The 230,686-nt window shown below is 45.4% G+C and carries 208 protein-coding genes, 1 other RNA gene and 2 pseudogenes (2 of these 211 running past the window's edge); 112 read left to right on the forward strand and 99 right to left on the reverse strand.

What is annotated here, in order from left to right; translation table 11 throughout:
- A protein-coding gene (locus ACLWBD_RS15185) for a tetratricopeptide repeat protein (RefSeq protein ID WP_413568819.1) crosses the window boundary here: on the reverse strand, positions 1-2,473 show its 5' portion. 314 nt of this gene lie to the left of the window's left edge; the window shows 2,473 of its 2,787 coding nt (coding positions 1-2,473); it begins with the start codon at positions 2,471-2,473; its stop codon lies off the left edge, out of view.
- Between the two features lie 256 nt (positions 2,474-2,729).
- Between ACLWBD_RS15185 and ACLWBD_RS15190 the strand changes: the two genes are divergently transcribed.
- The 5 genes from ACLWBD_RS15190 (at position 2,730) to ACLWBD_RS15210 (ending at position 5,991) form a co-directional block, all read left to right on the forward strand.
- Complete coding sequence (locus ACLWBD_RS15190) at positions 2,730-3,167, forward strand: hypothetical protein (RefSeq protein WP_413568820.1); 438 nt, start codon at positions 2,730-2,732, stop codon at positions 3,165-3,167.
- Positions 3,167-3,952 (forward strand): MlaE family ABC transporter permease, encoded by a 786-nt coding sequence (locus ACLWBD_RS15195; RefSeq protein ID WP_063242221.1) that lies wholly within the window; start codon positions 3,167-3,169, stop codon positions 3,950-3,952. Before ACLWBD_RS15190 ends, ACLWBD_RS15195 begins: the two co-directional genes overlap by 1 nt.
- The gene (locus ACLWBD_RS15200; RefSeq protein ID WP_413568822.1) at positions 3,949-4,698 is read left to right on the forward strand and encodes an ABC transporter ATP-binding protein; all 750 of its coding nucleotides are present in this window, start codon (positions 3,949-3,951) and stop codon (positions 4,696-4,698) included. Before ACLWBD_RS15195 ends, ACLWBD_RS15200 begins: the two co-directional genes overlap by 4 nt.
- Positions 4,698-5,513, forward strand: a complete 816-nt coding sequence (locus ACLWBD_RS15205) for an MlaD family protein (RefSeq protein WP_373998291.1) — start codon at positions 4,698-4,700, stop codon at positions 5,511-5,513. The genes ACLWBD_RS15200 and ACLWBD_RS15205 overlap by 1 nt, the downstream gene beginning before the upstream one ends.
- Positions 5,514-5,598: 85 nt before the next feature.
- Positions 5,599-5,991: a hypothetical protein gene (locus ACLWBD_RS15210; RefSeq protein WP_063242224.1), complete on the forward strand. Its 393-nt coding sequence runs from the start codon at positions 5,599-5,601 to the stop codon at positions 5,989-5,991.
- Between the two features lie 42 nt (positions 5,992-6,033).
- Here ACLWBD_RS15210 and ACLWBD_RS15215 read toward each other — a convergent pair whose 3' ends face one another.
- From ACLWBD_RS15215 to ACLWBD_RS15225, 3 genes are read right to left on the reverse strand one after another with little or no spacing between them, the layout of a single operon-like run.
- Positions 6,034-6,723 (reverse strand): hypothetical protein, encoded by a 690-nt coding sequence (locus ACLWBD_RS15215; protein WP_373998293.1) that lies wholly within the window; start codon positions 6,721-6,723, stop codon positions 6,034-6,036.
- A 3-nt stretch (positions 6,724-6,726) separates the two neighbouring features.
- Complete coding sequence (locus ACLWBD_RS15220; protein WP_413568823.1) at positions 6,727-12,780, reverse strand: FG-GAP-like repeat-containing protein; 6,054 nt, start codon at positions 12,778-12,780, stop codon at positions 6,727-6,729.
- Positions 12,781-12,802: 22 nt separating this feature from the next.
- Positions 12,803-15,187: a hypothetical protein gene (locus tag ACLWBD_RS15225; protein ID WP_413568825.1), complete on the reverse strand. Its 2,385-nt coding sequence runs from the start codon at positions 15,185-15,187 to the stop codon at positions 12,803-12,805.
- Between the two features lie 225 nt (positions 15,188-15,412).
- On the opposite strand from ACLWBD_RS15225, the gene ACLWBD_RS15230 reads away from it, so the two are divergent.
- The 3 genes from ACLWBD_RS15230 to ACLWBD_RS15240 are packed head-to-tail and all read left to right on the forward strand — an operon-like array spanning position 15,413 to position 20,042.
- Positions 15,413-16,240, forward strand: coding sequence for a S1 family peptidase (locus ACLWBD_RS15230; protein WP_413568826.1), 828 nt, complete (start codon positions 15,413-15,415; stop codon positions 16,238-16,240).
- A gap of 5 nt (positions 16,241-16,245) precedes the next feature.
- Entirely contained in the window at positions 16,246-17,463 is a 1,218-nt protein-coding gene (locus ACLWBD_RS15235) for a hypothetical protein (protein ID WP_413568827.1), read from the forward strand.
- A gap of 11 nt (positions 17,464-17,474) precedes the next feature.
- Positions 17,475-20,042, forward strand: coding sequence for a hypothetical protein (locus ACLWBD_RS15240; RefSeq protein WP_413568829.1), 2,568 nt, complete (start codon positions 17,475-17,477; stop codon positions 20,040-20,042).
- Between the two features lies 1 nt (position 20,043).
- On the opposite strand, the gene ACLWBD_RS15245 is transcribed toward ACLWBD_RS15240, so the two are convergent.
- Positions 20,044-20,439 (reverse strand): DUF721 domain-containing protein, encoded by a 396-nt coding sequence (locus ACLWBD_RS15245; RefSeq protein WP_063205206.1) that lies wholly within the window; start codon positions 20,437-20,439, stop codon positions 20,044-20,046.
- Positions 20,440-20,462: 23 nt separating this feature from the next.
- Between ACLWBD_RS15245 and trmFO the strand changes: the two genes are divergently transcribed.
- Positions 20,463-21,785, forward strand: a complete 1,323-nt coding sequence (trmFO, locus tag ACLWBD_RS15250; RefSeq protein WP_063205207.1) for a methylenetetrahydrofolate--tRNA-(uracil(54)-C(5))-methyltransferase (FADH(2)-oxidizing) TrmFO — start codon at positions 20,463-20,465, stop codon at positions 21,783-21,785.
- A 12-nt stretch (positions 21,786-21,797) separates the two neighbouring features.
- On the opposite strand, the gene ACLWBD_RS15255 is transcribed toward trmFO, so the two are convergent.
- Positions 21,798-22,412 (reverse strand): thymidine kinase, encoded by a 615-nt coding sequence (locus tag ACLWBD_RS15255; protein ID WP_081112127.1) that lies wholly within the window; start codon positions 22,410-22,412, stop codon positions 21,798-21,800.
- A 567-nt stretch (positions 22,413-22,979) separates the two neighbouring features.
- On the opposite strand from ACLWBD_RS15255, the gene mltF reads away from it, so the two are divergent.
- Positions 22,980-24,359 carry a membrane-bound lytic murein transglycosylase MltF gene (gene mltF, locus ACLWBD_RS15260; RefSeq protein ID WP_413568830.1) on the forward strand — a complete coding sequence of 460 codons (1,380 nt, stop codon included), beginning with the start codon at positions 22,980-22,982 and terminating at the stop codon, positions 24,357-24,359.
- 54 nt (positions 24,360-24,413) lie between these two features.
- Here mltF and glmS read toward each other — a convergent pair whose 3' ends face one another.
- A complete protein-coding gene (gene glmS, locus ACLWBD_RS15265; RefSeq protein WP_413568832.1) occupies positions 24,414-26,300 on the reverse strand; it encodes a glutamine--fructose-6-phosphate transaminase (isomerizing) in 1,887 nt (628 codons plus the stop codon).
- An 8-nt stretch (positions 26,301-26,308) separates the two neighbouring features.
- Positions 26,309-27,715, reverse strand: coding sequence for a bifunctional UDP-N-acetylglucosamine diphosphorylase/glucosamine-1-phosphate N-acetyltransferase GlmU (glmU, locus tag ACLWBD_RS15270; RefSeq protein ID WP_413568833.1), 1,407 nt, complete (start codon positions 27,713-27,715; stop codon positions 26,309-26,311).
- 57 nt (positions 27,716-27,772) lie between these two features.
- On the opposite strand from glmU, the gene ACLWBD_RS15275 reads away from it, so the two are divergent.
- The 7 genes from ACLWBD_RS15275 to ACLWBD_RS15305 all read left to right on the forward strand — a co-directional run bounded on the left by ACLWBD_RS15275 (position 27,773) and on the right by ACLWBD_RS15305 (position 36,679).
- On the forward strand, positions 27,773-28,471 hold the full coding sequence (locus ACLWBD_RS15275; RefSeq protein ID WP_413568834.1) for a M14 family murein peptide amidase A: 699 nt from the start codon (positions 27,773-27,775) through the stop codon (positions 28,469-28,471).
- Positions 28,468-29,151, forward strand: coding sequence for an HAD hydrolase-like protein (locus ACLWBD_RS15280; RefSeq protein ID WP_413568836.1), 684 nt, complete (start codon positions 28,468-28,470; stop codon positions 29,149-29,151). Before ACLWBD_RS15275 ends, ACLWBD_RS15280 begins: the two co-directional genes overlap by 4 nt.
- Positions 29,139-30,980, forward strand: coding sequence for a histidine kinase dimerization/phospho-acceptor domain-containing protein (locus ACLWBD_RS15285; RefSeq protein ID WP_413568837.1), 1,842 nt, complete (start codon positions 29,139-29,141; stop codon positions 30,978-30,980). The genes ACLWBD_RS15280 and ACLWBD_RS15285 overlap by 13 nt, the downstream gene beginning before the upstream one ends.
- A 9-nt stretch (positions 30,981-30,989) precedes the next feature.
- The gene (locus ACLWBD_RS15290) at positions 30,990-33,191 is read left to right on the forward strand and encodes an ATP-binding protein (RefSeq protein WP_413568838.1); all 2,202 of its coding nucleotides are present in this window, start codon (positions 30,990-30,992) and stop codon (positions 33,189-33,191) included.
- A 9-nt stretch (positions 33,192-33,200) separates the two neighbouring features.
- Positions 33,201-33,602: a response regulator gene (locus tag ACLWBD_RS15295; protein ID WP_413568840.1), complete on the forward strand. Its 402-nt coding sequence runs from the start codon at positions 33,201-33,203 to the stop codon at positions 33,600-33,602.
- Between the two features lie 88 nt (positions 33,603-33,690).
- Positions 33,691-35,034 (forward strand): DUF1214 domain-containing protein, encoded by a 1,344-nt coding sequence (locus ACLWBD_RS15300; protein WP_413568842.1) that lies wholly within the window; start codon positions 33,691-33,693, stop codon positions 35,032-35,034.
- Between the two features lie 241 nt (positions 35,035-35,275).
- Complete coding sequence (locus tag ACLWBD_RS15305; RefSeq protein WP_413568843.1) at positions 35,276-36,679, forward strand: sigma-54-dependent transcriptional regulator; 1,404 nt, start codon at positions 35,276-35,278, stop codon at positions 36,677-36,679.
- 77 nt (positions 36,680-36,756) lie between these two features.
- Here ACLWBD_RS15305 and ACLWBD_RS15310 read toward each other — a convergent pair whose 3' ends face one another.
- Positions 36,757-37,173, reverse strand: a complete 417-nt coding sequence (locus ACLWBD_RS15310) for a BON domain-containing protein (protein WP_063242236.1) — start codon at positions 37,171-37,173, stop codon at positions 36,757-36,759.
- Between the two features lie 234 nt (positions 37,174-37,407).
- On the opposite strand from ACLWBD_RS15310, the gene ACLWBD_RS15315 reads away from it, so the two are divergent.
- A complete protein-coding gene (locus ACLWBD_RS15315; RefSeq protein WP_413568845.1) occupies positions 37,408-37,902 on the forward strand; it encodes a hypothetical protein in 495 nt (164 codons plus the stop codon).
- Between the two features lie 4 nt (positions 37,903-37,906).
- Here the strand turns inward: ACLWBD_RS15315 and speB are convergent, their stop codons facing one another.
- Positions 37,907-38,842 (reverse strand): agmatinase, encoded by a 936-nt coding sequence (gene speB, locus ACLWBD_RS15320; protein ID WP_413568847.1) that lies wholly within the window; start codon positions 38,840-38,842, stop codon positions 37,907-37,909.
- Between the two features lie 38 nt (positions 38,843-38,880).
- Between speB and ACLWBD_RS15325 the strand changes: the two genes are divergently transcribed.
- Genes ACLWBD_RS15325 through ACLWBD_RS15335 form a run of 3 tightly spaced genes read left to right on the forward strand, consistent with a single transcriptional unit; the run spans position 38,881 to position 41,458 of the window.
- Positions 38,881-39,864 (forward strand): A/G-specific adenine glycosylase, encoded by a 984-nt coding sequence (locus ACLWBD_RS15325; protein ID WP_413568848.1) that lies wholly within the window; start codon positions 38,881-38,883, stop codon positions 39,862-39,864.
- Positions 39,861-40,886: a TolB family protein gene (locus ACLWBD_RS15330; RefSeq protein ID WP_063205221.1), complete on the forward strand. Its 1,026-nt coding sequence runs from the start codon at positions 39,861-39,863 to the stop codon at positions 40,884-40,886. Before ACLWBD_RS15325 ends, ACLWBD_RS15330 begins: the two co-directional genes overlap by 4 nt.
- Positions 40,883-41,458: a hypothetical protein gene (locus tag ACLWBD_RS15335; RefSeq protein ID WP_413568850.1), complete on the forward strand. Its 576-nt coding sequence runs from the start codon at positions 40,883-40,885 to the stop codon at positions 41,456-41,458. Before ACLWBD_RS15330 ends, ACLWBD_RS15335 begins: the two co-directional genes overlap by 4 nt.
- On the opposite strand, the gene ACLWBD_RS15340 is transcribed toward ACLWBD_RS15335, so the two are convergent.
- On the reverse strand, positions 41,448-42,233 hold the full coding sequence (locus ACLWBD_RS15340) for a hypothetical protein (protein WP_413568852.1): 786 nt from the start codon (positions 42,231-42,233) through the stop codon (positions 41,448-41,450). The two genes, ACLWBD_RS15335 and ACLWBD_RS15340, sit on opposite strands and share 11 nt — an antisense overlap.
- Before the next feature lie 133 nt (positions 42,234-42,366).
- On the reverse strand, positions 42,367-43,086 hold the full coding sequence (locus ACLWBD_RS15345; RefSeq protein ID WP_413568854.1) for a hypothetical protein: 720 nt from the start codon (positions 43,084-43,086) through the stop codon (positions 42,367-42,369).
- A 218-nt stretch (positions 43,087-43,304) separates the two neighbouring features.
- On the opposite strand from ACLWBD_RS15345, the pseudogene aceB reads away from it, so the two are divergent.
- Positions 43,305-44,828 (forward strand): annotated as a pseudogene (gene aceB, locus ACLWBD_RS15350) (malate synthase A); the annotation flags it as partial.
- Positions 44,829-44,867: 39 nt separating this feature from the next.
- Positions 44,868-46,214 carry an isocitrate lyase gene (gene aceA / locus ACLWBD_RS15355; RefSeq protein WP_413570742.1) on the forward strand — a complete coding sequence of 449 codons (1,347 nt, stop codon included), beginning with the start codon at positions 44,868-44,870 and terminating at the stop codon, positions 46,212-46,214.
- 44 nt (positions 46,215-46,258) lie between these two features.
- Here aceA and ACLWBD_RS15360 read toward each other — a convergent pair whose 3' ends face one another.
- Both ACLWBD_RS15360 and hemB read right to left on the reverse strand, forming a co-directional pair.
- On the reverse strand, positions 46,259-47,452 hold the full coding sequence (locus ACLWBD_RS15360) for an exo-beta-N-acetylmuramidase NamZ domain-containing protein (protein WP_413568855.1): 1,194 nt from the start codon (positions 47,450-47,452) through the stop codon (positions 46,259-46,261).
- A gap of 69 nt (positions 47,453-47,521) precedes the next feature.
- A complete protein-coding gene (gene hemB, locus ACLWBD_RS15365) occupies positions 47,522-48,508 on the reverse strand; it encodes a porphobilinogen synthase (protein WP_063205226.1) in 987 nt (328 codons plus the stop codon).
- A gap of 107 nt (positions 48,509-48,615) precedes the next feature.
- Here hemB and ACLWBD_RS15370 point away from each other — a divergent pair, with 107 nt between their 5' ends.
- Genes ACLWBD_RS15370 through hemH form a run of 9 tightly spaced genes read left to right on the forward strand, consistent with a single transcriptional unit; the run spans position 48,616 to position 58,431 of the window.
- A complete protein-coding gene (locus tag ACLWBD_RS15370) occupies positions 48,616-49,515 on the forward strand; it encodes a hypothetical protein (protein ID WP_063205227.1) in 900 nt (299 codons plus the stop codon).
- On the forward strand, positions 49,506-51,014 hold the full coding sequence (hemC, locus tag ACLWBD_RS15375) for a hydroxymethylbilane synthase (protein WP_063205228.1): 1,509 nt from the start codon (positions 49,506-49,508) through the stop codon (positions 51,012-51,014). The genes ACLWBD_RS15370 and hemC overlap by 10 nt, the downstream gene beginning before the upstream one ends.
- The gene (locus ACLWBD_RS15380) at positions 51,002-52,282 is read left to right on the forward strand and encodes a glutamate-1-semialdehyde 2,1-aminomutase (RefSeq protein ID WP_413568857.1); all 1,281 of its coding nucleotides are present in this window, start codon (positions 51,002-51,004) and stop codon (positions 52,280-52,282) included. Before hemC ends, ACLWBD_RS15380 begins: the two co-directional genes overlap by 13 nt.
- A gap of 9 nt (positions 52,283-52,291) precedes the next feature.
- Complete coding sequence (locus tag ACLWBD_RS15385) at positions 52,292-53,167, forward strand: sensor histidine kinase (RefSeq protein ID WP_413568859.1); 876 nt, start codon at positions 52,292-52,294, stop codon at positions 53,165-53,167.
- Positions 53,164-53,838 (forward strand): response regulator transcription factor, encoded by a 675-nt coding sequence (locus tag ACLWBD_RS15390; protein ID WP_413568861.1) that lies wholly within the window; start codon positions 53,164-53,166, stop codon positions 53,836-53,838. The genes ACLWBD_RS15385 and ACLWBD_RS15390 overlap by 4 nt, the downstream gene beginning before the upstream one ends.
- Entirely contained in the window at positions 53,835-54,860 is a 1,026-nt protein-coding gene (locus ACLWBD_RS15395) for a uroporphyrinogen decarboxylase family protein (RefSeq protein ID WP_413568863.1), read from the forward strand. The genes ACLWBD_RS15390 and ACLWBD_RS15395 overlap by 4 nt, the downstream gene beginning before the upstream one ends.
- The gene (hemN, locus tag ACLWBD_RS15400; protein ID WP_063205233.1) at positions 54,853-56,202 is read left to right on the forward strand and encodes an oxygen-independent coproporphyrinogen III oxidase; all 1,350 of its coding nucleotides are present in this window, start codon (positions 54,853-54,855) and stop codon (positions 56,200-56,202) included. The genes ACLWBD_RS15395 and hemN overlap by 8 nt, the downstream gene beginning before the upstream one ends.
- The gene (locus ACLWBD_RS15405) at positions 56,199-57,425 is read left to right on the forward strand and encodes a protoporphyrinogen/coproporphyrinogen oxidase (RefSeq protein ID WP_413568866.1); all 1,227 of its coding nucleotides are present in this window, start codon (positions 56,199-56,201) and stop codon (positions 57,423-57,425) included. Before hemN ends, ACLWBD_RS15405 begins: the two co-directional genes overlap by 4 nt.
- Positions 57,418-58,431 carry a ferrochelatase gene (gene hemH / locus ACLWBD_RS15410; RefSeq protein WP_413568868.1) on the forward strand — a complete coding sequence of 338 codons (1,014 nt, stop codon included), beginning with the start codon at positions 57,418-57,420 and terminating at the stop codon, positions 58,429-58,431. The genes ACLWBD_RS15405 and hemH overlap by 8 nt, the downstream gene beginning before the upstream one ends.
- Here the strand turns inward: hemH and ACLWBD_RS15415 are convergent.
- Positions 58,414-59,094, reverse strand: a complete 681-nt coding sequence (locus ACLWBD_RS15415) for an LrgB family protein (RefSeq protein ID WP_413568869.1) — start codon at positions 59,092-59,094, stop codon at positions 58,414-58,416. The two genes, hemH and ACLWBD_RS15415, sit on opposite strands and share 18 nt — an antisense overlap.
- On the reverse strand, positions 59,087-59,449 hold the full coding sequence (locus tag ACLWBD_RS15420) for a CidA/LrgA family protein (protein WP_063205237.1): 363 nt from the start codon (positions 59,447-59,449) through the stop codon (positions 59,087-59,089). Before ACLWBD_RS15420 ends, ACLWBD_RS15415 begins: the two co-directional genes overlap by 8 nt.
- Positions 59,450-59,725: 276 nt before the next feature.
- On the opposite strand from ACLWBD_RS15420, the gene ACLWBD_RS15425 reads away from it, so the two are divergent.
- Together ACLWBD_RS15425 and ACLWBD_RS15430 are read left to right on the forward strand one after the other, a co-directional pair.
- Positions 59,726-61,093, forward strand: coding sequence for a D-alanyl-D-alanine carboxypeptidase (locus tag ACLWBD_RS15425; RefSeq protein WP_413568871.1), 1,368 nt, complete (start codon positions 59,726-59,728; stop codon positions 61,091-61,093).
- A gap of 11 nt (positions 61,094-61,104) precedes the next feature.
- Positions 61,105-61,758 carry an ankyrin repeat domain-containing protein gene (locus tag ACLWBD_RS15430; protein WP_063205239.1) on the forward strand — a complete coding sequence of 218 codons (654 nt, stop codon included), beginning with the start codon at positions 61,105-61,107 and terminating at the stop codon, positions 61,756-61,758.
- Positions 61,759-61,790: 32 nt separating this feature from the next.
- On the opposite strand, the gene ACLWBD_RS15435 is transcribed toward ACLWBD_RS15430, so the two are convergent.
- Positions 61,791-62,342 (reverse strand): superoxide dismutase family protein, encoded by a 552-nt coding sequence (locus ACLWBD_RS15435; protein ID WP_413570743.1) that lies wholly within the window; start codon positions 62,340-62,342, stop codon positions 61,791-61,793.
- A 189-nt stretch (positions 62,343-62,531) separates the two neighbouring features.
- On the opposite strand from ACLWBD_RS15435, the gene ACLWBD_RS15440 reads away from it, so the two are divergent.
- The gene (locus ACLWBD_RS15440; RefSeq protein WP_413568873.1) at positions 62,532-62,975 is read left to right on the forward strand and encodes a BON domain-containing protein; all 444 of its coding nucleotides are present in this window, start codon (positions 62,532-62,534) and stop codon (positions 62,973-62,975) included.
- A 205-nt stretch (positions 62,976-63,180) separates the two neighbouring features.
- The gene (locus tag ACLWBD_RS15445; protein ID WP_413568874.1) at positions 63,181-63,951 is read left to right on the forward strand and encodes a hypothetical protein; all 771 of its coding nucleotides are present in this window, start codon (positions 63,181-63,183) and stop codon (positions 63,949-63,951) included.
- Positions 63,952-65,061: 1,110 nt separating this feature from the next.
- On the opposite strand, the gene ACLWBD_RS15450 is transcribed toward ACLWBD_RS15445, so the two are convergent.
- From ACLWBD_RS15450 to ACLWBD_RS15480, 7 genes and pseudogenes are all read right to left on the reverse strand, one after another.
- Positions 65,062-65,907: an RHS repeat-associated core domain-containing protein gene (locus tag ACLWBD_RS15450; RefSeq protein WP_413568876.1), complete on the reverse strand. Its 846-nt coding sequence runs from the start codon at positions 65,905-65,907 to the stop codon at positions 65,062-65,064.
- A 380-nt stretch (positions 65,908-66,287) separates the two neighbouring features.
- Positions 66,288-66,773 carry a hypothetical protein gene (locus ACLWBD_RS15455; protein ID WP_413568877.1) on the reverse strand — a complete coding sequence of 162 codons (486 nt, stop codon included), beginning with the start codon at positions 66,771-66,773 and terminating at the stop codon, positions 66,288-66,290.
- A gap of 476 nt (positions 66,774-67,249) precedes the next feature.
- Positions 67,250-67,807 (reverse strand): annotated as a pseudogene (locus tag ACLWBD_RS15460) (RHS repeat-associated core domain-containing protein); the annotation flags it as partial.
- 429 nt (positions 67,808-68,236) lie between these two features.
- Positions 68,237-68,986 (reverse strand): hypothetical protein, encoded by a 750-nt coding sequence (locus ACLWBD_RS15465; protein ID WP_413568878.1) that lies wholly within the window; start codon positions 68,984-68,986, stop codon positions 68,237-68,239.
- A 447-nt stretch (positions 68,987-69,433) separates the two neighbouring features.
- Positions 69,434-73,108, reverse strand: coding sequence for an RHS repeat domain-containing protein (locus tag ACLWBD_RS15470; RefSeq protein WP_413568880.1), 3,675 nt, complete (start codon positions 73,106-73,108; stop codon positions 69,434-69,436).
- Between the two features lie 158 nt (positions 73,109-73,266).
- A complete protein-coding gene (locus ACLWBD_RS15475; protein WP_413568882.1) occupies positions 73,267-74,883 on the reverse strand; it encodes a DEAD/DEAH box helicase in 1,617 nt (538 codons plus the stop codon).
- Between the two features lie 64 nt (positions 74,884-74,947).
- Entirely contained in the window at positions 74,948-75,763 is an 816-nt protein-coding gene (locus ACLWBD_RS15480) for an alpha/beta fold hydrolase (protein WP_413568884.1), read from the reverse strand.
- Between the two features lie 138 nt (positions 75,764-75,901).
- Between ACLWBD_RS15480 and ACLWBD_RS15485 the strand changes: the two genes are divergently transcribed.
- Positions 75,902-77,101: a poly(A) polymerase gene (locus ACLWBD_RS15485; protein WP_413568886.1), complete on the forward strand. Its 1,200-nt coding sequence runs from the start codon at positions 75,902-75,904 to the stop codon at positions 77,099-77,101.
- A 137-nt stretch (positions 77,102-77,238) separates the two neighbouring features.
- The gene (locus ACLWBD_RS15490) at positions 77,239-77,997 is read left to right on the forward strand and encodes a cyclic nucleotide-binding domain-containing protein (protein ID WP_413568887.1); all 759 of its coding nucleotides are present in this window, start codon (positions 77,239-77,241) and stop codon (positions 77,995-77,997) included.
- Here ACLWBD_RS15490 and ACLWBD_RS15495 read toward each other — a convergent pair whose 3' ends face one another.
- The gene (locus ACLWBD_RS15495) at positions 77,998-78,738 is read right to left on the reverse strand and encodes a hypothetical protein (RefSeq protein ID WP_413568889.1); all 741 of its coding nucleotides are present in this window, start codon (positions 78,736-78,738) and stop codon (positions 77,998-78,000) included.
- Positions 78,739-78,948: 210 nt separating this feature from the next.
- On the opposite strand from ACLWBD_RS15495, the gene ACLWBD_RS15500 reads away from it, so the two are divergent.
- Positions 78,949-80,010 (forward strand): hypothetical protein, encoded by a 1,062-nt coding sequence (locus ACLWBD_RS15500; RefSeq protein WP_063205254.1) that lies wholly within the window; start codon positions 78,949-78,951, stop codon positions 80,008-80,010.
- A gap of 28 nt (positions 80,011-80,038) precedes the next feature.
- Here the strand turns inward: ACLWBD_RS15500 and ACLWBD_RS15505 are convergent, their stop codons facing one another.
- The 5 genes from ACLWBD_RS15505 to ACLWBD_RS15525 form a co-directional block, all read right to left on the reverse strand.
- Entirely contained in the window at positions 80,039-82,150 is a 2,112-nt protein-coding gene (locus tag ACLWBD_RS15505) for a prolyl oligopeptidase family serine peptidase (RefSeq protein WP_413568891.1), read from the reverse strand.
- Positions 82,151-82,212: 62 nt separating this feature from the next.
- The gene (locus ACLWBD_RS15510; RefSeq protein WP_063205256.1) at positions 82,213-83,010 is read right to left on the reverse strand and encodes a S1 family peptidase; all 798 of its coding nucleotides are present in this window, start codon (positions 83,008-83,010) and stop codon (positions 82,213-82,215) included.
- 187 nt (positions 83,011-83,197) lie between these two features.
- Entirely contained in the window at positions 83,198-84,256 is a 1,059-nt protein-coding gene (locus tag ACLWBD_RS15515; RefSeq protein WP_063205257.1) for a protein-glutamate methylesterase/protein-glutamine glutaminase, read from the reverse strand.
- 18 nt (positions 84,257-84,274) lie between these two features.
- Entirely contained in the window at positions 84,275-85,144 is an 870-nt protein-coding gene (locus ACLWBD_RS15520) for a CheR family methyltransferase (protein ID WP_063205258.1), read from the reverse strand.
- The gene (locus ACLWBD_RS15525) at positions 85,141-87,156 is read right to left on the reverse strand and encodes a chemotaxis protein CheA (RefSeq protein ID WP_413568893.1); all 2,016 of its coding nucleotides are present in this window, start codon (positions 87,154-87,156) and stop codon (positions 85,141-85,143) included. Before ACLWBD_RS15525 ends, ACLWBD_RS15520 begins: the two co-directional genes overlap by 4 nt.
- A gap of 275 nt (positions 87,157-87,431) precedes the next feature.
- Here ACLWBD_RS15525 and ACLWBD_RS15530 point away from each other — a divergent pair, with 275 nt between their 5' ends.
- Positions 87,432-87,920, forward strand: coding sequence for a chemotaxis protein CheW (locus ACLWBD_RS15530; protein WP_063205260.1), 489 nt, complete (start codon positions 87,432-87,434; stop codon positions 87,918-87,920).
- A 111-nt stretch (positions 87,921-88,031) separates the two neighbouring features.
- On the opposite strand, the gene ACLWBD_RS15535 is transcribed toward ACLWBD_RS15530, so the two are convergent.
- Positions 88,032-90,071: a transketolase C-terminal domain-containing protein gene (locus tag ACLWBD_RS15535; RefSeq protein ID WP_413568895.1), complete on the reverse strand. Its 2,040-nt coding sequence runs from the start codon at positions 90,069-90,071 to the stop codon at positions 88,032-88,034.
- A gap of 66 nt (positions 90,072-90,137) precedes the next feature.
- On the opposite strand from ACLWBD_RS15535, the gene add reads away from it, so the two are divergent.
- The 4 genes from add to ACLWBD_RS15555 all read left to right on the forward strand — a co-directional run bounded on the left by add (position 90,138) and on the right by ACLWBD_RS15555 (position 96,458).
- Entirely contained in the window at positions 90,138-91,157 is a 1,020-nt protein-coding gene (gene add, locus ACLWBD_RS15540; protein WP_081112129.1) for an adenosine deaminase, read from the forward strand.
- Positions 91,154-91,744, forward strand: a complete 591-nt coding sequence (locus ACLWBD_RS15545; protein ID WP_063205262.1) for a DUF6624 domain-containing protein — start codon at positions 91,154-91,156, stop codon at positions 91,742-91,744. Before add ends, ACLWBD_RS15545 begins: the two co-directional genes overlap by 4 nt.
- Before the next feature lie 68 nt (positions 91,745-91,812).
- The gene (gene hmgA, locus ACLWBD_RS15550) at positions 91,813-93,093 is read left to right on the forward strand and encodes a homogentisate 1,2-dioxygenase (RefSeq protein WP_413568896.1); all 1,281 of its coding nucleotides are present in this window, start codon (positions 91,813-91,815) and stop codon (positions 93,091-93,093) included.
- A 155-nt stretch (positions 93,094-93,248) separates the two neighbouring features.
- Complete coding sequence (locus ACLWBD_RS15555; RefSeq protein WP_413568897.1) at positions 93,249-96,458, forward strand: hypothetical protein; 3,210 nt, start codon at positions 93,249-93,251, stop codon at positions 96,456-96,458.
- A gap of 4 nt (positions 96,459-96,462) precedes the next feature.
- Here ACLWBD_RS15555 and ACLWBD_RS15560 read toward each other — a convergent pair whose 3' ends face one another.
- The gene (locus tag ACLWBD_RS15560; protein ID WP_413568899.1) at positions 96,463-98,088 is read right to left on the reverse strand and encodes a response regulator; all 1,626 of its coding nucleotides are present in this window, start codon (positions 98,086-98,088) and stop codon (positions 96,463-96,465) included.
- A 386-nt stretch (positions 98,089-98,474) separates the two neighbouring features.
- Here ACLWBD_RS15560 and ACLWBD_RS15565 point away from each other — a divergent pair, with 386 nt between their 5' ends.
- From ACLWBD_RS15565 to ACLWBD_RS15580, 4 genes are all read left to right on the forward strand, one after another.
- Positions 98,475-99,359, forward strand: coding sequence for a YihY/virulence factor BrkB family protein (locus tag ACLWBD_RS15565; RefSeq protein WP_413568900.1), 885 nt, complete (start codon positions 98,475-98,477; stop codon positions 99,357-99,359).
- A gap of 35 nt (positions 99,360-99,394) precedes the next feature.
- Positions 99,395-100,342, forward strand: coding sequence for a prolyl aminopeptidase (gene pip / locus ACLWBD_RS15570; RefSeq protein WP_413568902.1), 948 nt, complete (start codon positions 99,395-99,397; stop codon positions 100,340-100,342).
- A 134-nt stretch (positions 100,343-100,476) separates the two neighbouring features.
- Positions 100,477-101,304, forward strand: a complete 828-nt coding sequence (locus ACLWBD_RS15575; protein ID WP_253696463.1) for a S1 family peptidase — start codon at positions 100,477-100,479, stop codon at positions 101,302-101,304.
- Between the two features lie 101 nt (positions 101,305-101,405).
- Positions 101,406-102,254: a S1 family peptidase gene (locus ACLWBD_RS15580; protein WP_063205268.1), complete on the forward strand. Its 849-nt coding sequence runs from the start codon at positions 101,406-101,408 to the stop codon at positions 102,252-102,254.
- On the opposite strand, the gene ACLWBD_RS15585 is transcribed toward ACLWBD_RS15580, so the two are convergent.
- From ACLWBD_RS15585 to ACLWBD_RS15595, 3 genes are read right to left on the reverse strand one after another with little or no spacing between them, the layout of a single operon-like run.
- Entirely contained in the window at positions 102,234-103,001 is a 768-nt protein-coding gene (locus ACLWBD_RS15585; protein ID WP_253696466.1) for an alpha/beta fold hydrolase, read from the reverse strand. The two genes, ACLWBD_RS15580 and ACLWBD_RS15585, sit on opposite strands and share 21 nt — an antisense overlap.
- Positions 102,989-104,557 (reverse strand): 2-succinyl-5-enolpyruvyl-6-hydroxy-3-cyclohexene-1-carboxylic-acid synthase, encoded by a 1,569-nt coding sequence (gene menD / locus ACLWBD_RS15590; protein WP_063205269.1) that lies wholly within the window; start codon positions 104,555-104,557, stop codon positions 102,989-102,991. Before menD ends, ACLWBD_RS15585 begins: the two co-directional genes overlap by 13 nt.
- Positions 104,554-105,579, reverse strand: coding sequence for a chorismate-binding protein (locus tag ACLWBD_RS15595; RefSeq protein ID WP_413568905.1), 1,026 nt, complete (start codon positions 105,577-105,579; stop codon positions 104,554-104,556). The genes menD and ACLWBD_RS15595 overlap by 4 nt, the downstream gene beginning before the upstream one ends.
- 78 nt (positions 105,580-105,657) lie before the next feature.
- Here ACLWBD_RS15595 and aroF point away from each other — a divergent pair, with 78 nt between their 5' ends.
- Positions 105,658-106,491, forward strand: a complete 834-nt coding sequence (aroF, locus tag ACLWBD_RS15600; RefSeq protein WP_063205270.1) for a 3-deoxy-7-phosphoheptulonate synthase — start codon at positions 105,658-105,660, stop codon at positions 106,489-106,491.
- A complete protein-coding gene (gene ubiE / locus ACLWBD_RS15605; RefSeq protein WP_413568906.1) occupies positions 106,481-107,191 on the forward strand; it encodes a bifunctional demethylmenaquinone methyltransferase/2-methoxy-6-polyprenyl-1,4-benzoquinol methylase UbiE in 711 nt (236 codons plus the stop codon). Before aroF ends, ubiE begins: the two co-directional genes overlap by 11 nt.
- Before the next feature lie 442 nt (positions 107,192-107,633).
- Here ubiE and ACLWBD_RS15610 read toward each other — a convergent pair whose 3' ends face one another.
- The 10 genes from ACLWBD_RS15610 to ung form a co-directional block, all read right to left on the reverse strand.
- Entirely contained in the window at positions 107,634-107,876 is a 243-nt protein-coding gene (locus ACLWBD_RS15610; protein ID WP_063205272.1) for a hypothetical protein, read from the reverse strand.
- A gap of 126 nt (positions 107,877-108,002) precedes the next feature.
- On the reverse strand, positions 108,003-108,902 hold the full coding sequence (locus ACLWBD_RS15615; protein WP_413568907.1) for a 1,4-dihydroxy-2-naphthoyl-CoA synthase: 900 nt from the start codon (positions 108,900-108,902) through the stop codon (positions 108,003-108,005).
- A gap of 11 nt (positions 108,903-108,913) precedes the next feature.
- Complete coding sequence (gene aroC / locus ACLWBD_RS15620) at positions 108,914-109,939, reverse strand: chorismate synthase (RefSeq protein ID WP_413568909.1); 1,026 nt, start codon at positions 109,937-109,939, stop codon at positions 108,914-108,916.
- Positions 109,936-111,735, reverse strand: a complete 1,800-nt coding sequence (locus tag ACLWBD_RS15625; protein ID WP_413568910.1) for a shikimate kinase — start codon at positions 111,733-111,735, stop codon at positions 109,936-109,938. Before ACLWBD_RS15625 ends, aroC begins: the two co-directional genes overlap by 4 nt.
- A complete protein-coding gene (locus tag ACLWBD_RS15630) occupies positions 111,732-112,907 on the reverse strand; it encodes a 3-phosphoshikimate 1-carboxyvinyltransferase (protein ID WP_413568912.1) in 1,176 nt (391 codons plus the stop codon). Before ACLWBD_RS15630 ends, ACLWBD_RS15625 begins: the two co-directional genes overlap by 4 nt.
- Positions 112,900-113,952: a hypothetical protein gene (locus tag ACLWBD_RS15635; protein WP_413568914.1), complete on the reverse strand. Its 1,053-nt coding sequence runs from the start codon at positions 113,950-113,952 to the stop codon at positions 112,900-112,902. The genes ACLWBD_RS15630 and ACLWBD_RS15635 overlap by 8 nt, the downstream gene beginning before the upstream one ends.
- The gene (locus tag ACLWBD_RS15640; protein ID WP_063205278.1) at positions 113,952-114,365 is read right to left on the reverse strand and encodes a hypothetical protein; all 414 of its coding nucleotides are present in this window, start codon (positions 114,363-114,365) and stop codon (positions 113,952-113,954) included. The genes ACLWBD_RS15635 and ACLWBD_RS15640 overlap by 1 nt, the downstream gene beginning before the upstream one ends.
- Positions 114,366-114,406: 41 nt before the next feature.
- A complete protein-coding gene (locus tag ACLWBD_RS15645; RefSeq protein WP_063205279.1) occupies positions 114,407-114,721 on the reverse strand; it encodes a hypothetical protein in 315 nt (104 codons plus the stop codon).
- Between the two features lie 83 nt (positions 114,722-114,804).
- The gene (locus tag ACLWBD_RS15650) at positions 114,805-115,701 is read right to left on the reverse strand and encodes a DUF72 domain-containing protein (RefSeq protein WP_413568915.1); all 897 of its coding nucleotides are present in this window, start codon (positions 115,699-115,701) and stop codon (positions 114,805-114,807) included.
- Positions 115,702-115,715: 14 nt separating this feature from the next.
- Positions 115,716-116,402 (reverse strand): uracil-DNA glycosylase, encoded by a 687-nt coding sequence (gene ung, locus ACLWBD_RS15655; protein WP_413568917.1) that lies wholly within the window; start codon positions 116,400-116,402, stop codon positions 115,716-115,718.
- 147 nt (positions 116,403-116,549) lie between these two features.
- Between ung and ACLWBD_RS15660 the strand changes: the two genes are divergently transcribed.
- A complete protein-coding gene (locus ACLWBD_RS15660; RefSeq protein ID WP_063205282.1) occupies positions 116,550-116,951 on the forward strand; it encodes a hypothetical protein in 402 nt (133 codons plus the stop codon).
- Positions 116,952-116,980: 29 nt separating this feature from the next.
- Entirely contained in the window at positions 116,981-117,940 is a 960-nt protein-coding gene (locus tag ACLWBD_RS15665; protein WP_413568919.1) for an aldo/keto reductase family protein, read from the forward strand.
- Positions 117,941-118,131: 191 nt separating this feature from the next.
- Here the strand turns inward: ACLWBD_RS15665 and ACLWBD_RS15670 are convergent, their stop codons facing one another.
- The gene (locus tag ACLWBD_RS15670) at positions 118,132-119,019 is read right to left on the reverse strand and encodes a M14 family zinc carboxypeptidase (protein ID WP_253720753.1); all 888 of its coding nucleotides are present in this window, start codon (positions 119,017-119,019) and stop codon (positions 118,132-118,134) included.
- A gap of 164 nt (positions 119,020-119,183) precedes the next feature.
- On the opposite strand from ACLWBD_RS15670, the gene ACLWBD_RS15675 reads away from it, so the two are divergent.
- Positions 119,184-119,405 carry a hypothetical protein gene (locus ACLWBD_RS15675; protein WP_063205284.1) on the forward strand — a complete coding sequence of 74 codons (222 nt, stop codon included), beginning with the start codon at positions 119,184-119,186 and terminating at the stop codon, positions 119,403-119,405.
- Positions 119,406-119,507: 102 nt separating this feature from the next.
- Positions 119,508-119,852: a hypothetical protein gene (locus ACLWBD_RS15680; protein WP_063205285.1), complete on the forward strand. Its 345-nt coding sequence runs from the start codon at positions 119,508-119,510 to the stop codon at positions 119,850-119,852.
- A 2-nt stretch (positions 119,853-119,854) separates the two neighbouring features.
- Here the strand turns inward: ACLWBD_RS15680 and ACLWBD_RS15685 are convergent, their stop codons facing one another.
- From ACLWBD_RS15685 to ACLWBD_RS15695, 3 genes are all read right to left on the reverse strand, one after another.
- Positions 119,855-121,180 carry a polysaccharide deacetylase family protein gene (locus tag ACLWBD_RS15685; protein WP_413568920.1) on the reverse strand — a complete coding sequence of 442 codons (1,326 nt, stop codon included), beginning with the start codon at positions 121,178-121,180 and terminating at the stop codon, positions 119,855-119,857.
- 205 nt (positions 121,181-121,385) lie between these two features.
- Positions 121,386-122,207 carry a hypothetical protein gene (locus tag ACLWBD_RS15690; RefSeq protein WP_413568921.1) on the reverse strand — a complete coding sequence of 274 codons (822 nt, stop codon included), beginning with the start codon at positions 122,205-122,207 and terminating at the stop codon, positions 121,386-121,388.
- Positions 122,191-122,313 carry a hypothetical protein gene (locus ACLWBD_RS15695; RefSeq protein WP_413568922.1) on the reverse strand — a complete coding sequence of 41 codons (123 nt, stop codon included), beginning with the start codon at positions 122,311-122,313 and terminating at the stop codon, positions 122,191-122,193. The genes ACLWBD_RS15690 and ACLWBD_RS15695 overlap by 17 nt, the downstream gene beginning before the upstream one ends.
- 84 nt (positions 122,314-122,397) lie before the next feature.
- On the opposite strand from ACLWBD_RS15695, the gene lexA reads away from it, so the two are divergent.
- Together lexA and ACLWBD_RS15705 are read left to right on the forward strand one after the other, a co-directional pair.
- Positions 122,398-123,123, forward strand: a complete 726-nt coding sequence (lexA, locus tag ACLWBD_RS15700) for a transcriptional repressor LexA (RefSeq protein ID WP_063205288.1) — start codon at positions 122,398-122,400, stop codon at positions 123,121-123,123.
- 85 nt (positions 123,124-123,208) lie between these two features.
- On the forward strand, positions 123,209-123,712 hold the full coding sequence (locus ACLWBD_RS15705; RefSeq protein WP_413568924.1) for a GAF domain-containing protein: 504 nt from the start codon (positions 123,209-123,211) through the stop codon (positions 123,710-123,712).
- 33 nt (positions 123,713-123,745) lie between these two features.
- Here ACLWBD_RS15705 and ACLWBD_RS15710 read toward each other — a convergent pair whose 3' ends face one another.
- From ACLWBD_RS15710 to ACLWBD_RS15730, 5 genes are all read right to left on the reverse strand, one after another.
- Positions 123,746-124,501, reverse strand: coding sequence for a ferritin-like domain-containing protein (locus tag ACLWBD_RS15710; protein ID WP_413568925.1), 756 nt, complete (start codon positions 124,499-124,501; stop codon positions 123,746-123,748).
- A 9-nt stretch (positions 124,502-124,510) separates the two neighbouring features.
- Positions 124,511-125,695 (reverse strand): hypothetical protein, encoded by a 1,185-nt coding sequence (locus ACLWBD_RS15715; RefSeq protein WP_063205291.1) that lies wholly within the window; start codon positions 125,693-125,695, stop codon positions 124,511-124,513.
- A 222-nt stretch (positions 125,696-125,917) separates the two neighbouring features.
- Positions 125,918-126,289 carry a TraR/DksA family transcriptional regulator gene (locus ACLWBD_RS15720; protein ID WP_063205292.1) on the reverse strand — a complete coding sequence of 124 codons (372 nt, stop codon included), beginning with the start codon at positions 126,287-126,289 and terminating at the stop codon, positions 125,918-125,920.
- Between the two features lie 432 nt (positions 126,290-126,721).
- Positions 126,722-127,066: a hypothetical protein gene (locus ACLWBD_RS15725; RefSeq protein WP_063205293.1), complete on the reverse strand. Its 345-nt coding sequence runs from the start codon at positions 127,064-127,066 to the stop codon at positions 126,722-126,724.
- A gap of 93 nt (positions 127,067-127,159) precedes the next feature.
- Complete coding sequence (locus ACLWBD_RS15730; protein ID WP_063205294.1) at positions 127,160-127,768, reverse strand: TetR/AcrR family transcriptional regulator; 609 nt, start codon at positions 127,766-127,768, stop codon at positions 127,160-127,162.
- Between the two features lie 137 nt (positions 127,769-127,905).
- On the opposite strand from ACLWBD_RS15730, the gene ACLWBD_RS15735 reads away from it, so the two are divergent.
- Entirely contained in the window at positions 127,906-129,189 is a 1,284-nt protein-coding gene (locus ACLWBD_RS15735) for a penicillin-binding transpeptidase domain-containing protein (protein WP_413568927.1), read from the forward strand.
- Positions 129,190-129,243: 54 nt separating this feature from the next.
- On the opposite strand, the gene ACLWBD_RS15740 is transcribed toward ACLWBD_RS15735, so the two are convergent.
- A complete protein-coding gene (locus tag ACLWBD_RS15740) occupies positions 129,244-129,819 on the reverse strand; it encodes an FxsA family protein (protein WP_413568928.1) in 576 nt (191 codons plus the stop codon).
- Positions 129,820-129,873: 54 nt separating this feature from the next.
- On the reverse strand, positions 129,874-130,644 hold the full coding sequence (locus tag ACLWBD_RS15745) for an exodeoxyribonuclease III (RefSeq protein ID WP_253696472.1): 771 nt from the start codon (positions 130,642-130,644) through the stop codon (positions 129,874-129,876).
- A 67-nt stretch (positions 130,645-130,711) separates the two neighbouring features.
- Here ACLWBD_RS15745 and ACLWBD_RS15750 point away from each other — a divergent pair, with 67 nt between their 5' ends.
- Together ACLWBD_RS15750 and ACLWBD_RS15755 are read left to right on the forward strand one after the other, a co-directional pair.
- The gene (locus ACLWBD_RS15750) at positions 130,712-131,239 is read left to right on the forward strand and encodes a peroxiredoxin (protein WP_081110862.1); all 528 of its coding nucleotides are present in this window, start codon (positions 130,712-130,714) and stop codon (positions 131,237-131,239) included.
- A 1-nt stretch (position 131,240) separates the two neighbouring features.
- On the forward strand, positions 131,241-132,407 hold the full coding sequence (locus tag ACLWBD_RS15755; RefSeq protein WP_413568930.1) for a hypothetical protein: 1,167 nt from the start codon (positions 131,241-131,243) through the stop codon (positions 132,405-132,407).
- On the opposite strand, the gene ACLWBD_RS15760 is transcribed toward ACLWBD_RS15755, so the two are convergent.
- Complete coding sequence (locus tag ACLWBD_RS15760) at positions 132,396-133,016, reverse strand: hypothetical protein (protein ID WP_063205299.1); 621 nt, start codon at positions 133,014-133,016, stop codon at positions 132,396-132,398. The genes ACLWBD_RS15755 and ACLWBD_RS15760 overlap by 12 nt on opposite strands.
- Positions 133,017-133,141: 125 nt before the next feature.
- Here ACLWBD_RS15760 and ACLWBD_RS15765 point away from each other — a divergent pair, with 125 nt between their 5' ends.
- Entirely contained in the window at positions 133,142-134,998 is a 1,857-nt protein-coding gene (locus ACLWBD_RS15765) for a hypothetical protein (protein ID WP_413568931.1), read from the forward strand.
- Here the strand turns inward: ACLWBD_RS15765 and ACLWBD_RS15770 are convergent.
- Complete coding sequence (locus ACLWBD_RS15770; RefSeq protein ID WP_172795502.1) at positions 134,991-135,236, reverse strand: DUF2917 domain-containing protein; 246 nt, start codon at positions 135,234-135,236, stop codon at positions 134,991-134,993. The two genes, ACLWBD_RS15765 and ACLWBD_RS15770, sit on opposite strands and share 8 nt — an antisense overlap.
- 86 nt (positions 135,237-135,322) lie before the next feature.
- On the opposite strand from ACLWBD_RS15770, the gene ACLWBD_RS15775 reads away from it, so the two are divergent.
- On the forward strand, positions 135,323-135,766 hold the full coding sequence (locus ACLWBD_RS15775) for an Lrp/AsnC family transcriptional regulator (protein WP_063205302.1): 444 nt from the start codon (positions 135,323-135,325) through the stop codon (positions 135,764-135,766).
- 471 nt (positions 135,767-136,237) lie between these two features.
- Here the strand turns inward: ACLWBD_RS15775 and ACLWBD_RS15780 are convergent, their stop codons facing one another.
- From ACLWBD_RS15780 to ACLWBD_RS15790, 3 genes are all read right to left on the reverse strand, one after another.
- Positions 136,238-136,984, reverse strand: a complete 747-nt coding sequence (locus ACLWBD_RS15780) for a murein L,D-transpeptidase catalytic domain family protein (protein ID WP_413568932.1) — start codon at positions 136,982-136,984, stop codon at positions 136,238-136,240.
- A gap of 237 nt (positions 136,985-137,221) precedes the next feature.
- Positions 137,222-137,863: an alpha/beta hydrolase gene (locus ACLWBD_RS15785; RefSeq protein ID WP_063205304.1), complete on the reverse strand. Its 642-nt coding sequence runs from the start codon at positions 137,861-137,863 to the stop codon at positions 137,222-137,224.
- Positions 137,860-139,410 carry a S41 family peptidase gene (locus ACLWBD_RS15790; RefSeq protein WP_413568934.1) on the reverse strand — a complete coding sequence of 517 codons (1,551 nt, stop codon included), beginning with the start codon at positions 139,408-139,410 and terminating at the stop codon, positions 137,860-137,862. Before ACLWBD_RS15790 ends, ACLWBD_RS15785 begins: the two co-directional genes overlap by 4 nt.
- A 178-nt stretch (positions 139,411-139,588) precedes the next feature.
- On the opposite strand from ACLWBD_RS15790, the gene rfaD reads away from it, so the two are divergent.
- From rfaD to ACLWBD_RS15805, 3 genes are read left to right on the forward strand one after another with little or no spacing between them, the layout of a single operon-like run.
- A complete protein-coding gene (rfaD, locus tag ACLWBD_RS15795; RefSeq protein WP_063205305.1) occupies positions 139,589-140,557 on the forward strand; it encodes an ADP-glyceromanno-heptose 6-epimerase in 969 nt (322 codons plus the stop codon).
- Positions 140,558-140,566: 9 nt separating this feature from the next.
- Positions 140,567-142,309, forward strand: a complete 1,743-nt coding sequence (locus ACLWBD_RS15800; protein ID WP_413568935.1) for an aromatic amino acid hydroxylase — start codon at positions 140,567-140,569, stop codon at positions 142,307-142,309.
- A complete protein-coding gene (locus tag ACLWBD_RS15805) occupies positions 142,309-143,106 on the forward strand; it encodes an RNA methyltransferase (RefSeq protein ID WP_253696479.1) in 798 nt (265 codons plus the stop codon). Before ACLWBD_RS15800 ends, ACLWBD_RS15805 begins: the two co-directional genes overlap by 1 nt.
- On the opposite strand, the gene ACLWBD_RS15810 is transcribed toward ACLWBD_RS15805, so the two are convergent.
- From ACLWBD_RS15810 to hppD, 4 genes are read right to left on the reverse strand one after another with little or no spacing between them, the layout of a single operon-like run.
- Positions 143,103-143,510, reverse strand: coding sequence for a hypothetical protein (locus ACLWBD_RS15810; RefSeq protein WP_063205307.1), 408 nt, complete (start codon positions 143,508-143,510; stop codon positions 143,103-143,105). The genes ACLWBD_RS15805 and ACLWBD_RS15810 overlap by 4 nt on opposite strands.
- 42 nt (positions 143,511-143,552) lie before the next feature.
- On the reverse strand, positions 143,553-143,927 hold the full coding sequence (locus ACLWBD_RS15815; RefSeq protein ID WP_413568937.1) for a PspC domain-containing protein: 375 nt from the start codon (positions 143,925-143,927) through the stop codon (positions 143,553-143,555).
- Positions 143,924-145,111 (reverse strand): bifunctional diaminohydroxyphosphoribosylaminopyrimidine deaminase/5-amino-6-(5-phosphoribosylamino)uracil reductase RibD, encoded by a 1,188-nt coding sequence (gene ribD / locus ACLWBD_RS15820; RefSeq protein WP_413568938.1) that lies wholly within the window; start codon positions 145,109-145,111, stop codon positions 143,924-143,926. Before ribD ends, ACLWBD_RS15815 begins: the two co-directional genes overlap by 4 nt.
- A gap of 9 nt (positions 145,112-145,120) precedes the next feature.
- The gene (hppD, locus tag ACLWBD_RS15825) at positions 145,121-146,176 is read right to left on the reverse strand and encodes a 4-hydroxyphenylpyruvate dioxygenase (RefSeq protein ID WP_063205309.1); all 1,056 of its coding nucleotides are present in this window, start codon (positions 146,174-146,176) and stop codon (positions 145,121-145,123) included.
- A 189-nt stretch (positions 146,177-146,365) separates the two neighbouring features.
- On the opposite strand from hppD, the gene ACLWBD_RS15830 reads away from it, so the two are divergent.
- On the forward strand, positions 146,366-147,502 hold the full coding sequence (locus tag ACLWBD_RS15830; RefSeq protein WP_413568940.1) for a hypothetical protein: 1,137 nt from the start codon (positions 146,366-146,368) through the stop codon (positions 147,500-147,502).
- Here the strand turns inward: ACLWBD_RS15830 and ACLWBD_RS15835 are convergent.
- The 3 genes from ACLWBD_RS15835 to ACLWBD_RS15845 form a co-directional block, all read right to left on the reverse strand.
- Positions 147,499-148,194: a hypothetical protein gene (locus tag ACLWBD_RS15835; protein ID WP_063205311.1), complete on the reverse strand. Its 696-nt coding sequence runs from the start codon at positions 148,192-148,194 to the stop codon at positions 147,499-147,501. The genes ACLWBD_RS15830 and ACLWBD_RS15835 overlap by 4 nt on opposite strands.
- A gap of 72 nt (positions 148,195-148,266) precedes the next feature.
- The gene (locus ACLWBD_RS15840) at positions 148,267-149,508 is read right to left on the reverse strand and encodes a DEAD/DEAH box helicase (RefSeq protein ID WP_413568941.1); all 1,242 of its coding nucleotides are present in this window, start codon (positions 149,506-149,508) and stop codon (positions 148,267-148,269) included.
- Between the two features lie 44 nt (positions 149,509-149,552).
- Positions 149,553-150,068, reverse strand: coding sequence for a hypothetical protein (locus tag ACLWBD_RS15845; protein ID WP_063205313.1), 516 nt, complete (start codon positions 150,066-150,068; stop codon positions 149,553-149,555).
- Between the two features lie 163 nt (positions 150,069-150,231).
- Between ACLWBD_RS15845 and ACLWBD_RS15850 the strand changes: the two genes are divergently transcribed.
- The 8 genes from ACLWBD_RS15850 (at position 150,232) to ACLWBD_RS15885 (ending at position 157,606) form a co-directional block, all read left to right on the forward strand.
- Positions 150,232-152,220 (forward strand): M13 family metallopeptidase, encoded by a 1,989-nt coding sequence (locus ACLWBD_RS15850; RefSeq protein ID WP_063205314.1) that lies wholly within the window; start codon positions 150,232-150,234, stop codon positions 152,218-152,220.
- Between the two features lie 119 nt (positions 152,221-152,339).
- Complete coding sequence (locus tag ACLWBD_RS15855; protein ID WP_063205315.1) at positions 152,340-153,272, forward strand: hypothetical protein; 933 nt, start codon at positions 152,340-152,342, stop codon at positions 153,270-153,272.
- A 75-nt stretch (positions 153,273-153,347) separates the two neighbouring features.
- Positions 153,348-153,713 carry a rhodanese-like domain-containing protein gene (locus ACLWBD_RS15860; protein ID WP_253696481.1) on the forward strand — a complete coding sequence of 122 codons (366 nt, stop codon included), beginning with the start codon at positions 153,348-153,350 and terminating at the stop codon, positions 153,711-153,713.
- A 7-nt stretch (positions 153,714-153,720) separates the two neighbouring features.
- Complete coding sequence (locus ACLWBD_RS15865; RefSeq protein WP_413568944.1) at positions 153,721-155,094, forward strand: HAD-IG family 5'-nucleotidase; 1,374 nt, start codon at positions 153,721-153,723, stop codon at positions 155,092-155,094.
- A gap of 249 nt (positions 155,095-155,343) precedes the next feature.
- Entirely contained in the window at positions 155,344-155,661 is a 318-nt protein-coding gene (locus ACLWBD_RS15870; protein ID WP_063205318.1) for a PadR family transcriptional regulator, read from the forward strand.
- Positions 155,658-156,230 carry a DUF1700 domain-containing protein gene (locus ACLWBD_RS15875; protein WP_063205319.1) on the forward strand — a complete coding sequence of 191 codons (573 nt, stop codon included), beginning with the start codon at positions 155,658-155,660 and terminating at the stop codon, positions 156,228-156,230. The genes ACLWBD_RS15870 and ACLWBD_RS15875 overlap by 4 nt, the downstream gene beginning before the upstream one ends.
- Positions 156,231-156,239: 9 nt before the next feature.
- Positions 156,240-157,091 (forward strand): DUF4097 family beta strand repeat-containing protein, encoded by an 852-nt coding sequence (locus tag ACLWBD_RS15880; RefSeq protein WP_063205320.1) that lies wholly within the window; start codon positions 156,240-156,242, stop codon positions 157,089-157,091.
- Positions 157,092-157,105: 14 nt separating this feature from the next.
- The gene (locus tag ACLWBD_RS15885) at positions 157,106-157,606 is read left to right on the forward strand and encodes an OmpH family outer membrane protein (RefSeq protein ID WP_063205321.1); all 501 of its coding nucleotides are present in this window, start codon (positions 157,106-157,108) and stop codon (positions 157,604-157,606) included.
- Between the two features lie 100 nt (positions 157,607-157,706).
- Here the strand turns inward: ACLWBD_RS15885 and ACLWBD_RS15890 are convergent, their stop codons facing one another.
- The 3 genes from ACLWBD_RS15890 to ACLWBD_RS15900 are packed head-to-tail and all read right to left on the reverse strand — an operon-like array spanning position 157,707 to position 159,763.
- The gene (locus tag ACLWBD_RS15890) at positions 157,707-158,417 is read right to left on the reverse strand and encodes an SDR family NAD(P)-dependent oxidoreductase (protein WP_063205322.1); all 711 of its coding nucleotides are present in this window, start codon (positions 158,415-158,417) and stop codon (positions 157,707-157,709) included.
- 11 nt (positions 158,418-158,428) lie between these two features.
- A complete protein-coding gene (locus tag ACLWBD_RS15895; protein WP_413568946.1) occupies positions 158,429-159,019 on the reverse strand; it encodes a hypothetical protein in 591 nt (196 codons plus the stop codon).
- A 9-nt stretch (positions 159,020-159,028) separates the two neighbouring features.
- The gene (locus tag ACLWBD_RS15900) at positions 159,029-159,763 is read right to left on the reverse strand and encodes a hypothetical protein (RefSeq protein ID WP_063205324.1); all 735 of its coding nucleotides are present in this window, start codon (positions 159,761-159,763) and stop codon (positions 159,029-159,031) included.
- Positions 159,764-159,918: 155 nt separating this feature from the next.
- Between ACLWBD_RS15900 and ACLWBD_RS15905 the strand changes: the two genes are divergently transcribed.
- The 6 genes from ACLWBD_RS15905 to panD are packed head-to-tail and all read left to right on the forward strand — an operon-like array spanning position 159,919 to position 164,602.
- Entirely contained in the window at positions 159,919-160,641 is a 723-nt protein-coding gene (locus ACLWBD_RS15905; RefSeq protein ID WP_413568947.1) for a DUF2520 domain-containing protein, read from the forward strand.
- A gap of 7 nt (positions 160,642-160,648) precedes the next feature.
- Positions 160,649-161,440, forward strand: a complete 792-nt coding sequence (gene panB / locus ACLWBD_RS15910; protein WP_063205326.1) for a 3-methyl-2-oxobutanoate hydroxymethyltransferase — start codon at positions 160,649-160,651, stop codon at positions 161,438-161,440.
- A complete protein-coding gene (panC, locus tag ACLWBD_RS15915; protein ID WP_063205327.1) occupies positions 161,437-162,192 on the forward strand; it encodes a pantoate--beta-alanine ligase in 756 nt (251 codons plus the stop codon). Before panB ends, panC begins: the two co-directional genes overlap by 4 nt.
- Entirely contained in the window at positions 162,179-163,444 is a 1,266-nt protein-coding gene (gene coaBC / locus ACLWBD_RS15920) for a bifunctional phosphopantothenoylcysteine decarboxylase/phosphopantothenate--cysteine ligase CoaBC (protein ID WP_413568949.1), read from the forward strand. Before panC ends, coaBC begins: the two co-directional genes overlap by 14 nt.
- Positions 163,441-164,211, forward strand: a complete 771-nt coding sequence (locus ACLWBD_RS15925; protein WP_063205329.1) for a type III pantothenate kinase — start codon at positions 163,441-163,443, stop codon at positions 164,209-164,211. Before coaBC ends, ACLWBD_RS15925 begins: the two co-directional genes overlap by 4 nt.
- A 16-nt stretch (positions 164,212-164,227) precedes the next feature.
- Positions 164,228-164,602, forward strand: coding sequence for an aspartate 1-decarboxylase (panD, locus tag ACLWBD_RS15930; protein WP_063205330.1), 375 nt, complete (start codon positions 164,228-164,230; stop codon positions 164,600-164,602).
- A 40-nt stretch (positions 164,603-164,642) separates the two neighbouring features.
- Here the strand turns inward: panD and ACLWBD_RS15935 are convergent, their stop codons facing one another.
- Positions 164,643-165,623 (reverse strand): hypothetical protein, encoded by a 981-nt coding sequence (locus tag ACLWBD_RS15935; RefSeq protein ID WP_155722495.1) that lies wholly within the window; start codon positions 165,621-165,623, stop codon positions 164,643-164,645.
- Positions 165,624-165,707: 84 nt separating this feature from the next.
- Between ACLWBD_RS15935 and ACLWBD_RS15940 the strand changes: the two genes are divergently transcribed.
- Positions 165,708-167,540 carry an ATP-binding cassette domain-containing protein gene (locus ACLWBD_RS15940; RefSeq protein WP_413568951.1) on the forward strand — a complete coding sequence of 611 codons (1,833 nt, stop codon included), beginning with the start codon at positions 165,708-165,710 and terminating at the stop codon, positions 167,538-167,540.
- A complete protein-coding gene (locus tag ACLWBD_RS15945; protein WP_063205333.1) occupies positions 167,541-168,344 on the forward strand; it encodes a DUF2799 domain-containing protein in 804 nt (267 codons plus the stop codon).
- Here ACLWBD_RS15945 and ACLWBD_RS15950 read toward each other — a convergent pair whose 3' ends face one another.
- A complete protein-coding gene (locus ACLWBD_RS15950; protein ID WP_413568953.1) occupies positions 168,345-169,775 on the reverse strand; it encodes a hypothetical protein in 1,431 nt (476 codons plus the stop codon).
- A 132-nt stretch (positions 169,776-169,907) separates the two neighbouring features.
- Positions 169,908-171,443 (reverse strand): ribosomal protection-like ABC-F family protein, encoded by a 1,536-nt coding sequence (gene abc-f / locus ACLWBD_RS15955; protein ID WP_413568954.1) that lies wholly within the window; start codon positions 171,441-171,443, stop codon positions 169,908-169,910.
- 238 nt (positions 171,444-171,681) lie between these two features.
- Between abc-f and ACLWBD_RS15960 the strand changes: the two genes are divergently transcribed.
- Complete coding sequence (locus ACLWBD_RS15960) at positions 171,682-172,089, forward strand: hypothetical protein (protein WP_063205336.1); 408 nt, start codon at positions 171,682-171,684, stop codon at positions 172,087-172,089.
- Position 172,090: 1 nt separating this feature from the next.
- Here ACLWBD_RS15960 and ACLWBD_RS15965 read toward each other — a convergent pair whose 3' ends face one another.
- Positions 172,091-173,521, reverse strand: a complete 1,431-nt coding sequence (locus ACLWBD_RS15965; RefSeq protein WP_413568956.1) for a hypothetical protein — start codon at positions 173,519-173,521, stop codon at positions 172,091-172,093.
- A gap of 10 nt (positions 173,522-173,531) precedes the next feature.
- Positions 173,532-176,120, reverse strand: coding sequence for a PAS domain S-box protein (locus ACLWBD_RS15970; RefSeq protein WP_413568958.1), 2,589 nt, complete (start codon positions 176,118-176,120; stop codon positions 173,532-173,534).
- Positions 176,121-176,282: 162 nt separating this feature from the next.
- Between ACLWBD_RS15970 and ACLWBD_RS15975 the strand changes: the two genes are divergently transcribed.
- Positions 176,283-177,434 carry a hypothetical protein gene (locus tag ACLWBD_RS15975; RefSeq protein WP_253696492.1) on the forward strand — a complete coding sequence of 384 codons (1,152 nt, stop codon included), beginning with the start codon at positions 176,283-176,285 and terminating at the stop codon, positions 177,432-177,434.
- Here ACLWBD_RS15975 and ACLWBD_RS15980 read toward each other — a convergent pair.
- Genes ACLWBD_RS15980 through ACLWBD_RS16005 form a run of 6 tightly spaced genes read right to left on the reverse strand, consistent with a single transcriptional unit; the run spans position 177,431 to position 183,270 of the window.
- The gene (locus ACLWBD_RS15980) at positions 177,431-178,372 is read right to left on the reverse strand and encodes a hydroxymethylglutaryl-CoA lyase (protein ID WP_413568960.1); all 942 of its coding nucleotides are present in this window, start codon (positions 178,370-178,372) and stop codon (positions 177,431-177,433) included. The two genes, ACLWBD_RS15975 and ACLWBD_RS15980, sit on opposite strands and share 4 nt — an antisense overlap.
- A gap of 5 nt (positions 178,373-178,377) precedes the next feature.
- On the reverse strand, positions 178,378-178,758 hold the full coding sequence (locus ACLWBD_RS15985; protein ID WP_063205340.1) for an acetyl-CoA carboxylase biotin carboxyl carrier protein subunit: 381 nt from the start codon (positions 178,756-178,758) through the stop codon (positions 178,378-178,380).
- Positions 178,758-180,236 carry an acetyl/propionyl/methylcrotonyl-CoA carboxylase subunit alpha gene (locus tag ACLWBD_RS15990; protein WP_063205341.1) on the reverse strand — a complete coding sequence of 493 codons (1,479 nt, stop codon included), beginning with the start codon at positions 180,234-180,236 and terminating at the stop codon, positions 178,758-178,760. Before ACLWBD_RS15990 ends, ACLWBD_RS15985 begins: the two co-directional genes overlap by 1 nt.
- On the reverse strand, positions 180,236-181,015 hold the full coding sequence (locus ACLWBD_RS15995) for an enoyl-CoA hydratase-related protein (RefSeq protein ID WP_063205342.1): 780 nt from the start codon (positions 181,013-181,015) through the stop codon (positions 180,236-180,238). Before ACLWBD_RS15995 ends, ACLWBD_RS15990 begins: the two co-directional genes overlap by 1 nt.
- Before the next feature lie 2 nt (positions 181,016-181,017).
- Entirely contained in the window at positions 181,018-182,625 is a 1,608-nt protein-coding gene (locus tag ACLWBD_RS16000) for a carboxyl transferase domain-containing protein (RefSeq protein ID WP_413568962.1), read from the reverse strand.
- Between the two features lie 12 nt (positions 182,626-182,637).
- Positions 182,638-183,270, reverse strand: a complete 633-nt coding sequence (locus ACLWBD_RS16005; RefSeq protein ID WP_063205344.1) for a DUF4442 domain-containing protein — start codon at positions 183,268-183,270, stop codon at positions 182,638-182,640.
- A gap of 101 nt (positions 183,271-183,371) precedes the next feature.
- Between ACLWBD_RS16005 and ACLWBD_RS16010 the strand changes: the two genes are divergently transcribed.
- The 11 genes from ACLWBD_RS16010 to ACLWBD_RS16060 all read left to right on the forward strand — a co-directional run bounded on the left by ACLWBD_RS16010 (position 183,372) and on the right by ACLWBD_RS16060 (position 191,744).
- Positions 183,372-183,857, forward strand: a complete 486-nt coding sequence (locus ACLWBD_RS16010; RefSeq protein ID WP_063205345.1) for a hypothetical protein — start codon at positions 183,372-183,374, stop codon at positions 183,855-183,857.
- Positions 183,858-183,859: 2 nt separating this feature from the next.
- The gene (locus ACLWBD_RS16015; RefSeq protein ID WP_413568964.1) at positions 183,860-184,894 is read left to right on the forward strand and encodes a class I SAM-dependent methyltransferase; all 1,035 of its coding nucleotides are present in this window, start codon (positions 183,860-183,862) and stop codon (positions 184,892-184,894) included.
- Between the two features lie 93 nt (positions 184,895-184,987).
- Complete coding sequence (locus tag ACLWBD_RS16020; protein ID WP_413568965.1) at positions 184,988-185,512, forward strand: GNAT family N-acetyltransferase; 525 nt, start codon at positions 184,988-184,990, stop codon at positions 185,510-185,512.
- Positions 185,513-185,544: 32 nt separating this feature from the next.
- Positions 185,545-186,333, forward strand: coding sequence for an endonuclease/exonuclease/phosphatase family protein (locus ACLWBD_RS16025; RefSeq protein ID WP_063205347.1), 789 nt, complete (start codon positions 185,545-185,547; stop codon positions 186,331-186,333).
- A gap of 138 nt (positions 186,334-186,471) precedes the next feature.
- The gene (locus tag ACLWBD_RS16030; RefSeq protein ID WP_413568967.1) at positions 186,472-187,002 is read left to right on the forward strand and encodes a hypothetical protein; all 531 of its coding nucleotides are present in this window, start codon (positions 186,472-186,474) and stop codon (positions 187,000-187,002) included.
- 17 nt (positions 187,003-187,019) lie between these two features.
- Complete coding sequence (locus tag ACLWBD_RS16035) at positions 187,020-187,850, forward strand: ABC transporter ATP-binding protein (protein ID WP_063205349.1); 831 nt, start codon at positions 187,020-187,022, stop codon at positions 187,848-187,850.
- Positions 187,807-188,619, forward strand: a complete 813-nt coding sequence (locus ACLWBD_RS16040; protein ID WP_413568969.1) for an ABC transporter permease — start codon at positions 187,807-187,809, stop codon at positions 188,617-188,619. The genes ACLWBD_RS16035 and ACLWBD_RS16040 overlap by 44 nt, the downstream gene beginning before the upstream one ends.
- On the forward strand, positions 188,619-189,413 hold the full coding sequence (locus tag ACLWBD_RS16045) for an ABC transporter permease (RefSeq protein WP_063205351.1): 795 nt from the start codon (positions 188,619-188,621) through the stop codon (positions 189,411-189,413). The genes ACLWBD_RS16040 and ACLWBD_RS16045 overlap by 1 nt, the downstream gene beginning before the upstream one ends.
- A gap of 12 nt (positions 189,414-189,425) precedes the next feature.
- Complete coding sequence (locus tag ACLWBD_RS16050; protein WP_413568972.1) at positions 189,426-190,046, forward strand: glutathione S-transferase family protein; 621 nt, start codon at positions 189,426-189,428, stop codon at positions 190,044-190,046.
- Between the two features lie 50 nt (positions 190,047-190,096).
- The gene (locus ACLWBD_RS16055; RefSeq protein WP_063205353.1) at positions 190,097-191,353 is read left to right on the forward strand and encodes a C1 family peptidase; all 1,257 of its coding nucleotides are present in this window, start codon (positions 190,097-190,099) and stop codon (positions 191,351-191,353) included.
- Complete coding sequence (locus ACLWBD_RS16060; protein ID WP_413568973.1) at positions 191,343-191,744, forward strand: hypothetical protein; 402 nt, start codon at positions 191,343-191,345, stop codon at positions 191,742-191,744. Before ACLWBD_RS16055 ends, ACLWBD_RS16060 begins: the two co-directional genes overlap by 11 nt.
- On the opposite strand, the gene ACLWBD_RS16065 is transcribed toward ACLWBD_RS16060, so the two are convergent.
- The 6 genes from ACLWBD_RS16065 to rnpB form a co-directional block, all read right to left on the reverse strand.
- Positions 191,741-193,567, reverse strand: coding sequence for a M3 family oligoendopeptidase (locus ACLWBD_RS16065; RefSeq protein WP_413568974.1), 1,827 nt, complete (start codon positions 193,565-193,567; stop codon positions 191,741-191,743). The genes ACLWBD_RS16060 and ACLWBD_RS16065 overlap by 4 nt on opposite strands.
- 83 nt (positions 193,568-193,650) lie before the next feature.
- The gene (locus ACLWBD_RS16070) at positions 193,651-195,702 is read right to left on the reverse strand and encodes a phospholipase D-like domain-containing protein (RefSeq protein ID WP_413568976.1); all 2,052 of its coding nucleotides are present in this window, start codon (positions 195,700-195,702) and stop codon (positions 193,651-193,653) included.
- Complete coding sequence (locus tag ACLWBD_RS16075; protein WP_413568977.1) at positions 195,699-196,898, reverse strand: hypothetical protein; 1,200 nt, start codon at positions 196,896-196,898, stop codon at positions 195,699-195,701. Before ACLWBD_RS16075 ends, ACLWBD_RS16070 begins: the two co-directional genes overlap by 4 nt.
- A 9-nt stretch (positions 196,899-196,907) precedes the next feature.
- Entirely contained in the window at positions 196,908-198,503 is a 1,596-nt protein-coding gene (locus ACLWBD_RS16080; protein WP_081112135.1) for a YiiX/YebB-like N1pC/P60 family cysteine hydrolase, read from the reverse strand.
- A gap of 122 nt (positions 198,504-198,625) precedes the next feature.
- On the reverse strand, positions 198,626-199,936 hold the full coding sequence (locus ACLWBD_RS16085; protein ID WP_413568979.1) for an alpha/beta fold hydrolase: 1,311 nt from the start codon (positions 199,934-199,936) through the stop codon (positions 198,626-198,628).
- Positions 199,937-200,030: 94 nt separating this feature from the next.
- Positions 200,031-200,416: RNase P RNA component class A (rnpB, locus tag ACLWBD_RS16090), an RNA gene on the reverse strand.
- A gap of 98 nt (positions 200,417-200,514) precedes the next feature.
- On the opposite strand from rnpB, the gene ACLWBD_RS16095 reads away from it, so the two are divergent.
- Positions 200,515-200,976 (forward strand): fibronectin type III domain-containing protein, encoded by a 462-nt coding sequence (locus tag ACLWBD_RS16095; protein WP_063205360.1) that lies wholly within the window; start codon positions 200,515-200,517, stop codon positions 200,974-200,976.
- 61 nt (positions 200,977-201,037) lie between these two features.
- On the opposite strand, the gene ACLWBD_RS16100 is transcribed toward ACLWBD_RS16095, so the two are convergent.
- Entirely contained in the window at positions 201,038-201,439 is a 402-nt protein-coding gene (locus ACLWBD_RS16100; RefSeq protein WP_063205361.1) for a four-helix bundle copper-binding protein, read from the reverse strand.
- A gap of 218 nt (positions 201,440-201,657) precedes the next feature.
- On the opposite strand from ACLWBD_RS16100, the gene ACLWBD_RS16105 reads away from it, so the two are divergent.
- A complete protein-coding gene (locus ACLWBD_RS16105; RefSeq protein ID WP_413568982.1) occupies positions 201,658-203,241 on the forward strand; it encodes an ATP-binding protein in 1,584 nt (527 codons plus the stop codon).
- Here the strand turns inward: ACLWBD_RS16105 and ACLWBD_RS16110 are convergent.
- Positions 203,216-204,040 carry a Bd3614 family nucleic acid deaminase gene (locus ACLWBD_RS16110; protein ID WP_413568984.1) on the reverse strand — a complete coding sequence of 275 codons (825 nt, stop codon included), beginning with the start codon at positions 204,038-204,040 and terminating at the stop codon, positions 203,216-203,218. The genes ACLWBD_RS16105 and ACLWBD_RS16110 overlap by 26 nt on opposite strands.
- Before the next feature lie 59 nt (positions 204,041-204,099).
- Here ACLWBD_RS16110 and ACLWBD_RS16115 point away from each other — a divergent pair, with 59 nt between their 5' ends.
- The 3 genes from ACLWBD_RS16115 (at position 204,100) to ACLWBD_RS16125 (ending at position 207,171) form a co-directional block, all read left to right on the forward strand.
- Positions 204,100-205,020: a class I SAM-dependent methyltransferase gene (locus ACLWBD_RS16115; RefSeq protein WP_413568986.1), complete on the forward strand. Its 921-nt coding sequence runs from the start codon at positions 204,100-204,102 to the stop codon at positions 205,018-205,020.
- A gap of 183 nt (positions 205,021-205,203) precedes the next feature.
- A complete protein-coding gene (gene speE / locus ACLWBD_RS16120; RefSeq protein WP_413568987.1) occupies positions 205,204-206,493 on the forward strand; it encodes a polyamine aminopropyltransferase in 1,290 nt (429 codons plus the stop codon).
- A 57-nt stretch (positions 206,494-206,550) separates the two neighbouring features.
- A complete protein-coding gene (locus tag ACLWBD_RS16125; RefSeq protein ID WP_063205366.1) occupies positions 206,551-207,171 on the forward strand; it encodes a superoxide dismutase in 621 nt (206 codons plus the stop codon).
- Positions 207,172-207,306: 135 nt separating this feature from the next.
- Here the strand turns inward: ACLWBD_RS16125 and ACLWBD_RS16130 are convergent, their stop codons facing one another.
- From ACLWBD_RS16130 to ACLWBD_RS16140, 3 genes are all read right to left on the reverse strand, one after another.
- The gene (locus ACLWBD_RS16130; protein WP_413568988.1) at positions 207,307-207,888 is read right to left on the reverse strand and encodes a flavodoxin family protein; all 582 of its coding nucleotides are present in this window, start codon (positions 207,886-207,888) and stop codon (positions 207,307-207,309) included.
- Between the two features lie 364 nt (positions 207,889-208,252).
- Positions 208,253-208,801, reverse strand: a complete 549-nt coding sequence (locus ACLWBD_RS16135) for a BON domain-containing protein (RefSeq protein ID WP_063205369.1) — start codon at positions 208,799-208,801, stop codon at positions 208,253-208,255.
- Between the two features lie 33 nt (positions 208,802-208,834).
- Positions 208,835-209,215, reverse strand: a complete 381-nt coding sequence (locus tag ACLWBD_RS16140) for an HPF/RaiA family ribosome-associated protein (protein ID WP_063205370.1) — start codon at positions 209,213-209,215, stop codon at positions 208,835-208,837.
- A 203-nt stretch (positions 209,216-209,418) separates the two neighbouring features.
- Between ACLWBD_RS16140 and ACLWBD_RS16145 the strand changes: the two genes are divergently transcribed.
- Positions 209,419-210,339, forward strand: coding sequence for a LysR family transcriptional regulator (locus ACLWBD_RS16145; RefSeq protein WP_063205371.1), 921 nt, complete (start codon positions 209,419-209,421; stop codon positions 210,337-210,339).
- Positions 210,340-210,392: 53 nt separating this feature from the next.
- Here ACLWBD_RS16145 and ACLWBD_RS16150 read toward each other — a convergent pair whose 3' ends face one another.
- Positions 210,393-211,622 (reverse strand): M20/M25/M40 family metallo-hydrolase, encoded by a 1,230-nt coding sequence (locus tag ACLWBD_RS16150; RefSeq protein ID WP_413568990.1) that lies wholly within the window; start codon positions 211,620-211,622, stop codon positions 210,393-210,395.
- Between the two features lie 109 nt (positions 211,623-211,731).
- Here ACLWBD_RS16150 and ACLWBD_RS16155 point away from each other — a divergent pair, with 109 nt between their 5' ends.
- The gene (locus ACLWBD_RS16155; RefSeq protein WP_063205373.1) at positions 211,732-213,294 is read left to right on the forward strand and encodes a B12-binding domain-containing radical SAM protein; all 1,563 of its coding nucleotides are present in this window, start codon (positions 211,732-211,734) and stop codon (positions 213,292-213,294) included.
- Here the strand turns inward: ACLWBD_RS16155 and ACLWBD_RS16160 are convergent.
- Both ACLWBD_RS16160 and ubiG read right to left on the reverse strand, forming a co-directional pair.
- On the reverse strand, positions 213,221-213,754 hold the full coding sequence (locus ACLWBD_RS16160; RefSeq protein ID WP_413568992.1) for an anthrone oxygenase family protein: 534 nt from the start codon (positions 213,752-213,754) through the stop codon (positions 213,221-213,223). The two genes, ACLWBD_RS16155 and ACLWBD_RS16160, sit on opposite strands and share 74 nt — an antisense overlap.
- A gap of 61 nt (positions 213,755-213,815) precedes the next feature.
- Positions 213,816-214,586: a bifunctional 2-polyprenyl-6-hydroxyphenol methylase/3-demethylubiquinol 3-O-methyltransferase UbiG gene (gene ubiG, locus ACLWBD_RS16165; RefSeq protein ID WP_253696494.1), complete on the reverse strand. Its 771-nt coding sequence runs from the start codon at positions 214,584-214,586 to the stop codon at positions 213,816-213,818.
- Between the two features lie 121 nt (positions 214,587-214,707).
- On the opposite strand from ubiG, the gene ACLWBD_RS16170 reads away from it, so the two are divergent.
- Entirely contained in the window at positions 214,708-215,082 is a 375-nt protein-coding gene (locus tag ACLWBD_RS16170; protein ID WP_063205374.1) for a hypothetical protein, read from the forward strand.
- A 53-nt stretch (positions 215,083-215,135) separates the two neighbouring features.
- Positions 215,136-216,905: a glycosyltransferase family 39 protein gene (locus ACLWBD_RS16175; protein ID WP_413568995.1), complete on the forward strand. Its 1,770-nt coding sequence runs from the start codon at positions 215,136-215,138 to the stop codon at positions 216,903-216,905.
- Here ACLWBD_RS16175 and ACLWBD_RS16180 read toward each other — a convergent pair.
- Positions 216,884-218,281, reverse strand: a complete 1,398-nt coding sequence (locus ACLWBD_RS16180; protein ID WP_063205376.1) for an NAD(P)H-binding protein — start codon at positions 218,279-218,281, stop codon at positions 216,884-216,886. The two genes, ACLWBD_RS16175 and ACLWBD_RS16180, sit on opposite strands and share 22 nt — an antisense overlap.
- Positions 218,282-218,444: 163 nt before the next feature.
- On the opposite strand from ACLWBD_RS16180, the gene ACLWBD_RS16185 reads away from it, so the two are divergent.
- The 3 genes from ACLWBD_RS16185 to ACLWBD_RS16195 all read left to right on the forward strand — a co-directional run bounded on the left by ACLWBD_RS16185 (position 218,445) and on the right by ACLWBD_RS16195 (position 220,084).
- Positions 218,445-218,930 (forward strand): Hsp20/alpha crystallin family protein, encoded by a 486-nt coding sequence (locus ACLWBD_RS16185; protein ID WP_063205377.1) that lies wholly within the window; start codon positions 218,445-218,447, stop codon positions 218,928-218,930.
- 79 nt (positions 218,931-219,009) lie between these two features.
- A complete protein-coding gene (locus tag ACLWBD_RS16190; protein WP_063205378.1) occupies positions 219,010-219,549 on the forward strand; it encodes a DUF924 family protein in 540 nt (179 codons plus the stop codon).
- A 55-nt stretch (positions 219,550-219,604) separates the two neighbouring features.
- A complete protein-coding gene (locus ACLWBD_RS16195; RefSeq protein ID WP_413568997.1) occupies positions 219,605-220,084 on the forward strand; it encodes a hypothetical protein in 480 nt (159 codons plus the stop codon).
- Here ACLWBD_RS16195 and ACLWBD_RS16200 read toward each other — a convergent pair.
- Positions 220,071-220,739, reverse strand: coding sequence for a hypothetical protein (locus tag ACLWBD_RS16200; protein ID WP_413568998.1), 669 nt, complete (start codon positions 220,737-220,739; stop codon positions 220,071-220,073). The genes ACLWBD_RS16195 and ACLWBD_RS16200 overlap by 14 nt on opposite strands.
- On the opposite strand from ACLWBD_RS16200, the gene ACLWBD_RS16205 reads away from it, so the two are divergent.
- Both ACLWBD_RS16205 and ACLWBD_RS16210 read left to right on the forward strand, forming a co-directional pair.
- A complete protein-coding gene (locus tag ACLWBD_RS16205) occupies positions 220,738-221,256 on the forward strand; it encodes an asparaginase domain-containing protein (protein ID WP_063205381.1) in 519 nt (172 codons plus the stop codon). The two genes, ACLWBD_RS16200 and ACLWBD_RS16205, sit on opposite strands and share 2 nt — an antisense overlap.
- A gap of 79 nt (positions 221,257-221,335) precedes the next feature.
- Positions 221,336-223,078, forward strand: coding sequence for a hypothetical protein (locus tag ACLWBD_RS16210; protein WP_413568999.1), 1,743 nt, complete (start codon positions 221,336-221,338; stop codon positions 223,076-223,078).
- Between the two features lie 31 nt (positions 223,079-223,109).
- Here the strand turns inward: ACLWBD_RS16210 and ACLWBD_RS16215 are convergent, their stop codons facing one another.
- Positions 223,110-224,387 carry a carbohydrate porin gene (locus tag ACLWBD_RS16215; RefSeq protein WP_253696497.1) on the reverse strand — a complete coding sequence of 426 codons (1,278 nt, stop codon included), beginning with the start codon at positions 224,385-224,387 and terminating at the stop codon, positions 223,110-223,112.
- 94 nt (positions 224,388-224,481) lie between these two features.
- On the opposite strand from ACLWBD_RS16215, the gene ACLWBD_RS16220 reads away from it, so the two are divergent.
- The 4 genes in view from ACLWBD_RS16220 to ACLWBD_RS16235 are tightly spaced (at most 2 nt apart) and all read left to right on the forward strand, a layout consistent with a single transcriptional unit that may run on beyond the window.
- Positions 224,482-227,133: an alpha-1,6-glucosidase domain-containing protein gene (locus tag ACLWBD_RS16220; RefSeq protein ID WP_081112138.1), complete on the forward strand. Its 2,652-nt coding sequence runs from the start codon at positions 224,482-224,484 to the stop codon at positions 227,131-227,133.
- Positions 227,133-229,340, forward strand: coding sequence for an extracellular solute-binding protein (locus ACLWBD_RS16225; RefSeq protein ID WP_413569000.1), 2,208 nt, complete (start codon positions 227,133-227,135; stop codon positions 229,338-229,340). Before ACLWBD_RS16220 ends, ACLWBD_RS16225 begins: the two co-directional genes overlap by 1 nt.
- A complete protein-coding gene (locus ACLWBD_RS16230) occupies positions 229,337-230,155 on the forward strand; it encodes a sugar ABC transporter permease (RefSeq protein WP_063205384.1) in 819 nt (272 codons plus the stop codon). Before ACLWBD_RS16225 ends, ACLWBD_RS16230 begins: the two co-directional genes overlap by 4 nt.
- Positions 230,156-230,157: 2 nt before the next feature.
- A protein-coding gene (locus tag ACLWBD_RS16235; protein WP_063205385.1) for an ABC transporter ATP-binding protein crosses the window boundary here: on the forward strand, positions 230,158-230,686 show its 5' portion. 512 nt of this gene lie beyond the right edge of the window; the window shows 529 of its 1,041 coding nt (coding positions 1-529); its start codon is at positions 230,158-230,160; its stop codon lies off the right edge, out of view.

The following is a 230,686-nucleotide window of genomic DNA, read 5'->3' on the forward strand; positions in this document are numbered from 1 at the left end:
CTTTTGCATGCACGACAGTCGAAACCCTGCCAGAATCTTTTTGCAATTGATCCACCACTTCCAAAGCTTGCAATGCTTCGGTAGGGCGGTTTTGTTTCTGCTGAAGTTCTGCCAATTTCAAATAAGGTTCAGCCACTAGTTCCGGTTGGCCTTTCCATGTGCGAAGAAGTTCGCCTAAGTAGCGAATCGCTGATTCATTGTCACCGCGCTTTTCAAGAAGACGAACGGCAATGTTCACTCTTTCAATTTGCGCTGCTTCGGAAAGTTTCTCCGGAGTTTTGATGTTTTTTAGGTACTCATAGCCAAGATTCGATTTTCCTTCTTGAGTGAACACGGCCGCCAAACGAAGGTTCAATTCGTCTTCTGTTGGAATTTCTTCTTTTACCTGAACTTCTTTAGCTTCCGGAGTTCCACGAATGGCATACACACGGTTTAAAACATCTTTATAATATTTTTCCGCTTCAACCGGAGCTCCGCCCATTTCAAATGCCCGACCCACATTGTAACGAGTGTCTAGACGCTTCGAGTTCTTTAGCCAAGTGTCGGCATATTGACTGTGAGTTTTCAAAGCCTCGATGAAGTTCCCACGGTTCACTTCGGATTCAAGCTTCGCGTTGATATTCGAAATAATTCTGTTCGTGATCAAAGGAACATCCACAGAAGTCGGATGCTCTTTGTAATACTTAGAAAGAAGATCAATAGACTTTTGGAATTCGTTACGTTGCGTGTAACCATCCGCCACCATCACAGTTGCGAACTGTTCCATATTAGGCAAATCCACCTTTTTCGCCAGTGACATGATCTCACCAACGGCATTGTTCACTTCTTTCGGTTTCATACCTTTCATGCGACCGCTCAGTAAACGCAAACGAGAAATCACGGCACTTGGGCTTTCACCATAGCGGAAATAAGTTTCTAGATAAGCACCCATCACGCGGGATTTATCGGCACCAAAGATATCCAACAATTCTCCCATACGAGTCATCGCGTAAGGGGCATTGGCATTACTTGGGAATTTTTTAATAAATTCAAGGTAAGTATCCAAGCTTTGATTGTACTTATTCATCCAGAACAAAGATTCAGCCTGGTTGTAGTAGGCATTCGGATAAGAGTTTTGACCTTCTGGGTATTTCTTAAGCGCACGTTGATATTCTTCAACAGCTTTAGAGTAATTTTTACCGCGCACCCACACATCACCACGACGGAAAGCGGCTTCCACTTTCAGATCCCGATTCGTAGAGTTTTTCTCTATATCATCAAACTGAGCGACGGCTTCATTGTAGCGATTGAGCTTCATATAAGCCAATGCAGTGCCCAAGCGAGCTAAGTCTTTCGACAATGCATTTTTATCCGGGAAGTTTTTATTACCAATATGCTCATTGAAAAGACGAAGCGCTCCAAGGAAGTCGCCTCTTTCCAAAGCCAAATAGCCAATTTTCAAAGACGTTCTTTCGGCCAACGGAGAACGCGGATATTTTTCAATCGCTTCTTTATAACGTTGAACAGCTTCGTCGTAATTTTGACTGTTGCCAGAGTCCTGCCATAAAGCCAGGTGTACATCGGCCGTCATATAATCAATGATTTCGTTGTACTCAGATTTTGGATATTTATCTTTAAACCAATTCTGAGTTTTCAAATAAACCGCATATCTTTGCTTTTCAAAAAGAGTTAAAAGCAAACGCGCTTGTTTGTTTTCATCGGAAGATTTTGCAGAGATTTCGTAAATCGTGGGAGTGACTTTCATCTTCTCCCAGTAACTCACCGGAGTTTCCAACATCGGGAACGGAATGTAGTAATTGTCTTTAGCACGGATCAAAGCTTCTTCTTTGATCTCGTAGTCTTTGATAGAAAAGCGCTCATAATTAGGATCGCCGCCATCAAAGATTCCTGACTTCACGGGATCTGAGCTCATCGCCACTGCGGTACCTTGATTTGCGATATTCAAGACATCTGCCGTAGCGGGTTTTCTTTTCTTATCAGTTTTAGCTTTTGCCACCGATTTTGCAGGCTTAGCACTCTCTTCTGCGGGTGCTGTTTCGGATTTTTTGGCAACGGCTTTGATTTCTTTTTTAGGCTTGCTGTTTGGATTTACATAGAAATCCATAATCAGTCTAGAGGGTTGGTCTGTCAGGTAATCAAAAGTGTCGATGTCATCGCCAGACAATGTGAAAGAGATCACGTGTTTACCATCTGGACCTTTACGATCAACAGCAACACCCGTTACAAAATCACTTTTAAATGAAGAAAGAGCTTTGATGGTCGCATCATCCATCGCTGGCACTGTCATTTCGATAATAGTTTGGTTCTTTACTTCCAAACGTTTCACGTCGTAATCCCAGTTTTGCTGACCTGAGAGTTCAAAATGAACGGTATCGCCCTGATAATTAATCAAGCCACTGACTGTTTGAGCCTGTGCTGACGCTAGACTTAAGATGAGGCATCCTGCCGCAACGAAAAATCGCAAAGTGTTCACTCCTTGAACCCACCTTTTCCCTTCCTTGTGCTGTTGCACATACGGTGCCAGCATTTCTTTGGTCTATTGGCAAATATGTTCCAGATGGGCAAAAAGTTTCATAGATTTTCTGTCAGGCCTGACAAATGGATGACAGTGGACTTAGGTCCTGTTTGCCAAGGTCAGGACTGAATATTTACCTTAAGTATTCCGATAGATAGGTGCTATGAGAAACCACGTCTTTGTCTGCATCATGTTTTTGCTTCTTGGAAGTTGTGTGTCGGTTCAATTACCCGGCGGGAAAGTCACGTCTGCAAAGGATGTCAGCTTTTCGGCTCCTTCCTCTCCCTTTAATGAAATTAAGTCTGACAGCTCAGACAAAGCCTGGATCAGCGGCAAAACCGGGAATACGATTTCTTATCTTTCCGAGTGTGGTGGCAAGAATGAACCTACGTTGCAACAACTGGAAAGCGATTCTTTGAGCGCTCTGAACTCTTTAAAAGTTCTAAAATCCGAAGACACGTCTTTCAACGGTCGCGCGGCTCGACAAACTTTAGCACAAGGATTTGTCGACGGCGTTTCCGTACAGCTTTCTCTTTTGGTGTTTAAAAAGAATGGTTGCAACTACACGCTGACTTACGGAGGCGTGGAAAAGAATTTTCAAAACGAACTCAACACTTTTGAAAACTTCAAACAGAACTTCAAGGCTCCTTAATGAATTCAATTAACACTCCTCTGACAGCCTTTATGCTTGAGATCCTCCGCTTCGTCGGTGGTGTCGGCCTATTGTCTGCAGATGTGTTTAAGCAAATCTTCAAAGGCCGATTTTATTGGAAGCTCTTGATTGAGCAAATCTATCAAATTGGTATTCGTTCCATGCCTTTGATTCTGGTGACGGCTGTCAGTATCGGCATGGTGATGTCCCTGCAATTTGGTTTGGGCCTAGAGAAATTCGGTGGAAAGCTTTACGTTCCCAAACTTTTAGCAGTCACCATCTTGCGCGAAATCGGTCCCGTTTTTACAAGTCTTATGCTCGCCGCTCGTGTTGGTGCGGGTATTGCCAGTGAAATCGGAAGTATGGTCGTCACTCAGCAAATCGATGCGATTCGCGCGTTAGGAACATCTCCGATTAAGAAAATCGTAATTCCGCGAGTGCTTGCGTGTTTGATCGTACTTCCTATCTTGGTGTCGATTGCCAACATCGTGGGGAATGCCGGTGGTCTTTTGGTCGGCGCCACAGAACTGAATCTTGATCCTAATTTCTATCTCCTTAAGGTGATTACGACTTCTAGCATGCAGGATTATCTTTCCGGTTTCGGGAAGACTTTCTTTTTTGCTTTATTTATTGCAATTCCCTCTTGCTACTTCGGGCTGAACGTCAAAGAAGGTACCAAAGAAGTAGGTATCGCGACAACGAAAGCTGTCGTCGTATCTTCAATTTTGATTTTGGTCGGCGACTTCTTTCTTTCAAAACTTTTCTGGATTGTGGAGAAACTATGAGCGAATCCAAAAAAGGCTTTATAGAAGTCGTTAACTTTCACAAGTCGTTCGGTGCTAAAAAGATTCACAGCGGTGTGAGCTTTTACGTGCGTAAAGGTGAGTGTCTAGGACTTATTGGTGGTTCAGGTACAGGAAAGAGCGTGCTACTGCGCAGTTTGGTAGGCCTTGAAAAGCCCGATCAAGGACAAATCCTGATTGATGGCGTCGACATCGCCCGCATGAGAGAGCGCGAACTCAATGAGATTCGCAAAAAAGTGGCATATGCGTTTCAAGGCGGAGCTCTTTTTGACTCGATGTCAGTATATGAAAATCTCGCCTACCCGCTGCGTGAACATTTTAATTTAAATGAAAAAGAGATCGCGGAAAAAATTCGCGAGCAGCTTGCGGAGTTTGGCCTAGCGGGGTCTGAATACTTGTTGCCCGGCAATATTTCAGGCGGGATGCAGAAGCGCGTGGGTTTAGCTCGCGCCATGATGATGCATCCTGAAGTCGTTTTGTACGACGAACCTACGGCAGGCCTAGATCCTTACAATACAAAACGCATTCAAGAGTCTATTCTGGCTTTGAAAGCCAAAGGTGTGACTTCAATTCTCGTCACTCACGATATGCCAACGGTGTATGCCGTTTGTGACAAGGTCGCACTTTTACAGCATGGTAAAATCGGCGAACAATATACGATCGAAAAATTGAAAGAGGCTCCAGACAGCGGAGCCATGAGCCAGTTCATTAACGGAGAAAGTGCCTAATGGAATCACAAACAAGCACCCAATTGAAAGTCGGAATCTTTCTTTCTATCGGGATCATCTTTATTTTGGGATCCATCTTTCTGCTTGGTGCCGATCGCGCTCTTTTCACAAGCTACATCCGCGTGCATGCGCACTTTGATCAAGTCCAAGGTCTTTCCGAAGGCAGCGTGGTTTCTTTATCCGGTGTTCCTGTGGGTAACGTCGAGAAAATTACTTTCTTGTCAGAGAAGAACGCCCTTAATGTGCAGATGCGCATTAATGAAGAATACATCGGTCGCGTTCGTCAAGGTTCTCAAGTGGAAGTGCGCACCCAAGGCGCCTTGGGGGATAAGTTCGTCTTTATTATTCCTGGCGATCCTTCAAGTCCGGTCGTTAAAGAGGGGGATGTTTTAGACATCGCCAAACCCACTGATTTGATTGGCATTATTTCCGAACGCGGTAACGAAACAAATCGAATCTTTGATACGATCAATGAGCTCTATAAGCTGACGGCCAGCCTGAATGCTGACAATCGTTTGGTGCGTATTATGGGAAACCTAGAAACGGCCAGCTCTAACATGAGCCAGATGAGCAAAGAAGCTCATCGCGTCCTCACCAATATGAATGAAGGCGGCACCGGTGATAAGCTGACTCGCTCCGTGGAAAAGCTGGACTCTATCTTGACGAAAATTGATAAAGGCCAAGGCACATTAGGAGCTCTGATCAACGATCCTAGCGTGCACAACCAACTCAAAGCGATGCTTGGCGGGTCGACTCAACAGAGTCGCGTGAAATCTTTGCTTCGCACTTCCATCGAAAAAGAGGCGAAGGACTAAGCTCCAGTGTTAAGAATCTAAGCTTTCAATGTGTGAAAAATTTTAAATCGTCGTTAGCATGAGGGTGAAAACAAGGAGGGCCATCATGCCACGAGGTTCAAAAGAAAAATACACGAGCAAACAAAAACGCCAAGCAGAACACATTGAAGAAAGCGCAAAAAAGCGCGGCTACTCAGCAAAGCGGGCCGCCCAAATCGGTTGGGCCACGGTGAATAAAGAAACTGGCGGCGCCGGTAAAAAAGTTTCTAACACCGAGCCATCTAAACTGGGCGGTAAAAGAGGCGGAAAAGCCGCTGCAAAATCAAAATCATCTTCTTCCTCTAAATCCGCATCTTCAAAATCAGCGTCTTCAAGATCCTCCTCAAAATCTTCTTCGTCAAAATCGACTCAATCCCACGCATCTCGCGTGCGTGCAGCGAAGAAGGGCTGGCAAACAAGACGCCACGGCGGTGGTGCCACTCACCACGCTTCTCACTAAATTCGACCCCGCACGAAAGCCCTTGCAGAAATGCAAGGGCTTTCAGTTAGAATCATACAAGCTGGTTCCGACGGCGTCCTGTACCAAAAGATCGTATTGAGTATGAAAAATGCTTTTCGCGGATATGGAATTTTGAGAAAAATACAACGGAGTCCACAACCACACTGTGGACTCAGAATGAAGATGTTTAACGTCAATCTCCTCATTTTTGATGTTGGAAAGCATGAGAATATCTACTGTTGCTGGTGACCAGAATGGGAGAAGGCCAAATGTAAGAAAATGAACACTAAAATAAGCAGTGCCTAGTAAAGCGAATGGCGAATGGCGCGGATATTTTTGTATCACTAAAAAAACCAAATTTCTTGTATGATCCTCATCCTGAGCTTTCTCGATCATTAACTTAATTCTTTTTGTAAGTTCAGCAGTGTTTTGAACTTCAAATTTATCCTCAAAACTTTTGAGTTCGACTTTAGTGCACGCCTTAGAGTTTTCAATAACACTAAGTATATTTGCCTTCTCTTGATGGTATCTGTCTGTGAAACTGTCAATATCGTTTACCACTATAGATGGGCGTTCGTTTGTAGACGTTTCTACTAATCTCGACACCCAAACTCTACAAGTGTATGTTCCTACCGTTTCCTTAAAGTATGATTTGTGGCGATTAGAAATTACTCCCGGAGCTGCACACCCCAGCATTACTACCGCCAGTAAACTAAACAATATCTTTTTCATCAATCACTTCGATAATGCACCAGCTTCAGTTGCATTTCGCTCCCAGAAGTTATTAGGGGAAACAGCCCCAGTTATGCCTAGCCCAATGTAGCTAGCCCAAACACCGTCTGTATTCGCCTTCACTGCACCATTGACCGCGGAAAGACCTATGAACTGCAGAGTATGTCCGAATTCGTGAGCACCAAATGTCGTACTACCGGTTTTAGTAGCCAAAGTAACTCCGTTATAATTAGTAGCGGGCCCCATAGTCATTGCACCCTGCATCCATTCTGGACCGAAGCCCTTGTTCGAAACTATATAACCATTTAATCCATTTCCACCAGCAGCCGAGATCCCACCTCCTAAAGCTCCTGCTGCTATTGCGCTCCCTCCAAGAAATATTAGGCCTACACGAAAATTAGCATGAAAACTATTACTAAAATTCTCCCAAAAGTCGCCACCTTTGAAAGCTGCTAAAGCTGCTGCCGAGACCGCCGCCCCTCCCGCAACGCTTGCCACCGCTAGCGCCGCCCCTAAGAAGGTGCCACCACTAACGACTATGAGAGCGACGACGGCAGCGGCATAGACTGCGTCCGCAATCCAAGGATTACTGTTTATAAACTCAGATGCATCCCCATAAGCGCTCTTAATGTTTTCGGCGGTATGATCGATAAAATCACTAGCGCCTTCCAAAACGTCATCAACAATAGGTATATGTCCGATGCCCAGGGCACTTCCGAGCGAAAAGAAGCCACTTGGGTCAGTCATATTCAGCGGATTATTGTTAACGTATGAAAAGCGATTATAAGCCTGAAGACTTCGTGGGTCAGATACATAGGGATCGGGAGAAAAAAATCGACCGATCTGTGGATCGAAAATTCGCCCATTCATGTGAATAAGACCCAGTCCTCCTTCATCCAAATGCTCCTGCAAGGTAAATCCTTGATGAGTTACAATGCTCCTTAATAAATTGTCCGGATCATCTGACCCGCTCACATATCTTCTTTTACCAAAAATATCGTATGATAGACGTTCGGTAACGGAAGCCGATTGGTTCGTAACAAGACTTAAACTACCTAAATGATCTTTATGGAAATAACTCAAACTGCTATTATTAAGGCTAGAAGTCGAATACACGCCAATAATATTTCCCTGACCCGCATATATATAGTTTCTATAAGATGTGACTGAACCATTCGTCTCTTTTTCGAAATGCATCCCTTCACCTGGAGCAGGATCTATCATATATTTGATGCAATTCGTAACGTTGTTGCCCCAAATATCCCTACAAGAAGATGAAACCTCTTTGAATCTCTCCAAATTGGCATCATAAAAAAAGTCGACCGTATTTTGAGAGTTTGCAATTCTTGATGGCTTGTTGAAAGAAGTCCACGTAATCGTTCGACCATTACCACTGGTCATGTTTCCATTCGCATCATAACTAAATGTCCTAGGATTCGAGCCCGCGATCGCTGTTACTCCGTGAATAGGATTGCCTGAAGTTCCGTTGCCATACGAAAAAACTCCGACATCTGATTTAGAAGTAATATTGCCGAGCTCATCATAGGAAAATACTTTAGGATTGCTACCCGACACGGAAAGTACTCGGTTAAGAGAATCATACTCAAAATTCTCCGTTAGATAGTCTCCGGTACTATGATTGATAAGCTCAGAACGTTCAATGAGATTACCGACAGAGTCGTATTCCAACTGTGAATCTTGTATCTCCACGCCATCTGTCGTTTTAGAATTAATACGAGATAGAAAACCGGTTAGTGGATCATATGTTTTAATCGTGCTAACACTATTGCCGAAAATCTCATTAACGAATTTACCATCTGCATTTACATCGTTTAACTTCCAAATTAAAGAATTGTCGGCATCATTTTTTATCTCAGATAGATATCCATTTATTCCATATGAATATCTAATAGCAAATCCCATAGGATAAATAACTTTGCTAATTCTTCCAAAATTGTCGTAACTAGTTGTAAAAACGTATTGAGAATCCATTGATGTTTGAACACTTGAAATACGACCAAAGCTATCATAACTATAAGTTTTACTATGTCCGCTATCTCTACTGGCAGTCGCAAGCTTTCCGATACCATTTGTTGAGGTATCGTATACCCAATTACTTAATCCTTCTGCAGTCGATTGACTCAACACTCTACCGATGTTGTCGTAAACATAGGAGATTAAATTTCCTTTTGCGTCAGTTGAAGAGAGCAATTCTCCTAAGGCATTTACTTCATACAGCCACGTGCCAGAATCTGAATCTGTTTTCGAAATTTTATGGCCCAAACTATTATACGTAAAAGAAGTTACCTGTCCCTTCGAGTTGACGATACTGATTAAGTTACCAAAGGGATCATACTTATAGCTGATAGCCTTTCCCGTGTGGTCAACTACAGATTCGAGCAGATTTATTGCACTTTTAATCTCAACTCTGATATTTCCTTTTTCATTAGTAGTGGTAGTAGATCTTCCTTCATAACGATAGCTAACCACAGAGCCATCGGGATTTGCCTGTGTTAAAACTCTTTTCAAAGGGTCATAAGTGAATTTCGTATAGTATTTAGGAATACCTTCGGATTTCTTTGAAATCGCTTGTAGGTTGCCGACCTTGTCGAAGACTTTATATTGATATATCCATTTACCATTGAATCCGCCAGTTTGAGTTGCTACCTGCCTGTTCAAAGCATCGAAATACACTAATTGAGTGGTCCCACCTTCTTTACTAGATTCACTAAAGAATCGTTGGTGTGTTCCACACTCTAGTGACGTACAAACATTCAAGCTGTAATGAATTTTAGTGCCGTCCGAACGCTTCTCGCTTACCAATCTTCCGAGCAAATCATACTCAAAAAATGTCTTTAAGTTATTTGGATCAGTTATTTTTGTTAACTGCCCATATTTAGGGTCATATTCGAAATATGTACTATGACCATAAGAATTTTGCTTAGAAATTTGGTAGTATCCTTGACTATCATAGCTAATTATCTCACTTCTCTTCGGAAGATTAGATCCGTAGATTTCTTTGAGAATAACATTACCAAAATCATCGTAGGCAAAATCATTCTTTAGAAATGAATTGATGTTATTCGGCTCTAATGTCTCATTTATCAACCGGTGTTTGGAATCGTATGCGTAAGTAGAGACTCGAGTAATCGATGCTCCCTCTGCGTTAGTATTTTTCTGTACGGTCTGTTCAATCCTCCCAAGATACCACAACGACTGATTTCCATTAGGATCACCAGTGAAATTTTTGATCAAATGACGTTTCTCCACTAGATTTCCATCAGCATTCTTGGTGACCTCTAAGACTTTATTTCCATAGACATCGTACCGACTTGTTACGTGGCTGTTGGATAATAAAGCTCCGGTACGATAGTCATATGAAATATCCTGTTGGCTAAGCAGGGAAACGGAAAATGTTGCGAAGACACCGGAACCGCCCGTAAGCTGAGAATCGTATTTATAAATACTTTGGACAGCTTTAGTAAATTTATTTTTATCGTCATTAAACACGTAACGAGATAGCTGTGCGAGTTGTCCTGTGTATGGGTAGTTCTGATAGTAAATAGATTCGACAAAGTTTTTTGCTGCTTCATCGATTTGTTCAATTTTAGAAAATCCAAGCAATCCCCTGCCAGAAACATCTAACTTTGAACCGTAATATTTATACTTTTTTATTCTTTTTCCACCAATCCCGTCATCCAAGAGTTCTTTTGCGACGACCCACATTGGAGTTTGGATATCTCGAAGAGGATAGATCGAATTTGTGCCTTTAATATATATAGAGTCATTAGTTAGAGGTTGATAATCGATATCTGTTTTCTCACCTATCCCGTTCGTAAACCTCGTTATGACGTCCGGAATATCACTTGGATTAAGGTACAAATTTAAATAGTTACTAGTAACTTCAGCACCGACAATTGACGTCGTAGAGTCGCCAGAAAAGTTGCCGAAAACAATCTTTGATTGAGATATTGAGGGCCCAAGGGCACAGTTAAAATCACCATCACCTTTTGAATAGCAAACTTCCGTTTGACTTCCATTTTTTGTAATAACATCTGCTTTGCTGTCCCCATTCAGGTCGGCAACCATAAATGCGAGATCTTTCCATGATCCAACATTAATAAAGAGATTTGACGACGCTGTTTCCGCTGGTTGGATATTCCTTCCAATCGAAGGATAGATCGATATTTTTCCTTCACTTGTGAACTGCGCTAGATCGCCGACGCCGTCGCCATTGAAATCACCAGAAAAGAACGAACCATAGCAAATTTGTGCACAGTCAGATGTATTTGTACTTCGCACAGTTTTTAACTGGCAAGTAAATCCAGTATTCCCGTTTGAGTAGCAGACCTGTATTGCATTTGATAACGTTGGTAACTCCGTACTTTCTGGGGTTCCAGAATAACTAGGATTTACTGGTGCGTAAGCAATATCTAGGCGCCCGTCTCCATCGAAATCTGCTGCCACCATATTAATCGGTATAAAGTCGTTAGGCATTGGCGTATCAACACAAAAATCCTCGACGGATCTTCCTTTAGACATACAGAGAAGAGGACTTCCGCTATCTAACGAGAATGCAAAAATATCAGCCCTGCCATCACCGTTAAAATCACCCGCAAGATACTGTTTGTGAATTACAGGCATTCCATTTTGTTGGAGGTTTATGTTGACACCACTTATTGGGACCAGAGCCCTCATATACCTTTTGTCGCACGTGAATTTTCCGTCACCCTCTGAGTAGCAAGTAATTTTGAATGACCCCCTTTCGTTTATTTGCGCGAAGTCAGTAAGTCCATCTCCATCAAAGTCACCGGTAATGAAACTTCCGTTACCCGAAAGTTTGATGGGCAACCTGAAGTTGGTACAACTGAAGTCTCGGTTACTATAGCTACCCGTGCAAAGAGGAACGGATCCAGCACCATTATACACTTGAATGAAGTCAGAAACTCCGTCTCCGTTAAAATCTCCTGATAGCCATTCTGTGCCGCCGTTGGCATAAATTCCTGAACCTGAATTTCCAGCTTCCACGCCGTCAATGTAGTTTGCGTTTACACTCAGGCCAGGACCAATTATATTCACGGGCAGATCGACGCCATCGGAGTAGGTTTCATCAATACCGCCCCATTCAAAGGTCGTTGGCATTAATGATTTAGTTCCATCGGCACTCGTTACAGATAAGCTTCTAAGTAAAGATCTTCCGGTTTGTGAACTTTGACTATAAGAAAAGTGGTAGTTTAATACTTCGTTAGTATTAACATATGTTTTGATACTCTTCACCCGCAGAAATGGAAATAACTTAACATTGGCTCTATATACAGGGGAGACATCTGGTCGCATTTCATAAAAGAACTTTATCGAATTTTGCGGAGAGATTCCTTTATTGATATTACCGGTGTAGTTGATCTCTAACGGATAATACTGTCCGTTCACCTGATCATTCTGATATACAATTTTGTAGAAGTTTCCATTGATGTCGGTTACTGAATCCAAAGCCCACGTAACTACAGTGGGATTATTCTGGGCTTTTATTTTGGAGTCAGCCGTATTGCCATAGGTTAGTTTCAAGCCATTTTTCGTGTAGACCACGAAATAGCTATTAGTACTTGATCCGAAGGAATAAATCCTCTGGAAATTGTCGATCTCTGTCTTATATTCAGCGGCGGTATTTATGACTCCATTGATGTGCACCAGAAGAACACCGTCCAAACAAAAGCTGTCAAAAACCGAAAGTTCTACTGCACTTACATAACCATTGCGACTAGTGGAGCATCTCGTGATCGCGGAAAGAGTAGAAAAACTCCAACCCATACCAAAAAGGCCATTCTGACCTGAGCTTGAATAACTTAGTATTGGTTTAGGAGTAAGCCCCTTAACTGCTGGGGGAACTTCAAGGGGAATATTATACGTTGCCGAGCCTACCGGATTAGTCCCATAAGATCCTTTCAAAAAGATAGAATCGAATGCACTGACGTCATCACTAACGAGGAATACAAGAGATAAAATTGTCGCTACAAGACTTTTTTTAAACACGAAAGCCTCTTTTTTATTTTTATTCATGACAGATTTTGTTTTAAATCAATTACTGATAGTACTCTGTGATTTCAATGGCACCTTTAGCTCCATTCCCTCCGGCGTATCCGCCAAAGCCCTGCCCGCCACCTATGCCACCATCTCCCACAGCGTATGAGTAAGTTCCAGCTGGATTATTAATCTGCGCATACAGACACCCACCTGCACTGCCTCCTGATCCGCTGTTTGAATTTGCGCCACTACTACTACCTGCGCCGCCGCCGCCAGCCCCGGTATTCTCAGCAGCATTTTTTCCGGCGGAGTTCATGCCACCACTTGCATTACCCGATAGGCAAGATGCGCCACCAATACCTCCCGCACCATAAGCAAGTGCGGTTAGACCGCTGCCTCCGCTACCGCCCGTCGATGACAACAGTGCTACTGCGCCCGCACCTACTGAAACTATACCACCCGCAGGTCCTGATCCTCCCCAGTTACCCGCAAGACCACCTAATGCAGTAAGGGATGATCCAAATGTAGTGCTTCCTCCTGATGTAGGCACTACGTTCGGAGGAAGTCCGCCCGAGCCCGATCCGCCACCGCCGCCGCCAATAAGGCGGACACGTAGGTATAAGACGCCAGCTGGAAGTGTGTAAGTTCCAGAACCGGAAAGGAATACTTGAATAGTTGGTGCACGAAATGCAGGTTTACTAATATCCAGCCATTGACTTCCGTTCGAAATAATTGTCACTGACGAATTTTTTGAAACTAAAACCATACTAGGATTACCATCAATATTTTCACCCGAAGTTGCGTTTACTATTGCCGAGTTTGAACTCGAATCAGTTTTTTTGAATGTAAACGTTTTCCCCGCTTTTTCTGCAGCGGAAGGCAAGCTAACGATTATGTTGCCTGAAGAAGCATCAATAGAAACTACATCATCGGTATCCACAGATATGCTGGTCGCGGATGCTGCCGCCCTAACAGTCTTCAATCCATTGCTTGGGATATATCCCAAAGCAGATGAAATTTGGTTTGAAGTTACGTTATAAGGCTGACATGATAACGTGTCTGAGATTGCTAAATATGAAAGGTGCTGCCCATTAGGACACGGGCCTGATGCCATTAACCAACCGCCAACGACTATTGATTTGATATCGGCGATATTTAGATTGGATCCTTGTAGCACTCTACCTTTTGAATCAACTGTGATTTTAGAATAAGTACCTGCAACCACCCCTGTTGACTTTAATAACGGATTTGGAAAAGTACCTTCCAAGTCTCCACCGGCTATACCTCCTCCAGAGTTCAAATCCGCAATATCAACAGCTACGACTTGTGTCACTCGGCCTTTGGCATCAATGGTTAATTTAGGTATTTGAGTAGCAGACCCATAGATACCAGGCTGAACTCCTGAGTCGGAGAGACCGATCTCTCCCGAAGTAGTAATCGTGCCACCGGATAAACCAGGCCCTGCAGCAATACTTGTAACAGTTCCCGTTCCTGTCCACCCACTCGAAAGGATTTTACAATTCGCCCCCGTCCTATCACAAATGGAATCAGCACGGATTGTTCCGACTACCTCAAGACGATCTTGAGGTGTCGTAGTACCTAAGCCAACATTCCCAACTGAATCAACGTTAATCCTTCTGTTTCCTTCACCATCAGCAATTATGATATTATTTGAAATATTTGGCCCGAGGGATTGAACTCGTGCACCAATAATGGTGTTGTTTGTACCATTGATAATCCCTAAACCGGAATTATGTCCAATGACGGTATTATACCCAGTAGAGTCTGTAGTCCTTTTCAAATCAAATAAAGCGTTGGTTCCTATGGCGATATTTCCATTAGAAATCGTATTACTGGCTAGAGAGTAAGTTCCAATTCCTATGTTATTGGAGCCTACAGTAAATTTTAACGCAAAATCGCCAACGCCAACATTGTAATCACCCTCATCATTCGACTGAAGCGATCCATTTCCTATCGCTGTGTTCCCATTTCCCAGAGTATTCTCGGTTAGCGCTGCCGCACCAATCGCGACATTTTGGGTTCCATCCGTATTCGCTGAAAGTGCACCGCTGCCGAATGCCGAGTTATAACTCGAAACATTCGTTTTTAATGCATAAAGACCTACGGCCGTGTTTGATATACCGGTAGTATTGAGCGACAAAGCCTGGTTTCCCACTGCTGTGTTCCCCTGCCCCGTATTCACTTGCAATGCTCCGCTGCCAACCGCCGTGCACATTGATGCTAGGCCGCCATATCCTGTCCCTATACCAATGCCATTTACCTTAATGTCTCCGTTAACATCCAGCAGAGCTGAAGGAGTAGCTATTCCTATACCAACCAAACCGGAGTTATAATATACATCAGCACCACTTGATACCCATGCGCCTGCTTTAGCTTGAGAATTAAATAGTAGCATCACGGTGAATATTGCTCGATATTTCATGAAGACCTCGCCTTAAACATTAATATGTATATGAACATGAAGTAGTTTGTTTAAATTCGAAATGTATTCAATTGAATTTCTTGAACAGAAGTGTTTTTTAGCTCAAGGTCGGGAACAAAAAAACTTAACCCTGGTGCATTTTAGGTCGCCTATCAAAGTTTTAGACACCTAATAAACAACCTATTTTCGCTCTGCCAAGCCAGTTTTTTGCATGCCTTGGTCGACATGAGAAAATGGCTCGTTCTTCCCTTTTTGTTAAGTGCCTGTCAAAGCGATGTTCAGACCTCTCCGGCTGAGATGACACAGGTGGATTCACCGGCTATTGTCGGTGGCACTGAAGTGGCTCGTGAAGACGCCATGACTCGCAAAGCGCTTCACCTGCGCTCGCTTTATAACAAACAAGTTAAAGACGATGGCAATAAGATCACGACGTCTTACAAGGTGCAGGAATGTACAGCGGCCGCTATTTCTCCAAGAATCATTCTGACAGCCGCTCACTGTATCGTGGAAAATGCCAATGTGGTTCGTATCGAACTTCCCGTTGAAGACAAGAAAGCCCTTTTCAATGTGATCAAAATCGTGCCTCACCCAGATTACCCGAAAGAAGATACGGCGGATCTAGCGATGATGCTTCTTGAAGTCTCTCTTCCAGAAGGCGTAACAATCATGACGTTGCCTGAGGCTAAGAAGAATTTGGAACTTAAGAATGTGACTGCCGCGGGCTTCGGAAGAACTAATGGAAAAAAATCTCTTCCTGGAAATGCAGGCATCTTAAGAACCGCGACTCTTGAAATTGCATCTTACGATCCGAGCCTCCCTACTTTCGAAGTGGATCAAACCAAAGGCAAAGGTGTCTGCCAAGGAGATTCCGGTGGTCCTGCGATGTTGACTGCAGGTGAAGACACAATGGTTGTCGGTGTTGTTTCAAAATCATTGATTCCGCAAACAGAAGATCCAGATCCCGATTGGTGTAACTACCGCGGTCAGTACATCAATGTTCAGTATCACATGGACTGGATTCAAAAAACTTTAAACGCGTTATCTTTAGAGTAAAGACGATGAAACAAGTCAAAGCCCTTTTAATCTTATTTGGACTTTGCGGCGCTCTCAGCGCCCAGGCTTTGACGTCCACAAACGTTCTTCCTGAAGGTATTAACAGTCCATCATTTCGCTTTGGGAAGATTGATGGCATTGATGAAAAGTATATTGAAGACGGCACTTTGATGAAACTGGGCGACTACAAATCTGTGGTCTTCGATGCTCCGACTTTGGCGAAATTCAATTCCGATGCAAAACGCCTGATTGATGCGTTGAACAGCTTTGGCGCTCATAATCTGGGAAGCGATTTTAATCTAGGAGTTCTGCGCGTTCATACGAAACCCACAGTGCAGTACTTTGCTCCCGTTTTTGCCCGTGGTTTAACTAAGAAATGGACATTGGGTTTAGGTTTACCAGTCGTGACTTACAAAAACTCTGTGTCAATATCTCAGCAGTTTTCTAACATTGAATATTATCGCGCCCAGTTCTCCGGTCTAAGTGCCGAACTCGACAGCGCCTTAAATACGAACTTGGCTGTCGCCACTCAACAAACTTTGAAACAAAAAGGCTATCGACCGTTAGCCAATCAGGATGAAACTTTCTTAGGCGACGTTCAACTAGCTAGCGTTTATAAGTTTTATGAGGACAATAGGCAAGCCATCGTCTATCAAGCGCAGCTCAGCTTACCAACGGGCCCTGCCTATGACCCTGACAATCTAGCGGCATTAAATATTTTCGGCCGAACGAACATTAATAATACCGTCGCTTATTCCCGCAAGATGGGGAAAAGTTTTACCCTTGTTCCCTATCTTTCATATATCTATAACGTTCCCGATAAAATCACCGCGCGTGTACCTTTGGACGAAGATGACACTCTTCCTGATCAGGCGTCAAAAGAAGAGGTCGATCGTTCGTTAGGAGACACGACATCACTAGGCAGCAATTTATTCTATGAACTCAATGACAGTTGGACTTTCGGTGGCGGCTATGAATATTCCACGAAGTTCGAAGACAGTTTTTCTGGCGCAAAAAATTCTCGTTATGATCTTCTAGCTTTGAATACTGAAATGCGAGCACAAAGAGTGAAGGCGGAAGTCTCTTACAGCTCTGTGAAATCTTATTTTAAGAAGACGGCCGTACTTCCCATGATCGTGTCCTTGGAAGTTTCTGATGTCATCGCGGGAGTCAACGTAGAACGCCAATTGGTGCAAGAACTGAACTTGATGATGTTTTTTTAAAGGGATTTTAAATGAAGACGAGCATTAAAATTCTAATTTCATCTGTCCTTGCCTTGAGTGCTTGCGCGCCCAAACCGGAAGAGCGTCGCTTTGAAACACCTCGCAATGCTTTCGGCCCCAAGTCCCAAGACGCCGATCTAAATGCACGTCTTCGCTCGTTTAACAGAGAAACTCCCCCTCTCGTGTGGCAGGGAACGGTTTCCACCGCCGACCTTTTCGAACAAGCCGAAAACTTGATCGCTCTTGGAAATTTGCGGGATGACGAAGTTCTAAAAAACAAAGGCTTGCAATGGATTCAAAGTTTTTATGCGCAGCCCGGCGCCACAACGATGGTGCCCCTGGCGCAAACCCCTTTTGCATCTTTAGCCGCCGCACAAACTCAGGAAGAAGTAAGAAAAACTTTAAGTGAAGTGTCCGTCGACCTTGAAAGATCACGACTGACCCTTTCCGGAAATATCCTTCAATTAGGAAGATCTTATCCCTGGCCGCAACAGCCAGAGACTCTATCAAGTCTTTTACTTCACGTCGAAAAATTCACCGAAGCTCTTCTTGGTTCGATTGATACTTTAGATATGCCGGAGATGATCAAAGAGGGCGTAAAAACGGAACTCCAACTTCAAACGAAACCTTTGTTCGCCGACGTCCAACGTTTGATGCAAGACTTGCAAAACGCAAAAACTCTGACACAGACACTGAATCTGGTTGAAAAAGTAATTAAGGATTTTGATGTTGCCGTTCCTGCAGATCTTCAAAAAAGTCTTCAACAAGGTCGCCTTATCTCGACAGGCTTAGATGCCATTCAAGACGAGCCTCAAGCAGGGCTCACAGTCCTTGTTGATATCTGGCGTATTCTAACTCCGGAAGAAAAAGCCAGCTATTTTAAACCGGTGAACGAAGACCTCTATGATTTTCTGACGAATCAAGATGATAAGGAACTTGATTGTCTTCGTAAAGATGGCTGTTCCGGCGGCTTGTTTAAAGGTATTGCCAAGAAAGTCTTTATCCTTCCAAAAATTAAAAAGTACGGCTTGCAGCAACTTCGCCAAGAGATGAACGAAAAAACGAAAGGCTATGTTTATTCTGAAATCGAAAAGTTCGCGCAAAACTTTGTAAAAGAACTTCCGGCAATCTTCGTAGAAAAAATCGATGCCGGTCTTGTTGAAAAAAGGAAAGAGCTGGCGAATGTTCAGTCCAATTATGGCGACTACATCAAAAATCTTTTTGCAAAATGGTCAGAAAAAGTTTTGCCAGAGACAAAGGGCCACGTTCCCGGTTTTGAAGCCTCGCAAGTTAAAATCCAAATTTCCAATAAAACGGCATTCTCGGTGCAACCTCAAGGTTCGATGAACGAGATTCAGGCCGATAATATCGGTCCCTCGTTAGCGGCAAACAGTCTTCTTCTTGAGTACTCACAACCAGAGACAGCTCTCAGTTTTCAAACAGCTTTATCGCAGGTAAATAAGCTCGTGAGCATCGGTGGTTATCGCGATGTGAACGGAAACCTGATCCCGGCATTGCTTTCTCCCGTCGAAGCAGTCAAAGCACCTTTGGATATCATGAATCTTAACGAATCTGAGCATTCTTACCGCATCCCCGACAAGATCCGACTGCAAGACGGATTTCATGCGAACGAAGAAATGGCTTACGAGAAAAACTTTTCAGCAGAAGCCTTCGCCTCACAGATTCACGGCTTAAGCCGCATGATGCGCGTGATGGCTGATTGGAAGGAAACGAACTTTGATAAGACACTTGGGAATATTAAAGCGCAGGAATTAACATCAGAAATTCAAGCAGAGGCTTTAAATAGATCTTTATTCCCCAAAGATATGCTCTTCACATTGAATCTTGGCGATGTGGCCGTACTGCTTCAAGATATCACGAAGAAATCCACGCCGGTTTTTCTACTCACGCTAGATAAGAAGCTCCTGTGGGCGGATCAATATACGACGACAACTGAAACTGCCGTCATGGGCGGCATTGTCGACATCAAGGCCGGAAGAAAATCAAACGCCGTGAAGACACGGGACATGGCGAAGTTTATTTTAGCCATCGCTGAATTCTTAGAGGCCACTGAAGGTGTTGAGAATACAAAATCTTCGATCCTTTTAGAAAAAGATGCCGAGGGATTGAGTGCTCTAGAAACCTTAGTGGAAGGTCGACGCGATCTTAAACTTCTCACCGTCGCTTTAGCTAACTTTCTTTCAAATCAGCTGATGAATGAGAAGTCTTTGCTTCCGTCTTACTATTATCTTAATAAACTGCAACCTTCGAATAATCCTGAAGTGAACGCTGAAGAACAAGCGTTAAGCCTGCGCGCTCTTCTTAAGGCTGCTGAGGTGACGGAGCTTGAAACTTACAAGTGGTCGGCTTTGGAAATCTATTACGGCATGAACAAGCATCTTTATAACGACAAAGAAGGCTTCTATGTTCACGGCGATGGAACGAAACTGGATTTCCCGCAGAAGGTGAACGTAATCCTAGCGCTAGAAACAGTTCGTCCACACCTGAACAAAGAAAGCCGTCAGCAATTGGATAAAATCCAACTGCCGTGGATTCGCTCTTTACAGTCTTTGAAGTGATTTAGTCGTTGTCGTCTTCGGGAGCGATCTTTTGAATCATCTCTCGGAAACCCTGTTGATCCGCCGAAGGAACTTCGCGGCGGTCCAGAGTGAACTTGATATATTTTACAAAATTCTTCTCAAATTTTTGGTTGATGGTGTCACGAATGTGATTCCCCATAAAACTCATCTGCTGCATCCAGGTTGAGTTTCGCACCCAAACATACAAAACACCGCGCTGAAAACCGACAGGCTCGGCATTTTTCGCAATGGTGGGCCCCACGACTTCTTCCCATTTCGCCCACAATTTCCAACGCATAAATTGCTCTGACAATGGCGACTTGCCATTTTCAAAAAGACTCTGTAGTACTTCCGAGCCGATAGAAAATTTACGCTTGGGTTTGTTTGTGTAATCCATCTCAGAAAAGGTCTACCACAAAGATGACAAATTTCACTCAAAATCAAAAAATTACAGTGGTTGGTGCAGGGCTCGCAGGCTCGGAATGCGCATTACAATTGGCTGACATGGGATATCAAGTCGTTCTTTACGAAATGCGCGATAAAACCATGACGCCTGCTCATAAAACTCACAAGTTCGCAGAGCTTGTTTGTTCGAATTCTTTTGGCAGTTTGGGAGAGCACTCCGCACCAGGACAATTGAAGTGGGAAGCAAAAAAAATGAATTCCCACATCTTGGATGCGGCCTTCAAAGCACAAGTTCCAGCAGGCCAAGCTTTAGGAATGGACCGCGAAGTCTTTTCTGAAATCGTCACCGAGAAAATTAAAAATCATCCGCGCATCGAAGTTCGCAATGACGTGGTGACGTCACTGAGTTCTTTGCCTCGTCCGACCGTGATCGCCACCGGCCCGTTGACTCATGACGAACTCGCCGAAGACATGCGCAAACATTTTGGTGATGAATTTCTTTACTTCTTCGACGCCATTGCGCCAATCATTGATGCCGATACCATCAACACGGAAATCGCGTGGAAAGCCGACCGTTACGATAAAGGCACGGGCGACTACTACAACTGTCCGATGAACAAAGAAGAATACAATCGGTTCATCGAAGAAATCAAAAACGCACGTAAGATCGAACCAAAACATTTCGAGACGACGAACTTTTTTGAAGGCTGCATGCCGATTGAAGTGATGGTGGACCGTGGTCCTCAGACTCTGCGTTTCGGTCCCATGAAACCGATCGGCTTGGATGATCCACGCACAGGTCGTTATCCTTGGGCCGTCGTCCAATTAAGACAAGACAACAAAGAAGGCACGGCCTACAACATGGTCGGCTTTCAAACTCGCATGGCGTACGGAGAACAAGTGCGCGTCTTCCGCATGATTCCAGGGTTAGAAAATGCAGAGTTCCTAAAGCTAGGAAGCATTCACCGCAACCTCTTCATCAATTCTCCGAAAAGATTGAATCAAGATTTGTCCTCCAAGAATGATCCTTGGTTGTTCTTTGCGGGCCAAATCACAGGTGTCGAAGGATACTTCGAATCGACGTGTACGGGACTGATGGTCGCGCATTTCTTGAATCAAAAACTTCAAGACCGCCCTTTCACACCACCACCAAGAGCCAGCGCCTTTGGTTCTTTGTTAGAAGCAATCACGGATCCTACAAGAGCAGAGCACTTCCAACCTACGAACATCAACTTCGCCCTTCTTCCACCATTGGCAGAAAAAGAGCGCGACAAAGAACTTCGCAAGAAAAAGCAAATCACTTTAGCTCGCGAAGCTTTGCAAAACTGGAATCCCTAAGGGCCAAAGCCTTTAGGAGATTTCCATTTCACGTTTTAATTTCCAATCTAATGTCGGCTGATCCACTTCAGGCTTGAAGTGGTCACGGCAACGAGCTTCATAAGAATCATGAGCCCCAACAAGAACCTGATTGTCTCCACCTGAAGTTCTTTGCGTACGGCTAGCTTGAGCACCACAAACCACGCACACCGCATGTTGCTTCGTCACACTTTCAGCAATCGCCATCAAAGTCGGCATCGGCTCAAAAGGCTTCCCCTGCCAATCCGTATCCAAACCCGCGATAATCACACGAAGCCCACGATCAGCAAGATCCTGAGCCACCTGCACCAGATTCGCAGAAAAGAACTGCCCCTCATCAATACCGACAACTTTAGTTCCCGGCTTCAAATGACTCCAAATCTCTTCCGCATCATGAATCGGCAAAGAATCCATCGTCGTCATATTATGAGAAGTCACTGCCATCTCATTATAACGTTTATCAATAATAGGCTTAAAAACCTGAATCTGAAGCCGAGCAAACTCCGCCCGACGCAATCGGCGAATCAACTCTTCAGTCTTCCCACTGAACATCGACCCAACAACGATTTCAATCCACCCTCTACTTTGAACATAAGAAAACTCAGACACTTGACCCCTCACTGTCTTCAGCCAAAGACGATCCAAGAATCCCCACCCCGAGTCACCAACTAACGCAAACCGTCCCCACCAAAAAATCCCAAGAAAGCATGTCTATATATAGAGAAGACCCAGAACCCAAACTGCTGCTCATTAAAGCTGCAACATTTTTGAAAACCTCTTCATTCAATCCCCCGGGCGCAAACATGTCTCGGAAGAACTCAAGAACCCGGTTTCGATTCTGTGGATTGGCGAAGCCTTTGGGCTGGCGGATGATGAAGGGACCTCCGGCCCCGCAGGATGCGGTACCCTGGCCGGCAGAGGGCCGGACGCCCGTGTCCCGTAGTCATTCGACAGCCCAAAGGCTTCGACGATCCGCAGAATCGAAGGGCCCGCGTTACAATCGCGAGCTTCTCCCAATTTCGTAACACGGGACCGCAACCCCACACTGAGACTGAAGTTTTTTCTAATTCACCACGGAGTTCTTCCAAAAACCGTCAGTTTTTCACAATTTTAAGGGTCTGAACCACCCTTATGGCTTGCGACTGCGGCGCGTCGTCGGATACTCAGGGCGAACACATGGGAATGTTTTTAAGATTTCGACAGAAATTAACCAAGGTCGCTCTAGTCAGCGCTTTGGGTTTTACGACGATCGCAATGAATGGCTGTGACGCCATTTATTGGGACGAGCAAGAAACTTTGTCCCGTGTTCAAGCTAAAGGCGAAGTTGTTGTCCTCACCACGCAAAGTCCTCTTATATATAGTAAGCCGAAAAAAGGGGTGGCGTTCGGAATCGACCACGATCTGTTAGAAAACTTCGCTCACCGCTACAACCTCAAGATCCGTTACGTGGTTCTTCCTGATGAAGACTCGGTGATAAGGGCTTTGATGAAGGGTGAGGGCGATATTGCCGCCGCTCGTTTGAGGACTCCTCGCAATAATACAGGCTTTTTGAAAAGCCCGGCCTATGAAGAGACTTTCTTAAGTCTTTACTGCCACAAAAAATCCCAAGTTCAAAATATCCAGGATCTTAACGGCAAACGCATCCAGCTTCTTAATAAAGACAACTACTTCGGTCTTTCACAACGCCTGCTTCAACTTTCTCCGTCCGTCCAACTTGAAATTTTAGAAAATACGAAAACTCAGGATTTATTCACCGGTCTTCCGCAACGTAAAACGGATTGCGTGATCGCTGAAAACTTCAGTGGAGATTTCTATACGCGCTATCACACCTCCGTAGAAAAAGTGACGGCCCTGACGGAGTCTTATTCATTAAGCTGGCTTTTAACTCCAGATAATTATGATCTCGTGCAGTTAATGAATGCTTGGTATCAGCAAGCCTCTCGCGATGATGAAATCATGCGTACCTTGGATCGTTACAAAACTTATCTCGCCCAACTGGATAAACGAGACATTGCGCAATTCTTTAAAAAGATTCGTTCGACACTTCCTCTTTACCGCCAGGCTTTCAAAGATGCCGGTGAAGAGCACGGTCTTCCGTGGCAGTTGATTGCTTCGGTGGCGTATCAGGAATCACATTGGAATCCAGATGCTCGCAGCTTTACGGGCGTGCGCGGTCTTATGCAATTAACGACAGAGACGGCAGATCACGTGGGTATCGAAGATCGTACAGATCCCATGCAAAGTATTTGGGGCGGATCGAAGTATCTTCGTTACTTATGGAATCGCACTCCGAAAGACTTAAATCCGAAAGACCGTCTGGCTTTGACTTTGGCGGCCTACAACGTCGGTGTCGCTCACTTGAAAGATGCGCAAAAGCTCGCTGAAAAAATGGGTCGCAATCCTAATTCTTGGAGACACCTACGCGAGGTTCTTCCGCTTCTAGCAAATCCGGATTACGCGGCTGAATTAGAATACGGTCCTGCGCGCGGTTATGAAACAGTGGACTTCGTCGAGCGTGTGAAGTCGTTTTATAACTTAATGAATTCTGGCGTTTAATTTTTTTGAAATTTTAGAAATAAAAAAAGCCCTCTTTTCAGAGGGCTTTTTAGTTTATTCAACTGTCACGGACTTTGCGAGGTTGCGTGGTTGATCCACATCGTAACCAAGGTTGCAAGCCAAATGGTAAGACATCAGCTGCAATGGAATAACAGTCAAAATAGACTCGACAGTCCAGTGAGCTTTTGGAATTGCCAAATAGTATTCACTGATCGCACGAAGCTTTTCGTTTTCGCCAGTTCCAATAGAAATCACTTTACCACCACGGGCACGGGCTTCTTCCAGATTGCTGATAGTTTTTTCGTAAAGGTGATCTGTCGGGGCCACCATCACAATCGCCATGCGCTCGTCGATCAATGCCAATGGACCGTGCTTCATTTCACCTGCGGCATAACCTTCAGCGTGCATGTAAGCAAGCTCCTTCAATTTCAAAGCGCCTTCCATTGCGATTGGGAAGCTGGTACCACGACCCATGTATAAGAAGCCACGGAACAACTTCAAGCCTGAAGCAGCTTCTTCGAAGTATTTGTCATAAGCTAAAACGCCTTCCATTTGACTTGGAACAGCTAGCAAAGACTTCACAAGTTCTTTTTCTGTCGCTTCATTCATCGCACCGCGAGCGCGAGCCAATGAAATGGCAAAACAGTTAAGAACAGCCATCGTGCTGGTGAAAGCTTTTGTCGAAGCCACACCGATCTCTGGACCCGAGTTCATATACAAGTGCCCGTGAGCTTCACGATCAATTGTTGAATTGCGCACGTTACAGATACTCAAAGTTGTCGCACCCAATTCCTTAGCCATGCGGATCGCTGCCAAAGTATCCGCCGTCTCTCCACTTTGAGAAATCGTCATCACCAAGCTGCGAGGAGGAATCACCGGATTGCGATAACGGAATTCACTTGCGATATCACATTCAACGGGAACTTTCGCAAGCTGTTCGATCAAGTATTTACCCACCATGCCGGCATAGTTACTTGTTCCGCAGGCGATGATGAACACGCGGTCGATGTTTTTAAAGACTTCTTGAGTTTTCGCCCAGTCCGCTTTCGAATCAAGCTCCTCCAGTTTCTGAACAGGCTGTCCGCCGAAGCCGACATTTTTTAAAGCCACAGAGAAATTCTCTGGATTCACATGCGGCTCAATCGCTGCTGCGACCGCACGAGGCTGCTCATAGATTTCTTTAAGCATGTAGTGAGCATAACCTTGCTTCTCAACCATCTCTGGATTCCAGTTCAGCTCAACCACTTTCTTTTGAATCGGAAAGCCGTTGGCAGAGAAGAATTGAACATCCGCCCCTTTGATCGACACGATTTCACGGTCATCCAAGTAAACGAATTTTTTCGTGTACTGAATCAAAGCTTGGACGTCACTAGCCACGAACATTTCTTTTTCGCCGATACCCACAACAAGCGGTGGGCCGTCTTTGAAAGCCACTAGACGATCTGGATCTTGTTCCCACATCACAAGGATAGAGAACGCGCCGCGGATTTTTTGCAAAACGCCTTCAACGGCTTTGAAAAGATCTTTCGTCACTTCCACTTCGTTCGCGATCAAATGCGCGACAAGTTCAGAGTCTGTATCTGAAGTGATCTCCGCCCCTTGAGCCAAAAGCTCTTCGCGAATTTCAAGATAGTTTTCGATAATGCCATTGTGAACAAGATTGATGCCGCGAACTTGGTGAGGATGGGCATTTCTTTCAGAAGGTTTACCGTGAGTCGCCCAACGAGTGTGACCGATGCCGATACGGCCATCGAACTTCTCTGACGTCAGTTTTTCTTCCAAGTTTTTAAGTTTACCTTGGGCACGCACGCGTTTTGTTTTGCCACCATCAAGAATAGCCACACCCGCACTGTCGTATCCACGGTATTCTAATTTTTTAAGACCGCTGATAATCACATCTTTGGGATTTTGAGGGCCTAAATAGCCAACGATACCACACATAACTTCACCTATTTGCTTTCAGTCTCGGCCACTTCTTGTTCAGTGGCTTTAACAGCGTAGTTTTCTTTAACGAATTGTTTGCCACGAGCGACAGCCAAGGCTTTCGCTGGGACATTTTTAGTAATCGTCGATCCGGAACCGATGATGGCGTCATCACCGACTTCGATAGGAGCCACGAACTGAGTGTCACTGCCTACGAAGACACGGTTTCCAATCTTCGTTTTATATTTCTTTCTGTCAGCTGCGTAATTACAAGTTATAGTTCCGCAACCTACATTCACTTCTTCACCGATCTCGGCATCGCCAAGATACGTCAAGTGACCGGCTTTTGATTTTTTACCGAACTTCACTTTTTTCATCTCCACGAAGTTTCCAACATGAGCTTCTTCGAAGATTTCTGTCTCTGGGCGAAGGCGCGCGTAAGGACCAACAGAAACTTTATTGTGAAGTTTCGTTTGTTCTAAATAACTGCCGCCGCGCACCTGCACGCTATCGCCGATTTCTGAATCAGATATAAAACTATTCGATTCGATCACGGTGAAAGAGCCGACTTTGGAGCGACCACGAATAAAGACATTCGGGTAAAGCACTGTGCCAGCGCCGATCTCCACACTTTCCTCCACGTAGACGGTGCGAGGGTCGATCATCAACACGCCTTCTTCCATCAAACGCATAGCTTTGCGTTTGAATAAAAGACGAGTGGCCTTAGCCAGCTCGACTTGGTTGTTCACGCCAACAGCGACTTTGGGAGTCGACTGGATGGCTTGCACACGCAGCTTATCTGAGATGCACAAAGAAATAAGATCCGTGATGTAGAATTCTTTTTTTGAATTGTTGTTTGAAATCTTCGGAAGGTATTCCGCAAGGACAGAGCCTTTCACCACGTAGATACCTGTATTGATTTCTTTGATTTTCAAAGTTTCAACCGAAGCATCTTTCGCTTCAACGATCGCTGCAAGTTCACCACGATGACGCACGATACGACCAAACTCGCCCGGCGTTTTAATAACCGCTGTCACCACGGCCAAATCACATTTTTCATCACGGAAGTGACGAACGAAGTCTTTGATATCCGAAGCTTCAATCAACGGATGATCGCCGTTCATGATAACAACGTCACCTTCGATGGTTTCTGGTTTGGCACAACGAACGGCGTGCGCCGTCCCCAATTGTTCTTCTTGGACGTAACAAGCAACACCCATCGGTTCGACGACCTGGCGGACGAGATTTTGTCCGTGACCCACGATCACGCGAACTTCGGCGGCACCGGCACCTTTGGAAGCTTGAATGACTTTTTCAATCATCGGGCGGCCCGCCACGGGATGAAGAACTTTTGGAAGTGGCGATTTCATACGTGTGCCCTTACCGGCAGCAAGAGCGATCACAGTTAACTTCTCAGATGAATTGACTGACATTTAGAAACATCCTTTTAAAAGCTTTTCTTCTCTGAAAAAAACAGGCTTAATTGTCTCATGCAAGGAAAAATTTTTCATCAAACTTCTTGGGCTCAAACCTCTCTTGGAACTTCTATCGAATTGTATAAAAAATCACACAGTTTGAGTGGCTTTTCCGAACGGCCCATTTTGTTTATTGGAGGAGTTCATGGCGACGAACCCGAAGGCGTTCGCCTGGCGCAGGAACTTATCCAATGGCTTCAGCAGGTAGAGGCCACTCAATCTGAGTCTATCCGCCCGTGGCTGCTGATTCCCTGTATCAACCCCGACGGTTATGCGAAAAACCAAAGGGTGAACGCCGGTGGAGTAGACCTGAACCGCAATTTTCCTTCGCGAGACTGGTCCTCGGAAGCCAAGGCACCCCGATATTATCCTGGCCCTTCGCCTGGAAGTGAGAAGGAAGTGCAGGCCTTGGTAAAACTCATTGAGGACGAAAAGCCACAGCTCATAGTACACTTTCACTCGTGGGAGCCTTGCGTTGTCTACACGGGCCAGCCTGGAAAAAAAGCCGCTGAGATATTGGCGACTGACACAGGTTACGAGGCGCGTGAAGACATTGGTTATCCGACACCGGGAAGCCTAGGACAATACGGTTGGATGGAACACCAGATCCCGGTGATCTGTATTGAAGAACAAGAACACATTGATCTGAATTTAGTGTGGCCTCACTTTAAAAAGGGACTGGAACTTCTACTGACAGGAAAATCAATTTCATGAGTAAGTATAAATCCATCGCCTTCGACTTAGACGACACCTTGCTGGACACCTCAGGTATTCTGGTTCCAGCAGCGGCCCGCCGTTCTTGCGAAGCCATGCTAGCTGCGGGATTGCGATGTGATTTAGAAACTTGTTTGCAAATGCGCCATGAGTTGGCCTCGCAATATTCACATACAGAAATCTTTACGAAGATTGTCGATAGATTCGGGACGAACCAAAAAGGGAAAGCCATTCACGACGCGCTTGAGCGTTTCTATAACCCCGAGATCCCTGAAAAACTTCCGATGATGCCAGGATCTTTGGATAACATCCAAAAACTGCGCAAATCTCATAATCTGTTTTTAGTAACGATGGGGTCTCCCGAGGCCCAAGCGCAGAAAATCCGCTCTTTAGGAATCGCGCCGCTGTTTAAAAAAATCTATATTTTAAATGGCTTTATCGGAGAGAAAAAAGAATCGGCCTTCCTCGACATTGTGCAAAGTGAAGGTCATAAACCGCAAGAACTCTTAAGTATTGGGAATCGTCTTTCCAGTGAAATTCGCGATGGAAAACGCATGGGTGCTGACACCTGTTACTTCGCTTATGGCGAGCACGTCGGCGAAATTCCGCAATATCCTGAAGATCATCCTGATTTTACTATCACCCAACACCAGGACCTCATCCCGACATGCGGACTTTAAAAGCCAGTTTTCTTTTAATTGGTCCTTGGGACGCACGCTTACAAGAATTGGGAGCGCATATTGCTACCGACTTGCAGCAGGCCTGGCATTGGATTCAGGACTCCACCTACGATGTTGTCGCCGTATCGATCACTTTGGTTTTAGGAAAAAAATTTCCTGAGTTTTATCAGGCGATCAAAGAAAGTTCACCGGCGACGCAATTTATTGCTGTCGTGCCAGAAGATTTTTCCGCACACCAGCTTTCTTTTTTGCATGAAGAGTTTTCTTTCTTCCGAGTGATGTCGAGCTATCAAGATGCCGATTTAGAAACCCACTTGTTTTCGGCGTTAGAAGAAGCCAATCAGCGCAAACAGGATGAAAACTTAGCGCTCTTAATTCGCGAACAAACGGCACAGTTAAAACGCTTGCAAATTGAACTCGAAGAGCGCGTGCAAAAAAGAACGAAGTTTCTGACGGAAGCACGCCGCAAATTGTTTTTAACAAACTCTCGTATCGAGGGATTTAAGCGCGCCCTTATGGCCGTGCATCAGGCAAGCTCTGTGGGGGAAATTGAACAACTTCTTAATGAATCTATGGCCGCGACGGTTCATACGTCTTGGATTCGTTTGTTCTATCATCCTCAAGACGAATTGTTTTCAAGACAGGTGCAGGCCCAGCTGAACTTCACGCAACTGCAGGTTCCCCTTTTCCGTCATCACGAAAAAGTCGGATCCATCTTTTTCTTGCGGGGTCCGGATCATCCTTTCACGAAGGAAGAAAGTGACTTCCTCACTCGCGTTGCCGAAGCCGTGGCCTTGGCCTTGGACCGTATTCAGAAACTGAAAGAATCAGAGTCTTTGAAAGAACAATGGGAAGCCACTTTCAATTCCATGTCGGATCCCGTTGTTCTTATTGACACGAATTATGACATCATTCAATCCAACAAGGCTTTGGATGACAGGCTTCGCGAGCAGGGCCGCGAACACACTTCGCGCAAGTGTTATCAAGTTTTATACAATCGCGAGGAACCTTGTCCGGGCTGTCAGCGCGGAACGAACTTCCGCGTGCAAAGTCAGAGCTCTTCTCCGCGCACCTTCGAAGTTTTCAGCCAAAGCCTTCCGTTGGATTCTGAAAAGCCACCGGTATTCGTAAATCTTTATCATGACGTGACTCAACAACTGAAAATGGAAAAGCAGATCTTAGAGTCGGCAAAAATGGCAGAGCTAGGAACTATCGGATCAAGTATCGCTCACGAACTGAATAATCCCTTAGGGGGCATACTATCCTTCACTCAGCTCATTAAGATGGACATGAGTCCAGACAATCCTCTTTACCCCGACATTGTGGAAATGGAAGCGGGCGTACAACGCTGTAAAGAAATCGTGCAAAACCTTTTAGGTTTCACGCGAAATCCCAATGCCGATCAGATTGGGGATATCAGCCTGAAGGAAGCCTGCTTGCGCGCTCTTAAGATCGTAGAGCTGCAAACAAAATCCCAAGGCATTGAAGTGAAGCTGCATTTCCCTGGCGAGGATATTTTGGTACGTGGCCACCTTAATCTTCTGGCTCAAGCTTTGAAAAATGTCCTGCAAAGTGCGATTGATCACGTCACAGACCGTTCACGCAATGAAAAGGGCTTTCGTCCAATTCTAGATATCGAAATTTCCTCTGGCACAGAACTGACATATATTTTAGTCAAGGATAACGGTACGCCAGAAAAAAACCCCAGCCTTCCTATCGGCTTAGGTCTTTCAGTGGCCTCGCAGATTTTACGAGACTTTGAAGGCACACTGGAGTTTTCACTGAGCCAATACCAAGAGAATATAGCGCGCATAGCTTTTTCACTTTAAAGGGTTGTTGTGGAAATCAAAATCACCAATCGTTTGATTCAGGGTATCTTTGCCCTTGGTACAGTCGTCACTCTTTCTATTCTGATACTCAATTTTCTTTCTTTGCGCGACTATCGCCGCTCTATTCGTGAACAAGAAAAAAGCGAAGCCCTGGTCGTTGTCATGGAAGAACTTGTGAAGACAATGGTTGACCTCGAGACCGGCCAACGGGGTTACATCCTTACATCTAACAGTGATTTTCTTGAACCTTATGATAAAGCCCGCATCCACATTCCGCGCCACCTCAAAACTTTAGACCAAGGCGCTCCGCCAGAAATTAAAAATATGGTGGAGTATAAAGCCCTTCGCGGGCTCGTAAATAAAAAAATCGATCTGTCTCGCGAGATGATTGCGCTAGTGAATGCCGGGCAAGTAAAAAAGGCACAAGACAAAGTGCGTTCCGGTGCCGGTAAAGAAGTGATGGATCAACTTCGCGCTTATGTTGATGCCGTCAAAGGTGTCGAACGTGCCAAGGCCGAAGAACATCGCAAAGTCTCTGAATCCAAAGGCCGTATCAATCGCGACTGGACGATTCTAGGTAGCGGACTTTGCTTTGCGATTATCGTTCTGGCCTATCTTCTGACCGACATGGAGAATCGCCGACGCACTAAGGTTGAAGAAGAATTAGAGCTGGCGAAGGATGCCGCTGTTGAGGCTTCGAAACACAAGTCTGAATTTTTAGCTAACATGAGTCACGAAATTCGCACTCCCATGAACGGTATTTTAGGAATGTCGGAAGTGATGATTGCGGAAATGCCCGAGAGCGGTCAACGTGCCAAACTTGAAAAGATCCGCGACGCTGGAATGGCTCTTTTGACCCTAATCAACGGCATTTTGGATCTTTCAAAAATTGAATCCGGGAAACTGGAGCTTGAAGAAAACTATTTCGAGCTACCGAAACTTGTGCAAGAAGTTTACAACACCTTAGAATATTCCGCGAAGTCAAAGGGCTTGAACTTCGAGATTTCTATTTCTGACAGCACACCTCGCGCGTTTTCCGGAGACGCACTTCGCATCCGCCAAATTCTTATTAATCTTTTGGGAAATGCCATCAAGTTCAGCTCTTCAGGTAAAGTCACGTTACAGATCAACTCCTACCGCGCGCAAAGTTCAAAAACCATGCTTCAGGTGCAAGTTTCCGATAACGGCCCAGGTATGACGGAAGAGACCGTCAAGAAACTCTTCACTCCGTTTGAACAAGGTGACAAGAGCACGACAAGAAAATACGGTGGAACGGGCTTGGGCCTTTCTATCACGAAAAAACTTGTAGATCTGATGAACGGAACGATCGAAGTAGAAAGCAAACCCGGAGAAGGAACTTCATTCTGGGTGAACATTCCTTTAGAGGCAGTGAATTCCCTGCCGGCAACAAATAGCTCTACGTCGCCGTCGAATCCGGCGTTTCAGTCATCTTTGGCTCCGTTGAAAGTGCTGGTGGCTGAAGACAACGCCACAAACCAGGAAGTGATCAAGGTTATGTTGAAACGCCTGGGTCACACTTTCACGATAGTAGAAAACGGCCGCGAAGCCATTGCCGCTTATGAAAATGAAAAACCTGACGTGATCCTGATGGATTGCCACATGCCGGAAATGGATGGCTATGAAGCGGCAAAACATATTACTGACGGTCAAGGCGCGCTTTGGTGTCGAGGTATCCCTGTTATCGCAGTCACCGCCAATGCTGTTCGAGGTGACAAAGAGGACTGCATGCGCGCAGGAATGTGTGACTATCTGTCGAAGCCTCTGACGATGGCAGAGCTGGATGATAAACTCGCGATGTGGTCGCCAAAGCTTGATGCCGTCGACACCCAAATTGTTGATCCCCGCGCGATGGAGCGACTTCGCCAGATCAGTGAAACACAAGCACCCCTTTTGATGTCACAGATTCGCGAGGAGTGGTTTAAAGAAGCTCCAGAGTCTTTACAGAAAATGAAGACGGTGATCGAACAATCTGAATGGTCCGAGGCGAGCAAAATCGCTCATCATTTAAAGTCGACGTGTGCGAATGCGGGCTTACGTCGAATGACTCAGTTCTGTTCCAAAATTGAAGAAGACATTGCTCAAAATAAATTTGATGAAGTGATGTATTTGTTTTTACAGCTGCGTTCTGAATATAAACTTGCGTGTTTGCATTTAGGAAGAGAAAATAGAAATCAAGGTATGACTTCTTAGAGGTGGCTCGTGGATAAAAAGGTATTCAGTAAAGTACGTGTGTTGATTAGTGATGATAATACCACCGATCGAATGATTCTGGCCGCCGCCCTCAGCGAACTGGGTTTTCAATATATTATTCAGGCCGAAGACGGCGCCGTGGCGCTAGCTAAAATCGAACGCGCTCACGATATGGGCGCCGGTATTGATCTTCTTTTTTTGGATTGGCAAATGCCAAAACGCAATGGCCTGAGTCTTTTGACAGATTTGCGCCGATCTCAACGTCATAAAAATATCAAGATCGTTATGACCACAAATGTTGCCGATGAAAAGTCGGTCAAGGAAGCCTTAAATCAAGGCTTAGATTCTTATATTATTAAGCCTCTTTCACTAGACACATTGAAGTCCAAGCTTCTTACGATGAAGCTTTAAGGCACTTCCCTGACTGTTGCCACCGCCTGTGAAATTCCATTCCTTAGAGGCTCCGACGTTTTCTAAAATATGAAAACAAGGAGTTGTTATGAAGCTCAAAAAGTACCTGGTAGCGTTCTGTCTACTGCTGCTCTCGCCTCTAAGTTCACCTGCACAAAACAATCAAAACACTATCAGTGATAAAGATATTGTCGATGCCTATCATTATTTTCTGGGCCGTCTGTTGGTGCTTCGCCAAGAGCATATCGATTTTAAAGACGGTGGATTTAAATGGAATGAAATCTATCATCGCGAGCCTGGCGGTGTGGCCTGGGCCAATCCCAACTTAGACGTCGTTTACAGCGAGGCGTGGTTGGCTTTAGATTCCAAAACTTGCGTTCTAGTGGATATTCCAAAGATCGAAAAAAGGTATTACACGTTCCAGGTATTAAACAGCTGGGGCGAAACACTTTCCAACATCAACGAAAGGGCCTTCCCTCGGCATCCTTATGGAAAGTTTGCTTATTGCCAGGAAAATGCGGCGGTGAAAATCCCTACGGGCACCGAGCGCATCAACGTTGTCGGAAATAAATTTCGTGTGCTGGCAAGAGTGGAAATTGGTAAAAACCAAAAAGAAGCCGTAAGACTCCAAAAGCAAATCAAAATTCGGCCAACTGCAACGGCGCAGGTTGAAACGCCGGTACAAATCCCCCTTTTTTCAAACAAAGAACTTCCCGGGTCCGTCGCCTTTGAAAAAGCAGAAGCGATTCTAAAGAGCGAACCAGATACTAACGACGGCATGGTGCCTTTGCAGGAAAAGACCCTGCTTATTAGCCGCAATTTGGGGGATGAAGCCTTCCGTGCAAGAACGGACGAAGTTATTCGCAAAGAAGCCATTCCCTCTTTTTTGCGCGCTCTTTTGACTGAAGGAACACACAAAAATGGTTGGGGCGCGACACCACCTGCGGGAAAATACGGAAGTAATTATCTTTGGCGGTCTCTCGTTAACTATGGGGGGATTTGGGCCAATACTTCGGACGAGGTTGTTTATTATCGTACAAATACCGACGGAACGAACACTCCTTTGAATGGCAGCGAAACCTACACTATGACCTTTCCTGCGGATCAACTGCCAGAGACTTTGGCGAAGTTCTTTTGGTCCGTCATTGTCGTCGACGGACAAAAGTTCATGGTCGTTCCCAACTCTTTGAACAGATACCTAATAAACAATCAATCCAAGTTGCAGAAAAATAAAGACGGCTCTTTGACAATTGTCTTTGCGAACAAGCAACCCAAGAATTATCCGCAAGCCAATTGGCTTCCGACACCTGACAAATCCAACTATCATCTGACATTTCGTTTTTACGGTCCGGAACTTCCTGTCGTTAAAGGACAGTATTTCCCACCGCCCTTACAGAAAGTCACAACATCACTTTCCAAAAACGAACTTTGAATTTCGGTTAATCCAAAAGGCAGATTTCTTAAATCTGCCTTCTTTTTAATCATGACGAGGAATATCTCGAATTTTTATCAGGTCTAGTTCCAAAAAAGGCGGCATTTTTTTCCATTCCCCGTCCAGTTTTATGGTCCTGAAAGCCTTACCTGGCGCGGATTTTTTGACAGTCCCGTCAAAAATACCCTAAGCTTTAGAAAGTACTGAATCAGTACAAGAACCCACCATGGAAGGAAGGTTCATGCGAAGCCAAAGAGTCCTAATATTAGATGACGAGTCCTCCTTAAGAACCGCACTTTTTAGAGTGCTTGATCGCAAAGGCCTGAACGTCATCACTGCCAACAAAATCGAAGAAGCCAAAGTTTTATGTCAGGGTGACACTCCTGTCGATTTAGCTATCGTTGATTTGAATCTTCCCGATGGCGATGGCATTGAATTCATGACCCATCTTAAATCTCTGAGCCCCGCGACCGAAGTTATCATTCTGACAGGTCACGCCACGATTGAGTCTGCTATTCGTGCAACACAGAAAGGCGCCTTCCACTTTGTAACTAAGCCTTTCAATCTTGAAGAACTTATGAGCTTGATTGAAAAAGCTCTGACTCACAAAAAACTTCAGCAGGAAAATCAGCAACTTCGTTCGGAACTTAATAAAAAATATAAGTTCGATCAAATCGTGGGTAACTCGGATCAAATTCAAAATGTATTGCGTTTGATCGAAAGAGTGGCCGATTCTGATTCAACAGTTCTGGTCACAGGCGAATCCGGTACGGGAAAAGAACTTATCGCCCGTGCTATTCACTACAACTCTCCTCGCGCGCAAGGCCCGTTTATTCCAATCAACTGTGGCGCGATTCCTGCGGAGCTTTTGGAAAGTGAACTTTTCGGACATATTAAGGGCGCTTTCACAGGCGCTATTGCCAACCGTGTAGGTCGCTTTGAAATGGCTGACGGCGGAACGATCTTCTTAGACGAAATCGGAGACCTTGAACCTTCTTTGCAGGTGAAACTTCTTCGCGCGCTGCAAGAGCGCAGTTTTGAACCGGTAGGCTCAACTAAAACTGTGACAGTGAATGTGCGCGTGATCGCGGCAACGAATATCAATCTTGAAGAGGCTGTCGACAATGGCCGCTTCCGTGAAGATCTTTTCTATCGTCTGAATGTCATTCCTTTGCCTGTTCCCGCTTTGCGTGAACGCAAAACCGACATTCCATTGTTACTGAATCACTTCATGGAAATTTTTAATAAAAGCAAAGGCCGTGGCCTTTCAGGAATCACACCTGACGCTTTGGATTGTCTTGTGAACTATGCTTGGCCTGGAAACATCCGTGAACTTGAAAATCTTGTAGAGCGCATGACGATTCTAAAAGGCCAAGGGCAGGTCGATATTTCAGATCTTCCGATCAAGTATAAGTCCGGCAAAACCGCTTCTTCGGAAGTCGGCGGTTTGGAAATCCCAGATGCGGGAATGGATTTCAACTCGGCCGTCGATGCTTACGAAAATGCTTTGATTCTAAAAGCTTTGGAAAAGACGGGCTGGAACCGGAACCAGGCGGCCGCTCTTTTAAGACTGAATCGAACGACTTTGGTGGAGAAGATCAAAAAGAAAGGTCTTATTCCTCCCAACGAAATCACACCGACATAATTTGTTTAAGAAGAAAGCCCGCCAAAAGCGGGCTTTCTTGTTTGGGCTGAACTGCGTCCCTCACTACGATTGAAACTTCATTCTTTAATTAAAACTTTATTATTCACAGAGTTAATTCCTTCGACAGCCATCACTTTTTGACGAATAGATTCTTTTTCTTCAGGTGAAGCCGCCTGACCCTGCAAAGTGGCTCGTCCATTTTGAACACGAATGTTCACGTTGCGAGCTTCGGATGATAAAGAGGTGTCGCGTTGCAAGCTACGACGAGCCATTGCTTGAATTTCAGAATCTGATTTGGCAGGTGCATTCATCGCGGTATCGCCAGCGGGCATGGATGTCGCAGTGCTTGTTGCTTCACTATCAACTCCTGTTGGCGCCGATTCATACATTGAATCACGGTCGTAAGAATGTTTCGCCTTATCATCGGAAGTGTCCGCGAACGAAGTGCCACCTAAAACAGTCAGAGCTAACAATGTCACAAGTTGCGTTTTCATTAGATCCTCCTCGTTGTTCTTATTTTAACAACTCCATTGTAAACCCGTGTCGCGCAATACACAAAAAATCAACAAAACTTGTGGTCTGCCACTTGGCGAAAGAGTGAATCATTTCAGCGTGGAAAAGAAAAAGGATCTGGCCCCGATTCGGACAGCGCTAATTCTCACGTTCTATTGTGATTGTTTTCAAAAGACCTGAGCCTTTGCAGGACGGGTTGGTACGAGGAGATCTTTATGAAAAAACTCATCTTTATTCTGTTCTTTTTTAACGCGGGAAATTCTTTTGCATCAGTTCCGTTAGAACTTCCGCTCTCACTGCAAAACTTAAAAATGGAATGCGCCCGAACCGAGGAAGACTTTCCTGATTTCGCCTGTTTGAAATTCGAGTTCTTCCAAAGCGGTCCTGAACGGCTTCATCTGGATCTTCAAGAATTGATCGAAACTAATGAATACAACCTGCAAAGAACAAGTTCATCGGAAATGCTAGCTACTTTAATGACTTCCATGGATGCGCAAATTTATCGCTATCAAAAAATCGAACACCGAGAAACTTTGCGCCGCTTAAAAACAAAAAATCACTGGGAGCTTTTGAAGGTCAAAAAAGATTTAGAAAGTTTTATGTGGGATCCTCATACTTACTGGTATCCCAGTGTGAATGCGATAAGTTTTATTGCGGTGGATCCCCGCCGGCACGTGATCGCCGTGATTTCTCACGGCGAAAGAAACTAGTTCATTATTTCTTCTTCGGGAAAAGATGCAGCATCTCAAACAGGGCATCCATTCCTGCCAAAGCCGTAATATCACTGTGATCAAACGGAGGAGAAATCTCCACAACATCCCCGCCCACAAGATTCGGAATCTTCAAAGCGCGGAAAATGCGTTGTACTTCATAAGTCGTCAGACCACCTGGGACTGGAGTTCCAGTTCCTGGGGCGCAGCTAGGATCCAGATTGTCGATGTCATAGCTGATATAAGTTGGCGTATCGTCAAATACCGGAAGTGTGCGCAGGAATTCGTTCAAAGGTTGATTGCGAACATCGTCCACCGTGATCACGCGGATGCCGTTCGCGCGCACAAAATTCAAATCATCTCCGCCGGCCAAGGGTCCGCGAATTCCGATTTGCACCATTTTCTTAGGATCTACCAGTCCTTCTTCAACAGCATGGCGAGCAAAAGCCCCATGATGGTATTCACAACCCCAAGCGGCAGGATATGTATCCAAATGAGCATCGAAGTGAACGAAAGCCAAAGGCTTTCCATATTTTTTTCGCAGGGCCCGTAAGACCGGAAGCGTGGTGGAGTGATCACCACCGACTGCTAAAAAGCGCTTACCGTGATTTAAAATTTCAGTCACAAATTTTTCGATGCGCTCGTAGGTCTGACCTTGGTCAATAGGCACTGTCGGGCAATCGCCGATATCCGCGACTTTTAAATTTTCAAAAAAGTTTTCCGCACGGGTCATATGGAAACCACGTCCTAAGGCAGAAACTTCGCGCAATTTTGTTGGCGCAAAGCGTGCTCCTGGCCGATAAGAAACGCCACCGTCGTAAGGTATGCCAAAGATTCCGACTTCGTAGTCGGCGTCTAATGAAACGTAGGGCAACCGGAAGAAGGTCTTGATCGCAGAAAAACGGGGAAACTCACGTCCGCTTAACGGTTTGTATTCCATATTGACTCCTCAAATACCGTACGACTACATTACCGCGGATGAGCTCAAATTACGACTATAAACTCGACCACAAGCAACTTACGCAATGGTACAAAAAGAATCTACGCGCCCTTCCCTGGAGAGAGAACAAAGACCCTTATCGTATTTGGCTTTCAGAAGTTATGTTGCAACAAACAACCGTTGTTGCGGTCATTCCTTATTTCGAAAAATTTCTAAAAAAATTTCCCACGGTACAGGACTTGGCGAACGCTCCTGAAAATGAAGTCTTAGAGGCTTGGGCCGGTTTAGGTTATTACTCTCGCGCCCGCAATCTTCACAAAGCCGCTAAGGCTTTGGCCGAAAAAGGTTTTCCCAAAACAGCCGCAGAGCTTTTAGAGCTTCCAGGTTTTGGCCCCTATACTTCCCGCGCCGTGGCCAGCATCGCCTTTGGAGAGAAAGTCGGTGTCCTGGATGGAAACGTCATCCGCGTGCTTTCACGCCGCTATGGATTGAAGCTAGAATGGTGGAATAATAAAGGCCGCGAGACTTTGCAAAAAATCTCAGATGAGCTGTCTTTATTGGGAAATGCCGATGTCGTAAACCAAGGTCTTATGGAACTGGGTGCGACCGTCTGTACTCCGCAAAAAGTAACCTGCATGTTATGTCCGTGGGTGAATACCTGTGTGTCGCGTGAAAAAAATCTGGTTGAGAAATTACCTCTAAAAAAACCACGCAAAGAAAGTGAAGTCTGGGTCTGGAAGCCCTTCGTCGCGATCAAAGACCGGAAGGTCGCCTTGGTGAAAAACGACTATGCGCCGTTCTTGAAAGGACAGATGATTTTCCCTGGAGAAATCGCCATGGAAAAAAACAAGCCCAAGGACTATGATGTCAAACACAACATCACACATCATGATATCTTTATTCAGATTCATTCGAAAAAATCCGTTAGTGGTAAGAACATCGAATGGGTGGAACTTAAAGAACTGAAGAAGGTCAACCCTTCCTCCCTGTTACAGAAAGTGCTGCATAAGGTAGATATATGAAGTGGATCCAGTGGAAAGTTGCAGGTGTATTTTTTCTTCTTTCAGCCTGCACACACTTGAGCGTTACAAAAGACGTTTTAACTTCTGACTTTTTACTGACCAAAAATACAAAACAAATCACGTTCCTGGGCGATAATGATCATCCTCGTTTTTCAGAGGATGGAAAGCGACTTATATACAGCAGCCGTTCCCGTGCGTCTCACAAAGGCTGGCAAGTGTATGAGATGGACCTTGAAAACAACAAGGAACGTCGCGTGACCTTTTCTGATGGCGACGCCTTCGATGCCATCTACATTTCGAAGTCAGAAATTCTATACGCTTCGACAACAGATGAAATTAAAGAAAGTCCTCTGCAAAATAAAAATTTCGACAAAGAGTTTCCACCCTCAGATCTTTACATGAGTGATCTGTATGGCACGAATATTCTGCGCGTGACGCAACAGCCGGGCTTTGATGCTCAGCCTTTTTTCGTGTCTCACCCGACAAAACCTTCGATCTATTTTACGTCCCGACGTGGAGAGCTTTCGGGAATTTACCGCTTGGATTTAAAAAAAGTCCCGGTCAGTTTGATTTCCGCTGAAAAAGACAAAGAGAAACGCTTCCCTGCTATCACTCCCGACCGCACTCAAGTGGCTTGGGCTGAAAAGAATCTAAAAACAGGCGAAGAAAGCTTGGTTCTTTACAATCTAAAAACAAAGATTCCGTTTATGCTGAAGTCCAATGAGGGAATTTATCGTGATCTTTTCTTCTCTCCGCGCAATCCTCAGCGTCTTTTTTATAGCATTTTACGTAAGGGTGAAAAGCGTTACCAAATCGAGGTCTATGACATCGAAAAGCACTGCACGCAGGTTGTTTTTAAGGGCAATGACTCTTTGTCATCTCCGTCTATTTCGAATGATGAGCCTGAACGCGTCGCCTTCTCGCGCTTATTCCAGGATAAGAAACAAATTTACATTGTGAATCTGCCAGTTGATTTAGGGCCTTGCCTTGAACCAGCCACGCAAGCTACTCTTAAGGAGTGAAATCCTTAGTCGCCTTTCTGACATTTTGGTCCTCTATAGCGTCGGCAGCTCCGCATCCCGCGACGAGCTCTTCTGCTTTCACCGCGCCGGAAAAAGGGCTTTATTTTCTGCACAAAGGTTTCACCTTAAAGACCGAGGGCACGAACTGGGTTCCAGTAGCAAGCAGCGAAGAAAGCCTTCTAGACACGGTTCGCTTCGCTCCTCGCGACAATCAAACGGAAGGCAGTCTTAGCATTCGTACGGATAAAGTCGCAAAGAACGCCTCTTTAGAGCTTTATACCCGCAAGTGGATGCGCGATTACCCGAACTATGGTTTTGAGGTTATTTCCGCCAAGAATTTCACTTTGAATGGCAGTCCCGCTTTAGTTGTGGATATGCTTTCAAGATCAAAGAACAAACAGATCCGCCAAGTGGTTTTAAAAAATGAAGACCGTGTGGCTATTATGACCTGCCTCGATGACAAGACTCGTTTCACCAAAGCTCTGCAAAGCTGCAATCAGATCATGAAGACCTTCGCTTGGACGACCTCCGAGGCGTCTGCCAGCAAAGAACCGGCTCCCGTTAAAAAATAAAGCTGAACTGCACACGAAAACCCCATTCAGAAGCTTCTTCGGGCCCTGACACCAAATATTTAAATCCTGCCCCTAACTCCGCCGCATCCGTTTGCGAATACGAAAAGATATGCGAATAACTAAGAATGGCGGGATGAGTCCACTCTTCCTGTTCGCCATTATAGACGGACTCAAACATTAAATTCACCGCTCGCCCGTCGCCAAATCGATAGTTATAAAACGGTTGGATCGAAGCCAGGCTGATATCGCTGCGATCTTCTTCACCCGCAAAAGACCAAAGGTAGTGAGCCAAGATTCCAAATGTGTACTGAAACTCTTCATAGGCGACGGAAACAGCGGGTCCAGCCGCCCACTTTCCTGCGCCTAGAAAAGTATCTGTGGCCGTGGGTGCTTCAAACGCAGCTCCGGCAGCCCAACTCCACTGTGAATTCGGTTTTGCTGGAGTGAGCAGAAATGTTTGCACAAGATCGCCTAAACCAAACTCATAGTCGGAAGAAGGGAAAGCCTTCTCATGATAAAGCACCGGCAAGAAACTGCGAGAAACCAAGTTCCAGTCGGTTCCCATGTCTAAAGAAAGATGAGGTCGAAAAGCCATTTCTAAAACGCTGCCGTTTTCAAGAGGGCCGACGCGATAGTTATTTGTGATTTGAATAGGAAAGCGATCCAAGCGGGAGTGAGGACTGGCGAAGTCTTTGGCAAGTTCATCCACGTTTTTTGCAAAAACGGTGTCAGTAAAAATCAAAGCACCTACAAGAATCAAAACTGTCTTCAGCATAAATCCCCCTGATTAAGTCTCCTCAGGGAATTTAAGACGAGCAATGCATTCTTTCCTGGCTAGTTAACTGACAAAAAAAAGAGCCAAGATAACTTGGCTCTTGAGATAACAATCGATATGGCTATATGGAAAACTAGTTACAACGTTTACCCCATGTGTTGGCTGTTTTATCACCCACACCGATGTGTAAAGACGCACTTCCATAGTGACCGATCGCGCGCAATCTTTTTTGGGCGCGCATTTTACAAAGCTCACGGAACGCGCGGTCGGCTTCGCTGTTGCTCGCAAAGCGTACGTCGATAGAAGTTCCGTAAGGATGACGACCTTTCGCACCACCCACGTTTTTGTTGTAGGGCTCCGGTCTCCACCAATTATAGATATGGCTGATTTTAATTCCTCTAGCAGAAAGATCCTGAAGGATTTTTACGCCTGCAATTGGATATTGCCATGTCTTTTCATCAGGGTGAATCAACTGATGTTCTTGGCTTGATCCGTATGTACAGCGAAATGTCGAAGCAGAATTCTTGTTCGGTCTAACAAGCTGGTTGCACCAAGAAGAGTTGTTTGTCTCTTTAGCGCAACGTTGAAGAAATTCTTCTTCTTTTGTATTTCCTAAATTTACTTGGGCTTTCTGGCTGGAAGAAGCTTTCACACAACCTAAAGACTCAATCTCTGGATCAATGGCTTCTTCACTGTCATTATGAATGTGGTCTGCGATATCCTCTGAAGCGCCGTCTTCAATAGCGGCCGTGGTTTCTTCATTCAGAGCATCGCCTGAGCTCGCTGGTTGACATCCAATTTGGCCTAGACCTAATGCAAACATCAACGTTAGCGTCGTCATTTTAAACTTCATCCATTCTCCTTGCTCGGGTTAATTCTTCGTAATGAGTTGCTAGGCTACACGCCTTACGAAGTTTTAATCCACCCTTTGAAAGGCAGTTCTAGAGCTAAGTTCAGGGGAATGTGAGTGAGTTCCTCATTCGCAAAAATACAAATATGAATGGATTCTTATTCACTTGTTTAGATCTTCACGAAGCCTCAGGATTTTTAGATCAGGAGAGGAGTCTTCCAATGAACGTTAATGAGCTTCAAGCTGAATTGATCACCCCGGATGCCGCCAATTTTCTAATTTCTCTTCACGAAAAATTCGATGGTCTTCGTCGTCACATGTTGATGAAACGAAAAACCTTGGTGAATGAATTCTGTGAAGGAGCGCGCCCCCAGTTCCTAGAGAAAACACGCAGTATTCGTGAATCTGACTGGAAAGTCGCGGAGGCCCCTCAGGATCTTCAAGATCGTCGTGTTGAAATTACGGGTCCTGCAGAACCCAAAATGATCATCAATGCGCTGAACTCAGGCGCTCAAGTTTTCATGGCGGACTTTGAAGACTCCCTAAGTCCGACGTGGTTCAATCTTTTAAACGGACAGGATGCGCTTCAAAAAGCCGTTCGTCGCACGCTCACTCATCGCAACGAAAACGGCAAAGAGTACAAGCTCAATAAAAATATCGCCACTCTGGTGGTGCGGCCTCGCGGTCTGCATTTAGACGAACAGCACTTTATGATTCGCGGAGAACCGATTTCGGGAGCGCTCTTTGATTTCGGCCTTTTCATGTTCCACAACGCCAAAGAATTGATGAAACGAGGGACCGGGCCCTACTTCTATTTGGCTAAATTAGAAAATCATGAAGAAGCGACTTGGTGGTCCGATGTCTTTAAATTTGCTGAAGAGAAGTTAGACATTCCCGCTGGGACTATTCGCGCGACGGTTTTAATTGAAACCATCACCGCGGCTTTTGAAATGGATGAAATTCTTTTTGCTTTAAAGGACTATGCTTCGGGCCTCAATGCCGGTCGTTGGGATTATATTTTCAGTTTGATTAAAAAGTTTCATGCTTGTCCTGAGTTCGTTCTTTCAGAACGTGCGCGAGTCACAATGACAACTCCGTTCATGGAGTCGTACTGCAAGCTCTTGGTTCAAACTTGTCACAAACGCGGAGCCCACGCGATGGGCGGCATGGCGGCCTTTATTCCAAATCGCCAAGATCCTGATCTGACGAAGAATGCAATTCACAAGGTCGCCGAGGATAAATCCCGCGAAGTGCGTTTGGGATTTGATGGGACCTGGGTGGCTCATCCCGATTTAGTTCCAGTGGCGTTTGCAGAGTTCACCCGAGTGTTAGGTGACCGCCCCCACCAGAAACATGTGGCGCCTCGCGGGCCGGTTTTTGCCGAAGATCTTTTAAAAGTGCCTAAGGACGTTCATGTCTCTGAAGAAGGCGTGCGCACGAATATCTCTATCACTCTCCGCTATTTGGATAAGTGGCTCTCTGGTATCGGTGCGGCCGCTTTAGACAACTTGATGGAAGACGCCGCGACCGCAGAGATCTCGCGCAGCCAGCTTTGGCAGTGGCTGCATCACCATGTTGTTTTAACGGATGGCTCGCCTTTAACTTACGGACGATACAAGCTGCTTTTGCAGGAAGAAATTTTTAATTTGGAATCTCAGGACGTACCGCATTTGAAAAAGGCAGTTTCGCTTTTAAATTATATGGTTCTTACTGAGGACTTCCCAAATTTCCTAACCACGATGGCTTATGAACAATTAACTAAAGCGGAATCAAAGGAGATTGAGATGGTGAACGGCATGGAAGCTCATAAAAAATCAGTGGATGCTCAATGGGCCACAGACGAACGATGGAAAGGTGTGAAACGCAACTACGGCTCGGCCGAAGTGGCGAAACTGCGCACGACGATTCCAGTTCAATACACCCTTGCGGAAATGGGCGCAAAAAAACTTTGGGGCCTTTTAAAGAACTCCCCTTACGTGAATACATTTGGGGCGATGACCGGAGGACAAGCTGCACAAATGGTGAAAGCCGGACTGCAAGCAATTTATGTGAGCGGTTGGCAGGTGGCCGCTGACGCGAATCTTTCTGGTCAGACTTATCCAGATCAAAGCCTTTATCCTTCTAACAGCGTTCCCAATTTAGTCCGACGTATTAACAACTCTTTCACGCGTGCTGACCAAATCGCGAATCAAACAGGCAAAGACATGCGCGGTGAAGATTGGTATGCTCCGATCGTTGCTGACGCCGAAGCGGGCTTTGGGGGTCCCCTTCACGCTTTTGAATTGATGAAGTCCATGATCGAAGCCGGAGCCGCCGGAGTGCACTTTGAAGATCAATTAGCCGCAGAAAAGAAATGCGGTCACATGGCAGGTAAAGTTCTTATTCCAACCAGCAATTTCATTCGCACACTCCAGGCCGCCCGCTTAGCAACAGACGTTTTGGGTGTTCCCACAGTGATCATCGCCCGAACCGATGCCTTAAGTGCGACACTGATGACGTCGGATATTGATCCTGCCGATCATGCTTTCTTAACTGGTGAAAGAACTCCAGAAGGTTACCACGTGATTCGCGGGGGACTTGAGTACGCCATCGCGCGCGCGATCGCTTATGCTCCTTGGGCTGACGTACTTTGGTTTGAGACCTCAAAACCCGATATGAAAGAAGCCGAAACATTTGCCAAAGAAGTTCACAAAAAGTATCCAGAAAAAATTCTGGCTTACAATTGCTCGCCTTCATTTAATTGGAAGTTGCATTTAAGTGATGGAGAAATCGCTGAGTTCCAAGATCACTTAGGTAAACTGGGCTATAAATTCCAATTTATCACTCTGGCCGGTTGGCATTTAGTAAACTACCACACTTTCGATTTGGCTCATCGCTACTCGACAGATGGCATGACGGCTTACGTGGAGCTGCAAGAGCAAGAATTCGAAGCTGCGGAAAAAGGTTACACGGCAGTGAAACATCAAGCCGAAGTGGGAACGGGATATTTCGATGAAGTTCTTCAAGTGATAACCGAAGGTCAAGGATCTACAGGGGCTTTGAAGGGATCTACCGAAGAGCAATTCCATAAAGGTTCATCAAATCAGCCACCGCCTCCACCCGAGACAGTGACCCAACCCCTTCAGCACTAATTACTAAAAAAAAGAGATCTGGGTTTCCAGATCTCTTTTTCTTTTTAGTACAACAGATATTTTTTTCTTTCCTTAGCCCAGGATTTTTCATCCACCGCCAAGGCCTTATCCAGATCTTTCGGAGTGCCCTTGCTATCTTCAATCCACTCTCTTAAAGCGGGCCCACCATTGATCACGTCAAACGCCAAACGGTCTTTCACATATTCATAGGCGAAGTCGCGATAAATTGGATACTGAGGATGCATTTCGCGAATCACTTTCAGCATCAGCGCCGTCAAACGGAAGGGCTTAAACTGATCGTGCTTATAGGCTTTGCTGTCGGTGTGAAACTGAAATCCGTGACAAAGTTTTCCCACGTGCTTGTGGAATGTGGGCTCGAAGAAACACTCGCGAAGCACAACACCTTTAAACCACTGCGGAGCTTTCTTTTTCATGCGCTTTAAAACTTCGCTGAAATCAATATCAGAGGCGCCGATGATTTCTAAAGCTCGTGTTGTCCCACGCGCCTCGGACAAAGTGGTTCCTTCGATCAAAACTGTTCCAGAGTATGCACGTGCCATATTCAAAGAAGCCGCGTTCGGAGAAGGATTCACCCATGGGCGAGAAAGATCCCAACCATAACCAGGCTTTTTATCAGGCGCATAGCCTTTCATTTTCACGACTTTCAAGTCCAAGTTCATTTTGTAAAAGTCTTTGAAGTAGAGCGCAAGTTCTCCGACTGTCAGTCCATGGCGCATGGGAATGGGAGCCGCACCCACAAAGGATTCCCAGCCCGGAAGCATTTTAAAACCTTCGATCGGTCGGCCTGCTGGATTTGGGCGATCTAAAACGATCACACCTTTACCGAGCTTCGCGCACTCTTCCATCACGTACAGCAAGGTCGTGATGAAAGTGTAAATACGACAACCTAAATCTTGAAGATCAAAAAGAACCACATCAAAGCTGTCCATCATCTTTGCTGTGGGACGACGAACTTCGCCGTAAAGGCTGAACACAGGGATTTTATGAACCGGGTCGATGAAGTCCGGGCTTTCGATCATGTTGTCTTGCTTATCACCGCGCACACCGTGCTGAGGTCCAAAAGCGCAAGACAGTTTTATTTTTTTAGAAAGTAAATCCAGACTGTGCTGAAGATTTTCATCGACACTGGCAGGATGGCAAACCAGACCAACACGTTTGCCTTTCAAAGATTTTAAAAGCGGAGCACTGGATAAAAGAACCTCAACACCTAACTTCATAACAACGTCCTTGTTAAAGGAAAATTGTAATAACGGAAGCAGGTGCTGTCAAAAAGGTTCAGGGCAAGACTAGTTGACGTTCTTACGCAACCACTCCGCCATTGGCAAAGCGAAATAGGTAAAGATCACGTCAGCTCCGGCACGGCGGATGGAATAAAGTGTCTCAACCATCGCACGTGTTTCATCCAGAAAGCCGGCTTTAGCGCCCGCTTTAATAATGCCGTATTCACCACTCACATTATAAGCCGCTACCGGCAAGTGGGTGTGTGATTTCACGAGGCTGATGATATCCAAATAGCTTAACGCCGGTTTCACCATCACCATGTCCGCACCTTCAAGTTCGTCGAGTTCGATCTCGCGCAAGGCTTCACGCGCATTGCGGAAATCCATCTGATAAGTTTTTTTATCGCCAAACTTGGGAGCTGAATCCAAGGCTTCACGAAATGGTCCGTAAAAACTAGAAGCATATTTTGCCGAATAAGAAAGAATGCCTACGTCTGTAAAACCTTCGTCATCCAAGGCCTCGCGGATAGCGCCCACACGACCATCCATCATATCCGAAGGCGACACGATGTCGGCGCCGTTTTGGGCGTGAACGATCGACATTTTCGCCAAGATCTCGACAGTTTCATCATTCAAAATCTTGCCATTTTTAACAACACCATCGTGGCCGTCAGAAGAATAAGGGTCCAGGGCCACATCCGAGATCAACGTCACGTCGGGGAACTTATCGCGAATCATTCTCAAAGTGGTCGGCAAAAGCCCGTTTTGGTTTAAAGATTCTTTTCCGTAAGAGTCCTTGAGTGTCTCGGAAATAGCCGGAAAAAGATCGAAGGACTTAACACCCAATTCGACCGCTTTTTGCACTTCTTGCAACAGCATATCCGGACTCATGCGGTAAATTCCCGGCATAGATTGAATAGCTTGTTTTTCACCCTTACCGTCGACAACAAAAAGAGGCAATACGAGCTGAGAGGGTCTCAAATCGGTCTCTGCCACCATTTGGCGCAGAGCTTCAGTTTTACGGTTTCTACGTGGTCTTTGAGTGAGCTTCATATAATCTCCATCCCCTGCCTATTTCCCAGGCATTACAGCAATTTTCATTCTTCGGATGACAATTGGATGACACTTAATTGAAAGTTTAGTGATAAACCTTTCTGTACATGGAAGATATACTTCTCGTTCACAGAAAATCCAATAGAAACTTCTCGGAGTCTCTCCAAGATGCAGCGATCTGGAAAACCTGCCTTCGCAAAATTCTTTTTTGCACTGAAGGTGAGTTGGCAGGTTACGCGGATGTTCTGGAAAAAGAAGATCACATCCTTCGCGGCGAACAAGCCCTGAGCTTGTTGTTAGAAATCCTTTGCGGTCTGCACTCACCGATTGTTGGTGAGACAGAAGTCTTCGGACAATTTAAAAACTTTGTTGAGTCACGTAAACAATTGGGTGACACGCTTTTTGGAGATCACCAAAAATGGTTGAACTTCATCATGGCCGAAGTGAAGAAGACGCGCGCAGAGCATCTTGTCGGTATTGGCTCGCAAAGCTACGGAAGCCTTTTGCGCAGATACACAAAAGATCTAGAGACCGTTACAATGTGCGGCTCGGGTCAATTGGCACAAGAGATTCTTCCTTGGCTGGCTCACAAGAAAGCGCTTCAAGCGATCTGCCGTGATCCTGCAAAATTGCAAAATTTTTCAGAGAAATACAACAATCTGACTATCACGACTTACAATGAATCATACATTCATGGCGAGGCGATGGTGATTGCGGCTCCTTTGAGCGACGCACGTATCTTGGAACTCATGAGCAAACAGGACACACGTCCGACAGCTGTTTTTGATTTGCGCGGAGAAGAAAACGAATTGGATTCTTTGATCGCAGAAAAGTTCCCCCACGTGGTTTTCATGGGGCTTCATCAATTCTTTGCAGAGATTGAAGAAACGAAAAAGGATACTCACAACAAGATTCAGGCTTTGAAAGCACATCTTCTTGAAAAAGCCGTAGCCTTTATGCAAAGAACGGAGCTTCGCCCACTTGGTTGGGACGATCTATGCGCATAAAAATTTCCGCTCGCAAGAGCGATTTGGCTCGCCTTCAGGCTTACACCGTTGGCGAAGCACTTCAAAAAAAACATCCTGCTTTGGAAGTCGAATACCGTTTCAAAGAATCCCTGGGTGATATCAATCTGACAGATCCTTTATGGAAAATTCCTGAAAAAGGTGTCTTCACTGAAGATTTCTACGGCGAGCTTTTGCGCGACGAAACCGATATGGTTGTGCACTCTTGGAAAGACCTTCCTACAGAGGGCAAAGTCGACACTCTGATTGCCGCGACTTTGCCGCGCGCGGATCAAAGAGATCTTTTACTTTTAAAAACTTCGCACTTTGAGAAAATCAAAGCGAACAGAGCTTTGAAAGTTTTCAGCTCTTCTCCTCGTCGTGAATACAACCTCACCGACTTTTTTAAATCTCATCTTCCGTTTAATTTGCAGTCCGTGAAGTTTGAAAGCGTGCGTGGAAATATCCCTACTCGCGTTCGTAAACTTTTAGAAAGCTCTGAAACCGATGGCCTGATCGTGGCCAAAGCGGCTTTAGACCGTCTGTTAACAGCCCCTCAGGCCGAGTTTAAAGAAGTTCAAGAATTGTTGCGCGGTTATATGCAACAACTGACTTGGGCTGTACTGCCATTAAGTATAAATCCGAATGCGGCTGCTCAAGGGGCTTTGGCGGTAGAAATCCTGACAACTCGCCGTGACCTCAATGATCTTTTGAAATCCATCCATGATGAAGACACATACCGCTGCGCTCAAAAAGAGCGTGAGATTCTTTCGAGTTTCGGTGGTGGCTGCCACCAAAAAATCGGCGTCGCCGTGATGACCCGCCCTTATGGCGATATCACTTTGCTTAAAGGCCTGACAGATCAGGGGCAAGTCTTGGATGCCCGCGAGCTTCAGCTGAAAGATAAAGCGCCTCAGTTTAATGAAAACCAAATGTGGTCAAGTGACGTCAAAGCCGACCGCAACAATCTGCACTTTTCTGGATTGCCAGTGAACACGAACGCGGTTTTCGTGGCTCGTAGTGAAGCTTGGCCTTCCGAACTTCAATCCCCCGGATTTGTTTGGACTGCAGGGCTTAAAACATGGAAAAACTTGGCCCAAAAAGGTATATGGGTTCACGGCTCTTCAGAAAGCCTGGGGGAGCAAGAAAACGCACGCATTGATATTCTTGCGGGAACATCTTTGCAGTGGGCGAAACTTTCGCACGACGAAGGCTTTGCTGCGAACTCCGCTGAACTTCCTTTGGTAGCGACTTATACGTTGAAACCAACAGGCAGTTTGGAAGGCTTAACTGATAAAGAAAGCTTTTTCTGGAGTAGCGGCAGCCAGTTCTTGCAAGCTGCGCAAGAGGCGCCAGAAATTTTAAACAAAAACCACGCCTGTGGCCCGGGCAACACTTACAAAGTGATCCGCGCTTACATGGAAAATAAAAACGCTTTTGATCCTTCCCGCTTAAGAATTTTCTTGGATCAAGACGACTGGAGAAAACAATGCACAAAGTAACCTCTGAAGAATTATTCCAACGCGCTTTGAATGTCGCTCCGGGTGGAGTTCACTCCCCTGTTCGTTCTTTTAAAGGCTTGGATCGCGCTCCGGTTTTCTTCAAAAAAGCGGAGGGCGCTTACCTGACGTCTGTTGAAGATAAAAAGTATATCGACTTCTGCCAAAGCTTTGGTCCATTGATCTTGGGTCACTTAGATCCCGAAGTAAAAGAAGAAGTTCACCGCATGGTCGACACGGCTTGGACTTTCGGAGCCACAGAGATTTACTCTTTGGAACTTGCGGAGTGGATCACGAGCACACTGCCTTTCATGGAAAAATTACGTTTCGTTTCTTCAGGAACAGAAGCGGTGATGAGTGCTTTGCGCGTGGCTCGCGCGGCGACAGGTCGTAATAAGATTTTAAAATTCGAAGGATGCTATCACGGTCACGTCGACAATCTTTTGGTAAAAGCCGGAAGCGGACTTGCGGGTGCAGCGGCTTCTTCGAGTGCCGGCATTCCCGCGGAAGTCGCCGCACAAACTGTCGTGACTCCGTTAGATGACGAACAAAAACTTCAAGAGGTCTTCCACAATTTCGGTAAAGACATCGCGGCAGTTATCATTGAACCACTTCCTGCCAACTATGGTCTTTTAGTTCAAAGACAAGAATTCTTAAAGAAAGTCGCTGAACTTTGCGAAAAGAACGGAAGCCTTTTGATTTTTGATGAAGTCATTTCTGGTTTCCGCGTCGGACTTCAAGGCATGGTTGAAAAAACCGGCATCCGCCCTGACCTTGTGACTTACGGTAAAATTATCGGTGGTGGTTTCCCTGTAGGTTGTTACGGTGGAAAAAAAGAATTGATGAACATGGTCGCTCCAAGCGGAGACGTTTATCAAGCTGGCACGTTGAGTGCGAATCCAATTGGCATGCGCGCCGGCCTTACGACTCTTAAAAAAATGCAGCGCTTGGATGGTTGGAATGTTCTTGAAAAAAGAACTCAAAAATTCACCGACACTATCCGCGCGGGTTTTGCGAAAAAAGGACTTCCTTTAGAAGTCAGTCATTCGGCTTCTTTGTTCTGGATTCACGGTCCTTCTAAAACTCCTATTCGCACGATTGAACAAATTCCGGGGAATCAAGGAGCGACTTTCAAAGGTCTCTTCCTGAAGTCTTTGGAAAAAGGCGTTTACCTGGCTCCAAATGCTTACGAAGTCGGATTTGTTTCTATGGCTCATACAGATGAGATTTTAGAACAAGCTGCTCAAGCTATTATCGACGCCGCTGAATAGGACGTAGCGATGTTACAGAAGCTCCTTAAACCTCAAGTGAAAACAGCCTTGGCCATTGTGTGGTTTGTGTTCACGTTTTCACTTGTGGCTTGGTGGTGGGTCTTCTTTTTACTTCGCTTAAATCCCAACACGACAACCTTAGAACAAATGAAGATGTCTCACCGTATGTTCGTGTGGGAAGGTTCGATCTTGCTTGCCGCCATTCTTTTTGGTGGCGTCTCTTTGGTGGTATTTACATATCGCGATCAAAAACGTCATCAACGTCTGCGTTTTTTCTTTTCGACATTCAGTCACGATATTAAAACTTCAATTGCGCGTCTGCGCTTACAAGCCGAAGTGCTTGAAGAAGAAACGACAAATGCCAGCAGTCCTATCTTGAAGCGTTTGATCTCAGATATCCAACGCTTGGATTTGCAGTTAGAAAATTCTTTGTTATTAGCCAATCTCGAAGATGGTGAACTCTTGCATGAGGATGTTTCCTTAAGATCCATCTTTTCTAGTCTGCGCAACGAATTTCCTGAGCTTTCCATTGAGCTAGAGCGCGAGGCGACAATTCGTGGCGACCACCGTGCTTTATTAAGTGTTTTCAAAAATCTTTTGCAAAACTCTGTCTTGCACGGAAAAGCCACCACAGTACGGATCAAAATCAAAACTCTGTCTGACAACCGCATCGAGCTGCAAATGCAAGATGATGGACTGGGCTTTAAAGGGCCGGTGCATAAGTTGGGTTCGGAAATTTTGAAATCTCAGGATGCAAGAAGCAATGGCCTGGGGCTTTTGATTACCAGCCGTCTTTTAAATCGCATGAACGGTCATATCCGTTATGACTCTCGTGAAAATGAAGGCTTTAAATCCTTCATCGAACTGGAAGGACAGCTAAAATGAGAAAGATCCTTTTAGTCGAAGATGATACTTCCTTGGGTGAAACGCTGACGGAACGTCTTAAAAAGGAATATGACGTCAATTGGGCGAAGTCTTTATCAGAAGGCTGGATGACGTTTAACCACAGCAAAGATTTTGATCTGGTTATTTTGGATGTCGGCTTGCCTGATGGAACTGGGTTCGAGCTGGCCGCAAAAATACGTCAGATTTCAAACGTCTTATTTCTATTCCTGACTGCGCAAGCCGATGCCGAATCCCGCTTAAAAGGATTTGAACTGGGAGCGCAGGAGTACATTCCTAAGCCCTTCCATCTTAAAGAGCTTTTGATTCGCGTGAAACATGTTCTGGATGCTCATGCTCCGGCTCGTGAAGTGGAATTGGAAACTTGCACTGTGAACTTCACGAACATGACGGTGCAAAAAAAATCAGGCCAGATCGAATATCCACCTGTGACGGACCTCAAAATCCTACAGTTATTAATTGAAAAAGCCCCCCGCGTTCTTAGCCGCGATGAAATCATGAACGAAATCTGGGGTGTGGATAAAAATCCAAGTCATCGCACTATCGATAATATTATTGTCCGCCTTCGCCAGCTTTTGGGCGATGACGGTGAAAAACACATCCGTTCTGTACGGGGTGTGGGTTACCAATGGTCCGTGGAGGAAAATGTATGAATTCACTTTTTAAAAACTCTCTTCAAAGAACTCCGCAGGCTGTTCCTCCTATCTGGTTCATGCGTCAAGCTGGCCGTTATCACCAGCACTACCAAGGCTTGCGTGCAAAACATTCTTTCATGGAGCTTTGTAAGCAGCCGGAACTAGCGGCGCAGGTCGCACTAGGCCCTGTCGCTGAATTTGATTTCGACGTTTCCATTCTTTTTAGTGATATCTTATTCCCGTTAGAAGCATTAGGAATGGGACTTGATTACACGGATCATGGACCCCAATTGGGTTTCAAATTAAATCCGCAGACCATGGCAAAGCTTGGGCCTAGGGACGAAGCTATCGAATTTATGAAATTCCAAAAGGCCGCGGTGAAAGCGACTCGCGAAGTTCTGCCCTCAAATAAAAGTTTGATCGGCTTTGTTGGTGGTCCTTGGACTTTGTTTGTCTATGCCGTGGAAGGTTCGCACGCGGGGTCTTTGATTCAGTCGAAAACACTGATCAATATGTTCCCGCAGTTCCTGGAAAAAATGTATCCACTTCTTAAAGAAAACATCCGCCTGCAATTTGAAGGTGGCGCTGAGATCGTGATGATCTTTGATACGGCAGCCGGCGAAGTGTCCCCTCTGTTCTTCCAAGAATGGATTCAACCCGTGTTGACTCGTCTGTCTCAAGATTATCCTGGCAAGATCGGCTATTATTCTAAAGGCACTCAACCGGTGTTCTTTAATAAAGCTTTCACGGATTTACCTTGGGCGGGCCAGGGTTTTGACCATCGCTGCTATTTGCCGGATTCTTTCAAAATTCAAAACAAAGGGTTCGTTCAAGGAAACTTTGATCAAAGTCTTCTTTTCATGGACGACGCTGATTTTAAAAAAGCCTTATCTCACTTCTTAGCTCCAATGAAAGCCATGAGCCCTGTAGAACGTGCGGGATGGGTTTGCGGCTTAGGCCATGGAGTTCTTCCAAAGACTCCAGAAAAGAATGTGAAACTCTTCGTGGACACTGTCCGTAAGGAGCTCTCTCATGATTAAAGATCTTCTAGCCAAGTATGATGTTCCCGCTCCTCGCTACACGTCTTACCCGACGGTTCCATACTGGGAAACAAATCCGACGAAGGATCAATGGATTCAGCATTTGCGTGCCACGTTAAATGAGCGTGATGGTGCATGGTCCTTGTATCTGCACGTTCCTTATTGCGAATCACTTTGTACTTTCTGTGGTTGCAATAACATCATCACCAAAGACCATAAGCGTGAGCAGCCTTACGTGGATATGGTTGTAAAAGAGTGGGAACTTTACACACAACAAGTTCCCGAGCTTTTAGAAAAACCTTTGAAGCATATTCATATTGGTGGTGGGACGCCGACGTTCCTATCGGCAGAATCATTGTTAAAACTTCTTCGACCGATCATGAATCGCGTGAACGTCGATAAAAATGATTTCGAAGGATCTATCGAAGTCGATCCTCGCCGTACAAATGTGGATCAACTTAAAGCCTTGCGCGACCTGGGTTTTAACCGCGTCAGTATGGGCGTTCAAGATTTCCACCCGGAAGTGCAACGTCTAGTGAACCGTATTCAACCTTTAGAGATCACGCAAAAATTGACACAAGCGGCGCGTGACCTTGGTTATACGTCCGTGAACTTTGACTTGATCTATGGTTTGGCAAAACAAACGCCTGAAACTATTCGCGAGACAGCGCATGCCACAGTGAAACTTCGTCCTGACCGCATTGCACTTTATAGTTTCGCATTAGTTCCTTGGATTAAACCCGCACAAAGACTTTTCAAAGATGAAGACCTTCCGAAGTCCGCTGAAAAACGCGAGCTTTACGAAATCGCTCGCGACATTCTTTTAGCGAATGATTATGTAGAAGTCGGTATGGATCACTTTGCTTTAAAGACAGACAATTTGTCTTTAGCAATGAATGAAAAACGCCTGCACCGCAATTTCATGGGTTACACGGATCAGCGCACTGATGTTCTTTTGGGTTTAGGTGTTTCTTCAATTTCTGAAACTCCTTACAGCTTCCATCAAAATGAAAAAGTTTTGCCATTGTATGAAGCGGCGTTAAACGAAGGTCGTATTCCGACATTGCGCGGACACGTTTTGACTGAAGAAGACCGTATTCGTCGTCAGCAAATTTTGAAGCTGATGACAGAGTTCGAAGTCGAATTCACGGATGCAGATCAAGAAGCAAAGTCGAAAGAGTTCTTAAGCGAAATGCTGAAAGATCATTTGGTTGAGATCAAAGATCACAAGCTGCTTGTTAAAGAAGAGGGCCGCCCTTTCTTGCGCAATGCCTGTGTTTTCTTCGACGAACGTTTAAAATCAAAACAACCACAGACTAAGATATTCTCTCAATCTATATGAAAAAAATCAGCGTGATTGGCGCAGGGTTTGCGGGCTTAAGCCTCTCCCTGCGACTGGCTCAAAAAGGCTTTGAAGTTGATATCTACGAACAAGGTCCCCGCGTCGGAGGCCTTATCGGAACAGATAAAAATCAGTTCGGCCTTGCCGAACAGGCGGCGAATTCAATGATTCGTACAGCCCACGCCGAAGCCCTTTTCAAAGATATTGGGCTCACGCCACTGAGCGCTCTTGAATCCTCAAAAAAACGATTTATCTTCCGAGAAAAACCGCGTCCTTGGCCGCTTTATTTCTCGGAAACAGTGAAATTCATCGGTAAGCTTTTGTTTAATCTTGCCCGGGGAAAGAAGAATTTTTCCCCGCGCGAAAACGAAACTTTGCAGAGCTGGGGTTACCGTATTATCGGCGCACCGGCGACGCAGTTTATTCTCAGCCCGGGCATGCAAGGTATTTATGGGAATGCCACAGATGAACTGAGTGCAAGCCTGATTCTTGGACCCTTGATTAACCGTAAAAAGAAGGACAAGTCGCAGCCTCAGTACAAGGGTATTATGACGGGACCTGAGGGCATGCAGGATGTGATCGATCATCTTGAAGCAAAGCTGAAAGAGCTCGGGGTTCGCATTCATTTGAATTCTAATGTTAAAGCAAAAGAGTTAAGCGGACCCGTTGTTGTTGCTACTTCCGCTCAGTCTGCAAGCGAAATTTTAAAGTCCTCACATGCGGATGTCGCAGCAAAGCTTTCTCGTATTCAAATGTCTTCTTTAATGAGTGTAACGGTTTACTTTGCCAAAGCCCAAAATACATACCCTGGATTTGGCTGCTTGATTCCCCGGTACTATGGCCTTAAAGCCTTGGGGATCTTGATGAACTCTTACATCTTTGCAGGACGAGACAAAACTTATTCCGAGACATGGATCTTTGGTGGTGCCCATGACAACTCTATTTTAGACATGTCTGATGCCGAAGTTTTGAAAACCATTGCGACAGAAAGATTCCGTGTCTTAGGAAATAAAGAAACCTTGCTAGATTATCGTATCTTCCGCTGGCGCAATGCTCTTCCGTTCTATAATGTCGAACTTGAAAAGACTTTAAAGGATCTAAATTCTCAAGAGCTTCCTGAGGGTCTGTTCTTGCATGGGAATTACTTAGGCGGAATCGGCTTAAGCAAAATCTTAGAGCGCGGTGATAAACTTGCAGAAGAAATCGCAGGTCGTTATGTCTAAAAAAGGCGTTTTGCTTTTAAATATTGGAAGTCCCCGCACTTATCAAGTTGACGATGTGAAGGCCTACCTTAAGACCTTCCTAATGGATAAAGATATTATTAACATCCCCTTCTTCGTGCGCTGGCCTTTGGTTCACGGGATCATCGTTCCTCGTCGCGCTCCTTTTTCGGCCGAAAATTATAAGAAGATCTGGATGGAAAACGAGGGCTCTCCGCTAACCGTATATACAAATCGTTTTGCCAAGGCTTTGCAGGAGTCCTTGGGCACTGGTTACAGCGTAAAAGTGGGAATGCGCTATTCTGACCCGCTTATAGGCAAAGCTTTGGAAGAGTTTTCGAGCGAAGGCATTTCTTCTCTTTTGATAGTGCCTCTGTATCCCCAATACGCCGAGGCGACGACAGGTTCTTCTGTCAAAGAAGTAAATCGCTGGTTGAAAAAGCTGAATCTAGACATACCTACCAGCGTTCTTCCTCCGTTTTATGCGGATGATTCTTTCATCAAGCCTTCCGTAAGATTAGTGAAAGAATCCACATCGGGAAAAAACTTTGATCACTACTTGTTTTCTTTCCATGGTTTGCCTGAAAGCCAAGTGCGCAAAGTTCACGGTTGTCTTCGTACGGAAGACTGCTGTTTTGATCAAGATGCTTGCGCAAAGAATTGTTACCGCGCCCAATGTTATGCCACGGCCACTAAGATGGCCGAAAGCTTGAATCTTCCAGACAGTCATTGGAGCGTTTCTTTTCAATCAAGACTAGGAAGAGCGGAGTGGATTAAACCTGCAACGGATCATACCTTAGAAGTGCTTGCGCAAAAGGGTAAAAAATCCGTCGCTGTGGTCTGCCCTTCCTTTGTTGCTGATTGCATCGAAACTTTAGAAGAGATTGGCATCGGTGGCCAAGAGATCTTTGAGCACAATGGCGGCACCGACTATCAGTTAGTTCCCTGTGTGAACGACGATCGCGAATGGATCGAAGGCTTTGCCGGTCTTTTAAGGAATCAAAAATAACAAAAGCGGAATCAAGATGGCGGTCATAAGTCCATTGAGCGCCATCGCTAATCCCGCAAAAGCACCAGCCATTTCATTCACCTGAAACGCTCTGAAAGTTCCCAAGCCATGGGCCGATAGACCCATGGAAAATCCTTTCACCAAAGGATCGTGAATTTTCATAAGCTTCATCACAGTGCCGGCCGCAATCGCTCCAACAATTCCCGTGATCATCACAAACACGGTCGATAAAGCCGGAGCTCCCCCGATTTTTTCCGCAATTCCCATTGCTATTGGAGTCGTGACGGATTTAGGAGACAGCGACAATAAAATATCGTGAGGCAACCCCAATGCCGCCCCTATCAAAACCGCACTAAAGATTCCCACAAAAGATCCAACCGCTAAAGCTAAGATTAAAGGTTTCAAAACTCGTTTCAGTCGGGCCATCTGATTGAACAATGGCAAAGCAAAGCCCACGGTCGCGGGGCCCAACATAAAATGAATGGGTCGAACTCCTGCAAAGTAGTCTTTGTAGGGAATATTAAAAACCATAAGCACGCAAACAATGGCAAACATCGTGATGACGGGCGGGCTTAAGAAAGGATGCTCTTTCCCACACAAGCTAAGGCGTCGCGCGATAAGATAAAATCCCAAGGTCATGATTAAAGAGAGGAGCTCAATCATGCTTTGGCTCCTGCTCGGGATGCATCTTGAGAAGCAGATTAAAAAACCATGCAGTCACACCCAAAGTAATCAGTGTACTGACAATAAGAGTGATGGCCATGGCCCAGCCATAACGACCAAATAAATCAAAGTAATCGATGATTCCTACACCCGCAGGCACAAAGAATAGCGCCAGGTGAGCATTCATAAAACGGCTGAGTGCTTCCACTTTTTCTTTCAAGGGCGGCCATAACACTAAAGCAATAAAGAAGTACACCATCCCTAAAACGGGCCCCGGAATAAAAAGGTTTAAGAGAGCGACCGTACCCTCTCCTAAGAATTGAAATGTCAGCAGAATCAACAGCGCTAATATCATGGTTAAAGACTCTAGCGATCCCTCAAGCGTCAGGCAACGAGCTTCCCAAGGATTTCGTGTCCTTTCACATAGCGGGGCCATTTCACTTTATAGAGGCCTAAAACCGCCCTATACCAATAAGCCGGCTTTGGCGAAGACCCAACCAGGTACCTTTTTCCAAACCGGTCTCAAAATGCGTCAATGTCAAAAATTGAGACACTTCAGATCCAATACAGGCAGTTCACAAAGCGCACAGATCTTGTATCTGGGTTACACGTTGTTAAAGGAGTACGTTAGATGGCTCAGGCTTCTCTACTAAAAAATATTGCTGCTAGCATTATCGTTTCTACCGCCGTTGCAAGTACCGCATCTGCGTTCTCTTATAAAATGAATGCCATGTGCTTCATGAAAGATTCGACAAATAAAGCCGAAGCTTTCAACCCCACCGCACAAGAAATTAAAGACAGTGGCAGCAGCTTCGTGCGATCGACTCCCACCAACGTGACAGAAACCGATATCAAAACGAAGTTTCGTGTCGCTTCTCTTTCAAAAATCCTAGTCACGCATTGGGCGACAGCGACTTTAGGCCCTGAGTACCGCTTTAAAACTCGTCTTTATATTACTCCGACAAATCCAGATAAAACTTGTTATGTTCACCTAGCTGGTGACGGCGATATCTTCATGGGTAAAGAGATGCTGTCGACGGTGTTTAAGCAGTTGAAACCTATTCTTACGGGTCGTGGCTGTACTTCTATCAGTCAGCTTTCTTATGACGAAAAATTCGTCGTTCCCATGGGGCCTGGCAGCGCTTATATCGTTCAACATCGCGACGATGGCACGTACCGTGGTGCGGATCCGGATTTGTTCTATGGTCCATTGACGACGCAAAAAGCACTGACTCATTTCGTAAGAAACTACAGTCAGATTCGTGTTAAAACTATCAAGCCTTCGATCTCTTCTGAGTTTAAAAAGTATGCGGAAGAAGTGAAAGTCACAGGCTATTCATTCCAATCACGTCCTCTTTATATGATGATGCGTGAATTCAATGCTTACTCTTCCAACGTTCCACCGAATATTTTGTTTGAGCGTTTGGGCGGTGTAAACGGTTATAAAGCCTTCATCAAAAATCGTTTGGGTATGGATGAAAGCACGGTTGTGATGATGAATGGTTCTGGTTACCCGGTTATGATTAACGATCAAAAAATTTATAACGAAGTAACATGTGAATCTATCGTACGCATCATCCAAGACTTGGATCACATGCTTAAAGCATATAAAGGCTCTAAAGCATTCCAACTGGCGGATGTGATGGCAGTGGGTGGAGACGGTGAACACTACTCGACATTTAAATCTTTGTACGGTTCAGACACTTTCGACAACACGCTGACGGGTAAAACAGGTTCTGCGGATAAAGCTATCACTTTCGGTGGAGCGCTTTCGACGACTGATGGAAACTTGTACTTTGCGGTACTAACAGAGCCAGATATCTATGACCAAAGAAACCTAAACAAGCCACGTACCTACATCCGTGACCTTGTCTCTATCCTGGCAGAGCGTGTACGATTGAAGAAGTTTGATTACACTCAAGTGGGCTTGATGAATCCAATCGATTCAGCATCCACGCTGGTAGCGGAATCAAACAATCTTTCCTTGAAGATGAAATAAGGTAACTTGTTATGAACCTTTTTAGATTGATCTTAATTGCATGTGTGGTTTTCGCGGGCTCGATGAGCCCTGCTGCTGGCAGCAAAAAACTTGTCGACGACAAAGCTTTTGAACTGGCTTACGCAGGAAAGACCAAAGAGCTTCAAAAGTCTTTGGATGCGGGAGTTAACATCAATAAGCCCAATGAAAAAGGCGAAACTCTTCTAATGACGGCAGCGGCTAGCGGCCAAGTCGAGGTTGTAAAATTCCTTCTTTCTAAAAAAGCCGACGTCACGATCAAAGATAAAGATCAAAAGACGGCTTTGTACTATGCTCTTACCAACGAACAGCCTGAAGTTTCAAAAGCCTTGATTGAGGCCAACGCGCCTTTGAATGATTTGAATGAACTTGGCGACAACGCCCTGACTCTCGCTTCATCATTGAACGATCATGCCACAATGAAAGTGCTTTTAGCTAAAGATGCCACTTTAGTGAATAAAGGAAACTCCGAAGGCAAAACGCCTTTGATGGAAGCAGCCCGCCACGGAAACGCTGAAACGATTAAGATTTTGTTAGACGCCGGCGCTGATAAAAAAGCCAAGAATTCATCTGGAAAAACAGCTTTAGATATCGCAACAAAAGCGCAAAACCAAAAAGCCGTCACTCTTCTTTCCGCAAAAAAATAGGCGCTCGTCCCTGAGCGCCCGTGCAATCTAAACTAATTTGCGCGGTCGGGGGTTTTTACGACGCCGCAAGCGATTCGTTTTCCCGAGGCTCCGGCCGGTTGGCTTTTATAGTCGTCACCTCTTTCATGCACGACGACGGAAGTTCCTTCTGCTCTCAGCAGTGAGTTCGGTCCCGATAATAGAGAGATGTGTTTATTGATCTCTTCTAAATGGCCACGCCCGCTTTTCACTTCGACGTTTTTAAAGTCGCCGGCATGTGGCCCTCCTTTGACTTCACCGTGTTTTTTCTTATCGGGATTAAAATGATCGCCGGCAGATTTAAATTCCGGTGGTAAACAACTGCCTTTTTCATGAACGTGAAACGCATAGGTGCCATCTGGCATACCGGTTAGATTCACCACCGTCTTTACACCTTCGGCTTCTTGGGTGAAGTTCACATCGCCCACTTGTTTTCCTTGAGCGTCTTTTAAAATCACCGATACGGGAGGCATTGGTTTGTTATGTGCAGGTTTTCCAGCAGGACCTTTGGATTCCTGTGCTTTTACTCCGCCTGTTAGTCCAAGTATGAAAAGAAAAAAGATCATGCTTCTCACAAACGACCTCCTTGATTCGATTCAAATATTGGAACACGGACAATGGTGTGAGAAAAGGTCGCGCGCTAATTAACAAATTCGCCAGTGAAAGCATGATTCTTAAAAATTTGAAGGACGTGACTTTGAGGCTTTGCTTTGAATTGATAAACTTTAAAAGTGAACGCTGGAAAGGAGAAGCTTATGAGTCGCCTAGGGCAAAAATCCCGTCGCCGTCAGCCCGATCAATTGGCTGAAGATGAAGCCAAAGATTCTCCTCGTGTTGAAGAACAAGAAAGTCAGCCTGGTGATTTCAATCCGAAATCCACGTTCAGCGCGATCTATGATAGTTCACAAACTCCCCGTCGTTCTTACACGGGCCGAGGTCCTAAAAACTACAAACGCAGTGACGAACGCATTCGCGAAGAAGTCTGCGAGATGCTGACACGTGATCAATACGTCGATGCTTACAACATTGATGTCGATGTCGTGGATGGCGAAGTCATCCTTCGCGGCACGGTTCCTGATCGGCACATGAAGTATCTTGCCGAAGATTCCGTCGAAAAAGTATTCGGAGTGAAGGACATTTCAAACCGCTTGCACGTCGATCGCCACGAAGATCTGATCCGCCGTCATGGCCGGCATTAAGGTTTAATTCGACCTATTCGTTTTTTTGATTTCTCCTTTCTTGGAAAGACTTGAGAAATTCGTTCAGTTCCAAAAAAATTAGGTTCAATTTTCTATAGAAGTCCAACTAACCTCATAGGCTCCGCCTACTCCTTGGTCCGGTCAAAACTTATTTCGTATCTAAATCATAGAGATGCAATTAGATTATTGTTTATATGAGGTAACTATGGATGCACAATTGATTCAGGCAATCATTGTTCCGCTGAGCGTTTTCACAGTTTTTTACCTGTTAGGCAAATCTAAAAGATTTGCTTTAACTAATGAACAGAAAGAAACAACTCTTTCGCCCGAACAAGAAAAGCTCTACTCAAAATATATGTTAACATTTACGGCGGTCTATATTTTGGCTATCGCATGTGTCACGGTCGTTATGCAGTTTCTATTTAACCATTTTGCTAACCTATACAATCATTTCTTCTACTCGACTGCAGACGCAACGCTAAAGATGCCGACAACTGTATTCCTTCTTCCAGCACTGTTTTTAGGATTCATTGCCCCAACGCCTTTGTTGAAGCACTATTCAGTTAGATTTCTTGGCAACGAAACTTATCAACTGTTTAATAACTACGCCAGCAAGAAAACTATGTTTAACACAAGTGCCGTCGAACCCTATTATAAATGGATGATTCTTATATGTTTTTCTTTTTATGCATTATCACTAAATGCCACTTCATCAATTCAAAACCGACAAATACATATTAAGGGCTTTCTTCCTACTACTTCTAAAAAATATTCTGTCGACGACATCAAGAAAGTGACTCAGGCAACCTCATTGAAGGCGCCAAACGGTAATATTGTTACACGAATGAACTATAGAATTGAGTTTAAAGACGGATACCAATGGGATCTCGACGATGACCAAGAGACAAGAGCGTTTCTGCAATTGGTGATTGATAGAACAAACATATCAGTTACAAAAACAGATTTGATGCAGTAGATAACGATTGATAGCGTTGCTTATTACCCAATCTGCACCGATAGCTAATTCAGCAAATGCAAATCCCGTTCTCACATGGTCTTTTACTGCTTTTGGAACCAGCCTAATTCCTTCCGGCACACGCGAATTAAAAACCAAATCCCAAATATGCAAACAGCCACAACTGAAAACCAAGAAAAGAAATCTTTCTCCCCTGTTTGAAAGTAATGATTTATAGATACGTAGGTAATCAACATTATCATTGCTATGCCCGAAACAATTCCAACCGGATATATTACTTTACTCACTGTATTATTGGAGTTGTTCACTTAGTTGCACTCTTTCTCTATTTGCTTTAACTGGCTGTTCCCATTTTTAATCGATAATAATCCGTTGAAATACGCTACCATAAAATTTTTTATCGTGAGTTTCAGAGCAAATATAAAAAGAATTTGTGACAAACATTGACATGTCAATGCTCACTTTAGATGTGATGAATGCCATTTGATAGAACAACATCTTCCTACGCGCCAGTACGTTGCCGAATCGTGCTTCGCAATCATCACGATGTCCATTCACTCCATCTCGTAATTATCGAAAAAATGGAGATCGCACACCAGAAACACAAACAAACTAATCCAAAGCTGAGGTAAGAAATAGCAAAACGTCGTTTCGCAGCGGATACATTTGGAAGCGGTGGAGTGCGTATTAAACGAACGATATGCCTGAACAAGGCCAGACCATCACCCCGGAAATATCACTCCTATCGCCGCAACTATTAATTCAGAATACACGATCATCCTTCAACTATTGACCTATTCCAAGCTCAAGTCCAATCCCAACTGATGTTCCCGAAACTGCGCCCGCACCTATCTATCTTAATAGTTCTTAAAGGATTAAGTCTTATTCCTACTTTTAAAAGCTTTAATACTCAAAGACAATGGATAGGCTAATTCAGCAACAATCACTAATATTAAGAACTCTAGAGCCCAAGGCCCACAATAGTCCGGCATTTCCCCGAACACAGTGAAACACCCTTCGCGTTTGTACTGGGCTATCTGAGCCAGCGTCATTACAACTAGTACGACCGCTAAAAAAATCTCAGAGCCTTTTACTGATTTAGTTTCTTCACTAGTCACAAATCACCTTTTTAGCCCCACTGCCTATAGATCTTCCCGAGAATCCAGCTGCCCAGTCTGAATAGTTTTTGGGAGGATTTCCAGTTCTCTCACCCGTCAATCCCGATGCTAATCCGCTCAGAAAACTGACTCCAAGTCTCGTACATTGAGCCGGATTGCTCAAGCAAATGTTAATCGCAATAACCGAAACGGCTGGAGTCATGGCAGCAGCGCCCGCAGCGGCAGCGGTTCCAACAGCAGCATTTAAAATTACCGAATCTTGTGCCCCGACTTGTTCAGGAGTTATTTGAATTTCGCTAAGGAATTGATCTCTAAGAGTTCCTCCGCAATTTCCATCCAGACACATCATGCTTTGTCCCGGGGGACGTAAACCACTTGGGTCTACGAAATTTACCGGGTCCTGGAAAGTGTAGCCATAAAAGTTAGTATCCCCGCCATTAAACCCAATCGGGTCTTTCGAAGTCCAACGACCAACTATTGGATCATAATCTCGAGCGCCGAAACGCAATAAACTAGTGTCGCTATCGCTAAGCCCTCCCGCAAAACCAAACGGAAGGTAGGAGCTGCGTTTACCATCAAGGGACACGCCAAACTCATCATAACTTAAGGTCTCAACAATTTTTCCCGTTGAAGACTCTACGATTGCTTTGGGTGTTCCTACTTGATTGGAAATAACTCTATATTCTTTTCCACCAGTGACGACGTAATCGGGAATATTTATTTTTGATCCATAAACGAAACGGCGGATGATATTGCCAGCGCCGTCTGTTTCTGCGGTGATTTGATATTGAGTTTGATAGATGAATCCTTGAACTGGTTTGCCGTTTCTTCTTCTCAAGTACTTTCCAAACTCAGACAAAGGATAAGTTCAGCCTACCTTCTTCCACCAAACCACCCTAAGCCAATTCGGCATGCTCCAATGCCAATGAAAATACATACGCCCACAAACGCAGTCATCCCGAAAATTGTTTTTTTCGAAACGACCTGTCCTTGCTCCAGGGCTTTCCACACGACCCAGACAAAGCAAAGCGCTATGATTGGGGTACAGATAAAAAGAGCAATTGGTCCACCAACTCTACATATTTGAACATACAAATCGTTATTAGACATTCACCCAACTCCTTACTACTATGGGCAGCTTTTCTTACCAATACCTTTCGCGACCTCAGCGGCGGTGACTCCTAGAGGTGGAGAGTTGGTGAACGGGATTTTAAAAATTTATATTTTAACCTTCTCGACATCATAAATACGTTCCTTCAGAAGATTCTCGAGCAACACTACACATTTATAGGATTGAGTTGTATCTAATTTCTCAAGCCGCTCAATGATATCAGAATCAACATTGATCGGTTTCAATGCTTTCGTCACATGGAAAGAGAAACCATCCTGGAAAAAAATTCTAAACCCCGTCCCAAAAATGTCCTCTTCCAACTTTACCACTTCAGAGTACTTGTAAGTTCTTTTTACCTTTTTTGTTGAAACCTCAATGTCGAGGTCTCTTAGAACGATTGATGCAGGCGAGCAGAAAACAATCACCGCATAAAGTAATGCAAGCACCATGCAGATAGCACAAAACGCAATTAATCCCCATCTTATTTCGCCTGAAAGGATTGTAAACAAAACAAATCCAAAAAATACTAAGTTGAGAAAGACAACTATTAGTGTGTTCTTTAAATGAGGTTTGGTACTAAGTTGAATAAACATTTTTTATTATAATTGATAATAATCCATTGAAATAGTCTTTAGAACTAATCATTCAGGTTTTTGCAGCCGCTATCTTAAATATTTTAAGCTTACTTTTATTCTTTCGTAGTTCCATTGTAAATATATGATCGTCCAACAAAAACCAGTGAACTGGCGCATACAATTGTGAGCAGTTGAGTCTCTATTTCACCGCCCAACGAGGGTTTAGAAAGTTTCACAAAGTATGTGTCGCTTACGAATTAGCTGTTTTTGGTAATTAATAAATAAATCAAAAAAATACACAAAAAAGGCATACCTAACGAAGAGACACCAAAGTAGGACATTAAGAACAAACGCATGCCCTTCGAAACTTTGTTTCCTTCATTTCTATACGCTACCATAAAATTTTTTATCGTGGGTTTAAGACCAAATATAAAAAGAACAATGAAAGCAACGCATGCTATGTTTTCAAATTTCGTCATACTCAGACTTTCTCATCATTGGCACATGAGAGCACCATTTTCTACTCCAAACCCTACTCCGCCACCTACTAAGGCCGAGCTAAACATAGCGCTTCGAGCTGCGGCAGATACCCCAATTGAGTTTCCAATTACACTTGTATTAAAAAACGCGAAGTTCCCGGCACCTAATCCAACAGCACCACCTATAGCTCCTGCGGCACCCGCCAAAAAGAATGCACCTGTATTAAATTGCCCACCCGTAGCAAGCTGTGTAACTCCGTTTCCAGCCATGCCCATAAAGGCACCTGATGAGATGACGCCCAAAGCTGTTCCTCCGGTCAAAGCACTCAATCCCACTGTAGCTGCACCTGTAACGGCACCTATCCCGGCTGCTGTTAAAATTTGGTTTATGTTTCCGTCCGGAAGATATGCAGAAGCGCCACTGGTGATTGCGCCTACCACGAGACCAATACACCAAGGGCAGTTCCCGCTAGGGTCTACTAAATTAATCGGATCATTCAACACATATCCATACAAATTTGTATCGCCACTGCCAAAGCCGATCGGATCTTTGCCCAGCCATCTCCCGATCTCCGGATCATAATGACTATCTCAAGCGCGCGAACTGCTGAGCAATTTTTTCGCTATCGCAATTTCAGAGGGGAGTGGATAATTTTTTAAATCTAATCATCTGCAACTTGTGACTGAATTTCGAGATGTTTTTGAATTTTTGGCCATGCAACGGCCTTCAATTCTTTCAAAAGCTTCCAAAGCTCCTGATTTCAGGAACTCACCACTGTGGCCATCATCACGGTTTGTGAGATGCGAAAACGTTCTGCCGAATTTATTCCCCAAAGTAGGTAGTCACAACGGGCGTCACAAGCCAGTCACAATTGAAAATCACAGTTTTCAAAAAAATAAGACCTTGGTGCTTCTGAAGACTTAGCCAAACTCGTGACTACTTCCGACTTTCTCACACCTATAGGTTAAGGAGAATACTTCTATTTTTATTGTCTCGAGGTTTCAATTGCCTACCGAACTTGGCGATTGGACGTCTTTTAAACGAAGAAAGTTTGGGGGGGTCTCAGCGACAGCACCACCTCTTATAGGACCAAGACCACTAAAGGTAAAAGAAAATGAGGGATTTAATACAGTAATTCCATCTGCATTATTGCTAATCCTCATCTCTCCTGCCGGGCACCAGCAATACGCTCTTCCCACTGAGAGCTCATCACAATCTCTGACTTCAAGTACGTCAACAGTGTAAATAGGAATTTCGCCGTGATCAGTGTTTATCTTTAGTGGATGATTATTACTACCAAGAATACGAATCCGTGCCCAGCCTTCATTTTCCAAACGAAGGCTAAGAAAATCAAAGGACTCAAAGCGCCAAATAAAATTCCAGTAAGGTCGCCTCTCATCATCTCCCTCTGAGTCATCGTACTTGCGTCGCAGGTCATGTAAATGCTGAAATTTAAGTGCTGCCATCACCGAAAGATGAACTTCTTTTACGACATTATGCTGACCTTCAAGTAACTTCGTCTGTTCACGCGATAAGTGATCGCTAATGCGATATATCTCTAGCGTGAGCCAAATACTATAGAAGCCCAAAAGGGTTCCAATAACAGTCAAAACAGCTGCCAACCAAGGTTCCATAAGAAATTTTATACTGATCAGAAAGAGCACTGCTGTTGCGATAAATGCTATTGCCAGAAAAGGCCGCGCTAACTTTACCAATATTACAGAAAGATTTTTATCTAAATTATTTTCCAACTCATCTTCCTTTCTGGGCATGCAGGTATCCATGGCAACATAGAACCTTTGAAAATCAGGTCCCTTTTGGAAAAATCTCCTGTGCAAGAATCGCGGGCGGCCCCAGACCCGGAGGGGGTCTGAGGCTGAATTTCGAGAACTTTTTGAATTTTTGGTCGCTGCTTGGCCCCTATATGTCTTCAGTTCTTAATACAACGAAGTCACTTAACGAGTTACAAAGAGCACAACCAAATCGATCAATCCAATCAACAAAAACAATCTAAATCGAAACTTAACTTTCGATGATGCCACCGAAAGTTGAATGCTACTTTCTCCACCTTTGACAGAACTACTTTGCTTACGAAGGCTCTTCGCCTCAAATACAGCTGGAATCAGTAGAGCAAACAAGACCACCGTTATAATTAGAAGAAAAATATATATGAAATTCATTCTCGGTCCTTTCGCATCTTAAGGGCATTTTATCGCGTTTGTACTAGGAAGAACAATTGGCGAGTACGGATTTTGATTCTTTGTGTAATCGCCAGCATCCTTTTTAAAGTTATTGTACTCATCAATAATCATGCTAACACCGGCAAGCGCCGCAGTACCACCGATTACCGCACCGATTGCCCCAAGCGGGTTTGCAGGAGCAGTAACGACTGCAGCTGCCCCAAAAGTAAACAATAGACCGCCGCTAAAAAGATTTCTAACGTTCACATCCCTCCAAGTTGTTCCCTCTGGATCAATGAAATTTACCGGATCTTGCAAAACGTATCCATAGAGATTCGTATCGCCACCTCTAAACAGTATTGGATCTTTAGAAGTCCATCTACCAGTCTCCGGATCATAATCGCGAGCTCCGAAACGCAATAAACCTGTGTCGCTATCGCTAAGCCCTCCAGCAAAACCAAATGGAAGGTATGAACTGCGTTTACCATCAAGGGACACACCAAACTCATCATAACTTAAAGTCTCAACAATTTTTCCCGTTGAAGACTCTACGATTGCTTTGGGTGTTCCTACTTGGTTGGAAATAACTCGATATTCTTTTCCGCCAGTGACGACGTAATCGGGAATATTTATCTTTGAGCCATAAACGAAACGGCGGATGATATTGCCAGCGCCGTCTGTTTCTGCGGCGATTTGATATTGAGTTTGATAGATGAATCCTTGAACTAGTTGGCCGTTTATTTTTTTACCGATTCTTCTATTCTGACCATCGATGACATATTCGATGATACGGCCATCCGGAAGAACAACCTTTCGCAGATTTCCTAGAGTGTCATAGTCATATGTCGTTACTAACGGAGCACTTGCCGGTCCTTGGAACTCTTCTTTTTTTAATAAGTTGCCAGCATCGGAATAAGAGAATTTGAAACGTCCGTAAGATAACAATCGGTCTTGTTCATCATATTGACCGTTTATAACCGTGTTACCTGATTTGAAAGCAATTCTATTTCCATTCTCGTCGTATTCGTATGCGCGGACCACGCCATTTTGGGTGGCGCGCACAAGTCTTCCATTAGTGTCATATTCATAGGTAATCGCGGTTCCATTGGAATTTTCTGAGACGATACGCCCAATAGCATCTCGATTAAGATTAGTGACCAAAATGTTTTTCTTGTTTGCGGTCACTGTTTCAGCTGTGACTAGATAATCATTGTACTGGGTCTTTGTGTTAACTACGCCGAGAGCAGAAGATTCTATCCGACCAGACTTATCTATGACGTACCTTAAGGAACCCACCCCCACTAATAAACCATCTAGATCATACTTGAAACCTGTACTGAAAAGCTTTCCATCCTTACCCGCTACTTCGAGCGCAGCCAAGCTTGCATCAGGATTATACTTGTATTTTAAAGTGTGGATGACTTCACCTTGAGTCCATACTACTTCCGGAAGTTTCCATATATAAGAATATGAAGTTCTTACCCCGTCAGAGGTTTGTAGACTTCCTACTAGATCTGTAGGTTTCTTGTCTGGATTGACGGCATAAGAAATATCTGTTGATCCATGACTGTGTTCTACCTTCACTAAACGACTGTCGTTAACTCCAAATTTATAAACGACAGCAGTTTTACCACCTTGAATAATTTGTGAAACTCGATCTTCGGAGTCATAGCGAATTTCTGTACTTGTATCGCCAGCTGTTGCAACTAAAGGTGCTAAATAAGTAACAGGTAAGCCATTCTGATTGAAAGAAAACGTGTGCGTTGGCTTTGAAGGAGGTTTAATTCCTGTCAAATTCCCTTCAAGGTCGTAGCTAAAACTGACAAAACTTCCATTAGGATAGGTTGCTTTTGAAACTCTCTTCACGCTGTCATATTCAAATAAATATTGAAGTCCCAACGGATCAATTACTTTATTCAGATCGCCGTTAGCTCCATACTCGAACTTTGTGTTCTTGCCGCCAGCAGTGACTTGAATCAGCCGACCCTTTTGATCGTAAGAATACGTTTGCGTGATACTGCCGCTAGAACTGTTTAAAATATCCCCGAAATTATTGTATGTACGGGTCGCAAATCTAGCTTCTGGAGTTTGGATGCCCGTTAACACCTCATCCGGCTTCATGTGAACTAGAAAACGATAGGTTTTTTTCGCATCGTTTTGGTGAACAATATTGTACTGAAGAATCCCGTTATTATACGTACTTGTTTGCTTTCTAGTGATATTAATCGATCCTGCTTTAAACGAATAAGACCGAAGATATTTACTCTCAACTCTCCATCTAGGATCGTCAGCGTGGACCATTTCAGTTTTTCCGCCGTAGATGTCCCAAACATGAGTATCCTTTTCTGCAGTTCTATTTAACACACTGGACATTGCACCATATTCAGTATGAACATTTCGATGAGTCCCGTAATTGGCGCCAGCAATTTCGTAGCGACGCTGAAGACCTGAATTTGTGGTAGCATAAGCATTCATTATTTTATCTTTAGACGTAGAAGTAATCTCGATATACCGGCCGTCACTACGAATATCTTTTTGAAGATTCCCTTCCTTGTCGTAAACAAATGTCGTTACTTTTCCAAGTGGCTTTTTAAACGTCGCAAGCCTGTAATTTGAATCATAGGTCATTTCATAAGTCGCGCCGTTAGGCAGTCGAACAAGGACTAGTTTTCCCGATTCATTTTTTACGAAGATAGTTTTCACATCATTCGGAGAAATGATTTCCCCTTTTGTATAGTCTGTTCGCCAAACTTTCCCGTATGCATCAGTAATATCAACGTAATCGCCTTTATAAGATACATTGAACAATTTTTTATGACTGTAGGCTGATTTGGTATAGCGCAGATCTCCATCACTATCGTACTCACTATAATTACTTGCCGAAGGGTTCAAAAGAAGGACACTGCCGTCACTCTCTGCTTTCGGGGTAAAATTTAGAACCTGTTTGTCGCCGTTACCATAGTAGATTGTCTTGGTTTTCCAGCTGTAGTACGAGTGAATCGACAGCCACCATCCTCCCACAAAGCTCTTACTTATGTCGGGATCCAAACCTTTTCGAATTCTATCCGAATATCTTTCACTGATATAGATAAGTGAAAATGGAGCATCTGCTATAGGAATTTCTTCCGTGAAAGACATAGTCTCCATGTTCAATGTCGAAAACCCGGGAATCTTAGTACTTCCTACGCCCGGAAGACAGATGCCAGGCTCATTCGACGACATAGGTAAAGGCAGATTTGGATCCACAGGTGCCGGAGTTGGTTGCGGCTGTGGAGTGGGATTTGTACCGCCTACTTTATCTAACTTAAGCTCCAACGGCAAATCTTGCTCTGTTTGAGGAGCATAGAAGATATATACATGCGCCCCTGCTGGAATGGTTTCAATATTGGACCATCCAAGAGAAGATTTGATGCTTGCTTGAACTGGAACTCCACATTGATTGATGTAATCAAATGCAAAGTAAAAATAATCGGGTCTAATTCTTTGAATATTAACATTTCCTAAATATACACAGCTAACGGCGTTTCCCAGCGCCGCTGGACGGGGATAACGTCTACATTCCTTGGGGAAATTATAGCAATCACTATCCGTAGGTGGAGGCAGCTGATCGAACGGTGATAAGCTGAGCGTTCCAGCATTAGAACCAATGGAATAGAAAACCGTAAGTAGAAGGGCGGACAAAAACCATCTCATTAAACGCTCCGATAAAACTTTGTTTTAAAACAAAACTGTTCGATGTTTAATGAATATAAACAAAAAAGAATTTTTTACAGCTATTTGATCCCTGGAAAATGATTTGAATCACAACAGAAATAGAAAAAGAAAAGGGGCCGTGAAGCCCCTTGTTTTCTTTATGAGAAAAGTCGTTTGAAGAATCCCGAGATCTTTTGTCCCAAGGATTTTTGTGCAACCACGGCTGGCGTTTTCTTGCCCTGGTGGTGCTGATGAGGACCTTTGCGGTGCTCATGCTTTTTGTGCTCTGGACGCTTACCATGTTGTGGCTTGCGTGGTCCGTCGTGTTTTTTATGTTCAGGACGAGGTCCGCGGTTTTGACCGCCTTGAGCTGACTTGTGTTGATCACGTTCACCACGCTCAGGACGAGGTCCTTTGTCATGACGGCGTTGTTCACCATCACGGCGTGGACGATTCGGTCCGCCACCGCTGCGACGTTCTCCGCCGCCTTGTCTTTCGCCACGCTCTCCGCGAGGTCCACGAGCTCGATCCAAAGATTTTGGATAGTGACCTTCATGATGTCTTGGCATCGGCTTGAACTCTTGAATCAATTGATCATTTTCAAGATATCCAACCTCGATTTTGTGCTTCAAATATTCTTCAATACGCGCCAAAGACTCGATGTCTTTATCACCGACCAAAGAATATGCATGACCTGTTGTCCCCGCGCGGCCCGTACGACCGATACGGTGAACGTAAGACTCACTGTCCATCGGAAGTTCGTAGTTGATCACAAGGTCGACACCTTTGATATCCAAACCACGAGCCGCCACGTCAGTAGCCACGAGGATGTTCATGTTGTTTTCTGCTTTAAACTGCTCAATCACGCGGTTGCGCTGCGCTTGAGTCAGAAGGCTTGAAATCGCCATTGCAGGAACACCATTATCCACCAAGAACTTCGCAATCTTTTCTACACTGAGCTTAAAGTTCGTGAAGATGATCGCTTGTTTTGGATTGTTCACTTTTAACAAAGATAAAAGATGCTGAGGTTTTTCATCACTGCCCACATGGAAGATCTGATCTTTCACGTTTTCCGCTTTGGCTTGATCACGGCTGATGTTGATTTCAACAGGCTCTGAACCAAACTGGTAAGCCGTGTTTAAAACATCAAAGTTCAAAGTCGCACTGAAGACTAGGAACTGACGCTCACGAGGCACACGTTGCAAAATGTACTTCATGTCGTCTTTAAAACCCATGTCGAACATACGATCAGCTTCATCGAACACGATCGCGCGAACTTGTTTCAAGTCCACCAAGTGTTCTTTGTAAAGATCGATCAAACGACCTGGCGTTGCGACGATGAATTCTACGCCGTTTTTCAAAGCATCTTTTTGCTTGTCGTAACCCGTCCCACCGTAAATCGCAAAACCCTTAAGGCCTGAGTGCTCGCCCAGCTTAAGGATGTTATCCTGAACCTGTTCAGCCAACTCGCGTGTCGGTACCAAAACTAAAACGAAGTTCTGAGGTTTCCAGTCTTTGAAAGCGCGCTTTTCGATCACAGCTTTTTGTTCTTCTGTGACATCACCTGCAGCCGGGCGCGCTCTTAAAATGCGCTCCATAAGAGGAATAACAAAAGCGGCCGTTTTACCTGTACCTGTTTGAGCAAGACCAGCAACGTCTTTGCCTTCTAAGATCACGGGGATAGCTTGCGACTGGACGGGAGTGCAATCCTCATAGTTCATACTATGGATTGCCGAATACAATTGAGAATCTAAATTCAATTCTGAGAATTTCAAATTTTACTACTCCGATCTGAAACCCCAAAGTACTGACAGCAAAGGGAAAAGTCAAAGAGGCGGCTTAAAAGCCGCCCACAAACAGGCGCAAAGCCTCGCTAAAAGCCTGAGGTTGATCTGAGTGGACCCAGTGGCCCGCATTCGGGATTTCGACGCCCTTAATCAAGCGGTTGCTAGCCAACATCTTCTGATAGTTTTCATGGCTGAGCTCTTTGGAATTGGCCCCGCGAACCAAAAGTGTCGGAACCTCTAAGGCCTCAACTTCATTCCAGCGGTCATCACCCCGACCTAAGCGGACCGAGTCGATGATGCCTTGCTTTGAAAAGCGCCAGTCCACAAGACCGTTCGGCTTTTCTTCCATGTTGGCGTAAAAATAATTGGCCATGACCTGCACGTTTTCACGGGTCTTTGCGGTTTTAATGAACTCCCCAAAAAAATACTCTTTGGCTTGTTCGCGATTCGCAAAAGGCGCCGGGACTAAATTCAATAAATATTCGTAATACTCATGGGCCTTCGGGTTGCCTTCGGGCCCGATATCTTCAATCACCAGACGTTCCACGTAATCTGGAAAGCGGGTGGCAAAGTTTAAAACATTACGGCCGCCCATGGAGTGCCCGACCAGGATGAACTTTTCCCACCCCAGCTCGTCGACAATCATTTTCAAGTCGTCCGCATAGTCTTCGGGAGCATAACCAGAACCTGGCTGAAATGAGCGGCCATGCCCGCGTTGATCATAGGCCAAGCACCGTTCCGTACCCTCAATGCCAGAAATGATCTTGCGCCAGTTTTGCCCGTAACCCATCAGGCCGTGCACGAAAACCCAGCGTCTTCCGTTTTCAGGGCCGTAAATGTGATGATAAAAATTGTTGAGATAAGACATCCTTTTCCTATACCCCGAGGCCCTTGGGCATTCAAGCCTCCCTTAATTATTTCAAGGACTTAAGTTCCACAGCCTTTGTTGCGAGTTTTTGTTATTCCAATTTGAATTTTGATGCGAAGGGGTATAGATTCAGCGTCAATGATGCCCCAAAAAAGACCCCAGCTCCATGAGGACTGGATTGATTCGTATGCTTTAAGAATTGTGCGCAACCTGCAGGATGCTGGCTTTGAGACTTACCTGGTCGGCGGCTGCGTGCGTGATTTGCTTGTGGGCATTCATCCAAAAGACTTTGATATCGCGACCAGCGCTCTTCCCAATCAAGTTCGTAAAAAAGTACCGAATGCCTATGTCATCGGACGCCGTTTCAAACTTGTTCTGGTTAAGCGGGGCGATCACCAGTTTGAAGTCGCGACTTTCCGTCGCAACGTCACAGCCGAAGAAATTTCGACTGGAGACGATTCGGTTGAGGGCGATAATTATTTCGGAACCTCCGAAGAGGATGCGCAACGCCGCGACTTTACCTGCAATGCCGTTTTCTATGATCCCGTTCAACACAAACTGATCGATCATTGCGGCGGACTTCAAGATATCCAAGATCGCGTTCTGCGCATGATCGGCGATCCGAAAGGTCGCTTGATTGAAGATCCGATTCGCATTTTGCGCGCGATCCGTCTTTCTCATAAATTGCATTTTTCTATTGAGTCCTCGATGCGTGCTGCGATTGCCGAATGCAGTCCGGAATTGAAAAAATCCGTTCTGCCTCGCCGTCGTGAAGAGTGGTTGAAGTTCTTGCGTCTTAAAGAGCCGCACTTGGCCTTCATGGAACTTTTCGATTTGCACATCCTAGAGCAAATTCTTCCGGGCCTGAACTCTGTCTTCATGGATCCGCACCAAATGGAAATCTTTGAAATCCATTTAGCGCGCATGAATTCAGCGGGCATTAACAAAGATGATTCCACCGAATTGTTCGCGGCTTTCATGATGGCATTTATGAAGGCGAAGTACGGGGAAGAGCCTTGGAACCACGATGAAATCTTGAATGATCCAAAGCTTGCTTACTTCATGCGAGAGGAAATGGGCATCTTCAAACAAGAGGGCGCCATTTTCTTTAAAGCTTTGCACATCATGCAGGGTCTTCATCGCATCGAAAACTATTCGCGCAAAGGTGAAAGAAGACAGATGGCTTTCGTTCACAACGAAGGTTTCGGTCTGGCGATGAAACTGGCATTTATGGATTACTCTTTGTCGGCTTCGCAAATGCACTATTGGTTGCAGCAAGTGGAAAAGTACCGTGGCGGAATGCCGGTGAAGGCTTCTTCCGAGGAATCCCATCATTAATTTCTCAAATTAAAACGTGTTGTTTCGTTTTTAGCTCTGAAACTTGCTGAGCGTAAACTCCCATATGATAATAGTACTGTCTCGCCATTGACCGGGTCTCAAACAGAGACTGGGTTTAATTAGGGAAGGTTTTAGCGATGGGGCAGGAAAAAAAGAACACGTTCTTGATCGTCAGCGGAGATAAAACGCGCATCCAGCGTTGCACCGATATTCTAACCCGCAATTTTCCAAACTGCACAGTCTTTCACGGATCCGAGTGGTTTGAGACCAAGTACAAATTGGACAACGTTCATCCCAAGGCCATTCTGATAGATGAGTATCTCCCTAAAGGTTCGGGTTTTGATATCGTCAGCAAGATTTTAAAAGAAAAAAATAATGACGACATTTCTATTGTCATCATGTCCTACGTAGCAGATCACGATATCTTCCATCACGAAGTGAGCTCAGGCCGTATTCAGTTCTTAACGGAACCGGATCGTGAACAAGCCGTGATTGATTGTATTTCAAAAATCGTGTCTCCGAAAAAACAAGAAGACCCGCAACAGCAATATGAACTGAAGCAGTTGCAACCAGGTGAGGTGCTTTTCAAAGAAGGCGATCGCACCGAACTGGCTTACATCGTGAAAAAAGGCAGCTTGCGCGCTTATTGCCTGGATAACGAAGGCGATCGCATCATGCTGGGTGAAATCATGGCCGGAGAATTTGTCGGAGAAATGGGTCACTTCAACCAAGATCCACGCTCAGCCACAGTAGAAGCCATCACTGAAGTAGAGCTTATTGCTATTCCTAACAGCGCCATTGAAAATGTGATCTTCACGCGCCCTTCATGGGCTAAGGCGTTGGTGAAAACACTTTCTCAGCGTCTTAAGAAAGCCAATAAAGCTCTAACGGGTTAATCACGGAAGCAATTCAAAACTTCTCGAAGGCGGGGCATCGTCTTTGAATTTAATTAAGCGCAGCCGCGGAACCTGCACATTCTCTTTTAGTTTTGTTACTTTGATAGTGCCGAAACGCCCTTCGACTTTCAGGCCATCAATACTTTCTAAAAAGTCCGTTATGGTTAAATTTCTTTCTGGCGTACGAATGCTTGTCGCGAAGTTTGTGGCGTGAATATAGAACTCTCCGCCCACGTTCATTAGATCAAATGTTTTTTGCAGGGATGTATGAAGATCGTGAGTGTAAGAAACGACTCCGAAAACATCCGTCACTAAATCTGCTTTTTTCCACTGAGAAGTATTCTGAGATTCAAAAGCCCCTTCACGTATTTGCAATTTCCCGTCAAACTTTGGCGGCGAAAACCAGCGATCCAGTTTGAAGGCCACCGCTGTAGCGGAAGCAGCGGAAGAAGAGTTAGAAAACGATTTCAGATAATCGATCTGAGCGTTGGCTTTGCCCGCGCCTAGGTCCACCCAATGCTGACTGGGTGTGAGTCGACTTAAACTGACCGAAAAATCTTTGTGTAACATGTACTTGTATTCCCAGAGATCCCGACTGGTTGCGAATTTATTCTTTTCAACTCGTGTGGTGATCACCCACGCGGCATCTTCGAAAACGGAGGAGCACGTGACGTTGGCCCATGTGGGTGTCGCCATGATCGAAAGTGCCAAGACTATGATTGAAGAGCGCAACTGTCTCAAAATGATACTCCCAAAGATATACATTTATATGATGCAAAATCCGCGCGCGTCCGCACCGAGTTTACTAAGACCTTGCCTGTTCAAGCTTCGCGTCTGTGCCAATTTCCGTTGCTTTCAAAGAGTCTAAGCATTCCCTAGACACTCGCTACAGCTTATAAGCCTTGTGAGCAGGTCCACGGATTGCTTTAAGAATCTATGTTGAGGTGGATTATGGCTTTCCGGAACCACAAGTTTTTTTATGTGACCTTCATTTTACTTTTGTCGTTCATTTCTTCGGCGCAGGCCATGGATGAAGACACAAACCTATTGGTTTTTGAGGACAAACCAACCCGCGAGGCCGTGGTTGAAACTGAAAGCCTAGAGATCAAACTAGATCCTTCAGAAGTGAAGGAATCCGTTAAGGATTTTGATCGTGAGGCTTTCATTCGTGAAGCCCGCGACAACATGAATCGCGAACCTTCCAAAGAGCAAATTGAAATCTGGAATGGCCCCCGCAACGAAAATGATCTTGTGAAGGTTTTACAGCTGAATGATTCAGAAATTGCTTCATTCTTGGCAAAGAAGAATGCGTTTTTGAATAAGTTTGCAAAGTCTTTGGCCTTCTTCCGCATCTCTCCAGCAAAGATCAATAAAGCTCTTTTAGAGCTGAACAACCGTTTTTATGAAAGTTCACACACCGTTTCGCGCAGTAACGCGAAAATGGGAACAGTCATGTTTTCTCTTTCAGGTGGCTTGGCTTTACCTCGCAAAATGGTTGAAGCCATGAATAACCGCGGCTTGGGTGGCTACGTCCCTAAATCGGGGGGCTTCGTTTATCTTTTAGGTTTTGGTGCCTCTTTCGGAAGAAAAGTGGATGGCTCTGGTAAAGGTAAATTCGTCTTTGAACTTTTCATGGACGTTGAAAGATTGAAATCCACATTAACGGGCGTAGCTGAGGTTTCGGCCGCCGGCACTTATGGATTGGTCTTTGAACAACGTCCGGATAAATTTGCGACTCAGAAAAACAGCGTTACATACGGTGGCTTAACGGGTGTTTTCCGCCAAGGTCCGAACCAGTTTGGTTGGGCTGCTTCAACGGGAATGTCATTTCCTCCAGGTATTGGCGCCATCTTGGTTTTCCAAAATGAGGCGACACGTTTTTATCTTTTCCGCAGCGAAGGCCTAAAAGCCACCCTGCCTGCGCTAGCGATGGTGAAAACCAATGTGCTTTCTTATTTCAGAAATCTTCTGGGCGGAAAAAACCAGATTGTAAACTGCAGTCACGTCTTCTAATAAAAAAGGCACCTTCCGGTGCCTTGACCTATTTCAGTTTCTCCCAGAGATAAGTGTACTCTAAGGTGTTCCAAAGAATACTTTGTTCGATATTGGCGTTTCCGGCATGCCCGCCTTCCATATTTTCGTAATAGAAAATCGGATGACCCTGTTCGCGCATCTTAGCCACCATTTTTCTGGCATGGCCTGGATGCACGCGATCGTCTTTTGTACTGGTCATAAAAAAGACTTCCGGATACTTCGTTTCGGCATTCACTTTTTGATAAGGAGAATATTTTAAAATCGCTTCACGCATTTTGGGATCATCAGGATTTCCATATTCGTCCATCCAACTCGCACCGGCTAGAAGCTTGTGATAACGGAGCATATCTAAAAGTGGAACGCCCACGATCACCGCACTGTACAGATCAGGACGTTGGGTGAACGTCGCACCAGTTAAAAGGCCTCCGTTAGAGCGTCCCGAAATTCCTAAATGCTGTGGAGCCGTCACGCCGCGAGCAATCAAGTCCTCGGAAATAGCGATATTGTCTTCATAGACCTTATAACGATTTTCTTTTAAGACTGCTTTATGCCAAGCGGGACCGAATTCTCCTCCACCACGAAGATTTGTCAGAACATAAACGCCGCCACGCTCTAACCACACTTTGCCAATAGAACCTAGATACCCCGGTTGCATCGCAGCTTCGAAGCCACCATAACCATACTGAAGTGTCGGGTTCTTTCCATCTAACTTGATATTTTCTTTGGCCACCATGAAATACGGAATTTTGGTTCCGTCTTTGCTTGTCGCCAAATGACGAGTGATTTTCAATCCTTGAGGATTAAATCTTTCTGGAGACTTTTTAATAAGTTCTAATTTATTCTGGGGATCCGCCGCATTTCCCACGAAGGTTGAAAAAGGCGTTAAGAAATCTACGTACTGAGCCAGATAAGTATCACTTTCATCTTCTGTTGAAGTGACGTAAGCCATCCCATTTCCGCCGAGCTCGACATTTTCAAGCTTCCACTTTTCGCCCTCAAATGACGCCTTCACGATTTTGGAAAGCACGTTATCAATCGTGTACAGGAAAAGGTAATTCTTTGAAGAAGACACTCCTTGCAGGAAACGAGTCTGTGTCGGAGCAAATATAAGTTGCAAGAACTTATGCGCGTTTTTACCCAAACCGACTTTATCCACGGGTAAAGCCACCAGGCTTCCCTCTTTAAACCCGCCTAGATCGGAACGTAATAGATATAAGAACTGATTTTTAAAGACGCCATTAAATTCCGCATCGTGAGGCATCGGAATTTCCACTCGACTTCCATCAGGAAGTTCGTACCAATCCACACCTTCGTAAAATCCCACACGTTTTGTAAAGAAAGTGTAGGTCCCTTCCGGCGTGAACTGAGTGTACCCATAGACCGACATGTCTTCTTTCACACCTTCGATCTTTGTTTTGGCTTCACTTAAAGAAGTCCCACGTTTCCATTCTTTGACAATACGAGGATACCCAGAATTCGTCATAGAATCGGGACCAAAATTAGTTCCTACTAAAACGGTTTTTTCATCCTTCCAAGAGACATCACTTTTTTCTTCGGGAAGCTCGAAGCCCCCTTTGATGAATTGCTTTGTCTTCATGTCAAACTCACGAACAACAACCGCGTCCTTACCGCCTCGAGATAAATACACTAAAGCTCTGTCATGATGAGGCGGTAATGTGGAAGCGCCCTTCCAAACCCAATTTTCGCCATCTTTTTTAGCCAGCGCATCGACATCTATAATCACGTCCCACTTGGGTTGTGCGGTTTTGTAGCTTTCAAGAGTTGTTTTTCTCCAAAGGCCGCGGACGTGCTTTTCGTCTTGCCAGAAGTTATAAAGTTCGCCGTTCTTAAGGCTGACGCCTGGAACGCGATCCTTCGCCAGAAGAATTTTGCGAATATCATTTTCTAAAGTTTTGAACAGAGGATTTTTTTTGAAATGATCTAGAGTTTTTTTATTCTCTTCTTTGGCGAACTGCAAAGCCTTTGGGCCTTCGACTTCTTCTAACCAAAGATACTTGTCTTCTGCTTCGTAGGGCTTCGCCATTTCTTTTTGCATGGTATTGGTTTTACAAGCCACTAGAAGAAAGGGCAATAGCAGAATGGATTTCGATAATGTCATATCAAGACTCCCTTGTTTCCGAGAGTCTTGATATTAAAAGGAAGCCGTCCGACGGTCTACAATTATCGGCTCAGCTCTGCCATGGAATCTGTGATCCAAGTTTGATAAGCATCAACCCGAGTGAACACGGAAAAGAGCATGCACTTTGGAGTTAAGAATCCAGGCAATGAGTCACCACGACTAGCTACGCCCCACACATGCAAACGTCCGTTGATCTCAAGGTAAGCAGGCCCGCCAGAGTCTCCGCTGCAAATACCTTTGCGCACGGACTGACCCAACATCGCTTCCGTGCGAGAATATTGGGCCTTATCAATTTTTAATTCGGTTGTTCTTAAAGTTCCGGCGCCACGCTTAAGCGCAATGGTCCAGCTTAAACCATAACCAGCAACAATAGTTTTTGTGCCGTTATAAAGATGTCCACCATCAAACAAGATCGGTGCAGGAACAAATCCTGGAGCTGCTTCGCCTTCAAAGCGAATTAATGCAAGATCTGCCATATCCGCTTCTTTCATTTCTTCTGTATAGTCAGGGTGAACAATCGCTCCTGTGACGCGACGAAGTTGATCTTGAGAAGCCTTTTTCATTTCTTGCGCGAAGAAGACAACAAGGTCCTTGGCTTTCGGGTCCACACAGTGCGCAGCAGTCAGGACTAAATTCTTAGCAACAAGAGTTCCTGAGCAAATATATCCCAATTTTGCTTCGTAAATTCCTACAGTGCTACGACCGATAGCGGTGTTCGCTTCGACTTTATCGCCACCTACAATAGCTGTGTCAGGAGATTGGATCGTTGAAATATCATTCTGTGGAGCACATGCAGTGAGCGCCAAGAATGAAAGAGAAATAAGAAATGTCTTGTTCATAAAAAACCTCATTCGTTTTGATGAAGCCTTTTTAGCCGATCTGAATTTCAGAAACCACGCTATTGGTTGACACTTTTGTGGGAAATCTGTCGGAAACACCCCGTTTTTAGCCCAAAAGATGAAACATTTGCAAAGTCGAGTGCAAATAAAGGAGGAAAGTAAAAAGAGCCCTTGCGGGCTCTTTTCATTAAGCAGCGTTTCTAACTTGAACTTGTTTCAAGAGATCGCCGGCAATCTTATCGAGAGGAAGAATCTTGTCGGCCGCACCCAAAGCTACGGCCGCCGCTGGCATTCCGTACACGACGCAGGTTTCTTCGTTCTGAGCAACAGTGTAAGCACCGGCATTCTTCATTTCCAGAAGACCTTCGGCACCGTCTTTACCCATCCCCGTCAAAACTACTCCCAAGGCATTCTTACCTACGTACTTCGCGACGGACTTCATCATATAGTCTGCGGCAGGACGCACGCTGTGCAATGCCGGCCCTTGATGAAGCTTCACGTGATAGAAGGCACCACTACGATGGATTTCCATATGATAGTTTCCTGGAGCGATCAATACACGACCCGGAACGACTTGGTCCCCTTCTTGAGCCTCTTTGACTTCAAAAGGAAACATGTTGTTCAAATTATCCGCGAAAGATTTCGTAAATCCGGGCGGCATATGTTGCACAATCAAAGTACCAGGAATATCCGCTGGCATTCCCGACAAGAAAACTTTCAATGCCTCTGTTCCACCCGTTGAAGAAGCCACTGCGATCAACTGATGCGTTGTACGCGCCAGTGACGTCGCCACTTTTTGAACAGGAGCTCCCGGCGTCACAACTTTTTTCACGGGATTGATGCGGGCCTTCGCAACCGCTTTCACTTTCTCGATAATCGAGTGTGAAAGCGTCTCTAAGCTTTGGCTGACGTCAATGGAAGGTTTTTCCATGATTTCAATCGCGCCCGCTTCCAACGCACGCAAATAAGTTTCCGAACCCGTTTTAGCTAAGCTCGAAAAGATAATCGTACGAGTTGGAAAGTGCTGCATGACTTTTTCTAGGAAGCTGATGCCGTCCATACGAGGCATCTCAACATCCAAAGTCATTACATCGGGCTTCAAAGCCACCAGTTTGTCACGTGCGATGTAAGGATCTGAAGCGGTACCCACGACCTCAATATCCGGAGAAGAACTGAAGATCTTTTCCAAGAGCTTACGGATCACCGCAGAGTCATCAACGATTAAAACACGAATTTTTTGCGCCATAAATGGGGCCTTTACTGGTTAAAGCTTTTGGTAAACAGCTCTGGAAAGGGGTTTCAAACCAGTATGCTTAACGTTTCCAGACTCAGAATGGCCCAAAATCAAATAGCCACCCGGCGCCAAGCAAGATACCAAATTATCAATGACCTTTTTCGTGGTCTGCTCATCAAAGTAAATCAAGACGTTACGGCAAAAGATCACGTGAAACTTATGCTGAAATTCGTACTTGGGATTCATCAAATTGAAGGGAGCAAAGCGAATCATCTTGTGGATAGAATCCTTGGCCCTGAAAAACTCGTCGCCATTGGCTTTCACCTTCTCAAAGTACTTAACTCTTTGAGCTGGAGGAAGACCTTGCATTTCGCGCTCTTCATAAGTACCAACAGAGGCCTTCTTTAAGACCTGCAAATCAATGTCGGTTGCTAAAAGACGCACTTTTGTAGATGAAGTCTCGCCCAAAGCTTCACAGGCTGTCATCGCAATTGTGTAGGGCTCTTGGCCCGTACTTGCGGCGGCACACCACATGCGAATGTCCGAGCCAAACTTTTTTGCCAGCTCAGGAATAATATTTTGAAGGAAATCGAAGTGATTCGATTCGCGATAAAAAGACGTCATATTCGTCGTCAACGCCGAAATAAATTCAGACGTTAAGTCCGGTCCGCCTTTTTCTAATAATGTCCAATACTCTTCGTAACTTTTCAAAGAGTGTCTTCTTAAAAGCTTCACGATGCGATTACGGATGAGTGCATGATTCTTTGGCGTCAGTGGAAGGTCCACACCCGCCAATTGATACATGTGCTCAGCAAACTTCGTAAACATTTTATCTGAAAGCTTGATCTCTTCAAAATCGTAAAGAGATCCTACTAATTCATTCTTTTTTACAGCCGTCATGCCGCCATCTCCCGACCCTTAGCTACGTTATTCACTAAAGCCCCCGGTTCCAAAATTAGAACCGTACGGCCGTCTCCAAGAATCGCGGCGCCCGCGACTTCTGGAATGTCTTGACCTGTCGTGATTGGTTTCACAACCACCTGAGCCTGTCCTAAAACGTCGTCCACGGGGAACGCCATTTGACCGGTCATAGACTCAATAATCACCAACATTGTTTCTTCACGGCGCGCACTCAAAGAGTTCTCGCGGCGTTTTTCCAATTGTTGATCTTTTTTATTCAAACTCCAATTGATCGAACCCAAAGTTTTGGAGACATCAATCACCGGCAATAAATGACCGCGAATGCTTGCCACTTTTCCCGCACCAGAAATATTCGTGTAGTCCTTTGGAAGAACGCGCACGATTTCACGGATTGAATGAATCGGAAGGATGTAACGAGCCCCATCTAGAGCTACGATAATACCGTCCGTGATCGCCGTGCTTAGGGGGATTGTCAGGCGGAACGTTGTTCCCTGTCCTGCTTTGGAATAGATGTTGATCTTACCATTGATTTTATCAAGGTTTGACTTAACAACGTCCAAACCAACACCTCGACCGGAAAGATCTGAGATCTTATCTGCCGTCGAAAAACCGGGATAGAAGATATATTGATAAACTTGTTCATCCGGAATTGTCGCTGGATCCACTCCTTGCGGAACAAAGCCCTTTTCAATCGCCTTACCTAATACTTTTTCACGGTTGATACCGCCACCGTCATCCGTAATATCAATCGTGACGTTACCGCCTGATTGTTTTGCAGATACGGTCACTTTCGCGGTCGCGGGTTTACCACGTTCTAAGCGCACTTCTTTCTTTTCCACCCCGTGGTCCATCGAGTTACGAACCAAGTGAACGAGAGGATCGCCAAGAAGTTCAAAAACGGTTCTTTCAACCTCTGTTTCTTCACCAATCAATTGCAAATCAACCGGTTTATCCAAAGTCAAAGACACGTCTCGAACGATACGTTGAATTTTAATGAACATGGATTTTAGCGGCGTCATGCGAATGCTCAAAGTTTTTTCGTACAACTCGCGCACAGCTTTATCCAATTGATCGACAATGCCTTCAAGACGCAAGTTCACGCCACTGCGAACCGTCTCGTCATGCACAAGCTGATTTTTAAGAACCACAAGCTCGCCGACCGCATCAAGAACTGAGTCCACGCGACCGGTGTCAACTTTGATAGTTCCGTTTAACTTACCTTTATTATTGCCACCGTTAGAGTCCGATGCTGCCGGAGCCGAACTGGCTGCGGGCTTTGACTCTTTCGGAGTTGGTTGAGACGCCACAACTTTCAACGCGGGCTTTTCCACAACCGGCGCAGGAGCCGGAGCTGTAGCGACAGGAGCTGGTGCCGCCTTTTTTTGTTCTGCTTCTTTAGCTTCAAATTCAGCGCGGTCTTCAGGGGACAACTGTCCAAGAAGCTCTGCAAGTAATTCGTGATTAGTGCAATCATCTTCAGGAGCGGCTTCAGCAACGGGAGCGGCCGCTGCAAAGAAATCATCTGGAGCAGCTTCTTTCACTTCATCATGAGCCGGAGCGGCGGCTTCTTTGCTATGCGAAGATTGTTTGCCGGAAAGTTCTTCGGTAATCTGAATCAACTGAGCTTTCAGTTCAGCCGGATCCCATGCCCCTGTTTTACCTTGTTGTAAAAAGGCAATGCGGTTTTTCAATTCGTCACCAGATGTTAATAGAAGTGAAATTACATTGGAGTTCACTAGCTCTGGGCGCGAACGCAAAAGATCTAAAAGGTCTTCCATCACGTGAGCGAACTTAGAAAGATCCGTCAACCCTACCGCCGCAGCACCACCCTTCACCGAGTGCGCCACACGGAAAATGTCCGTAAGGTCTTTTGCAGGATCTTGACTGTTTTCCAGCCTCATCATGTATTCTTCGTATTGCTCAAGCATGAACGCAGATTCGTTCAAAAAATCCATCTGCAGTTCTTCAAAAAAGGAATTATCACCGCTCATGTGCGCTCCATTATCATATAAAAATCACAAGGAATTATCGGACGATAGAGGGTTCTTCTGTTTCCGTCGTTAGTCCAGAATGAGACAAAATAAAACGGGGGACGAAGTTCCTCACATTCACCCGACTATTGTCTCAGATTGCGCGCCTCAAAATGTGACTTTGTTAACTTTTTTACTTAATTAGGTCCAGCAACAAAATCCCTTAAAGTTCGAAGCCGTTTTTCTCGAAGAGTTGTTTGAGTGATTTTATTTCTACTACTTGAAAGGCAATTACAATGAGCGATGTATCTATGAAAGCAAAACCAGGCCAATATCTAACTTTCCAATTGATGGCTGAGCAATATGGCGTGGCGATCGAAACAGTGCGTGAGATCAATCAGTTTGGTGAGATTACTCCTGTTCCTCGTACACCAGACTATGTAAAAGGCGTGATGAACCTTCGTGGTAAAATCATTCCTGTAGTAAATCTTCGCGTGAAGTTTGGTATGTCAGCACAAGACACTACACGAGACACTTGCATCATCGTGATCGACACTGAAATCGGTCAAGTGGGCATGATCGTAGACTCTGTTAAAGAGGTTGTAGATCTTCAAGAAAACCAAATCGAGCCTTCTCCAGTGCTTGGTAACGAAAATGCAATGTCTTTCGTTCGTGGTATGGGTAAGGTTGATAACAAAGTTGTTATCCTAGTAGACATCGTTTCTGCTTTCTCATCAGAGCAAATGGGCACAATGGCTCAGTACTCTCACTCAGAAGCTGCTTAATAGATATTTTAAAAGTAGATTTAAAAGAAAACCCGCAGGAAACTGCGGGTTTTTTATTTTGAAATGAGCAGGCTCGCATTTGTGTTAAGTTATCAACACAAACTTAAAAAACTACCAAGCCTGGCTTTTTTGAAAGAAACCGCCTGCTGCTTCAACGATTGCGCCGGCATCCACTTTGTGTTTGCGGTACAAATCCATCGCCGTGTAGGCACTTTGTCCGAACTCTCCGTGCACACCTAAGCTTTTCACTTTCAACGTAGTCACATCGGCTTGCGACAATGCATGCGTCAGCATTTGTCCGAAGCCACCAATCACTTGGTGATCTTCCACCGTAATCAATTGACCTTGCGTTTTCTCTAAAGAAGCTTTGAAAGTCGCGACATCAATGTGATTTACACAAGCTGAATTGACAACAATCGCACCCACGCCTTTAGCTTCAAGGTCCTGCGCCGCTTTCAAAGCTTGCGGCACCAATGAACCCGTCGTTGCAATCGTTACGCATTTGCCGTTCTTACCAGACGTTGTGTCGATAAGAATTTGCGCTTTTCTTAAGTCGTAAGAACTTGGTGTTACATATGACTTAGGGAAGTTTTCACGGCCTAAGAAGAAAATCGAAGAATTTGGCACTTCACCATTTTTACGAGCTTTTGCGAAGTTCTCGATAGCTGCATAAACCAAAGCATCAGCTTCCTCACTGCAAGACAACGAATAAACGTCCACGTGAGGAATTGATGAAACCATTGCCATATAGCTCAACGCTTGATGAGAAGCCCCATCGGCCGCATCTTGGAAACCAGTGTGGGAGAAGATCGCAATAATCGGCGCTTCAGATAAAGCCCCCATGGTCAAAGGCAAAGCCCCTTTCGTCACACCAAATTGCGCGAAGGTATCAACAACTGGGATATAACCTAGTTTAGAAAGACCTGCCGCTGTTGAAACCATGTTGCTTTCTGCGATACCCACATCAAAAGAGTCATGAGGGAATTCTTTACGGAAACCCGCGACCCCCGTGGAACCCGGAAGATCCGAAGTCACGCTCAATACAGGAAGACCCGCTTTGCGAGCGCGAATCATCGCCGCAGAAACACCCGTTTGAATTTTTTCACCCGAATCTTTGACTCCGCTAGCTTTGATTTCAGCTTCCCACTTATGAAGTTCATCAATCCACATATTGTAAATGGGAAGAAGGGCTTCACCGCCATAGATCTCACCCAAGAAAGCCGCAAGTTCTGTTGGGCTCTTTAAAGGGAACCCGTGACCACCGGAAGCAGACTCGATGGTTTTCTTAGTTCCGATACCTTTGACCGTCTTTGCATGAATGACGACAGGCATTTTTGGATTTGCCTGAGCTGTTTCAATCGCATTCACGATAGTGTCGTAACATTTCTGCAAGTCGTTACCTTCTTGCAAAGTGATCACATTCCATCCCAAAGCTTTTAAAGACTCAAATGTCGGCGTCATCGAGAATGACTCGGCGTCAATACGACCAGAAAGTTTTGTGTTGTTATCACTGATGATCAAAACAAAAGGACCCATCTTTCCTTTTTGCGCCAGGCCTGGAATAGCGGCGAAAGATTCTTTCGCCTCTCCTTCCATGCAGGCTCCATCAGAAATCGTTGTCACCGTCACGCGGTTTGTGCCAGCAATAGCTTCACCCATCGCGACACCTTGTGATTGCGGGAAAGCCGAACCCAAAGGACCGTTCGAGATGAATACACCTTCAGGGAAACAATGAACTTCACCGTGACCTGTCAATCCGCTTTCGATAGAGCGGAATTTTTTAAGACTGTCTAAAGTCAAACCCGCCATGCCGTAGTTGGCTTTCAAAGCATACAAACCGTTTTCACAGTGACCAGCATCATTGATCAAATGGAACATGTCGTACCATTGTTTTTTCACGCGAGAAGAAACGTCGAAAACATGGCCGTGAAGAGCCGACATTAATTCTGCCAAAGCAGCAGGTCCACCGTAGTGAGAAGCCGCTCCGCCGAGGACGGCATTCATGTCCATCAAAGACACAAGCACGCGCGTTGCGCGAGGATCCGCCACAGGAATTTGGCGTCCGTCTTTGCTTTTGACATAGGTTTTAAATTGAGGCTCCTGTGAAGGATTGCCCGCGAGTTTTGTTTTGATTTGGATGGGTTCTGTCATAAGATCTAGTTTTACTCTAAGGGCCTAGCCGCGTAAAGCGCAGGGGCTGCTTACCGGGAGCGTTAAATGGAAAAACTTTATTCCCATAATATTCGCGACATCCTAAAGGTGGAGTTACACCGCCATCTGGACTGCTCAGTGCGTTGGAGTACACTCATCGAACTGGCCCCGCAGGTAGGGATTCCTTTAGCAAAGACGACTCAAGGTCAAAAAGATCAATTTCTTATCACAGGTCCCATGAAAGACCTGGGCTCGGTGCTAAACAAATTCCTGAATGCGCAAAAAGTATTAGCCAGTGAAGAAATCCTGACTCGCATTGCATTTGAAGCCTGCGAAGACGCTTACAACGATGGCATACGACTTTTAGAGCTTCGTTATGCTCCCACATTTATTGCCGACGGCCACAAATCTTTGACTTACGAAAAGATTCACAAGTCTTTGCATAAAGGCATCGAGATGGCTCGCAAGAAATATCCCATGGCCATCGGACTTATTTGTATTATTCAAAGAATCAAACCTTATGAAGTGGCCGAAGAAGTCGTAGATTTCGCGATTGACCACAAAGACAGTTTCTTGGCTTTGGATCTTGCCGACAATGAAGAAGGATTTGATCCAAAAATTTTTGCGCCGCTTTTTCAAAAAGCAAAAAAGGCCGGACTGCATATCACGGTTCATTCTGGAGAGGCGCCAAATTCTGCCAGTTGGGTTCGGGACAGTATTGAGATCTTAGGAGCCGAACGCATCGGTCACGGGATTCAGATCATTAACAATCCCGACGTGCTAAACTTCGTTCGCGACCGCAAGATTCCTTTGGAAGTTTGCCCGATCAGTAACTACCTGACGCAGAGTTTTAAAACCTACGAAGAGCATCCGATTCGCAAACTGATGGAGCAAGGAATTCTCGTGACCATCAATTCGGATGATCCCGGTGTTTTTGCAACCCAGCTAAGTGACGACTATGAAGTTCTTCATCGTGTTCATGGGTTCAGCAAAGAAGATTTCAAACGCTGCAATCAAGTTTCTTTTGATGCCAGTTTCTTTCCTGAAGCCGAAAAAAATCGCTTTATGTCGGAGTTCTTTGGATGAACGAAAAGTTAAAAGAAGAACTTCTGCACCTGATCCGCGAAGACGAAGCCACCCGCGAAGTCCTGGCCAGCACAGGCGAGTTGTTTCACGGTTATCATCCCGCCATGGAAAAAGTGCATCTGCGTAACGCCGATAAACTGAAAAAACTGATCGAAGACAATAAAGGTTTTCCCACTATAGATCAGGTCGGTGAAGATGCCTGTGTCGCCGCTTTAAGAATTGTCCTGCATGCGATCAGCTTGCCTGAATTTATGCGCGCCCAAGAACAGGTCTTAGTCGATCTTGCTAAGCAAAACAAGGTGCCCAAATCTTATGTCGCGATTCTTGTGGATCGCATTCGTTTTTATGAGGGCCGTAAACAAGTCTATGCCACCAATGCTGACTGGGACGAAAACGGAATTCTGCGAATCACTGAAGTGGAAGATCCAGATAAATTAAATCAACGCCGACATCAAATGGGACTTCCGCCATTGGAAAGTTTGGTTGTGACACCTCGGGACGGAGAATACCATCCGCCCGACCCTGCTAAGCGCCATCAAGAGTTTCTGGAATGGACGCGCAAAACAGGTTGGCGCTCTCTAACCTAGGAGGAGGCTCAGCCTGTCATCCTACTTCCAAGTTGACTAACAAAGCTCTGGCCTGATTATCTCTATCTATGGAAACACAATACTTATCAGGCTTTGGTAATCACTTTTCGTCAGAAGCTCGTCCCGGCGCGCTTCCTTTAGAACAAAACTCTCCGCAAGTCGCTCCATTAGGGCTTTATCCAGAGCAACTCAGTGGTTCCGCCTTCACAGCTCCTCGTCATCACAACATGTATACTTGGCTTTATCGCATTCGCCCTTCCGTGATGCACAAGGCGTTTAAGCCGCTTAAAGAGCTAACACAAAAAACATTTTTTAAACCTCAGCATATCAATCCCAATCAAATGCGCTGGAATGCCACAAACGACACGGCTGGAAATTTCGTTGAAGGCATTCGCACTGTGTGCGGCAATGGCTCTGCTTACGAACAACGCGGCCTTCATGTTCATCTTTATTCCTTCAATCAAGAGATGGGGAATAAGTATTTCATGAACGCCGATGGCGATTTTCTTTTCGTACCGCAAGCCGGTTCCGTACAAATCAAAACGGAATTAGGAATTATTGAAGCCGAGCCAGGAGAAATCGTTCTAGTTCCTCGCGGAATGAAGATGCAAGTGAATCCGTTAAAGGGAGGAAACTGCAAAGGCTATATCGGAGAAAACTTCGGAGCGCCCTTCCGTCTTCCCGAGTTAGGACCTATCGGCGCCAATGGCTTGGCACACCGTCGTCATTTCCTAACACCGGTCGCGGCATTTGAAGACAAAGAAGGTTCTTTTGAATTGATCGGAAAATTCAACAACGACTTGTGGGTGGCGGAGATGGGACATTCTCCTTTAGACGTAGTCGCGTGGCACGGAAACTATGTTCCTTTCAAATATGATCTTCGTAAATTCAACACGGTGAATACGGTCAGTTACGATCATCCAGATCCTTCCATCTTCACTGTGCTTACCTCAGCAAGTGATACACCAGGAACAGCGAATGTGGACTTTGCGATCTTCCCACCACGCTGGATGGTCGCAGAACACACCTTCCGTCCGCCTTACTTCCACAGAAACTGCATGAGCGAATACATGGGTTTAATCTATGGTGAGTACGACGCAAAAACGGCAGGAGGATTTGTCCCGGGCGGTGGAAGTTTGCACAACTTCTATTCTGCACACGGACCTGACGTGGATGCTTTTGAAAAAGCGAGCAAGGTCGATCTTAAACCTCACAAGATCGTCGATACGATGGCCTTTATGTTTGAATCGCGCGCACCGTACATGGTGACAGACTTCGCGATGGGTAAAGGTTTCATTCAAGAAGACTACCAAGACTGCTGGCAAAATTTTAAAAAGAATTTTAAGTAATATTAGGCCGCGGCAACCTTGAAACATCGGGTTGCCGCCAAGTCCTCTCAGAGATCGAATTACCATCCATCCCACTTTGATGTTTCATTCTAAGACACGCAATAACCAGAAAAACTTAATAATACGTCTTAAGTAGCCGATAAGTTTCATATCTTATGAACTTCTGTACGTTCTTGTTTTTCATAGTTGGCTTTGTGCTGGCCACATCTAATCACGCACAGGCTTCGCCGAATGCGTTGACATACCAGGGTCGCATCCTGAATGTGAATGGCCAACCTTTAGAACATAACAATGTCAGCTTCCTCTTTGAAATCACGAGTCCCAATGGAAATTGTGTTATCTATCGCGAACAAAAAGATGGCGTGAGCCTGCTGAACTCTCGCGGTGTCTTTGATGTCCCGATTGGATCAGGCAACAAACTCTTTCCGACGGACCCTCTTTTTACACTTCTAGACTCGTTCAATAATTCTCAAGCTCAAAACTGTTATGGCGGAGGAGCACCTTATGTTCCCAGCGCCGGGGACATCCGTCTTTTGAAAGTTCAGTTTCACGATGGCTCCGGGTGGAGAGTGATTTCGCCTTCCAATGAAATTCGCACCGTTCCCTATGCGGCTTACGCACGTTCAGCCGAAAAGCTTGGAACAAAAACAGAGAATGACTTCGTCGTAAAGACTGGAGTTCCTACTTGTGCCGCCAATGAATTTTTGAAATGGAATGGTTCTGCACTTATCTGTGCGCCTGTCAGCGGAGCAAGCGGTGGAACGGTGACAACAGTGACGTCCACCAACTCTTATGTAACGATTGTTAATAACACCTCAACTCCCCAAGTGACCTTAAATGTTGGCACGACTGCCGGGACAGTTGCCGCGGGCGACGACGCTCGCCTTAGCGATTCCCGCGTTCCCAAAGGGGCCGCCGGTGGAGATTTGAGCGGCACTTACCCAAACCCTTCTGTCGCAAGAATTCAAAATACACCCATTGCAAATACGACACCGACTTCAAATCAGTTTTTGAAATTTGACGGCACTCAATGGACCGGTGCCGGTATCAACATCAGCGATGTGACAAATTTAAATTCGACTTTGAATAATTATCTTTTGAAATCCACTTTCGACGGATATGTCACTTCGGCGGGCTGCTTGCCTCATCAGACCATGTACTGGAGTGCCGTGCTAGGATTTCAGTGCCAGTCCATCAATGTTTCGGTTGCTGGCGATGTCAGCGGGACGATAGGTTCCGTCTCTGTAAATAGAATCAAAGGCGTTGATGTCGATACGACGGGTTTAACTTCAGGCCAAGTTCTAAAATACGACGGCACAAAATGGGCACCCGCAGCCGATAATAACGGCGGTGGCACAGTCACCAATATCTCTACCGGAACCGGGCTTAGCGGTGGACCGATTACAGGAACGGGAACAATATCTCTTACGAATACCGCCGTCACAGCAGGTTCATACACTCGCGCAAATATCACTGTGGATGCTCAAGGGCGCTTAACGGCGGCCAGCAATGGTTCGTCCATCAATCTTGCGACGGAAGTCACAGGCACTTTACCCATTGCAAATGGTGGAACGGGACAGACTTCGACTTTGGCCGCTTTTAATGCGCTTTCCCCTCTGACTGCGAAAGGTGATATTCTTGTTCGCAACGACACCAACAACTCTCGCCTTCCTGTGGGCGCTAACGGACAAATACTTTCTGCCAATTCCGCAGCGGCTTCCGGTCTGGAGTGGATCACCCCTGCTTATGGCACGGTAACCAATGTCAGCGGGACAGCTCCTATTTCCGTAGCCACCGGAACAAGCACACCCGTGATCTCAATCAGTGATGCAACGACCGCCGCCAAAGGGGCCGTTCGAGTGGGTGCTGGTATTGCTGTTTCTTCAGGTACCATCAGCGCGGATCCCGCCAACTTTCCCTCAACAGTTCCCGTCACAAAGGGTGGTACAGGGACGGGCACTTTAACAGCCAACAGATTGATCGCTTCTGATGGAACTGGCTCCTCGCTTTCGACTTTCAACTGTGCTGTTGGGCAATTGGTTTCTTTCGACGCCACGGGCATGATGACTTGTTCCGCTTTCACTACAGGGTCGATTTTTATTAATGCCGGAAATTCTTTTTCTGCCGACGCCATCCTCGGAACTAATGATGGCTTTGCATTGAATCTAGAAACTAACAATCAAATGAGAGTAACCGTGTCTGCCGATGGTAACGTGGGAATTGGCACCACCACTCCTCACACTTCGGCTCTTTTAGAAATTTCTTCTGCAGCAAAGGGCTTTCTGCCCCCACGTATGACTCGTGCGCAACGAAACGCTATTACGGGAGCTCCTCAAGGATTGGTTATTTATAATACCGACGACAACACCGTCGACTACTACAATGGCGCCAACTGGTTTTCTTTAAATGGATCACCGAAGTATATGAAACGGGGCATGGCGGGTTATCAAACTGTTGATCAAAACTCTATTGTCGCTTTCTCTTTAACCACGGCAAATAACGGAATGACCACCACAAGTAACGGGATCAATCTTAAAGCCGGAGTCACTTATCGTCTTGAAGCTTCTTTAAATACGTATCAGAGCGATGGAAATGGATACCTCGGCTATGTGTTTTACAATGGCACCACCACCTTTGGTGCCCCCGCTTACACAGATGAACCCGACTCAGTGGGTGCGTACGGCTTTAAGTCCACTCTTCTTGAAATCTACACTCCGGCAACGGATCAGACAGTTTACGTTCGTATCAGCGATGACAATATCGGCGCCGGCCAAGTCACTCCAAACTACAACACCTACTTTATGGCGACCGAGCTTGTTCCTTCAGGTCCCGGCGGTGGTGGAGCCGACAATCTTGGAAATCACGCCGCCACCCAGAATATCAACTTGGGTTCGCACTGGGTGTCAGGGGATGGAACTTCTAATGGGCTTCGCGTGGATAATTCAGGTAATGTCGGTGTGAAAACCGCTTCACCATCGGCCGCTTTGGAAGTTACCGGAGACGTCAAAATTTCTGGCCAAATCGTCAACAATGCTTGGACGGACATAACCGCTTTCACAAATTCGTGGGCCGCCTATTATCCCATCGCAGGCGTTGCAGCTCCGGGCTATCGCAAAGGAAAAGACGCTCGAGTTTATCTTCGCGGATGTATGGCTCCTGGAACCTGGGGAAACGCGGCCTTCACATTTCCAGTTGGATTCAGGCCGACGACGAATATGACGCTAAATCTGACGGCTTATTCTGGCACGGCAGGAACGGCGGTGGCCGTTTATGCTTGGATCTACACGGATGGAACTTTTAGACCTTGGATAGCAAACACAGCCACCTGGCTATGTCTGGATGGAACTAGTTTCCCAACGGATTAGTATTTCACTGCAAAAGTTCTGGCTGACGTGATTGATGACCCAAAGGTTCTTCCGAGAGCCAAGACTGAATCACTGCGACCAATTCTTGCCGACGTGTCGGCTTTGTTAAAACGGCATCGAAGCCCGCTTTAATACATCTCATGGTTTCTTCTCTCATCGCGTGAGCCGTAAGCGCAACGATAGGCCCTTCATAACCGAGCTTACGAATGCGTTGCACGGCCTCATACCCATCCATTAAAGGCATTTGTATATCCATGAGGATTAAATCCACGTGAGACTCACAAACTGTCTCTAAGGCTTCAACACCACTTCCCGCTTGAAGCAGTCGAACTTTATGAGGACGAAGATAACGATCAATAAGAAGTCTGTTATCACTGACATCGTCGACAATCAGGATGACCTTATCTTCTAACGAGTGAGAAGCTATATCCGAATGCGACACCACAGGTGTTCGTACTTGGGGCGCTCCCTCAACTGTATCCAAAACAAGAGTGATTTCAAAAACAGAACCGACCTGAACTTCAGAAGAAATCAGCTTTAAGTCCCCGCCCAGCTTTTGCGCGAGCTGCTGAGAAATCACCAAACCTAAACCCGTCCCACCGAAGCGTCTGGCAGTTGAAACGTCGGCTTGAGCAAAAGGTTTAAAGAGCTTTTGAACTTCATCCACTGTCAAACCCGCACCCGTATCCCGCACGGTAAAAGTCACACGACGAGCTTCACAGGATTCGCGTTCCGAGATCGCGTCTTCAACACGAACTTGAACATCGACTTGTCCCTTGGTGGTGAATTTAATGGCGTTACCAATAACGTTAAAAAGAATCTGCTTAATTCGCAAAGGATCGGAAACAAAGGTCAGATTTCTATCGCAGGACTGAATCTTTAGCGAAATACCTTTTTCAGTCGCACGAAATCCCAAACTTGCTTCGACATCTTTTAAAAGATCCTTCAAAGAAAATTCTTTCTTTTCGAATTCCAGTCTCTGCGCTTCGATTTTTGTAAGATCTAAAATATCGTCGATAAGGCGCAGCAAAAGCTCTCCATTTCGTCGGATGACTGCCAGAAATTCATTTCTTTCAGAGTCACTCAACTTATCTTGAGACAGAATGTCGGCAAATCCTAAAACCGCCCCTAAGGGTGTGCGAATCTCGTGAGAGATATTGGCTAAGAAATGGCTTTTAGCTACGTTGGCCTCTTCAGCTTTCTTCTTAAGAAACTCCATCTCTTGAACTTGTTTATTCAAAAGACGGCGTTGCTGATCCAAAAGTACAAATGTGCGAACTTTACTGCGGACTGCATGAGGATCTAAAGGTTTGAATAAAAAATCCACCGCGCCCGTATCATATCCTTCAAAAAGAACAGAGCGGTCTTGTTGACGCGAGGTCATCAAAATCATCGGAAGATGACGGGTCTTTTTCAAAGCCCGAACCAGCCGCGCGAGTTCAAATCCGCTCATCCCTGGCATTTGCACGTCCATAAGCGCCAAGGCGAAGTCGTGGTTCATCAATAGCGACAGTGCTTCCTCCGCACTTTTCGCTGAAAGAACTTGAATATCTTCGCCTGAAATCAGGTGAGACAGAAATAAAATGTTCTCATGATGATCGTCCACGATGAGTAGCTTGGTTTTCTCCATGCAACTTTTCCCCTGATTCGATGAATGGTGATCCCGCGGACGTGCTATTGAAAATGATCTCATTCTTTTAATATCGAATCTTGGTAAAGGACTTAACACAACCTATTTAGAATATCCAAAGCAAACAACATAGCGTGTGCTCCTCGCGAACAAGTTCCGGTAAAAAGATTTCTGGAAATTTTATGATACAGTTAAGATTCGCGCTGTATTCGAAACTAATCGAAGCCCAACCAAGTGCGTTCGCGTACATGGCCCATATTTTTTGTGAAATTACACCGTTACCATTTTACAATTTAAACAGGATTTATCAGCCAAACACTTTGTATAAATCCAGAAGCAAAGCTTTCTTGAAGGACCGACTTCTTCGCCATGATAGCCTTGTTCCTATGAAAATGAAGATGATGCCATTCATTCATCGGCTGCACAGCGATCGTTTTTTAGATAAGCTCGGGAACGATAAGATCTTAGATCTTGCAGCGGCCCTTTCTTATTACACCGCCCTTTCCTTGGCGCCTCTGCTTATATTAATGATCACCTTTGTTTCTTTCCTAGGAATGGAATTTAAAACCGAGATGATCAGTGAAATCGAAAATCTTGTTGGCTCCCAAGCCAGTCAGGCCATCAAGGCTATCGCAATGAATGCTGACAAAACCCCTACGATCCGGGACTGGGCAGGATTAGTGGGGATCATCACTTTGCTATTTTCTGCTGGCGCGATTTTTGGTCAATTGCGTGAGTCCTTGAATGTTATTTTTGAAGTAGCAAGCCCCGCGCAGGATCAACAAGACGAAGGAATTTTAAAAAGTTCCTGGGCCTTTATTAAGAAAAAAATATTCAGCATGGGAATGGTGCTGGCCTTCGTTTTTATTTCGATGGTGTCTTTGGTGATTTCATCCATCATCTCGCTAGTTCTTAGTGGTGCTGCGGCTATTATCGGACAGATCGCCAACTTTTTGATCTCTTTGTTAATCTTCACTTTGCTTTTTGCGGCTATCTATTACTTTTTACCGCAAAAGAAAATGCGGCCGGCGGAAACTTTAACAGGTGGTTTGATCACTGCGATCTTATTTTCTATTGGTAAAACACTGATCGGTCTTTATCTGGGACAAAGCGCTGTAGGTTCACTATACGGCGCCGCAGGATCTTTAATCGTATTACTAATGTGGGTCTATTACTCTTCGATTATCATCTTCATCGGTGCTGAAATCGCCAATGAGATTCACAAAGTCGATGACGAAGAGGCTTCGACTTTGACAAAAACGCGCGGCTAAGAGAAATTTCAATCTCCAACCACCGCGAGGTTTTTATGCGTGATTTCTATCCTTCAATTGAACCAAATAATTCTGGAATGCTGAAAGTATCCGACATTCACACTTTGTACTGGGAAGAGTGTGGAAATCCCCTGGGAAAACCCGTGGTGTTTTTGCATGGCGGACCAGGCGGTGGCGTGGCTCCAGATCACCGTCGTTTTTTCGATCCTAAAGCCTATCGCATTATTCTTTTTGACCAACGTGGTTCTGGAAAATCCACTCCCTGTGCAGAGCTTCGAGAAAATAACACGTGGGAATTGATCAAAGATATCGAAACGATTCGCTCCATGCTCAAAATCGACAAGTGGGTTGTTTTCGGCGGCAGTTGGGGTTCAACGCTTGCTTTGACTTATGCGATTTCTCATCCTGAAAGAGTGAAGGCTTTGGTTTTGCGCGGAATCTTTTTGTGCCGTCCTTCAGAAATCAAGTGGTTCTATCAAGAAGGCGCCTCAGAAATTTTCCCTGACGTATGGGACGAGTACTTAAAACCCATTCCAGTGGCTGAACGTGGTGACATGGTGACGGCTTATTACAAACGACTGACTCATGAAAATTCAGAGGTGCGTTTGCAAGCGGCAAAAGCATGGAGCAAGTGGGAAGCGGCTACATCACGCCTGATCGTAGACCAAAACGCTATTGATGAATTCGATGATCCTGAATACGCGTTGAGCTTTGCACGCATCGAGTGCCATTACTTCACCAATAATGCCTTCTTCTCGACGAACAATTGGATCTTAGAAAACATCGAAGCCATTCGCAAAATTCCTGCAGTGATTGTTCAAGGCCGCTATGATGTTGTCTGCCCGGCTCGCTCTGCGTGGGACCTCCATAAAGCTTGGCCGGAGGCAAAATTTACAATCATTCCTGACTCAGGTCATGCGGCTGCAGAGCCTGGAACTCGCTCAGCTCTTATTGAAGCCACAGACAGCTTCAAACACCTGTAAGAATTTCAGCTACCAAGGGGCCTAGCGCCCCTTATAGAACGTATAAGTATTATGATGTTGTAAAGTGGTTCCAAATTGGGTTTATTAGCTTTCACGCACCGTGGGGTTTACGGTGCAACTATCCGGGGGGATACGTGAAGTTGAATAAACTTGTTTTGGCGGGGCTAGTTTCAAGTTTGGCTTTAACAGCTTGCTCACCTCAAGCTTCTAATCAAGGTGAAATTCAAACAACAGGCGAGGGAATCATTGGCGGTAAAGTAGTTGAAGCCGGTGATAAGATTCAAGAAAGCATCGTGGCTGTTTACGATGCCGTTGAAGGACAACTTTGCACAGGGTCTCTTCTTCCAAACAACCTTGTGCTAACAGCCGCTCATTGCATCGGAAGCGAAACAGAAGCGATGTATGTTTTCTTCGGTAATGAGGTCAACAAGTACGCGGTTCGTCGCCAGGTCGACAAAGTAGCTATTTCATCTTTGTGGGAAACACGCCAATACGAAGACTACGACACGGGTGACATCGCTTTGATGCACTTCCAAGGTGAAGTTCCGGCGGGCTACAAACCAGCCACTTTCTTAAGCGAAGCGAACAAAAAACTTCTTAAAAAAGGCGCGAAAGTCGTTCTTGCTGGTTACGGCATCACAGATGGCGTAACAGGTGACGGCGCAGGAACTTTGCGTATGACTTCGGTTAAAATCGCAGACCCAAAATTCAGCCTGACAGAGGTAAAGCTGGATCAAACTGGCGGCACAGGTGCCTGCCACGGTGACTCTGGCGGTCCAGCTTACATCGAAGTGAAAGGCAAGTACTACCTTTGGGGTGTTACTAGCCGCGGAGTCGAAGACGCTGAAAACGACTGTTCAAAATACTCTGCATACACGAGCGCATTGGCTCACAAAGTGTGGTTGAACAGAATGGCCAACAAGCTGATCGTTTCTTTAACAAATCCTGAAATTTCCAAATAGACTCACAAATTTCAGACTAAAAAAATTTTAAAAACACGAAGGGCTGCTACAAAAATAGCGGCCCTTTTGTTATTTCATTCCACAATCATGCCTGGGGAACTATGAAAACGAAGTTGTACGTAAGCTCTTTTATCGTTTTGTTGTTGGCAGCCTGTGGGGGACCTTACGGAGTTGAAAATATCGACATCACTCCGGAAGACGCGATCATTGGCGGCAAAGAGACAACAAGAGACAATGTGCTATCGAAGTACGTTGTGCTTATTCATGACGGTCCGACGAAAACTTACTGCACTGGAACCTTGATCAAAAAGAATGTGATCCTGACAGCCGCTCACTGCATTCCCAGCGGCGCTGCCACTCTTTCATTGGCATTCGGTTTAAAGCCATTGGCGGGGCAATACATTCTTCGCCAGGCCGTCCGGGCGATTCCTCACCCCGATTACAAAAAGCAAAGTGCCAACGATCGTGATGACGTCGCATTGATCCTGATTAAAGGTGATGCGCCGAAAGGTTTTGAACCTGCTCTTCTTCCAGATGACAATTTTCCGTTCAAAGCAGGATTGGGATTCACGGCGACAGGTTACGGTCGCACGTCAGGAAGAGCTCCGGCGCAAAAAAGTGATACTCAAGGTTCTGGAACTCTTCGCCACGTGGATCTTTTGATCGACAGCATCTCTAAAGACGATGCGCAGTTTTACGTAAATCAGAAGTGGAACAAAGGTATTTGTAACGGCGACTCGGGCGGTCCGGCGATGATGCGCTATCAAGGTAAAGACTATCTTGTAGGTGTCGCCTCTGCGACCTCATGGAGTGTTCCCAGTGAAATCAGCGAAAGCGAACGCGAAGAATACATCCGCAAAAAAGATTTCTGCTCAGAGAAATCCATCTATATGAGCGTTAAGAAATACCGCCCATGGATTGAACGCGAATCAAAGAAATTGTTGTACTAACTGGCGAAGTTTTTCGCCCAGAACTTTGGGGCTGTCAAAAAGAACCCGGTGAGAAGAATTCGGAACGACTTCCACCCGCAGCCCCATCACCTCTTCCTGCAAGCGACGAGAAAGCTCCATAAATTTTTCATCGCGGTCGCCCACCATCCAGACAATCTTTTGAATATTTTTAAGCAAAAGACTGCGCATGTTTTTTTGCTGAGCCAAAGACCACTGAGTTAAGGCCAGACTTAAAGATTCACGAGAGTATTCTTTCTCCTGACGAAGAGGTTCGTTTTCGCCACCGCCAAAAACCGGTTGGGCGTTCCAATTTCGAAGGACACTTTCCCACGGGGCTTTTAAAAATTCTTCAGCCCAATACGAGTCATTCATCCAACGCTGGCGGCGTTCTTCGGAAGTAGGATCCAAATCTTCATGAGGGTCATTAAAGCCGGGATTGGTCGAAACCAAGACCACCTTGTGCCAAATATTCGGGCGACGCTGAAGAGCATGCAAAGCCAGTCGCCCACCTAAGGAATACCCTACGAGGATGTTTCTATCCGCCGAACAGCCGTGCGCTTCGATCCACTTGATGAAGTTGTCAGCCCAAGCCTCGAACGCATGCTGGGGACCTAATAGCGCTTCTTTAAAGTAATCCGGCGTGTAGATCCTGACGCCATCGTGCTGAGGCACGTGGGCTTTGACAATGGCCCAGTCTGAGGGCCGTCCTAGGAATCCATGCAGGAAAAAGAGATTCACTCTTTCCACAGAAATTCGTACTCCTTCCAGAATTCTTGAGTCTGCTCCCAGTGGGGGCAGAGTTCGATGATCTGGTGATCAGCAAAATTGTTCTCTTCAGGAATATTATGCCATTTCTGATAAGACCAATTCCACATCTTTGCCCATGATTCGAAAGAAATCTGGTGTTTGTTTACGAAAATCTCTTTATTGAACATGCGAGAGAAAATTTGCCCCCCGCCGTTGTTAATGACGACAATACGGAATTTGTTGGCTTCGAGTTGAGAAGTTGCCCAAAGTGACGATAAATCATACAGCGCTGTTAAATCTCCAACAAGACACCAGTTTTCTGTCTGCGGCGACGCCCAACCTAAAAATGTAGAAAGCTGTCCGTCGATACCGTTGGCTCCGCGATTGGCCGCCACTCGCAAAGGCATCGCATCGTGGGAGGAGCAAGAATCCCATTCACGAATCGGCAGTGAGTTCCCTAAATAGACCGAGGCACCTTTCATTTTTTTAGACAAAGAATAAATCAGGCCTTGTTCTGACTGAGGGTACTTTTCCAAAAGCGCACGCATCGCTTCAGTGCGGGTGTTGTCTTCGATATTAAGTTTTACGTTTTCACGATGAACATGCGTGAACTCCACTTGGCTTAACAAGTCAATTGAGTTGCAATGATGCACCGGACGGCTTAGGCCCGAGAAGTGGTTGAAGCTGATATTGAACACCGGAATTTCACGATACTTCACTTCAAGGTCGCGCCAGAAACGCGCCGTGGGAACTCCGCCAATACGCAGAACCGAATCACAAAGACCTGAATTTAGCACTCGGTGGATCATCTTTTCGCCAGAGCGAATTTCAATATCTTTGATATCGGGATGACCGCGCAAGCTTGAGATACCTTCGCAGTACACCGGTGCTTTATATTGTTTCAAGAACTCAAGCACCGTCGTGTGAGCTTTTTCAGGTAAGATCCCCACAATCACCAACGGCTTGTGAGAATTGATGAAGTCTTCAACTTCTTTCAAAGTTCCTAATGGCAATTGGCCTGGTAATTTTGTTCTTTCAGATACAGAGAATTCGATCTTAGGGACGGGACCATCAATCAACGGCTCTTCAAAACAGATATTCACATGAATAGGCTTTTTCCAAGACAGAGATTTGAAAGAAATATGTGAATTTTCCGCGTCGATGTCGAGTGCGACTTCATTGTAGTAAGAAAAAATCCCCACCTGCTCGATGGTCTGAGGAGCTCCCGAGCCACGATAGTGCTTCGGACGATCTGCAGTGACCATAATCAGTGGTAATGATGAATAAGTTCCTTCAACAGCGGCAGGTAAAAGCTCGGCGACGGCCGTGCCTGATGTTGTGATGATCGCCACCGGGCGACGAGTGCTCGCAATTCTTCCTAAGGCAAAAAACGCGGCCGAGCGCTCTTCAAAGAAAGAATATACTTTCAGATTTTTATTTTCGTCTAAGATGTGAACCAAAGGGCTGTTGCGAGCTCCGGCGCATAAAACAAATTCACGAACACCGGTGTGCACCAGTTCCTGAATGACCTTCGCTGCTAATTCCATATTTGTCATAACTCAAGCCCCAAAATCTTTCTTACTGATTGGCGTTTTTGAAAAACCTCACGCCACTCTCGTTCCAATTCACTGTCAGCGACGATCCCGCAACCCGAACCAATCATCGCAAGGTTTTTATTCCACTGCAAATTTCGAATGCCGACAAGGCACAAGGCCTCTTCGCCCGCAAAAACAGCGAAAGGTCCCCCATAAGGCCCGCGGTCGTCTTGTCCAGGAAGCTTGGCCATCCACTGGTAACCTTGGCTACGTGGAGCCACCCCTAGGGCCGGCGTCGGATGCAGGTCCTTCACCAAAGATAAAAACTCAGGTTTTTTATGACAGTGAATCTGAATGTCAGTTTTCAAATGGTAAAGTGTCGGAAGTTCTACGATATAGGGTCCATGAGTTTTCACCTCACCCCAAGGACTTAGAACTTCTTTGATATCTTGCAAAACCAAGAGGTGCTCTTGCATCTCTTTGGCGTCGTTTAAAAGAGAGTCGCGCTCGGAAGCTTCACTCTTGGGGCATGTCCCCGCCAATGCCATCGTTTTCAGAATTCCTTGTGAATAGTCAAAAAGTGTTTCTGGAGTTGCTCCCAAAACTCCCTTTCCGTTCTGCCAAAGTCCGTAGACGTAAAGAGTGGGCGGTGCTTTCAAAAGATTCAAAATTATCTGCGCTCTTTCGGTTGCCGATACGGTTTGCGCGGATCGCGAGAACACGACCGGCACGGCCTTTTGAATTTCATTTTTTCGAATGCGATTTTGAATGACCGTCAAGGCTTGCGCGAAGTCTTCTTTTTTGGGCTCTTCCCAAGAAGCTTTCATTACGGGGGCCTGAGAAGACGGATGCTGAGCCAAGTAAGCCTCACAATGATGGCGCATGTCTTCGGTCGTTAAGCGGTAAGTTTTCGCTCCCCGCAAGGGTTTGCTAGAGCCTAGGTCATAGAAATCAGGGCAAAATACTGTAATTTCATCACTATTCGCGTCGGAAGCAGGCTCAAAAGGACCTTCAATAAGAATCCATTGATCCTTATGGCGCAAGAGGGCCCCTGCCTCCAAAAAGTTTGTAATGCCTGAGAGCGTTATGCTATTCTGCCGTTCCACTAGAGAAGTCGTATTATGGAAATGCTAACTATGCAAACAACTCCCTCAACCCAAATCGTCAATGTCGGCGGATATGATATCGGCGGACCACAGTTCACTGTGATCGCTGGTCCTTGCTCTATCGAAAGCTACGAGCAATTCATGGAAACCGCAAAAGGCGTGAAGTCTTCTGGCGCTCACATTCTTCGTGGCGGGATCTGGAAAATGCGCACGTCTTCAAAAGCCTTCCAAGGTTTGGGTTCTTCATCCTTCGATTTCATCAAAGCTGTTTGCAAAGAGACAAACATGAGCCTGATTTCTGAAGTCACAGATGCTCGTCAAATCGAAGAGATCTATGACATCGTGGAATGTTTCCAGGTCGGTTCTCGCAACATGCACAACTATTCTTTGCTTAAAGAATTGGGCATGCAGAAAAAACCGGTAATGTTGAAACGTGGTTTCGCTGCTTTGATCGAAGAGTGGGTGAAAGCCGCTGAATATATCACAAACGGTGGCAACCCGAACGTCATCCTTTGCGAACGCGGTATCCGTACTTTCGAAACAGCGACTCGCAACACGCTGGATATCAATGCGGTGGCTTTCGCGAAAAGAAACACACATCTGCCTGTAATCGTCGACCCTTCTCACGCTGTCGGCATTCGCGCTCTTGTACCGGATCTAGCTTACGCAGCGGCGGCAGTAGGAGCTGACGGTATCATCGTTGAAGTACATCCTCGCCCAGCAGAAGCTCTTTCTGACGGTATGCAAGCTCTGACTTTGGATGATTTCAAACACATGATGACCAAGATGGACAAAATCTTGAAAGCCGTCGACAGACCTCTTCACAAAGTAGAGCTTTATGCAAACTAAGCATTCTCCAAATCCTGAAGTGATTCGTAACATGTTCTCTAAAGTCGCAGCGAACTACGACAAAGGGAACAACGTTTTGTCGATGGGCATTCACCACTTGTGGAGAAAAAAGTTAGTTAAATACAGCGGCGCTAAAGCTGGCGATAAAGTTCTAGACTGCGCCACGGGTACGGGCGATCTAGCTATAGAATTCAAAAAAACCGTAGGCACTGGTGACGTTGTAGGAACAGACTTCTGCGCAGAAATGTTAATCCCTGCTCCAGGCAAAGCCAAAGAACGTGGCCTAGAAATTAAATTCGAACAAGCCGACGTCACTCAACTTCAGTACGCCGACAATTCTTTTGATATCAGCAGCATCTCTTTCGGCATCCGCAATGTAGGCGACCCAGTAAAAGGCTTGAAAGAAATGGCCCGAGTCGTAAAACCCGGCGGCCAAGTGATGGTCCTAGAATTCGGCCAAGTAAATCTGCCCGTCTTCGGCGCGATCTACAATTTCTACTCGCAAAACATCCTACCAAAAATCGGCGGCCTAGTAACAGGCCAAGGCGAAGCCTACGAGTATCTACAAAAATCCTCAGCCGCTTTCCCCTGCCGCGAAGGCTTCCTAGATTTAATGAAAGAAACAAACTCTTTCGAAAAAATGGAATACATCAGCCTGACCGGCGGAATAGCCTACATCTACAAAGGCACCGTAAAATAAAAAGCATCTGTTTCTTTTCTGCACTTCACCGCACCTAACGCAACGAAGTACAAAAAAGAAGCAGGCACCTTTAAACGGCGAGATCAAAAAAACGCCAACAGAACTTCCCCAAAGAATCCAACACACAAAAAAAGTTTTAATGAAAGCACCGACTGAAACACGGTGCTTTTTTTTATTTCGACGACGTGATGAATTTCTCCGTGCACTCACTCATCTGAATTTAACTGAACGAAGTTGGCCCTAAGCAACAGCACAGATTTGCGCTGGGAAGGGAGTCCTTTGAAATGGCTCCGAAGTGAAGGGCCTTCGGTGGCGCCACGATGGCGCGAACCGAGGCGAAGCCTCGGCACCGACCGAGCCCGGACGGCGTGCCCGAACGAAGCGAGCCATTTCAAAGGACTCCCTTCCCAGCGCAAATCCGTCGCTCGAAGCGAAAACCAATCTAAGGTCGAAGTGATTGTTCAGAGGAAGCAAGAAGACGAAGAGGCTCAACACGAACCCCGATATGAGGAGCCCGCCCTTCAAGACTAAGAAGCTCGTCATAAAAAGCCCGAACCTCAAGTCGTGTTGGAATCACCATTTCAGGTTCTGGTGGTGTCGGATCCGGAACATTCTTCTTCGTCGGACATCCCCAGATGCCCAATCCAAGCGTGCCAGTAATAAGAAGAATGAGTGCGAGTTTCATACGTCCATTTTCCCCCGGTTCATTTATAGGAGGAACTTGTATTCGTGCAGAAACCCTAAAAACATCCCCGTTTATAAATACATCGTAATAAACAGGGATGTCTGGATGGTCTAATTCATGAGAAAATTAGTAATGCCAAGGGAACTTTTTGAAATCTTTGGGACGTTTTTCAACGAAAGAGTTTCGACCTTCGACGGCTTCTTCGGTGCCATAAGCAAGGCGAGTGGCCTCTCCGGCGAATAATTGCTGGCCTACTAAACCATCGTCAATCAAGTTGAATCCATACTTCAACATGCGCATGGCCGTTGGAGATTTTGAATTCATCTCATAAGCCCATTCCAAAGCGACTTTTTCTAGGTCCTTATGAGGAACAACGGCGTTGACCATGCCCATATCAAAAGCTTCTTGTGCTGAATAGTTGCGACCTAAGAAGAAGATTTCACGCGCGCGTTTTTGTCCGACCATGCGGGCAAGATAAGCAGAACCATAACCACTATCAAAGCTAGCCACGTCAGGATCTGTTTGTTTGAAAACCGCATGTTCTTGTGAAGCCAAAGTCAGATCACACACCACGTGCAAAGAGTGTCCGCCCCCCACAGACCAGCCAGGCACAACTGCCATGACGATCTTAGGCATGAAGCGAATCAAACGTTGAACTTCAAGAATGTGCAAGCGACCTAGGCGCGCTAAATCCATTTTGCCAACAGCTTCTTTTTCTTCATATTTGTAGCCATCTTTGCCACGAATACGCTGGTCACCACCGGAACAGAAAGCCCAGCCACCGTCTTTTGGAGAAGGTCCATTCCCAGTGATAATAACAACACCGACATCCGCCGTGATACGCGCGTGCTCTAAAGCAGTGTAAAGCTCATCCACCGTTTGCGGACGAAAAGCATTGCGCACTTCAGGACGGTTAAAAGCAATACGAACTGTGCCTTGATCTTTGGCGCGGTGATAAGTGATATCTTTGAATTTAAAACCAGGAACTTCAGTCCACCATTCAGGATTGAAAATATCGGAAACCATTTTTACCTCGATTAGATACGATCTGTTTTAGACCACAGCCAGTGATCTGCCAATACCAACCATGTCATCGCCTCAAGCACAGGAATCGCGCGAGTGACAATACAAGGATCATGACGACCCTTCTTTGCTACATCCAAAATGGAGCTTGTTGGTTTAAAAGACACTTTTAATAAAATACTTTCGCCAGTGGAAATTCCACCACGGATACCGCCATAGGCCTCTTGAGTGCCTTGATGAAATTCCGTGCCTTTGACTTGGGCAGAATCAAAGCCCAAGCCCAATTCGAAGCCATTCGTCGCGCCAACGCTTAAAAAAGCTTGTGCTAAATCAGATTTCAATTTGTGAAACACAGGTTGACCTAAATACGCGGGAGGATTTTCGATCAGAATTTCGGCAACGCCTCCATAACTGTCCCCCGAGACTTGCGCAGACTTTAAAAGCTCTGCCACTTCGACATCACGGTTGGAAGGAAAACGCGCCTGGAAAGAATCCACATTTTTTGAAGAGACCTGTGTGCGCTCATCCGGAGTCAACGAGAAGGGTCCGATTTGCGAGGCATATCCCATCACTCGCGTCTTCGGTGAAGTCTCTTTTAAAAGCATTTGCGCAACGGCTCCGGCCATCACGCGAGACACGGTTTCTCGGCCAGAAGAACGACCTCCACCGCGATGATCGCTGTGACCGAACTTATTCTTCCACATATCATCGGCGTGCCCTGCGCGTGGACTGTTTTTGATTTCTTTATAGTCTTGAGAGCGAGCATCCTGATTGCGCACAATGATCGCAATCGGAGTTCCTAAAGTTTTTTCCTCAAACACTCCGCTTAAGACTTCGGGTATGTCTGTTTCCAGACGACCCGATACGATTTGTCCTGATCCATGATGGCCGGGGCGACGACGTTCTAATTCTTTTTTTAGAATTTCTGTATCGAAGCGGACGCCCGCAGGGCAACCGTCGATGACGACTCCTAAAGCCGTGCCATGGCTTTCACCAAAACTTGTAATGACGAAGCGAGATCCAAATTGACTTGCGCTCATACGTTCTCCTCGCAGTGACGCCAGAACAGGCGTTGTCCTTGGGCTTGGGCTGTAAACATGACCAATCCCGACTGATAATTAGCTCCACAGGCTTGAGCGTATTCCCTACCCATAGAGTCTTCCTTGTAATTTAAATCAAAGACCATCACCGGATTCCATGAAGCCGGAGGCATCAGGGTTTCTTGAGCGCGTGGCGCAGCCCAAATAATAATTCTAGGTGTTAGGTCTGCCGAGGCTTCACTGCCTGGGCGAGGTGCTCCCGTTCTGGAAGAAAAATAACTCGCATGCGGCAAAGCCTTCTGAATCACCTCTAAAATTCCACCACCGCCCCACACAAAAATTTCTTTTTGCAAAGGGGCAATCATACCAACGCCTTCGATAAGTTCGACAAAGCCTTCCTCGTCGGTGGAAGTTCCAAGCCACATCTCTTGTTTTTTATTCCAGTAAAGCGTGTTCAGAGCTTTCAGATCTGGATGATGGCAAAGCTTTGCGGCGTTTTCTTTGTGAGGAGCCGTTACCGCAGCATAGGTAAGTCCTAGCATGCGCAAAACAGGCAGGGCCTCTTCCCATTCGTCCCTGTCGATGTGAACAGCACAGACGGGCATTTCTTTTTTTGCAAAATAATCAGAATGTTCAAGCGGCGTAAAGCTGTGCGCAACCGGGGAACCCAAAACAGCAGCGAACTCCGGGGACGACGATGGCGTCATCAGCCAAGACCACAGGGAAGGCTGCTCTAAAGCACTGCCGTCACCTTCGCGGATGAAGTTTAAAAGCTGCTGGCCTTTTTGCAGACGACGATACCATTCCCAGCGTCCATCTTTAGAGCGAGGAAGAAAACTGCGATGCGCTTTTTTGGAGCGCTGCCATTCATGATAAGTCGAGAGTTCCGCAAACGATGAAATCTCTGGAGCGAACTTCATGTGCGCCGCTTTATCCTCCCAACGAGACCACTCTTGGAAATCAAAACCACGATGCAGAGATAAAATAAGTTTCTGCGATCCTATAGCTGTAAGAATATCTGTCGGTTCGCCCAATTCCCATGCCCAATCCACGTAAGTGGCGCGCGATAAAAAGGCCTGGGAGTATTCGCGCGACTTGCGAATAGAAAAAATAAACTTTTCGCGCGGCATTTCTTGAAGAGCGCGCTCTATTTGCTCATCACTTAAAAGATCATCGCGCAGTTCAATAAAGTCGAGATCGCGATTGGCGTAACGAGATTTAAACAAAGACCAACGCAAGTCAGTGGCGAAAATTTCTGGCAGAAGAGTGATGATGCCGCCGACACTTTTTAAAGTATGCGACAAGATTTCTTTTTCTATGGCCATCGCCTTGTGATGGTTTTCAAGCTGACCTTCAGGCATCAAATAAACTTCATCAGCTCGTTCCTGATAGCGCTGCTCGCGCAGGTGCGCTCGTTTATGAAACTCTTCCAGTGGAGATATATCGGGCTCTAGGCGCGGGCGGTTTAAAAAAATACGCCCGTCTAAATCCGTGCGTCTTTTCACCCATAAAACAGGAATGCTTTCCGGAATAACTGAAAGATCAAAACCGGCTCCGAGTACAAGGTAAGTTTTTTTCGAAGGTCTTTGCAAGATTTCGAGGAAAAGCTGTCGTTCCATTTCCCGGAAATAAGCCTCCCCGTGTTCCATAAAAAGTTCGCGGATGGTTTTACCGATTTTCTTTTCGATTTCTGTATCAAGATCAATAGCGTCAACGTCTTCGCGCCAATAAAGCTGCAAGCGCTTCATCAGTTCTGTTTTTCCAGTGCCACGATGTCCGACAACAACAGTAATCATGGTTTGATACCTATCATGTCCCAGAATTCTGGAAAGCTTTTATTTATCGCTTGAGGCTCTTCCAATGTGAACTGATGACCTTTTAGCTTCATCAATGTGGCCGCCATCACCATGCGGTGGTCTTTGTCAGGATTAAAGCGCCCTGTGGTAATAAGTTTTTGCGAAGACTGACCGTGAATGATCATACCGTCAGGAAGGCTTTCATGTTCCACACCAATCAGTTTTAAAAGGTCTGACACCTTGGCAATACGATTGCTTTCTTTTTTTGTTAAATGAGGAGCCCCATAAAGCTTCGAGGTCCCCGACGTCCAGCTACAAAGCACAGCCAGAACTGGAAATAAATCGGGCGATTGGGAAAGATTCCATTCCACGGCGCGAAGGTTTGCACTTTTACGAGTGATAAGATTGCTTCCTTCGAGGGTGAAATCGACATTCATCTTTTTAAAGATCTGCAAGAAGACCAGATCAGGCTGAGAACTTTGTTCAGGAAAATTCTGAATCACACTTTCCCCGGCCAAAGCACCTGCTGTCGCCATGGTGAAGGCAGAACTAAGATCAGGCTCAACACTCCAACTCAGCTTGCTGATTCGTTGCCCTGCGGGAATAAGATAACCCTTTTCCGTTTTCTTCGGACGCATTCCCAGAGTTTTCATCATCTCTAAAGTCAGAAGGAAATAAGATTCAGATACGTTGTCACCGACAATCTCAAACTCTAAATCAAAATCCAGAAGCCAGGCGTTTAAAATCAGAGCTGATGCATATTGACTGGATTCGGAGGTGTCCACGCGCAAAGGTTGGCGAGGTCTTTTCCATCCCTCGCTGACGATGAAAAGTTCATTCGCCTTGATCTGAGTCTGTACGCCCAGTTGTTTTAGCAAATCTAAAAGGCCAGCTTGAGGTCGCTGCATCAAGCGAGGTGCGGCTTCGAGCGTATGCACACCTTTTTGCCGTGAGGCTCGCAACGCCATAAAACGAAACGTCGTACCGCCTTCACCGCAGTCAATGCGACTGCGGTCACGAATATCCTTAAGTCCTTCGCGCATGTGAACAACGTCATCACACTCTGAAAACCCCTGAAGATCTAATACAGGAAAATAACTTTGCACGATCAAGGCGCGATTGAAAACGGATTTAGAACCTGGAATTTCGCCTTGAAACCGAAAATCAGCCATTCAGTTCATCTTCCTTTTGACGACAGATTTCCATCAACACTTCATCGACCGTCACTTCTTTCACCACACACTGACCCGGCTTTTTTAGAAATACAAAACGCAATGTCTGCGATTTGGTTTTCTTTTTATCGCTCAATAAAAGCTGACGGAACTCTTTTAACACCGAAGTCTTCGTCTGTAATAGATCATCGCGCAAAGGTGACAAGAGATAGCCCGAAACCGGCGCGTGAGATATTTTTTCGTACTCTTTAGAAGACATGATCTTCAACTGAACACTGTAGCGAAGAGCAAAATCCAAACCATAGTTGATAGCCACACCATGCGGCAGCTGATAGTAGGACTCTAGAATATGGCCCACGGTGTGACCAAGATTTAGAATGTGGCGATGACCCGACTTTTCTTCAGGATCTTGCCCCACAACTTTGTATTTCGCATCAATGGCACGAGCCAAATACTTCCAAAGAACCGCCGAAGTGACTTCAAACTCTTTCGATAATTCCTGCCAAAGCGTTCCGCCTTGAATCCAAGAAATTTTTAAAAGTTCACCAAAACCTTCAAAGGCGCGCGCCTCTGGCTGCGACATCAAGAGCTGTCGAGACAAAATCACCTTGTCTGCCGGATAGAAGGTGCCAATTTGATTTTTAGCTCCGCCCACATTCAAAGCTGTTTTACCGCCATGAGCAGAATCAATTGCTGAAAGCCAAGTGCTTGGCATGTGCACAAGCTTCACTCCGCGCTTTAGAACGCTAGCGACGAAACCACCAAAATCACCCACACTGCCGCCGCCCACCACGACAACCGTCAAACGACGACTGGAGGTGTTTTCACAAAGCTGCACGATTTTACGAATGTGTTGGGGAAAATGGTCTACGGATTTTAAAGATTCACCGGCTTTGACACCATATTTTAACGAAAACTTTTGCGACCATTTTTTAAAAGCCGTCGATTTTCGTGGCAGGATCTCATCGTAAATAAGCAAAAGCTCTTCACCCAGATCTGTAAGAGAAGGAAGTGCCGTCGTGAAGAGCAAAGTACTTTTTTTCATTATTTGGATTCTTTGAATTCTTCTTTGGCTTTAGCGTAAGATGAAGAAAGAGCATCCCAAGCTTTGCTCATGCCTGTTTTCATTTCGGCCCAAGCTTTGCCAGAACTTTTCTTAAGCTTTGCCAGATCTTTTTTAAGATCGTCTTGTTGAGCTTCCAAAGCTTTGATTTGTTCTTTCATTTCTTTTTTGGCATCGCCGGTTTTTTCGGAAGCGGATTTTTTAAGGGCCGCGATTTCTTGCTTCAACTCGGCAAGTTTAGCGTCCATGTCTTTTTGGAATTGCTCTTTTTGTTCTTTAGAATAATCCACCGCTGCGGCTGCCGCATCACTGGTTTTCTGCTGAACTTCTTCTTTGGTTGTTGCAAAAGCGGAAAGAGAAAAACAAAGGATGGAAGAGAGAAGAATGTGTTTCATAAACTGGTCTCCTATTGGCGGAGACCAGTTTATACAGGGACTTATTTCACTTCAAGAATATTGAGCTGAACAGCATCAAACGTGACGCTTACAGGCTTCTTGGCTTTAAAGGCCTCTTCTAATTTCTTACGAAGGCCATCGAAGTTTTCGACGTCTCGACGCAGGTAATACGATCCCGGGTTTTTCGCGAAAAGCACGACGATTCCCTCGTCGTCTTCACGAATTTTCTTGATTGTATCCTCTAAAGAACGATGCTCCTCAGCATTTGCCGGTCCGCGAGCCGCAGAACGAGCTAAAGCGGGATTTACACTGACTGTCGCTGTTGTTATCAAGGCTGCGATTAAAATCCACTTCATGAGTCACTCCTTTTTGTCGCCTTATCTTATCGGCGATCTGAAGCAAGCCTAGAGTCCAGGAGGGCGTCGCATTCTGAGATTTATTACACCAAGGTCGCTGCGCACCATTGTAAGGGATTTAATTGAGCATCAGCCTCTTCATTCAGCTGCTGGATTACAATTTGGGCCATCTCAGGAGCCAAAATATCATCCGGCTCATGCACCAAAAAGAAAACTTTTTGTAATCCTTGCTGCGACCAAGAGCTCAATCGCACAGCCCAGTCTTGGGAACGTTGGCGATCCGATAGGTGCAGATCATTTCCGATAAAGCGAAGCATCGTGAAGGGAGCGCTTATAGACACATGAAGAACGTCTCTTCGACCTGCGACATCCGTTATAACTAGGCCGATGCCTCGGGATTGCAAATATTTAGTCAATGCCGGAAGCACACATCCATTTTGAAACCAACTGGGATGACGAAACTCTAAAGCCAGTTCAAACTCGTCGGGCCACTGCTGCAAAAAATAAAACAACAGAGATTTTTTACTGTAATCAAAGTGCGGAGGAAACTGCGCAAAGCACGGCCCGCGATGCGTTCCCAGGTTTTTCAAAAACTCGAACCACTCCGCCAAAAGTTTTTTATCTAACATTCCTTGTTCCGAATGCGAAATGCCCTGATAGAGCTTTGGGCAGAAAACAAAATCCGTTCCCACTTGCGCAAGCCACTTCTGTGTTTGCTCAGCCGTCGGGATACGATAGTGAGATGTGTTGAGTTCGATAGTGTTGAAATTGCGCGAATAATAAGAAAGAAAATCCGCAGCCTTTGTTTTCTCTGGATATATCTTCCCGATCCATTCTTTATGCCCCCAGGCCGGAGTGCCAATATAGAATTTTGCTGAAGAGGAGGTTTTGAATTTCTCTAAATACACTGACGCCAAAGGGTCATCAGAAGGAAGATCCCAATTCACACCGTCTACGGAATGCAGCTTTCCAAATTCCATGACAGCCTTTCTGCTTAAAGGCTCCAGTCAATTTCAGAAATACCGTGAGAGCGAAGATAGGCATTGGTTTTTGAAAAAGGTTTCGTTCCGAAAAACCCGCGATGCGCTGAAAGCGGCGAAGGATGAACAGCTTCAATCACTAAATGCTTTTTACGATCCACAAAAGAGGCTTTCTTTTGCGCATAAGATCCCCAAAGAATGAACACCAGATGTTCGCGCTCTTCATTCAGTAAATGAATAATCTTATCGGTGAATTCTTCCCAACCTTTTTTCTGATGAGCAGCGGCTTTGCCATCTTCCACCGTCAAAACAGCGTTCAGCAACAACACACCCTGCTCGGCCCATTTGGTTAAGCAGCCGGACTTGGGAATTTGCAAACCCAGATCGGAATTCAGTTCTTTAAAAATATTTTGCAAAGAAGGCGGAAAACGAACTCCGTCACGAACTGAAAAGCACAAACCATGAGCTTGACCTGGTCCATGATAAGGATCCTGCCCGACGATCACGACTTTCACTTTGTCAAACGGCGTAAGGTTCATGGCGGCAAACCATTCTTCACCACGCGGATAGATGGTCTTGCCTTTTTTGTATTCCTGCACAAGAAACTCGCGCAGAGTTTTCATTCGCTCGCTGTCGAACTCGCTCTGCAATCGCTGTTTCCAGCTAGAATCTAACTTAACTTCACTTTTTGAATTTTCCATCTCACCTTGATACATGACAAAGGTCTAGGTCCCGGATTCTAAATCAATCTTATTGGTTTTCAATTTATTTTTTGATTCCTGCTCAACTTGACCAGACAAAATTCGGCCACATTGTTACACTATGAGTAGAGGAAAAGGAGGCCGCCTATGACGACCCTTCTCAACCCCACAATACAACTTATCGAGCAGAATCCAGAGGTTAAGTCCTTCATCTATCAACAGATCGTGGAGTTCGAACCCTTCGTGACACCTCAGACAATCGTCGCAGTGGTCGCACGGGATCCGAAAAAACTAGCGATTCAGTATGAAACAGAAGGAAAAGACTTTACCCCTGAAGGTCTCAAAAAACTCTATCGCATTGCGATCGTGTTGCGTGAGGGCGACACGAGTGTCGAAGCCGAAGGAGTTCACGAAGATATCTTCCAAGCTATTAAGTTAGCCAAAGATTCTTTACTAAAAGAGTTGGTTGCTATCCAGGATTCTGTCATTAGCCAACAAGACAGAATTGTCGAGATCAATCACTACTTGCAACACCCAGTTCTTCATTAAGATAATAGGGCTTCCGTGAAGGAGGCCCTATGTTCAATCCTACTATGCCCTATCGCAATGCGGGTCGTTGCGGTCTGAAATTGAGTTCGCTTTCGTTAGGAGGCTGGACGACTTTCGGGGGCACCGTTAAAGATTTCACTTCAGTTCGCAGCATTCTTCGCCTGGCTTATGAAGCCGGGATCAATTTTTTTGATATCGCAGACATTTACGCCAAAGGCGAATCGGAACGCATTATGGGCGGAGCTCTGAAAGACTTTCCGCGCCATGAGCTCGTGATATCTTCCAAAGTATTCTGGCCGATGAGTGATGACATCAATGATCGCGGCCTTTCGCGCAAACACATTCTTGAATCAGTGAATAAAAGTCTGCAAAGAATCGGGACTGACTATTTAGACATCTATTTCTGCCATCGCTATGATCCCGAAACTCCCGTCGAAGAAACGGTTCGTATTATGGATGACCTGATTCATCACGGAAAAATTCTTTATTGGGGAACGAGCGAATGGACTGCTGAACAAATCCAAGAAGCCATGGATGTTTGCGACCAAGGTGGCTATTACCGTCCGCAAATTGAACAACCTCAGTACAGTCTTCTTGCCCGCGAAAAATTTGAAGACAATGTTCGCCCGAAAGCACAAGAGCACGGCATGGGCTTAGTAACGTGGTCGCCCTTAGCTTCGGGAATGCTGACTGGAAAATACGACAACGGAATCAGCGACGGTCGCCTGTCGCGGATTGATTGGCTCAGAGAAACTTTCTACACAGAGGAAAATCTGGAACGCGTGCGCAATATGAAAGCTCTGGCGGACGAGTTGGGATGCACGCGGGGGCAGTTAGCACTGGCGTGGCTATTGAATCAACCGGGAATGACCAGTGTGATTCTCGGCGCGACCAGCATCGAGCAATTGCAAGAAAATCTGAGTTGTTTAAAGGTTCCCATGACAGAAGATATAGATAAATCTCTGAAAAAGCTTTTCGCTTACTCCTAAAGACCGGGAATAGACAGCGATATTCGTGCTTATTGGCACTGGAGGATTCCGTTCACAAACTACAGAGCTATACTGAGCATGAAACGATCTCTTGAGAATAAAAGATACCATTGATTGGTTATTTAAGTTCTAAGAGGTTGTCCGAGACGAGACTTAGTCATTAGATTAAGCCTCGTTTCCATTTTTAGGGATTAGTGTTCTAGCGCGACGGGAAGAAAACTGGTCGGCGATTTGGATTCAGCCGTATTGGCTTTCGTCTTTCCATTTTCTAATTTCACCAAGCTGCCGATAATATCTTGCAACTTTTCAAACGGAGAAAGATTCGGCGGAAGACTTTCTTTCAACTCCATCGTTAAAACAGGCGTCTGTCTTTCAAGCCACATGTAACGACCCAGGCTGCCGGGATAATTGCCCAGCGACTTCCAAGGTAAGTAATCAAACTTGGGCGGAGGAGAAACCTTTGGACCGTCAAAATCCAAAACCTTCAGTGGCGTATGTACAGACACGATGAAATCCGGTTGGAAATCTTCTAAGTGGTGCAGAGCACATTTTGTTTCGGGCTCGCTCGCAGCAACCTCACCGGGGAATCTGCGTGGATTTGATTTTGTCGTGCGTTTCCAGTTTTCGATGGCACCGACATCCCAATCTTTTGTTGGGAAGTTGCGATTGATATCGATCTTGTTGGCATTCGTACGAGTTTTGTATTTCACACCATCAGGATTTACGACAGGAATCACACGCCAAGAGTTGCGCGGATCAATGCCTTCTAAACGCTCCATCCAATAACGACCGACAGTTCCTGCCGGTGTTTCGTCTCCATGGATCAAGCTGAATACTAAAACTTTCTTGGCGCCTGGTGTGGAAGAGGGTTTGTCGTAATGGTAAATAGGACGACCTTCCGCGCTCACGCAAAGAGCTTCTACTTTGACTTTTTCACAAGCCTTCGTAAGAAGTTTGTCATCCCACGCTCCGGGGAATTTTTTTAGATCATTGATGCAGTCTTGTTGGATATTAGAAAAGTCTGCTTGAGCGCCAACAGCTGACATAAACATCAGACCAAATAAGATTGTCTTCATCATTTTTGTCATCACTTCTCTATTATCTCCGAAGTTTGAAATCTCTCAAGATGAGAAAATGGCTTTTTTTGAATCAAGCTGAGAATCCTTACAAATTGACTAAAGTCTTAGTGCCTTTCGTCCGTAATGTAAAGGGTGTGACGAATTAGACTCAGGTCGGAGGTTGTATGGTGAATCGTGGCGGTTTTAGTTTTGTAGCGATGTTGGTGATTAATCCCATCGTGATACTGTTTTATCAAAACTGCTCCATGGCCCCGGTGAGCTATGCGAAAAATACCACACCTCAAGTGAAGGTGTCCCGTCAGGTAGCTTCTGAAGCTAAGCCTACAGTAGCGACAATTAAGAAACAGACTTGTGTCGAGAAGAAGGAATGCCCTCAAAAGGAATAGTATTCATTTCTTGAATATCTGAATTCTTTCTATGCCTTTTACTAATCATAGAGTCCCTTGTAGAACGAATCATGAAGCATGATTCAGAACAAGGAGGCTTCTATGATTAAGTTCGTTTTAACTCTCTCAACAATCTCCGTTCTTTTTAGCTCCCCAGCATTTGCTTTTGTGTCTCCGCAAGAAGAAAAAGCCCTGATTGAAGCTATTAACAACGCCAGCCCTGCGCAAACGCACGCGGAAGGCATTCGCTGCTCATTACGCAACCGCATGTGCCTGGTTCGCCTGCACGTGGCAGAACGCCAAGCCGGTTGCATGATCGAAAGAATCTCGGATGTCTCAGATTTGTATACGGAAGAGTTTGATAGAACAACGGGAAAGAGCGTCTTCACCCTTTCCCGTTATGCTCAAGACAGCTTGAACCACTGTGTGGCAGAACTGTCTCGCTAAGATTATTTTTCGCAAGCCGATGTCATTGGATCAATCGGAGAATTTTGATAACTCAATTGAGGGAACATATCACGATAACGGAATCTGTCTGGCTCATAACCTAAAGGTTTTACCGGCTCTCCGTTTTGATCCGCGCGCGGTTTCAAGTCCGTGACTTTAATATTGTACGTATTCATAAACTTCACCGCCTGAGTCACGACAGCTAAGTTCGAACGATCTTGCATGTCGCGATTTTCAGGTTTCAAAAGAACCACCTTATAACCGTTGTCCGCCAAGTAGTTCAAAATCAAAGGAAGAGCTTCCGCAGATTGTTTAAACACGTCGTGCATAAGAACGATACCGCGATTTTTACTGCCTCTGAGAGCCTTCAAGAAGCTTTGTAAGATTAACTGACGGCGCTCTTCATCGTTTTTGTATTTCGATACGCCATACTGCCAGTCAAAGCTATCGACGCTCCAACCGAAGATTTTTAGACCCAACTCTGTGGCGTTACGGCGCATATTTTTATTCATGCAACCATTTGGGAAACGGAAGTAAGGATCGATGTAACCTGCTGAAGAAAACACGCCGACGTGACCACCGATCATCTCTGAAAGGAAGTAGTCGTAAGACATTTTACCGCGATTCACTTCACGGCCCATCATCAGTGTGTGATAGAACGAGTGAGAACCCAGGATATGGCCTTCTTGTAAAATTCTTTGTGTTAGGGCTTTATTCTGCAATGCTTGACGGCCCGTCGAAAAGAAAGCCGCTTTTACGCCCGCTTTTTTAAGTGCATCAAGAATAGGAACCGTGGTTCTTTGCGTAGGACCATCATCAAATGTCAGCATAACTTCTTTGTCGTTCAAGCCCTGCATTGAAAGATAATCAATATTAGGAACAATACGCTCTTCAAACGGGATACGACGGATCTTTTGGATGTCCGCATCCAAGTTCAAAGACGCTTTTTTAGTAAGGTTTGCGATCATGATTTTTCGTTGAAGATCACCGCTACAATCTTTAAGTGCGATAGAGGCGTCGTCAGATTCAATAATAGACTGAACGTATTCAAGTTCACCCACAGGCAATGACTTAAGCTGCGTACACAGAGCAAGACTCGAAAACTTGTCATTTCCAGGATTGACGATAAAGGCGCGAAGTTTATGAAAGTGCTCGTCAAATTCGTTTCCGTTTTTACTCTTGGAAATATCTTGAATGATTTGGTTATAAACGCCCGACACGCGCTCCATTTCGGCGGCAAACTTAGTTTGCTCGTGAACTTCACCAGCGGCAAAGGCATTTAAACCTACGAAAAGCGACGACATTAACAGCATGTGCTTTCTAAACATATGAACACCTCAAATTATATCAATTGAAGGTATCGCAAGTTCTGTTCCGGCTGAGCGCCGCCTTATTCCGTAACCAGTTGGTTAAAAAGTGAAGAAGGACACATTGTGCGGCGTGGGTGTCGAGAAGTTCGACAGAGGGTAAAGATGATGAAGTATTATCAGATACAAAAAGCCCCTCTTACGAAGGGCCTTTACGAGAGTAAAATTATGGTTGAGGCTCAGGTGTTGGAGCCGGTTTCTCCTCTTCCGGCGTATGAGTCACCAAGTAGGTGGCGATGTCATCCACCATCTGCATGTTACGCGCAACGGACTCTAGGGTGTCTTTGTCATCAGCCAAAAGTTTTTCGATAAAATCTTTTAGGCCTGGTTGATCCGCATTGAAACCCTTGAAAGCCGGATTGATGAGAACCTCAATACTGCCGCTAAGACCTGTGCGGTCTGCACCTAGACGCGCCTGTAACGACTTAAACTCAACGTCCTCTATTTTCAAATTTGCAGGAAGCTTCTGAAAATCAACAGAGGCCTGCAGATGAAGTTTTGCCGAAATGATATTTCCTTCGGCGTCCTTTTGCAGTTCATCCATCACTACTTGGACGGAAATAGCCTCGCCATATTTTTGGCCATAGTCACCGACCAAAGATTTTACCAAGTCTTCAAGCTGGCCGCCGAATTCGTTCAAGATCGACTGACCGAAGGCTTTTACCAGATCGAACTTCACAGACAAATCACCGGCAACACGTGGGGCACTGCCATCGCCATAGTGATAAGAAGCATTATTCAGCTGAAGATTGAGTTCATTCGCGGGGCCTTTTTTGTAAGCCGTCGCCTTTAATGCGAAATCCAAAGTGCGAACCGCATCGACGCGAAGTTCGGTGAACGCAACATCGAGTTTAGTCGACTCGTTATTGTAGGCAGCGGCAATCGCAGCCACCTTTTTATTTACTTCTTCCTTATTAATAACGCTGGCAACAGCCACGGAGGAAACGACAAGAACGACGGGTGCTGCCACTTTAAGCCATGATTTCATGTGAAACTCCTGTAGTGATTTTTGGTTGAGCCCCATTTTTATCACCGACCCATCCCACTGACTCGCGAAACATGAACGGCTTACCCACTCTTAATTTCGCGTCCATTGCGGCGCTTCTAGACCTTCAAAAATATTTTTAAAAAGTCTATTGACTTACACATTATTTACACTGTAAGTTCATATGTAAGTTATGACAAAGAAATTGCCCCTCCCCCCACTGACACCGAAAGAAAAATCCGTTCTCGAGTTTATCGAGAGCCATATCTTAAGTTCAGGAGTTTCTCCGTCATATCAGGAAATTAAGGATCACTTCGGCTTGGCTTCGTTTAATTCTGTGCAGAATTATCTGAAGCAATTGACGAGCAAAGGATACATCGAAAATCCATTGGGTCAAAAGCGAGCGATCCAGGTGCTTCACTCAGCCAGTGCTGTGCAGGAGCATCTTCAATCGAAAAAAGTCTCGACGACGACAGGATCTCACCGCTCACAGCTCCTCCAGGCACGTGATGAGGTCCTGTCCCTTCCCCTTCTTGGGAAAGTGGCCGCAGGTCAGCCGATTGAAGCCATCAAACATGACGAATTTGTCGATGTCCCTCCTTCTATGATTCGCAATCCTTCCAAATCCTTTGCATTGAAAGTGCAAGGCGACTCGATGATTGAAGATGGCATCTTTGATGAAGATATTATTTTAGTTCAAAAACAGGATTCGGCCTCTAACGGCGATATTGTTGTGGCCACAGTAGAAAATGAAGCCACGGTTAAACGCATCTACGTGCGCGCGCGTCCCGACAGCGGTTCTAGCGAAAAACTAGTAGAACTTCGTCCTTCAAACTCCACAATGAAATCTATGTGGTATTCACCTGAAGAAGTCGAAATCCGCGGTATCGTCGTGGGCCTTATCCGTAAATTCCAGTAATCCAATTTAAGCTTGCGTCAGGGATGACCAAGTTTTTTCTTAAAGATTTTCCCCCGCATTTTGCTTTTTGTGATATCTAAGCGAAATGCAAAGCACACACGCTCGAATCAGCTATAAAGATAAATCTAAATTCTACAAAGAACTTCATTCGGAAGCCTCCGGCATTCTGGAAAAAGAATGGTTTGTGAATTTGGCAAATATCTCAGCACTTTTAAATCAGCACCTTCCCGATATAAATTGGGTGGGCTTCTATCTTCTGCACAATAATGAATTGCTGTTGAGTTCATTCCAAGGACTGCCGGCGTGTACCAGAATTGCCATGGGTAAAGGTGTTTGCGGTGCGGCCGCTCAAACTTTACAAACACAACTTGTGCCGAATGTGGATGAGTTCCCTGGTCACATTGTTTGCGATGCGGCTTCTAAGTCTGAAATTGTGATTCCTTTGATTCACGAAGGAAAACTTTTGGGCGTTCTAGATATCGACGCTCCTATCTTAAATAGATTTGATCACGAAGATAAAAGTGGTGTTGAAAAACTTGTGGATATCTTGGTGAAGTCCACAGTCTGGCCAACAAATTTTCTTTCCTAAGGCGAAGGCACAGTTTCCTGTGCCTTTTTTATTTTAGATCGTTCGCTTTCCAGGTGCACCTTCTCTGCGATCTATATCCGCGAAATTCATCTGCGTATAAATTCTTTTAATCGTCATTAAGTGCTCTTCTTCGGCAGCTAAGGCGCCTTCAAATTTTTCAGCCATAGCATCCAAATTGGCTCGCCTAGCCATCTCTATCAAAAGTTCCCATCCCGCATTGTCGGTCATTTCTGCAACCAACAACGCCTGAAGCGTTTGTGGTACGGAGGTTCTAGGATCGGCGGCCACTTGCAACAACCCCATGGAAGCCACCGCACTTGCATCCGCGCACGGAGTAACGGCAGTGGGATCCGCTCCGATTTGTTCGATGGCCCCTTTCACGATCTCGAAATGCTCAAGCTCTTCCTGATGGATACGCATAAGGTCTGGCAAAAATTCCGTCACTGCACATGCCTGGCACTTCGTAATAACCGCCTCATAAAGCCGTGCGCCCGTGCGCTCAAAAGCCAAACGCTCTCCTAATTTATCGATCAAGGCTTCAGGTCTTTTACCTTGCAAGAGCTCAGCTCCCGTGGACGCCATGCCTTTCAAAGTTCCCGGAGGTGGAACGGTGCCGATATTGTCAGACTCTTGAATATACTCTGTGCGCACTTGCACCAACTCACTTTGCGAAAAATCCGTCATGGGTGTTGTCGGAGTTTTTTCCGCATTCTGTATCATGCGTTTACTATCTAAAGGGGACATTTGAATTCCCGTACGATTGCTTCCAATATGAACATGCTCTTTCATTTTTGACTCCTACTGAGGATAAATGGAATTACGAACTTGTTGATTGTTCAGCTCACCACCCGGTTGCCAGATATAACCCTGCGTGATGATTTCCGTCGGAGAGCCCTCTGAATTCAAAGTATCGCGATAGCGTTTGGATTTTTCAGACTCTTGAGATTTCTCGACATAGTTTGGTCCGTCCGTGCGCAGATCCACTTCCGCTCGTAAAGTGTCCATTACAAACTGTCGCTGACTTTTATAAGAAATTGGTGTTGGTAAAGTTTCAGGAAGAATCTCTGCCGGATCTCTGTTTTCATATTTTTTAAAGAGTTCCATCACGTGATTTAAATGACCTAATTCGTAATCCAAAAAACGTTCCCAAATTTCTTTTAAGCGAGGATCATCTTCAGTTTGCACACAGCTATAGTAATTATAAACTTCATTGGCTTCGTGCATGAGCCACTTTTCCATCCACGTCTCTTCGGGATCGATCAAAGACTCATAGTGAGTGACGTGTTGTTCTTCGATCGAAGCAATCTCCGCATAAAGAAGTCGAGCCACCGGATCGGTGAACAGAGGGCCAATATTCATATAATAGTTGTGGGTTTGCTGCTCTCCCGAAACCAAAGTTAAAGCATTCAGCTTCGTGATCGGCGAAGCATTGTTTTTATCGTAAGGGGTCCGCAAATCATCATGCGGATGACGATGCTGAATAATCGTCGGGCGGCCGGGATGCACATCGGTGTAACTTTGCAGAATGTTGTTAGAATCTTTGCCCTCTAAACGATCCAACAAAGCCGAGTACCGATACATATGATCGAAATCTTCTAAAAGGCCGAAGCGAAAACTTTGCGCAATATAAGGATCAGGCTCTACTTGCGCTAACGCGGCCGTAACTTCAATAGCGACTTGTTCATAGGCGATCGTTGTCTCCAAAGGGGAATGATCTGCAGGAATCAACCAATTGATCATGGTGTGCTGGTGCTGCTCTACCCGACGAAGCATGGCCAGATCTTTTTGCAAATCCTGATTCATGCGTGCACAAGAGTGAGAAAAGCGCATGGCTTCTTCTTCAATCCCGTTCATAAGAATCACGCGCACACGTGTGAATGCATCACAGTCCAATTTACTAATGGGTTTGCGAACAAGGTCTTTCCAGGTAAACCCTTGTTTTGCCAACGGTCTGCCTTTTGTCTTAAGTAGGTCCAAGCTCATGTTATGCCCTTTCCAAAAATAATATTCGTTAGGGCACGGTGAACTTCCTCCACCAAGCTTTCAATTCATGTTCATTTGAACTGCTTCAAATCACGAGAAGCAAAAGAGAGAACACAAACGACATGTGTAGAGAGACAATGACAAAAAAACAAAGGGGAAGCGCATAGCACTCCCCCTTATATCCCCTCGAGATAAATTCTATTTTAAAGTACGCGCGAAGAACTAACCGCGAGCGTAACGCTTATTCATGGATTCGCGAATTTCAGCACCTTCGATGCTCAAGCGAGTCCAAGGAATCGCGCGCAAGCGTTCTGGTTCGATTTCTTCTTCGGTTTCTTCACAGTAACCGAATGAACCGCCCTCGATACGCGCCAAAGCGCTTTCGATTTCCATCAATTGGGAACGAAGTCTTTCGTGCATGCTCAAGAATTCTTGTTCAGCAAGTACGCGGACAGTTTGGTCGCCCTCATCGCCGCCTTTTTCTTCGTTCTGGTCCAAGTTCAAACGAGCTTCTTTAACCCTGTTCAGGATGTCTTGCTTCGTTTGCAAAAGCTTTTGTCTACATTCTAAGACTAGCTTTTCAGAGATAGCCATATTGCCCCCCTGTTCCTTCCAGCTTAAGTGCCAATTTGGAACTGACCTATTAAGTTCTACCCTTGTAAATTTTGCAACTAAAAAATCTTACATTAACTTAAAATTAAACAAATCCATGAAAATCTTAATGAATATTTAAATGTAGCCATGGATGCGCCGATCCGAAGTCCTCAAAAATCGTGTTCCCACGTCAGGATCTTACAATTTCAATCCTGTTTTTGATTAGAGCCATCAGCATTCGCGGCGCGTTATAGTTTAGTGCAAACCTCCTAAAAAGAAAACTCGCAGCCCGGAAACAGGCTCTAAAGTCTCATGTTAGGACACACGGGAAGTGATTTTAGGTGAATGGAGAAAACAAAAAAGAAAGGCGACCTTCCTCAGATCGCCTTTCAAAATAAAGACTCTCTCCCCCGAGAGAATATCTTTAAGCCGTTATTTCAAACAAGAAGCTACACGCGCCAGAAGATCCCCGGTCGCGGCGTTCAACTTAACAGCCATTTTTTTACCCTGTACTCCGCGAGTGCGGAAGGCCTGAGCGGACTCATCCATTTGTGCAGTAACGGCATTCACTGAGGACCCCTTTGCCGATGCAACAACGGAAGAATACTCTTCCATGGATGATGCGAATGTTTCGTGATTATTAACCAGACTGAGCATGATCTGCTGTTGCGCTGTTTGAAGAGCTTTAAGTTCTTCCTTAAGCTGCGCACAGTTCGAAGCGGCAAATGAACCTGAAGTGAAAAGAATCACAGTGAAGAATGTAGCGATGGTTTTCATGTCGTTGCCTTTCGGTCAGTTGTGATCTGCAACTAAAGCAACGAGTCTGCCACCTAAAAAGCCGTTTAATTCGCTCTCAGGTGACATTTTTGGCTAGGACTTGAGAAATTTTTCAAACTCGTCCTTTGTTTCGCCAGAAGTGTAAGGCAAAAGAAGGCGAGCCACGTGACGGCGACCGCGATCGATACTGCGTTTTCCCGGCTGCTTTTCCGCAGATTCGAAGAACTGCAAGAATGTCGTCGCCATGGCTAATAAGGATTCCGCAATATACTGCATTTCAGACAATTGCTCGATCTTCGCCATTTTGCCATCCTTCACCCATTGGCGGTAAAGGATCACCATCAGCTTCATCATTTTTTGGATATGGTTTCTCCACATTTTTGCCAACTGCTGGTCTTTGCGACGAAGGGCATACATCTCGCGGTGGAAGAAGCGATAGCGCCAGTAAAGCTCGAAATTTTCATTGATGAATTCCAAAGGACTGACTTTTTTCGTGCGACGAGGACGCCAAACATCATAAGTTTCCTTCGCCATGCGCTTGAAAAGCTCAACGAGAATTTCCTCTTTATTGTCATAGTGGAAATACAAATTTCCGGGACTGATTTCCATCGCTTTTGCGATGTGATTTGTCGTGATCGCCACGACGCCGCTGCGGTTGAAGAGTTCGATGGAAGTAAGGAGGATGCGTTCTTTGGTCTTCATGTCTCTAAGTCTTTAGTCCAAGTCTGCTTGAGAGTCACGTAAGAACAGCCTTGAAATAGGCTCCGGATGAGGCTTTCCCGTGTCTTCTTCTGAGATTGGCCTTGTAACCAATTAAAAGTTGATGCTACGATTAAATAATGCGCGCAAAAAACAAATATAAGTTGTTAAAACTATTCGCCTTTTCTGGAGCAAGCCTCTTCGCTTTGTATTCTCTTATGGGCTTCACGTCTTCAGAAAGCCAAGAAGCCCCCTCTCTTAAAAAGATTCAAACTCAACTGGAACAACGAACTCACATCGCCAAAGTGGTGGGAGAAAAAATTCGCTCCAATCAATTCCCTGAAAAGTTGGATATCAACTGGGATGGCGAAGGCCAATCAGTAAAACTGGCTTACACGATTGATGAGGGTTTGCAGAAAGAGGCGGATCGTCTTTTGAAGTCTTACAAACCAGACTACGGCGCGATCTTTATGATCGACGCTATGACAGGCGAAGTTCTAGCAATGTCGAGCTTTCAGCGCGACAACCCTTCGGCTCCCAACCTTAATTTGCAAGCGACATTTCCTGCAGCCTCTGTTTTCAAAGTCGTAACGGCGACGGCCGCCGTTGATAAAGCAGGCGTAAATCCTGAACATAAAATCCGTTACAATGGCGGAGCTTACACGCTTTATAAAAAGAATGTTCTTTCTGACAAAGTGACTCGTTGGACGAATGTAATCTCGTTGAAGGATGCCTTCGCGCGCTCTATCAACACAGCCTTCGGGCGCTTGAGTATCGAAAATCTTCACCCTGAAGATTTGAACGAATACGCCAACCGCTATATGTTCAACCAAGAAATTCCTGCCGACTTCCCCGTCGATATGGGTGTGGCTTATGTTCCACCAGGCAAAGGCTTTGAGCTTGCGGAAGTGGCTTCAGGTTACAATAAAACAAACCGCATGAGCCCTGTTCAAGGCGCCATGATCGCAGCCGCAGTGGCTAATGGCGGTCAAGTTGTTGTTCCTTATCTTTTTAATTCTATCGAAGATGAAAAAGGCAGTGCCCTTTACCAAGGTTCGACTTTGACTAACGGAACCATCATGACGAAAGAGTCTGCTGCGAAAGTACGTCAGTTGATGGAACAAACAGTTGTTGCAGGGACGTCTCGCCGTTCATTCCGTCCCATTGTTAGAGACCGCAAATTCCGTGAAATTGAGATGGGCGGTAAAACAGGTCACTTAACTGGCGACAATCCTCGTGGCCGCGTGGACTGGTTCGTAGGTTACGCTCTGGACGACGAAAGAAAAATCGCCGTGGCGGCAATTACTGTGAACAAAAAATTCTGGACAGTGAAATCGGCGCATTTGGGACAAAGCATGTTCCGCAAATACTTCGGCCCGATCGTGTCGAATCAAAAAGGCCGTGTGATCTCTTCCGCAAAATAAGGTACCAGGTTCTTTTAAAGAAAAAATAAAAAGGCACCCTCGAGGTGCCTTTTTTTATTCTTCTTCTTTCTTCTTTTCTTCGTGAGTGATTTTAATCGGAGTGACATCAAGTACATTCGCTTCATTCACCTCGCGCTCGTTTTGAGGAGTTGAGCCGTCGGTTCTGCGAAAACCCTGACCATCGTTTCTGAATTCATAATAACGAAAATCCATTCCTGCGTTTCCGAAACCAAAAGGCCCTTTCGAAAATCCTCCAGCAAAGCCACTCATGCCTTTAGCGACTTGTTTTGCCATGTAGAGTTTAAATCTCCACACAGCTAAGTGGCGAAGCCCGGGCAAGAACAAAATCAAACCAAGAACGCGAGTGAAGAAAGAGGGCACTAGGAATAACAATCCGGAAAGAAAGATCGCACCGGAATGCAGAATCTTAGAAGCCGGCAGCTGTCCGCGCATCACCGTTGTCTGCAAAGTCATCAAGGCCATGCGACCGACTGTTGAAACAATGAAAAGCCCCAGCAAACATGGAAGAAGATAAAGGCCCAAAGTATTTAAGAAGCCCCAGTGACGAACTCCAACAAAGAAGATCACGATTTCTGCAATCACTAAGGGAAAAGGAATAAAGAACATCATGACTCCTTAGAAAAAGACACCTGGTACCTTTTCCACACAAAGGGAAGCAGGTACCTAAAGGTCCAAAGTGGCTACGACCGGACAGTGGTCAGAGCCTTGAACTTGGTCGAGAATATCTGCTGAAGCCAGATATTTCTCAAGGCCTTTTGAGATGCAGATATAGTCAATCCGCCAGCCTTTGTTAGAAACGCGGCCAAAAGTGCGCATATCCCACCATGAGTAACGCTTTGCTTCGCTTGGTTTGAAATAACGGAAAGTGTCGATGAAGCCCAACTCTAAGAATGAGTCAAACCACGCTCTTTCTTCAGGCAAAAATCCACTGACTTTCGAAAGGCGAACCGGATCGTGCACGTCGATATTGTCATGAGCGACGTTGTAATCACCAACGACAACGACTTGTCGCCCCGTTTTCATTTTCTCTTTCAGATGGATATTGAGATCCTTCAAGAATTTTTGTTTAAAACCGTGGCGTTCTTCACCGGAACCACCATTTGGAAAATAAATATTGTAAAGATCAAACGCTCCATGATCCGACATGACGATGCGACCTTCCGCTTCGTACTCGGGAATACTGTCGAAATGAAACTGCACCGCTTGCGGATCTTGGTGCACAAAGGTTGCCACGCCGGAATACCCTTTTTTCGTCGCTGAAGACCAAAAAGAATATTCCCATCCTAATTTTCTTGTTTCGATTTCCACCTGATCAATGTGAGCTTTCGTTTCTTGCACGCAAAAAATATCCGGCTTTTCTGCATTCACAAAATCCATCAGGCCTTTCTTATAGCAGGCTCTAATTCCATTCACATTCCAAGAGACGATTTTCACAGTTTCTCCTTGAGTTTCCGCCCTAGAGGGAGCAACTATAAATAGCAGATGCAAGGAGACAGTGTCTATGCCAATGATTAACCAACCCGCACCCCACTTCACCGCGCAAGCCGTATTTGATTCTGGCGAAGTGAAAGATATTTCTTTGAACGATTACAAGGGAAAATGGGTCATTCTTTTCTTCTATCCTTTGGACTTCACATTTGTTTGTCCAACGGAATTAACTCAATTCCGTGAGCATCTTCGCGAGTTTGACGCTGCGGGCGCCGTTGTTATGGGTTGCAGCGTGGACTCTGTTCACTCTCATAAGCGTTGGTTGCGCGATGACTTAGGAAATTTGGGTTATCCTCTTCTTGCGGACCTAACTAAACGCATTGCTCGTGATTATGGTGTGCTATTTGAAGATCGCGGTATTGCCACACGCGGAACTTTCATCATTGATCCAGACCAAAAGATTCAATACATGAGCATTCACAATACTTCCGTCGGTCGTGACGCTAAAGAAATCCTGCGCGTCCTACAAGGTTGCCAATCCGGTGAGCTTTGCCAAGCTGGTTGGAAAAAAGGTGACATGCACATTTCCCCATTGAAGTAATATGAACTTGAAATCAGATTTTATTCAGCAGTTAAAAGCATCTTATCCGGCGCTTCAACAGAAGCAGCTGGAGGATATTGTGTCTGAGAATCTGATTTCCCCTTTTGCTGTCGAGTTGCCACCTTCGGTATTGAAGCAGGCCCAAGATATTGTCGCCGCTCTTTTTTCTTTGCGTGAAAGCAAATCCTACCTTGGTCACTATAAAAAGCTGATCGAAGAAAAAGGTCTGAAAGACCCTGGAAATAAATCCATCATGATGAGTTATGATTTTCACTTAGATGAAAATCAGAACTTAAAATTGATTGAAGTGAATACGAATGCGGCCTTTCAGATTTTAGGATACGAGATGTATCGTATGAAAGGGCATCCCCTTCCGGTTACTGATTTTTCTCCGCTGGAAATGGGCGCCAACATTCGTGAAGAGCTTGCGTTACAAGGAAAATCGCCTTCGCAAAATCTTAAGATCGCGATCATTGATGAAGCGCCTTCCGAACAGCGCTTGTATGTGGAGTTTTTGGTTTACAATGAACTTTACAAATCTCTTGGTTGGGATTCGCGCATCATGGATTACCGTGAGCTCTTCCAAGACTTTCATCCCGAATTTATTTACAATCGATACACAGACTTCTTTTTAACGGCACCAACCAGCCAAGCATTGCGCGAAAAATTTCTGAATCGTGAGGTCTGCCTTTCTCCAAATCCCTATGAGTATCTGCTTTTGGCAGATAAGCAGCGCATGATTGATTGGATGCAGCCGAACTTTCTTGAAAATCTAGGCGTGGATTCGGAACAGGCCGCTTTGATCCGTCAGACCGTGCCGTTTTCTTATGATTTAAGGCCGGAATTGTCTGAACAGATTTGGGCGGAAAGAAAGAAATTATTCTTTAAACCGAAGAACGCCTTTGGCTCGAAGCTCTCTTACAAGGGATCCTCGATCAGCAACAAAGCCTTTCAAGATATTCTTGGCCAAGACATGATCGCACAAGAGTTTGTGCCGGCTCCGGAAATGACTTTTGAAACTCCTGAAGGTCCTCAGAAGTTTAAATTTGATTTACGCTGTTATGCTTATCAAGGCCGCTTGCAACTTGTGCTTGCCCGCATCTATCAGGGGCAAGTCACGAACTTGCGCACACCTTATGGTGGCTTTGCGACAGTGTTATTTAAGTGATTTCACTGCATCATAGCGGATCGAAAGATACTGAGTTGTCTCTCCATCTTTTTTAACTAACAACAATTCGTACTCATTATGGGCACGTTGATAGATTTTGTACTGCGCTCCTGCACTTTGAATCCAGGCCTCAAGCTGTTCTTTCTGCGGAAACGACGGGCTTTTTAAATTCCAAAAAGAAAACTTGGACCCATCGGTCATCATCTGAAACTGCCACAGACTTTGGCCTACTTTCGGTTTCTTGTAGGTATCAATAAGTGTCGGAGCAAATAAAGCAAAGCGACGACGCTCCTCTGCTTTTGAATTCCCGCAAAGAACAGAGGGCTCTGACGATTGCCCCTTTAAGAAAGACTGATAGCCATAAAGCTTGGTTTCTTGTCCTTGGCCTTCTACATAAAACTCGGCGTCTCGTGCGACCAACAAGGTTTCTGGAAGACGCGCAAGAGTTCCCACAAAGTCAGCGCGCATTTCATTTAAGAACTCAGGACGCTCTTCGCAGGCCGGTGCTGCGAAGAATTGCGGTTGCAGCAAGCGACCCACATCTGCGTTTTTCACCGCGAAGGAGCTTGTCGAAAGAAGCACTAGTAGCAGAAAGCCAGATGTTTTCAAGAGGTCCCCTTTTTATGTCTAGTCCAGTATTCGGCAGAAAGTTTTTAAGGCTTAATATTAAAGTGCAGTCGTGTTCTGCCGATATAAAGAGTGTCTCATTTTTCTACAAGGAGTGTGGAAGTAACATGACGATGAAATTAAGCGGCGCTCGAAAACAGAAGGAATCGACAAACTTTTATTCATCTTTCGACCAACTCAATGGCGTGCATCCTTGGATGGAGTCCGTTGAAGATGGTTACGTTGCTTACCGCGTTCGCGAACTTCGCACCGGCAAAGTTGCTTACTTCAACTTTATATTAGCAAAAGAAATGGGCCTGATTTCTCCAGATCATCCTCTGCAGATGACAGAAGATTTGGAAAATAAACTGATCGAAACTTTCTCGATTCAAATCATCAACGAATACGACGAACTCACCCAACGCCGCATTGATCCTGAAACCGTTCGCCCTCATCGCCACATGGCCACTCGCTACCTTCAACTTCAGCACGCTAACAAACAAGGTAAAACTTCTGGTGACGGTCGCGGCATCTGGAACGGCACGGTTTATCATCGTGGGACAACGTGGGATGTCTCTAGCCGTGGCACCGGCGTTACTTGCCTAGCTCCTGGAGCTGTCGAAGCAGCGAAGCCCTTAAAAACAGGTGGCACAGAGTTCGGCTATGGCTGCGGTTTAGCGGAAATCGATGAGCTTCTTGGAGCTTCGATCCTTGCCGAAGTTATGCATCTTCAAGGTCTACGCACCGAACGCGTTCTTTGCGTGATTGATCTTGGAAAAGGCTATGGCATCGGTGTCAGAGCCGCGCAAAATCTGATTCGCCCTGCGCATCTGTTCCTTTATTTGAAGCAAGAGAAATACGAAACACTGAAATCCGCCACTGACTATTTAATTGAACGCCAAGTTTCTAACAAAGCCTGGAATATTCCTACAAAAGGTCCCAATAAATACGACGCTCTTTTAAGCTGCGTATCTAAAGCCTTCGGAGAGTTCACCGCGCAAATGGATATCGACTATGTCTTTGCCTGGTTAGATTGGGACGGAGACAATGTTCTTGCCGACGCTGGAATCATCGACTACGGAAGCGTTCGTCAGTTTGGTATTCGTCACGACAAATATCGCTATGATGACGTCGAAAGATTTTCAACAAATCTGAATGAACAAAAACAAAAAGCCCGCCTGATTGTGCAAGTGTTTGCCCAGATGGTGGACTATTTGAAGACGAAAAAGAAAAGACCTTTGCGTGACTTCGCTCGTCACCCTGAAGTTTTAAAATTTAATAAAACTTTCGATCAAAAGCGTGCAGAGCGTATTTTGTACCGCATGGGCTTTAACGAAACACAAAGAAACAATATATTTGCGCAGAAAAATCTTTTCGAAAAATTCGATAAAGAATTCACGTTCTTTGAGCGCGCTAAGATCAGTGGCTCGACCGAAAAGGTCGCTGACGGAGTCAACCATCCAGCTCTGTTCAACATGCGTGCGATTTTAAAAGAGTATCCAAAATTCCTTCAAGAAAGCCCTGTGCCGTTTGAGAAACGTTGGATGACGGACGGAAACTTCTTTAAGATTATTCTTTCTAGTTTTGCTAAAGCTCGCGATGCGCGCATGGGTGAAAAACAACAGCGCCACATTGAAAAATTCCAGATGGCTTACCGCGCTTTAGTTATCGCCGCCGCTGGAAAACAAAAGCCAGAAACAATTATCAAAGGCATCAGTGAACGCGCAGAGAAACTAAACTCTGACAAACGCATCACTGGAAACGCCTTGATTGAAATGGTGGAAGAGATCATCACGGAAAAGAAAAAAGGTTTGCCGATGGATCAAATCCAAAAGATCGTCGATCGTTTGGTTTTTGAAAACAACGGTTTGCCAGAAGTGAACACCAGCCGTTTCTATAAAGATCTACAAAGCACACCAGCCGTGAAAATGGATCTTTACGCAAAACTCTTAAGCCTCGTCGAAGAAAACGCCGAGTCTATCTAGAATTCTTTTTTAAAGACACGCCCTCAACGACAAGTTCATCGGTGAGGGCTTCAATCAAAGTCCCCGCCCGAGGCAAAGGCAATAACTCCCCTTCGCCAATGATATAGTCTTCGATAGATCCTTCCATAGTCACCCAAGCCTTCCCCGCTAGGACCTTGTACGCATCTGGTACAAAAGCCTTCGCTGGATTCCATAGCTCGCCTTTTTGAATCTTAATCTGATAAACCATATAAGCCATTATACCGAATATCATTAGATAAAGATCGCAAATAGGTGCTATCTTTAAACAAACGAATGGCATTCAGCCAGACCCCAGGGAGACCCATGACTCTAGATGATGTCGACAGAAAAATATTAAGTTTATTGAAAGAAGACGCCCGACTTCAGTACGCCGAAATAGGCAAAAAAGTAAACCTCTCCGCCCCCGCCGTCCACGCCCGAGTCAAGAAAATGGAAACCAACGGCATCATTAAAAGATACACGATCGACATGGAACCAGAACCCTTGGGAGCCAGCCTCTGCGCCTTCGTAAGAATCGCAAAAAGCAAAGGCACGTCTGCGTCTATCGCCCACCACTTCAAAAAAATAAAACAAATAGAAGAATGCCACGGCGTCGCCGGCGAAGACTGCATCTACATAAAACTAAGAACCCAATCCACCAACGAACTCTCAAAACTCATAGACGAAATCAGAAGCATAGAAGGCGTAGACCGAACGATCACAGTAGTAGTCCTAGAAACCCACTTCGAAAGAGGCCTCCAAGCCTAGCCTTTAGCAATCTCAAGAAAACGCCGAACACGTAAATAAGTGTGTTTACGCATCGGACACCTCCTGTTGTTAAACGGACAGGAGATCCACCAAAAGCGAATCTGGCGAAAGCAAAGATTCGCTTTTGCATTTCTAACTCCAAAAAAAATCTCCCCCCAAAAAAGCCCACGGCAACACAAAACAAAACTTCCGCAGTTCTCCCCTCAGAAGTTAACGAAGATTTGCTTATCGAAGAGGTTTAGGTTTGCTAACCCGAAGAGAGGCCTTTGCCGGCGCCACGATGGCGCGAACCGCACGAAGTGCGGCGGCAACTGAGCCCGGAAGGCGTGCCGACCGAAGAGGTTAGCAAACCTAAACCTCTTCGATAAGCAAATCCCCCGTTCCAACGACGAGGGAAGAAAAAGGAAACCCACACGCGGGGATTTCCAGAAGGACACGTGTGGGCTTTGAGGGGCTTTGATACCGAAACAATTAGTTCGCGTAAGCGTAAATCAAAGTACCATTTTTCAACATGTTAATAACTTTAGTTTTAAGTGAGCTTGCAATCGCAGGGCAACCCCAGCTACGACCTTGAATCACTGATTTTTCTTTCACATAGCTCGCACCATGGATAACAACCGCACGACCGCGCGCATTTGAGTTTGTGGAAGAAAGACCATCAAGTCTTAAAGACAAACCGTTGCTTCCGTTGTAAGTGCTGCCTGTAAGGTAGTAACCCAAAGAGCTCGCTTTAGAACCCGACTTGTTGCTGAACTTCTCTGCATAACCGTCGTGATTCGAGTCCGAACCTTTACCGTGAGCTACGTGGATGCTCCATACTTTACCCGTTTTCATATCAATAATATGGAAGCGAGCTTTTGTGGATTTTGCACCGAAGTCGATCACAGTTACATAGTTCTTGTTTTTGATTTTTGATTTATTCGAATCGAAATAAATCAAAGCTTTTGCTAGAGCATCCGTATTGATAGCTCTATTCGGATCCACGTAATCGTACTCTTTTAAGATCGCAGATTTAGTACTTGTTGCTACCGCATTCTCTTCAACCATATTGGCTGCTTCTGGGTTTTCTGTCTGAGCCGTAGAGTCAAATACTTGCTCTTGGGTCGCATCGTCTTGCAACGTCTCCGTGGAACTTAAGTCTTCACTGTTTCCTGCACAAGCAGCTAGTCCTAGGTAAGCAGTCAACACAAGTGAGCTTAGTAATGTTTTTTTCGTCATTCTTCCTCCGTGAAAAATTGGCGTTGTGTGTTTTGTGAGATCCTACATAAACGACCTTACAAAACGGCAATTATCGTTACGGAAAAAAGAAATTTAAGACGTTCATCCCAAAGAAATTTGAGAATGCATTTGATATAGCAAGTCCTAAGTTCGTGAACAAACTCAGGTTCGGGGTAAGCATTTAAAGGATATTCAGATTCGACAAAGAAAACGGCGAGGATTCTCGCCGTTTTAAAATTACTTTTTTAGTTCAGAAAGCTGTTCTCGCACCCATTTGCGAATAATGGGGTATTCTTCATCTTGAAGGGAATGATCTTTGTCCATTTCGACCCAATCGACTTTCAGTCCAGCGTCTTTTAATTTTTCAACGCCATACTTTGTTTCTTCTAAAGGAAGAATGTCGTCTTGATGGCCGTGAGTAAATAGCCAAGGCGTGTGTCGCGCTTCCATAGATAAATTCGAACGCCAGCGAGGATAGAAGTTGAAGTAACCACTGATGCCCACAACGCCGGCAAGCTTCTTAGGATAATTCAAACCCACGTCAGCACTGATCAAACAGCCTTGTGAAAATCCAAACAGGAAAATCTTTTTTGGATCCCAGCCTTGGTTTTCTAAATCGTTCAGAAGATCAAAAAGCTTCTCACGGATTTTTAAGACACCATTGCTTTGAAAGGGAGGTTCTCCGTACCAAGTGTAACCATCCATAAAGCGACGGGGAGCATTTAGCAGAAGATAATTCATCTCGGGTATATTCAGCTCGTCATTAAAAGAATAAAAAGGACGAATGCTGTCCCCACGACCGTGTAAGACGATCATCAAAAATTCCGACTTCTTTTTTGCGGGGATAAACTTGTGCTTAAATAAATTAGTAGAAATCATAAACCTGCTCTAGCCACGGAACGAGAACAAAATAAAACTTGGCGCGCTTTCGTCAATTGAACATCATCACCAGAACCCAACTCTTCCATTTCCAAACAGTCTCCGGAAGAGTACGCGATTGAAGAACGCACTTGTTTTTCAGGTGCAAACAATGGATTCATGAACTGGTCCGACTCTCTGGAAACAGAGATCTTTTCGAAGTCCACTGCAACGTCAGGCTCCAAACCCTTCATTTGCGGAGAGCGTCCTGACGGAAGGTAGTAAAATCCTTTTGTCTCGAACAAAGCGATTTTCTTGTTCTGCGACCAATACTCGCCCTCTTGGAATGAGCCTTTACCGAAAGTTTTTTCGCCGACAAGCACGGCGCGGTTTAAGTCACGCAAAGCACCAGCCACGATTTCGGCGGCGCTGGCAGATGAACCGTTGATAAGGATGGCCATCGGCAACGAGAACATTTTCTCTTCGCCACCATAGTATTCTTCAGGCTTTTTAGTCGGATCTAAGTAACGAACTTCAAAAATCTTCTTTTCGCCACCGACGAAAAGGCTCGCGATACAGGCCGCTTCTTCCATTTGGCCGCCTGGATTATCACGGAGATCCAAAAGCATTCCACGAACATGGGACTTTTTAACGATCTCCAAGGACTCTTTCACTTTATCACAAGCGCCTTTTGCAAACTTGTTGATGCCCACAACGGCGATAGGCTTAATACCGTCAATCACGCGGGTGGAAACTGTCGCCACGGTGATTTCTGTGCGACGAAGACGGAACTTTTTTCGTTCGCCATCGCGCTCAACAACAACGGAAGTCACGTCACCGACTTCACCTTTTAAAAGCTCAGACACACGCACTTGCATCAAGCCACGAACTTTTTTTCCATTTACAGAAACTAACAAGTCCCCTTTTTCAACTCCGGCCAGTTTTGCTGGGCTGCCATCGGTCACCTTACGTACTACATAGCCTAAAGCGGATTGTCCAAGAGTGATTCCAAGCGAAGTCGAGCGGTTGTCCGCTTTAGAAACAACTTCTTTAAACTGAGAAACCGGCATCAAGTAGGTATGCGGATCACGGAAGACAGAAATGAAGCCATTAAGACCCATTCCCACCATCCAGGATTTTTGATTTTCAGAAATATGCTTTTTCTCTAGCTCTTTCCAGGCATTGAAAAAAGAAACCTTCACCGCTTTGGCAGTGTCTTTAGAGAAAAATTCTCTCCAAGGAGCCAGCTGTTTCTTCTCGGAGGTCATGTCAGCGGACACATCATCAGCCGATACTAGCTTACCCTCTTGAGTCAGAGATAAATTGAAGCGACCTGCGATAGTTAAGACCGCATTGGCACATGCCAAATAGTAACGCTCTGAACTGCTGCAGGTTTGATCTTGTAAAAGGTCTTCCAAGGCTTCTGGGCCGAGCCCCGTCTCAGCCCAGTAGTCTTCAACAGACTTCACCTTGGAAGTGTCGCGATGAGAAGTACGCGACAAGGAAAGACTGACCCCCACGGCCAATACTAACAATGATGCTATGAAAAAACGTGGTGAACTAAGCACTCATCGCCTCCCGACTAGTGACACTCTTGAGCAACGGCTGTGCCGCCTCAGATCGAATTGGTTCCATTCTGACGCACTTTTTTGGTATTTTTTGCTGGGTTGAATAGGCCTCTAACAGGCCGCAAAACTGGCCCCTGTCCTTGAGAAAAAATCGGCTCTGTAATAGGGTGGAAAAACTATGATTATTGTAACTGGTGCAAACGGCTTTATTGGCAGCGTGATGGTGTGGGAACTCAACGAAAAAGGCTTTACGGATATCATCGCCGTAGACTCTGTGGGTTTGAACGAACGCAATCTTCTTAAAAAACGTCAAATCACGAAGTTTCTTCTTAAAGACGAACTTTGGCCGTTCCTAGAAACTGACGAAGCTAAGAAAAAAGTCACTTGGATCATTCACATGGGCGCGTGTTCTTCCACTACTGAAACCAACAAAGAGTTTCTTTGGGAAAACAACACTTACTACACACAAAGAATTTTTGAATGGTGCGCGGAACATGGAAAATCAATGATCTATGCTTCCAGCGCGGCGACTTACGGAGCCGGCGAATTGGGCTTTGACGATACGACAGACCCCGAAAAACTTCGTCCGCTCAATCTTTACGGCGAGTCGAAAGTTCTTTTTGATCGCTGGGCATTGAAGCAAACTAAAACTCCTCCTCACTGGTACGGACTGAAGTTCTTTAACGTCTTTGGGCCCAATGAATACCACAAAGAGGCGATGTCGAGTGTGGCTTTCAAGGCTTACAATCAGATTAAAGCTAACGGCAACTTAGGCCTGTTCAAATCCGCAGATCCTAAATACAAAGACGGCGAATTCATGCGCGACTTTGTCTACGTGAAAGACGTGACAGGATGGATGGCAGAGCTGATGGATAAAAAACCGAAGAACGGTGTTTATAACATGGGCTTTGGTAAACCTCGTACCTGGTTGGATTTAGCTGGCGCTGTATTTACAGCCATGAAAAAAGAAATGAAAATCAACTGGCTGGAAATGCCAGAAAATATTCGCGGGCAATATCAGTATTTCACTGAAGCAAAAACAGATAAATGGTTGGCTGCCGGTATGAGCCCAGCAAAATGGCCGCTTGAGAAAGCCGTTGCTGATTATGTGCAAAATTACCTGTCAAAAGACGATCCTTCGCTTTAAGGACTGAATATGGAGACAGACTTTTTACCGCCGCACTTAAGAAAATACGTCGTTGAACAACACTACGAAAAGTACACCCCCGTAGATCAAGCGGTTTGGAGATATATTCTTCGTCAGTTGAAGGCCTTTCTTTCAAAGCATGCGCACGAATGTTACGTTGAAGGTTTAGAAAAAACCGGCATCAACATCGAAAAAATTCCGCGCATCGAAGACGTCAGCGCAAAACTGCAAGAATTTGGCTGGAGAGCCCTTCCCGTCAGTGGGTTTATTCCACCGGCGGCGTTTATGGAGCTTCAATCTTTGGGCGTCCTTCCGATCGCTTCAGATATGCGCACTCTGGATCATCTGCTTTACACGCCGGCTCCTGATATCGTTCACGAAGCCGCGGGACATGCGCCGATTTTGATTCACCCTGAATTTTCAGAATATCTTCGTCAGTATGCTCAGGTCGCAAAAAAGGCGATCATCAGCAAAGAAGATCTTGATCTGTATGAAGCCATTCGCGATCTTTCTGACATCAAAGAAAATCCGGCATCAACGCCAGAACAAATCAAAGCCGCAGAAACACATCTAGAGATCGTCAGCAAAAACATGTCGCATGTTTCAGAAGCTTCTGAACTATCACGCATGAATTGGTGGACGGCCGAGTATGGCTTAATTGGCACTTTGGACAATCCAAAAATTTTTGGTGCGGGCTTACTTTCAAGCGTCGGCGAATCGAAATGGTGCTTGAGCCAAAAAGTGAAGAAGATTCCATTGACCGTTGACTGTATCAAACAAACTTACGATATCACGGAACCGCAGCCCCAACTTTTTGTGACACCGGACTTTAAAACACTCAGTAAAGTTTTAGACGACATGGCCGACCAAATGGCCTTCCGGTTGGGTGGCCTTGCCGGATTGAAAAAGGCGATCGAAGCTCACTCGGTTAACACCGCAGAGCTCAATTCAGGCATCCAGATTTCTGGTCAGATCGTTGAAGCGATCACGGATAACAACGGTCAGCTGGCTTACTTACGCTTGAGCGGCCCGACACAGCTTTGCTACATGGACCAAGAACTTTCCGGTCACGACAAGAAATACCATGCGCATGGTTTTGGAACTCCTGTTGGCTTTTTGAAAGCTCATCCTAACAAGTGCCCTTCTACATTTACAGATGCGGAATGGGCCGAGCTTCAAGTGGAATCTGGAAAAACCGCGCGCCTAGAATTTACTTCGGGCGTAGTGGTTACTGGTGTCGTGCAATATCGCCTTATTAAAAATAGCAAAACCATCACTTTGACGCTGGAAAATGCGAAAGCCGAGCTCAATGGCCGCATCTTATTTGCACCTGAATGGGGCACTTACGACATGGCTATTGGCTCTTCAGTGACCTCGGTCTTTGGAGGCCCTGCGGATCGCGAAGCTTACGGCGAAACCGTCGACTTCATCGCGAAGCGCGTTCCGGTTCCAAGTTATTCCGAACAAGAGCTTTCAAGACATCGCAACTATGGCGCCATCAGAAAACTGCGTGAAGAAAAAGTGCAGGGCTCAAAATTGACTGAAGAATTATCGGAAATTTTACAATCTCACCGCAGTCTTTTTGCGGAGGATTGGCTTTTGTTATTAGAAGCTTTAGAAATTCTTCAAGCGCGCGATCCCCAATCTTCTTTGAAAAAGCAAATTGAAGAAGACTTAGCGAAGCTCGCGAAAAAGGATGAAAAAACCCAAGGTTTGATCCAAGACGGTCTGACTTTGGCAGGAGCTCTTTAATGAATTTGAAACGTCCCTTTGAAGTGCGCATTGTTCTAGTGCGCACTATCTATGAAAGAAACATCGGTTCCACGTCGCGCGCGATGAGCAATATGGGTTTTGATAAACTTGTACTAGTCGCACCTGCTTGTGAAATTACTTATGAAGCTCAGCAGGCGGCAGCCACCGGGCAAACGGGTCTGCAAAACAGGACGACTTATGCTTCTTGGGACGAGTTTTTTGCAAAAGAACCTGAAAGCATTAAAATCTGCTTCACGGCCCGCGACGGAAAAGGACGCCAAGTCCGCGATATCGACGAGGTCCTCACAGATATCGCGGATCATGCTCCTCAATTTCAGGTTCAAAGCGATGAACCTTACGTCATTCACTTGATCTTTGGCCCTGAAGACTGGGGTCTGGCCGCTGAGGACTTAGAACATGCGAACTTCTGTGCCTGCTTACCGACATTCGGTGAAAACTGGAGCTTGAACTTAGCGCAAGCCACTCTTTTAGGGATGTTCTCTTTAAGAAAAATGTGGGGCGGACAACGCACAAAACTTGATGGCGGGAAAAGCCGTCGTGCCCCTCAAGGAATTGAGGGCATCAATCCGGAAGAAACTTTGCACACTTGGTTGCAAGAGATGGGCTTTGATTTAACTCGTCAGCGCAAAATCAACGTGTTCACGGTTCTTCGCCGCATGCTTTTACAAAACACGCCGACGAAGAAAGAACTGGTTGTTCTTGAAACCGTATTACAACAAAGCATTCGCAAGCTTCGTGAATGGAAAGAATATCAAAAAAGAGACGGCAAAGCCTAAGACGTGATCAAGTCGTCTTGAAGACGGTCTTGCTGTTCACGAATGACACGAAGCTGTTGATCTAACTTCGTCAAAGCTGTCGTCATACTTTGGCCCAAGTCGGTAAGTTCGTTAATTCTGGCAATGGTGTCAGAATCTTCGGCTCCCACTAAGCGAAGGCTTTCAAGTTTTGCGGAATTAAGATCAATTTCTTTGGAAACGGTTTCCATTTTTTGATTCAGCTTTTTGCGGTCTTCGACCAAAGCTTTCGTCATTTCATGAATCTGTTCTGAAGTCAGAACTTCCAGTTTTCCAGTTTTAAAGGAATCGTCAGATGGAGTCTCTTCACCTTGGAAGGCTTCCCAGAAAAGAGACCATTCATTTTTGAGGGCTTTTACGATCGACCTACTACTGTCATCACCCATATATAATTAAATACTCCTGCGCTCGAAAGCGACTTACCGGGTTCAGGCTTTCGGAATAAGAAAGTAACAAAGCCCGTAACCCAAGATCGCCACACCAAAAGTCACAAGGGCCATGACCACGAAACCCGTTCGGACCAGCCCGACTTCGATGCGGTATCTCTTGGCTATTCTAGCACAGACGCCTAGAAGCTTGCCATCCAGGGCATGGTCTAGCTTATCGACGCGGGGCAAACAGACCGCCAAAATCAAATAAAGGAGGATTCCGGTACCAAACCACAATATCGCGATAAGCCAAATGACGCGCACTATCCAAGTTTCAATACCTAAGGCCGTACCTAGACCTTTGCAAACACCCGCCAAAGCACCATCACTGGCGCGAACCCAACGGTAGTTTTGAGTTGCTGAATTTACTGTCATGACAAAGTCCCCGTAATCATAAAGTCGTTTCCAAAAGTCAGGTAACGAGGGTTTTTAATATGAATTTTATTTTTCATTTCGGAAATCCGCACAGTCTCGGTCCAAGAGCGTGCTCCACCAGATCCCATGATGATGGGCGCCTGGAACATATAAAGACGGTTTACTAAACCCGAGCTAATGAACGAACTTGCTGTCATCGCTCCACCCTCGACCATCACCGATCTTAAACCTTTTGTATAAAGCTGAGCCAACAGAGCTTCAAGATCCAGATCCCCTCCGACATTCGTTTTCACGTAAACGATTTGCGGAGCCTTCTTTAACTTCGACAATGTCTTATCCACGCGTTCTTTTGCTTCTTCAGCCACACACCAAAAAATATTCTCTGGAGCGTGAACCTCAGAAAGCTTTAATTCATCGAAGCGGTAAAGCAGTTCGCCTTCGCCATCGATCACGACGACCTTGTTGTTCTTTTTGATCTCGGGATGACGAATATTCAAAGAAGGATTGTCAAAGTCGATCGTGCCTTTACCTACGACAATGGCGTCGTAACAAGCACGCAGATAGTGAACATACTCACGCGATTGGGGCCCGGTGATCCACTGACTTTCACCGGACTTTAAAGCCACTTGACCGTCAATACTGGAAGCCATCTTCAAAGCCACAAAAACTTTTTTCTTGCGGAAATTCCAAAGAAAAGCTTCGCACACTTCTTCAAGTAGCGTTTTGATTTCTTGGTCTTCATCAGAGTTTTTAGAGGAAAAAACCTCGGCTTCAATACCGGCGTTTTTTAAAATGTCAGCGCCTTGACCCGCCACCAAAGGATTCGGATCGATCAAACCGAACGTCACTTTTTTTAAAGGAAGCTTCGCCATCATCTTTGCGCAAGAAGGAGTTTTACCTTCATGAGCACAAGGCTCTAAGGTTACAAAGACATGAGCCCCTTTTAGAATTTCCGGAGATAGATCTTTCAGAGCATTCACTTCAGCATGAGGGCCGCCGTAAAATTCATGATGCCCGCAGGAAATAAATCCTCCATCAGCATCTAAAACGACGGCGCCCACTAAGGGATTGGGACTGACACGCGTCGCCCCTTTGTAAGCTTCACTGATGGCCAGTCTCATGGCCTGTTCGGGTGAAAGCTTGGTTCCCTTTGCGGGAATAGAAAGGGGCTTAATAAGTTCCATAGATCCTGACTATGTTAAATATCCACGTTCGCGTTGATCACGCTCGATAGCATCGAACAACGCTTGGAAGTTGCCATCACCGAAACCATCATGACCTTTACGTTCAATCACTTCATAGAAGATCGGACCGAAAGTGTTTTTCGTGAAGATTTGTAGCAAGTAGCCTTTTTCATCTCCGTCCACCAAGATCGCATTCTTTTCAAGGCGATTCAAATCCTCGGTCACGTTCGGAACGCGCGCGGGAAGCATCTCATAGTAAGAGTGCGGAGGTGGAGTTAAGAATTGGATTTCACTGTTTTTCAAGTTTTCCAAAGTTTGAACAATGTCAGTCGTCAACAAAGCCACGTGCTGAATGCCAGAACCCTTGTATTCATCCAGGTACTCCTGGATTTGAGATTTGGACTCTGTAGGCTCATTGATAGGGACTGAGAATTTTCCGCATGGAGAACGCATTACTTTTGAAAGCAAACCCGTCTTCGCACCACGGATGTCGAAGTAACGAGCTTCACGGAAAGCCAAAACTTTCGTGTAGAAGTCACACCATTTGTCCATTTCACCTTTAGGAACATTGTTGGTGAAATGATCAATCACAGTGAAACCCACGCCCGCCGGAAACTTATCTTCCGGTTTTACTTGGAAAATTTCGTTGTAAAGTTTGTTCTGGTTTTTCTCGTCGATGAAATAGATCAACGAATCACCAATGCCATAAATAGCTGGGAATGGTGTCGCGCCCTTTTGGTGATCATTGCCCTCGTAAGGACGGCCCCCGCGTGCAACTGCGGTCTTGAAAGCGTGTTCTGCATCTTGAACGCGGAAACCTGTCGCGCAGATCGAAGGACCGTGCATTTTTGCAAAGTCTGTTGCGAAAGTTTGCGGTTCACAGTTCAAAATATAGTTGATGTCGCCCTGGCGGAATAAGCGGATGTTTTTGCCATGAACTTGTCCCACTTCTTTAAACGCATAACGTTTGAAGATAGTTTCGAAATAGTGAGCGTCGGGACCTGAATACTCAATAAAATCCACGCCGTTAAGGCCGATGGGATTTTGCTCTGTAATTTGAGCCATTGCTTCCTCCTAAAAAACCGACAGTAGCCCTATTTAACACTGATTTCAAGCAAGAAGAAACTAAGGAATATCAATCACTTAGACCTTGCACCCTGACTGTCAGCAAGTCGTCCCCAGAGTGCCTCATGTATTTCGCCGACAGCCCAGGGATTTGATCGCCAAATCCACCAGGACACGCAGAATAGATTCATGACTAAACATATTCTATTTTCTTTATTTTTAGTATTCACCAGTGCCACCGCCAGCGCCGTCGATAGCGTGACTTTCACGATTCATCACTTCTATCAATCGCCTCGCGCTTTAGGAATGGGAGATGCCTTCACCGCAGTCAACAATGATTACTCTGCACTTTATTACAACCCAGCCGCTCTGGCCCGTCGAACGGAAAACACGTGGAACTTAGGAATCTTAAGCGCGCAAGGGTCTCCATCCACGCTGGATTTTTACAACGACATTAATGACATTCAAAGCTCCAGTGAAACAGAAACTGAAAAACAAGACGCCCTGATTGATCTCATACAGGAAAATTACGGGAACACTTACACCGCGCGAATTCAACTTTTTGAAATCATCTACGCCAAACCCCAATGGGCCTTTGGATTTATTCCAGCCGATCTGACTTTTGAAGCAGGTCTGCATCAACAGATTGGCCCCGCCGTGAATACGACGGTCTATGGAGATTCCAGCTTGGCCATGGGCTACGGACAAATGGCTTCGGAAAACCTTTCCTGGGGTGTGACGGCGAAATTTGTGAATCGCGTTTTTCTAAGTCGTTCTCTGAGTGCTACTGAACTTGCCGCCAATGAGAACTACATCTCGCGTGAAGATCTATCGGAGGGTTACACAATCGACGCCGATGTTGGGGTTTTATGGACTCAAAACTGGTCCGAGCAAACATATAATTTTGCCTTCGTCGCAAGGAACATTTTTAATTTTGGTTTTGATAACAGCTTTGGTCTTATCAACAAGGACAGTGATAAAAATCCGGAACCGCTTTATCGCGTTTTTGACATCGGCTCTGCGTGGGAGTTCCCCGCAAGTTTCGGAACTTCGGGACGAGTCGCTTTAGATTTTCGCGATCTGAATCACCCCAATTTCAATTGGAAAAAAGGATCGCACTTAGGGGTTGAAGTAGATTGGACGCCTTCAACCTGGATTAAAAATCAATTCCGTTTAGGATTGAGCGAAACCTATTGGACCGCCGGATATTCTTTAGCACTTCCCTACTTTGCGTTGGATCTTGTCTCTTACGCAGAGAACGTGGGGACATTGGAAACACCGGATGACAGTCGCATCTATCTGGTGAAACTCAACGTGCCCTTTTAATTCGAATTATTTTTCCACTTATCTAAAATTTTTCGCCCTGTTTGTTCCAGATCGCCTTGCCCCTCAGCGACCGCATTCTGATGTTGCTCACACAGTTTTTTATTCGGCACATTTCCCGAACGACAGGCTCTGTTATAGACGTTCACTACGGCTGTCCCAATCTGTTGGATCGCGGATACAATATTCGCACTGCCCGAATTTTCCATCGTCGTGATCGCGGCCCGAATATCTGCCGCCGTCGGAGGAGTTTGCGCATCCCAAGTCAATCCTCCCAGCTCAGCAATGGTTGTCGCCGCTAAAGCCAAGGAGCCGAACAACCGCAAGCTTTTTTGTTCCGACTTCTGACAGGCAATATCTGTTTTAAGAGCAAAGGCGCGGTTCAAATTCGGGGTGCCTTGACTTGCAAAGGCTAAGTACCCTAACAGTCCGGGTGTCCCATCGCCACTGTCCTCTAACTGACGAAACGAACGACGAAAACGGTCACCGGTGCCAAAGCCCTCAGTCACAAAACCAGCAGCACATTTCAAAACGTGCGCATCCGCTCGGTCGACAGACTCGATGTCGGCAATACAGCCTTGAGCTTGTTCTGGAGTTGCATTGTCCAGACAAAGTTGTGCGTCTCCGATACGATCGGATACGGTTTCACTGCACGCGATAAAAAGAAAACAAGATAGAAGAAGGAGCGCCTTCATAAACACCTCGATCTTTATATTTTGAAAGACGATGTTGTTGCTGGCACTGTGTTTGTCAGCAGACGGCGGAATCTAATTTTCTAGACGCTTGTAAAAATCCAAGACTTTCGGATCCACAATAATAGAGCGCGGATTCCAGCCGATAAGATGCAGTCCTTCTGAGGAACGCAATCGACTTAAAGCCACGTAAGCATGACCGGGCTCCCACAGTGAACTTAAGTCACACCACAAATCATCCAACGTCGCTCCCTGACTTTTGTGAATTGTCGTGGCGTAAGCCAGCGTTAAGGGGAATTGCACCACTTGCGCCATGATATTTCCTTCAGCATCCTGAATAGCGAAGGAGGTTTTTTCGACTTGAACCTCACGACCCCCGTCTTTTTTAACCATCACAGTGTCAGCCGTAATATCGGTGACCACACCGCGAGTCCCGTTCACCCAGCGCTTTTGCGGATCGTTCTGCAAAAACATCACGCGACAACCGAGTTTAAGAACCAGCTTTAAAGGCACGGGAGCTGACTTCTGAAGAATTTCGATATGCTTTTCGGTTCCAAAGTAAATGGAATCAATCGTGATCTCTTCTTCATCGAGCTCGCGTAATTTCTTCTGATTGAAATTATCCGCCGCAATTTTTCGAGGAAAAAGCCGCGTTCCCGGATGATCTTCATCGTGCTCTTGCAAATGCTCGTTCAAGAAATCCCGCACGCGTTCCGTCGTCAGCCCATGACGAACATCACTTAAGATATCTAGAAATAAATTATCACTGACACGTTGATTGTGAGACAGCTTGACGTTTTGAAAGCCGCTTTGGTGCCAGACGGCGTTCATAAAACACCAGTCTCTTTGCCCTGTTTGGGTAACGGGTGGTAACTGCGCAAAATCTCCGACAGAAATAATGCGCATGCCTCCCCAAGGAAGTTTTGACTCGCGCGCCCTTTGCGAAAGAGCTTCGGCAATCATTAAAGCTTGTCCGGGAATCATGGAAATTTCATCGATGATCACGCCTTCGACCTTACGAAGACGAGCCATTAATTTTGTATCTTTAGAAGCCCGAGCATAGGTGGCGTCGGGTCCTCCTTCCATAATTCCTAGTCCAAAGAAGCTGTGAAAGGTTCGTCCGCCCAAAAGAACAGCCGCGGCCCCGGTGCTTGCCAAAATCGGCATGGACTTGGGATCGAGCTCTTTCATGAAGTGACGAATAAGAAAACTTTTGCCGCTGCCAGCTCCGCCTGTTAGAAAAACATTTTCGCCGGAACGAAGAAGTTCCAGAGCGCCAGATTGTTCAGGAGAAAGGTCGACAGGAGTTTTTGACATGAATGGAACGATCATGCCACAGACACGATCGTTCCTTCAATAGCTTAGCGAGAGAATTTACCGTTCAAATTGACTTCACGTTGCGTAGTCTCGCAGATTTCGCGAGGACCCACGCGTGGATCTACGACTTCCCAACGACAATGACGGTCAAAATAACGACGATCTAAGATTCTGACGTGGATCGTGTTGTAGTTGTTGCTGAAACTCAAGACAACCTCACGTCCATCCATAAAGCAAACGCCTGGATCAAAGTAGAATCCCACCGATTCAACAACACCTTTACGAGTCACGTACGCCCATTTCAAATCGTTTACAGAAGATTGGCATTGAGGCATCACGAAACTATCACCGCGAGCATCTTTGTAAGTAAGAACAGGTCTGTTTCCTTGAAACGTGATCGCCAATTCACCACGACGTCCTTCGAAAGAGCCTTGATAAACGCCTTCTACTTTTTTCGCGCGAGACAGATATTCATCCGGCACTTCGCCATTTTCAATTTTGACTGTCTTACAAGCCGTCAAAGCCAATGTTGCTACGAGGAGCAAAACAAATTTTTTCATAAGAGATCCCCTTTCCTTTTCGATTACCGCGAGTTTCCGGGTAAGTAAAATTGATTAACTTGTTGATAACGCCCTCGATCATAGCCCCAAAGGCCTTTTAAATGAATTTAGGCAGGTTTACGATTTACAAACGAACAACCTTTTCCAATGTGGGAACTCAAGCATGTTAAAACTTCTATTGGCCTCCACCCTCATTTTGTCAGCACAGGCAAAATCCGCAAAAACAGCGGCCCCCTCTTCTGACATCCCTGAAAAAAGATCATTCCCATTGAGTACCGATGTCAGTCCCTGTGAAGACTTTCACAAATATGTCTGTGAAAAAGCGGAGGCTTCATTCAAACTGCGCCCCGATCGCCGCAGCCACACCTTTGCCTTCAATGATTCTAGAGAACGTCTTTTGGAAGTTAAAAAGAAATTCATGAAGGACCTTCCTGCGCAAAAAAATATGGATTCGCGCAGCGAACAGATCCGCGATGTTTACATGTCATGCATGAATACGTCAGCGAAAGCCAAAGACGAAAAAGCCGAAGTCGTTCGCATGGTGAACGAGATTGGTAAAATTAAAACCACCGAAGAATTAGTTCGTTACTCTCATGAAAATTTGCCAAAGGGTTTTGGCAACATGGTTTATCTGTGGGCTTCTCCGAATTTGGACAATCCGAAAAAAATGGATGCCATGCTGTATGCCAATTTCATGCTTCTTCCTGATCACAAGTATTATGAGCAGCCAGAGCTTTTGAAAGAGTACGAATCCTTACTCACCATGTTCATCCAAAACATCGAGCCCAAAGTAAAAAAGGCGGATGCTCAGGCGCGTGCAAAAGCGATGGTCGCATTTGAACAAGAGTTTATTAAAACTTATCCGGTAACGGCCGTTCGCCATCAGCGTTGGAGCGAAAAACGTGTCAGCTCTCAAGCAGATCTTTTAAAAAAGTATCCGCAGCTTTATTTAAAACCCCTGTTTGATAAAATCCCCCCTGAAGTGGTTGTAAATACGCCGATCCCCGAATCTTTGGATTTTATTAACGCGCAATTAGACAAGCTTCCTTTGCAAGTGTGGAAAGACGTTTATCTGTATAAAGCTTTGGGCGATCAGATGGACGACGGCTACCCGAAGTTTTTCCAAGCCGGATTCAATTTTGAAAAGAAGTTCTTCGGCGGTCCCGAGAAGCGTCCGGACCGTCAAGAGCGTTGCACGACAACAGCGGGCAACTACTTCATGAAAGAAATTGATGCTGCGTTGGTCGACAAAGTCTTTCCTCATTTCGACGAAAGCAAAGTCAACGAAGTGGGCGCGCGTATTCGTCAAAGTATCCTGGATGGTCTAGAGGCAAATAAATGGCTTTCTAAAGAAGGAAAAAAAGAGGCCATCGCAAAAATTAAGACGGCGCGTTTGCAACTGGTGAAGCCTCACACAGACAAAGAGTGGGATTTCGTTCCTCTTCGTAAATATTCAAAAACGAACTACGTGCAAAATATGCACACCTACAATGAAGCTCGCTGGGAAAAGAACATGACAGAGCTTCGCGAGCCCGCCAATCAGGATGCTTGGGGCATGGGACCGTTGACCGTGAATGCGTACTACAGCAGCAATGAAAACAAATTTGTTCTGCCCATTGGTATTCTTCAATATCCGTTCTACGACAAAGATGGATCAGTGATTGAAAACTTAGGCGCCGTTGGCGCGGTGATGGGACATGAATTGGGTCACAGTATCGATGACAGCGGATCAAAATATGATTCTCAAGGTCGCCTTCGTCAGTGGATGACCACAAAAGACATCATGGAGTTCAACTTGCGTGGGCAAAAGATGATCGATCAGTTCAATCAAATCGGTCATGACGGAAAACTGACTTTAGGTGAAAACGTCGCCGATCTTGTCGGTTTGACGTTTGCCTACAATGCGGCCTTCCCTAAGGGCCAAGGAACTGAAAAAGATAAAAAAGATTTCTTCATAGCCTATGGCCGCCTGTGGTGCACAGTGATCCGCCCTGATTTTGAAAAGTTGATGCGTAAAACGGATCCGCACTCTGCGGGATGGGCTCGTATCAATGAACAAGTAAAACATCAGCCGGCCTTTGCTGAAACCTTCCAGTGCAAGCCTGGCGACAAAATGACTTTAGATCCAAAAGACCGAGTGCAGATCTGGTAATGAGACAAAAGCCGCTTCAAAATGAAGCGGCTTTTTTTTTGGATTCTACTCTTCATCATTTTTAAGCGAAAGTGCCTTGAAAAGCTCGTGGGCTGTGTCAAGAAGCCGATAAGAAGATCATGGTACGTATATTCTTTTACTCTGTCTTACTCATGTCTTTGAGTGCGTGCAGCTTGGATCTTAAGAAAGTGACGGATGCACTCACGGAAATTCCTTCCGAGGACGCCATTCAGTATTCATGTCCCACGGGTTATGTTTACGTGCCACCTTCTGCCAGCGAAACTCCGCCAGGATTTTGTGTCGCAAAATACGAAATGAAAGACGTGGCTGGCGTTGCCACATCTCAAGCTGGTGGTGCTCCCTGGGGAAATATCGATCGCGACGATGCGGTCACCGCTTGTCAGGCTTTGGGTTCTGACTACGACCTTATCAGCACAGCTCAATGGAATAAGATCGCCATCAACATCACTGAAACTACGGCGAACTGGAGTTCTGGAGCCGTTACTTCGGGAGCTTTGAATCGCGGTCACTTTGACAACTCTTACGGAAGTCTGCTTGAGGCCGGTGGAGACGATCATCCTTGTTATGGCTATGACTTCGATAGCTCCGGGGCCGCAGACTCACAAGCGTCATTAGACGCCATCTGCAGTCCCAGCCTGTGGCATGAAAACCGAAGAACTCACCAACTGTCTAATGGCGAAGTGCTTTGGGATTTCGCCGGGAACTCTTGGGAGTGGAACAAAGAAAACTTCACCGATCCCGGCGCTTCAAGCAATGACTACATCGCTGATTTGGTGGGACTGGGCGGAAGTTTTGCTACTTTGTTTGCGCCCTCAAGCTCTTTAGTTTGTGCAAGTCCTAACTCGAACGAATATTGCGGAATGGGTTTTGCCTGGATTAATGGACCGGGTGGAGCGATCGCACGGGGCGGAAGCCTTTATAATGGAACTGACACCGGAGTTTTCGCTGTAGACCTCGACAATTCACCCTCGTACTCAAATACTCACGTGGGTTTCCGCTGTGTAACTTCCGCCACTGCTGCACCCCAATAAAAAAGCCTCTCTTTGCTGCATTTCAAAGCAAGTCCTGTTATGCTAAGAATCTTGGCTGTGACGCAGGAGGAATCTGTGACAGTGAAGTTAGTGAACTTCGAAACAAAAACTGAAAATCCTCATTATGAGGGAGTCTACGACATCGCACCGGCGGAATTACAAAAGCTAATGGCCGATGTGAAGCTTATTGATGTTCGTCAACCCGACGAGTACACGGGCGAACTGGGTCACGTCCCGGGTTCAGAACTTGTGGTTCTGAACACTCTTCCCGATCATCTTGAAAATTTACCTAAAGACCAAACTGTGGTCTTCATTTGCAAAAGTGGCGGTCGCTCTGCTCAGGCCACAGCTTTTGCAAAAATGAATGGCCTTACTCACGTTTATAATATGCAAGGTGGAATGATGCTTTGGAACCACCTTCAATTGCCTGTTGAAAGATAGAAAAAATATGCCAGGAAAAGTATTTGTTAATAGAACTTTGAATCTAAAAAAGATTCGTTACATCGGCGTTGATATGGACCACACGTTGGTTCGTTATAACAGTGAAAACTTTGAACGCCTTTCTCACACAACCATGATCGAAAAATTGATCAAGCGTGGTTATCCAGAAACTTTGCGCAAGCTGACGTTTGACTACAACTATGCGATTCGCGGTCTGGTGATCGATCGTAAGATGGGAAATCTTTTGAAGTTGAATCGCTACACGGCGATTCGCGCCAGTTACCACGGATTAAAACCGTTGGACTTCAAAAGCCATCAAAAACTTTACAAGTCGACTTACATCGACTTGAGCAACTCAGACTATTTGGCTGTCGACACTTCGTTTTCAATCTCGTTGGCGAACTTGATCGCCCAGATCGTAGAGCTTAAAGACACAGATCTTGGAAACAAGTATCCGGAGTATTCGCAAATTGCCGACGATGTGTTGGATGCTTTGGATGAAGCTCATCGCGACGGTTCTTTGAAAGATGTTGTTAAGAAAAATCTGGATCACTACATCATTAAAGATCCAGAGCTCGTTGCAGGCCTTGAAAAGTTCCGTCGTCATGGCAAGAAGATCTTCGTTTTGACAAACTCTGATTTCCATTACACGAAACTATTGTTGGACTATGCGATTCAACCATTCTTGAAAGAACATAAATCTTGGCAAGATCTGTTTGAGTTCGTGATCACGTTTGCTTCCAAACCAAAGTTCTTCTATGAAAGCCAAAAATATCTTCGCGTAAATCCAGAAGACGGCACAATGACGAACATGGAAGGAAAACTGACTCCGGGTATTTATCAAGGCGGTAACGCGAAGAAATTCACCGCCGACCTAGAACTTGCCGGAGACGACATTCTGTACATCGGCGACCATATCTATGGCGACATCCTGCGCTTGAAGAAAGACTGTAACTGGAGAACAGCGATGGTCATCGAGGAGCTGGATGACGAAGTGAACAACAATAAAAAGGCGGAACCTTTGAATCAGGAAATCGAAGTTCTGATGAAAAAGAAAGAGCCTTTGGAAGATGAACTGACAGATTTGATGACTCGTAAAATTGAAAAGGCCGCGAACATCAACGACACACAAATTGATGGACTTCAGAAAACTATTTCTGAAATCGATGCGCAAATCAGCCAGCTGATCAAAAAGCAGCAAGCCATGTATAACGGCAACTGGGGTCAATTGATGAGAGCCGGTAACGAAGAAAGTTATTTCGCTTATCAGCTTGATCGTTACGCCTGCGTCTACATGGAAAAGCTCGGTGACCTCTTGGATCTATCTCCAAGAACCTATTTCCGCGCTCCACGCCGCCCACTAGCCCACGAAATCTACTAGTGCCTGCTTCTTTTTTGGGTCTACACCGCAGCAAAGCCACTCTTAGGAGTGGCTTTTTTTTGCCCAAAGGCGATAGCGACTTTAACCGCAACCCCTAATACCCCCCCAAAGAAACCGCGACCACTCAATTGGCGCTCGGCGTTATATCATTAATTTCAAATAATTAGCCCGGACTTCTAGTACTGTACAAAACTTAGTACTTTACATTACACAGTACCTAGCATAGCTTGGTACTGGAAAGGCGTTGTTATGAATGCTCAGTTTAAAAAAGGTGTGCTTGAACTTTCGGTGCTCACCCTGATCGGTCGCAAAGACTACTACGGCTATGAATTGGTGGAGGAAATTTCTAAGGTTTTAGAAATTTCAGAAGGCACTCTGTACCCCATTTTGCGCCGCTTGACCGAGGAAAAATATTTTGAAACCTACCTGCAGGAATCCTCGGAAGGACCTCCGCGCAAATACTATCGGATTACCAAGCTAGGTAAAGAGTTCCAAAAGGAACAGTTCAAGCAGTGGGTGGAATTCAATCAACAAATCGAAAAATTAATTGGCAGGGACATTATATGACGAAACAAGAGTTTCTAAAAAATCTGAAAGAGGAGCTTGAAAAAAACAAAGTTCAAAATGTTCAAGATATTCTGACAGACTACGAAGAACATTTTGTGCATGGCCTTAGCAAAGGCAAAACGGAAGTGGAAATTTGCGAAGGTTTAGGCTTTCCCTCCGTCATCGCTAAAGCATATCAAACCGAAAGCTTGATCAGCGAAATCAAAAATCCGGAAAAGGGATTTAACTTAAGTTTGGCAGTGACGGTGATTGGCCGTTTATTGGTGATCGCCCCTTTTAATTTCCTGATTCTTTTTATTCCCGGCGTTGTGATTTTCGCTCTGCTGGCTTCGGGCTGGGCGGTCTCTGTAGCTATCGGATCCGCGAGTCTTGCACTTCTTTCGATGCTGCCTTTTTTAGGAACCGTCTCTGCAGGGGCCTGGGCGTGGGTCACGGGACTGTCGACAAGCTTTGGCCTTCTTGGTCTTGCGATTCTTGGTGGCATGGTGATGTTCGTCATCACTAAGTACATTGTGTTAGCGATCATCAGCTATCTGCAGTGGAATTTAAAATTCATTCTACAAAAATAGGAGCCTCAAATGAAATCTCTGGGTCTATTTGGGAAGTTCTTTATCGCGTTTACAATTTGGACGGTGGCTTGCCTGAGTCTTGCTACCTATGCCGGAAGTAAAGCCTACGAACAAGATCCCACTTTATTAAGTAAAATCGAAGACAACTACAACGTACGTATTCACGTCGGTGGCATCAGCAAAGCAGACGCTGGCTGGGAAGAAACTAAAGACACATGGAACTTTGCCCCTCCCGTAAAGAAAGTTTCATTTAAGTCGATCAATGCCACGGTGTCCTTTAAAAAAGGAATCGGCGAAAACATCATCGTCTCAGCGACCGGACGTTTAGATAAAAGCAAAGCCCCCCGCCTTTTAAAAACGGAAGTTCAAGCAGACGAAATCATTATTCAGCAGCCTGAAGATGAGGCGACCAGCGAGCTTGACGTGCGAATCGAAGTTCCCCCTTCGTTAGCGAAGAATATCGACATCGTGACCGTCAACGGAAATGTTGTGATGGAAAACACGCTTACCGATGAATTGGCGATTAAAACCGTTGCTGGTGATGTGATTTTAAAACAGATTCAGACGCAATCCATCGCTCTACACAGTGTCTCTGCGGATATCAAAGCCGAAGACATCTCAGCTCAGAAAGTGACTGGAAAGTCGGTCAGTGGAGATCTAGAAGTATCGACACTGACTCCGGCAGAGGTGGCTTTTACGTCAATTTCAGGCGATGTGAAAATAAAAATGGCCCCGTCAGATAAACTTCGCTTCTCATTAAAATCTGTCTCTGGCGAAATTCATAATAGCCACGGCAGTAATAAAAATGGCAACATCGGTGTGAGTGTTTCCACAACGAGTGGCGATATCGAGATTGAATAACTAAGGAAGGTCTTATGAAAAATCTTTTAATTACAGGTGCTCTTGTTCTTGCCGCAATGACAGCGATGGCTGAAGCAAAAATTGGATTCGTTGATATGCAAAAAGCTATCAAAGCTACTTCGGCTGGAAAAAAAGCGACGGCAGAACTAGATGCGCAATTCGAATCTGAAAAGAAAAACTTCGAGAAAAAAGAAGCTGAGCTCAAGACCATGGCTCAAGACCTTGAAAAGAAAAAAGCCGTGATGTCTGAAGAGGCTTTCAAGGCAAAACAAATAGAATATCAAAAAGCCGTTATGGCCTTTCGTGATTCCATGGCGAAAAGTCAGAACGAGATCCAAAAGAAGCAAGAGCAGCTGACGGCTCCTATCTTAGAAAAAATGGAAAAAGTCATCGCTCAGGTTTCAAAAGAAAAAGGATTTACCATGGTTCTTCAGGACACGCGCATGATCGTCTACTCGGTCGCGGAAGTGGATCTCACTGAAGATGTGGTGAAGGCTTACGAAAAAGAAAAATAGGTTGTTCCCGCGTTCCTTTCGTTTTAGGGAAGAAGGAGTTGCACCTTCTTCCCTTTTTTATTTTAAATGAACGCGAGCGTAAAAAGTCCCTAGGCACCTTTTACCAAGGCAAAGGATCGCCATCGCGGAAGAAGCCACCGTTAGGACCACCCTTAGGAAGAGTGGCTGCCCAGATGATGCCTTTAATTCCCTGCTCTACCGTACGGTCTGCATGCGGGCCACCCATGTCTGTACGCACCCAGCCGGGCGATACAGAGTTCACGCAGATATCAGCACCTTGAACTTCCGAAGCAAAAAGATTCGTCACCATGTTCAGAGCCGTTTTAGATATACGGTAAGACGCTGAAGCATTTTGAGGAACTGACAGCTGAGCCATTCCGCTTGAGACATTGACAATACGCCCGTAGCCTTCTTGTTGCATCAACGGAAAGATTTTCTGCGTCAGCAAAAAAGGACCTAAGGTGTTCGTCGCAAATGTTTTTTGGATTGTGGAAGCTTTTGTTTTAAATAAAGAAGAATTTCCACCGTCCTCACTATCAATAAGAATTCCGGCGTTATTCACAAGAACATCCACAAAGCCAAAATCTTTGCGGATATTTTCAACGAATTCATTAATACTTTTTTCCTGCGAAAGATCCAGCTTCATCGGAACAACATCCAAGTCCTTCATTTTGAAGGCATTGATCTGCTTTTGAGCTTTATCGGGATTTCGCATGGCCATCACCACTTTGAAACCTCTTTGCGCCAGGGCCTCACTTGTCGCAAGACCCAAACCACGATTGGCACCGGTGACGATAGCAATCTTTTTCATGAACTTTTTCCTTACTGAGGACGTGGAACTGGGAAGTCAGGGCCCGCGCCGCCGCCACCGCCATCAACGGGAACCGGCACTAATACACCCGTAGACCAGTTGCGTGCATCAATAACACACTCACTGGAAATCACGCGCCAGCGCTCGATAGGAAAGTGATAAACAGTTTCCACCCAGCCCCAACCGTTCCAGTCAACGACACGGCGATAACCACCACGGCCGTCGCGATCCACAACGGAACGAGTTTCACGATGGAATGTAAGAAGTGGATAATGAAGTTTCAATCGGCCATCATGAGTCAGCTGAGCTTTTGCGGGCTCTTCAAAAAGACAACCATAGAAGCCGTCGACGCTGCGGATGCGACCTTCAAGAATTTCTCCTGGTTGCACATCACGATTTTTCGGTACTCGGAAAGAAAAGAAATAATCAGAAGGTGCGCCATTGTAGTAATAGCTGCGAGTATTCAAAGTCAAAAGACCATCGAATTCAACCAAGCGAACCGTCGCGCGACCGTCTTCGCTCATCCATGTGCCTTCCAAATTACTGCCGGCAACGGCATTGAAAGACAAAGCCATTGTTAAAGCGGCTACGAACATTTTCATAATTTCCCCCTATCGAGAACCCGCATTGCGGTTGAACAAAATGATGTAATCTTTCGCACCCGTTTGTTCCATCATTCCCGAAAATTTATTGTCTTCAAATTTCTTACGGTAGGTCTTGCGAGCGATGTTTTGAATCATGCACCCCAATGGACCTGTACCCGATAAATCTTTACCTTCTTCGATCACGCATTTGGGTTCGAAGGACTCTTCTTGCTGACGAGTCACCGGAAACTTCGTGACAGAAAAACTGACTACATCGAGCTTGTACTCTTCTTTCAAACGATTGGCAGGATTTTTCTTTAATAGTTGCGAAGAATAAATGTTAGGCACGATGGCTGCCACCCGCAAACCCTGCTCTCGAGCCTTCTTTACGCCGTCCACGAAGCGATCCATTTCGTTTTTGATATCCACGCGCATGTTGGAATTAAAAAGCTCCACATAAGGCAACATGGGCTCCACCACGATCACGTCATATTTGGATCCGGCCTCTTGATTGGCTTCAAAGAATCCGCGCAGAAGCTCCATGTCTTCGATTTGGTTAGGAGTGACACCGAACAAAACAACCGGCGCTTCTTTGACCTCTAAGCGAAGACGTTCGTAGACACCCTTTCCCAACTCTTCCGGAGTCGTGACTTGAGAAAATTTGATCTTGGGAATGCTTTGCGGCTGAATAGAGAAATTCATCGCAAAATAAATACCCAAAGCGATCACGGCGGTAGCACAAGCCCAATAAATGTATTTCATGGGGCCGAAGGTCGCGCAGAATATGAGCGAAGTCTAGTTACGGCGCTACGCACGCCATTCGTCGCAGCGTGGCAATCCTCATTGTAATCTGTTAGAATTATGCTAGGTTGCGAACATTACATAGGACTTGATCCCTAGGACAGGTACCCACTTATATGAAGGCGACGAATACAAATTCTTCTTTTTCTTATTTAATTATTGGCTCTGGCCGCGTCGCCCGACACTTGGGCTATTATTTTCACTTACTCAATCAACATTTTGAAACTTGGGATCGCTCGCAAGACCCCCACGCGCTAGCAAGAAAAGTCGCGAAATCTTCTCACGTCTTGCTCGCGATAAGTGATTCGGCGCTCTTAGGATTTTACCGTCAACATCTAGCCGGTCATGATAAAGTCTTCGTGCACTTTTCAGGCGCTCATCATTTTGAAGATATGATCGCGGCGCACCCGTTGATGACTTTTGGTCCCGAGCTTTATGATCTTTCGTTTTATCAAAAGATTCATTTCACGATAACCGGAGCTCGATCCCTCCAAGAAGCCATTCCGGTATTCACGAATCCTTTTTCTGTTCTGCCTCCCGAAGCAAAGGCACGTTATCACGCTTACTGCGTTTTAGGTGGTAACTTCGTCACTCTACTTGTGAACAAAATGTTGCAGGGATTTTCCGAGATGAATATTCCAGCTGAGGCGGCTCACCTCTACATCGAAAAAAATCTGGCAAATACTTTTCAAAATCCAACACAGGCTTTGACCGGCCCCTTAGTGCGCAAGGATGCCGAAACCGTCCACGCGAATTTACAAGCGCTTTCCCAAGACTTGTATCTTCCTGTGTACGAAGCCTTTTTAAAAACCCACTGGCCCGATTACCCGCAAAAGTGAGGCTGCTATGAAAACCATTTTAGATTTTCAGAATAAGAAAGCAAAAAAAGAAAAGATATCCATGGTCACTTGTTATGACTACACTTTCGCACGCATCCTAGCAGAAAGCGATGTGGACTGCCTATTAGTGGGTGACTCTTTGGCTATGACAATGCACGGGCATAAAACAACCTTAAATGCCTCTGTGAATATGATGGCTTTACATACTGCCGCCGTCGTGCGCGGAGCCGGAGACAAGTTTGTTGTAGGTGATTTACCGTTCATGAGTTACCGCAAAGGCCTGACTGCTAACATGACATACGTAGAAAAGATCATGAAAGCCGGTGCTCACGCGGTAAAACTTGAAGGTGCTTCCGGAAATATTGAGCTCGTAAGACACCTTGTCGATTCGGGCGTTCCAGTGATGGGACATTTAGGATTAACCCCGCAGTCAGTAAATCAGCTGGGTGGTTTTAAAGTTCAAGGTCGTGATGAAAAGGCCCAGAAAAAAATTAAAGAGCACGCCTTGCAACTTCAGGAAGCCGGCGCTTTTTCCATCGTACTTGAATGTGTTCCTTCAAATCTTGCCAAAGAAATCACGGCATCACTTGAGATTCCGACTATTGGTATTGGCGGAGGCCCAGATTGTGACGGCCAGGTTCTGGTTCTGCAGGACATGTTAGGAATGACTCCGGGTTTTAAACCTAAATTTCTAAAACAATACTTCAATGGTTTTGAAACAATGAAAGAGGCCTTCAACACTTACCATCAAGAAGTCGTTCAAGGAAAATTTCCAACCGAGAAAGAGAGTTATTCATGAGCGAAGTTCTGCACTCTCCTTCAGAAATGAAAGCTTGGCGAAAAAACAAGGTGGGAACGATCGGCTTTGTCCCGACGATGGGAGCTTTGCATGCGGGCCATGAAGAGTTGATCAAACGTGCTCGCAAAGAAAACGACTTGGTCGTCCTTTCCATTTTTGTAAACCCTACGCAGTTCAACGACCCGAAGGATCTGGCGAAGTATCCAAAAACCTGGGAGCAAGATTTTGCAATGGCCGAGATGAATGGCGTCGACGCGGTCTTTTTCCCCAACTATGAGGAAATGTATCCGGATAAGTACCGCTACAAGGTTTCAGAGAACGACTATTCTTTACTTTTAGACGGCGCCCATCGGCCGGGTCACTTCGACGGAGTTTTGTCAGTTGTGATGAAGCTTTTTAATCTGGTAAGTCCAAGCAAGGCTTACTTCGGTGAAAAAGACTTCCAACAGCTATCCTTGATTCGCGGAATGGTGGATGCCTTTTTTATGAATCTGGAGATAGTCCCCGTCGCGACAGTGCGTGAGCAAGACGGTCTTGCCATGAGCTCCCGCAACACTCGATTGACGGCTGAAGAAAGAAGAATCGCACCGGCCATATACAAAGCTATAACTGAAAGCAAAAGTGCTGAAGAGGCTACGGCAAAACTTCAAGCTCAGGGTTTTGCCGTTGATTACGTCACTGACGTGGGGTCACGCCGCTTTGTCGCGGCGAAATTGGGTGAAGTGAGGTTGATAGACAATGTCGAAATCTAAAGTCCTTTTTATTATGACAGGCTCGATTGCCTGTTACAAAGCCTGCCACGTAGTTTCTAGGCTGGTTCAAGCAAACTGCGAAGTGCAGGTTGTAGCGACTCCTTCGGCATTAAAATTCGTTGGCAATGCGACACTTGAAGGCTTGACTGGAAAACCTGTCGTGAGCGACATGTATGCCGCTGGCAATGTCATGGACCATATTCATCTTATGAGATGGGCCGACGTTGTTTTAGTAGCTCCAGCGACGGCCAGCTTTATCAATAAAGCCGCTCAGGGCGTAGGCGATGATTTAGTGCAAACTCTTTTCCTCGCTCATGACTTTAAGAAGCCTTTCCTTATTGCTCCGGCAATGAACACGAGCATGTATAAGCACCCGGTGACGCAAAAGTCTTTGCAAACCCTACGCGACATGGGACTACAGATTCTAGAAACTGCTTCAGGCATTCTGGCTTGCGGCGAAGAAGGCTGGGGAAAACTTCTTGAACCTGATCTGATATTAAAATTCACGCTGGAAGCGCTTCAGAACAAAGGAGCCGCCGTTCCTTCAGAAGCGATCAGCTTTAAAACCGCCAGCAAAGTCAAAGTGTTGGTTACGGCAGGCGGAACACAAGAACCTATCGACACTGTACGCGTTATCAGCAACCTGAGCTCGGGCAAAACAGGTGTGACAATCGCCGAAAGCCTTACGCAAATGGGTTTTGACGTAACATTGTTGCAAGCTCATGGATCTGCAAAAGCCGAACACGTGACTCGACAGGATTTCTTCACGAGCTTTGCTAGCCTTGATGAAAAGATGAAAAACTATCTTTCCAGCGAAGAATTCACGCATGTGATTCATGCAGCGGCAGTCAGCGACTACTCCGTCGATAGCATTGAAGTCAATGGCGTCAAACATCGTCCTTTCGAAGTAAAAAAGGTCAGTTCGGATGCCGACCACTTGAACATTCATTTGAAACGCAATCATAAGATTGTCGATCGTTTGAAAGACTATTCAAAAAATAAAAGCCTTCAAGTCATCGCGTTTAAACTGACCAGCCATGCTTCGACCGAAGAAAAGCAAAAAGCCGTAAACAAGTTGTTTCAGGGTTCTCACGCGGACTTCGTCGTTCATAACGACATGACCGATATCGATATTGTTAACAAAACACATAAGTTCACTTTGCACTCGCCATCGAGTGCAGTGGCTTGCGAAAGCTTAGAAAGACTTTCCAGTGAATTGATCCACGCACTAATGCCTAAGGATACTTTATGATTTTATGTCTTGATGTGGGAAACACTCAAATCTATGCCGGTCTTTTTGATAAAGACAAAATGGTTCTTTCGTTCCGTAAGAACTCCAAAAGCGGAGCTTCTTCTGATGAGACCGGAATCTTTTTAAGAAGCGCTATTCGTGAAAATGGCTATGATCCATCTAAGATCAAGCAAATCGCTATCTGCAGTGTCGTTCCCGAGGTGATTTATTCTCTTCGTGGAGCTTGCATGAAGTATTTCAATATCAATCCATTCATCCTCCAAGCAGGCGTCAAAACAGGATTGAAAGTAAAGTACCGCAATCCACTTGAGGTCGGCGCCGACCGCATTGCCAATACGATTGCGGCGACTCACCTTTACCCCGGGAAAAACCTGATTATCGTCGATTTGGGCACGGCAACCACATTCTGTGCCGTCACGAAAGAAAAAGACTACTTGGGGGGATCTATCGTGGCGGGTCTTCGCCTTTGTATGGAAGCTTTGGAAAGTAAAACGGCGAAACTTCCTTCAGTTGAAATCGTTTCTATGCACGAAGCCTTAGGCCGCTCGACGGTGGAAAGCATTCAATCTGGACTTTTTTACGGCCACTTAGGAACGATCCGGGAATTAAGTGATAGAATCACGAAGGAATGTTTCCAAGGAGAAAAACCGCTCGTTATCGGAACTGGTGGCTTTGCCTACCTGTTTGAGAAAGAAAAAATCTTTGATGAGATCGTGCCGGATTTAGTTCTAAAAGGCATGCTAATCGCTTTGCAATACAATACGTAAGGAATTAGGAATCACTATGAATTTATCAATGTTAAGAGCAAAAATTCACCGCGCCACCGTTACGGGAGCTGACCTTGATTATGAAGGTTCCGTCAGCGTCTGTCCGGATTTGATCAAAGCTTCTGGTTTATTAATTAACGAGCGCGTAGATATTTACAATTGTAATAACGGGGCCCGCTTTTCCACTTACGTGATCAAAGGAAAAAAAGGCGAAATCTGTCTTAACGGAGCTGCCGCTCGCCACGTTCAACGCGGAGACCTGGTGATCATCTGCGCTTACTGCGGACTGAATATGGACGAAGCTAAAAAACACGAACCTGCTGTGGTTTTCGTAGACGCTAAAAATCGCGTCAAAGAAAAGCGCAAAGAAGACAGAAAAAATAATAAATAATCAGCACCGGGCGGTTTACAACCGCCCTTCTTGAAGATGATTATTTACAGTAGCGGTATTGACTCATGATTGCGCGGGTCTTTTGCGCCCCAGAGATATCGCCACCACGACGTTTGTTCCAATCGTCACTGCGTAAAGGGCCCCAATAAGTTCCTTCAGGACCTTTTGATGTCGGCGTCATCAGTGTGTCGCGATTCTGCAATTCTTTCGCTAACAAATCGATACCACATTGAATGTTTTGATAAGGCACGTGAAGGTCGCGTGCTTTAGGACATACTGGTTTCCACACTTGCAGAAGTCCAATTGCGGTTCCGTTCGGCGCGTTGGGATTGTCATTTCGTGGGTTACAACTTGATTCTGAAGAAGCCATGGACATGATAATCCACACCCAATAAAGCTCCCGCTGGTCTTTAGACATCTTTGGATAATTCGGACACCACTTTGTGATATCGTCAGGAATATTTTCACCGAAAGAGTCTGGCTTCTCTTTAATCTGTTGAAGAGTGTAGGATCCCCATGAACCTAACTGACCTTCTTTATTAATAAAATTGTCGCAACCCTTGGCCATTTTTGCACTGGCATCAGATCCAACTTCCCGAGCGATGTTGCGATCAAGATCCTTTTCGTAAATAAAACCTTCTTTTTCGCGCGCCGCCCAGGCTGCATCCATGACGTCATAAGAGTTGTCTTCGGTTTTCTTCGAGTCCGCGCCCATGGCACTTTGTTTACCGCCACCACTGAACATATTCGTACAGAAGCCCATGATCAGCTGAAAGATACTTTGTTTTTGTGTTGCTGCAGCTTGCGCTTCTTGAGCTGCCAGCGCTTGATTTGCCGCCGTTTGCGCCGCAGCCGCTTGTTGTTGAAGCATGTAATTTTGCTGCGCTTGCATGGACTGGAAAATCGCAGTGGCATTCGCCGGATTCGGAGCCGCCGTCGTTGTTTGCGCAAAAGAAAGCGCTGGAGCAAATGTTGCCGTAACAATTAGAATCTTGATGCGCATGTACGTCCCTGTCTCCATAAGGGACTTATCGGGAAACGCCCAAATTCCATGAATATTTCTGGGCTATTTACGAGGCCTGTTTCACTATGATACAGTCGCCGGATGGGTATTACGCTTCTTCAGCTTCAGGACGGCCACAAAGCCTATGGTCCAAAGATTCTTTTCGATAACGCCACTTTCGCAATCAATGAAGGCGAACACGTCGGGGTCATCGGTCCCAATGGCGCTGGCAAAACGACTCTCTTTAAAGTTTTGGTAGATCAAGAACATCTGGATCAAGGAATCGTCACACGATCCCAACAACTTCGGCTGGGATACCTTGAACAAGAAGCTGAATGGAACGTCGACGAAAAGGTGGAAGAATACCTGGATAAAAACTGCATCAAGCCTCTTTGGGAATTAAAGCAGTTTGGACTCAAGCTAGGTTTGACGGAAGCGCATTTTCAATCGCATTTAAAACAGCTCAGCGGCGGCTATCGCATGCGCGTGAAGCTTCTTTATCTGATTGGCCAAGAACCCAATCTTTTGCTGCTGGATGAACCAACGAATTTTTTGGATCTGGAAACCCTCTTAGTCCTTGAAAGCTTTTTACAAGAGTTTAAAGGCGCCTTTCTGTTAATTTCGCATGATCGCGAGTTTTTACGTCGCGTCACCGACCATATTCTTGAAGTTGAATCTGGCGACATTGTGAAGTTTCCGGGAAGCCTGGACGACTACTTCGAACAAAAACAGATGTTGAACGAGATTTTGCAAAAACAAATTCTTTCCCAACAGGCAAAAAGAAAATCCATTATGGATTTCGTCACGCGTTTCGGTGCGAAAGCCACCAAAGCCCGCCAGGCGCAAAGTCGCCTGAAGGCCTTGGAAAAGATGGAAGTCATAGAAATGAAAGCGGCTCCCACTCATTCGCATATTCATATTCCACCGGCGCAACCAACCGGAAAGATGATTTTGGAGATTGAGAATGCAGATTGCGGATACGGCGAAAAAGTCATTCTTAAAAATGTTTCCTTGCGTTTAGAACGTGGGAACCATCTGGGTATCGTCGGACTGAATGGTGCAGGTAAATCTACTTTGCTTAAATCACTGGGCGAACAGATTCCTTTAGTGAATGGTTCCATCAAATGGGGCCATCAAGTCAGTTACTCCTATTTCGCACAGCACACACCGGAAGCTTTAAATCCCGAGCACACTGTTTTAGAGGCCATGGCTGCGACCGCTCATAAAGAAGTGACTCAACAAGATGTTTTAAATATCGCAGGAAGCTTGCTCTTTTCTGGGGACGCCGTTCATAAAAAAGTAAAAGTGCTTTCCGGAGGCGAAAAGTCCCGTGTGGCTTTGGGACAAATTCTTTTGCAAAAATCCCCACTCCTTTTGTTGGATGAGCCTACGAATCATCTAGACTTCGATACTGTTGAAGCCCTAACAACGGCTTTGGAAAAATACGAAGGCACGATTGTGACCGTCAGCCATGATCGTGGTTTTATCGGACGTGTTGCCAATAAAATCCTGGAAGTGAATCATGGCCTTTTGACCCTTTATCCTGGCACTTATGATGAGTACGTCTGGAGTTTGCAAAAAGGCTTCTTGGCAGAAAGAACTTTTGAGGCGGCAGACAGCAAAGGTGCAAGCACGACCAAAAGCGACGAGCCCGCAAAGTTTAACTATAAAGAAGAGCGCAAACGCTTAGAAAATTTGATCAAAAAAGCTCAAAAGCAGATTGAAGATTGTGACAAGAAGATTGCCCAATTAGGGCAAATGCGAGATTCTTTAAACGAAAAACTAATGACGGCCTCTGGGGATAAGGCAGCGACGTTTGCAAAAGAGCTGCATGAACTGAGCGGTCAAATCGAAGATCTGGAATCTTCTATGCTTCAGGCGATGGAAGATCAGCAAAACTTCGAGACAGAACTAAAACAACTTGTAGGATCATAAATGTCGAGATGGATATTGCTGGCTTTGGCCTTGAGTTTGGTTTCTTGTGCAAGTTATTTCAAACGCAAAGACTGTGAATCAATCAACTGGTTTGAACATGGCAAAAAAGTCGCCTTGAGCGGAAAATGGCTGAATGCCGACGCCATGGTCACAGAATGTCGCAAGGTCGATGCAGAAATTCAAGAATCCCAACTGGATTTGGGATTTAAAAACGGCATGCAGATTTACTGCAGCAACACCAACGCATATAACGTCGGAAAAAGCGGAGATTTCTTTTCGCGCGATCTTTGCGAAGGACCTCAGATCAATGTTTTGCTGAATGAGCACAAAAAAGGCGTCGCAGCTTACTGCCACAAAACCTATGGCTTCACAGCAGGAACCTCTGGGAAGAAATATCAAAATATCTGTCCAAAAGATATGGAACCGGCATTTCTTAAAGAATATCGCCGCGGTCGCAAGAAGTATGTTGAAACTTTGATTTCGACTAAAGAAAGCGAAGTCCGTGAGCTCGACAATCGCATGCGCACGATGAAGTCAGATTTGAATTTTCAAAAAGGTCGCCTGACAGGCCTGCGCGGAGAATTGAATTCGTTAGAGACTCAAAAAGCTTTCGTCGCAAATAACAATCCCGCTCAATTGGGTTATATTGAAAATCGCATCAGCCAATTGAATTCAGATATCTCTTCTTTGAACTACGATATCTCTGGAAAAGAGAACGAAATTAAGAAGCTCGAGAATAATAGGAATTCAAAGCTGTCTGAAATCACCGGATTTAAAGAAGAGCTTCCTAGTTTAGACGAGTAATTAGTTCGGAACGCGAAACCATTCAATCGCGTCCACATAGGCTTTGGGTTGGTAAGCATTGGCCTGTTCACTCCAGTGAACTTCGCGCCAACCTAGGCTCTTGAACGAGGGATTCTCCACATCTCGCTTTTGAATAAACTCAAACACGTTAGAAACTTGCTCAAGCTCACTTTTCTTCATCAAGAGCGATGGCAAATGAAACTGAACAAACGCGATACCCTTGTTTTGAGCGCCGAAACCTTCGGCCCCTTCATTCAGAAAACGTGAATACTGAATTTCTCTATTAGTATCACAGTGATCCACCACCAAAAGCTTCTCAGTGATGTTGGCGTAATCCATCACATAACTGAAGTTATACCCACCACACTTTTCCACCACTGTGCGGTTGGCTTTAATCTGGCCAAACGATTTTAAAGGAATTGGAAAACGTGACGGCAGCATCCAAAGATTGTCTTGATCTCGTAAGGCAATCTGAACCTTTGGAGAAGCTTTGGCTATCTTCATAAAATGCGCAAAGATAGCGGATTTTTCCGTCAAAGTCGTAGGGCTTACAAACAGAAGATCAAAGGACGCCTCGGCAAAAGCCTCTTGAAAGCCGTGACTGCGTAACTCATTAGTGAAATTCGCCGCAAAGATCCGATGCGTTTCGGAATCCTTCATTGCCTGCGATGAAGCGAGAAAAGAATTTATATTCTTCATAGCTTCAGCCGCTTTAAGCAGCGTGGTTTCTTGAATACCTGCCAATCGGTGCATACCAATCAGAGGTAGAGCTGGCTGATGTTCGGAACGCAGAAGTCGGGGCAGATTCTGAACGAAGTTGAATCTTTCTCTGCTAGAAAGACCTTTGTACGAATTCACCCAGCTCGTCACCAAAAGAGGTCTTAAACTTAACTCCACGACTTGCTGATCTACGGACAAATCTTCTTTGTGCTCTAAGCAAACAGCAAAGTGCTCTGACTGCTTCCAAGGAGATTCACAGTAAGCCGGGACCGATTTGATCACAAAAGGCCAGCGCACTTTACGAAGTGCTGTAGCAATCTTGGTTTGCGGATCACCTAAATCCAAATCACCATTCAAGAGATAGACTATAAAGTCGGTAATCACTTCTTCCATTAAAATCTGCTGCGCAAACAGGGCTTCATTACGTTCGCGGTACCAAATTTTCGCTAACGCCTTTTCTAAATGCCCTGGGGCCTCCAGAAGTTTTGCACCGATATATATTTGATGTCCTTGCACGCGGTACAAGTAAGGACGGTCTTCAAGAATCGTTAGCTGCACTTTCTTATAGAAAGGCTCCATGCTTTCAAGAAGCCTTTCCATTTGCTGCACACGATAATTCAAATCCTTCACCTGCTCACTGAAGTAAGCACTGAATGGGACATTTTTATTCAAAGCACAGCGATAGATGCTTTCAGAAGAATCGGCCGACACCCTGTCAATTCTTTCGACAACCTTGGAATCAATACAGATCGGCCTCTTCGTCATCTGAAGAACCATCAGGCTAAGTAAGCCAAAACACACAAGACTGAGCGAGGTCAACCAACGGGCCAGCATATGAACTAGCTAAGATTGCAAAAGGTAGACCTCCTCAACCCCGATGTTTTCCAAGAAGACTTCGTCATGGGAAACCACCAAAAGAGCTCCCTTGTATTCGTTTAAGGCGGCTTCCAGAATTTCGAGACTTTGGAGGTCTAAGTTGTTCGTCGGTTCATCCAGAATCAGCAACTGAGGCATCGGTGCCGCCAGCAGGATTTTTGCAAGCCCCGCCTTCAGCTTTTCACCTCCACTCAGTGTAGCAACCGGCTGGTGCACTTTTTCTTTCATGAACTGAAAACGGGCCAGTTTGTTGCGCGTTTCAATTTCATCGTAAGCAGAAGTCTGCATCACGTTTTCCATCACCGTCAGATTCGGATCCAGCAAGGAATACTTCTGGTCTAAGAGTGCCACTGTCACCGCCCCCAGCTTGGCCACGCCGACTTGTTCCACATTCCCTGGCAACTTTTTTAAAAGCGCCTGAATTAATGAACTTTTGCCACTTCCGTTAGCCCCTGCCAAAGCCCATCTCCGGTTTCCACGCATAAAGAAGGAAATGGGTTCTTCCCAAAGAAAATTTTCTCTTTGAGGATAGCGCAGGTTAAATTCATCCACTTCAATCACTAGCTTCCCTTCGGGTAAAGCCACATCTGGAAGTTCCAGCCCCAAGAGAGTTTCCGTTTTTGCCTGAGACAGCAAAGTGCGGAACCCTTCTGTCGCGTTTTCCACACGCTTTTCCTCATGCACGTGAACCTTTGCATGAGTGACTTCGGCTCTTCTTTTTAAACCTCCCGCGACGATACGCGGGATACCGCCCTTGTCTGCGACTCGCTGACCTCGGCGCATGCGTTTTTCCTGCGCGTCCATTCTTTCGTGATACTCTTTTTCGATTTTCTTTTTTTCTTTGCGCGCCCGCTCGATTTTTACTTGCTGCAATTCCCTTTCGGCTTCTTTTAATTCTTGATAATGCGTGAAGTTCCCGCCGTAACTCGAAAGACCTTGGTTGGAAAGTTCCCAGATAGTATCGACATAATTTAGAAGTTCCCGATCATGGCTAATGACCAGCAAAGCTCCTTGATAGGCTTTCACAAAATCAATAATCATCTGCCGTCCAGCTTTGTCTAAATTATTGGTCGGTTCATCCAGAATCAGAAGTCCCGCGGGCGAAGCCAAGGCTTTGGCGATTCGAACGCGCGTCCATTCTCCTCCGCTCAAATTTTTGAGCGAAGATTCCAAAGAAAGGTTTTGTAAAAGAGCTCCCCAAATTGCGGGATCTGCATAAGGGCTTAGCCATAGCTCCATCAGGTACTCACCTACCGAGATATCCGCAGTTTCCGCGAACTGAGTTAAATAAATCACCGGATGCGAGCGCAAGAGGACCCCTGAAGTCGGCTCAAGCTCGCCGGCAATAATTTTGGCTAACGTGCTTTTACCAACACCGTTAGGCCCCACCAATCCGCAGCGGAGTGAGTTTAACGAAAATGAAATGTTTGAAAACAGCACTTCACCTTGAGGAAGCTCAAAGCTCAGTGACTGACCAGTCACCTGTATTAAATTGTTTTGCATGATAATATCCGTCCAACAGCCTGAGAGGCCTTAAGAAGTTCTTAGAATAAGGAATAATGACGGATTTAATTTCTCATAGACGTCGGGTTTAGAGCCCGACTGAACAAGACTAACACAGTCGAGTGCTTTTTTTCAATAGCCTACAGGCCAGGATTATATGTATGTCACAAATAGAGGCGCCTATTGCGTATTTAAGCCATCTTCTTTAAACCATCGGTATATCCCGGAGGACATTTATATGTCTAAATTCAAGATCCTTGCGATGGCACTGTGCCTGGCACCCATGACTTCAGTTGCTCAAAACAAACCTCGCCAGTCAGCCCTAGAGAATGCTGAATGGGTTTATTGGGCTTTGTCTCACACCTTCCCTGAATACAAAAAATCAATCGGACCAGATGCTTATGAATTCTATCTTCCGCAACTAGAGTGCAGATCTATCGATATACGCGAAGAAGGCGAACCCGTTATAAAAGTGGAATGCAACGGTCGACCTGCCACCGAGCTTTTTTTAACTTTGTTGAATGCAGGAGCCCCAGTTTCTCGCGAAAAAAACGGAGCTTCTCACATAAAGCTCCGCAATATCGCCTGTGGCGTTGAAGACTTAGGAGCCGAGCAGCCAGAATATTACTGCACGGCTATTCAATAATTTACCAGCAAGGCGCCGTCGGTTGAGACTTCGCCGTCACTTCTTTTAAAGAGCTAACAAGTTTATCATCTGAAGCGATTAAAATAATATCCTGAGCTTTTTCTTTGCCCTCAGCCAAAGCCCCTTCGCAAGCCGTTTTTCCGTCGACTACTGTCACTTTTTTAAGTACGCCAGGGATTGATAAAACTCCAGAAAGACCGAAGTCAGTTTTTCCTTCGGCTTCTACTTTCTTTAATACCAAATAATTTAAGCGGTACTTCGTTCCAACCTCAGGCTTTTCTAACCCTTTTGAGACCAACGGAAGAAGCTGCAATTTTTCGTTCTTTGAGTTCATCACTTCGACAACATCCTGACCATTCATCTCATAGAAGACTTCCGTCAGCAAAGAAGACTCTGCTTCAGCTTCTTTGACCGCCAAAGAGATCAGTCGATATCCCGCATGGCCAGGGATTTTAAACACATCAGATCTTTCCACGTTCACGAGGCATTTTGAATTGCTGTCCGAACGCAAAGAAAAGCAGGTCGACTCTTGTCCATGAAGTTGCATGACAGCTTTAAAAAGAGCCTCTGCCTGTGCGTCTGTCAATTTCTTGGGGTTCGCGACTTCCGATGCTTTACCCAACTTGAACGAGAACAGACGCATATCGAAACCTGCATCTGTAAGTTCTTTCAAAAGATCTGCTTCTGTCAGCTGCACACCTTTTTGAGTAATCAGAGCCAAGACGCGGTCGACCCGATTTTCATCAGCGCGTTCCATCTTTCTACTTACTGAAGGAGCCGTTTTAGCGACTGTCGTGTCTGATTTCGATTTAGATTTAGAAGCTTCAATTCGAGCCGCCGCCGCTTGTTCTGGTGTTGGAGTTTGCGCGAGCGCTTGGCACTCTGTATTGTTTAAGCTTTGCTTAGCTAAAGTACAAAGTTCCTGGCCCGAAAGATTGCGTAGAGAATAAAGACTCGTCAAATACTGTCTTAGAATAAGTTTCGCCTGTTCTTCAGAGGCTATCGTTACAAAGGCCTTGTCATCGACAAAAACTTCGAACTGCGTCTGGCGGACCACGGCCTGTTGATGACGAACTTCATACTCTTCCGAAATAAAATTCGAAATTGTCTTTAAATCTACTCCGCCGAAAATCCAATTTTTCAATGAAAACAAACCACTCCAAGGCACCTGCCCTGATTTTTCTAACGCCTTAAAGAGTTCGGAAAGATGAGAATTGTACGCTGTTAAATTGCGTGGATCCTTAATATTTTTAGAATATTTTTTGGCTACTTCCGTTTTCTTAGCCACGGACTCAGTAACTTGGGCTCCGGTCCCTTTTCCTGCTGCGCGAACTGAGGCTTTGCGGCTAGTTTCTTGACAGGCTGACAAAACAAGGGAAGCCGAAACCATCAAAGCAGTCGTTAAATGCCAATATTTTCGAGTAGAGTCCATAGCAACACCTCTATAGACTTCTATTTTCAAAAGAAGTGCCCGGTCTCATTTTGAGATCCGCCACTTTTATCAACTCCTGACGAAGAGCCTCTTTGGAAACCGGTTTCTGTAAATAGCCATCAAATCCCTCGGCTAAACAACGCTCTTGATCGCCTTTCATCGCGTGGGCCGTGACCGCGGCAATTCGTCCTGAATAACGACGCTTTTTCAATTCGCGAAGTGCTTCAAAGCCATCCATGACCGGCATTTGCACGTCCATTAAAATCAGATCATAAGTTTTTTGCGAAGCTTTCTTAACGGCTTCAACACCATTTTCTGCGGTTTCTATACGCGACCGAGATATTCCAAATTTTTGAAGGTAGTGACAGAACAGCTCTCGATTATCAACGGCATCATCCACGACCAAAACCGATTTGATAGAGCTAAAATCATAAACCTGATTCACTCTGTGATTGTCAGGAACAACCTCTTTACTTGTCACAATATCGCAGGCTACGGTGATTAAGAAAACACTTCCTTTTCCCGCAACACTCTTGTCAAGAATCACGTCCCCACCTAGAAGCCTCGCAAGTTTTCGAGATAAGAATAGTCCTAAGCCGGTCCCACCGAACCGTCTGGTCGTAGAGCTATCGGCTTGAGCAAATGGTTGAAAGAGAAGATTCTTTTGTTCATCAGAAATCCCGATACCGGTGTCAATGACTCTAAATTCTAAGACACACAGATTTTTATCAATGGGGTCGGGCCGCCGACGCACATGAAGCTCCACCGAACCTTCATCCGTGAACTTGATCGCGTTACCGATTATATTAATAAGAATCTGTCGAAGACGTGTCGGATCTGTGCGGATATAGTCAGGAAGTTCGTCATACACGATTTTTAAAGACACGCCTTTTTCTTCCGCTCGCAAAGTCAGAAGATGTTCGATATCGGATAAAATTTCCCTTAAAGAAACGGCCAGCTTTTCAATTTCAATTTTTTGCGACTCTACTTTAGAGATATCCAAAATTTCATCAACGATTCGCAGTAGTTGCTGACCATTGCGGTAAATAGTTTCAACTGAATCTTTCATCTCAGAAGCCAGGCCATCTGCCTCTTGCAAAATTTCTGCGAATCCCAACATCGCACCTAAAGGCGTGCGAATTTCGTGGCTGACGTTGGCAAGAAACGCCGATTTCGCCCTGCTAGCCTCTTGAGCCTTGTCATAAAGACGTGAGTTTTCAATTGCAAGTCCTAGCCGAGAAGAAACTTCCTCCAGCAGTGGCAGATCCGCTTCCGTATAGCGAGGACTCTGCGGCTTATTCAGGAACGTAATAAAACCGATTGGTTTTTCATCGCGAATTTTGATCGGCGTAAAAGCAATCGAGCCTACAGCGATCGCCTTTTCACTTTCACGAGCACCGGTACCATAGGCTTCCTCCACATGAAAATCCAAGTTTTCACCTAAGATGATGTCTGCCTTCCCCGTCTTTAAAACTTTTCCCGGTCCAGTGTTAGAGTCCCACCTTAAAGGATGACGCTGGCGCCATAGCAACGCCTGACTTTCTTCTATCGGGTCCTGAGCCGCGCCTGCCGTCAGACTGATTTCCAGCCGTTGTTCATCTAAAAGATCAACGATACAGAGATCTGCTTTAAACGAAACGACTTTTCGACAGAATGCCTTAATAATTTTATCAAGTTCAAAAGATTGTGTAATTAAACTGATATCCGATAGAAAGCTCATTTCCTTAGCGTGATTTTCAGCCTGCGTTCTTGCGAACTCAGCTTGGAAAAGCGCCATCTTTTGCTTCTCGATTTCTTTTTCTTCGGTAATGTCTTCAGAAACTCCCAGCAAATATTGAGGCTCTTGAGTTTTACCTAGAACAGGGATTTTTTTAGTATGCAGATAACGAACGCCATTGCGCGTGTCGATCACCTCTTCTGGAATGTCGACTACGTTTTTTTGATTTAAAACGGCGCGGTCTTTAGAAGTGAAAAAGTCAGCTTGTTCTTTCGGAAAAAAATCGTAATCATTTTTTCCGATAAGCTCTTGTCTTGGCACACCCAATAGTTCTTCACCTGCCCTATTAAAACGGACGAACCGCAGATCTCGAGCATCTTTAACAAAGACCATGTTCGGAATATTTTCAAAAATAGCTTCAAAAAAGGCTTCTGATTGCTGTAGCTGTTGCGTTCTTTCGACGACACTTTCCTGCAATCTTGCTTTAGCTTCTTCCAATTCTTTTTCCGCGCGCTTAAGTTCCGTGGCATCCAATACTAAAGCGATAACCGTCCCATCTTGAAATAGGGTCAACGCTACGGAAACAGGGATGCGAGTTCCATCTTTATGTATGTATTGCTTTTCAAAGCGCTTGACCGTTTGGGTTTTTACAATGTCTGTAGCCGCTCGTTCACTACGCTGCACATCCTCAGGGGCAGTCAGAGTTTTCCAATTCAATTCTCCTCTTTGCAGTTCTTCTCTGGTATATCCCACCATTTTGAGGAAATAGTCGTTTGCCTCAATAATCTTTCCTTCCAGAGTTGTACAAACGACGCCAATCACGCCCGATTCAAATATCGTGCGATACCGTAGCGATTCGTCTGGACTCAGCGAAGAAGGCATAATGAATTCTCCAAACTTAAACGTAAGCCGCAGGGGCTTTGCCGACAACGGAATGTGTTTAGGACTGAAACTCAACATAAGCCCAGGCAAAGCCGGATTGTTGCGGATCAATTCCAGATAACTGGTCTTATTTGTACAGCCACAATCGTTTAGTCTAGGAGCATGAGTCTTTTGAAATTCATTCTGTTGTCCGTTTCATTGCATAGTTCTTGGGCCCAAAACTCTACTCAAGCGGTGTTGCCAATTGGGGCTATTCCGAAAGACTCAGCTATCGAACTTAAAACTGTTCCTACCGGATCGTTTTTCAACCCTGCCGTTCGCAGCGACAACACCGAAACTGGTTTTCAAAAAGTCGACAATTCGGGCTTGATGCAGGTGAAATCCATCACGACAAAAGATACTTCTTCTGACACCGCCGACTTACAAGCACTTGCTACGAATCAACAACTGGTCGTACAAACCGTGGACCTTACAGCTCAAAACTCGAATTGCTCAAGTTCAGGTGATTCCACAAATTGCACAATCACACAGGACGTACCGGTTTATAAAACGGGAAACTTTGATTTCGTTAATTGGTTCTTAAATCTTTTTGGCATGGGAAAGCAGCCCAGTTTAGTAACGCCGTCGAAAAACATCGACAAAACATCGCCGAAAGAAGCTATGGCCTTAGCTTTAGAAAAAACCGTAACAGAAACAAATGCAAAACTTGCTAAACCCTTAGAACCCAGTTGTACGGACAATCTGCCACAAGATTTAAAGCGCGATAAAACTTTAGTATGCGGAGTTGAACAGGCACTCGCGGCCTTCAAAAAAGGAAAAGACGACGGCAAAATTACCCAAGAAGTTTTCATCTTCAATGATTTTTCTAATGGCGGAGTCATGGGGAAAATGTGGTTTCTAAATGCCGACGGAACTCCCGCAAAAGTCGTGGATAAAAATCCGATCTGGGTTTCTAGAGGTGAAGGGGGCTTTGGAAATGGACGAGGCACCATGAGGACTCCGAACGGCGCTGTCGTCACGAAGGCTTATCGTCCTCCTCGCGGTGGAAATATCAAAGACGGTGTGGAGCTTGTCGGGTTGGAACCTGAAAACCAAGACATTTTCGGTCGAGGAGTTTTGCTTCACGGCTGGGATCCGTACACTCCCACTCAAGGCTGTCTGGGCGTTGCAGGGAACTTAGATACCAGGGCAAAGGGGAATTCCAAATTAGGTGGAACCCCGCCTTACTTAGACATTATGAAAAAAGGCTTACTTAAAAACGGAGGAGTGATGATTTACAATTTCACTCCGGTGAAAAAGAACAAGTGTTCCTAGGCGTTGCGAGTGACCTTGCCGAGCGGTTTTAATTTACCAACCTTACCCACTTTCGAAGGCAACGGGTGCTGAATCTTTTCAGCCATCCAAGGATCGATTTCTAAAAGCTTATCCAAGTTCAAGCCCGTCTTCACACCCATACCATGGAACATGTAAACGACGTCTTCGGTCGCGACATTTCCAGTAGCCCCTGGCGCGTAAGGACATCCGCCTAAACCACCCAGGCTTGTATCAAAAACCATCACACCGAGCTTATAAGCCGCAAGAATATTGGCCAAAGCTTGCCCACGAGTATCGTGAAAGTGACCCGCAAGTTTTTTTACCGGCACGACTTTCTTCAATTTTCTAAATAATGATTCTACTTGGCCCGCATCAGCCACACCGATGGTATCGCCAATAGAGATTTCATAAACGCCTAGCTTATGCATACGTGCAGCCAATTTGACCACACGCGCTTCAGGAACTTTGCCTTCAAAAGGACAGCCGAAACACGTTGAAAGATAACCGCGAACCTTGATTTTGTGTTTTTTTGCTAAAGCCATCACAGGTTCAAAGCGCTTGAAGCTTTCATCAATAGAGCAATTGATGTTTTTCAAAGAAAAGGATTCTGAGCAGGCGGCGAAGATGGCCACTTCTTTCACACCACTTTCAATCGCATCTTGCATTCCTCGTTCATTCGGAACAAGAACCGAGAATTCCGTTTTCTTGGGAATGGCACCGGACTTCACAAGCGTAAAAGTTTTTGTTAGGACTTCAGCAGTTCCCGCCATTTGTGGAACCCACTTCGGAGAAACAAAAGCACCAATTTCCACTCGCTTAGTACCGGCTTCGATCAGTCGTCTTGCAAATTCCACACGAGTGTCTGAATCCAAAACGGTTTTTTCGTTTTGCAGACCATCTCTTAATCCCATTTCAACAATCACGACTGACTTTTTCATAGATCCTATTTATCGGAAACTGGTTTAATTTTAATAAGCGCTTTACCCAAAGCCACTTGTTCACCGACCGCGCAAGAAATGCTGTCGATAGTTCCTGCGATATCCGCTTTCAAAGTGTACTCCATTTTCATGGCTTCCATCACAAGAACGGCTTGGCCCGCTTCTACTGAAGCTCCGGCAGAAACTAAAAGTTTCGTCACCTTTCCTGGCATTGGCGCCACCACTTGATCGGAAGATCCGCCAGCACCCGCCTTTTTACGGGACTTACGTCCGGTAGAAGCATCCATCGTGAAAACACGTCCATTGTGATGCACCCACAAGGTGCCTTTAATCAATTGGGCATGAGCTTTATGGTCAACACCGTCGACTCTAACTTTGATTTCCATTAGATGCCTCTCCAATAAGATGCCCATGGTGAAGTATTCGCACCTTGGTTTTGTGTCCCACCACCGCGAAGTTGCAGAAGTGCGCCTTCCGCGATCTTTTTATCCAAGCTAGAAAGCTCTGGTTCTTTCAAAGCTTCGCTAAAATAAGTTTCGATAAAACGCGTGGTCATTGTTCCCATAACAAATTCTTTGTGTGAAAGAATTTCGATCAAGTAAGGAATATTCGTGTGAACACCAAACACCACAGAGTCTTGCAAGACGCGAATCATTTTTTGAATCGCTCGTGAGCGGGTTTCATCCCACACAATGACTTTGGCAATCATCGGATCGTAGTAAGGAGTGATTGTATCGCCCGCATCAAAACCATATTCATAACGACGTCCCGGTCCTTCCGGCCATTCCACATGTCCTAGAAGACCTGTTGAAGGAACGCCACCCATGAATGGGTTTTCCGCATAAATACGACACTCGATAGAGTGCCCCCGAGGAACGCGCACTTGTTTTGGATCATGCACGAATTCGCCTTGAGCCGTCAGGATTTGCATTTTCACCAAATCCACTCCCAAAACTTCTTCAGTTACCGGGTGTTCTACTTGCAAACGGGTGTTCACTTCTAAAAGATAAAATTCATTATCTTGAAGAAGGAATTCAACAGTTCCCGCTCCTTTGTATTTTCCTAAAGTGGCAATCGCGCAGGCGGCTTCGCCCATGCGACGACGAAGATCATCACTCAACGAAGGAGATGTCGCCTCTTCAATGATTTTCTGATGACGGCGCTGAACAGAGCACTCACGGTCAAAGAAGTGAATCACATTTCCAGTGCTATCACCAAAGACTTGAAATTCAATGTGCTTTGCGCGGTCCAGGTATTTTTCTAAAAAAACTTTTGGAGAACCAAATGCCGATTGAGCTTCACGTTGAGCGGATTCAATCAACTCTTTAGCTTCCGCTGAAGATTTGATGAGCTTCATCCCGCGTCCGCCGCCACCCGCAGCGGCTTTTACGATCACAGGGAAACCGATTTTTTCAGCTTCCAAAATCAAGTGAGCCACTTCTTGGTTTTCGCCCTGATAGCCTGGCACTAAAGGAAGGCCTGCTTTTTTCGCCAATTCCTTACAGTGAACTTTATCGCCTAAAGAACGAATTGATTCCGCAGAGGGACCAATGAAAGTCAGTCCGGCTTTTGTCACAGCTTCGGCGAAGTCGGCATTTTCAGACAAGAAACCAAATCCCGGATGGATGGCTTGAGCGCCACCCGCCAAAGCGCCGTCGACGTTTGCTTTGATGTTCAAATAGCTTTCTGCCGTTGGCGCGGGTCCAATGCAGATAGTTTTGGTCGCCATTCTGTAAGCGCGAGTGTTGATGTCTGCTTCCGAATGCAACAGAACGGTTTCGATGCCCAATTCTTCACAAGCTTTGATAATACGAACAGCCACTTCACCTCGATTGGCGATGGCGATTCTAGAGAACTTAGCCATTATTGTGATCTCCAAGATGGTTCACGTTTTTCTAAGAAGGATTTAAGACCCTCTTGTCCTTCGGTACTCACGCGACGTTCTGCAATTAAAAGCGTCGTCGCGTCTTTTTGTTGAGACCAAGACATGAAATTCAAATCATTTAAAAGTTTTTTAGTTTCGCGAACAGCTTCCGGTCCGCACTGCAAATAGTTGTGAATCACTTTTTGCACGGCTGTGTGGCCCTCACCTGGAGGAACCACTTCTGTCACAAGACCCGCCTGTTGAGCGACATGGGCGTTAAACACCACACCCGAAAGCATCAAGGGACGAACCTTTCCTGGCACCGCTTTGCGATTTACAAAACTGCTAATTACCGCCGGAGCAATTCCCAGCTTAACTTCACTAAAGCAGAACTGAGTGCCCTCTTCAGCAATCACTTCGTCACAAATAGCAACAAGACCCAAGGCGCCACCAAACGCGGCTCCGTGAACCATACCAATCACTGGCAAAAGACACTGCGCCATGGTTTCAAACATGTTAAAGAGTTTCAGAGAATCTTCGCGATTTTGTTCAAACGAAAAGTTCACCATTTCGCGCATCCAGTTCAAATCTGCGCCAGCGCAAAATGCTTTGCCTTCTCCTTGCAAAACCACGGCTCGCAAATCTTTACGGGCATTCAGGCTGCGGAAGGATTGAGTCAGCTCTTCGATCATCTCAGGATTAAAAGCATTGCGCACGTCAGGTCTATGCAACTTGACGTAAGCGACTTGATTCATCTCGGTCACAACAACAAAAGACATAATTACATCCTAAAGACGCCTTGGGATTTTTCTCCCCAAGACTTGTTAAGACTTGCTGCAATTCCCAAAGCCAGTACACGGCGTGTATCTGCTGGATCGATAATACCGTCATCCCAAATACGCGCTGACGAATAATAAGCTGAACTTTCACGCTCGTATTTTTCAAGTGTAGGACGTTTAAACTCGGCTTGCTCTTCCGGTGACATGCTTTGTTTTTTTGCCGCCATCTGATCCAGCTTCACCGTCAAAAGAACGTTCGCTGCTTGCTCGCCACCCATCACGCTGATTTTAGCGTTCGGCCACATCCATAGCTGACGAGGCTGATAAGCTCTTCCACACATCCCGTAGTTGCCCGCCCCATAAGAGCCGCCAATAACCACAGTGAATTTTGGAACATGCGCATTCGAAACGGCCATCACCATCTTCGCGCCATGTTTCGCGATGCCTTCATTTTCGTATTTTTTTCCGACCATGAAGCCTGTGATGTTCTGCAAGAAGATCAAAGGTACTTCGCGCTGTTCACAAAGTTCAATAAAGTGCGCGGCTTTTTGCGCGCTCTCACTGAATAGAACACCGTTATTCGCGATAATACCAACGGGCATTCCCCAGATGTGAGCAAAGCCCGTCACTAAAGTTTTACCGAAAAGGGGTTTGAATTCATGAAAGCGAGAACCGTCCACGATACGCGCAATCACTTCACGCACATCAAAAGGAACGCGGCTGTCTTTAGGGATCACGCCATAGATTTCTTTTGAATCAAAAAGAGGTTCTTCGACCGGCATCATTTTCATCTGCACAGCACGTTTGTGATTTAAGTGTGCGACGATCGAACGAGTGATTTCAATTGCATGTTGATCATCTTCAGCGAAGTGATCAGTCACACCGCTAGTTTCACAGTGAACCTGAGCGCCACCTAATTCTTGAGCATCAACGACTTCACCCGTTGCGGCTTTCACCAAAGGAGGACCACCCAAGAAAATCGTTCCATTTTCTTTTACGATGACGGTTTCATCACTCATCGCAGGAACGTAAGCTCCCCCCGCTGTACAAGATCCCATGACCACAGCGATTTGCGGAATGTTAGCCGCGGACATGCGTGCTTGGTTATAGAAAATTCTTCCGAAATGATCACGGTCTGGAAAAACGTCCGCTTGCATTGGCAAGAACGCGCCGCCGGAATCCACAAGATAAATACAAGGAAGACCATTTTCAAAAGCGATCTCTTGCGCACGCAGATGCTTTTTTACGGTCATAGGGAAGTAAGTTCCACCCTTAACAGTCGCATCGTTCGCCACAATGACACATTCTGTCCCGTGAATCACCGCGATGCCGGTGATAACACCAGCACCTGGAGCCTGGCCTTCATACATGTCCCAGGCTGCAAGTGTAGAGAACTCAAGGAAAGCTGTACCGCCATCTACAAGTGCTTCAATACGCTCACGTGCTGTTAACTTGCCACGAGCTTTGTGTTTTTTTGTCGCGTCTTCACCGCCACCTTGTTTAACAAGGTCCACTTTTTCACGCCATTCATTGACGATGCCTAACATCGCTTCTCGGTTGGCTTTAAAGTCGGCAGAATTTGTATCTATGTGACTGTCTAAAATTTCCATAAATCCTAAAAACTATTCTTGTCCAGCAAGTGCGGGAGTGTGTTTAAAATTCAACTGCAAACGGATCTCCGCCACAGCTTGTTCGTTGTCGTCAAAGATCTTAAGTTCGGCTTCGCTTTTAGCTTCACGATGATCGCGCAATGCTGAAAGCACCAACTCACGCGTGGTTTCTGGAAGCTCCATGCGAATACGGCAGTCTTCAGTTTGATTTTTAAAGAATTCAGCTTCGATTCGAGAAACAGAAATTTCAAAGTTTCCCACGGGAGCGTGGCGCATCCACAACACTTTCGCGGCTTCTGCCGCTGCGGTTGTCAAAGCCCCTTCGTGCATGCTGTTGGTTTCGCTCATATTGCGAGTGCGAGCGGGAACCACCATCTCGACTTGCGTGTCAGAAAGGCGAGAAATTCTTAAACCCATGCCGGCTGAAAAAGGTCTCACGATATCCAGCGCATAACTCAAAGCAGCATGCGAAGCCTTCGGGGAAACCTCTTCCAAAAGAGCGGCAAGGTCCGCCGCGCTCATACGAATGCCACGACTTTCCAACTGAGATTTCAATTCGTCTTTGGCAGTTTGCAACTGCTGACGCAGGTTCTGCTCCAGCTCAATCCCCTTTGACATTAAGATTGTCAGCCATTGTTGGTTCATGAGATATCCTCTCTGCACGGTTGTTGAAAAAAACGGAATATCATGCTCGGATAAGGATGTCAGTTTTATCACACTGAGTAAATGGAGAGAGGACTCTAGGAATGAAGAAAATTGTTAGCCTCATTGTTTTTCTTGTGGCGTTGGTTTGGACTTGGAATGTAATTCACACTTCTGAAGCTGTGGGTTTTGAGACGCACTCCGGCATCCAGTTGAAATTAGCTGAACTTATCGGCAACACGCTAACAACGAAGAAGCCTCAGGCTAAGGACCTTTCTATCATGCGCCTTTGGACAGAATCTTTGGGTGATAACAAAGTTCGCGCTGTGTTCGCTTACAAATTCATTGAGCCTTCTGAAGAGGGCGAAGAGCTTGAACAAATCATCGAAGGCGAAGCTGTTCTTCACCGTGAGCCTTCTGAAGACGCCAACACAGACAAATGGGTTCTTCAATCCGTAAAAACGACAAATGACATCGTGGTGTTCACTGAAGGCACGACTTTAACTCCAGGTGAAGCTCCAGAAACAGAAGAAGCAGCTCCAACGGCAACTCCAGCGGCGACAGCGGCTCCTCAAGAAGCGACACACTAGAAATGCCCATTCCTACACAATTCATCCAGATTGATGAAGAGGGTTTTGGACTCAGCCGAGACATTCGCATCCAAGACCCATTGGTAGGACAAGAACTTCTGCAAAATCTAAAAATTCATGAAGGTGGAACCCTGCTTTCCACCATCGGTGAAACTCCCGTCATCGTCGAAGCTTTCGACGAGCCTTACGTCGCATCACAAGTTCACTTGAAAGAAGGCGCTTGGGAAATCTCTCTTCCCTACGGCGTTCACTATTCATTTCAGTTAGAATCTTTGTCGCTTGATGAGTGGGATCGTTTTCACGGTTATACTTCGAACAACATTCCTTTTGTTTTTTCTCGCAAAGCTCAAGCCAGTTTCTTTAATTTGCTCGATGAATACGGCGACGATTTCATCGAGTTCCAAGGTAAGACTTACGACATTCCAAACTATTGGCCCTCGAACGAAAATGTCGAAAAAGAAACTTATTGGAGCAGCATCTACAAAGAAGAAGCCAACCCCGGATGGAATTTGGGTGAGCCGGCAGAAGCTTTGAAAGACATGATTCCTCGACTGAAAATCGCGCGCTCCCGCGTTTTGGTTTTAGGTTGTGGAGAAGGTCACGACGCCGCTTTATTCGCAGCCGCAGGACACTTTGTCACGGCTGTCGATATTTCTCCCGAAGCTATTGAAAGAGCCAAGAAAAATTACGGCCATCTTTCGAACTTAACCTTCGTTGAAGCCGATCTATTTAAACTTCCTCGCGAATACGACCAAGCCTTTGACATCGTTTTCGAACACACGTGCTACTGCGCCATCAACCCGGCAAAACGCCAGGAACTCGTCAAAGTTTGGAATCGCGTTCTAGTCAGCGGAGGCCACCTGATGGGCGTCTTTTTCACTTTCGAAAAACGCCAAGGCCCACCCTACGGCGGCACCGAATGGGAACTGCGCCAACGCCTAAAATCTCATTATCAGCCCATCTTCTGGGGCCGCTGGCAAAAATCCATTCCCCGACGCCAAGGCAAAGAACTCTTCATCTACACCAAGAAAAACTAAAAGGTGCCTGCTTCTTTTTTGTGCTTCACCGCAGCACAAAGTGATGCGTTGAAGTACAAAAAAGAACCTGGCACCTTTGGGTCGGAGGATCTCATGCACATTGAATTCACCCAAGCCGATGAAAGCCACATCGACCACCTTGTCGAACTCGTCAACTCCGCTTACCGCGGTGATAGCTCCAAAGAAGGTTGGACGACCGAAGCGGATCTTCTTGATGGCCAACGCGTTGATGCCGAAGGGATCCGTGAGCTGATCAACAAAGAGGATTCCATCATACTCATCGCCGAAGACGACGACACAGGCGACCTTTTGGGCTGTGTGCATTTAGAAAGACAAAATACGAAATGTTATTTGGGGATGTTAACCGTCGATCCGTCATTGCAAAGTCAGGGAATTGGCAAGATGTTGTTAGACGAATCAGAAGCACTTGCACAATTCTGGGATTGCACTAGCATCTATATGACGGTGATTACGGTACGTTCTGAATTGATTGCCTGGTACGTGAAGCATGGCTTCCGCGATACCAAGGAAAAAAAGCCGTTTCCTTACGGTGACGAACGCTTCGGGATCCCGAAAGTTCAAGGGCTGGAGTTCACAGTTCTTGAAAAGAAAATCTAAAAAAAGAAGCAGGGGCTTTTTTTGGGGGACATATGATGCAGGGATGGATCCTGGCATTGGCAGTGCTACTAGGCACTTCGGCATACGCATATGAAATTCCGAGCGACAGCGACGTGATGACTCACTTCGGGGATTGCAAGGCAGAGTTTCTTCCTTCTAACTTTTCTATCTTTGTTTGGAATATCAAAAAAGCGGAGTCCAAAGCTCGCTGGGCCATGGATTTTGAGCGATTCGCTCCCAAATCCGACGTCGTTCTTATTCAAGAAGCGATGCTCGATACCTTTGTGACGTCTATTGCTCTTCGCCAAAAAAACTTTTGCTGGGATTTCGCCACCAGCTTTATCGACAATGACCCAACAGGCGTTATGAACGGCTCTCCAATCACGGCATTGAAAACACATTTCTTGCGCAGCCCCGGGCGTGAACCGATCGCACGCACTCCTAAAATGACGTTGATTGCCGAATTCGCCATCGCCAACAGCCGTGAAACTTTGATGGTCGCAAATATTCACGCACTAAATTTCGTTCAGGACAAAAACAACCGCGCCCAGATTCAGGCTGTCGCGGACTTCTTGAAAAAACATAAAGGCCCCATCATTTTTGCTGGAGACTTCAATAGCTGGAACGGCAACCGCACCAGTGCCTTAAATGAGATTCTGTCTCCATTGGGACTTAAGAAAATTCCTTTAGATAACGATGATCGTGGTATGAAGCTGGATCACATCTTCGTTCGCGGGCTCTTAACTCACTCTTCCACTCTTCATCCTGATATCAAAAGCTCCGATCACGCCCCGATCACGGCCGCATTCCGCCTTAAATAGGGCTTTTGCGCCAGATCAGCCATCTTAAGACCAGCTCCCAGAGCGGGTAAGATTCATTTTTCGTATAATAACATATTGTCTATGTATTAAAATTTTTCTCGTTTTAGGCGCATAGTCTCCTTTGAAAAGGAGGCCACTATGTTTTCAAAACTAATCATGTCAGCACTTTTGGGATTGTGTGCTTCCGCGACGGCTTTGGCTGACCAAATGGGTCCTAACGGAGACAAATTCTATGAAGAGGCTGCTCATTTTGAGCACGCTTGCCGTACGGAACCCTGTGAAGGTCCTTACAGCCGCGTCCTCGTTTACGATCAAAAAGCAAAACTCACAAAAATTTCAGCTGAAACTCGCGAGACTTTGAAAAAGGTGGCCGTGGATCAGGCGCAAATCTGGGGCGACACTATTCTTGAGGGAGATTATTACGCTTCCGGCCGTACTCGTTTGGATCAAGTCATGGCCTTCTATAAGGGTCAAGAGCTTATCGGCTACAAAATCCAGTACTCTGAAAAAGCCTGGTACACTGGAGATTGCGAATTCGACGGCTCACGCGCTTCGTTGAAAGGCTGCCAAGAAGGTCGCATTGTTGAGGGAAGCTATGTTTCCTCTGACGCTCAGACTTACTTCAGCGACGAAGAACGTTACGCTGAGTTTTCTTTTGTCCAAGACTAGTCTATAGTGTCGCCAACATGGCGATAGCAATCGAAACTGAAAATCTAAAACGCGTCTATCAAACTTATCAAAAGCCCGAAGGATTTCTAAATTCCCTTCGCGGCTTTGTGAATCGTAAGCACATTGATCGTGTAGCCCTTGATAGCACTTCTATTCAAATTGAATCTGGTCAAATTGTGGGTCTTGTAGGCGCTAATGGCGCTGGCAAAACAACTCTTTTAAAGATGCTCTCAGGGCTGGTAACGCCAACGAGTGGTGACGCTAAAGTTTTGGGTTTCCGACCGTGGGAACGTAAAAACGAGTTTCTTCGTCAGATCAGCATTCTTTTAGGTCAGAAAAATCAGTTGTGGTGGGATATTTCTCCCGCTGATTCCTATGCACTCCTGGCGCGCATTTATGATTTGGATTTGGTAAAAGCCCGCAAACGCGTTGAGCACCTGGCTGATATGCTTCAGTGTTCGCACGTTCTGCACACCCAATTACGCCGCTTAAGCTTAGGCGAGCGCATGAAAATGGAAATTATCGGTGCGCTTTTACATGAACCCCAAGTTCTATTTCTGGATGAGCCCACCATTGGCCTTGATATCGTCGCCCAAGAAACCATTCGCGAATTCTTGGATGAGTACGTTAAAGAAAAAAGCCCCACCGTCATTCTGACCAGCCACTATATGGATGACATTGCCAAGCTTGCCGACAAGCTTCTTCTGATTAGTAAAGGGCACATCGTCTATCAGGGAACGGTTCCTGATTTCGTGGCAAAATCAAATAGTGAATTAGCTGAAAATGAAGAGGTCGATTTTGAAGATGTCATCCGCCGTTTTTTGGAAACGGAATCTCGCGTTCGCTAAATTAGCGATCGTCACAAATCTTGAATATCGCCTGAACTATTTCGTCGATGCGATTTTGCAACCGACGATCACCACAGGCATCGAGATGCTTTTGTGGTACGCGGTCTTTGTCGGTGCTGGCACAGCCGAAGTTGCCGGATTCACCCGCGACTATTATCTTTCTTATGCTCTCTGGGGCGCTTTCTTTGCGCGCATTTGCACGAGCTGGATGTATGAATACCGAATGATTCAAGAAATCGACACGGGCACCATCAACAGCCTGCTGGTTCGACCCATGAGTTTCTACGAGTATTATTTTTCGCAGTTGATGGGATACAAATTCGTCACGACACTTGTCTCGATGCTGATCCCACTTAGTGTCGTTATGATTTTTAAATTACCGACACAGCTTTCAAGACTTCCCATGGCCTTTGCTTTAGAGTTTTACTATCTCATCCTGGTTCACTCGATCAGCTTTGTGGTTGCTTCCATCGCTTTTTATTTCAATAAGGTCTATTCCCTAACTGGAGCAAAGAATTTAGCTCTGTGGCTTTTCACCGGAGAACTTTTTCCTTTGGATCTGATGTCAGAACCATTCAGAACTTGGGCCATCGCTCTTCCATTCAGCGCCGGAGTCTATGTTCCTGTCGGATATATCACGGGTCGACTTGAAATAGCGACAGTATGGCAGTCATTTGTCTCCGTCACTATCGGCATTGTCGTCGTAAATTTAATTGGCATGGCGATGTGGCGTAAGGGAATCAAAACTTATGCGGGAACAGGTGCTTAATGAAGAACATTAAAAAGTATCTTCTTTTGTACTTCGCTCTTTTTAGGACCAGCTTCATTGCCGATCTTGAATATCGTGTGAACTTCCTGACTCGAATCATGACAGATATTTTCTGGTATGCGGCTCAGATTATAACATTTGAAGTTTTATTCCATCACACCCCCCGTATTGGTGACTGGAACTTAGAACAGATGCGTGTCTTTCTGGGAATTGTATTTGTGGTCGACGGACTTTATATGATCATCCTTTCGGAAAACTTAGATCAATTTTCCGAAAAAGTCCGCAAAGGTGATTTGGATCTGCTTTTAGCTAAGCCTGTGAACTCGCAGTTCATGCTGAGTCTGCAAAAAGCATCAACTGCAATGATTGGAAATCTGGGGCTGGGCCTGGCTTGGTTCATCTACAGTCTTTTGCAACTTTCTGAATTTAATTGGTTTCGACTGTTGTGGCTCTTAATTTTGATTCCTTGTGGACTGGTCGCTCTGTACGCCATGAGATTTTTTATGGCTTCAACCGCCGTGATCTTTGCACGCTCAGAAAATTTGCAGTTCATTTGGTATCAGATTTACAAGCTTGGGATGCGCCCCGATTCGATTTATGTTCCTTGGTTTAAATGGGTTCTATTAACCGCGCTTCCCGTCGGCGTGATCGCAAGTGTTCCTGCTCGCGCCCTCTTAGAACCACCGCAACTGGAACTGTTTGCTTGGGTCGTCGTTCTTGCGGGTCTTTTAATTTATCTTTCAAACAAATTTTGGAAATTTGCCTTGCGTTTTTATTCCAGCGCAAGCTCTTAAGGAGGGTTATCTATGATTAAAATTTACGGTTCTCCGATGTCTAGCGCGGGTCGCTGTTATTGGATGCTTGAAGAGTTGGGTATTCCCTACGAGGTGATGCCTTTGAACATGAGTGAAAAAGAGCAAAAGTCTGAAGCTTTCCTTAAGATCAACCCGAATGGAAAGATTCCAGCGATCGTCGATGGGGACTTCACACTTTGGGAATCCATGGCTATCACCAACTATCTGGCAAAAAAATTCGAAAGCCCGTTAGCCGCGAAAAACTTGCAGGAAGAGTCTTTGATTCAACAGTGGAGCTTATGGGGTCTTGTCGATTTTCAGGAACCTGCTGTTAGCTGGATGATCCAGGAAATCTTTGTTCCCGCTGAACACCGCAATCATCAAATCATTGAGAATGCGAAGAAGGCCTTGCCAAGAGTTTTAGGTGTTCTAAACCGCGGCCTTGAAGGAAAAACGTATCTCGTAGGAAACCGCTTTACCGTTGCCGACGTCAATGTGGGCGCGGTCACGAATATCTTGTTAGGACTTAAGTATGACCTCACAGCTTATCCAAATGTGCAAAAGTGGATGAGCGAATTCCAGCAACGCCCTGCCTTCAAAAAAGTTGCGGAAATGCGCCATTTCCCTAAGTAAAACCTCAAAAATACTCAATTACATCGGCGCATTGGCCGATGTAATTGGAGATGATTCTACTCGTCTTTATTCAAGCCCTTCTTTTGTCTAGCTTTTCGCACGCTCAAGAGTGTGATCGCGAAGCTGTTCGCGAGCAGATGAAATTCATCGTTCAGAATTACACTTACCGAGACGTCTCTCGTCTCGTTGATATGACGAAGAAAGATCTTCAAGCCTGCAATATCAACAACCGGAACATGGGTGTTTCAGATAACTTCCTAGAGTCACTTAAAACGACTTCCATTCGCGGTGAGATGTCGCGCATAAAAGATGACATCAAAAATTTCTCTGAAAACGGCCGCGTCGAAATGTTTGAAACCGAGTATCGCCTGTATGCAAAACGCGTCGGCCTGAGCCAAGCAGAAACGGACGCCTTTTTAAAACGGTACAAAGAAGAAGGTATTAAATCAGCGGCACGCGAACGAAAGACCTGCACGGGCGTCGACATGAGCAAAGAAATGGGACCTGTGCGAAATCAAGACTCTATTGGTTGGTGTTATGCATTTGCTGGCGCGGATCTAGTCTCATACAGACTTAAAAAGAAAATCTCTGCCGCAGATATGGCGGTCACCTATAACGACGGTATTATCAGTGATATTCAGAAAACTTTTGGATCAACGGCTGAAAAATTTCAGGGTGGTTTCACCGCTTCAGCCATCGATAACGCCGTCCAAAAAGGTTTTTGCTTAGAAAAGGACTTTCCCAGCGAAGACAACTCACGTTCGAACTTGAAGAACACGCTTAAAGAAATTGATTCTTTGGGAAGACAAAAGCTGGGCATCGCTGGAGCGGATTGCGTGCAACTTCACCAAGCCTCACGAGTTCTGTTCCCCAACGTAAAGATAGGTGATCTGCAAAAAGTTCTAAGTGAGAGTTCGTCGCGCAATTTCATTGATAACTTGGCCGACAAAACTTGCAATCCGCGCATCAAAGCAAATTTAGAGACTGAAAACAATATGTATCTCTTCGACAAGAAAGCGATGATTCGCGATCTTGATGAACAGCTGAATAAAAGTAATCCTGTGGCTTTAGGTTACGACGCTTCCAACCTTATGGATCGCCGGGACACTGAAAAAACGCAAATGCATGCCAGTGTGATCGTGGGTCGTCGCTTTAATGAAAAATCCGGACAATGCGAATATCTTCTTAGAAACTCATGGGGCCGAGGTTGCAGCTATGATCCTGCGTATGAGTGTAAAGAAGGCAACATCTGGATTCCTAAAAACGATATTATGCAAAGAGGAAAGTTCTTAGACTATGTTAAGTAGTATCTTATTTATTCTTATCAGTTCTTCTTTCGCACAGTCCGAGCTTCAGTGCGTGGATGGCAGTTTTCGTTCAACAACGAACGGCATCGTCTCAACAAGCAAAGCTCACTACTGTTTTAACTCGGATAAAAATCAGCTTTATTCCAAAGAGTGTAAAGATCTAAAGTGCACCACCGCTTTCAATGATCGAAAATTTTTTAAGTTTTCTGAACTCCACGATGAAAACAGCAACCCGGCATTCAATCTCTGTCGCAAGCTTGACGGCAAGCCTGAGCTTCTGGAGTTCAAGGTCGGCAATGAATGGTTTGCGCTCGATCGCTGTCAATTCAAAGACGGAAGCTTTGTAAGCACTTCCGAGCTGTTGAAATTCTATCTTCAAAAGAAACGCTAGCTAAGCGCTAGCTTTTCAAATGCATTAACTTTGTTCTTTATTACATCAATGGATTTTTGCCAGAACTCGGGACGACGAATGTCTTCGCCTAAATGCTTCTGCACTAAATCTTCCGCTGTCATTCGGCCGGTATCGCGCAAAATCTCGACGTATTTTTTCATAAAGTCTTTACCCAGCTCTTTACGACGAGCATAGATGCTCATCGCAAATAAGTAACCAAACATATACGGGTAGTTATAAAAACTAGTTCCGGCCATAGCGAAATGCAGTTTTGTCGCCCAGAACATCTTGTCATTCGAAGTCAATGTCGGTCCGTACCACTTCGTCCATGCTTCGTCCGTCAATTGCGAAAGCTCATCGGCGTTTAGTGAACGCTTCAAACGCTGTTCATAGAAGTTCTTTTCAAATTCAAAACGCGCTGGAATATTGATTAGGAAACTTGTCGCTCCCTCCACTTCTCCCCACGCGAATTCGATCTTTTCTTCTTTGCTTTGAGCTTCTTCAATCAGAACATCGTGCAAAACTGTTTCTGCAAAAATGCTGGCCGTTTCTGCTAACGTCATAGGGTAACCCGTTTGTGATCTTGGCAAATCACGCATGGCCCAAGAGTGGAAGGCATGGCCCAATTCGTGCGCTAATGTAGAAACATCGCTGTTTGATCCCATGTAAGTCATAAATACACGCGGCTCGCGACGTTTTGCAAATCCTGTGCAGTAAGCTCCATTGCGTTTGTTCGGAAGAACTCGGCCCTCAATCCAACGATTGTCGGCCATCATCTTCACAAAATCCCCCATCTGCGGATCAATCTGCGCAAAGGAATCTTGAATCAGCTGCAAAGCCTCTTCGTAGGAACGCTCTTTCTTGCCACCAGAAACCGGACTTTGCGCTAAAAGATCCCAAGGATCTAAAGCTTTCTTCCCCATCATTTTTGCCATCATCAAAGGAGCTTTGCGAGTCTCGCTGAGATTGTTATGACAAGCAGTCATCAAAGCATCCAAAGTTTTTCTTTCGATACGATTGCTGTGCAATGACGTATCGAGGAAATGCACGGGTTTAGAATAAGATCTTTTCTTATTCACTTCATGGCGCCAACCCGCCAAAGAATTCAAAATGAAAGCCGCAGAATGCTTATGTTCGGCCCACCCGTTTTGAATACTTTGCCACGCTACCCTACGAGTATTTTCGTCGACGTTTCTAGTCAACGAACTGGCATGAGCCAAGCCCACTGTCTCCGTCTTATCGGCCCACTGAAGGTGACAGCGCATAGAACCGCTAAGCTTCGTGTAAAGCTCGCCCCAGGATCTTAAACCCGGATTAGATACCGCTTCTAGCAATGCTTCTTCTGAGTCCGCTAAAAGCGTGTCTGCATTTTTTCTTTCATTCTTCCAGTAAAATTCTGCCGGCTTCAGTTCAGGATGCGCTAATACCTGACTTAAGAAATTTTCCGAACATCGTTTTAAGAAATTATTCACTGGGATCGTAGATTGCCAGAAACGCGAATTCATAGACTGAAGCTCTGAATATTTCCCTTGAGCGACGTCATCCGCAGAGTTGACGGAGAGCGTGCAATTCAGATAAGTGCCCATGTTCATCGAAAGGACGATGGCAGCGTCTCGTTCCAAAAGAATTTTCTGAACCTGCTCACACGTTGATGAAGCAGGATCCGCGTTGTTGTCTAAGGCCTTTGTTAGTGCGTTTTGCACTGATTTGACAAGTTCCTCAAGCAAAGAAACTTTGTTAGCAAAGTTAGCAAACTCCGTTTGAAACTCCGGAGACGTGCACGACGGGTACTCTGATTCGATATTCCAAGCCATTTTTTCCATAGGAAGAAATAGTATCTCAAGGCGTTAAAAAAGAAAACGCCGAAGATATTTCTTCGGCGTCATGGTGATACTTTGAACTAACTCTAACGCTTCTCGATGTCGTCTTTGGCTCGAATCAATTTTGCGCCCACGTCATTCAAGAGGCGACTTAGCTCGGGAGAAAGCTTTTTTCCCATCATTGTTAACTGCAAGGCATCCCCTTCAAAGAAAGGGCCGATCTTTTTATCATCAGACCAATCCTCCTCAAATTCGGATTCGAACTTGCGGATTTCTGCGGTGTCATAAATCTGAGCTCCAAATTCGCGGAAGCTTCCCTGCAATGTATCTGGATTCAGATTGGACGAACCAACTAAAAGGACTTTTCCATCGACCGAGGTGATTTTGCGATGATTTTCCTGGTGGTACTCTTGTTTCGTGCCGTTTGGAAAGTGGGCCTCAATTCCTAGCGTACGACGTGCACGAACTTCGATACCATGATCCATCAATTGACCTAGGAACAATGTATTCGGCAAGCCTCCCATCTTAAAGTTCCCATTGTGGTCGGCCACAATACGGATTTTTAAAGATGGCACTTGAGCTTTACGCTTCATCAAAGCGTCATTGATATATTTGTCATAGATGAATAGATGCTCCATATATATGTGGCTTTGGGCGTTTGCGATCATGTCGATAAGCATGTTGCGCGTATCTTTGATTTTTCCGTCCACATTAGCTTCCGCCAAACGAACATATTGATTTCCCACTGCAGGAAACGCAGTTCGTTTTAGTTTAAACCAAGAAAGAATCTTATCTCGTTGAGGCAGATAAGCCTCGTTCGAAAAGCCCTGTTCTTTAAAGAAGAACCATTTTCTTTCTTTAGGATCTAAGGTCAAAGCCGCTTCCACATCATCATAATATGCAGCTTGCACCATAGCGGCAGCGGGCCCCTTTACGTACAAGGCGTTGTCGAAGTAATATCCGCCACTGTGATCCGTCCAATTCTTTGAACCAAAGTAAGCCTGTGGCGCATCTGATTCCGCATCGATAACAATGACCTTGCTGTGATCAATTTTTGATTCATAGTAAGTGTTGCGTTTTTCCAAGGATTTGAATGTTTCTTCTGTTTTAGGAACAAAGTTTGTCAAACCAAAAGGTATTCCGGGCGGATGTCTTTGGATATTTGCTTGAAGCAAAATAACCGAACCTTTTAAAGCCGGCTCTTGCGCGCGATCTTTAATATACTTAAAGATCGGCATCATCTCATCCTTCATATTATAGTTCGTCGCATAGTCGTGCATGATCAGAACTTTGAAATTGGGATTGGCTTTTTTCTTTTCGATAGTTTGATCTAAAAGAAACTTGGAAAGTGTTCCTCCCATCGTCCCACCGAAAAGGAAAATATTAATAAAAACCGACTCTTTCGACGAGATGATCATGTCGCGAATCTTTGCAAACATCGGATCCTTGAATGAAGGATGCCCTTCATCCTCATTCGATAGAGGCATTTTCATATAAGGCTGGTTAAAATCCAGTTTTCCGCCGGCAAAGATAACCCGATCGTTGAACCATTGAATACGTTCAGGTGAGGTTTCATTATGACTGACGATTTCGACAACGTTTCCTGCAATAAGACCCGTTGATGAAAGGACATAGTCATCCATTTCGGGGAATATCTTGCGAAGATCCTCTGTCAACTCTGTGCTTTGTAAAGACAATGCCGTCTGACTTTTTGTCGCCAGCATTTCTAGCATGGTGCGTGCCTTCGCCTGCGCAGATTTATCCTTTTTAAGTGGATGCTCAGAATAATCACGCAGAAGCTGCATGCGGTACTGAAGCAATGACTGCAGAACACGGTTTTCATTGCTTAAATTCTTTTTAACAAATTTCCAATAAACCAAAGGCAGCAACAAGGATTCTGGAACTTGAGCCTCATAGGCCTTCACAAAAGCACGGGCATTTGTTTGTTCAGCCTTAGGAAGTTTTTGAATCTCCTTTAAAAGAGTTTCGGGTCGGCGACACGCTTCAGCCGAATAGAGAACATCGAAATTCTTCTTATAAAACTCGACAGCAACCAAGCGTTCTTTCAAAGAGACATTTTGAGCCTGCGCTTGCCAGCCTAGAAGAAATGCTAAAGAGACGATGACAGTTTTTTTCATAGAGCACTTCCTTTAAGAACAGATTCAAGATTCAGGAATCGACTGAGCGGCTTTTCACATTTTTTAAGCAACTGGCGTTTTGCATTGGAAAGAGCCGCATCCTGACTCTGGGATGAAGAATCCTGGTTGTGAGAATTGTACTCGACAAGGTCCACGGAACTTTTAGAAAGATCGATTTCGTTCTTTTCCATATCGTAAACAATTTTTTTGAGCGTAAAGCTGACATATTCAGAATACTTTTTCTTTGGCTCAATCATAAATGTCGCCGTTGGGATGGATTTTCCCGCAGCGTCTGACTTATCTGGCATCAGTTCGTAACGGCCCTCGCTGGAGGTCGCTAACAGCCCTGGATAAACCTCTAAATACTCATCCGTCGGAATGATATTTTTCAGGTTGAAGTTCTTATAAAGATCCACCGTATAGAAGACGGGAACGCCGTTCCCGCCCCCTTTGGCCGTCGCAATAAAGTTTTCGCATTGCACAGGCTTATTTAAAGCTTCATTCACTCGATAATAACGGCGATATCGCACATAACCCTTTACGCCCTTTTTCATCGGATTCGGGATTCCCGGTTTCATATCCAGAATCTCAATATAAAGAGTTACGATTCCGCCGATATAGTCAGCGTCTTTTTTAACAGGAATATACACCGAGTTGTTATACATTGATCCGGTGACAGAGGACTTTTCTAAAGTCTCCCACTTCCGACTCAAACTTCCGGTATCGCTTAAGCGAAAAAGCTGATTGCTTGAAAGCTCGGGACCGTAGTCGTCTTTACGATAGGTTTCAGGAACAAACGTAAGATCAATTTGCAGTCCCGTATTCACGATCTTATAAAACTTCATCGTCTTTACGAAGTTTTCGATCATCGACTCTTTCAGGTTCCCCACAACAATCTTAGCCAGCGCTTGCTCTGGAACATCCGCCGAAAGACTTTCGGTCAAGGCTTGTTCCAAAGCTTTTCTAGCCGTCTTAGATAAATAATTCTTATCGCCGTTTGTGTAAAAATCAATTTTCAGCGGATGACGATAAGCTTGTGTCGGCGAATCTCCACCGAAGATTTCTGCGGCCGCTGCAACCCCGGCGTCGGAAGTAAGAGATTTTGTCGCTGCTGGCTCCCGCTTCTCTTTATGAGTACATTGTAGACACAAGAAAGAGGCTCCCGCTAGAAGAGCCCATCGCAAATTATTTCTCATAAACGCATCCTATAGGTTCTGGAATTTTTCAAATTCAGCGTATGATTGATCCGTCGCCTTTAGTAACAAAGACAAAGAGAACGGAAGATCTTTGAAGTAACGTTTTCCGCCGTAGTACATGATAACCGGCTCAAAGACAGGGTTGTTGCCCACTGCGAGCTGGGCGACGTTGTCAGGACTGATCGTGTAGCGTCGAACCATCTCTTCCAATGGCCATTTCACGTCAGCATAAACGACATAGGCAATTTCCGAGCAGACAATACGTTCATGGGTCGCGACGTCGAAATTGAAATCATATTCTTTTCCGATTTGCGCCACCGCTTGCAGAATGGCTTTGCGGCGATAATCGTCTGACATTTTTCGTTTATCGCGAATCACCAAGAAATCATCAATGTTTAAGAAATGCTCCAGAGTGTTGATTTCAACCCCCGGACGTAAAGCTTCAACGATGCGATGACCAGAGCGAATCTTATTCTGAATATTCTTTGGAATTTGATCCCAGACCTGCAATTCACGAAGTTGTTGTTCCGTTCCCAGCCAAATCGCCACGTGACCATAATGTCCCGGAATCATCTTGTCAGTAAGTCGAAACGGGGTTTTTTCCATCAGAATGTCCAAAGGCTTCATCTCTGCCACTAAGGCCTCTTTTTCTGAGGATGGCATGTTGTAAAGATAACCTTTCCGCGTTTCCACTAAGCCAACCATATTGCCAAAACCCATGCTGACTCCGTAAGAGACGGCGCGCACGCCGCGCTTTCCACGAAGAGTCAGTCGGTTCCATAAATTCACAATCGAATCTTTGAAGCTGGAACTGGTTTGTCCGTTTTTAACCGCCAAGTACCAGATGCTTGATTGACTTAAACCGTATAAGAAACTTTCTTCCGAACTTGTTTCGATTCCTTTTGATCGGCGCCAAGCCATGACTTCGTCTACAAACTGAATGGCTTTTTCGACCTGTGTGCGACGTGTGGGAGAAGAATAAGAATCCGCAATCTGCTGAAGAGCGCGTCGCTCATTTGTATCATAGTTCAGAACGTAACGAAGAGCGGAGTTATCATTATAAGGCTGGATCGCAACCAGATAGTTATCTAACAAAAGCAAAGCCGCCGACAGCGCCATTTGAATGCGGAAGAACTGCTGTTCACCTAATTTGTCTGTGGGATCAATTTCAGTTACGGTATAAGTGACAGACTGTCCCTCGTGCGGTCCACGATAAGGACCAGGGCGAGTTTTTGTTTGTGACGAAGTGCCTTTGTATGCGTTTAGCTTCACGCGGTTTTCGCCTAAGAAGAGTTCACCTTCTTTGATCGCCAAATCCATGAGCTTCTTGCGGATCTCAAGATACTTACGACCTTTTTCTCGCAACCACTCGCCTTCTTCACGTGTCAGCGCAACATCAGATTTTTCATTGAGCTTTTTTGCTTCTGCAAATTTCAAAGCTTCTGCGCGAAAGTCCAAAGACTCTGCAACCAGAACTTGAAAATCATAATATTTAGGATCAACGAAGTATTGAGCCGAAGCTGGCGCTCTATTCGATGATTGAAATGAAGAGCACGAGGCCAGAATCAATGAGAATGCCGTAAGAGCAACGACCAATCGACGCATGAAATATTCCTCCATACGTCAAATTTAAATCTTTCTCGGATACATTCCGATGGGAACTTGTTACCCAACACTCTTTCTAGACGTGGGTCTCAGTGCGAAAAGTCACCGTTTTCCGCGTCCACTTAGTTGCTAGTGAAGGCCCAAAACACTTCTTCGGATTCGTTGAACTCTTTAACCAAAAATTTCGGGATTTTTTCTCCCTTAAAAGCAATATGAAAGATTTGAGTTTGAAGAATGTTTTCGGTGTTAACAAGTTGTAAATTTGGATTATGGCCACCGCGCACTTGAATCAAAATTTGTTTCGACGCCTTTGGAACCGTTTTGTAGTGCTTGATCGCCTGTGGTGACGGCGTGGCGCTGTCATCAGATCCTTGAAAGTATGTCACAGGCGACAACAAAGGATAGCGTTCTGCTTTGTAAGTGGACTTTGTCCCGGCACGAAGTTGACGACAGTGGGCTTGCGACTCCGTATCCACAACCGGCGTAAGAACTCCATTCTTATAAGCGTCGGCGGTGCTAGTGTTTGGCAGAGCCAATCCAAGTTCCTGACAGGCAATCATAAAATATGGAATATCATTAGAGATAAAAAGCACATGCGGAGTGTAATTGATAGGCTCAAACATCGAGACCATTTCTTTGATGAACTCTTGATATTTTTTTTCGTCGGCAAAACCCAAAAAACGTTCTTTGATTTTGTTCAACCCATCGTCATACATCATCTGAGTGCGTGCGTAATTTGAAAGCCAGATCGCGGGAACACCGTATTGCGTATGAACTTGATCTAATTTCTGAAGAATCTCCGCCGGTAAAGTTCCCAGCATACGTTGCAAAAGTTTGCGGCGATGAGGCGCATCCCACAATCCCGATTCGCCATCAAAGACGACACCTTCTAAAATAGTCGCGCGGGTCGCTTGCGGAAAAAGCGAAGAATAAATGGTTGCCGGAACTGTGCCATAAGAAATGCCGTAAACGGTCCACTTCGAAATTCCCAAGTGCTGGCGAATTCTTTCGGCATCGCGCGCGACATTTTCAGAAGAATAGAATTCAGGATTTAGATATTGCGCTAAAGTCGCAGGACGAGAACAGCCGATTCCTCGCTGTTCCATAATCAAAACATTGTATGGCATAGCTTGACGGAAAAGCCCCCAGTGAGCCGTTGAGCCCGGGCCACCTGTGAAATACAAAAGCGTTTCTTTGTTAGAGTCGTAAACTCCACCGACAAAATAAGAATAAATGTCAGTCGTACCTAAAGAAGGATTGGAATAATCAAAAGGAACGGTGACGTAGATTCCTTTTTCATGGGCTATCAAGTTAGCGTAAGTCTTTTGACAAAGAGTACGACCGGATTCGTAGTTCGCAGGAGTTGGCAGAGTCAAAGCCGCTTGCGCAGAAAAACCGATAAATAAGAGCGCTAAAAGAATCGTTGTTTTCATGAAGAGCTTTTTAAGTGAAAAAGCCCTATTTCCCAAGGAAAGGCCCTGAAATTAGAAATTTTCTAAAATTTGGTGCCCCTAAGAAGGAAGGCGGGATCACGGTTTTGCTGTAAGCCGGATTCTGTCCCAATCACCAGGTCCCATAATTTGTCCCGATAATCGTAGATGATCATTCCTCTGGGAGTGCTATTACTAACACCCTCAAGCGATCTTACCCGAAAGCTACGGACTGGCCGTCCTACTAATGCTTCCCTATTTGATCTTGCTCCGCGCAGAGTTTGGCTGTTTTCACTCCAGCGACTCCCCAGAAGGCTCCCGTTCCCGCCTTTAGGATCATAGTCCTGGATATTCTTTCTGTTCCACTGTTCCTGACATTACTGTCGAGGGGCGTTACCCCTTGCGCTGCCATTTGGAGTCCGGACTTTCCTCTCTAATTTCAAGAATTTAGAGTATTATTAGAGCGATCATCCGCAAAACCGAAGGGGATTTCTAACACCCCCCAGCAAAAAGCGCAAGAGGGTTTTCATCGCCCCTATTTTATTTTAATTTCTAAGCATCGTTTACAAAAGGACTTTACCATGAAGATCGCTGTATCTCTATTCGCATTCGCTTTGACTCTAGCTCTTACATCTCCGTCTTTGGCGGAAGAAGGCCATGGTGGCGGCGGTCACGGTGGATTGGCTGAAAAAATGAATGCCTTGTTCCCACCAAAACAACCAGTTCCTGCGAAACGAGAAGTTCCAGCGACTCCACAAATCGCTTCACCTGCTTATTTCTCTGAAGTGAAAGCGGATAAAGCGGCTTTGCAATGGAAAGCTGTTGAAGGCGCTTCTGAATACCACGTGCAATTGGCCACAGATCCTAACTTTAAATGGTTGGTCGCTAACGAATACCACGTTAAAGGCACTTCTTTTGAAGCCACAGGTTTGGAAGCTGGTAAACACTACTACTGGAGAGTCGCGGCTGTTGCTGATGCAAACTGGTCTACATTCCGTAAGAGCTTCTTTGCGACTTCTATGTTTGCAACTCCAGCGAAATAGTTTTTTCTACAAAATCTAAAAAAATAAAAAGCCCTTTGTTTCGCAAAGGGCTTTTTTATTTTCACATACGAGCTTGAGTCCCTTCGCTTCTCCCCTGCATCGGCATTCGCACAGTCATACCCGCCATGCCCCGGCAGGATTCAGCACATCGACGACACACTTCCGCACAATTGGCGAAAACTTCGTCGTCCTCGTAGCGTTCACATTCAATGGCACAAGCATCACAAAGTTCAAAAGAAAGCTCGCACGCCTGATGATGAAATTCCGAGTCCGCGATCATCAACTTGGCTGAGATACTGCACGCGTCCGCGCAGAATTGAAGAAGGGCAATATGCTTGCCGGAAAAGGCCGTCCCCTTTTGTTGCAAACAATAATGAAGAGTTTCAGTACACACTCTAACACTGGCTAAGCAGTTATTAATACACTTGGCCGTGTCGCTATCTTGGATTTGATTCATAGCCATATCGACCTCCTTTTTTCTATTTTCCCTCTGATACGGAAACGAAGAAAGGAATCCGAAGGATTTTGTCAGTTTTCATTCACATCAAAAGTCCATTGTCATTCAGCATGTGTAAGGCCACAGATGAAATTTACGAAATCGCCAAGTGAAATTACAAAACTTTAATTCCCAGGCGATTTTGTAATTTTATTAAGCAGTGTCAAAGCCAGTAGACTTGTCACATGACCAATCAAGTCTATGACGCTTTACTAAATTCAAACGCGGTGATCGAGTTCGACGCTCACGGATTTATCCTTTGGGCAAATCGCAATTACTTGAACATCATGGGATACGAATTAGAAGAAATCGTAGGCCAACACCACTCTATGTTCTTGCCTGAAAACTCGCAGCACGAACTTTCTTATCAACAAATGTGGTATCAACTTGCTCAAGGGCAAACGCAGATCGGTGAATTCAAACGGGTCACAAAAACTAAAAAAGAGGTTTGGATCCAGGGCTCTTACACACCGGTTCGTCATCCTAACGGTCAAGTGATGAAGATCATCAAAATGGTGATCGACATCACCGAGAAAAAACGCCTGGCCGAAAACTTAGAGAAGAAAAATAAAGAACTCGCTTCAACGGCCGAAAAAGCCAAAGCGGCGACCTATGCTAAGTCCGTTTTTCTGGCGAACATGAGCCATGAGATTCGTACGCCATTAAACTCGATCATCGGGATCACAGATACTTTGGCCGAAACGAAGTTGGATAACCAACAAGCTTCCTTCGTTGAGATCCTTCAGCGCGCGAACAATCAGCTGATGACAATCATCAACGACGTTTTGGATCTTTCCAAAGTGGAAGCTGGCGAAATGGAACTAAAGATGCTGCCATTCCATTTGCAGAAGCTTTTGGATGATCTCACTTCCGTCTTAGGATTCCGTGCAAAAGAAAAGGGCCTGAGGCTAAGCATTGAAGTCGATCCCGACGTGGATTCTTTCTACATTGGGGACGCGGACCGTCTTCGCCAAGTGCTTATGAATCTTTTAAATAACGCCATCAAGTTCACACACGGTGGAGAAATCTCGTTGCGGGTGACTCGCAACCGCACTTCTCGTCCCGGAAACGTTCTTTTCTGCGTAGCGGATACGGGCATTGGAATTTCGCGATCTAAATTCAAAGATATTTTCCAACCATTCACACAGGCCGACCCGACCACCACTCGTCGATACGGAGGGACCGGGCTAGGTCTTTCGATTACGAAAAACATTGTCGAAATGATGCAAGGACAAATCTGGCTTGAAAGTGAAGTGGGTATGGGAAGCGTGTTCTACTTCACTGCGACGCTAAAACCGACTTTGGAAAAGCTCAATAACTTTGCGCAGCTTCCGCAAAAAAGAAAAAAAGAAGATCTTAGAAATAGTTTAACTAAAGAACGCTTAAAAATTCTGATCGTCGATGATGTTGATGATAATCGTGCCTTGTTCGGGATCTATTTACAGAACACGATACATTCTATTTCTTATGCAGAAAGCGGCGTCGAAGCAGTTCAGTTGGTTGAAAAAGAACATTTCGACATTATCTTTATGGACGTTCAGATGCCCGAAATGGACGGCTATGAAGCCACTCGCCGCATTCGCGCAATGGAAAGAGAGATGAATCGTCCCGTTACGAAAATCTTTGCTTGTACCGCGAATGCCTTCGCTGAAGACGTTCAAAAAAGTTTGCAAGCCGGATGCGATAAACATTTGTCCAAACCGATCCGCAAAGACACTTTGCTGAAAACAATTCTTGCGACTTTTACAGAGCAGGAAATGGCTTATTAAGGCTCATCTTATCCAAAATGGTCTCTCTGGATAATGAGCCTTTTTCTTCGACCGTATAATAAACCCGCAAGGACGCGGGGTCTTCACTCCAGTGATAAATCATTCCCGCACACATTTTACAGGGCTTATGAGTCGAATACAGAATGGCGTGTGCCGGGATTTTCGTAGCCCTTCTTCGATAAAAACCCTGTAACAGGTTCACTTCGGCATGCAGGGTTTTATTTTTCGAGTTTGCATTCACTCCAAAACTTAAAAGGTGGCCTTCCGCATCGACGAGAACAGCGGCAATATCCCGGTCATAGTCGTGCAGGATTTCTCCGCGGGGTACCTGTGATGCTAAGGAAAGGGCGGTTTGCCTTAAGGCTATTAAGTTCTCATTCAATGCGCATTCCGCAAACAGACTTTGAGATCGCTTAAACACCGGTTCTGGCAAGTGGGTCGAAGGCCATACGTTCACTTCGGCTGGACCGATTTCAGAAAACTGCGACTGGACATCCAGGCAGTGGTTGCGCGGGATGATTAAGTCGGTCGCCCTTTTAGCAACAACCTTAATCATTCCACGGCACATTTCCGTGAGCGGGGCCGTCGTAAAAATGCGGTTTCTAAGAATGAAGAAGCTGTGATCGACAAAGCGATCGAAGAGGCCCTGAAGAAGCTTAACCACTGCCGATGAAGGCGTGACCGCGTCCTGACAGTAGTGCGCAAAATAAACATGACCATCGTGCTCGACAAAAGCGAGTTCGAAGCCGGGTTTTTTAAGTAAAAATGCTAGGTGTTCTGCCCGATTTTGCGCCAACATAAAGAATTGGTACCATAAAGACGTATTTTTGTCTAAAACCGCCGTACAGGAATCACGCCATGGATATGATCAAGAACCGTCTAGAAAAGAACTACAAAAAGCTGAAAAGCTGGGCCGATCGCAACAAAATCGAGGCTTTTCGTCTTTATGATCGTGATATTCCTGAGTACCCTTTTATCGTCGATATCTACAAAGACTTCTACGTGATCTATGACAAAAGCGATGCGGTTCGCGATAAAGACAAAAATCATCTTCCCCACGTCACAGAAGCCTTAAAGGCTCTTTTTAAAAGCGATGACGAGCATATGGTCATCAAAAAGCGCGAACGTCAGGAAGGCCTTAAGCAATACGAAAAGTTAAGTGAAAAAAGTCAGACTTTTACGGTGCAAGAAAGCCAAGCTGTTCTCAAAGTGAACCTTTATGACTATTTGGACACCGGGCTTTTCCTAGATCACCGCCCTATGCGCCAAAAGGTCTTTAAAACCGCTAAAGACAAAAAGTTTTTGAATCTGTTTTGTTATACAGGGTCGGTCAGTGTTTTTGCCGCCCTTGCGGGCGCCAGAACCACCAGTGTCGACATGTCGCAAACGTATCTGCGCTGGGCTCAAGAGAACTTTAGTTTGAATAAGCTCAATCCCGAAGATCACACGTTTGTGAATGCTGATGTTTTGGAATGGCTGCGCCTGAACCAAAACAACCCTATGTACGACATGATCTTCTTGGATCCGCCAACATTTTCAAACTCCAAAAAAATGGAAGACACTTTTGAGGTGGAGAGAGATCAAGATTTTCTGGTCAATGCCTGCATGAGCCTTCTTTTGCCAGGTGGAGTCCTTTATTTTTCCAACAACAAAAGAAAGTTTAAACTGTCAGAGCAAATTCAGGCCAAATACACCGTGAAAGATTTGACCGAAGAATCCATCCCCCAAGACTTCCACGATAAAAAAATCCACAACTGCTTCGAGATAAAACACAAATAAAACACAATTTTCCTGTCGAAAACCGCTCTGGGCGCAGTTCAGAGCGGACACTGCTTTAGAGCAGAATATCTAGGTTTGACCGCCGTAAATTCTCTGAAGAAAATTCTTGCATGGGGGGTCAAAAGGACCTAGAACCCCCCTTTTCCAAACAAAAATACCAAGTTTCCCTGGGAGGGCACGGAATTGAAAGCTTTAGGTCGCCATATTTTAGTTGAGTTCAGTGGTTGTAACGCCGAGGTTTTGAACGATGTATCGATCATCGAAAAAAGTATGATTGATGCCGCTCAAATTGCTGGAGCTACGGTTATTAATTCGACCTTTCACCATTTCTCTCCCTGGGGTGTGAGTGGTGTGGTGGTGATCCAAGAAAGTCATTTGGCCATCCACACATGGCCTGAATACAGATATGCCGCTGTCGATCTTTTCACATGCGGTGACTCTGTAGACCCTTGGGTTTCTTTTGAGCACTTGAAAAAAGCTTTCCAGGCAAATTACTCGGCGATTGAAATGAACCGTGGTTCTTTGCACGTGATCCAAAAATCAGATTTCCAACCGAAGCACTTGCGCACAGAGCCTTCCTTCGATTTGAAAAAAGGTTTCCAAATCGAACGCAACGTTTGGTTCACAGATAAAGATGAAAACCAGGCTTTGTCTTTGCGCTACACAGGGGATGTGCTATTCGACGAAACAAATCCGTTCCAACGCGTTCGCGTTTTGGATTCTTATTCTCATGGCAAATTCCTGGCTATCAACAACATGGTGATGTGCACAGAGCGTGATGAGTTCCACTATCACGAGATGATTTCTCACCCTGTGATGCAAGCTCACGGAAACGCGAAAAATATTCTAGTCATCGGCGGTGGTGACGGCGGAACGATCCGTGAACTTTTCAAATATGATCAAATTGAAAAAGTAACGATGGTCGAAATCGACGAAGCTGTTGTGCGTGCTTCTAAACAACATCTTCCAAAAATCGCGTCTGAATTCGGTAATCCGAAATTGAATCTTATTATCGGTGACGGCATTCAATTTGTGAAAGACGCGGCAGCAAACTCTTACGATGTGATCATCGTTGACGGTTCGGACCCCGTAGGTCCAGCAAAAGGTCTTTTCACGGCCGATTTCTATAACAACTGCAAAAACGCATTAAAAGAAGGCGGCATCATCATCACACAAGGTGAATCGCCCATGTTCCATGAAGGCACTTTCGTTGAATTGAATTCGTGCTTAAAAGGCATTTTTGGAAAATCCAACGTCCACACGATGCTTTTCCACGCCACAACGTACCCATCAGGAATGTGGAGCTTGCAAGTCGGTGTAAAAGGAAACTATCACCCTGCGAAAGACTTCAACAAAGACAAAGCGCGCCAATTCTCTTCAGCCAAAGGTCTTAAATACTACAATGAAGAGCTGCACTCTGCTGCGTTCACTTTGCCAACCTTCGTCAGAACGATGCTTGGCGAAAATGCTTAATTAATAGACCGCCTCCTGTTTTCATTATACTTTCATTAGACAACAGGAGGCGTATTAATGTTCAAACTTCCAACACTTCCCTACGCAAAAACTGAATTAGCTCCTTTGTTCAATGAAGAACAAATGAACTATCACTACGACAAACATCACAAAGCTTATTTGGACAACTTGAATAAGATGATGGAAACCGATGCTTCGTTGAAAGGTAAATCTCTTGAAGAGATCGTACTTTCATCTTCTGGCGGCGTATTTAACAACGCAGCTCAGGGCTGGAACCACACATTCTATTGGTTCAACATGGCTCCGCAAGGCAAAGGCGGACAACCTTCTGCAGATCTTGATGCCGCAATCAAACGCGACTTCGGTTCTATGGATGAGTTGAAAGCAAAATTCGTTGATGGCGGTATGAAGACTTTCGGTTCAGGCTGGATCTGGCTCTGCACAGATGCTTCTGGCAAATTGAGCCTAGTATCAACTTCAAACGCACAAGTTCCATTCACAAACAACGGCCCAACTCCATTGATGGTTGCTGACGTTTGGGAACACGCGTACTACGTTGATTACCGCAATCTTCGTCAAAAATACCTTGAGACTTTCTGGAATCAAATCAACTGGAACTTCGTTTCAGAAAACTATGCTTCCAAAAAAGTTCGCGATTTGACGAAATCAATGACGTAGTTTTTTTGCAAAAAAGGAAACTAAAAAAGGCTGCCTAGCGCAGCCTTTTTTTTAGAAGTGCCTGCTTCTTTTTTGTCCTGCGAAGCACAATAAGTAAGGCTGCTTCTCTTCCCTCGAAACAAAAAACCAAGCAATCTAGTTTTTCAGCCAGATCCGACGAGGATCCTTTTTGTCGACCGGCCAAGTTTCCCAATCCACACGATAATCGCAAGCCTTCACCAGATTCGAAAGAATAAGAAGCGCATCTTCTTTCTGCCAGAAATCATCACGATGCGAAGACTTCGAACGAAGCGCCACCTCAGAAACCAAAGAATAAACCATCCCACTCATAGGCGGAATCAAAAGCCCCATAGTCGATAACACCCCTTGAAGACGAGAAAGCACCGACTTCCCACCCACAGAATGCATCAACACAAAAACCGCACAGGGCTTCCCCATCAAAGAAGAAGTCCCCTCAAGCTCCGTCATCTCCTCAAGCAATTTCTGCAAAGGACTCCCCCAAGAATCCCAATAAGTCCCCGTAACAAAAACAAATCCATCGGCCGCAGAAATCTTCTTCTTCAAAGAAGCCCCATAAGAAGTCGTCTTTAAATGCACAACTTCCACAGAACAATCCACACCCAATTTCTTAAAACACTTCAAAATCCAAGAACCCCACCGAGCACAATTCCCACCATCCCCAGCCGGACTCCCATTAAAAACCAAAATCTTTTTCATACAAAAAGTATCCCGACTTTACGAACAAACATCAAAAACAAAAAACGCGGCAAAGCCGCCCAAAAAAAAGCCGCCGTCTGTAGCCCTTCTTATTTTTCTTATATCGAAGGAAATTTCTTTTAGGCAGTGGATTGGGTGCTAGCCCGAAGGTCGGCCTTCGGTGGCGCCACGACGGCGCGAACCGAGGCAAAGCCTCGGCACCGACTGAGCCCGGATGGCGTGCCGACCGAAGAGGCCAGCACCCAATCCACTGCCTAAAAGAAATTTCCGTCTTCGAGCGTAAGAAAAAAAGAAGGGCGCCACAGAAAGGGCGCCCGTATGGAGGGATGGGAAAAGGACCGCAATTATGTTGTTTCTCTCATCATCAAGAAACCTCCTTCAGAGTTGCCTCAAAATCTGTTCCGGGGTTGTGGAACAGCGGTTGGTATTCATCAGTAGTAAGAGGAGCTCGGCGAGGTGGGTCTTTAATTTCGATGAAATTAATGACGTCCTTCACCCCGGAGAGCTCCCAAGCTGAGGCATCGGCCATCGCTTTCAGTCGAGGACGGAACACTTCGCCGTAAAGTTTTACGACTCCGTTCATCACATCGATTTCGATATGCTCTCCATCGATCTTGATCATTTCCATCAACTCGGACATCAGGATTTCCGTAATCTCGTCATCCGTCCTATGAAAATCTACTGGAACTACAATTCGATCTTCCACGGCCCAAACGCCTTCGGTGTCAGAGATCGCTTCCAGTGCCGCATTCTTTTTGTATGAGGTATCAACGCAGCCACTGACAATGACTACACCTCCACGGACGACGATATCGAGGTCAGCTTCACTTACTCTCTTATCCCATTTAATTCGTTCACGTAGTTTTTGAGCTAGTTCGCAATCTTCATGGTTTTTCTTAAGAAGAGTATTCATAAGCTGCTCCTTCTGTCTCAGTTCAAATTTCCATTAAGCCACACCGTCTTCCCATGATTCCGGCTGATAGTTCAAAGCCGGGTCACGACGACGGTGCTGAGATTTCAAAGAGGACTGTTTACTTAAGATTACTTTCAAAGCGTCTACGGTGTTAGCTACACATCGCTTAAAGTTCTCATCTGTTTTACGTACTTTTATGACGTTACGGATGTAAGAGGCTTTAAGGATGACCTCACAGATATAGCTGGGCTTACGAGTCTGCGATCGATGTCGATCTGTTTCCACTCGCACTGTGAGATGAGCACCACTATCGTATTTAAAGAAGTCTTCGACTGTACCTTCCACCTTTTCCAACAAATAAGCTTCTAGGTTTTCAGTCTTAGTGATGTCTCTGTAGTAGATGTCTGTTTGCATATCTACCTCCTTCTGCCTTTATTATCGCTAACAACCATGATTTCTTTAAATATATAATTTGGATGACTTAGTTAGTTTAAAACTATATATTTGCAGTACTGCAAAATGGATATTTGAGGGAGTTTCAACACTTACAGAGGCACGTCGTAAAACCAGTTCCAAAACGGCGCCAAGAAATCGTTGTCATCCGGGGGTCCAGTTTTATGTTCAACTACAACCATCTTTATTACTTTTATGTAACAGCTCGTCTGGGTGGCGTCAGTAACGCTGCTAAGTACTTACATATCAGTCAGCCTTCCCTGAGTTCTCAGTTAAAAGTGTTTGAATCTGCCATTGATCAAAAGTTATTCGAAAAAAAAGGTCGCAACTTACAGCTCACTCCTGAAGGAGAAAAAGCTTACGCTTATTCAAAAAAGATATTCGACATCGCCAACGAGTTTGCTGAAAGTCTGCGCTCGCCGACGGAAAAACAAAGTCAGAAAATTCGCATTGGTGTCACTGATCAGGTCGAGCGTCCATTTATCGCAGACCTGTTAAGCCCTTTGATTCGAGAAAAAAGACGAAATATTGAAAAAACTTTTTTCGTCAGCTCAGCCCCCTCTGAAATTTTAGTGAATCAATTGCGCAGTGAAGAAATAGATTTGGTTTTAACAAATAAACCTATTTACGCTGAAGATGTGAAAGAACTTGCGTCCGCAAACATGCCCGTCAATTTAATGGTCTCAAGTAAAAATTTGAAAGACATGAAAATCCGCATTTCAAGAAACACTTCTGCGCTGGATTTTTTAAATGCCGTTCCCTGGGGACTGATTATTCCCTCTTACAAAATGAAACTACGCCACGAAACAGATCTCTACTTTCAAGAGATCAAAGGGCGAAAAAAAGTAGTTCTTGAAAGCGATATCATCTCTGTTGTTGGAAGAGCCATCGTGGATGGCGCCGGAGTAGGCTTCATGCCCGTGCCTTATCTCTTGGACGAAGTGAATAACGGGACAATCACTTTGCTAGGGCCCAAGGCAGGTTATTGGAAGCACAGCCTTTACCTTCTGGGTCGCAAAGACGATCATTATGATGATACTGTCGAAGAAGTGAAAAACAGCATTAAGCGGCTGGAAAAATATTAAAGGCACAAAGGAAAACCCTTGTGCCTTTAAGCCATTTTCGATTTTTGAATAGTTTAGTAAGGTTGGCGAGCTTGGCTATTCGCCAAATCCATCGCCATCACCAAAGCAATTTTCGTATATACAGCTGAATGCTTAAAGTTGGAGGCAGGAGAAATTACATCCTTTGCCGTGTGGATGTTCTGGTTGCTATTTCTAAACGTCGCCTCAAATGGCATCAATGCTGGATACCCTTGACGATTCCAAGAAGCATGGTCACTGCAACCATATCCACACTTGTCGTCAACCACGCGCGCATGCAGATAAGTTTCGTTCATCGCCTTTAGATAATCGCGAAGCCAAGCACTTGTGAAATCCGTCATACTTCCAATTACAAGTTCGCCCGAGCCTGGGAATAAGGTCATGTCCAGTTGAAGAACGGCCACGACGTCTTTCTTTTCAGCTTTATATTGTTTTGCAATCTCTGCTGATCCCAAAAGGCCAGACTCTTCGCCCGCATACCAGAAGATTTCGACGGTGCGCTTAGACTGTTCTTTATTCATCAAAATACGTAAGGCTTCGATCAAATTCGCCGAACCAGAAGCATTGTCGTCAGCTCCAGGAGCGGCTTTATCTCCGCCCCACGATTGATTGATTGAATCAAGATGTCCACCAAGAACAACGATCTCGTTCGGTCTTTCAGAACCAGGCAAACGCACACGAATTGAATTTTGTTTTGTCGAAGTGTGACCGATGATGGAGATCTCATAAGGGATGGTCGCATTTCCTAGCATCGCTTCCAAACGCTGCTTCATTTCATCGACGTGGCGGTTCGGCTGAGGATCCCGATTATTTCTGTTCGGAAAAGAAGAAAGCCATGTCACATAACTGCGAAGGTTGCTTTCGCTGACTTCCGTCAATGCGGCTTCAATCCTTGCGTCTTTAGTCAGTGAAAGAATTTTGAAAGGAGCACGTTCGTAAAGCTCATTTTTTTCCTGAATGTCGGCCAAGCTTTGCAACATTTTATCAAAGCCTTTGGAATGCAACATCACATCCTGGCTAAGATCTTCAAAGCCACCGCACTTACCCACCTGGTGAGCACGCTCTTGAATTCTTTGCTGCATGAGAGGAGTAACAATCGCATAACCCACCTCAATACGCTCATCCTTGGCTAAAACCGGGATGTTCAAAGCTCTTAGGTCTTTCAGATCTGCGAGGATAGGCTTGGTTTCGAAGCTTTCAAGAGGCGCAACATGGGCCGAGGCCGTCGCTGCGACGAATAAAAGTGCCATCGTGGCAGTTTTCATAATTCAATCCTTTGAAAAATAAATTACCGTCACGTAATCGTATCGAATTTGTCCTCAGGTTGGCAAAGACAATTCGCTTATTTTTTCAACATGCAGTAAGGTGCGCCCTATGAATAAAGACATTTTGTTGGTTACACTGAACTCAAGTTACCCCCATAGTTCCTTTGGTTTGCGCTACTTGATGGCGAATCTGGGTGATCTGCAAGACCGTGCACAGATCATGGAGTTCACCATTCAAAAAGATCCACGCGATATCGCCGAGGCATTGCTGCGTCAAAATGCGAAGATCATCGGCCTTGGCGTTTATATCTGGAACGCCCAAGAATCTTTAGAGCTTGTCTCGTTGTTGAAACGAATCAGCCCCGACACCATCGTGGTTCTGGGTGGACCCGAAGTCAGTCACGAATCAGAATCTCAGAAAATCTGTCAGATTGCGGACTTCACCATCAAGGGTGAAGCGGACTTTCTTTTCTATGAGTTCTGCAAAAACGCTTTAGATAATGGAATTCTGCCAGAGACAAAATTCATCTCTGGTGCTCTTCCAGATATCAAAAAGATCAAATCCCCATATGAACTCTACACTGACGAGGATATTCAGAACCGCGTGATCTATGTGGAAGTTTCACGCGGTTGTCCTTATCGGTGCGAATACTGCCTTTCTTCTCTCGACAAAGCCGTGCGCAGTTTTGAACTGACAGATTTTCTTTCGGAGATGCAAAAGCTTTTAGATCGTGGCGCTCGTCAATTTAAGTTCATTGACCGCACGTTCAATTTAAGCCCCACGACTTGTACGACGATTCTGCAATTCTTTTTGGATCGCATTGATTTAGGCTTGTTCTTGCACTTTGAAATGGTGCCAGATCGTCTGCCATTAGAAATCCGCGACCTTATTAAAAAATTTCCTCCAGGAGCACTTCAGTTTGAGATCGGTATTCAAACTTGGAATCCTGAAGTCGCCCGCTTAGTAAGCCGTCGCAATGACTATGAAAAAGTAAAAGACAATTTCCGCTTTCTGGCGGAAGAAACAGGCGTTCACACGCACGCGGATCTCATCGCGGGGCTACCTGGGGAAGACCTTGAAAGCTTCGCAAAAGGTTTTGATATTCTAGCCTCTTTAAGACCTCATGAAATTCAGGTAGGTATTTTAAAACGCTTAAAGGGAGCTCCGATTGCCCGTCACGATAAAGAGTGGCAAATGGTCTATGCGGACCACCCTCCCTTCCAAATCCTACGTACAAAAAGTATGAACTTCGATACTTTGCAGGTGATGAATCGTTTCGCCAAGTACTGGGATCTTTATGCTAACAGCGGAAGCTTTAAAAACTTCGTCAATGTCCTTCGCGAGAAAGCGCAGGCTCGAGAAGACAAATCCTTTTTCTGGCAGTTCTTTGAATTTAATACGTTTCTTACGCAACGATATGCGCAGTCTTTTGGTATTTCTCAGCTCAGTTTGTTTGAGTCCGCTTACGTCTATCTGAAAGATGAACTTCAATGGCCTGCAGAAGAAGCTAAAGCCTTGATTATGGAGGACTATTCTTTAACTGGTAAGACAGATTTGCCGAAGTTCTTAAAGGAGAATGTGCTAAAAAAGACCGGAACTAAAGAGGCGACCTCTGCCATTCCGAAGAGACAACAAAGACACTTGGCTGGGAAGACAGAGACCGTTTCATAAAGAAGCTGGATGCCAGAAGCAGTCCAAAGCCTGAAACGAGTAAAGCGCAACGAATATACATAAACCTCAGCCACTGTGAACGCACCTCCACCCAATCCGACGGAGGTGCGAGCATCTGCCACGAATGAACCGCGCGGTTTAAAGGTAAATTCCCCGTCCAAGTCATCAATAACTCGTCAAGCACGCAAATCAGCGCAAACAAAACTAAAAGAAACTCTAAAGACTTCCAGTCGTGACGAATCAAATACAGATTAGCAGCGATGATGAGGGTCACCAGAAAATAAAGAAATGGATTCCACGCCGTGAATGCGGGATCCAAATTTTGATGAAGCTCGATATACGCAGCTGCAGAGAGTTTCTCCATGGCGGGCCCCATTCCCAGCACAAAAGCAAAAGAGCTTCCCGCCATCAGGCCCACCAGCATAAGACTGGTATATCGCAAAAATCCCGAAACGTTCATGCGACACCTATAAACTTCGTGTCAAAGTGTCACAAGTTTCTTTTTTGAAATTAAGAAGTCTTTAATGCTCACGCATCTTCTTGGCGTATCCCGTGTAAGCGATAAGCGGGAGCTTTGTAAATTTGAAACGAAAATCTTTCGGGACAACACCCGTGCGAATAAGCTCAAGCATCGCTTTCTGCGCGAAGACGGGACGTATTCCGCGAATTTGCATAACTTCCAACCCGCTTTCATCTGCCCACTCCCTCATTTGTTCTGGGTCGATAAATAAAGAATACACGTGATAGTCCTTTGGTGTGTTCTTTACAAACCACTCCATGCCCTTAATAACCACCAGCCATGCCAAGGGATTCTTTGCGAACGTATTAAAAAAGAAGAGCCCCCCCGGACGCAGTACGCGGGTCGCTTCCGCGATCACTCGCTGCGGGTCCGACACGTGTTCAAGAAGGTCCATTGCACAGACGACATCGAAACTTTCCTTCGCAAAAGGCACCGAATACACGTCTCCTTGTTGGTAACGGACGGTGTGAGTGACGTCGCGGTCCGCCGCCACCTTCAGACTGGATGTCGAGAGATCAATGCCTTGCACGGAATGCCCTGCCAGAGCCAAGTCATTAGAAAGAAAGCCAGCTCCGCAACCCATATCCAAGATCTCGGCGCGATAACCGATGTTGCGACGAATTTCTTCCAATATCCAAGGCATTTCCACTTTGTGTTGGTTACGCAGTAAAGCGATGGGATCATCTTGCGCCTCATACCAGCGCTCCGCTAAATGATCATAGGCTTCGTTATTGACGATCTCTTTATCGAATTTTGCGAGATCCATGTCCATGCAAGCTCCTCTCGTTGCTTTCAAGCTATCAAAGGGCGCAACTTCCGGGGGAGTGTTGGCGAAGTCCAGTGGTAAGAATCACAGGGTTGCCCCGGATTAAAATTCATATAAGATCACATATATGAGTGAATACTTTGAGATCGCCGTTCGATGGGCTTTTGCTATGCAGATGGTCTTTTGGGGACTGAACGGATTCTTTCACTGGATAAAAATTCCACCGGCAAGCCCGGTAATAGATCAGTTCGTCTTAGCCTGTATCGAAACAAAATTCATCATGCCCTCTGTAAAGCTCATTGAAATTATCTTTGGCATTTTCCTTATCATTAATTTTGCTGTTCCACTAAGTTTGGCCGCTTTTGCTCCCTTGCTTTTCGTAATTACCGGTTTGCACTTGTTTCACAATACGAAACCCTGGGGCGTTCTTTTCTGTTATACGCTTCCGTATTGTATATTGGTGACGTTGCATAGCGGGTCATTATTACGACTTGTTCACTAAACCTTTCGTAACTTGAGAATGAGTCCACGGCGCGGTTAAACCCTTGCCCACTCATGATAAAACGCACACATCTTCTTTCATTCATTGGCATAACCGGCATGGTTTTGGGACTAGCGTGGTTTTTTTATCTTTCACCTCGTCCTTACAATGCGAATTTCATTCAACCCGACATGAAGCTATACAACAAAGCTCCTTCCACTTTGAATCATCGTGGAACTCCTGAAGGGCTTTACTGGCTCAGCTTTACGACCCCAGCAAGAACTATTGCCTTAGACAAACTCATTCTTCGAACACGCAACTGTGTTCATTCTTTAACGACAACAAAAGGTGATTGGACCCTACCCACGGAACTATCGAAAATCTGTGACAACAAAAAAGGTCTTCCCTTAACAAAGACGGCGACTTTTTTGTCCAGCAAAACGGAATGGCATATCGCGGGGAGCACGCGTGGCGACCTTCACGGCGTGATTTTAGATAAAGACTGGTCAGAACCTAAACTTGCCGGTGGATTGGTCTTTTTTATTTTGAGCTTGGGTGTTTTGCTTTACGCTCTTATTCCGGCAGACGATAGTTCTGAGCGCATGGCCGTGGTGTTCGCGCTGTGTGGAGCATTCATCCTTCGCTTCTGGTTTGTATTCATCACATATCCGCCCGAGCTCAGCCTTTTTTCTGATATGTCAGCCTATTTTCAGAGGGCCTGGGAGATTTCACGAAACTCATTTAATGCCGCCCAACTTTTTCAACCCATTGGCTTTACTTTATGGTCGCAATGGATTCGTGACTTAGGGGGCTTTGAACTTTTCAATTGGACTCAAGTGTTTCTGTCTTGGGGTATCGTTGTATTGATCTATCTCATGGTGCGCGAGCGCTTCGGAAGATTGGCGGGATTCATCAGTCTTTTCTTTGCGGCAATTCATATTCCCCAAGCAGCCATGGCCTCACTGCATCTTGCGGAAAATGCGTATGCGTTTCTGATCACGCTTTCCCTTTGGTTTATATTAAAAGCATTAAAGAATGAAAAAGGGAGCGGCTACTTTATCGTCGGCTTCCTTTTAATGACGGCTTTTTATTTTAAGGGTAATCACGCCTTCTTTTTACCAGCGTTTTCATTATGGTTGATCTTCCGTGATCGAAAGAATTTACGCCAAGGAATCTCTAAAGTTTTTGCGCTGGGGTTAGGGTGCCTGCTTATTGCCATTCCTCACCTAATTTGGACGAAAGCGCATTACGGTAAAGCGTATCTAGGACCAACAGCAGGGGCATTAAATTTCGTCGAGGGAAAATGTCCCTCTAAAGACAATCAAGACTCTCAAGGCAGTCGTTGGATGTCGCCACTATTCACCGTGACCGGCGAAAGAACTTTCAAACAATGGCCTCGTCCGTTCACCGATCAGAAATACTTTTGGAATGAAGGTTTCAAATGTGTGCAGGAAAACCCAGCGGTCCTCGCGGAAAGTTTTCGCTTTGTTTACTATTTATTTGCAGGAAACATGTTATGGCCTGTGGGGGAAACGCCGATGCGTTCGCTTTTCCTTGATTGGGAGGAGTTCTTTCATTTCTTTCTTCTTCCTCTTACCGTGATAGGGGCCCTGGCTTATGCAAGAAAGAACGACGACTATTCAAAAATAGCCGCTCTTCTGATGTTGACGTTATTTTTCACGGTGTGGTTCTTCAAATCTGAAAACAGATTTCGGGTTCCTTTTGATGCCGTCCTGATCATATGGGCATCCGCGGGACTGTCTTGGGTTTTTGAGAAAGTCAAAGCCCTCTTCCCCGCACGCGGTCGCGAGCTTGGAGAAGTTTACGAAGGACGCGGAATTTGACGTTTGCTCGGGCGTTGTGTTTTGTTGCGCTTTAAATAACGGCCAAACTGCTTCATCACCCATAGGTGAAAGTAAGCTTGCGTCCAGCGATACACATACCAAGGCATGCGCGGCACAAAGTCATGAATAGCCGCGATCACAGCCTTGCCACCTAGAATCTCTCTGAACTCCAACCGTCCCCGTTCAGTTTTTGCAGCTAATAATCCCCCGCGCACATAAAAAAGCTGACGGTGAGACCAACTTCTTTCGGGCGCATACTCCAAAACTAAAAGCTTGGTATCTGGAAAGCGCCAGCGAAAATACACCCAACGACCTTCAACATCCACTTTTAGAAATGCGGGTAACGTCGGTAAAAAATCTAAGTAAGCATGTGCGACCGCTTCTGCCGTTTTTCCTGGGGGCAAAGGCAAACGCTGAACAGAACGAACGACATGTTTGCCTACTTCTGTTCCTTTGAAAGCCAAAGGCTTTTTATGAGGGTCATAGTCAACCAGTGCTTCTTTTAAAGCCGTATCGACATCAGCAAACTGGTGATTTGGAATGTGCAGGGCTCGCTTCGGATCAATTAGTAAATCTATTCGAAGCCCCTTAACTAAAGGTGACACCAAGGACCAAGGAGCCTGAGTAATCAAGCACACCCACAATGTCGAAATTTGGGGAGTCAGCAATGGAAAACGAAACAGTGAACGCTTCAATCCCATTTGATCAGCAATTTTAGCCATCATATCGCGATAGCTGATGGCAGTCCCACCAATATCAAAAACTTTATTATAAGTATCACCATTTTCCGCACAATAAAGAATGCTTTGAACCACATCCTTAAGTGCGACTGGCTGACTTAAAGTATTCGTCCATGACGGACAGATCATCATCGGCAATCGAGACACTAGGCGCGCCATGATCTGAAAAGAAGATCCCTCGGGCCCAAGAATAATGGCTGCACGCAAGACCGTAGCCGGAATGGTGCTGTTTTTAAAAACCTCTTCCACCTCCCAACGGCTTCTTAAATGTCGCGACAAATCGGGTGCATTGTCGGGTCGCATACCTCCAAGATAAATGATCTGTTTTACATGATTCTTTTCTGCGGCACGCACGAAGTTATCCGCGACAATCAAATCAAAATCATCAAATGTTCCTTGAGTCAGATGGGCGGAAGGACGCATGGAGTGAACTAAATAAACAGCGACGTCCACATCCTTTAAAGCTTTTTCCGCGTCTAATAAGCTAAAAAGATCACAAGCGCGCCATTCGACTTCGCTATCTGATTTTGCTTTCTTTGAAGAACGGCTCAGAGCAATAACTTCGTGATTTTTTTTAAGCTCCTTAATGAGAGCTTTCCCCACAAATCCACTGGCTCCAGCAACGGCGATTTTCATTTAAAAAAACTCCTTCTGACCTAAAGCCAGCACCTTGACAAATTTTTTTTCGAACACAGGGGCGCTAGGATTTTTATTTTAAGGACTTTCCTTGCCTTGACAAGAAAATCTCCAATCCCATGTTTGAAATGTAAGAACTCAAAGACTCTTAAAGGAGGTATTTATGAGAACACTCACACCCTATATGACAAATCGCAGACCTTTTGCCACAGATCTTTTTGACGAAGTGGAGCGCATGTTTGAAAGCTTTGCTGCTCCGGCAAACACGAATTCTGAGCGTCGTTTCACACCTGCGTTTGAAGTCTCTGAAACAGAAGATCATTACTTATTAGGTGTCGATTTGCCTGGAATTAAAAAAGAAGATCTTAAAATTGAGTTGAACGACAACGTTCTAAGTATCTCGGGCGAAAGAAAACGCGGCAATAGCGCGGAATCTTTCACAAAGAGATTCACTTTGCCAAAAACCGTAGACGTCGAAAAAATCGAGGCGAACTACGAAGATGGCGTACTCAATATGTATTTACCTAAAGCAGCTGCTGCGAAACCTCGCAGCATCGAAATTCAGTCTAAATCCGGTGGCTTTTTTGAAAAGCTGATCGGCTCTAAAAAAGTGGGTGAGGACACATCCTCCGCGAACTCAGCTCACTAATCCCTCTTCCCTAGGGCTCGGCTCCCCGCCGGGCCCTCCCTATTTTGACATCCCCTCCCCCTTCCCTTAGACTGAGATCATGAATTATCAAGCGATCATCGATTTTTGGTTCGAAGAAATTGATCCCAGTCTGTGGTTTATGAAAGACGATCTATTTGATCAGCAAATTCGCCGTCGCTTTTATGATGTGTTTGAAGATGCCGTCGCCGGAAAAACTCAAGCCTGGCGAGGCACCCCTGAAGGACGACTGGCAGAAATCATAGTCCTTGATCAATTTTCCAGAAATCTTTTTCGCGACTCTTCACGAGCATTTGCCCAAGATGAGCTGGCATTACACCTAGCAAAAGAGGCTGTAAGAGTGGGTGACGATCAACGCCTTCCGATCGTGCAACGACATTTCTTTTACATGCCCTACATGCACAGTGAAGACCTCAAGACTCACGAGGAAGCTGTAAAACTTTTTTCACAGAAAGGTTTAGAGAACGGTCTTAAGTTCGAATTGATGCATAAAAAAATCATTGAAACCTACGGCCGCTACCCGCACCGGAATAAGGCTCTTGGCCGCATTTCAACTCCGGAAGAGCTTGAGTTTCTCAAGCAGCCGGGCTCCTCATTCTAAAAGGCGGTTGCCCTGTTTGTGACAAACCGTCATACTGATCTACAAGGGGTCTGTTTTGGATAAAAAGAAATTGGTAGAAGCCATTCGTACACAGCTTGAAAACGATTTGTCCGTTGCCAAACAGGCCGCGCTGGCCACTTATGAAGCCGCCACTCACGAAGAAAGCAAGCCTGAAAATGAATACGACACTCGTGGTTTGGAAGCTTCTTATCTTGCAGGAGCTCAAGCAAAAAGAATCTCTGAGATTGAAGAGCTTTTAGTTATTCTTAAACATTTGGACGTCAAAACCTTCGGCCCCAATGATAAAATCAACTCTACCGCCCTGGTCGAAGTTGAATTCAATGGCAAACACAGTTTCTTCTTTATCGTCGTCAAAGGTGGCGGAGTGAATGTTCAGTTTGAGGGACGCACAGTTCAGATTGTTACACCCAGCAGTCCGTTAGGAGAAGCACTTCAGGATCTTCGCAAAGGAGATATCGCCGTTGTCGAAAACGGCGATCAAGTGCGCGAATACGAGATCATCAATATTTGGTAGGCGCTGGAATTTTACTTAATTCCGCCATGACCGATTTTGCCTTTTTTATACGAACGGCTTTCCAGTCCTTTCCAGCCGTGCCCGCAGATAAGTCCGTCAGGAACGCCCACTCGGGGTGAACTTTCTCGGGATTTTCCATCTCTTGAAGCCACAGTTTCGCGAAAGCAGCGAAGTTTGTCTTTTTGCCTTGAATCCAAATTTCTCGAGACAGCTCTTGCGCCAGCGCACCGAAACGGAATTTTCCGTTCGTGATTTCCTGAAGAGCCTTTAGAACTTTGGCATCGCGATTTTTGTACAAGCCAAATAGCAACGGGGTCTTTCCGTCAATTTTTGCGGGAAACTTTTCAGCGATCATTTTATGGCCAATAATGGAAGGCCCCGGAACCTTTCCCGTTTTCAAATACTGGCGGACACGATCTAACACGACTCCCTTTCGATCCAGCTCATTTGTTTTTTGAACCTCGCCTTTTTTATACTCTGCATGGATGTTTAAAGGAAGACCATGCAAACGACAGAACTTCTTTATCTCTTGCATATTCAGATAGTTGAGGTCTGCCAAAAGTTCTTTTTGCTGCGTCAGTGTCAGATGAGAAATCAATGAGCCCAATGCCGATCCTTGCTGTTTTAAAAATCTTAGCATAGGATCCAGATCCATGGGAAATGCAATTCAAGACGTCGTTATCATCACTACCGGTGGAACTATCGAAAAAACTTACAACGAGTTCGATGGCTCACTTGAGAATCGCGGAACAAGTATCCGCAACCGTATTCTTTCGAAGATGCGTCTTCCCTACACGAACATCATGGTCTATCCACTTTTAAGCAAAGATTCTTTATATATGACGGACGCGGATCGCGCTTTGATCTCTGCGACGATAAAAGATCAAATGCAACGCGGATGTCCTATCGTTGTTCTGCATGGAACGGACACAATGAGTGTCACCGCCGAACATTGCTATCAAGTGCTAGGGACGCCCGCAGTGCCAGTAGTTTTCACCGGCGCGATGATTCCAATGGGTTTTGAAGATAGCGATGCCGCTCAAAATGTTACTGAAGCCTTGCTTACCGCTAAGCTCATGCAGCCTGGTTTTTATATTTCATTCCACAACCAGGTGTTCACGGTTCCTCATGTTCGTAAGAATAGAGAAAAAGGAACTTTCGAAAGTTTCTAGTCTTAAAATCTCATTTTGAGTCTCACGGTATCTAAGAAAACTCCGAGAAGAAGTCTTTAGACTTATCGAGGAGTGCAGCTTGAAATTCTTGCCCTTAATCTTAACAACCGGTCTTCTTCTTGCCTCGTGCACTCACTTTCAGACCAAAGTCCAGCCGCAAGTTTCCTACGACACCCTAGTGCCGTTACACCTTAGTGAAGAACGTATTCCGGCGGCGGAAGAAATGAACTGGTGGGCCGCCAATGCCACCCAAGTTGAAAATGCCACTTGTCGCGCAAAGCTTCCGACGGCAACAAAAGACATTCTAAATTATTATGCAAAAAAGCCTATGGGCCCTGGATATGAAGGTGGCCACGTCTACATCGGTGGGATTCTTCTTGAGGATGAACGCCCCGAGCTTGTGCTCGCCTTAGCGAAGCTTTTATCTCCTGCCCGAGATCAATCCATCGAAGGAACTCCCAAAAACTTTCAGGAAGCTTTCAACGTCAACCCTGAATGTAAAAAAGCGATGTGCGCCGCTCAAAAAATCTTCGGCGCCGCCGTAGGTCCGCAAATGATGTATTTGATGGAGCAATTCGATGTGAATACATCTCGCTACTCTTTCAAAAATGCAGATGCCTTTAGCTCTACCGAGATTGCCGATGTCATTCGAGTTTTTGAATTGATTCGTCCCGAGCAAATACCGTTTCAGCCGAATAAACAGCTCATCAAATTCAAGCGCGGCTACACCCGGGCCGCTTACGGCAGTGACGGTGATACGGTATTAGCCAATGCCTCCATCGAACTCTTTGACAGTTGGTCACGTCAATCTTCTATCATGCGCCAGTACACACTTTATCACGAGGTCGCTCACAACTATTCGGACAACCACTTTTCGGATTACGACAGATCTAACGCCTGGTTGGCGCTCAGCAATTGGAAAGAAAATACGAATGGAGAGTTTGAAGCGCAAAAAAGAAAGGCACAACAAGGTCACCCCTTTGTTTCTCGCTACGGCGAAACAAATCCCTTTGAAGACTTTGCTGAAAGTGTGACGGCATATCGTTTTAATCCGGCACTTCTTAAAAAAGCATCACCAGATAAATACAACCTCATTAAGCTTTTGGTTTTTGACGGATTGGAATTTACTTCGAATGCTGCGTGCTCACAACCCACGTTGAAAACCCAGTACCAAAAACAAGTGGACGCCGGAGTTTCATTCTCTCACGAACAAAAAGAGGCCATTAAAAATTCATGTCGCCAAAGCTATTATCAAAGCATCGTAGGACGCTCTCCGGTCAGTTTCTTTGCCAATTGCGTAGACTACGAAGCCACCCAAGTTTGGCAGAAGCAAAACATCAATAAGTTTCCGGGTCTTGTGCCACAATCTCTTTACGACGAAAAACTACGTATCAGTAACTTGAAATTCAAAGGTCTAAAAAAAGAGCTCGTACGAGAATTAGCTCCAGAAGCGGCGGATTGGATTTTAGAAGTCGTGAAGATTTATACTTATCGCATGAAGCCCGAAATGACCAACAGCGAATACTGTGACGTCTGGGCCGAAATAAAAAACCGCGTTTATCCAAGCCTCAACATCCAAAGTGAATGGCGTCGTAACAGCTATCTCATTGTCAGAGATTATTCCCCGAACGAAGGGGCCGCTCGCGGATTGTGTTTGGATTTAGTACAAGGTTTCACGCCAAGGTCTAAATCCACTGTGAGCAGCATCAAATCCTGGGTGAAAGAAAAGGCCCTGATCGAAAGCCAAGAGCCTTTGCAAGAGCGAGGGATCACTCGCGACACTTTACTTAAATATATTTTAGATCGAACGGATCTAAAATAAAAAAAGGCGTCTTATCAAGACGCCTTTTTTATTAGAACCAAGCTTCAAACTGATAACCGAAACTTGTTCCGGCGGTTTTATCTTTGAAAGCCGAATTAGATCCGCCGATGATTTCTTTATTCGAGCTCGACCACATAGAGTGGCTGACGAAAGCTCTCATCACCGGACGTCCCCAAATGGTTTTGCTAAAGGATAGCTGCGGAGCCAAAGACACTCGACTCAACTCGCGCACGCCTACAGGATTTCCGCCTCCATCGACTTCTGATTCGTCTTTGAAACGAGAATAACCCGTTTCAAAAACCCATTGAAAGCGATCCGAGACAAAATATATCGGACGAATGCCGATCTCTTGCCATTCACGGTGATTGTTTTCATCTTTACCGTTGTCACCAATTTCCGCTGCAAAACCAAACATCACCGCCCAACGATCTGTCACGTCGTGATTCCAATCTTCCACTAAACGTAACGTCCAAGCTTTGTTCTGACTGTCGTCTGTTGAGGGCACAGCACTGCTTGCGTAGATATTTAAATCTTTCATCGCCCCTTTACCGTACAAGATAGTGGTGTTGTTATTTCCATCAAGCACAGAACCATTCAGGCGTGCTGCCAACGAATACCCGTTCGTGTCGATGTAAGACGTTGTTCCATCAGAACTTGCCTGGGCCCAAGCATAAACGCCCCACAAGTTTAAATTTTGTTCAGCGAACACTGGAATGGTTTTCCAACGAAGATCCACCGCTTGCAAAACGGGACGGCCCGCCGTGGTTGCTGAAAGATCGTCATTGGCTTGAATCAAGTGAGCAATCGCGAACTTTCCGCCCGCGTCCACCGGGATATTATCGATCCCCGCGCCCACACCGCTCATGTCGGCGTAGTAGTACCAGTCAAAAATGTACAAATCGACATCACGATAGAAGCGCTTTCCGACCCAGAATTCTCCCGGAATATCGGTAAATCCACCTGCCGTAACAAAGGCTTCGATTTGACTCATGTCCCTATTTGCCGCAGCTTCCCACTGACGTGTCCCTTTGGAATTGAACATCAAACGGACCTGCGTTCTAAAAAATACCGAGTCTTGTTCCTCAGGTTTTTTGTGGTGGAACACCATCGCAAGTTCAGAATAGAACCCGCACTCATTACCTAAGCGTAGGAAATTACCAGGGATTCCGGAATTGAAAAAACAATCTTGTTTTCCCCCTTCGAAATTCACTCCGGTTCCGCCGCGTAAGTAACCGATAAAATCCGCGTTCATGGCGAAACTCACGGACGAAGACAACATACAAATTAAGAACCACTTAATACTTTTCACCCTCACCTCTTGAAAAAGCTGAGGCTTACCCATAAAGTCTGCGCCTGACTACACATTACGCAGAGAGACTGAAGCTTTTACTTAAGGGGGATGCTTGCGCAAAAAGTCTTGGAGTTTTCTATGCTTAGTTTTCTTCTATTGCTTACCCGCTATTGCTGGCGATGCGCGCGCCAAGTGGATTGATGCAACTCAATTGAAGCTCAAACTTCCTCCAGGTTTTTATGTCAGTGCTAGCACTCAATTCTATTTTGTCGATGGCTCTTTGCCGTTAGTACAAAACACTCCCGTTCATCTTCCGGTTATTTCTGTTCAAGGGGCCTATGCTTGGCTGAGCACGGCACACATCAAAAAATCGGATATCGACAGCTTGATTAGAAAGCCGTTGAAAGTTGTGATCACCGCTAACAGTCGTACACTTCTAGATTCTACAAGCGTGCAGTATGCGGGTCTTTTGGATTCATCTTACTTTTACGAGGGCGACGATTTAGGAGCCAACTGCGAATCCAACTGTGACTTAAAGCTATGGGCACCCACCGCGCAAGACGTACGCCTTCACCTTTTCCGCTCTAGCGCGGATGAAACACCCGTTGCCATTTTCGATGGAACTCGCGTTGAACAAGGGGTGTGGCATTTTCCTCTTTCACGTAGTTACGAAAATTATTACTACCTTTACGAAGTCACCGCTTTTCAACCTTTAACAAATAAGATTGAAACCTTCCTGGTCACAGATCCATACAGTAAAAGTCTTTCAGTTAATGGCGAAAAATCACAGCTCGTAAGTCTGACTTCTTCAGACACAACTCCGAACGGATGGAATTCTTTGCAAAAGCCGGCGCTCAACTCACTGAACGACGCCGTCATTTATGAACTGCATCTGCGAGATTTCAGCGCGAATGAAACCAGCATTTCTCCGGATTATCGCGGAACGTATTTAGCATTTACTTTTGAACGCGCAGCCGGAGTTCAACATTTAAAAGAATTGTCGGATGCGGGTTTAACCCACGTTCACCTTCTGCCCTTCAATGATTTTGGCAGCGTGAATGAAAAAAAGGATGAGTGGGATAACTACCAAGGACCTAGTTCGAATCTGCAAGAGCCTCAAAGCCTTATTGGCGGGATGAGAACCTCAGACCCTTTCAACTGGGGCTATGATCCAGTTCACTATCTGACGCCCGAAGGAAGTTACGCCGTCGATGCCGATGGTGCTGCCCGTGTAAAAGAAGTTCGCGAAATGGTCGCGGCAATTAACAATCTGGGTTTGCGTGTAGTTCAAGACGTCGTTTTAAACCACACCTATCAAGGTGGCGCGGAAACTTATTCGGTCTTCGATAAAATCGTGCCTCTTTATTACTACCGTGTCGATGAAGAAGGCCGAACTTTTAAAAGCTCTTGTTGCAACGATACGGCCAGCGAACATCGTATGATGGAAAAGCTGATGATCGACAGCGTACTTCACTGGGCGCGCACTTATAAACTGGATGGCTTCCGCTTTGATTTAATGTCCTTTCATTCGCGCAGCACAATGGCTCGAATTCGCGATGCAGTTCGTAGTTTGACTTTGCAAAATGATGGTGTCGACGGATCTAAGATTCTTCTTTACGGTGAAGGCTGGAGCTTTGGCTCCTTCTTTGACTCGAACCCCAAAGAAGCAATGACAATTGAAAACTCCTACGGCACAGAGTACGGCTTCTTCAACGATCGTCTGCGTGACGCCGTTCGTGGCGGAACGACTTCGTCTGCGGAAAAATCCGATCAAGGTTTCGCTACCGGTCTTTATTTCGACTTTAACGAAGAACCTGCAAATCGCAATACGCCGATCTATCTTGAAGATCAAAGAGGCAAACTTCTTCACTTGGGTGACGTTATTAAAGTCGGCCTCGCAGGAAATATCGCCGAATTTGAATTCAAAGAACATTTAGGTCACATGATTCGCGCAAACGATCTAAGATTCCGTGGAGCTCCTGTTGCGTTTGCAAATGAGGCTTTAGAAACAATCAACTACGTGTCAGCCCATGACGGTTATGGATTGTGGGATGCCGTTCAAGCCAAGGCGCCTTTTAATAACTATAATCGCACTCCTTCTATCGCAAGCAGCGAAGAACGTCGTCGCATGCACCAGTTGGCGCTGTCTATTCCTATGCTAGGCCAGGGTTTGCCTTTCATTGAATCCGGCACCGAGTTGCTGCGCTCTAAAAATGGCGATCAAGACAGCTATGATTCTGGTGACTTTTTCAATCGCATAGACTGGAAAGGCACGACAAACTATTGGGGTGCGGGACTTCCTCCGGCATGGAAAAACCTCAACGACTGGGCTTTTTGGCAACCACGTTTGGTCGCGCCTGAAATGAAAGTTTCAGCGGCTCAGATTCAAAGAACAAAGGAATACTTCAAGGGTCTTTTGCGCGTTCGTCAAAGCAGCCCCTTATTTAAATTAAATACTTCTGAAGCTATCGCTCAGCACCTAAGTTTCATTGACAACGAAACATCGGCAGAGCCAGGCCTTATCGCGATGCTTTTGAGAAACGACCGTGAAGCTTTGTTGGTTCTTTTCAATGCCTCTCGTGAAGCACGCACATTCTCGAACGCAAAACTTCGTTACAACTGGAAGCTTCACCCGTTGTTTGATGAAGCGGTCGATCCCCTTTTATCGCAAGTTGTTTTACAGCCTTCACAAAGACTGGTGCAAATTCCTGGTCGCACGACGGTGATTCTTCAACTCCTGAATAATGCTAATCGGAATTATTAATGAAGTTTGGTAAGTTCGCATTTCTTTTTCTTTTATTTTTATGCTCTTTCGCCGAGGCTGCAAAGCCAGTGCGTGTTCAGCTTTGGCATCAAATGATCTATGGCCACCGCGTGGTCTTGTCTGATGCCTTAAGAGAATTCGAAAAAGAAAACCCCGGTATCGTCGTTCAAGAAACCTATCGAGAGACTGAAGAGTTGCGTTCTAGCTATCAGGCAGCCGCGATGGGCGGCTCGGGTCCAGAACTTGTTTTCGGTCCTAGTGATCAGATCGGTCCATTTGCCACAATGAATATCATCCGTCCATTGGATGAAGTTCTTGAACCCGATTACTTCAAACAGTTTGATCCTTTAGCCATCCCCCTTTACCGCGACAAACATTACATGATTGGTGGAGCCGTCGGTAATCATCTGATGCTTATCTACAACAAGAAATTAGTTTCTAAACCGCCGCAAAATTCGGATGAGTTGATTGCCATCGGCAAGGAACACACCAAGGATTTAAACGGCGACGGTAAAATCGATCGCTATGGTTTGGTGTTTAACTACACCGAGCCCTTTTTCTTTGCGCCGTTTATTCCCGCTTTCGGCGAAGCCTTCATGACAGACGATGCAAAACCGAACTTGAATACTCCGGCTTTGCGTAAGACATTTGAATTCATTCTACAACTTCGCGATAAACATAAAATCATTCCTAAGGAGTGTGATTACGAAACAGCGAACGCCTTATTTAAACAAGGCAAGGCCGCTATGCTTATTAACGGCGACTGGTCTTGGGGTGATTATAAAGATGCCGGAATGGATTTCGGTATCGCTCGCATCCCCATGATTTCAGAAACCAAGAAATGGCCAAGTCCGTTAGTGGGAACGGCAGGTTACTCTTTGAACGTGAATATGCAAACTCGCGAACACGAAGAGGCCGCGCTAAAGCTTCTTCGCTACCTGACTTCAGAGCGAGTGCAATTGATGTTCATGGAGCGCGTGGGAGTTCTTCCCTCCAACCTAAGTCTTCGTGACAATCCGGCCGTGAAAAATAATCCGCTTCTTGAAGTGTCTTCAGAGATCATGGAAGTCGGAACGCCGATGCCCGTGGTTCCCGAAATTCGTGGCGTGTGGGACAGTTTACGTATCCAGTACCAAAAACTTTTGGCGAACTCACTGACTCCGGATCAAGCTGCTGAAGGGGCACAAAAGCTTGCTGAAGCGCAGATCACGGATATGAACGAGATCTTGCAGCCCGATGCTTCTGCGTTTGTTATTAAAGCGATCATCGCTATTCTGGTTTTGGCTCTTGCTTGGATGTCGCGTAAGTCCTTTGTGGGATTCTTTCAAGGCTTTAAAGGCCCGCAAAGATTCGTTTACTACATGATGCTTCCGGCGTTCGTAGGAATTTTTGCCGTTATCATCTATCCGTTCTTCTATAACATCGCGATTTCTTTTTCGAACTTCAGTCTTCGCACCTTTCAAGACTGGTCGATCGTAGGAATCCAACACTACGTGAGTGCGTTGAGCGATCCCAAGTTCTATTCTCTCTTCTTAAAAACTATTATCTGGACCGTCGTGAATGTCTTCTTCCACGTCACGATTGGGGTTTTCTTAGCAGTTATTATCAATCAAGTGATGCCCGCAAAAGGTTTCTGGAGAACTTTGTTCATCATTCCTTGGGCGGTTCCTCAATACATCACAGCTCTCACGTGGCGCGGAATGTTTAATCAAGAGTACGGGCCGATCAATCAGTTCCTGCAACAGTTCTTGCATCTGTCTCCAGTCCAGTGGTTAAGCCAACCTTTCACGGCCTTCACCGCGTGTATCATCACAAATGTATGGTTGGGATTCCCATTCATGATGATCGTAGCACTCGGAGGATTGCAGTCCATTCCACACTCTCTTTATGAAGCCGCATACTTAGATAAAGCCAATGCATGGCAAAGATTCCGCCACATCACTCTTCCGCTATTGATGCCCGTGATGGTGCCCGCGGCTTTATTGGGTTCTATCTGGACATTTAATAATTTGAATATAGTTTGGCTTGTCAGCAATGCGGGCGAACCCGGAGATCAAACTCATATCCTGGTCAGTTATGTTTATAAAGCGGCATTCAATCTGTATCGCTACGGATATGCGGCCGCTGTCTCGGTTCTTATTTTCTTAATTCTTGCTGTATGGAGCTTGGGCTCTTTGGTTGGGCAATACAGAAAGGAGACCAAGTGATTAAAAAAACGTTGGCTTGGTTTAGCATTCTTATTTTCGCGATGTTTTCAGTCTATCCGATTCTTTACGTGCTTTCGGTTTCTTTACGTGGCGATAACGCTTTCCAATCTCAGTCTTTGGAAATCATCACCTCGACCTCCACGTTGAAAAACTTTGTGGATCTTTTCACGAAAACTGATTTCCTACTGTGGATGCGCAATTCTTTGCTGGTTGCAACGATGACGACCCTTTTGGGTGTGGCCTTTGCTTCTACCAGCGCCTATGCGCTTTCGCGCTACCGCTTCCGCGGTCGCAACATGATGCTTTTTTCGTTGCTGGCAACCCAAATGTTCCCTGCAACAATGCTTATTCTTCCTTTCTATATCATTCTTTCAAAACTGCGTTTGATCGATAGCTTTTGGGGACTTTTCCTTATCTATTCCTCAACGGCTCTTCCTTTCTGCGTGTGGCAGATGAAGGCTTACTACGACACAGTTCCTAAAGAACTTGAAGAGGCGGCTTTGCTCGACGGCTGCTCGCGCTGGATGACTTTTTATAAAATCATTCTGCCCGTCTCTTCACCGGCTTTAGTGATCACAGCTCTATTTAGTTTTTTAAGCAGTTGGAGTGAATACGTGATTGCGGCCGTGGTCCTGCAAGATCCACATCTTTATACACTGCCATTGGGGCTTCGCTCTTTTCAAGCGAGCATGGCCACACAGTGGGGTCTTTATGCGGCAGGAGCTTTGATCGTCAGTGTTCCGGTTTTGATTTTGTTCATTAGTATCTCCCGTTATTTGGTTTCTGGTTTAACTATGGGTAGCGTGAAGGGTTGATTATGGCATCTATTGAATTTTCTAAAGCCTCTAAAAGCTTTGGTGCTTCACAAATTCTTAAAAATATTGATTTGGAAATCACCAGCGGTGAATTCTTGGTTCTTGTCGGGCCTTCCGGTTGCGGAAAGTCCACTTTGCTTAGAACGCTTGCGGGTCTTGAAAAGTTAGATGGCGGCGATATCAAAGTAAACGGCAAATCCATCGCAAAACACGAACCTCAGGATCGTGACATCGCCATGGTATTTCAGAACTACGCTCTTTATCCGCACATGAATGTCGCAGAAAACATGGGCTTTGCTTTGAAACTGCAAAAAAAATCCAAAGACGAAATCAGCAAGCGCGTGCACCAAATCGCAGAGCTTCTGCAAATCTCTCACTTACTGGAACGCAAACCTAAAGAGCTTTCTGGCGGTCAACGTCAGCGCGTGGCTTTGGGTCGTGCATTGGCTCGCCAAACATCCATTGTTCTTTTTGACGAGCCTCTTTCAAACTTGGATGCTCACTTGCGCAGTCAGATGCGCGTAGAAATCA

The sequence above is a fragment of the Bdellovibrio sp. HCB117 genome, from assembly GCF_047305915.1.
Taxonomy (GTDB): domain Bacteria; phylum Bdellovibrionota; class Bdellovibrionia; order Bdellovibrionales; family Bdellovibrionaceae; genus Bdellovibrio; species Bdellovibrio bacteriovorus_B.

Excerpts from the sequence above, each read along its gene's own strand:
- ACLWBD_RS15195 (WP_063242221.1), top strand. The coding sequence starts at position 3,167 with ATGAATTCAATTAACACTCCTCTGACAGCCTTTATGCTTGAGATCCTC.
- ACLWBD_RS15200 (WP_413568822.1), top strand. The coding sequence starts at position 3,949 with ATGAGCGAATCCAAAAAAGGCTTTATAGAAGTCGTTAACTTTCACAAG.
- ACLWBD_RS15205 (WP_373998291.1), top strand. The coding sequence starts at position 4,698 with ATGGAATCACAAACAAGCACCCAATTGAAAGTCGGAATCTTTCTTTCT.
- ACLWBD_RS15210 (WP_063242224.1), top strand. The coding sequence starts at position 5,599 with ATGCCACGAGGTTCAAAAGAAAAATACACGAGCAAACAAAAACGCCAA.
- ACLWBD_RS15215 (WP_373998293.1), bottom strand. The coding sequence starts at position 6,723 with ATGAAAAAGATATTGTTTAGTTTACTGGCGGTAGTAATGCTGGGGTGT.
- ACLWBD_RS15220 (WP_413568823.1), bottom strand. The coding sequence starts at position 12,780 with ATGAATAAAAATAAAAAAGAGGCTTTCGTGTTTAAAAAAAGTCTTGTA.
- ACLWBD_RS15225 (WP_413568825.1), bottom strand. The coding sequence starts at position 15,187 with ATGAAATATCGAGCAATATTCACCGTGATGCTACTATTTAATTCTCAA.
- ACLWBD_RS15230 (WP_413568826.1), top strand. The coding sequence starts at position 15,413 with ATGAGAAAATGGCTCGTTCTTCCCTTTTTGTTAAGTGCCTGTCAAAGC.
- ACLWBD_RS15235 (WP_413568827.1), top strand. The coding sequence starts at position 16,246 with ATGAAACAAGTCAAAGCCCTTTTAATCTTATTTGGACTTTGCGGCGCT.
- ACLWBD_RS15240 (WP_413568829.1), top strand. The coding sequence starts at position 17,475 with ATGAAGACGAGCATTAAAATTCTAATTTCATCTGTCCTTGCCTTGAGT.
- ACLWBD_RS15245 (WP_063205206.1), bottom strand. The coding sequence starts at position 20,439 with ATGGATTACACAAACAAACCCAAGCGTAAATTTTCTATCGGCTCGGAA.
- trmFO (WP_063205207.1), top strand. The coding sequence starts at position 20,463 with ATGACAAATTTCACTCAAAATCAAAAAATTACAGTGGTTGGTGCAGGG.
- mltF (WP_413568830.1), top strand. The coding sequence starts at position 22,980 with ATGGGAATGTTTTTAAGATTTCGACAGAAATTAACCAAGGTCGCTCTA.
- glmS (WP_413568832.1), bottom strand. The coding sequence starts at position 26,300 with ATGTGTGGTATCGTTGGCTATTTAGGCCCTCAAAATCCCAAAGATGTG.
- glmU (WP_413568833.1), bottom strand. The coding sequence starts at position 27,715 with ATGTCAGTCAATTCATCTGAGAAGTTAACTGTGATCGCTCTTGCTGCC.
- ACLWBD_RS15275 (WP_413568834.1), top strand. The coding sequence starts at position 27,773 with ATGCAAGGAAAAATTTTTCATCAAACTTCTTGGGCTCAAACCTCTCTT.
- ACLWBD_RS15280 (WP_413568836.1), top strand. The coding sequence starts at position 28,468 with ATGAGTAAGTATAAATCCATCGCCTTCGACTTAGACGACACCTTGCTG.
- ACLWBD_RS15285 (WP_413568837.1), top strand. The coding sequence starts at position 29,139 with ATGCGGACTTTAAAAGCCAGTTTTCTTTTAATTGGTCCTTGGGACGCA.
- ACLWBD_RS15300 (WP_413568842.1), top strand. The coding sequence starts at position 33,691 with ATGAAGCTCAAAAAGTACCTGGTAGCGTTCTGTCTACTGCTGCTCTCG.
- ACLWBD_RS15305 (WP_413568843.1), top strand. The coding sequence starts at position 35,276 with ATGCGAAGCCAAAGAGTCCTAATATTAGATGACGAGTCCTCCTTAAGA.
- ACLWBD_RS15310 (WP_063242236.1), bottom strand. The coding sequence starts at position 37,173 with ATGAAAACGCAACTTGTGACATTGTTAGCTCTGACTGTTTTAGGTGGC.
- ACLWBD_RS15315 (WP_413568845.1), top strand. The coding sequence starts at position 37,408 with ATGAAAAAACTCATCTTTATTCTGTTCTTTTTTAACGCGGGAAATTCT.
- speB (WP_413568847.1), bottom strand. The coding sequence starts at position 38,842 with ATGGAATACAAACCGTTAAGCGGACGTGAGTTTCCCCGTTTTTCTGCG.
- ACLWBD_RS15325 (WP_413568848.1), top strand. The coding sequence starts at position 38,881 with ATGAGCTCAAATTACGACTATAAACTCGACCACAAGCAACTTACGCAA.
- ACLWBD_RS15330 (WP_063205221.1), top strand. The coding sequence starts at position 39,861 with ATGAAGTGGATCCAGTGGAAAGTTGCAGGTGTATTTTTTCTTCTTTCA.
- ACLWBD_RS15340 (WP_413568852.1), bottom strand. The coding sequence starts at position 42,233 with ATGCTGAAGACAGTTTTGATTCTTGTAGGTGCTTTGATTTTTACTGAC.
- ACLWBD_RS15345 (WP_413568854.1), bottom strand. The coding sequence starts at position 43,086 with ATGAAGTTTAAAATGACGACGCTAACGTTGATGTTTGCATTAGGTCTA.
- aceA (WP_413570742.1), top strand. The coding sequence starts at position 44,868 with ATGGTGAACGGCATGGAAGCTCATAAAAAATCAGTGGATGCTCAATGG.
- ACLWBD_RS15360 (WP_413568855.1), bottom strand. The coding sequence starts at position 47,452 with ATGAAGTTAGGTGTTGAGGTTCTTTTATCCAGTGCTCCGCTTTTAAAA.
- hemB (WP_063205226.1), bottom strand. The coding sequence starts at position 48,508 with ATGAAGCTCACTCAAAGACCACGTAGAAACCGTAAAACTGAAGCTCTG.
- ACLWBD_RS15370 (WP_063205227.1), top strand. The coding sequence starts at position 48,616 with ATGGAAGATATACTTCTCGTTCACAGAAAATCCAATAGAAACTTCTCG.
- hemC (WP_063205228.1), top strand. The coding sequence starts at position 49,506 with ATGCGCATAAAAATTTCCGCTCGCAAGAGCGATTTGGCTCGCCTTCAG.
- ACLWBD_RS15380 (WP_413568857.1), top strand. The coding sequence starts at position 51,002 with ATGCACAAAGTAACCTCTGAAGAATTATTCCAACGCGCTTTGAATGTC.
- ACLWBD_RS15385 (WP_413568859.1), top strand. The coding sequence starts at position 52,292 with ATGTTACAGAAGCTCCTTAAACCTCAAGTGAAAACAGCCTTGGCCATT.
- ACLWBD_RS15390 (WP_413568861.1), top strand. The coding sequence starts at position 53,164 with ATGAGAAAGATCCTTTTAGTCGAAGATGATACTTCCTTGGGTGAAACG.
- ACLWBD_RS15395 (WP_413568863.1), top strand. The coding sequence starts at position 53,835 with ATGAATTCACTTTTTAAAAACTCTCTTCAAAGAACTCCGCAGGCTGTT.
- hemN (WP_063205233.1), top strand. The coding sequence starts at position 54,853 with ATGATTAAAGATCTTCTAGCCAAGTATGATGTTCCCGCTCCTCGCTAC.
- ACLWBD_RS15405 (WP_413568866.1), top strand. The coding sequence starts at position 56,199 with ATGAAAAAAATCAGCGTGATTGGCGCAGGGTTTGCGGGCTTAAGCCTC.
- hemH (WP_413568868.1), top strand. The coding sequence starts at position 57,418 with ATGTCTAAAAAAGGCGTTTTGCTTTTAAATATTGGAAGTCCCCGCACT.
- ACLWBD_RS15415 (WP_413568869.1), bottom strand. The coding sequence starts at position 59,094 with ATGATTGAGCTCCTCTCTTTAATCATGACCTTGGGATTTTATCTTATC.
- ACLWBD_RS15420 (WP_063205237.1), bottom strand. The coding sequence starts at position 59,449 with ATGATATTAGCGCTGTTGATTCTGCTGACATTTCAATTCTTAGGAGAG.
- ACLWBD_RS15425 (WP_413568871.1), top strand. The coding sequence starts at position 59,726 with ATGGCTCAGGCTTCTCTACTAAAAAATATTGCTGCTAGCATTATCGTT.
- ACLWBD_RS15430 (WP_063205239.1), top strand. The coding sequence starts at position 61,105 with ATGAACCTTTTTAGATTGATCTTAATTGCATGTGTGGTTTTCGCGGGC.
- ACLWBD_RS15435 (WP_413570743.1), bottom strand. The coding sequence starts at position 62,342 with ATGATCTTTTTTCTTTTCATACTTGGACTAACAGGCGGAGTAAAAGCA.
- ACLWBD_RS15440 (WP_413568873.1), top strand. The coding sequence starts at position 62,532 with ATGAGTCGCCTAGGGCAAAAATCCCGTCGCCGTCAGCCCGATCAATTG.
- ACLWBD_RS15445 (WP_413568874.1), top strand. The coding sequence starts at position 63,181 with ATGGATGCACAATTGATTCAGGCAATCATTGTTCCGCTGAGCGTTTTC.
- ACLWBD_RS15455 (WP_413568877.1), bottom strand. The coding sequence starts at position 66,773 with ATGTTTATTCAACTTAGTACCAAACCTCATTTAAAGAACACACTAATA.
- ACLWBD_RS15470 (WP_413568880.1), bottom strand. The coding sequence starts at position 73,108 with ATGAGATGGTTTTTGTCCGCCCTTCTACTTACGGTTTTCTATTCCATT.
- ACLWBD_RS15480 (WP_413568884.1), bottom strand. The coding sequence starts at position 75,763 with ATGTCTTATCTCAACAATTTTTATCATCACATTTACGGCCCTGAAAAC.
- ACLWBD_RS15485 (WP_413568886.1), top strand. The coding sequence starts at position 75,902 with ATGATGCCCCAAAAAAGACCCCAGCTCCATGAGGACTGGATTGATTCG.
- ACLWBD_RS15490 (WP_413568887.1), top strand. The coding sequence starts at position 77,239 with ATGGGGCAGGAAAAAAAGAACACGTTCTTGATCGTCAGCGGAGATAAA.
- ACLWBD_RS15500 (WP_063205254.1), top strand. The coding sequence starts at position 78,949 with ATGGCTTTCCGGAACCACAAGTTTTTTTATGTGACCTTCATTTTACTT.
- ACLWBD_RS15505 (WP_413568891.1), bottom strand. The coding sequence starts at position 82,150 with ATGACATTATCGAAATCCATTCTGCTATTGCCCTTTCTTCTAGTGGCT.
- ACLWBD_RS15510 (WP_063205256.1), bottom strand. The coding sequence starts at position 83,010 with ATGAACAAGACATTTCTTATTTCTCTTTCATTCTTGGCGCTCACTGCA.
- ACLWBD_RS15515 (WP_063205257.1), bottom strand. The coding sequence starts at position 84,256 with ATGGCGCAAAAAATTCGTGTTTTAATCGTTGATGACTCTGCGGTGATC.
- ACLWBD_RS15520 (WP_063205258.1), bottom strand. The coding sequence starts at position 85,144 with ATGACGGCTGTAAAAAAGAATGAATTAGTAGGATCTCTTTACGATTTT.
- ACLWBD_RS15525 (WP_413568893.1), bottom strand. The coding sequence starts at position 87,156 with ATGAGCGGTGATAATTCCTTTTTTGAAGAACTGCAGATGGATTTTTTG.
- ACLWBD_RS15530 (WP_063205260.1), top strand. The coding sequence starts at position 87,432 with ATGAGCGATGTATCTATGAAAGCAAAACCAGGCCAATATCTAACTTTC.
- ACLWBD_RS15535 (WP_413568895.1), bottom strand. The coding sequence starts at position 90,071 with ATGACAGAACCCATCCAAATCAAAACAAAACTCGCGGGCAATCCTTCA.
- add (WP_081112129.1), top strand. The coding sequence starts at position 90,138 with ATGGAAAAACTTTATTCCCATAATATTCGCGACATCCTAAAGGTGGAG.
- ACLWBD_RS15545 (WP_063205262.1), top strand. The coding sequence starts at position 91,154 with ATGAACGAAAAGTTAAAAGAAGAACTTCTGCACCTGATCCGCGAAGAC.
- hmgA (WP_413568896.1), top strand. The coding sequence starts at position 91,813 with ATGGAAACACAATACTTATCAGGCTTTGGTAATCACTTTTCGTCAGAA.
- ACLWBD_RS15555 (WP_413568897.1), top strand. The coding sequence starts at position 93,249 with ATGAACTTCTGTACGTTCTTGTTTTTCATAGTTGGCTTTGTGCTGGCC.
- ACLWBD_RS15560 (WP_413568899.1), bottom strand. The coding sequence starts at position 98,088 with ATGGAGAAAACCAAGCTACTCATCGTGGACGATCATCATGAGAACATT.
- ACLWBD_RS15565 (WP_413568900.1), top strand. The coding sequence starts at position 98,475 with ATGAAAATGAAGATGATGCCATTCATTCATCGGCTGCACAGCGATCGT.
- pip (WP_413568902.1), top strand. The coding sequence starts at position 99,395 with ATGCGTGATTTCTATCCTTCAATTGAACCAAATAATTCTGGAATGCTG.
- ACLWBD_RS15580 (WP_063205268.1), top strand. The coding sequence starts at position 101,406 with ATGAAAACGAAGTTGTACGTAAGCTCTTTTATCGTTTTGTTGTTGGCA.
- menD (WP_063205269.1), bottom strand. The coding sequence starts at position 104,557 with ATGACAAATATGGAATTAGCAGCGAAGGTCATTCAGGAACTGGTGCAC.
- aroF (WP_063205270.1), top strand. The coding sequence starts at position 105,658 with ATGGAAATGCTAACTATGCAAACAACTCCCTCAACCCAAATCGTCAAT.
- ubiE (WP_413568906.1), top strand. The coding sequence starts at position 106,481 with ATGCAAACTAAGCATTCTCCAAATCCTGAAGTGATTCGTAACATGTTC.
- ACLWBD_RS15610 (WP_063205272.1), bottom strand. The coding sequence starts at position 107,876 with ATGAAACTCGCACTCATTCTTCTTATTACTGGCACGCTTGGATTGGGC.
- ACLWBD_RS15615 (WP_413568907.1), bottom strand. The coding sequence starts at position 108,902 with ATGGTTTCCGATATTTTCAATCCTGAATGGTGGACTGAAGTTCCTGGT.
- aroC (WP_413568909.1), bottom strand. The coding sequence starts at position 109,939 with ATGAGCGCAAGTCAATTTGGATCTCGCTTCGTCATTACAAGTTTTGGT.
- ACLWBD_RS15625 (WP_413568910.1), bottom strand. The coding sequence starts at position 111,735 with ATGATTACTGTTGTTGTCGGACATCGTGGCACTGGAAAAACAGAACTG.
- ACLWBD_RS15630 (WP_413568912.1), bottom strand. The coding sequence starts at position 112,907 with ATGGCTGATTTTCGGTTTCAAGGCGAAATTCCAGGTTCTAAATCCGTT.
- ACLWBD_RS15635 (WP_413568914.1), bottom strand. The coding sequence starts at position 113,952 with ATGAAAAAAAGTACTTTGCTCTTCACGACGGCACTTCCTTCTCTTACA.
- ACLWBD_RS15640 (WP_063205278.1), bottom strand. The coding sequence starts at position 114,365 with ATGAAACACATTCTTCTCTCTTCCATCCTTTGTTTTTCTCTTTCCGCT.
- ACLWBD_RS15645 (WP_063205279.1), bottom strand. The coding sequence starts at position 114,721 with ATGAAGTGGATTTTAATCGCAGCCTTGATAACAACAGCGACAGTCAGT.
- ACLWBD_RS15650 (WP_413568915.1), bottom strand. The coding sequence starts at position 115,701 with ATGGAATTTGGAAAGCTGCATTCCGTAGACGGTGTGAATTGGGATCTT.
- ung (WP_413568917.1), bottom strand. The coding sequence starts at position 116,402 with ATGGAAAATTCAAAAAGTGAAGTTAAGTTAGATTCTAGCTGGAAACAG.
- ACLWBD_RS15660 (WP_063205282.1), top strand. The coding sequence starts at position 116,550 with ATGACGACCCTTCTCAACCCCACAATACAACTTATCGAGCAGAATCCA.
- ACLWBD_RS15665 (WP_413568919.1), top strand. The coding sequence starts at position 116,981 with ATGTTCAATCCTACTATGCCCTATCGCAATGCGGGTCGTTGCGGTCTG.
- ACLWBD_RS15670 (WP_253720753.1), bottom strand. The coding sequence starts at position 119,019 with ATGATGAAGACAATCTTATTTGGTCTGATGTTTATGTCAGCTGTTGGC.
- ACLWBD_RS15675 (WP_063205284.1), top strand. The coding sequence starts at position 119,184 with ATGGTGAATCGTGGCGGTTTTAGTTTTGTAGCGATGTTGGTGATTAAT.
- ACLWBD_RS15680 (WP_063205285.1), top strand. The coding sequence starts at position 119,508 with ATGATTAAGTTCGTTTTAACTCTCTCAACAATCTCCGTTCTTTTTAGC.
- ACLWBD_RS15685 (WP_413568920.1), bottom strand. The coding sequence starts at position 121,180 with ATGTTTAGAAAGCACATGCTGTTAATGTCGTCGCTTTTCGTAGGTTTA.
- ACLWBD_RS15690 (WP_413568921.1), bottom strand. The coding sequence starts at position 122,207 with ATGAAATCATGGCTTAAAGTGGCAGCACCCGTCGTTCTTGTCGTTTCC.
- ACLWBD_RS15695 (WP_413568922.1), bottom strand. The coding sequence starts at position 122,313 with ATGGACGCGAAATTAAGAGTGGGTAAGCCGTTCATGTTTCGCGAGTCA.
- lexA (WP_063205288.1), top strand. The coding sequence starts at position 122,398 with ATGACAAAGAAATTGCCCCTCCCCCCACTGACACCGAAAGAAAAATCC.
- ACLWBD_RS15705 (WP_413568924.1), top strand. The coding sequence starts at position 123,209 with ATGCAAAGCACACACGCTCGAATCAGCTATAAAGATAAATCTAAATTC.
- ACLWBD_RS15710 (WP_413568925.1), bottom strand. The coding sequence starts at position 124,501 with ATGAAAGAGCATGTTCATATTGGAAGCAATCGTACGGGAATTCAAATG.
- ACLWBD_RS15715 (WP_063205291.1), bottom strand. The coding sequence starts at position 125,695 with ATGAGCTTGGACCTACTTAAGACAAAAGGCAGACCGTTGGCAAAACAA.
- ACLWBD_RS15720 (WP_063205292.1), bottom strand. The coding sequence starts at position 126,289 with ATGGCTATCTCTGAAAAGCTAGTCTTAGAATGTAGACAAAAGCTTTTG.
- ACLWBD_RS15725 (WP_063205293.1), bottom strand. The coding sequence starts at position 127,066 with ATGAAAACCATCGCTACATTCTTCACTGTGATTCTTTTCACTTCAGGT.
- ACLWBD_RS15730 (WP_063205294.1), bottom strand. The coding sequence starts at position 127,768 with ATGAAGACCAAAGAACGCATCCTCCTTACTTCCATCGAACTCTTCAAC.
- ACLWBD_RS15735 (WP_413568927.1), top strand. The coding sequence starts at position 127,906 with ATGCGCGCAAAAAACAAATATAAGTTGTTAAAACTATTCGCCTTTTCT.
- ACLWBD_RS15740 (WP_413568928.1), bottom strand. The coding sequence starts at position 129,819 with ATGATGTTCTTTATTCCTTTTCCCTTAGTGATTGCAGAAATCGTGATC.
- ACLWBD_RS15750 (WP_081110862.1), top strand. The coding sequence starts at position 130,712 with ATGCCAATGATTAACCAACCCGCACCCCACTTCACCGCGCAAGCCGTA.
- ACLWBD_RS15755 (WP_413568930.1), top strand. The coding sequence starts at position 131,241 with ATGAACTTGAAATCAGATTTTATTCAGCAGTTAAAAGCATCTTATCCG.
- ACLWBD_RS15765 (WP_413568931.1), top strand. The coding sequence starts at position 133,142 with ATGACGATGAAATTAAGCGGCGCTCGAAAACAGAAGGAATCGACAAAC.
- ACLWBD_RS15770 (WP_172795502.1), bottom strand. The coding sequence starts at position 135,236 with ATGGCTTATATGGTTTATCAGATTAAGATTCAAAAAGGCGAGCTATGG.
- ACLWBD_RS15775 (WP_063205302.1), top strand. The coding sequence starts at position 135,323 with ATGACTCTAGATGATGTCGACAGAAAAATATTAAGTTTATTGAAAGAA.
- ACLWBD_RS15780 (WP_413568932.1), bottom strand. The coding sequence starts at position 136,984 with ATGACGAAAAAAACATTACTAAGCTCACTTGTGTTGACTGCTTACCTA.
- ACLWBD_RS15785 (WP_063205304.1), bottom strand. The coding sequence starts at position 137,863 with ATGATTTCTACTAATTTATTTAAGCACAAGTTTATCCCCGCAAAAAAG.
- rfaD (WP_063205305.1), top strand. The coding sequence starts at position 139,589 with ATGATTATTGTAACTGGTGCAAACGGCTTTATTGGCAGCGTGATGGTG.
- ACLWBD_RS15800 (WP_413568935.1), top strand. The coding sequence starts at position 140,567 with ATGGAGACAGACTTTTTACCGCCGCACTTAAGAAAATACGTCGTTGAA.
- ACLWBD_RS15805 (WP_253696479.1), top strand. The coding sequence starts at position 142,309 with ATGAATTTGAAACGTCCCTTTGAAGTGCGCATTGTTCTAGTGCGCACT.
- ACLWBD_RS15810 (WP_063205307.1), bottom strand. The coding sequence starts at position 143,510 with ATGGGTGATGACAGTAGTAGGTCGATCGTAAAAGCCCTCAAAAATGAA.
- ACLWBD_RS15815 (WP_413568937.1), bottom strand. The coding sequence starts at position 143,927 with ATGACAGTAAATTCAGCAACTCAAAACTACCGTTGGGTTCGCGCCAGT.
- ribD (WP_413568938.1), bottom strand. The coding sequence starts at position 145,111 with ATGGAACTTATTAAGCCCCTTTCTATTCCCGCAAAGGGAACCAAGCTT.
- hppD (WP_063205309.1), bottom strand. The coding sequence starts at position 146,176 with ATGGCTCAAATTACAGAGCAAAATCCCATCGGCCTTAACGGCGTGGAT.
- ACLWBD_RS15830 (WP_413568940.1), top strand. The coding sequence starts at position 146,366 with ATGACTAAACATATTCTATTTTCTTTATTTTTAGTATTCACCAGTGCC.
- ACLWBD_RS15835 (WP_063205311.1), bottom strand. The coding sequence starts at position 148,194 with ATGAAGGCGCTCCTTCTTCTATCTTGTTTTCTTTTTATCGCGTGCAGT.
- ACLWBD_RS15840 (WP_413568941.1), bottom strand. The coding sequence starts at position 149,508 with ATGTCAAAAACTCCTGTCGACCTTTCTCCTGAACAATCTGGCGCTCTG.
- ACLWBD_RS15845 (WP_063205313.1), bottom strand. The coding sequence starts at position 150,068 with ATGAAAAAATTTGTTTTGCTCCTCGTAGCAACATTGGCTTTGACGGCT.
- ACLWBD_RS15850 (WP_063205314.1), top strand. The coding sequence starts at position 150,232 with ATGTTAAAACTTCTATTGGCCTCCACCCTCATTTTGTCAGCACAGGCA.
- ACLWBD_RS15855 (WP_063205315.1), top strand. The coding sequence starts at position 152,340 with ATGGTACGTATATTCTTTTACTCTGTCTTACTCATGTCTTTGAGTGCG.
- ACLWBD_RS15865 (WP_413568944.1), top strand. The coding sequence starts at position 153,721 with ATGCCAGGAAAAGTATTTGTTAATAGAACTTTGAATCTAAAAAAGATT.
- ACLWBD_RS15870 (WP_063205318.1), top strand. The coding sequence starts at position 155,344 with ATGAATGCTCAGTTTAAAAAAGGTGTGCTTGAACTTTCGGTGCTCACC.
- ACLWBD_RS15875 (WP_063205319.1), top strand. The coding sequence starts at position 155,658 with ATGACGAAACAAGAGTTTCTAAAAAATCTGAAAGAGGAGCTTGAAAAA.
- ACLWBD_RS15880 (WP_063205320.1), top strand. The coding sequence starts at position 156,240 with ATGAAATCTCTGGGTCTATTTGGGAAGTTCTTTATCGCGTTTACAATT.
- ACLWBD_RS15885 (WP_063205321.1), top strand. The coding sequence starts at position 157,106 with ATGAAAAATCTTTTAATTACAGGTGCTCTTGTTCTTGCCGCAATGACA.
- ACLWBD_RS15890 (WP_063205322.1), bottom strand. The coding sequence starts at position 158,417 with ATGAAAAAGATTGCTATCGTCACCGGTGCCAATCGTGGTTTGGGTCTT.
- ACLWBD_RS15895 (WP_413568946.1), bottom strand. The coding sequence starts at position 159,019 with ATGAAAATGTTCGTAGCCGCTTTAACAATGGCTTTGTCTTTCAATGCC.
- ACLWBD_RS15900 (WP_063205324.1), bottom strand. The coding sequence starts at position 159,763 with ATGAAATACATTTATTGGGCTTGTGCTACCGCCGTGATCGCTTTGGGT.
- ACLWBD_RS15905 (WP_413568947.1), top strand. The coding sequence starts at position 159,919 with ATGAAGGCGACGAATACAAATTCTTCTTTTTCTTATTTAATTATTGGC.
- panB (WP_063205326.1), top strand. The coding sequence starts at position 160,649 with ATGAAAACCATTTTAGATTTTCAGAATAAGAAAGCAAAAAAAGAAAAG.
- panC (WP_063205327.1), top strand. The coding sequence starts at position 161,437 with ATGAGCGAAGTTCTGCACTCTCCTTCAGAAATGAAAGCTTGGCGAAAA.
- coaBC (WP_413568949.1), top strand. The coding sequence starts at position 162,179 with ATGTCGAAATCTAAAGTCCTTTTTATTATGACAGGCTCGATTGCCTGT.
- ACLWBD_RS15925 (WP_063205329.1), top strand. The coding sequence starts at position 163,441 with ATGATTTTATGTCTTGATGTGGGAAACACTCAAATCTATGCCGGTCTT.
- panD (WP_063205330.1), top strand. The coding sequence starts at position 164,228 with ATGAATTTATCAATGTTAAGAGCAAAAATTCACCGCGCCACCGTTACG.
- ACLWBD_RS15935 (WP_155722495.1), bottom strand. The coding sequence starts at position 165,623 with ATGGAGACAGGGACGTACATGCGCATCAAGATTCTAATTGTTACGGCA.
- ACLWBD_RS15940 (WP_413568951.1), top strand. The coding sequence starts at position 165,708 with ATGGGTATTACGCTTCTTCAGCTTCAGGACGGCCACAAAGCCTATGGT.
- ACLWBD_RS15945 (WP_063205333.1), top strand. The coding sequence starts at position 167,541 with ATGTCGAGATGGATATTGCTGGCTTTGGCCTTGAGTTTGGTTTCTTGT.
- abc-f (WP_413568954.1), bottom strand. The coding sequence starts at position 171,443 with ATGCAAAACAATTTAATACAGGTGACTGGTCAGTCACTGAGCTTTGAG.
- ACLWBD_RS15960 (WP_063205336.1), top strand. The coding sequence starts at position 171,682 with ATGTCTAAATTCAAGATCCTTGCGATGGCACTGTGCCTGGCACCCATG.
- ACLWBD_RS15965 (WP_413568956.1), bottom strand. The coding sequence starts at position 173,521 with ATGGACTCTACTCGAAAATATTGGCATTTAACGACTGCTTTGATGGTT.
- ACLWBD_RS15970 (WP_413568958.1), bottom strand. The coding sequence starts at position 176,120 with ATGCCTTCTTCGCTGAGTCCAGACGAATCGCTACGGTATCGCACGATA.
- ACLWBD_RS15975 (WP_253696492.1), top strand. The coding sequence starts at position 176,283 with ATGAGTCTTTTGAAATTCATTCTGTTGTCCGTTTCATTGCATAGTTCT.
- ACLWBD_RS15980 (WP_413568960.1), bottom strand. The coding sequence starts at position 178,372 with ATGAAAAAGTCAGTCGTGATTGTTGAAATGGGATTAAGAGATGGTCTG.
- ACLWBD_RS15985 (WP_063205340.1), bottom strand. The coding sequence starts at position 178,758 with ATGGAAATCAAAGTTAGAGTCGACGGTGTTGACCATAAAGCTCATGCC.
- ACLWBD_RS15990 (WP_063205341.1), bottom strand. The coding sequence starts at position 180,236 with ATGGCTAAGTTCTCTAGAATCGCCATCGCCAATCGAGGTGAAGTGGCT.
- ACLWBD_RS15995 (WP_063205342.1), bottom strand. The coding sequence starts at position 181,015 with ATGTCTTTTGTTGTTGTGACCGAGATGAATCAAGTCGCTTACGTCAAG.
- ACLWBD_RS16000 (WP_413568962.1), bottom strand. The coding sequence starts at position 182,625 with ATGGAAATTTTAGACAGTCACATAGATACAAATTCTGCCGACTTTAAA.
- ACLWBD_RS16005 (WP_063205344.1), bottom strand. The coding sequence starts at position 183,270 with ATGAACCAACAATGGCTGACAATCTTAATGTCAAAGGGGATTGAGCTG.
- ACLWBD_RS16010 (WP_063205345.1), top strand. The coding sequence starts at position 183,372 with ATGAAGAAAATTGTTAGCCTCATTGTTTTTCTTGTGGCGTTGGTTTGG.
- ACLWBD_RS16015 (WP_413568964.1), top strand. The coding sequence starts at position 183,860 with ATGCCCATTCCTACACAATTCATCCAGATTGATGAAGAGGGTTTTGGA.
- ACLWBD_RS16020 (WP_413568965.1), top strand. The coding sequence starts at position 184,988 with ATGCACATTGAATTCACCCAAGCCGATGAAAGCCACATCGACCACCTT.
- ACLWBD_RS16025 (WP_063205347.1), top strand. The coding sequence starts at position 185,545 with ATGATGCAGGGATGGATCCTGGCATTGGCAGTGCTACTAGGCACTTCG.
- ACLWBD_RS16030 (WP_413568967.1), top strand. The coding sequence starts at position 186,472 with ATGTTTTCAAAACTAATCATGTCAGCACTTTTGGGATTGTGTGCTTCC.
- ACLWBD_RS16035 (WP_063205349.1), top strand. The coding sequence starts at position 187,020 with ATGGCGATAGCAATCGAAACTGAAAATCTAAAACGCGTCTATCAAACT.
- ACLWBD_RS16040 (WP_413568969.1), top strand. The coding sequence starts at position 187,807 with ATGTCATCCGCCGTTTTTTGGAAACGGAATCTCGCGTTCGCTAAATTA.
- ACLWBD_RS16045 (WP_063205351.1), top strand. The coding sequence starts at position 188,619 with ATGAAGAACATTAAAAAGTATCTTCTTTTGTACTTCGCTCTTTTTAGG.
- ACLWBD_RS16050 (WP_413568972.1), top strand. The coding sequence starts at position 189,426 with ATGATTAAAATTTACGGTTCTCCGATGTCTAGCGCGGGTCGCTGTTAT.
- ACLWBD_RS16055 (WP_063205353.1), top strand. The coding sequence starts at position 190,097 with ATGATTCTACTCGTCTTTATTCAAGCCCTTCTTTTGTCTAGCTTTTCG.
- ACLWBD_RS16060 (WP_413568973.1), top strand. The coding sequence starts at position 191,343 with ATGTTAAGTAGTATCTTATTTATTCTTATCAGTTCTTCTTTCGCACAG.
- ACLWBD_RS16065 (WP_413568974.1), bottom strand. The coding sequence starts at position 193,567 with ATGGAAAAAATGGCTTGGAATATCGAATCAGAGTACCCGTCGTGCACG.
- ACLWBD_RS16070 (WP_413568976.1), bottom strand. The coding sequence starts at position 195,702 with ATGAAAAAAACTGTCATCGTCTCTTTAGCATTTCTTCTAGGCTGGCAA.
- ACLWBD_RS16075 (WP_413568977.1), bottom strand. The coding sequence starts at position 196,898 with ATGAGAAATAATTTGCGATGGGCTCTTCTAGCGGGAGCCTCTTTCTTG.
- ACLWBD_RS16080 (WP_081112135.1), bottom strand. The coding sequence starts at position 198,503 with ATGCGTCGATTGGTCGTTGCTCTTACGGCATTCTCATTGATTCTGGCC.
- ACLWBD_RS16085 (WP_413568979.1), bottom strand. The coding sequence starts at position 199,936 with ATGAAAACAACGATTCTTTTAGCGCTCTTATTTATCGGTTTTTCTGCG.
- ACLWBD_RS16095 (WP_063205360.1), top strand. The coding sequence starts at position 200,515 with ATGAAGATCGCTGTATCTCTATTCGCATTCGCTTTGACTCTAGCTCTT.
- ACLWBD_RS16100 (WP_063205361.1), bottom strand. The coding sequence starts at position 201,439 with ATGGCTATGAATCAAATCCAAGATAGCGACACGGCCAAGTGTATTAAT.
- ACLWBD_RS16105 (WP_413568982.1), top strand. The coding sequence starts at position 201,658 with ATGACCAATCAAGTCTATGACGCTTTACTAAATTCAAACGCGGTGATC.
- ACLWBD_RS16110 (WP_413568984.1), bottom strand. The coding sequence starts at position 204,040 with ATGTTGGCGCAAAATCGGGCAGAACACCTAGCATTTTTACTTAAAAAA.
- ACLWBD_RS16115 (WP_413568986.1), top strand. The coding sequence starts at position 204,100 with ATGGATATGATCAAGAACCGTCTAGAAAAGAACTACAAAAAGCTGAAA.
- ACLWBD_RS16125 (WP_063205366.1), top strand. The coding sequence starts at position 206,551 with ATGTTCAAACTTCCAACACTTCCCTACGCAAAAACTGAATTAGCTCCT.
- ACLWBD_RS16130 (WP_413568988.1), bottom strand. The coding sequence starts at position 207,888 with ATGAAAAAGATTTTGGTTTTTAATGGGAGTCCGGCTGGGGATGGTGGG.
- ACLWBD_RS16135 (WP_063205369.1), bottom strand. The coding sequence starts at position 208,801 with ATGAATACTCTTCTTAAGAAAAACCATGAAGATTGCGAACTAGCTCAA.
- ACLWBD_RS16140 (WP_063205370.1), bottom strand. The coding sequence starts at position 209,215 with ATGCAAACAGACATCTACTACAGAGACATCACTAAGACTGAAAACCTA.
- ACLWBD_RS16145 (WP_063205371.1), top strand. The coding sequence starts at position 209,419 with ATGTTCAACTACAACCATCTTTATTACTTTTATGTAACAGCTCGTCTG.
- ACLWBD_RS16150 (WP_413568990.1), bottom strand. The coding sequence starts at position 211,622 with ATGAAAACTGCCACGATGGCACTTTTATTCGTCGCAGCGACGGCCTCG.
- ACLWBD_RS16155 (WP_063205373.1), top strand. The coding sequence starts at position 211,732 with ATGAATAAAGACATTTTGTTGGTTACACTGAACTCAAGTTACCCCCAT.
- ACLWBD_RS16160 (WP_413568992.1), bottom strand. The coding sequence starts at position 213,754 with ATGAACGTTTCGGGATTTTTGCGATATACCAGTCTTATGCTGGTGGGC.
- ubiG (WP_253696494.1), bottom strand. The coding sequence starts at position 214,586 with ATGGACATGGATCTCGCAAAATTCGATAAAGAGATCGTCAATAACGAA.
- ACLWBD_RS16170 (WP_063205374.1), top strand. The coding sequence starts at position 214,708 with ATGAGTGAATACTTTGAGATCGCCGTTCGATGGGCTTTTGCTATGCAG.
- ACLWBD_RS16175 (WP_413568995.1), top strand. The coding sequence starts at position 215,136 with ATGATAAAACGCACACATCTTCTTTCATTCATTGGCATAACCGGCATG.
- ACLWBD_RS16180 (WP_063205376.1), bottom strand. The coding sequence starts at position 218,281 with ATGAAAATCGCCGTTGCTGGAGCCAGTGGATTTGTGGGGAAAGCTCTC.
- ACLWBD_RS16185 (WP_063205377.1), top strand. The coding sequence starts at position 218,445 with ATGAGAACACTCACACCCTATATGACAAATCGCAGACCTTTTGCCACA.
- ACLWBD_RS16190 (WP_063205378.1), top strand. The coding sequence starts at position 219,010 with ATGAATTATCAAGCGATCATCGATTTTTGGTTCGAAGAAATTGATCCC.
- ACLWBD_RS16205 (WP_063205381.1), top strand. The coding sequence starts at position 220,738 with ATGGGAAATGCAATTCAAGACGTCGTTATCATCACTACCGGTGGAACT.
- ACLWBD_RS16200 (WP_413568998.1), bottom strand. The coding sequence starts at position 220,739 with ATGGATCTGGATCCTATGCTAAGATTTTTAAAACAGCAAGGATCGGCA.
- ACLWBD_RS16225 (WP_413569000.1), top strand. The coding sequence starts at position 227,133 with ATGAAGTTTGGTAAGTTCGCATTTCTTTTTCTTTTATTTTTATGCTCT.